The organism is Trichodesmium erythraeum IMS101, assembly GCF_000014265.1.
Lineage (GTDB): Bacteria > Cyanobacteriota > Cyanobacteriia > Cyanobacteriales > Microcoleaceae > Trichodesmium > Trichodesmium erythraeum.
Window position 1 is genome coordinate 4,210,019 of sequence record NC_008312.1, and the last position, 230,686, is coordinate 4,440,704.

The following is a 230,686-nucleotide window of genomic DNA, read 5'->3' on the forward strand; positions in this document are numbered from 1 at the left end:
CTAGTTTGAGAAATATGTTCTGCTATGACTTCTCGTAACTTTAATAAACCTGCTGCTGGAGTATAAGTTGTATAGCCATCATTCATAGCTTGGAAAGCAGCTTCGCGAATATTTTTAGGAGTCTTAAAATCAGGTTGACCTATTTCTAAATGAATAATATTTCGACCTTGAGATTCTAATTGTTTTGCTTTAGTAAAAACTTCAATTGCAGCATCTCCGCCTAAGCTATTCATTCTTGTTGCAAAATTCATCTTAAATAATTGCTGGAGATTCCCACTTTAATTTTTGATGATCGTGGTGAAAGGAAAGCAACCAGCATATAAATTACTTTCCTCTAAAGTATTCGAGTAAACTTAATTACTCAAAATGTAAACTATCAATTTTTTTTACGTTTAGTGCTTTTAGATAATTGTTTAAATTCCGTAAATATTTCAGAAATATCAAATAAGTTTAATTGAACTAGAGTATCTAAAACTTGGGCTAGTTGAGATTGAAAAATTTTGATATTTTTTTGCTTAACTAACTCACGAAAACTATAGGTATAACCCTCAATTTTATGTGTATCTTTGCCAGACTTGTGACTGATACTTTGATTTGCTCTGGTTTTAGATATTTTACAAGAGAAATTTAGCGGAACTGTACCTCATAAACTACTGAATGGGCTGTATTTTTTCTACTTCTATTCATTTACTAATCTTCTCGGGTAATTCCTAGGATAGATTCATCCCAATAATCTTTAAATTTAGAACCAGACATCTTTTTTATATATAAGTCATTGAAATGCTGATTTTGTTCCTCTGTAAAATAATTACGCCAGTCTCCTACTATTCCTTTTCTTAAATGTGGAGCTTCATTTTGATTAATTCTCATCCAATTACAATCAGCTTTATCATTTTTTTTCATTTCTTCTAATTTACTATCAATTGCTACTTTGTCTATAACTTCTGCAGACACTTTGATTTCTAAAAAAGCTGCTAATTGGCTCAGACAAGTTTTGATATTTTTTTTCAATTCTTCGTATGTAAGATATAAGACTTGTTGACGAGATGGTAAAAATTTTTCCCAATGCAAGTGAAAATCAAACCAACTTCCATAATGTACCTGACCTGATAAATATAATTCAAAAAAGTCATTCCAATTGTCTTGATAAGATATACTCTTTTTTCTTCTCAAATGATGGTACATAGAAACAGCAACATCTTTAGGGTTTCTGAGTAGAAATATGTATTTTGTATTCGGTAGTCCTTCGGGTGTTAAATGAGGCCGGCCATAAAAAGTTAAGATTCGAGGAGATGGGAGAGATTAAATATACTCGTAAGAACGTTTTTGAGCAGGCTCTAGACATGGAGACAAACAAAACTCTAGCCTGGAAAAAGCTTCCATCATATTTAAATTAGGTTGATTGCCTTGATGATTTAAAAGTAAAAGGATCTGCTTTAGCCAAGTAGATCCAGATTTTATATAACAAACAAAAAAAATATCCTCATTTCTGGTTTTGAAGCGAGTCAGTATGGTATTTACTTTTTCTTCGGTAACAAATTGAGGATATACTATGCCATCTACTATGGAATACCAAGAAGAATTTTGAGTTTTCATCTGAACAATCTCTATAAACTTTTCAATAGTTTAAAAATAGGATGAATTTTAATTATTGCAATTGGTCTGTTAATTTTTCAAAGGCTGTTTGAGAAGTACTGCGTGGGATTGTTCATTCCTAAAAACCTAGCTCTTTCCACAACTATTCCATATAAGAGAATTGGGGTTAATAAGCCTATGTCCTGGTAGGAGATAGGAGATAGGTTTGACGAAATATTTTTGAGAGGTTGAGAAATAATTTCTCAGCAATACTGGACACAAAAATTATAGTTTCTGCTATTCTATGGCGACTTCTATAAATGTTTAGAATTAAAACATTAATGTAGGGATATTTATAATAGTTGACATATACTTTATATCTTAATACTCTATTTTTTTTGTTTTAACTTTTAACTTAAATAGGAAAATATAAATAGTTGATTTAACGCATTGTTAGGGATTTCGCCAGGGTTTTATATGTCGCAGGATGACCAGCAAAATATCCAGAAAAATAATACCTTGGAGGTTGATAATGATTTTCAGCAGTAAAAGGAGCTAAAAATTTATCAGATACAAGGTCTTTTCTGACAAAAAATGCGTTGACTCCAGATAAATTACAGCCTACAAGACAATAACCTTTTTTCTCTAAATTTATCTCTAGAAACTTCAATGAAACTCCAAAGCAATCATCTTTTTCCCAAGTATGTGTTTCATCATAGTCCATACAAAATAAAATTGGCGGTCTAAACTTAGCGTTATATTCAATTATGATTACTCTTGGCTTAATACAGGTTATTGCGCTGAGAACATGATAGTCATTTCCATCAATATCAACTGACAATAAATCAATTTCATTGGATTTTATCTGGGAGTAAATCAATTCATTTATATTATCTTTTGTAATAAATGATTGAATAAGTTTTAATTGTCCTTTAGTGATTATTTTAGTAAAATGCTTTCTGATTTTCTTGATATAATTTAAAGAAGTATCAATCCATAAACCTTCTCAATCATCAAAAAGCAGAGAAAGAGTATTATTTTCTAAACCATTACCTATGCCAAATTCTACAAATATTTTATTTGTTACACCAATCCTTCTAAATATTTCTCTGATAATTCCATCTTCATCAGTTTGTGAGTATATCTTACACCCAAAAGGAATTAAATTTTTTGGTTCTTGATATCGAGAACTTTCCCTAACACGATCCATTTCCTGAATTATAGGAATTTGTTTAATACGCTCTCTGATTATCAAACTGTATTTTCTTTCTTGAATTATAGAATTGACAAATTTCTTTAGTTTAGCTATTTTCATAAATGAGTTACTATCGCCAATAATTAATAAAGTTGTTACTAAATAGATGAAATAAATCGCTCAAACTTAGACATAAAAATAATGCTAAATATTTTTGATTTTAATAGTTACAATTCCTAAATAACAAAGATTCTGAGAATTGTTTCAGCTATAAAGTGACAAGTCCATTCTACTATTCTAGATTTTGTACTTATTGTCAAGAGTTAAGACCATGCAGTCTACAATGATAGTAAAACTTAAATTTGAACTCTATTTTTGTTTGTACATAGTTATACTTCAGATTGGCGAGGATTCCAACGAGAACAAATTTCTTCAATATGCATATTCTTTCGATCCTTTTTAAGATGTCGTGGGTTACTTTCAAAAGATAAAGAGGATGGAAGAGAATCTGATTCATATTTCTCTTTAATAAATAATTCTATTTCTTTGTAAGAAACAGAAAAGGGAGCTCCATCAGATATCTTCGACTGATAATTTCTCAATGCAGCAGAAAATAGGCCAGTACCATCATCAAAAAATCGCTCAGTTGTAGCTCCGTAATTTTCGTATGGATAAAAAGCTAGGTCAGCAGGAGCTTTTGCTGCTACCCATGAAATGTAAGACCAGTATTCACTAAAGGTTTCAAATTGATTAGCAGAGCGCATCATGAGTAATAACCAGTTTTCCTGTGATTGAAAATAGCTTTTTACTTGGTTTTTAAATGATTCTAAATGTTCTTTTTTAAACCACATATGATGTGGAACAAAAGTACCTTCCTGGTCTGTAAGTGGTTCAACCCCAAGTACGGAAGTAATCCATTCAGCCCATTTGGATACAATATGAGGATTACCATATTGATTGTGTTGCAGAAGGGCAAATTTGTGTTGTGTAGTTTCTTGATGATTACTGATGAGTGGCCAAGTATTAACAGGAAGTAGGTCGCTATCCCAAACAACAAACCATTCACTTAGGTTATCAATACCTTCGTAAGCACCAAGTTTTAATAACTGCTGATAAAACCAACCAGGATTATAAAGTGATTTACCTAAATCAAGTTCTGAACAAATTGCTTCTTTTGTTAGACCATGATTTTGAAAAAAGTATTCTTCTTTGTGAGCAGAAACTGGAGCAACTTGCCATTCTTTAACTTTCTGTTCTAATAATTGAACTTCGGTTTTTGGGGCTATTATGTGGATAGTCTGAGGTTTGTAGTGATGACTAATTCCTTCTAGGACAGCTTGGGTATTCCAACGCACTTTGTAGAGGGGGATAACAAAGTCGAATGTTTCTTTTGTCATAATTTTTGGCAGTTTTCTCTATATAGTACAGACAAGTTAACTTTTTGAGTTTTTCCACTCAGAATACTTTTGATTTTTAGCTAATAAGCTAATATTGGTGCTTTGACTTTTTTCAAGGATAAAAATACCTATCATTGCTCTTTTGGGGTAAGGAAAATACACAGCTATTGTTGAAAATGGCTCAAAACTAGATATGCTAGGAAACAAGTTGATTAGATGTTAAATGATTACTATATAAGTGTTTAATACTATTTCTAACATATTTTTGAGAAGGGTACTAATATTCAACAAGGAAGGAAAGTGTTTGATTTGAAAATGTTCTGTTTTGTCAAATGTTAATCGTTTTTTATTTTGTATTTTATGGCTGCTTCAAAGAATATAGTTACAGTAAACAGGAAGGGAAAAGGGAGCAGGGAATAATAAAAATTATTCTCATATTTTCCCAATTTTTCAAGCTCACAGTTTATGACTTTATTGCGGAAAGCCAAGTTTCTATATTTCAAGTCTATGGTAAATAAAATAAATGAAAATCTTCTTTATTCCACGAATAATATTTTTTTTTATTTTAATGATATTCGTGCTAATTGTTATTACTTTTTCTTCGATGGCGACTTTTACAGGAATAGATATTCAACCGAAACGCCTGGAGTTGATGTTAGCTAATATATTAGAATCTGAACGTAGTGAAAGTACATTAAGTCTGCCTGTAAAAATTCCTTTGGCTAATGTTGAGAAAGCATTAAATCTGAATATTCCCCAGACATTTATGGGTACAGAAGCTGATCCTATAGATTTACTTTCTAATGATAAGCTTACCTATAAAATTAATCGCCAAGATTTGATTATTGGTACTCGAAATAATCTGATAACTTTTTCAGTACCAGTATCAGGTACTGCAAGAATAAAGGGTAAAGTTGATTTAGGTTTTACTAGTATTCCAGTTAGTACGCGTACAGATATTGTGGGTACAATTTTTGGTGATCTTGCTTTAGGAATTGATAATGAATGGAATATTCAACCTAATCTAAATGTACGGACTAATTTAACTAAAGCAGATGTACCAATAAAAAATATTGGTACTATTAGTATTCGTAGTATCTTGCAAAAACAGGTAGATAAAGCTATTAATAAAGAGAAGCCTAAATTAATTGCAAAACTTGTTGAAAAGTTAAACTTAAAAGCAGAAGTAACAAAACAATGGAATAATTTGCATTTGTCGGAAAAGGTCAATCAAGATCCTTCAATTTGGATTAAAACTGAGCCACAAAGTGTTAGCTTTAAGGAGTTTGATTTGACTGATGGTAAAAATGTTCAGTCTGGAATTGGGATTAGGATGCTTGTGGATACTTGTATATGCAAAGAAGCTCTTGCTATTAATTTTAAACCATTACCTAATCTGACTATTCAAGAGCAGATAATAAATAAATTTTTAATCAATTTACCTGTGCAAGTTTCTCTTGATGAATTGAATAATACTCTTCGCTCTAAAGTTAGGGGTAACTCTTTGTCTATTGATGAAAATCTGAAACTCATTGTTAAGGAAATTAATTTGTCTGCATTGGGTGAAAAAATTCTTGTTAAAGTTGATTTTAAGGCTGATAAAAATAGTTTTCTTCAGGAGGCAGAAGGAGTATTGTATCTTTGGGGTAATATTTTCTATGATCAAGCTTCTAATTATCTTAAAGTGGTTGAACTTGATTATGATGTTGATACGAAAAATGCTTTAATATTGACTGCGGATTTGCTTTTGAAACCTATTTTACTTCGGAAAATTGAAGAGCGTCTTTCTTTTCCTTTAGACCAACAATTAAGTCGAGCAAAAGATGAGGCTAATGAATATATTCGGAAGATAAAATTACCTCCTGAGATTGATGCAAATATTGTAGTTAAAACAATTAAAGTTCAAAAGGTTGTTGTGACAAATAATGATATTTACCTTGTTTTATTAGCAGATGGAAATATGTCGGCTATTTTGAACATTGGAGAGTATTGATTTCATCCTAAAATAACGATTTAATAGCTTAAAAAGCATACTATTATATTGCTAATACTGATAAATAAAATCTGTCATAACTAAGCTTAAACTAAATAATAAGCAGAAAAGCTTGATGCTCAAAACACAGGTTATAGCAGATGGTGTTATAACTGGGATTAAGTTTGACTGAATGCAGTACATAAAGATGGTGCGCGAATCAATGTCGGTCAACTCAGAGAGGTTTTTATTAATCACAAAAAACCACTAATACCTTGGATGAAAAAGTTTTATTCTAAAGTGTATCAATACGCTTTTGTCTACTTAGCTGAAGCATTTAAGAGCTTCTTTTAGTTCGGAATTCTTCGCAAATAATGGTTGGGTAAGTATTCAAGATTTAATAAAAAATGTAAGTCTGATTCTTTTACTGTTGATAGTTGCAGAAAACTAATATAATTAAACGGATGGAGTTACAAATTATCTTTTATTTGTATTTTTAAAACTTATGAACCCCGGCAGAGGTAACTACAAAATAAATTACCATTAGTAGATAAGTAGGTGATTGGTATCTTAGCTTTAGCTATTAATTTGATGCACAACTACACTAAAAAAACTGATGTAGTTAGTGTATATTTAGGATTGAAAAATTTGGCTAAATTAAGTGTTGCTAAAGTATGTGAAAGTGTGAATTATTTAATAAGATTTGAAGCTAAAGTATCTAGAATACAATACCTAAGTTGTAATAAACAGATAGGTTCTGCTAACAGTTGAAAAGCACAACTTAAGATAGCCGAACTACATAGAAAGGTAGCTTTTTATGTCGTGCAGGGAAATCAATAGATGACCAAGGATTTTATGAATTTCGCAGATAGCTAGGATATAAATGTCAATGGTACGGTTCTACACTGGTAATGTTCTATATTATGTTTCTGTCATCAAAGACTTGCTCCAACTGTGGTTATGTTTAGGATATGCTCTTAAGTTTAAGGAAAATTCATTTGTCCTAACTTTTGTTTGTCAATTTTATTGATACTTAAACCCTAGTATAAATTTAAGAAATTCGGTGGGCTCGCCTGTGAATGCTTATGGATGAGTAACGCTGACGACCTCAGTTGAGGTAGGAAGTAAACATCAATTTGTTAGGTTATGTGAAGCTTTGTATCAGTTTTATAGAGCAGTAATCAGTCATATAAGTAAATAGAGCAACAGTAAATTCATTTTTTTAAGCACTCTAATTTTGCGGTTGGTGGGAAAATTCCTAACTATTGCGGATAGAGCAACAGTAAATTCATTTTTTTAAGCACTCTAATTTTGCGGTTGGTGGGAAAATTCCTAACTATTGCGGATAGAGCAACAGTAAATTCATTTTTTTAAGCACTCTAATTTTGCGGTTGGTGGGAAAATTCCTAACTATTGCGGATAGAGCAACAGTAAATTCATTTTTTTAAGCACTCTAATTTTGCGGTTGGTGGGAAAATTCCTAACTATTGCGGATAGAGCAACAGTAAATTCATTTTTTTAAGCGCTCTAATTGGGCGGTTGGTGGGAAAATTCCTAACTATTGCGGATAGAGCAATAGTAAATTCATTTTTTTAAGCACTCTAATTTTGCGGTTGGTGGGAAATTCCTAACTATTGCGGATAGAGCAACAGTAAATTCATTTTTTTAAGCACTCTAATTTTGCGGTTGGTGGGAAATTCCTAACTATTGCGGATAGAGCAACAGTAAATTCATTTTTTTAAGCACTCTAATTTTGCGGTTGGTGGGAAATTCCTAACTATTGCGGATAGAGCAACAGTAAATTCATTTTTTTAAGCACTCTAATTTTGCGGTTGGTGGAAAATTCCTAACTATTGCGGATAGAGCAACAGTAAATTCATTTTTTTAAGCACTCTAATTTTGCGGTTGGTGGAAAATTCCTAACTATTGCGGATAGAGCAACAGTAAATTCATTTTTTTAAGCACTCTAATTTTGCGGTTGGTGGAAAATTCCTAACTATTGCGGATAGAGCAACAGTAAATTCATTTTTTTAAGCACTCTAATTTTGCGGTTGGTGGAAAATTCCTAACTATTGCGGATAGAGCAACAGTAAATTCATTTTTTTAAGCACTCTAATTTTGCGGTTGGTGGAAAATTCCTAACTATTGCGGATAGAGCAACAGTAAATTCATTTTTTTAAGCACTCTAATTTTGCGGTTGGTGGAAAATTCCTAACTATTGCGGATAGAGCAACAGTAAATTCATTTTTTTAAGCACTCTAATTTTGCGGTTGGTGGAAAATTCCTAACTATTGCGGATAGAGCAATAGTAAATTCATTTTTTTAAGCGCTCTAATTTTGGGGTTGGTGGAAAATTCCTAACTATTGCGGATAGAGCAACAGTAAATTCATTTTTTTAAGCACTCTAATTTTGGGGTTGGTGGAAAATTCCTAACTATTGCGGATAGAGCAACAGTAAATTCATTTTTTTAAGCACTCTAATTTTGGGGTTGGTTCGGAAATTTCTGACTATTGCGGATGGAACGTAACCTTAAACTAAAGGGGATGTCAAATTCTCAATTTTTGTCTAATTCGACTAATAAAAATATCAACCTCTGGCAAATTCATTTTCATTACTATCAAACCAAAGATACCTAACGCCGAAAAACTTGCTAAACCAAGTTCTAATAACTGCACAAAAAATCCCTCACTTCCCAACACTAACTGACACCCATAAAGCACACTCCAACAAACAAAACTTGCCGCCAAAGTTCCAAGAATTAAACCAGCAAAAGGTATCAACCATTCTCCCCAAGGTAAACCCCCTAATTTTTGATCTAATAACCAGAGAAAAATTACCATTGAAATTAAATTTACCCCCACCGTTGCTAATACTAAACCAGGAGCACCAAAAGTATTGATCAACAAATAATCTAAGAGGGCATTCAGAAAAATATTAAATACACTAACTTTAAAAGGAGTTTCTCCATCTCCCAAAGCATAAAAAACTCTGACTAAAACATCCCTTCCTAAATAAACAAACATTCCTACTGCATAAGCTATTAATACAGAAGCGACAAATTTTGAAGCGGATAAATCAAAAGCATAACGTTCATAAACTACCCTGACAATAGGCAAAGCTAAGGTCACCATAATTGCACTTAAAGGCAACATTGTAATTCCTGTTAATACTAAAGCTTGCCGAATTCGATATTTTAAATCTTGCCAATTTTCTGGTGCAGCTAATCGAGAAAATATTGGTAAAAATGGAACTAAAATTACATTAGAAATAATTCCCAAAGGTGTCTGTACTAATAAACCAGAATAACCTAAGGAAGCGGCAGCTTGGGGAATATAAGAAGCAAAAAATAAGTCTGTATAAACATTAATATGTAACATTCCAGAAGACAAAGTTGCAGGTATCATTACTTTGGTAATTTCTTGTACTCCTGGGTTGCGAAAATTAAATCTGAAACGTAATTTTCCTAAACCTGCTCGCCACAATGAGGGAACTTGAATTAACCATTGTAATATTGCTCCGATGAGGGTACTCCAAGCTAAAATTATGCCTCCTATCATGGCATGTTCTGGTTGAGTAATGTTTTCTCCTAGCTGGAAGACTAGTATAAAAATTCCTCCAATGAGAGCTATGCTAGAAAACAATGGGCTAATAGAAGGTAGCCAATATATATCTGCAGCATTAAGGGCGCCAAAACCAATGCCTATTAGTCCTGCTAGTAAAGCCATTGGGGCCATAATTTGGAATTGTTGGATGGCGATCGCTCGAATTTTTAGACCTGTTGTTGTTTGGCTTAAACCTGGTGCTACTAGGTCAATTAAAGGATCGGCAAAAAAAATCAGACTAACTGTGACTAACAATAAGACTCCACTGACTAAGGTTGTGATGGTTTCTATTAGTGGTGCTGCTTCTGACTTATCGCGCTTTGCTAAGACACTTACTATGGCACTATGAAAGGGTCCGTTAATTCCTCCTAGTAAGACCAATAAAAAGCCGGGGATGACGTAAGCGTAATTATAGGCGTCTACTGCTGCACCGACTCCGAAGGCTGCGGCGATGGCCTGTTGACGTATGAGGCCAAATATTTTACTGATTAATGTGGCTACTGCTACAATGCCAGCTATTTTTGTTAGGGAACGAGAGTTTTTTTGTGATTTTGATTCAGACACAATTATGATTCCAGATATAGCTAAAAATAGTGATGTATTTTCAAGTAAGTTTAGTTAAGATTTCAGTATTAAGTCATAGGAAACTGTAGATAAGTTTTTTTCTATTTTTTAGGATTTAACTAAAATTTTAAGTCATATAGTCTTCTAAGAGTTATGATTTGTCAAGAACTTGTGGAGTAATTAAATCTTGAAGCTGGAACAAGTCTAGAAAGCTAAATCAATCTATGGGTGCGGGGGTATGTTTATTTAGACTCCTAAATTTAGGGTGAAAAATAATTATGTCTTCCCCTATTCTCTATTTATGATCTTATTTTTTATATTTTTTGATACATTCAATCTCTGATTCATATTATTAATTCAATTGATAAAATTATTTAAGTATATATGTATATGTCAAATAAAAATAGCTTAAAATGTAGTATTTCTGGTGTGTTCATTATTGCTTATAAAGAAGATACAACAATTCTAGAAAAAACTTTACAGGAACAAGGTTTTAATTATGAACTTCTTAGGCAAAAATATGAGCCAGAATATAAAAGTTATTCTCCCAGTTATCTGACTCTTCTTAACCATAAAAATGCTTGGATAAAAGCAAGTGAAGAAGAGAAATCAAGTTTAATTATTGAGGCTGACTTTGTTCCTGTCATAAACTTTGGTTTATTACCTTTACCTTTCAATTTAGAAAATTATAATGTTGGTATAGCTTGGCTTTACACTTGTGCTCCTCAAATCTATAGTGTTTCTGATGAAAATTATGCTCAAGGTTTTTCAACTTCTGCAGTGGCTTATATTGTTACACCACGATCAGCTCTCGAATTAATTGAACTAGAAAATGAAGTTCGTCTGAATTCTGGAACTAATAATTATTCAACATGGGATTCTACTATTGATGAATTTTTAAGAGGTAGAGGTTTCCAAAATTTTGTTCCTTTTCGGAATTATGGGGAACATGGAGGATTACCTAATTTAGAACATTATCGTTATGGTTTAAGTAGAGTTCATAGAGCTGACATTCTTTATGATCGACTAGCTTTTATGCCAATATATGCTGGTAGGGATAAGTTTAAAATATGGAGATTATTTAGGGAAAGATTTCAGGGGAGATTGAAAGGTATATTGCGTTTACTTTTTGGTAAATATTTACGATTAAAAATAATCAGGAATTCTAGTTTTCCTCTCAGGCTAATTCGCTTTGCAGTTTGGCGTCAATTATTTTTGAGAATTTAGGGAATAGGTAATTTTAATAGGGAGAAGGAGGAGATGGTAAGGTTTGAACTTTAGAACATTTTTTTGTGTTTTATATTAGTATTTAAATTTTTGTTCGGATGATTTTTTGTATTATCTGAACTTTATGGAATTAAGATAAATATGATTTGTTATCCAATAATTATGAATAATCAACTACAATTCTCTTACAAATAAAAGTAATCAGGAATTCTAGTTTTCCTCTCAGGCTAATTCGCTTTGCAGTTTGGCGTCAATTATTTTTGAGAATTTAGGGAATAGGTAATTTTAATAGGGAGAAGGAGGAGATGGTAAGGTTTTAACTTTAGAACATTTTTTTGTATTTTATATTAGTATTTAAATTTTTGTTCGGATGATTTTTTGTATTATCTGAACTTTATGGAATTAAGATAAATATGATTTGTTATCCAATAATTATGAATAATCAACTAAAATTCTCTTACAAATAAAAATAATCAGGAATTCTAGTTTTCCTCTCAGGCTAATTCGCTTTGCAGTTTGGCGTCAATTATTTTTGAGAATTTAGGGAATAGGGAATTTTAATAGGGAGAAGGAAGAGATGGTAAGGTTTGAACTTTAGAACATTTTTTTGTGTTTTATATTAGTATTTAAATTTTTGTTCGGATGATTTTTTGTATTATCTGAACTTTATAGACTTAAGATAAATATGATTTGTTATCCAATAATTATGAATAATCAACTAAAATTCTCTTACAAATAAAAATAATCAGGAATTCTAGTTTTCCTCTCAGGCTAATTCGCTTTGCAGTTTGGCGTCAATTATTTTTGAGAATTTAGGGAATAGGGAATTTTAATAGGGAGAAGGAAGAGATGGTAAGGTTTGAACTTTAGAACATTTTTTTGTGTTTTATATTAGTATTTAAATTTTTGTTCGGATGATTTTTTGTATTATCTGAACTTTATAGACTTAAGATAAATATGATTTGTTATCCAATAATTATGAATAATCAACTAAAATTCTCTTACAAATATCCTTCTCTTGAACCAGGTATTTTAATTAAACGTTATAAAAGGTTTCTGGCAGATATAGAGTTAAAGTCTGGAGGAATTATTACTGCTCACTGCCCAAATACGGGTCCAATGACTGGAGTTTCTACTCCGGGAAGTAATGTTATGGTTTCTTATAGTAATAATCCAAAACGAAAATTAGCTTACACTTGGGAATTAATTGAAGTAACTGATAATGAACCGACTTGGGTGGGAATTAATACGGCTTTACCAAATCGAGTTATTAAGTTGGCGTTGGCCGAAAATTTATTTCCTGAATTGGGAGATTATTATGAAGTTAAAACGGAAGTTGTTTATGGAAAAGATAGGAAAAGTAGGGTTGATTTTAAGTTAATTAGTGAGACTAAAAATATTTATCTTGAGGTTAAGAATACTACTTGGGCAGATGGAAGAGTTGCTTTATTTCCAGATACGGTTACAAAAAGAGGGCAAAAACATTTACGTGAATTAATAGGGGTAGTTGAACAAGGGGAAAGAGCTGTATGTTTGTTTTTGATAAATCGTGGTGATTGTTATCAGTTTGCTCCTGGAGATGTTGCTGATCATGATTATGGTAAACTTTTGAGAGAAGCTATGATTAAAGGGGTGGAAATTTTGCCTTGTAGATTTATAGTTACTCCTCAAGAAATTAATTATTTGGGGATAGCAGAATTTATCAATTAGGATATTGATTTTTGGATAAAAAAACTTAATAAAATATTCAATCGTTTTAAGTATGAGAAGTTGTTTGAGAAGTACTTTTAGAATTTTATTAATGTTTTTAAAATGTACTTTTTTTCAACTATTTTAAAGAATATATTGGGGGTTTTAAAGTTTATATTATGTTGAAAATAGGTTACGAGATATTTTTTTATAGGTTGATAAGCTGCTTCTGAACTTATGTGATTTTTTTTATCTATAGTAGGTGATTATAAATTTAGTTTTTACAATAGTTAGATACTTTCTATGACACATACTATAATAGTGGTAAATAAATTTTATTTTTGGAATTGATAATTATGGTTTACTGATTAACTATCAAATGATTAACTAATATTGATAAGTGCTCTTTTTTTGTTGAAAAAAATGGCGACTTTTCAGTCTATAAAGCTAGCTTATATTATTTTTTTTAGCTAACCATGGCAGATGGCAGCAAGGAACAAATATATGTGGATACTTTTTAATTATTTTCTATTTATTCTGGCTCCTAACTCTTGGCTTTTACTGTAACTAACACATACTTTTTCAGTAAGCTATAATTAATTTTTTTGGTCGATAGAGATTAATTTATTATAATAGTTTAATCGATGGTAATTAAAGCAAATAAGAGTTTTAAAACTTTCCATTTTTTTGTCTGCTAATATTTGGATATGCTAAGTATCATCTTCACGAAGATAGAAAATAAATGTATAGTAAAAAATATTTTTTATGCTTTATTTTCAATTTTGTTAATTTATGAAAAAAATATTTTAATGCTTATAAAAACCTGTACTTCTCTAGGCTATAAGTATAAAACTTAATTCTTCTAATATATTAATATATAAATTTAGTAGTTGCTATAAATCAAGAATAATCTTATATATTTTTTAATTTTGCTGCACCACTAAATTAATCATTATTGACTTATTTTGCTGTGCCAAGAATACTTCAATCAATATTTTTTCTCTATCAATATGCAAAAAAAAAGGGTTGCCTAAATTATAATTGTAAGTGGATAAAAATACTTTAATCAATATTTTTTCTCTATCAATATGCAAAAAAAGGGTGACTTAAATTATAATTGTAATCAGTTATCTTTTAGTCGTTTCAAGTCTTCAGACATAGAATAAATAGCAAATTATATTGAGAAAAGTTTTGACTATTATGTTGAATATTTATTTGATAAATATCTTCTATATAGATACTTCAATACGTTAGTAAGACTAACATTATAAAAGAGAGAAAATGCTAATATTACCCCGAAAAATTAATCTAGGAATCATAATAATTTTACTCACATTCAGCAGTGGATGTTCTCTATTCCTAAAACCATCTCCCAAAGTTCATATCACTTTAGGAAACCCAAGTAATGCCACAACTAATATGGAGAATTCAGATAATTATTTAATAGAAAAATCCCAATATGTATTGTCATATAACCGAAATAAAGGAATAGCAAACTGGGTGAGTTGGCAACTGAATAAATCTTGGTTAGGATATGTAGAAAGACAGGATGATTTTCGCCCAGATGAGAGTTTGCCTGAAGACTGGTATCATGTTAAAACTAATAATTATATAAATAGTGGTTATGACCGAGGACATTTAATTCCTTCAGCAGACCGAACTGCTAATGAGAATGATAATTCAGCTACGTTTTTAATGACTAATATAATTCCCCAAAGTCCAAATAATAATCGGGAAACTTGGCGGGAGCTGGAAGAATATTCTCGGGAACTTGTAAAGGCAGGAAATGAGCTTTATATTATTGCTGGAGGGTATAGAAAAAAAGGAAATATTGCTGGTGGTAAGGTGACTATTCCTAGTCGGTTATGGAAAGTTATAGTAGTTTTAAAATCTGGTGTTGGTGTGAGAGGAGTTGATAAAAATACTAGGGTTATTGCAGTGGATATGCCTAATTCTAATCGAATTAGAAGTGACTGGAAAGCTTACCGAGTTTCTGTAGATAAAATTGAATCTTCTACTGGTTATGATTTTCTTTCAAAAGTTCCAAAAGAAATTCAAGATGTGATCGAAAGTCGAGTTGATAATAGGTAAATAATAGGTAAATTATATCTCAATTTGAAAGGTAAAGAAGTCATAAGTTAGATTTATTTGATTACGTTTAATATAGATGTTTTGATTAGGGCGATCGCTAATTATAATTAAAGAGGAAGATATGTAAGTATTCAGCTATCAGCTATAAGGAAAAATTAGCTCCCAAGAATAATTAAAAGTTCTACACTGAAAAGATGACAAGCTTTATTTAGTAATTTTGAATTTCATGTATTTTTTTGTGCAGTATGACCAGGGAAAAGCGCTCAAGCTGAATACTAATAGCTGAATTTTTCCTTTAGTACGGGTAATAATAACTAATATTTAAGTCTCAATATAAACTGTAGCTAAACCAGCATAATTTCCAGTATTAGTCCTACCAATTATATCAATATAAATTTCAATTCTACCAACTTTATATACTTTTAAATCACTTAAATATTGCTGCATTTTCTTAACATTTTTTTGATATCTTTTAACCCTCTCATACTCTTTAGAATTATACCTAAAAGTTAGTATAATTTATAATTGAAAAAGCCATCAAATTCTATGACTTTAATTGAAGTATCCAAATAATATCTAGTAATTTTCAAAACAACTTCATTATCCAGTAAAACTTTTTCAGCCAATTCCCAGTTCAAAACTTCAAAAGGATAATCAAATTCACTCATCCATAGTAAACCCTTGAACGCTTCATCTAGGAGCTCAAAAACTTCTAAATTAGTCATAAAGATTTTCCAACTTTCTTCTTACTTCTTCTCTTATCAATAGTTTATTGAGGTAGAATATCTAACCTACATTTACTAACCCAACATTCAACAATTTTATCATTTCTCCAATAATACCTATTTATAATCATAATCCTAATGTTGCTTAGGGATAATCATATTAACTCTCAATAGCTACCCGTTAATATTTTTTTGTGAATAAGCGATCGCTATTTTAATTATCAGTTATCCCTTGTAAAATCTAGATTTCAAAACTGCGAACATCAAGTAATATTAATACTTAAGCTTTTTCCTTATTTTTTTGATTATAAGTTGTCTAAAATACAATCATAAACTGTAAAGTGGAGCGATCGCTTATGACAATGACCATGGTAGAAAAAATCCTGGCCAAAGCATCAGGAAAATCTACTGTTAACCCTGGAGAAAATATTTGGGTGAATGTTGATGTATTAATGACCCATGATGTTTGTGGTCCTGGTACCATTGGCATTTTCAAACGAGAATTTGGTGAAAATGCCAAAGTTTGGGACAAAGAAAAAATTGTCCTGATACCAGACCACTATATTTTTACTGCCGACGAACGGGCAAACCGCAACGTAGATATTTTGCGAGACTTTGCCCAAGAACAAAACATCAAATATTTCTACGACATTATTGAACGGTCAAACTTCAAAGCCAACCCAGACTACAAAGGAGTTTGCCATGTAGCCCTGGCCCAAGAAGGTCATACTCGTCCGGGAGAAGTCCTATTTGGTACTGACTCCCACACTTGTAACGCAGGAGCTTTTGGAGAATTTGCTACAGGTATCGGTAATACAGATGCTGCCTTTATTGCAGGTACAGGCAAACTATTGGTCAAAGTGCCAGCAACTATGCGCTTTATCTTGAATGGGGAAATGCCCAATTATTTATTAGCAAAAGATTTGATACTTCAAATTATTGGAGATATTTCTGTATCAGGTGCTACTTATAGAACAATGGAATTTGCTGGGGAAACTGTTGGACAAATGACCATGGAAGAACGGATGACCCTATGCAATATGGTTATTGAAGCGGGGGGTAAAAATGGAGTTATTGCTCCCGATGAGATGACCTTTGAATATTTGCGGGGTAGAACCGATAAACCATTTGAGTCATTTTATTCTGATAAAAATGCCGAATTTTATAGCGATCGCTCCTATGATGTCACAAAATTAGAACCTGTAGTAGCTAAACCCCATTCTCCAGATAATAAGGAACTTGCCCGTAACTGTCAGGATGTTAAAATTGACCGAGTTTATATTGGTTCCTGTACTGGAGGAAAAACTTCTGACTTTCTTCATGCAGCGAAACTTATTAAAGATCATCAAGTGAAAGTTCCGACTTATTTAGTACCAGCAACTCAGAAAGTTTATGAGGATTTATTTATTATTAAACATGATGGAAAAACTCTCTCAGAAATATTTTTAGATGCTGGTTGTATTGAACCTGCAGCTCCATCTTGTGCCGCTTGTTTAGGAGGACCAAAAGATACATTTGGGCGATTAAATGAACCGGAAATTTGTGTGTCTACAACTAATCGTAATTTTCCTGGTCGAATGGGAAATAAACAGGCACAAGTCTATTTAGCTTCTCCCTATACAGCAGCAGCTTCAGCTTTAACTGGATATGTTACTGACCCAAGAGAATTTATGTAAATTTCCTGTTTATGGGAGATGAACTTTTATGTTGTATCTTTGTAAATTAAGAATTTGTTAGTTATTTAGGAGTTAAAAGGTAGGGATAAATAATTTAGGAAGAAGCTTAAAAAATCCTTCAATATTCCCTATCTATCCTATTTATTAAAATATATCTTTTCTGGAATTAGCTCCAATTGATGAGACTTGATGTTGTATATTTGTGAATTGAGAATCTATTAGTTATTTAGGAGTTAAAAGGTAGGAATAAATAATTTAGGAAAAAGCTTGAAAATTTCTTCAATATTCCCTATCTATTCTATTTATTAAAATATATCTGTTCTGGAATTAGCTCCAATTATTGATATGCTTTTACATCCTCCTTAAGTTCAAATTTAAGTGAGTTATCTATGGGTCATGCCTGGGAAATATTTAGCTAAACTTGTTACATATATGATCAATATTAATATGATCAAAAAGTCGAATTATTAAAGGGGGATAAAAAGCGATGTCTATGTTCTTAGATTAAATAAACAAGTAGACAAAATTAATTACGTATTTTGTCAACCTAAATTTATTATACTGTACATCTCCCATAAAATTAGGCGAGGGTTACAATTAAGTTTTTAGTGGTTATGACGATCTGCAATTTATCAGAATTTATCTAATGACTAATTTTTTTTAATTGATTGATATAAACTATGTGAGTAATCTTGAATTTAAAAATAAATCAACATTAATATCAGGGTGTCGGTTAGCAATGCTCAAGCGACACCCTTACTAATATAATAATTATTATCATTTTTATTATTTATCATCATTTTTAATGGTTGCTTATATTCTTTAAATCCTTAGAATACAATTTTTTGAGGCATTGTTACTATGACATGTAGCATCCTAGGAAAGGTCAAAGTTCTTTTAGGCTTAGACTTGGCAGGAAAGCATATCTAATATCTGGGGAAGATATCAATAGAATTTTTATCAAGTGAATTAGAGTTAGTACTAAAAAAAAAGGAACAGAAATGAAAATTTCAGATTTTAGATTTATTTTACAGATATTTTATATCTATATCTAAATATCTATATTTAATCTTTAAGGAATATTTCCTTATTAACCAATACAGTTTGAATAATACCAAAATTCAGGTATATATAGAGCCATTATATGAGCTTTTCAGATGACATAATTACCAAAAAAAAATCCTTAACTAAACCCCATTATTTTATTCCCCATCTTTCAATTCTTCTATCAACTTAGATTCATCAAAACGCCGAATATAAAATTGTGCAACTTTGTCTTCTGGGTTGATTTGTAAAATTTCAATCATTATTTGTTTAGCTGTAGCAAACTTTTGTTGAAAATAAAGAAAAACTGCTTGTTCAAATTTAGTTTTAGTTTGTTTTTTTAATTCTTTTTGTTCTTCAGGATCTCCATCAAAAATTTCAAAAAGTCCAACGGCTTGTTTTTTTCCCTTCACTTTTACTTTATCAAGGAAACGATAATTATATTTATATGCTTCTTCCAGATTCAATAAAGTATTTTCACTAATTAAAATATTCACTCCATATAACTTAGTTAAACTTTCTAAGCGAGAGCCTAAATTAACAGCATCACTAATCACTGTACCATCAATTCTTCTCTCTCCTCCCACAATTCCCAACATCAAATCTCCTGTATTAATACCAATACCAATTTTAATCATTTCCTGTGATAATTTTTGACGTTCCTGATTAAAATCAGCCAAGTTTTTCAACATATTAATTGCTGCCTGAACTGCATCATCTGCCTTTCTGATAAAAATAGCCATAATGGCATCACCAATATATTTATCGATAAACCCTTCATTATCTAAAATGGCAGGTTCCATTCGGGATAAATAAGCATTAATAAACTTAAAGTTTTCTTCTGGAGTCATACTTTCACTTAAAGTTGTAAAAGAACGAATATCAGAGAACAAAATAGACATTTTTTGCTTAATACTATCTCCCAACTTTACATCTACAATACTCTCAGAATTCAATAATTGCACAAAATTATGGGGAACAAAACGATTATAAGCAGAACTTATTTTACTAAGACGAATATGAATTTTTATTCTGGCAAGTAATTCTTGTTTAGAAAAAGGTTTGATTAAGTAATCATTCGCTCCAGAAACAAAACCTTCCACCAAATCAGAAACTAATGGTTTTGCTGTTAACATAATAATGGGTAATTCAATATGTAAATATTTTTCCCGCAGTTTTTTTGCCACTTCATAACCAGTCATGTGAGGCATCATTACATCAAGTAAAATTAAATCTGGCATCAGGCCTTTTTCAATCATTTCTAATGCTTCAATTCCATTATTAGCTTCAGTAATAGCATAATTTTGTAAAGCCAAATTATTTCTAATAACTTGTAAATTAACTGGTTCATCATCTACAATTAAAACTGTAAAATCTCCCATTTCTGCTTCTAAATATTGTAGTTTAACGTCCTTACTTTTTGGTTCAAAATCTGTAACTAATGGTATTGATGGAGATAATGTAACTTGTGGAAAATTAACTACTTGAGTTTTAGAGATTGGAATAGTAAATTTAAACTGAGAACCCACACCTACTTCTGATAAAACGCAGAGAGAACCTTTGTGTAATTCTACTAACTTTTTAGTAATAGCTAAACCCAAACCAGTACCACCATATTCTCTAGAAGTAGAGCCATTTGCTTGTTCAAATGATTCAAAAATTTGATCTAATTTATCTGATGGAATGCCAATACCTGTATCACTAACAGTAATCTCTAATAAAGAAACGTTATTACTAGAGTTTTCTAGTTGATTTTCTAAGACTTTAGCCGAGACCTCTATTTTACCTGAGTCAGTAAACTTAACTGCATTACCAACTAAATTATAAAAGATTTGCTGAAGTCGATTTTCATCAGCATCAACAAAAGGTATATCATAACTAATAGAATTAATTATTTGTAAAGGCTTTGTACCAATCATGGAACTAGAAAGATTAATTACTATCTCTGCTACTTCTCTCACCCCTACTGGTTTTAATTTTAATTCGATATTGCGATGTTTAAGTTTATAAAAATCAAGAATATCGTTAATTAAATTTGATAATCTTTTGCCAGAAAAAATCACTAGATAAAGATTATTTTTAACCTCAGAAGATAATTCTCCTGCTACCCCATCTATTAATGATTCTGTAATCCCAATAATTCCATTCAAAGGAGTACGAAGTTCGTGAGATGTATTAGCTAAAAATTCGTCTTTTAATTTATCTAAATTTTCTAATTGTTTATTCTTAATTGTCAGTAAATTAAAGGAATTTTGTAATTGAAAAGCCATAGAATTAAAAGCTTTAGCAAGTTCCCCTACTTCATCATCACGATTAAGTTCAATTTTCTGATTAAATTCTCCTTCAGATAAGGCAGTAGCTACATCTTTTAGTTTTAAAATAGGTTGCACAACCCAACGAGATGTTAAGATACCAATTACTGTTGCTAAAACTAATGCCAATAGACAAAGTATAATCGTGATTTTAGTTTGTTTATAAATATTATCTAGAAAGTCTATTTCTGGAATTACTATTACTATTAACCAGTCTAAACCATACTGATCTTGGAAAGGTTTTATATTAAGAAATTGTCGTTGATTATTAATCTTAAATTGCAGATATTTTCCATCATTAATTAATTTATTTAAGTCAAATTCTGTGCTTAAATATTTGGCTGTAGCTTGAGTCAAATCATTATAACTTTCAATGGCTTGAACTCTCTCAGCTCCGTATGCTTTATTTATCGTACGAAAAGGCTTTTCTCCTGTAGAAGTTGCCACTAACATTCCCGAACGCTCAAGAATAAAAATTTGTCCAGTTTTACCAATTTCTAGACTCCCTAAAAAGTCACCAATTTGTGATAGATTAATATTTGTTAATAGTACACCCTGCAATTTTCCCTGGTCATTATAAAAAGCCTTAGATGCGCCAAGATAAGCAGTGAGACCAGCAGTATTAGGATAAATTTCACTCCAAGTAGGTTGACCACTAGCTACAGCAGCTTTGTACCAAGGTCGAGTGCGTGGGTCGAATTTAATACTATTTAATAGTTGGACTCGCTCACCAAATTGATTTGTGGAATAAGTTTCAAAAATATAATTGCTTTCTTGGGTTGAAATTCTCAGATGTAGAGTATCCTGAGTAAGTCTTTCGGCCCCCAAATTAACTTTATTTTCTAATCCTAATCCTGTAAAACCAAGAACATCAAATATTTGTAGTTGTTGCCAAAAGTAATTTTCTAATTGAGAAGTATTTTCTAAATCTAATTGACCATTACGAATAGTAGTAGCATTAATTTGATTAACCTGATGGGGAACACGAAGGTAAGCTTCTAAATTTTGTTCAACTCTAGCAACCTGTTCATTCAAAAGTTGATTAACTACATCATTAATAGCTCTTTGAGAATTTTCTATAGAAATATACCCTATTAAACCTACTACCCCAAATACTTGCACTATAAATGGTAGTATTAAAGTTGTACGGAGGGGAACTTTTCCAGAAATTTGAGCAAATAATCTACTCAGGTATTTTAAAGCCATAATGTTTATTTGAGAGTGGAATTACCTAGCAAACATATTTCCTCTAGCAAGGATATAATAGAGTTTGAGGATACTTCTTTGTGGGCAATATAACAACTCAGTCAAATATATTATAACTCTTCAGTATGATGTATAATATATAGTTGATTGGCATAAGACTTTTTTTACTTTTTACTGCAATGAATCAAAGGTTTCCGTACAATAATATCAATATCCAACTACCCAGTCTAAAATATCTTTTTTTTAGTTATGTACGGCTTTCCATATTCAAATATGACATTGGTGCATAGAAAGATGAAATTAACCTGTCAAAAGCTATGGATAGATTAAAGCATTCAAGTACCTAAGAGTAAAAGCTTCATTAGTCAACCTACCCTTTATTCCCAAGGCTATTTTATTTTAGGTTTTAGATACAGAAAAAATAGTTTAACTTTGTCTGAAAACCTTTAATCGTCAACTGTTTTTTTTATGAAATTATGTATATAAATATTTTAATTGAAAAAAACTTAAAAAAGTAAATTATCCACCAAAATATTAGTGTAAAATACATGGATAATGGTTAATATTAGTAATAACTATTTCTAGCCTTGTGTGAATAGATATCACATAAATATATTGGATATTTCACCTTAGCTAATCTATCAAGTATTATAGAAGCTTTTAATATTTATCCAAGATTACCATTATATTCAACAACCAGGGCAGAAAAAAAAGAGTGCTTTTTATTGACTTACTTCATCAATTCAATGAATAGTCAAGATAATTATCTAAGGATGATTCATTACAAAAGTGGGTGTATATTAATGGTAAAAATTTACGGAATATTGTTACTAAATTGAACGATAATCAGCAAAATTTTGTTAAAATAATTTCATCGTTTAATCGCAATAGTGGAATAATTTTAAATTTAAAATTATTGGGATCATAATTGTTAATAAATTAACCAAGCTCAATAATTTATAAGATCTTCCTCACTAAAGAATACTATTTTTACCATAAGTAATTTACATTGCTATCAAAAAAACTACTGAATTAATTACAATTACAAATAAAAATAATGATTATTTAATTGCTTTAAAAAGAATAAACCTACTTTATCTCGACAGATAGAACAGATCAGTAATAATCGCAATAAATTAATTTTTTCATGAAAAAGATCATAGTCATGATTGAAATACAGAAAGAATAATTTCAGTTTTTTAACCTGCATTAAGCATGGCTAATTTTTGGAAAAATGTTCAAAATTTTATTAAAGTATAAAGACTTTAATTTAGAGGTAAAATATTATAGCAATCCTAAGTAGGTTGCGGCAAAATTTCATACTGAAAAAGTTTTGGGAAATTGAATATTTGACCATCCGCAAAAAACTTAAATAGCCACTTAACTACTTTAAAAGAACTGCAAAGATGATAAAAAGTAATACTGAAATTTTTGGTTTGTAACCAAATATCTTCAACAGGATTTTGCTCCGGAGCATTGGGAGCAAATCTTGTACAATTTATCAACAATTCTTCTTCTGATAAGTATTGATTAATTGTCATTAAATATTCTCGAAATTCTTGAGAGTTATGGTAAGTTGCCCCATCCCAAAATATTGCCAATTTGTTGCCCGGTCTTTGCTTCTGCAAATATTTAATAAATTCAATAGTATTTTTAGTATTTCCACTCTCATATTCTTGCACAAGAAATTCCTTGGTTTTATAGTCTAAAGCTCCATAATAAGTCTGTCTTTCTTTTTCATTTTTAATTGCAATTTCTATTCTTTCATCTGTTTTTCCCCAAGCATAACCTAATATGTCTCCCCATAGAAGATGACATTCATCAATCATAAACACTGTAAGCTTTCCAGTTTCTATTTCTGGTTGCCATTTAGCTAAAAATTCCTCTATTTCTTTTCTTTTAACTTCTACTAATTCATCATTTTTAGCAGGATTCTTTTTTTGAGTTTTTTTCCAACTTATGCCCGCTTCTTTAAACAAGTTATAGTAACTTTGATTAGACTCAAAAACCACATCATATTGCTCCTGTAAGTAGTTTTTTAAATCTGATAACCTAAGATAATCTTGTGCTCTCAACCACTCAATTGTTTTCTCTTTTTCGACCGTTTTTAAGTAACCTTGTCTCCCTTGATACTGAAGCCTTAAACTTTCTACACCATGAAATAATGCTTGGTTTTTCCATTCACTAATAAAACTGTGAGAAACATTTAATAATTCTTTGACTTCATGGTAGGATTTTCCTGACAAGGTCATTTTTACGGCCAAGGCCCTTTTAATTTCTTTAGACTCTTTTGTTTGATTAATAAAATCATTTAGTTTATCTATAATATTCATTTTTTGTCTTTTTCTTAGATCTGTTATTCTTACTATTATATCTGTTGCGACCAATATGGGATTGCTATATAAATAAACTGTTTTTTTATATAAGTATTATAATAGAAATATCAAGTATTTTTTCTTCTAAAATTCGAGAAAATTGGAAGATATCAAATCAATTGCATTAGGTAAAATATTTCATTTTTCAGGAAAATATATCTCTAATTTATGAACATCAACTAGCAATAAACATATCTATTAAAAAAACTATCGCCATTCATTTAATAAGATTAATTTTTTTTCAGTAACTGAAGCTCGAAGATAGCTTAATAAAAAAAATCAAGGTTTTGGTTTTATTTAAATTAAATAATTCTACTGCCCCAAGAATTAAAATTATAGTGTTTAATAAGATTCAACGATTCAGTAAGTATTTATCCTTAATATTTCATTGAAATTTTTACCCCTGATCAAGGTAAATGAAGATAATTTTTATAGTATAAATATTTAAGCAAGCTACGGATTTTATACTATTTCTTATATCACTATTTTAATTACAGAATGTGGGCTATAAGTTCTTTTAGCTATAATTTGTCAATACTTAAATGTGTAGCAATATAGCTCTTGTTTAACAACTTATCCACTTTTTGACCCAATTCATAAAAGTACTGTGGTGAATTTTCTGACTCGAGGATTAAGATTAGTGAAGGGTATCTTGAGCCTGATGGCCTAGAATTATCTCATTGACACATTTCGGTTAAAGATTCATTTTTTAATCATTTTTATGACTTCATCATAGTAGCTCTGATGAAATTGATAACAGTCAATAAATTGACGAAAAAAGTTGAGGCAAAATTTTGTTGTGTTACCTATTGATTTCTGCTATTTTTAGGGATATGATAAAAAATATATTCTGAATACTTACCCATCTAACATCTCAAAAAAAATATTCTTATATTATTCTAAATTCATAGTTCAATTTACCAAAACTATAAATCCTAAGATCAATTTTTCCAGGGATTTTTCGATAAATTAGGATTAGAATATATGACAAAAAATATATTCTAAATACTTACCCATCTAACATCTCAAAAAAAATATTCTTATATTATTCTAAATTCATAGTTCAATTTACCAAAACTATAAATCCTAAGACCAATTTTTCCAGGGATTTTTCGATAAATTAGAATTAGAATATCTGTAATCCTGAGAAACTTCTTCTCCTATCCATTCAGGCAATTCAACTTTTTGGTTTTCATCATCAAGTTCAACTTCAGCGACAATTAAGCCTTCATTGTCTTGGACAAACTCATCAACCTCCCAGACTAGCTCACCATGATGAACCTTATATCTAATCTTTTCAATTAAACCGGAACTACACAAACTATTCAACATCTCTTCAGCATCTTCCAGAGGAATTTCATACTCATATTCCGCTCTAGAATTACCAAATGATGGTCCTTTAATAGTTAAATAACCTTGATCCCCTACCACTCTTGCCCTTAATGTTATACCATCTTCTGTAGACATATAACCTTGACGATAGACTTGTCCAACAGCTTGATTTTTCCATCCATTGCCTCTAACTAAAAACTTGCGTTCTATCTCAATTGCCATTTAAACACTTCAGAAATCTTGAGAATTAACATTTAATATTGTATAATGATTATAATCATAATGGGAGTTTCTGGTGCTGGAAAATCTACCATAGGAAAATTACTAGCCAAATCTCTAGATTGGCATTTTTTTGATGCAGACCTTTTTCATCCCAAAGCTAATATAGAAAAAATGAGCAATGGAATTCCTTTAAGTGATGCTGACCGAACTCCTTGGCTAAAAAGGATAAGAAATGCAATTAATGAATGGTTAGGAGAGCATAAAAATGTTGTCTTCGCCTGTTCTGCTCTTAAAAAGACTTATCGTAATTACCTTGTAACAAACACAAAAAATGTCAAAATAGTTTATTTACAAGGGTCTTTTGATTTGTTTTCCCAAAGACTAACAGCTAGAAAAAATCACTTTATGAAAGTTGAGATGCTAAGAAGTCAATTTGATATTCTTGAGGAACCAAGAGAAGCAATAATAGTAGATGCTGCAAAATCTCCAAAAGAAATTATCAAATACATTAGGAAAAAATTATATGATCTAAAATTTCTTACTTTTAGTAAGTCCTAGGTAGTAGGTGAAAAAGTTAATTTTATTAACATATAATCTAACACCTACAACCTAAGAACTAAAACCTTTCTTTTACTTCAAGAAACCTCTAGCTATTCCCATCAAATTATTTATATCAACATCTCCACCAGCATCTAAAAAACTACTTAAAAAATTATTAGATGCTTGTTCAGGATCTTGAGTATCGTTATTAGTTTTGAATAAATTTAGAATTACCGGAACTATAGTAGGCAGTAAATTCTGAATTTTTGAGTAATCAAAATCTTTTGTTTCAGATATCTTGCCAAGAATATCAGTAACTTTATCACTGGAAAATAGAGAGTCAACTGCTTCGGGGTTGGGAGTTGTGCCTGCAAATTTATTGATAATTTCTTGAACTCCTTCATTACCTAACTCTTCTCGTTTTTCCTGCAAAGCTGAACTTACATAATGCATAACAATTTGAATTTGGCTAGCACCTACTCCTTGAGTTCCGCTAAGTTGATTCACTATATCAAGAATATTGAACTTTTCACCAGTACCCTCTTGATTAAGATTATTGACAGCACCGACAATTTCATCGAAAATTCCCATATTTTTTTCACCCTAATTTAAATTGACAAAAAGTTAAGATAGTTTTGTAGTCTCACTGAACTATTAATATATTTTCCATGTTAGCTATTTGAGATATTCTCCGGCCTTTAGTTAGAGAGATTCTCCTGAAATGAGGATTCTTGGTTCATTGATTCTACTTAAATTAAACATCCTGAAATACTTAATTCATAGATAATCATTTTACCAAGCATTTTATCTGTTTCAAAAGCCTATAGATTTATGTTCTACGGTAAAGTTTAAAACTAAAAGAAACTTGGTTTTTTGGTACTTATTGTTTAAAGTTTTTGTATACAGAAACTAACAAAAATACAAAACCCCATAACTTTAGTTTTTAAGGTGAAGTGCCCTATTAATTAGATAACTACAGGCTCTTAGAGTAGTTGGGTATTTAATACCTTCCTGCTCTACCTACTCATAACACAAATGATAATAACACAAAATGGCCTAGCTTACTTAATGGCGAAACTTTAAAACTAATTTTTTGGTAAATAGCTACCTAAAAAGGCTTCTACTTCAGATTCAGTAGGTTGAGCTGTAACTGCTCCTAATTTAGTAGTAGTTATTGCCCCCACAGCACTAGCATAAGTAACAATTTGTTTTGCTACTCCTGGTTGCTGTAAACGGCGAATACCATATTGGCGCAATTGATGTATAAAACCTGCTACAAAGCCATCTCCTGCACCGGTAGTATCTACAGCATCTACTGAAAAAGCAGGTACTTTTCCTTCATTTTCTGATAAGTAATAAGCGCAGCCTTGATTACCGGCAGTTAATAGTAAACCTTCTACTGAATCTAATCTATAAGTAATTGCAGCAGGGTCGGTACAGTCAAATAGCCACTCAGCTTCTTCTAGAGAAAGCTTGACAAAATCGGATCTTTTTAAGATCGACTGTATCAGTGGTTTAGCATCATCAGGATTAGGCCAAAATGAAGGACGCCAATTGACATCTACCATAATCTTAAGATGATACCGATCAGCCAAATCAAGGGCCTGATAAATAGCTTGTCTAGTTTGAGGATAAGCTAGTCCTAGAGTTCCTAAGATTAAAAATTCACCATTCAAAAACAAAGATTCTGGCAGAAGTTCAGCTTTGAGGTAGGTATCGGCAAACTCTGTTGTTGTCTGTTTTCCAAAACCAGCAAATTCACGCTCCCCAGTTTTAGAACGTAAAACATATACTTTTCGTGTTTGTGCATAAGGATGTCCCTGAATACCTGAAGTATCTACCCCTATTTCCTGTAAAATTTGTACTAGTTTTTTACCTTCTGTATCCTCACCCACAGAACTAATGAGGGCAGCAGTTGTACCCAAATTGACTAAACCACAGGCAACGTTAGCAGGTGCGCCACCAGGGTAGGTTGTCCAAGACTCTACTTTATTAAAAGTTTTCTCAGCTTGGTCCGCTAGACAATCAAATAAAATTTCACCAAGGCAAATAGCATAAGGATGGGTCATATTGATTTGAGTCTTGTAAAAATATAAATCGGTAATAAAAAATTTAAAATCACTAATGATCTTGATGGTGATCAAAATCAAAAATTTATTGATATGTAAATGACAAAAAGAAATTTATTCCATTCTCTGGAGACTTTCCTGTCGTTTTAGCACTTAAATAGATTTCATTAACGTGATTTTTGTCAAGATATCCCTAAAATTATAATTAAGCAAATATACTTTCTGTATATAGGAAAAATTTATGACTCGTTGCAAGTCTAAAACCCATACGTCTCTTTCTGAGAGGGAGCTACAAGTTATAGAACTAGTAGCAGATGGGTTGACCAATGAAAAAATAGCCTCTCGGCTAGAAATTAGCAAGCGAACAGTAGACAACCATATCAGTAATATTCTCAGTAAGACTTCAACTCATAATCGAGTAGAACTTGTACGCTGGGCTTTACAGTGGGGTAAAGTATGCTTCAATAATATTAATTGTTGTAATGTCAAACAGCTAACTGAATAGTTGGTATATCTTAATAGTTAAGAGAATAAAGAATAGTATTACAATCTACCTCACTATCATCAAAAGTTATTTAAATAGCTATTATTAGGTCATTTTACCATACTAATAATACTAATTCTGGTAAGATATTTAGGGATTAGACCTAATATAGTTCTTCAATGGGAAATACTATAATGGAGACTGGGAAACACAAACAACAACGTTATCAAATTAGCTGTAAGGGACTTTCACTAGCAGTCTATAAAGAACTAGAGGCTCATTTACGCCAAGTAGGCAAAGTACAAGTGGGTTTATTTTCTCCTCCTTCCTCAGAGCTGTTTGACTACAACAAAAGCCAAGTAGGAGGATTATGGTTAGAGTATGCTGAAGATGCTGAGGATGCTATTCGTGAAAAAGTTAACCAAATATTATCTTATTATGAGGAAATCTTTGGTTATTGGGAAGAAAATTAGATGATAGTTAGTCAAATACCAGGGACTTTCATTAGTCCCACTGTAACCCTGATTTTTTAGTCATTTTGTTTTCATCTCTGGTTTCAATACCCCTTTAGATATTAAATAAAATTCTTAATTAGGGAATAGGGAACTAAGATTTAATGATCAATTAATCATGCTTTAATCCCACGCCAAAAGCAATAGCTGATCATATCTGCCGAATGCTTACCATAAAAAATTCTACTATGCCACTAATACCATCTTATTTAATACCTCTAATAATTATTTTAGTAATCATACCATCTTTTGTAGCTATCTTACTCAGGATGGTACTTTATTTTGACTTAGCAAATCAGGAAGATAAAGTTAAGAGACTTATTAGTCAGCAGTTAGTAAATAATAAGCCTAAATTTATCAAGTATTTAGAGGAGAGATTTGCTGATGCTAGTAGTAAACTAGAGCAAGTTAATACAGGAGCATTAATAGACCAAGTTTATAGTAGACAGCGATTATTAGGATTAGTTTCTTTAAGGCAAGTTGAATATTTTTGTAGAATTTTACCGAATCTACTTGTATCTTTTGGATTATTAGGTACTTTTGCTGGTATTACCATTAATTTAACATCTCTGAGCCAAACAATTAGTGATACTAATGCTACGGATGTTAGTAGTTTACTGAAGGAATTAGAAGTACCTTTAAAAGGTATGGGAATTGCTTTCGTTACGAGTTTAGTAGCAATATTATTTAGTGCTCTAGTTACATTAATTAATTTAATTTTTAATGCTAGTTTGGCAAAAACTAGACTAATCAGTTTACTAGAAGATTATTTAGATAATATTTACTTACAAACTATCCAAGGTCAAACTCAGCTTGACAAAGTAGTAAAAACTATTGCCTATTCTTTTGAAGAATTTTTAACAACATTTGGTCAAACAGTTAGAGTAGGAGTAGAGTCAGCTCTACAAGATAAAATTCAAGAAATTTATAATGCTAATGCTACTGCAAATAAATTAGCAGAACAGACTTTTGTAAGATTAGGAGAAGCTGCTGCTACTATTGCTAACAGTTCTCAGGATTTTCAGATAGCTTCCGATAAATTTCTAGAGGTCGCACAAATATTTGAACATAGTCAGTTTCCCCAAAGTTTAGCTAATTCTACAACGGAATTAGCTAATATTCAAAGTAATTTTTCTCAGTCAACTTCAACTCTAGCTGCTGCTGTTCAAGCAATTGAAATAGTAGTAATTGAACTACAAGGATATAGTAAAAGACTAGCTAGGTTTGGAGAACAAATTAGTAATAATAATCAAACTTCATTAAGAATATTAGAATCTCATCAAAGTAATCAAAAATCTTTTTCTGAGGTGATTAGGCAACTACAGGAAGCATCACAAAGTTTCCATTTAGCTGTCGGTACTTTGGATACTTTACAAAGAAGAGTAGTATCTAAAGCGGATAATCTAGAGGAAGTACAAATTCAAATCAAAATGTTAGTAGATACCTTCAATAATTCTACAGATGGTATTGGTGAGGGGATTAAATATTTAGGAGATCAAATAAATCAAAGTATAAGCACCCAAGCTAATCTTAATAATTCTCATTTAAGTGTTATTGCTACAAATTTACAGAAATATATTAATGAAATGAATGCAACTAAAAATAAAATTGATAGTTTGACACAAATTATTGATGGCTTAGCTAATCAATAGCTAAGTCAGTTATCAGTTATTATTAGTAATCAAAATCTTATAAAAAACTAGCTATATTTTAATTCAAAACAACAATATTCTGTGATTTGTGAGATAGTTTCAAGTTTTAGGAAAGAGGTAAAAAAAAGTTCAATTATCACACTTAATTTCTGATAGTTATATTTCCTGACAACTTTATCCTGAATAATAGTTTTTTTTAGTGTCTATACTATACTTCTTATTCCCTATTCTTTCTTTGTTATATTTTAATTTCTAATTTAATTATGCGTCATCGTTCACGAATTATTGAGGATAACCGGGAGCTAGAAATTTGGCCAGCTTTTACAGATTTAATGTCTAATTCTTTTATGATATTAAGTTTGTTATTACTCTTAGCTATTATTAAATCTCTGTTCATAGAATCAATTTCTGATGCCAACCAAAATCGCGCTATGAAACTTCAACAAAAGGTTAATAATTTACAAAGTCAACTGCAACAAAAGAGAAATGAAGTGATAGGTTTACAAGGAACAGTTGGAAATTTACAAAACCAAGTTACACAACTTCAAGGTAAATTAACTACTTCTAAAAAAGAGTTAGAGCAAAAATCAAATAGGGTGACAGAGTTAGTAATAGAAATCGACAAGTTAAATTCTCCACCTGTGATAGTAATTAGAGATTTAAAATCTCGGAGATTTGAGTCAGGAAGTGCCAAAATATCAGGAAAATTAAAAGGTTTTATAGAGTCAGATTTAGTTAAGCAAATTGAGAATTTTGCTAAAGAATACCAGGGTTATATTGTTGAAGTAATTGGTCATACTGATGGTCAAATAAATCAAGGAAGTGTTAGTAATTTAGATACCCAGTTAGAACAGGTTACTAAGGGTAATGGATCTGTTAGTATTTTGGCAGCAGGATCGAATGCAGATTTAGGTTTAATGCGAGCTTTAGCAGTAGTACAAAAACTCCAAAACAATTCTCGCCTGCAAGAGTTGGGTTTACAATTTAGAGCTTATTCTGCTGCACAATTATATAATTCTACTGGAGATTATGCTGAGGTAAATAGAAATCCTGATCAGAGTCGGCGAAGGATAGAAGTTCGTTTTACTCCTAGTGCAGTGGAGAGATAGTATAATACCATTGATCAAAAACTTTTCAACTTGACTACTGAGTGGGAGAGTAGGGGTAGACACCTTGTATACATCTGACTTATAACTAAAAATTTTATTCTATTTGTATTAATTATTTAATAACTGAAGTTTGAGAAAAAGTTAGCATTAATGCATCGTAACTTATCTAAGTAAATTTAGAAACAGCGAACTTAAAAACCAAAAGTAATATCTGAGAAAAAAATTAGTTATCCTACCTCTTTTAACTAACCTCTTTGCACGTACTTATTAATATCCAAATTGCTAAAGGAGATAACTTATGCGTTTAGAAATTAATCAAAATTTCGGAATAGTAAATGTATTTAAAAATTAATTAAAATAAGTTTTTTTAGATTCCCTATCTTTATTGCTTTTCTTGCTCTCTATTCCTATATATCCCCACCTTCGTGCTCAAAAAAAGGGTTTAAGAAGTTCCCTATAATGGGTAGGAATAAAACCAGAAGTACTATAATAGTGATAACTGAAATGACTATGGCAAAACACAAACGAGTGTTAATTCTAGGTGGTATTGGGGATAGCTTGAAGCTAACATCTTTAGCCTCTACTATACCAGGGTTAGAGGTAATAAGCTCTCTTGCGGGTCGTACTAGTAAATCAGTTATGCTCTTCAAATGTACACGAATTGGCGGTTTTGGTGGTGTGTCTGGTTTGAAAGACTATTTAAGAGAACAAAAAATAGATTTGTTAATTGACGCAACCCACCCTTTTGCATCCAAAATTTCCTGGAATGCAGCGATCGCCACTTCACAACTAAATATTCCTCATTTAATGTTAGTCCGTCCTGCTTGGAAAAAAATTGAAGGCGATCGCTGGCTAGAGGTGAAAAGTAATAAATTTGCTGCCAAAGTTTTACCAGAATTAGGATCACGAATATTTCTAAGTATTGGTAGACAAGAACTAGCAAGTTATGCTCACCTTAAAGACCTCTGGTTTCTGATGCGGATAATTGAACCACTCCAACCACATACCTCAGTACCCCCTGGAAAAATATTGACTGAGCGGGGACCTTTTTCTCTGGAAGAGGAGCGATCGCTGTTGCAAAAGTATAAAATTGGAACACTAGTCAGTAAAAATAGTGGTGGTGATGCTACTTACCCGAAGGTTATTGCTGCAAGAGAACTAAGTATTCCAGTAGTAATGATACAGCGTCCGCCTCTTCCTGAAGGAGAGCAGGTCAGTGATGTAGAAAGTGCAGTTTCTTGGCTCAGAAATTATAATAATTAGTTAGGGTTTGCTGAAAAAGTTAAAGAAAGAAGGCACCTTTGTGGGAAATAGTTGGAAATAGTTGTACCCTACATTCTTTATCAAGGCATTAGTGAATTAGGGTATAATTTGAGTTCATAGCGATCGCCGTAAATATCTATAAGGAACTGAAAAATCCAAAAATTTTAGATAATGAATAATTAAGGGAATTAAATGCTTTAACATCTCTAGAGATTTTGAGTAGCAAATAGTCCTTCGATGATGTAATCTTGATAGAGTTGTCACTAAATAGATGGAAAAAATTTTCAACTTTAGATACAGCAGTAGTTAGAGAAATTATGATTAATAAAAAGCTAAAATTCTTACATAATTTTGGTTTGCCCAAAAGTTTTTTTGAGTTATAAAGATACAAAATTAATATTAAGCTATTAACAATTTTAGTAAAACAATAAATTTTTTTTTCCTTTCCAAAAACCAACTAATTAGAATAAAATTTAGTAAAACTGCTGGTGTCCTTAAAATACAAGTTTTGAAGTACTTAATTCCTGATACTTCATGCTTTGCTAAGGCTACCTAAAATTGCTAATCCAAGTTTTTAGATGAGATATTGCAAAAGTACAATTACTAATCTAATGGGTAAAGCGATCGCTCCACTGTACAAATTTACAAGCATTATATATTTATTATTCTTTTGCCCCAAAGCTTCCTAAGTGGTATAATTTGTAATTATCAGCAAAAATTTTAAAATTCCATACAGATAGTGAAATAAAATAATCACTCAAACTACTGCTGCTAAATATCGAAGGTTGCTTAAATCACATAGAAAGGCACTATACACAATACATAAACCCACCAAGAGAAGCATCATATTCGGAAAAACACTTTACTAAAAAGTTTGTAAAAGGGAGGGTTTAACACTTTGATACTGAGATAGTAAGTCAAGTTTATAGATTCTTGTAGATTAGTTAAGTTTAGCTGTAGAAACTATTTGGTGTCTTTGTATGCAACGTAGCTTTTTGGCGAAGAAGTCAGGATATCCAGAAATAGAATAGGTAAAAAGAAAAGACTAGAAACATCTCCCTATCCTTTTGGGAATAAAAAAAGAGCAAGATTTTGAGTTGCTAAAGCTCATATATATTATTGTTTTGAGCAGAACCCAACCTCCCCACCTTCTGTTTTTTTTGAGAACCCTACTTATTATTTATTTTGTGATCTGCGTTCATCCAACTTCCGATATACATCCCGTAACTCAACATTATGGTAAGCTAGAGTAACTAAAGTATGGTAAAACAAATCCGCCACTTCTGCAGCGATCGACTCTTTATGATCATCCTTGCAAGCCATTACCACTTCTGCGGACTCTTCCCCTATTTTTTTGAGAATTTTATTATCTCCTCCAGCAAACAATTGGCAAGTATAAGAACCTTCTTGTGGATGGTCTCGGCGATCCCTAATCACATCAAAAAGCTGAGACAAGATATCCGCCGGTGGTGGAACAACCTTCCCATCCACAAGATGAAAACAACTCCTTTCCCCCATATGACAAGCAATATTTCCCACCTGTTCCACTCCCACTAATAAAGTATCACTATCACAGTCATAGCGCAGCCACCTAATATTTTGAAAATGACCAGAAGTTTTACCCTTATGCCAAAACTCTTGCCGAGAACGACTCCAAAAGCAAGTTTGCCCAGTTTCTAGAGTTTTTTGTAATGATTCTTGGTTCATCCAGGCCATCATTAACACCGTACCATCTAAATAATCCTGAATAATAGCGGGTACAAGTCCTTGTTCATTGTAACGAACCTGCTTCACTGGAATTGATTCACTTAAAACTACTGCTTGGGAGTTAGACATTATGTGTCCTCAAAAATTAGTTTACACAAATTTTAGTATATTTTTCAGGTATTTTTTTAATGTTTAATCTTCAATTTTAATTTACTTTTACTTTTTTTTTCATATATATCATAGAATAGATAAATTATCAAAAATTAACTTCATAATTCTCCATAATTTACTGTAAACATACATCCACTGCAATGCTAAAATTAGCCAGATTTCATAGATATAACTTTATATTAATTTGGTGATCATGCAAAAATCCCCCTATTGGGATTGAAATAAACACAAGGAGACTAAAATTGGTAGTTACTACACTCAATACCACTAAATCCGAAGAAATTTTTGCAGCAGCCCAAAAACTCATGCCAGGCGGAGTTAGTTCTCCAGTCAGAGCATTCAAGTCTGTTGGTGGTCAACCTATAGTATTTGATAGAGTTCAGGGAGCTTACATTTGGGACGTTGATGGCAACCAATATATTGACTATGTTGGTACTTGGGGACCTGCTATTTGTGGTCATGCTCATCCAGAAGTATTAAATGGTCTGAAAGAAGTTTTGGAAAAAGGTACAAGTTTCGGTGCCCCCTGTGCTTTAGAAAATACTCTCGCTAAAATGGTTATTGATGCTGTACCTAGCATTGAGATGATCCGCTTTGTCAATTCTGGAACAGAAGCTTGTATGGCAGTACTCCGTTTAATGCGAGCCTTTACAGGTAGAGATAAAGTAATTAAATTTGAAGGTTGTTATCATGGCCACGCCGATATGTTTCTTGTCAAAGCTGGCTCTGGTGTAGCAACCCTGGGTCTACCAGATTCTCCCGGAGTGCCTAAGCATGTAACTAAGAATACTTTAACTGCTCCTTACAACGATTTGGAGACAGTTAAAAAATTGTTTGAGGAAAACCCTGACCAAATTTCTGGTGTTATCCTGGAACCCGTGGTTGGGAACTCTGGATTTATTGTCCCAGATGCAGGATTTTTGGAAGGGCTACGGATGATTACAAAGGAAAACGGTGCATTACTTGTGTTTGATGAAGTAATGACTGGTTTTCGTATTGCTTATGGTGGTGCTCAGGAAAAATTTAACGTTACTCCAGACTTAACAACTTTAGGCAAAATTATTGGTGGTGGTCTACCTGTAGGAGCTTATGGCGGTCGTCAGGATATTATGTCGATGGTTGCTCCAGCAGGTCCGATGTATCAGGCTGGTACTCTTTCTGGTAATCCCTTAGCTATGACTGCTGGTATTAAGACTCTGGAACTCCTAAAGAAACCAGGTACTTATGATCAGCTGAATAAGATTACTAAAAGACTTGCTGATGGGTTATTGAATATTGCTAAAGAAACTAATAATGATATTTGGGGTGGGCATATTAGTGCAATGTTTGGTATCTTTTTCAATAAAGGACCTGTTCACAATTATGATGATGCGAAAAAGTCTGATTTGACCAAATTTAGCAAGTTCCACCGAGGAATGTTGGAGCATGGAATTTATTTAGCTCCTTCTCAGTTTGAAGCAGGGTTTACTTCTTTAGCCCATACAGAGGAGGATATTGATCGGACTTTGGCTACGGCAAAAAAAGTTATGTCTAGTCTTTGAAATACTTTAGACCTTGCGCTTACAAAGGCAAAGCAAAATCCTTCAGTATACGAAACCCTGCCGGCAATTTTGAAGTTAAGCAATTTTCTCCCTCTCTCTTGTGTATTGGTAGTAAATTCTACTCACCCTTTTGGTCTTCTCCCACCGAGAGGATGGGGGTACTTAGGACTGGGTAAGTTATATCCCCTGTCTAGTTCCTGTCCAAAATTACTATACTACAGGAATGCCAGGGTTCATATCAGCTTTTAGAGACTTTACTCAAATATTTCCAACAATATTGAGATGTACCTTTTGGTTTAAATTTGATAACTTGCTTACTTAATTTACTCCCCACATACTCTAAAAACTTAATTAGTATAAAGATAGTCATTTCAAATAAGAATAAAACACTTTTTTATCTGAAACACTTTCACAGTAACAAAGCCTTGTCTGAATCTTAACTGAAATGACTATAATTGCTGCATCTTTTGACATTCTCCTAGGCTGTTAGGCAGTTGGGGAGTTCTGCCGATCCTAAGCTTTTGATGGGATAGCTAAAAGAATTATCGTTAATTATAGTTATTAAAGTTCTCTTATGTCCTAATTAGGCTATTGTAGCGTCAGTAAAAGTGCATAGAAAATCTCAGATAGCTTCTCACAGATAATATATAAGACAAGGCTTTCCCTAATAAAGCTCTTCTAAAAGGGGAGCACCGAACTTCCCAGGAGAGTTAAAAACTATTTGCTACACTTCAATTGGAGTTCTTTTAGCTTATATTTTACTTTATATACTAACCAAAAAAATGTTTCGCAGAATTTGGCAATGGCTGAAAAGTTTATGGGGAAACTTTTTGGGGTTATTCTCCCGACCTCAAATAAAACCAACAGACCCTAAACCACTCTCTGAGTCTCTCCCACCTTTAACAGATACAGATTATGATTTTCTCTTTGGTCAACTATTAGAAGGTATTGCCCAAGGTTGGTACCCTGAAAGAGTAAAGAATTTTTTCGATGACTTGGGGGAGCGAGGCAAAGCTGAATCTTGGCTTGAATGGCTACAACGTTTTGGAAAAAGATTATTAGCATCCCCCAAACCTAATGATGAGTTAGCTCAGAGAATGGTTAGGTTTGCTCACTTGACTCAAACGCTTCCTTCTCTGCATACTCTGGGAGATCTGGCTAATAATATTGGAACTGAACTTTTAAGTCGGGATAATAGTGGAGCAATTTGGGAGTATGATGGGCCTGATTCTAATTTCTCCCCTCCTCCCCAAGCATCTTTAGGAGAAAATCAAGAAAATGAAGATTTGGAAAATTTAGTAGTTAAGCTTCAGGAAAATCCTAATTTATTAGCTACTGTTGCTCAACAATTGGGGATACAGACAAGTGACCCAAGAGTAGTTATTCAGGCAATGGTTAGTGAGCTTGGTGTGGGAGTGGAAATTCAGCAGTCTGCCGAGCAAAATTCGGAAATATGGGCTAAGTTGGGTTTAGAGCAAGCAAAAGCTGGTGATTTTGCGGGAGCAGTTGATAGCTGGGAAAGTGCTTTGGTTTTGAAGCCTGATTATCATCAAGTTTGGTACAATCGAGGTAAGGCATTAGTACAGTTAGGAAGATATGAGTCGGCGATAACCAGCCATGACAAGGCTTTAGAAATTAAGTCTGATGACTATTTGGCTTGGAATAACCGTGGGGAAGCTTTGGGAAAATTGGAGAGATGGGAAGAGGCGATCACTAGTTGTGACAAAGCTTTAGAAATTAATTCTGATTATTATTTGGCTTGGTACAATAAGGCTAATTTTTTGGTTAGTTTAGGAAATTTGACACAGGCAGTTAATTGTTATGACAAAGCTTTAGAAATTAAGCCTAATTTTTATGACGGTTGGTATGAGCGAGGGAATGTTTTCAAAGATTTGGGTTTAATGGCAGAGGCTTATGAAAGTTGGGAAAAGGCAGGGGAAATTCAACCAGAGTAAGTTATCGTGATATTTTTTACCTTTTGTTCCAATTTAATTTATAACTTAAAAAGGTCACCAAACTTTTACCTATTGCTTTTTCCATATAAGTCATCAGCATAGTCACTAACCCTTATTAAAGATTTTCATTATAATTAAATATTAACTTTCCCCCTCTCAAAATATTTGCAGTTCTCCGAAAGTTTATCGTAGTGCTACATAGTTATAGTAATTGTAGATGTGGATGATAAAAACATAGTAAGGGAGCAATATACTCCCATTTCATCCCTTAACCACAATAATTACAATAGACCACCAAGTTGACTCTGGTTAGATATTTCAAATAATAAAAAATAAAACAAATTATCGCTCATAAATCATCAAATTTTTTCCGTTACCCTGTAGGGACATTCCATAAAACGTCCCTACCTGCAACCTACTCCTTCTTTTCTACTCAACGATAGTTAGTAAATTGCAATGGCATGGGAAAATCTTCTGCTTTTAATCTTTGCATTACTGCTTGTAATTCATCTTTAGACTTAGCAGAAACTCTAACGGCATCACCTTGAATAGATGATTGAACTTTTTTAAATTCATCCTTAATCAACTTAGTAATTTTTTTAGCATTTTCTTGGCTAATGCCTTTTTGTAATTTAACTTCTTGCCTAACTCTATTGCCACTAGCAGATTCGACTTTACCAAAATCAAATATTTTTAAAGATAAATTCCGTTTAGCTGCTTTAGTTTGTAACACAGTATGAACCGCATCTAAACTAAATTGACTACTAGTATTAATCGTAATTGTATCTTCGCCTAATTCTAATGATGTATTAGAATCTTTCAAGTCGTAGCGAGCTTTAATTTCTCGCTCTGCTTGGTCTATAGCATTAACTAATTCTTGCCTATCAAAATCGCTGACTATATCAAATGATGATGTAGATGCCATAATTTTTTCATCTATTATTTTGATTTTACCTAATAAAACAAGGTTTACTAAAAATTATTGGCACTAATTAAACTGAGAATAAACAAAATAGCTGTACCAGAAGAACTAATAGCAAACATGAGCGATCGCCCGATAGGTATATCCAAAATATAGAATATCGAATAAAAAAATCGCCCAATTACAAAAGCAACTGATGCTCCTATGGCTAAAGCAGAATCAAGTTCAGTTAAATAAGCCATAAAAGAAGCTGCTGCAAATAAAATAAAAGTTTCAAAAGAATTTTGATGTGCCCAAGTTGCCCTTTTAGCATAACCAGGCAATTTTTCAAACATAGCACGAGGCGCACCCATATCATAGCCTACTGTAACACGACCGTAGGCTACTACCAAAAAAGGTGCATAGACCAGGATTGAACCTAAAACTATACAATCTAAAAAGATTGATGATGGTGGTAATTCCAGGAGACTCATTTTTATAGTAGAATTAACTAATCAAGATAGAACAGAGTTACTACTTTACGTTGTTCCTCAGCATCTTGACAAGTTTTCAATAAAGTATGGCTATCATGAAAAGCAAAACAGATTAACTGTTGACATCTAGATACAATTTCTTGGTTACAAATAGAACTCGCTTCAGCTAAAGATAATTGATTGTTTTTTGGATTTTCCACCACATGAATTACTTTTTCTAATTCTTTACGAGATTCTCTTGGTTGTCGTTCTAGACTTTGAGGTAGAATTACAGTAACTAAATTAGGGTCAGCTCTCATTGCCCCCCGAACCACTGCTAAATTAGTACCCGTTGCACCTGAGGTAATAATATGATTTGAACCTAATACCAAAGCATAACTTAACAACTCAATTAATTGTTGATGAGTAATAGGAACATGACGAGAACCCAACATAGCAATTCTTTTAGAACCTGTTTGTTGGATTGCTAAAAGTTCCTCTAAAAAATCATCTACTTTAGGTATATCAATTGATTGACTCAAAGATTTTATCTATTGTAATAAAACTGTCAAAGGGATTATAACAAGTAAATATGTTTTTGTACAATAAAAACACATCTGAAAAATTAATCAATAGAAAGATGAGGATGGGCTCAAGCTTTGGCCCAACTATCTAGAGAATTTCTTCTTACTCCCCTTTCCATTATTTTCGGTGCAGTAACCCCTGGATAAAAAGGGTCTTTATATAGAAATAGGCCTGCAAGATGATCACGCTATGGACAACAATTAGGACATTGGTTTGATGAAGATGGTGCTATCCTAGTAGTACATTTTAATTTATCTGTTTTGGGAGCTCAAGAACTAAAAGCCATTTACCGCTATATGTAAACATTAGAATATCAAGAAGAAACAGAAAAAGGAATATCTATTTTTGGTGTTCATAGAATGAACCCTTTAGGAAAATTTTAGGATTAATTAACTAAATTTGTCAAAAATGCTGCTAATACTTTGGTTTTGGTTTTGCCAGATAGACTTTTAACTTTATGGGAAGGTGGGCATCCTTATTGTATTAACTGAAAGACTTTAGAAACTTTGGGTATGAAAAATTTAGGGAATTTAGAAAACCACCAAAGCTATTCAGCACATCCTAAAAGAGATAATATTACAGGAAATATCTATAATTTAGGAGTTACTCCTCAATATTTGTAGTTCATTAAATCTATACTGTAGTAATAGTAGGGAAAAAATTCCGCAAAAATTTGTAATACCTATGTCAGGAGTTCCTCTAATTAACAATTTTGTTTTAGCAAGTCTATATCTGATATTTTTGGTTTCACCTGTAAGTTTACAATTATTGTCAGCTTTGACACAAGTAAAGACCCTTAGTGATGCTTGAAGTTGGCAAACAGATAGTAGTTACAAATTTTTATTTGTGAGTGTTAATACCTATAGGTAATTAGTAAGAAACTGAACTTTAGTTTCAGCAGTATTTTGGTAATGGTTATCTAGATCATAGGGCACGGTAGTAATTACTTTAGTCCGCTATGCAGATTTTGAGCAAACAAATAACTACCTTCAAGAAGTAGCTAGTGGTCAAAATCATACTGTTGCTCAAGGCATTTTTTGTCATTGGGTCTTCTAGTTCAAGAGGGTCGTATTATTGATAATTATAAATTGCTAGATATCCCCTGTAAATTTCCCACAGTTGCTCAGAAGTGAAGTAGGAAAATATCCTGCTTTACTTATCTGTGAGTTCATCAACCATCAAGTAGATATTAGTAAAGAAATGTTTGGGGCGATCGCTCGTTTCGACCATCAAACCAATGCTCTCACTAGACTAAACTTACCATCTAACTGTTAGCCAATGGAACCTATCTATGATCCTAATACTGAATAAACCCAGACAGGATGGATCTTAACAGTTGTCTTTGATAGTCAGTATAATCGTAGTGAGGTTTGGATATTTGATGCTTCACACTTAGATGATGAACCTGTTTGTCATTTAGTGTTGCTAGGAATCATACCAATTAGTTTTCATAGTATTTGGAATCTATGCCTATACCTTCTATGTATCTAATTGAATAAGTGAATATACTTATTGAGCCAATAAACAAGATTTTAGAGCCCTTAATTACACTCCCAAAATATAAGATTACTAGTTTTTGCAAATAAACACTAGCTATACTCCCAACTGAAAATGACTGAGCAAGCGTTCAAAATCAAAGTGTTGTGCGATTAGTTTTTTGACGAATTCTACTTTAACAGGTTCGTGTAAACGAACACTTCCGAAAGCTCTATTAATTATTTCTACTGTAGAAAGGGTTTCATACTCTACTGATAATACAGGGACTTCGGCATCATCAGCACGACTTAATACTAACTCATCTGGTGAAAGTTGTCCAGTTAAAATTAGACAATGGGTCGAAGTTTCTAAAGCTGCTAACTGAATGTCTGTGCGATCGCCTCCTGTAACTACAGCCATATTTGTAGCCTTACGAAAATATTTGATAGCTGAACTAACATTCATTGCACCAATTGTCAAGCTCTCTACCATTAAATCTAGGCGGTCAGAACGACAAAGCACATGAGCTTTTAACTGCTTCACTAATTCTTCAACTGTAACACTGCGTAATAGATTACTTCTGGGCAATATTCCTAATACAGGTATATTTCTAGCTTCCAGAAAAGGTTTTACTAAAGTCGTCACTGTTTCTTGCGCTGGGAGTGGCACATCATTAATAATTACACCTATAAGGGAATTACCTAAACGTTGTTTGGCGGAAAGTAAAGAGTCTATATAAGAATGTGAGTTTGGACGAGTTACCAGAATTACAGCAGAATTAAGAATTTCAGAAACTTGTGGCAGTGATAATTCAAACAAACTACCCTCATCTAGGTTGCTAGGTCCTTCTAATATTACCAAATTTTCTCCCTTTACCTGTAGATATTGTGTTAGAGATTTTTGATAATCAGTTTTTTCTTCTGCCAGCAACCGCTTATTTATAATACTTTCATTCAGCATCAACAAAGTTGGTTGAATACTATTGTCTGAAAGTTTGAGAGTGTCAGTTACAAACTGAACATCAGCATCTGTAGAAATGGATCTTGTGGCTAAACAGTTTCCCAAGAGTTTTCCATAACCAATGGCTATACCTTGTTCTTGTAACTTATGAGCTAATCCTATAGCAATTGTAGACTTGCCACTGTAGGCTTCAGTCGATCCAATTAGCAAATAATTTGCAGATTTTGGCACATCCTCACTCCTGCCATAAATATACTTTTAATAATTATTGCATTTTTAGGGCAAGGATGACTGTTTGATATTCTGCTTTATAAAACTTATATAAAACGTCACTAGTCATGATATTTTAATGTTTACTTCCTGGTCAATAAAATTTGTTAATGGAATTTGTACAGGAATTCATAGGTATTGCCTAATCACATTTATCAAGTTTATTTATATTTGCATCTTATCTCTATAGTTTTGTATCTTTTTGCAGCTAAATACCCTTACTTAGGGTTTGCTGAATAAATCTAAAAAAATTACACGATAATGATTTTAGGTATTTTTCATCAGAAATAGTACCCAATTTTTAGCTACAATATACCAAAAACCAAGTATTTATACATAATACATATAACATGTGCAGAAAAGTAGGCTAACGTGAAACGCCACCAGAAAATTTTAAGCTGCCGTTCAATGGCCAATTATCCCCAGAAAATCCTTGGGTAGTGATGGCTAGTTTAATTCCTTCTGAGAAATATGAAGATGTATATGCAATCTTTTTCTGTACCATGCATAGGAGCACCTGGATTAAATTTGAGAATAGAATTAGGGGTGTTAATTATTAAAGAAAAATTAGGTATAAGGGATAGGGAAACAGTAGAAAAAATTAAGGAAAACCCCTATTTACAATAGTTTATTGGTCTGGAATCCTATAAAGACCAGGATACCTTTGATGCTTCAATATTGGTTCATTTTAGAGAAATAATAGGTGCAGATTTAATCAATGAAATTAATTCAGATATGGTGAAAAATTAGAGTAAAAATCAGGAATATGAAGCAAAAAAAAGAACCTTATTAGAAGAAATCAAGGAGTATAAAAATCAAGGTAAATTAATTTAATATGCTACCTGCGCTCCCAGCTATCTGACGGACTTAAATCTATTAAATTGTGGCAGAATTAAAACCAAAATCATCTAAGATATTCTCTTAAAAGGCTGTTAAAAGTCAGTTTCGCTCAAAACCCATTATTCACCGTAAAACAGCAAAAAAAGAATATTTAAAGGTAGGCAAAAAAAAGACGACCAATTCCTAAGGCTATCAGGAAAGCTATCAAAAAATAACTGAAATATGTAAGTAAAAACTTAAGCACTCAAAAGGCTGTTAATCAAGAATGGTGCCCGTCATGAAAGTTTGAGTACTAGACAATATAAAAGATTTTGATATTTCCGTGAAATTTAGCGTCAACAACAATTGATGTGGGATAACAAAGAACAACGAATAGATGACACAATAGTAAGTTTAAATCAACCTCACATGCGTCCAATAGTAAGAGAAAAAAGGGGAAAAAATAGAGAATTTGGAGCTAAAATATCTGTAAGTTGTATAGATAGATATATATTTTTACATAGAATAAGTTGGGATAAGTATAAGGAATCTTGAGATTTAAAGGCTCAGGTTGAAGAGTGTAAAAACTGTATGGTTTATTACCTAGAGTCAGTTCATACAGACCAAATTTAGCTGACATGAGAAAACCGAAAATTCTGTAAAGACAAAGGTATTATAATCAGTGGTTTATTAGGAAGAAATACTCAACAATTTTGATAAAGAACAGAAAAATAAGCTCAGGAGTAATGAAAGATTAGGTCACTATATTGAAGGTAAATTTGGCAGGCAGCAAAAGAGGATTTAGTCATAAAAAAGTAATGGCTAAACTTTCTAAAACTTCTACAACTGCAATCGCAATTACTTTTTTTGCTTTCTTAGTAATCAACCTTTCTACTCTCTTAAAAGAGGTTTTTTCTCTTTTTTTATATTTTTTGTATGGGTGTTTTTAATAATTTTAACTTCTAGTTGAATAAATGATGATAATTTTTGATAAGCATCAATTTTTTATTCAAAAAAAAATCAACTATTTTCCTACTTTTTGCACATAACCTACTTAACTCTGTTGTGTCATGAGCAATTTCTGGGAAAAGTAAATTATAGATAACTAAACTATTTATGCCTATGATAATTCAACTAAGAAACAGGGTCAGATCGTCTGAACAATTATTGACAAATAGTATCTTTTCTGATGTTGGTTATCTTATTTTTTTTGAGATTAATGTAGTGACGAAAATACATTCCAATTGTTAAGCCACAAAAACCGATAATATGAAAATTATGTGATATTTGTAATTCTTTGAAAAGATTACATGGCAAGCAGATCATAAAAATATTTATTTGTCAATAAAATTTTAGATTATCTTGGTCTGAACCAAGGAACTGTAAGTTATTATTAAGCAAGGAAATATAAAATGCTTTACAAGAAACCACGATTGTATTTGAGCAATCAAGGATAAATTGACTTAGTATTATATTCAAAGTTTAACTAAATGCACCCTAACAAAGTTAATGACTCACAAATTGCAAGTTGTTTCTTCCTAACAGACACAAAATAGTTAAGTTTTTATTGATTTAGGTATAGATTGTATGAATATAAAGATTGAGTCTAATTAAATCATAATGTATTTTTTTTAAAAAAACCGTTATTCTTGGGTAATTCAAAATCCTCTTTAAAAGGTAATAGTTTAAATGCACTCTTTTCACTATTCTTTGCTGAAAATGATCATTAAACCTAAATTACTCATAGCGGAGTAGCTTGCCGTAGAAACTCTGAGAAAAATCTATTGTACGAGTACGATTGTAATTCAGTAAAACATCTATTAAAAAATCAATAAATTCGTAATTGGCCATTGTTAATTCATAACTGAGTTCTTGATTACCATTAAACTGCATTCGAAAACGAGTTATATCTGCAGGTAATATAGAAACATTCCAGGTAATAATAAAAGGAATATTTTCGTTCCCTTCAATACTTCTTGCTCCTTCTAAACTTTTTTGTTTATACAAGCTAATAGCATGACCTAAATATTTACGTCTTTTTTCTGGGTAATATGGACTATAAACGGCTATTTCCCCTTTGTCTGCTGGCTTTAATTGATTAATTGACATCTAAATATACTCTATATAATTAATACTATAATTAAACTTTAGTTATTTTTTTATTGATCAACTACACGACTTAGCAAGTATATTTACAATATACTTACACATATAGCAATTTGAGCAAATGGTTGTCAACATTCAAACACTAGCTGGGAAGCTCCGAAACCTTTTCCTGTTGCCCCAATTCCTTCAAACTCCTATCCCAAAAAGCTGTGCGCCTTAGTATGAAGCTCGCCAAAGCTGAATATCAGTTAGTTGAATGCTTGCTATAAATTAGATTATTCCAACAAATTTATGAGTGGCCGAAAACACTAAATAGATATCTCCGAAAAATAATTGTATGACCGTTTAAAACTAAAAGAGACTTAATTCCTGAAACCGTTAAAAACTAAAAGCCTCAACTCTAGAGGTATATCTATAGTTTTTAAGGCGGAATATAGGTTAGTCTTTTAAACATAAGAAAATTATTAGTAGTTGGATATTTTAAGATTAGTTGAATTATGCCGGACAGTTATTTACCCAAAGACAGTTACTATCAGGAAACCAAAATTTATCAAAACGATACCTCAGATAATGAACAGGAAAATTATCAGGTATCAGAAAGGCAGAAAACTTTAGATGTTAACCAGATAGAGCAAAAAATAGAAGTGGTGGAGAAAAAAAAGTTTCAGGATATTTATGATGGTCGTAGATGTAAAGCAGCACTTATGCTATGGCTTATCTGGACTACTACTATTATCCTACATTTGCTTTCGTGGGGATATTGGATAATTCTGGGTTTGACAGGTTTACTGTCAGTTCAATTTTTGAGAATACTATTTGCTAAACCAAAATTAGCTCCAAAAACTCTGTCAGAAGAAAATTTTACTGAATGGCCTTATATATCTCTGTTAGTAGCCGCTAAAAACGAAGAAGCTGTAATCAGAAAGTTGGTAAAAAATATGCTGGCTTTAGATTATCCTACTAATAGTTATGAACTTTGGGTGATAGATGACAATAGTACGGATAAAACCCCTTTATTATTAGAACAATTGGCCCGGGAATATGAACAGCTAAAAGTGATTAGAAGAAGTCCAGATGCTGGGGGTGGTAAGTCAGGGGCTCTAAATGCTGCTATACCTTTTGTGAAGGGAAAAATTTTAGGAGTATTTGATGCAGATGCACAAGTAACACCAGATCTACTCCAAAAGGTAGTACCACTTTTTGCTAGGGAAGAAGTAGGAGCAGTACAAATCAGAAAGGCGATCGCTAATGCAGGTATAAACTTTTGGACGAAGGGACAATCAGCAGAAATGGTTGTGGATGGTTTTTTTCAGGAACAGCGAATTGCCATTGGCGGGATTGGAGAGCTCAGAGGAAATGGCCAGTTTGTACGAATGAATGCTCTGGAAGAATGTGGAGGGTGGAATGAACAGACTATTACTGATGATTTAGATTTAACTATTCGCCTACACTTAAACCAATGGGATATAGATTATCTGGCTTTTCCGGCAGTAACGGAGGAGGGAGTAACTAGCCCTATAGCTTTGTGGCATCAACGCTCGCGATGGGCAGAAGGAGGATATCAACGGTATTTAGACTACTGGAAATTGATTTTGCGTAACCGGATGAGATTTAGTAAAACTTGGGATTTATGGCAATTTTTGGTAACACAATATCTATTATCAGTTGCTGCTGTGCCTGATTTTTTAATGTCAATAATCTTACGTCGTTTACCAATAACAAGTCCTTTAACTGTGTTTACTGTTATGGTCTCTTTGCTAGGTATGTTTATAGGTTTACGCCGAACTCGGAAACAACAGATGAACTTAGCAAAGGAGGAAAAGGTGATGGAGTTTAATTCGAGTAAAGATAATCCATTGTCTTTATTTCTAACTTTACTAGAAAGTGTGCGGGGAACTTTTTATATGTTGCATTGGTTTGTAGTTATGGGTGTTACTATTGCTCGAATGTCTATATTACCCAAGAGACTAAAATGGGTAAAAACAGTTCATAGAGGTGATGAATAAAGTTAAAAATTGAGGTTACTATTATCCTCAGCATTCCGATTTGATATTTATTATAAAAGTTACTGTAACTGTTGACAATTGAATATCAGAGATCAAATATATAGTGTTTCTATTTCTATGTTGTGAAATCTAAATTTTTAGTAACATTAATTAGCTGAAATAATGCTGATAAATTGTAACTGTTAGAAACAGCTTCATAAGGTAAATATTATACTAAATTACTATTTGTTTGTTAATAAAAAAAATGTGATTGTCAAAGTTATTGTAGTCACAATAATGAAGATTGATAATTTCTATAGTTGAATAATGTTTATATTTTTATACTCATAACAAAAAATGAGTTATAAAAATAAAATTGCTATAACAGATAAAAAATCGGCAAAACTAGATAATAGATAGAACCATTTATTGGTAAAAGAAATTCCTAATTTATACTAAGCACAATAATTTTAATAAACTTAGCATTATTAAGACTATTTTATTGATAATTATTTTGCAAAATGTAGTTTTCAAGTTAATTTGCTAAAATAAAATATCTTAACTCTTATTAACTAGAGAAAATTAAAGGTTAAGTTGATATGGATTTATTAGAATATCAGGCAAAAGCATTGTTTAGTGAGATGGGAATACCTGTTTTGCCATCTCAAAGAATAGATTATCCTAAAGATTTAAAAAAATTAAAAATCCCTTACCCAGTTGTACTAAAGTCTCAAGTTCATACTGGGGAAAGAAGTAGCTTAGGGGGTATTAAATTTGTCGAAAATACAATTGATGCTGTAGCAGCAGCTCAGACAATTTTTAATTTGCCAATTAAAGATGAGTATCCAGCAGTTTTGTTGGCAGAGGCAAAGTACAATGCTGACCAGGAATTATATTTGGCAGTTGTTTTAGACCCAATAGTACGTCGCCCTGTACTTCTTGGTTCAAAACAAGGGGGTATTGATACAGAAACAGCGATTAAAAGTATGCAAAAGGTGGTTGTTAATCAAGAATTTTCTCCTTTTTATGCACGTCGTTTAATGGTGAAAATTGGACTGGAAGGAAAACTAATAGAATTAGTCAGTCATATAGTGGAAAAAATGTATCAATTATTTGTTGAAAAGGATTTAGATATGATAGAAATTAATCCGCTGGGTATTAGCCCAAAAGGAGAAGTAATGGCTTTAGATGGTAAGGTTAGTGTTAATGATTACGCTCTAGGTCGTCATCCAGAATTATTAAGTATAGTAGGGCAAAATATTAGTGATAATTATGAAATTAAACAGAAAGAAGTTAAGGAAATAGAGGATAGTTCTTTATTAGTGTTCAACAATATTAATGCTGTCAGTAATAGAAAAATAATTCCAGACTATCGACTGAAATTTAAAGAATTACAGGGAAATATTGGAATTTTATGCAATGGTAAGGGTTTAACAATGGCTACTGTAGATATGGTTATACAAGCTCAGGGAAAACCAGCTAATTTTCTAAATATTAAGCTAGGTGATTATTTGGAAGTTAAGAATAGTTTACGATCGCAAATGTTTACAGCTTTGGATTTAGTTAGTCAAAGAGACAATATTAAGGTGGTTTTAATAAACGTTATAGGTATAGTTGAAACAAGTGATGAGTTAATTACTATAGTATATGAATATTTGAATAAATTAACAAGTATAGACCAGAAAAAAATTCGGTTTGTGCTGCGTTTATTAGGAGGTAGAATTAGCAAAGCTAGGGAACGTTTATCAGATCTACCTGTAGAGGTTATAGAAAACTTAGAGGATGCAGTGAGCCAGGCTGTTTATTTGTCTAAATAGTGATAAGCACCTACACAAAATACTTGATAGAGTTTAATGTTTGCACAAGGATTGGATGTAGACTTCAATCAATATATAATTTATCTTATGTACTTGTTTAAAAAGAGAATAAATTACATGTAAATAATTTGAACTCAAATATAATTGATAGGTTATATAATTGCTGTTGCGTTATTATTTTCTTGTTCTAATTAGGACTTGCTGAATATATTTATGGGTGAGGGTAAGAGGTATAGACCTACGAAATATTAAGGATCACCAGGCACGAACAATGGGAATGACGAACAATTTTTATGCCTTTAATAGCTCAAAATTAATTATTTTGAGACTTGTTTGTCCTAAAGACTGAACATTACATTTTTTCGACAAAAAAAAGCTCAAGTAATATTTGAGTAAGTGTTTTCCAGTTTTTTTGAGCTCATTCTCATTATTTGAGCTCATAAGAAGGCCAAGAATGTAGCTTGTATAGATGTGTAACTGACTATTTAGTAATTTCCATATTGGTAATGTACACCTATTTGTTTTTTGCGTAGTAGTAGGTAGGGAAGTTGCTGCAACTTCCCTACGGTGATAATAGAAAAGAAAAAATAACTTTACCTCAGTAGCTTGAGAAATGCTATAAATAAAAACCTTTGATATGATAAATGATTGTTTGTGTAATAAATGCCTATATAAATAATGGCTAAAGTATGATGAATTTAACTAAATATAGCAAAGTTATAGTTCAGGGTGTTACAGAAAAAATATCTACCCAGATAGCTTTAACAATGAGGTCTTGTGGGACAAATGTGGTGGCAGGTATTAGTCCAGGAGAAGGGGGAGAAGAATGGCTAGGTATTCCTGTCTTTAGTTTGGTAGAGCAGGCAGTGGCAAAGATGGGTGTAATTGATACTAGCGTAATAGTTATGCCTGCTTATCAGGTATTAGATGCTGCTTTAGAGGCGATCACTTCGGGTCTCAAACAAATTGTGATTATTACAGAAGGTGTGCCTCCCCTGGATATGGTTAAGCTATTAAGAAAAGCTGAGACTACGGAAACTTTGATTGTTGGGCCAAACTGTGCAGGTATTATTATACCAGAGAAGCTGTTACTGGGTACTCATCCAACTCAGTTTTATACTCCAGGTCCAATAGGCATCATTAGTCGTAGCAATACTCTGACTTATGAGGTTGCCTGGGAACTAACAAGGTCAAGGTTGGGACAGTCTATTTGTGTGAGTCTTGGTTGCGATCCAATTGTAGGTTCTTCTTTCTTGCAGTGGTTGCAAATATTAGATGAGGATGACCAGACAGAGTTAATTGTGTTAGTGGGAGAAGTTGGTGGTGTAGCTGAAGAACTAGCAGCTTCTTATATTTCAGAGACAATTGATAAACCTGTAATTGCTTATATTGCTGGTACTTGCGCTCCGATAAATCAAAATTATAGTCCTGTTAATTGTTTAATTAGTAATAAAGTTGTTCGTGAAATTGAAAGTGAAAGAACTGGAGCTTTTGAAGGAGCTAATATACCAGTTGCAAAGCGACCCTCTGATATTCCAAGTTTAGTTAGAAATTTACTGTAAAAGAATTACATTTAATACTATTGAATATGGTGTTTAGTTGAGTGGTTATTATTCATAACGATAGAAGATTAACACTAGAATATGTTCATGAATTTTAAGGGGACAAGGTTTATGAGTATATTTAGGATCATTCTCATAATTTTTGTTATTAAGTTTAGTTCAACTTGCACACTTATTTATCTAAAAAATTCACCACAATTTTACTGTCAATAATTCCCTAATGTATTGCAAAATTTAATTTGTTTTTATATCTCATTAGTCCTCACACATTAATTATTTTACAGGGATAAAAAATCATGTTATGAATAATAAGGGCGTATCAATTGACTTTACAGGATATGTCTCTTTGAGTAATAGGATAAATTATAATCTAAAAAATTAGATCGAAGCTATTCCCTTATGACTCTTGAATCCTAACTTATCAAGGATTACCTAACTATTTGTAGTAAATATTTATCACTTTTTGGATTATAGAAACCGGGTTTATGGAAGATAGATTTAAGTGTGTTAGGACATCTAATAAAAAACTGTTTTGTTTTATTGATCTATCTTTCAGGTAGACTATACTTGTAATGATTTTGGGTTAATTTACAATGAGTCAATTTGAGCATTAAACTATATATAGATCCTGATTTAAATTGACTGAATGTTTAACTTTAGCATTATCTTGCTTTAGATTGATCATAATGTCAATCAAAATTCCTGTAGAAATTGTTGATTTAATCGTCAAACTTTTAGTTGAAATTTTCGTCAAAGTAGTCTAAAATACAGACCAGGAGGTAGAAAGTCGTGGGAAAGAGTTTTGGAAAGCTAATTAGAAAAGTCCGGAAGGACAAAGGATATTCCCAAAGGGAGTTGGCCAAGCACTTAGGAGTGGACTTCACCTATTTGTCCAAGCTAGAAAACGATCGCGCTGACTATGCGCCAAAAGAAGAAGTGATTCGCGGATTAGCGAAGAATCTCAATTTGAATCCAGAGGAATTGATTTTCCTGGCTGGTAGAATTCCTCAACAGTATGAGGAGGTTCTCAAACAAAACCCAAGAGAGATGCAAGTATTATTTCAACGAATGAAAGAAAATCCTGAGTTTGCTTATGAAATATCTCAAACGGCAAGGGAGAATAAGCGATGAGTATCCTCAAACCCTATAGCTTTTATGTCAAAGAGTTGATTTAGTATCAGGTAAATTATTTTCTGACGGGAATGCACAAAAGCACAAATTTTTCTCCCAAATGGCCTTTTCATGCTTCTTTAGTGGCTGATTTTTGGGATTTGGGAGTAGTTTAGAATTATATTCCCCCTGATGAAGGGGCAGCGATCGCTGCTTGAATATTAAGAACTAAACAAGTTATTGAAATCAATGAGGAAATTTTAGAAAAGTATCAATGGTTTCAAGAATCAACTTTTGCTTATAAAATTAGTAATTGGGTGCTACATCTGAATCTAGACAAAGGATAGGTGCTTGTAGAACACTTAAAACTCGATTTCAATGATTATGGAAAAGCAAAAGAGTCAGAACAAGCTCGCGGTGTAGAAGGCAATAAAATAGACTCTGTTGAATGGCAAGCACAATATTTTGTAAGTTGTTTATTAATGCCAAAATCAATTCTGAAAGAGAAAAGAGAAAGCAGGAACTTAAGTAAGTGGTCAAAGCTTGATGAAATCAAAGATGAGATAGGTGTAAGTACTTCTAAAATTTAATACTCTCAATAATACTTTTTGTTTTTCACAAAAGTTACTGTTACCTTTTTTGTCTAGATTGGCAAGGTAAATTGGTATAATGTGATAGTGATTAACTAGGCAGACAACTAATAAATTTACGACACTAAATTTAGTCTAATCTAATCATTAGATACAACTCTTCATTTTTTTTAAAGGTCTGATTAACCTAATCTTTGAAAGTAGGAAACTATAAGTTTTAAAACTTGATTTGCTGATCTGATAAAAATCTTTGTAAATTCTAGAGACTCGTCTCAAATTGAATATATTTTTGTATTTTATTAGCCCAAGTTTCCCAGAGTATTCACCTATAGTTTTGGAGTAGAACAATTAAATTTTTTAAATTATCTAGATATTACTGGTTAATTGATTTTAATTATGTTTATGGTATTATGAAAATAATTTATTTATTATTATTAAATAATTATTGTTGACAAAAACTAGGCTTATGTTTTGGTTAATCCTGAATATTGAGTACTTTTGAACTCTTTTGTTATCTATCTAATTGTGGGAGCAATTCCTGTTAAACTACTGCCTTCAATGTGAGCCTGTAGAACTGTATACATTTGTTAAGGTTGAATTTTTCTGCTATGGTATTAAACTGTCGAAAGCGTTACTGAAATTGGTTGACATTTAAGATAATAATATATTTGACTTTCTTGACTCCATGTATCAGAGATTTGTGATGGCCACGTGTAGAACATTTCATGATGATTGAAAGTATTTGTTGACAATGATTATATGATCATTCCCAAACTTTCTTAATGCACTATCCTAGTTTCTAAGTTGCTTGAAAACAATATATAGGAGTATTTTTTTGGTGATGACATAATTGATTTACTTATAGAATATGAAAAGTTATTAATGGTTAACTCAAAGATAGAGGTAAATCTTCAGAAACAATATTTTTTAAGTCTAACATTAGGTTTTCATTACTTCTGTGAGCTTCCCAAATTCCAGAATTAAATCTATTTATTAGCCATTGCCCCTGGATAAAATTTTCATCTTCAGAAATAGTCCCAACATAATTAATAATGTATTGTGAACCTATGAGATATTGCTTTGCAAAATTAATCTTATGTCCAATAACTTTACCGCTTAATGTAGCTTCTCCTAGATAATTACCGTCTAGAATATTGCCACTTAAGGTATTACCACCTTGAATAAAGGTAGCTTCAAATCTTGTAGGATTTGTTTGTTGCCAATAAGTACCTAGCCAAGTTCCACTTAAATTTGCCATGATAACTGAATTTGTATTTAATACAAAATTGGAAATTCGAAAAATAAGCTTACAGCAGTTTTTGTGATATTGGTACAACCAAAAAAGGACTACTATAAGTATCTATATAGAACTATAGGGCAATTCATTTAACTAGTCTTAAGAGTAAGGAAGCAAAATATAATTATATACTTAAGCAGGAGATATAAAAATAATTTGATTTAGTTATAGTAATTTGCCCATTGGTGGTGATAATTTTTATAATGGTTAATTTGAACTAAAAACCTTTAAAATTAAGACGATAACTTCTAATTTTGTACATGATATCTTAATAAATATATTAATGGAAATAGATTATAGTAGAAAGACTATTTGCTGTTCCTAGGAAATTTTTGATAATTATCCTCAGTCAATCAAGTATTTTCTCTTATTTAATTTAATATATGTATAAAGTTTTGAATTTGATGGCAGATTTTAATCCGCCAGAGATGTTGAACAAAATATAAAATTTCAATCTTTCCCTTTTCAGGGGATGAAAAAATCTAACTCTAATTTTTCTTGGTTTCAGTTTTAGAGGTCGGTACTGATAATTAAAATGACGCCTAGAAAAAATTTTACTACTACAGCTAAGTTGATAAATAGGGCATTTTGGCCAAAAAACTCAATATAGATTCGGGTAGAGAAGTACTTATACTATAATCTAGTAGCCATAATTAATTAAAACCTTAATCAATTTTTATATTTTATTCTCAAGTCGGATATTATAAAATATAGGGTGCAAACTCCTGTCGTATAATTTATTCCTAGTGAAAACCAAAGTATAAAAATCAGGTACAGTTAATCTTAAATATAAAAATCAAGAAAGTTTAAATTATCTTTAAAAATAAATTATTGAGAGAAAAATGAGCAGAAATAAACAATTATTAAATCAACATAAACAATTATCTGAACCTCAAGAAAGTGATTTTTTGAAAGCATTTAGTCAGGCTCCAATAGGTGCATCAACTTGGAATTGGATTTTAAGTCATCCTCGTACTGAAAAAAATCAAATGTTCCTACCTATGTCGACAATATCTGACTTGACGACAGATTATGAACCATTATTTTTATTGAAACTTTCTTCAGGGAAAAGTTGGGATTTAGAAAGTCCTTTGAAAGTGACTGCTAAAGCTGGAGTTTTTTTCACAAAAGTAGGCTCTATTTCTGTTGCACCACTACATGTTCTATTCCAGTTATCGGGAAATGATTATATTTATCAAGTTTGGATTAATCATTATGGAGGAAATATTTTACCAACTCCATTGGATAAGTTGGAAAAAATGCCATATTTAACTTTATTGTTAATAGAAGATAAGTCTAAGCCAGAAAGGTTGATTAAAATTGAGAATCAAATAAATTGGTCATATTTGAAAGCTCAAATAGAATCAGTTGCATCTTGGAATTTGGAAGCTTTTAATGCAGTAAAATCTCTAGGATATTCTGCTCAAAAATTATGGGACAGAATAACAGAGAAAGAAGTTAGGCAAAGAACAATAACTAAGTTAAATGATCGCTTTAGGAATGGAGATAAAAGTCTGGGAGAATATAAAATGAGTCGGCAAGTATTAGCATTGTCGAGAAAAAAACAAAAAGAACTATTTAAAGAAATTCAAGATTTTTGTGATTTTACACCTGAAAATGACCCTGAGGGTCAACATGAAATGGGTAAAGTGATGATGGATGGTGTGGAATATGTTTGGAAAATTGACTATCTAGATACAAGTATGATTATGTTATCAGATGTACCAGAAGATATAAATAGAACTACTAGGGTATTGTTAGTAATACGAGAGGATGAATGTTGATATCACGCACTTATGGCTGAGGTCAGAAGTCATAGCTCAGAAGTTAAATTGGCAGTATTGACTATGTTTGGAGAAGATTGAGAATGTTCTAAAGGTTATGGCAACTGCTATATTTGACGGCTTGAAATTAATGGTTAGTATTCGGTGGAAAAGGAAAAAAAAGAAGTATCTTATTGCTTAGAAAATTTATGTTTTAGTACAAATAAATTTTTTGATAACGTTGTCGTTGTTCTCCAAATCATTTCTGATTTTTCTATATATTTTCTACCTGATCTAAAAAGAATTAATTATCTTGATGTATAAACATTCAGTTTTGAGTCCTTAGCTATTGATACTTAAACATTTTCTGGTTGAAAAAATGAGCAAAGTTTAGTCTAATTACTTCAATGGTAAAAAAATTGTTATAACCTTTGCTCTCTTTGGGTTTATATCTTTTTTAGTTCAAAGGTTTTGTCTGTTTATATTTGAGCCTATTTTCTGACTCCATGGCGGTTTTTGTCCGAGTATTAGTTTCATCGCCATATTCATATGTATATATAATTAATGAGGGTTGAAAAAAAGTGATTTTAGGAAAAGCTACAGCAATAAAAACTAAGCATTATTCTGAACTTCATCAAATAGAATGTCTGCCAGAACACTTCCGAGAATTTAATAATTTTACTGCTAGTTCAATAGGTATCGGTACATATCTAGGTTCTTCGGATACAGCTACAGATAATTTAGTGACAGAAGCTATTCTTAAATCAGTAAAAGGTGGAATAAATTTAATAGATACTGCTATAAATTATCGGTCTCAGCACGGGGAAATAAGTCTAAAAAAAGCTCTACTTAAATTAATAGAATCAAAAACTGTATCACGAGAAGAATTAGTTATTTGTTCTAAAGGTGGTTTTATTCCTAACCGAGCAAGAGAAGAGTGGTTTAAAGGAGAATATATAAATAACTCTAAGTTTAATATTCAAGAAACAGATCTGGTGGCGGGAATTCACTGTATGCACCCAGAATATATTCAAGACCAGCTAGAACGCAGCTTAATTAATTTGGGTATAGAAACTATTGATGTTTATTACTTGCATAACCCAGAAACTCAGTTAGGAATTATTTCTACGGATGAATTTTATCGTCGTCTGAAAGCAGTTTTTTCAGTGCTAGAAAAGGCTGCTCATGCTGGTAAAATAACTTCTTATGGCATAGCTACTTGGCAAGGTTTTCGGGTGCAGCCAACTGATCCAAAACATATTGACTTAAGTAAAACTAAGTCTATTGCTCAAGAAGTAGCAGGGGGAAAAGGCGATCACTTCCAATTCATTCAACTACCAGTTAATTTAGCAATGTTGGAAGCTGTTATTACTCCTACTCAATTTGTAGATGGCAAAATTTTACCGGCTATTACTGCAGCCAATAAACTTGGGATAAATGCGATCGCTAGTGCTTCTATTGCTCAAGCTAAAAACTTCGAGCAGTTGCCAAAAAAAATTATGACTGCCCTTAGTAAGAGCCTGAAAACAGATGCGCTATCTGCTCTCCAGTTTACCCGTAGTGTTCCTGGTTTATGTTCGGCTCTGGTGGGGATGAAGTCTCCTGAGCATGTGGCGGAAAATTTAACATTAACTAGTATTCCTCTATTAAATGCTGCTGACTTTGCTGAGTTGATAGGTGAATAGGTTAAGAACTAGGGAGTAGGGAGCAATTTGTGGTGTTGGATCTTACTGGGTATATTTGTATCTCACGGCTAGCGGTAAGTCCTTTATTATTATGGGAAATTAAAGAAGGTAGCGATCGCGCACCTCACTCTCACAGTAAGCATTCAATAGTAGGAATATTTGCATCCTTGCTGAATATGAAATATTTTTTTTACGAAATTAAGTAAATTTGATATCATATAAAAATATGAATTAACCAATTTGTTAATCTATAAATTATGTAGCTGAAGTCGACACTAAGATGTCTTATAGTCAATTTAATCTAGAAACAGTTGAACAAACTTTTGGGCTGAATATTCTTGAAAGTCTGGAACTTTTCGCTACAATTCCAGAGGTAAAAATTAGCGATTTCTTAAAACAATGTCTGCAATATAATACTCCTATTGCTTTAGAAATTGCTACGGAAAAAGCTAGATCAGAAATGATTATTACACCAATTTTGATTGAGTTAAAAAAACAATTTGAGTCAAATATTAGTCTGTTTTCTGGTAGAGAATTTAATGTGGATAGTCAATTAGGATTGATTGGTTATTGTGATTTTATTATCAGTAAATCTCCTTCTCAATTAATAATTAAATCTCCGGTTGCTATAATTTTGGAAGCCAAAAATGATAATATTCAATCAGGTTTAGGTCAGTGTATTGCTGAGATGGTAGCAGCACAAATATTTAATCGACGGCAAAACAAGAATTATACAATTTATGGCTGTGTTACTACTGGTACTAACTGGAAATTTATGAAGTTATTTGATCAAGTAGTAAGGGTTGATCCTAATGAGTATTTCTTGAATAATATTGGTAAGTTGATGGGAATTTTAAGAAGTTTTATTGAGTCAGAAGGTTAAGATTAGATAGGAATTATATTATTTATCAAAATCTTTTTTACATTTTATTGAGCAGAAAAGTATGGAAGTATTGAGGTAGAGGTAAAAGTAAATATAATAATAATTAATATTAACTTAGCTTAAATTATTAATAAGGTGATTTTGCTTGTATTAATTCTTGAATAAATTTGGTAATTGGTATTACCCATCTACTACGAAAGTATTGACTTGAGATTACTATTCTGATGGACTACGGCTGGAACTCTGTCCCTGGTAATGACAAAAATATATTTTAGGGTATAAGTTCTGATGATAATTAATTTCCTGGTATGTAGGAATGTATATTAGTTGATTTTGAATTAAGTTTAGTTGAAGTTTATGGTGGACAATAGGAGAAAATCTAGATTTGCAATTATTCTGCAGCGGGGAAAGTGATGGCTAATTAGGGTTTGTTGAAAAAGTCTTTTTAAGGAGCCGAAAACCCACTTTTAACTTTTCCTGGGAAGGCTAGTTGGATATATTTGTCTCTTGATTTTTCTGGCATTGTTAGCCCAAAATGCTATTTTTTTAACTTTGAAAAACCGAAAACCAGGGACTTTTTTTGACTAGGAAAAGGCTAGTACCTTTATGTGTTAATGCTTTGATGTTTAATCAGGAAGCCCTAATTACAGTATGGAATTTCAATATGTTTTTTGTTTTTGTATAAGAGGAGGTTATGGCTAAAGTCAGAAAGTAGGAATTTAGAATTTAGAAGTCAGGTTATTAAGTTGTTAAAGGACTTATAGCTGGTTTTGGGCAAATGATGTGGGGAGATCTTGCCCTGGTAGGCGTGTCCTATAAACCTGAAATATGCTGTCTGTAGGGAAACCCAGAAATCCAGTTTTTTTTGCTAAAGTATTCTGAAAAAACAATGATTTATCGTAAAAACTGGTTTTTTTTGGTTGGTCCTAGTTTTAATGATGATCGATAAAAAATTCAAAAATACAATAAATAAATATGAAAAAGTCATTAGAAATTTCATCAATAAAATCTCAAAGTTGGTCTATTGAAAAGTTGCCTGGTTTAAGTAAAAAGGATCAAATATTACTAACAAAAAATGGTATTAATACTACTAGAAAATTATTGGAAATAACTAAAACTTCTGAAGAAAAATTAATCCTAGCAAGTCAATTAAAAATTAATGTTCAATCTGTAAAAAAATGGGTTGCATTAGCAGATTTAGCTAGAGTTCCTACTGTTGGTTGTGAATATTGCGGACTACTACTTCATGGGGGTATTGTTTCAGTTTCTCAACTATCTCAAACTTCTGTCCATAAATTGCATCAACAAATACTTAAGCTACAAATATCAACTATGCAACGTCGTGACCTTTCTCCGGCGTTAGATTTAGTTAATAAATGGATTCAACAAGCTCAGTTTTTATCGCTCTATAGCAGGTTAAGGAAGAAAAAAGAGGTTTAAAAATCAGAAAAAGACTTCAATTTGCAGTGGATATTTTCCAGACACTTAAAATTTTTCATGAGCTTGTTTCGACGGGGGAAAAAAATTTGTAGTAATGCTGGATATCGCTTTTGCTATATTGCTAAGGTAAGCCTCTGCGATCGCTGCTTGTGCAATTTACCCAATAATAGGGCGGTTGTCATTAGAGTAGGGGCTTTCTGGCTATTCGCTTTTGTTTGGTTTTACTTATGACTATGTGGTTGATAAATCTGAAAAGTGCTGTAAAGTGTCTGATTTTCGGTTTTCAAGGTCACCTATTTTAATTATTGTGGGCTGATCATGGCATAAAAATTAAGGGGTAAATATATCCGACTTCCTCTTCTATAAATTGTCTGTTCCTTAGTAAAAACCTTGCATGCAACGTCCCTGCTTTTGTAATTAAAAAATGACAAAGTAAGATTTTTAGGACTTACACAAACTTGTAGATAATACACTATCTGTAGAGGGCAAATGCTATCTGAGGAGGGTAAATACTATTTGCCTCTACTGGAGGTTCTGCCTAAATTCCTGGCAGGGATGATTTTATCGCTCCCATAAGTACATTAATATTTGTTTTCTGTTTGTTAATGTTTAAACCTAAAACCTAAAACCTAAAACTTAAAACCTAAAATTAGCGATCGCTCCCATAAGTACATTGATATTTGTTTTCTGTTTGTTAATGTTTAAACCTAAAACCTAAAACCTAACACCTAAAACCTTAAATTAGCGATCGCTCCCATAAGTACATTGATATTTGTTTTCTGTTTGTTAATTTTTAAACCTAAAACCTAAAACCTAAAACTTCAAACCTAAAATTAGCGATCGCTCCCATAAGTACATTGATATTTGTTTTCTGTTTGTTAATGTTTAAACCTAAAACCTAAAACCTAAAACTTAAAACCTAAAATTAGCGATCGCTCCCATAAGTACATTGATATTTGTTTTCTGTTTGTTAATTTTTAAACCTAAAACCTAAAACCTAAAACCTAACTTGGCTTTGTTTCATTTGAGTCCGGGCAATTTCCACTCGCGGATAGTTTTGGTAACGGCATCGCGAGTAGCCTCAGCTCCAAAACCCCAAGCTAGCAGAGCAAAATAATCTGTCCAAAGATTTGCTCCAAAGGTGGGTTGAGTGACATAAAGTTGTCTAAAGCCTGCACCCGCCAGGAGGAAAATTGCAATTGTATAACTTAATAATTGAAACAAAAATAGATTGCGGGCAGACCCTACAGGATTAAGTTGTAGAGGTTGAACATCAGGAACTGGGTTAGGAAGGCGGGCAGGATAGGTGCTACTAACACCCCTGGAAGTTATGCTGAGGTTACTTTGAGCTTCATTGTTGGAAATTTGTTGTTGTTTAATGGCTTGGTCTAGTTGTTTGAGTTCATTATCAATCTCCTGCTCCCATCTTTGGAAAGCTTCTAGCTCAGTTGGAGAAAGATTATTTAATTCCTGCTGCAAGTATTGAGATATATCTCTAAGTGCTTGCTCTTGTTGTGCTGACCCAGTTAACTCATTTCTAAGATTATCGAATCTCTCTAGTTTAGCTTCACCTCCCAGGTAACGAACCAGTTGTTGCCGCAAATCATTTAACTCTTTCCTCAACTGTTCGGGATTTTCTTTATCAGCTGTTTGTCGCTTAATATTCTCTAAGTAGCTACCTACTGTTTGTACATAGGGAGCATCAGTGGTGAGATTATCTAGATCTAGAAAGGAAGACTCAAATTCGGATAAAGCTAACCAGTCTTCTCTACTTTTTCGCCATTTATCCCAAGTTGTTTGAGCTTTTGCTACAGCTTGCTTTGCCTCATCCCATCGCTTGTTTGTTAAATCGGTGTCTACATCAATTAGATATCCATTGATTTTTACCTGAAATGATTTTACTAGTTCTGGGTCAGCTTTCATCTGAGTGCGAATGCGGCTAACTAGCACCACAATTTCATCACGGTTTCTGCCATCAGTACGGTAGGCAGACATGCCAATACTTACCATAACGCCTAATAGCAAGAGGAATATTGGTCCCAGCCAATGATCTTTTACTCGTACAATTATAGGTATAACCAGTTGTCCATCAGAATGGATGGCTAGTAAAACACCACTAAATTCACCACTTTTGGCATCGTTTAAGTTGAATTCAACTGGGATAGTCAGTGGTTGATTTGGTTCCACTGAGGTTGTGGACAAAATTGGATTAATCGCGCTACCTTGTAAAACGGTGGTTCCATCGGTTCGATCCAAATCTAGGCTGAGTATTTGTAAGTTTGCGATGGCCTGATTAGTTTGTAAAACTAGACGGCGCTTCAGGACAGGACAGTAAAAAAAAACTGGACATTTAGTTCCTACTACGGTTAAATTGGATGGGGTTATGGTAACTTTTGGTTCAGCTTTCACAGGAGGTGCTACCAATACCAAGTTTAGAGCTAGACTCAATAGTACCATCATAGTTTTTTGACCGCGCATCATACTAGTTCTCCTGATTCTTTGATTACCTAACATTTTGTTAAAGTATAATTATTATCTGTTATGATACCCCAGTTTTCCTGCACGGTAAATCATGGTAGGGAGGTTGCATTTATGGAGGTTTCGCTATGGGATATGAAACGCATTTTTGTGATGCAAGGTCCGTACAAAGTTTTAGTTATGGCGATGTTGTTTATCAATTTGAAAAGGGCTGTAAGTTTAGTTTTTGATAATTATCTTTGTTTAATCATGGCTATAGCGATAATCTGCAACTATCATATCCCCTAGTCCTTCTGTCTTGGCAGTTGGTTCTTGAATTTCTTCATCATTCTCGATACTCCAACGACGAAGACTATGGAGCACATAAGTCTTAAGATCGTCTACAGTCACGAAACCCTTTTTCTCCCGGTCTGCATCACCGCTGAGTCCTTCTATTAGGTAGTGGGTGAAGACTCCAGAATTTTTCTCTGGTGACTCTAGGGCTTTTTGCTGTGCTGTACTCGCGGCAATTAAGGCAAAACCTTCAGCTAATTCATAAGCATTTTGAATGAATTGGGGCTCGTCAATTCCTCGTCCGGTTTCGACTCCCATATGACAAGCATCCAATGTCAGTACTAAACGTCTTGCTTTGCTAGAATGCATGGATTTTTTTATGTCGGCTAGAGACAAACCTGTTTTTTCGATGGTTGGTAAACGGGTATCCCTGACTATGAGCATAGGTTGTTCATCGCGCCCAAGTTTACCGTGACAAGCAAAATACACCAGCAATAGGTCATCTACATCGACCATATTGCATAGGTTAATTAATTCAGCTTCTATATTGTTGTGGATGGGGAAGCGGCGGCTATCAGATTCAAGATCATCATGTAAACACATGACTGTGTATCCAAGTTCTTTGAGTTTCTTTTCTAATTTTTGCACATCTTTTACACAGAATTTTAACTTGTGAACTCCTGGATCATTATAGCGGTTGACTCCTACCAAAAAAGCCCAACGATTTTTTATGGGTTGACGTTTTTCTTCTTCGAGCTTTCTTTTTTTTGTGCCTCGAATTGTAGTTTCTGTCTTGGTTTCTGGTTTAAGGTTATCCAGAGTTGAGTTATCTGCAAAAGCATTTTCCAGTTCTATAATTAGATTGACTAGTTGTTGGTGACGTTGATCTTCTTCTTCGATTAAATCTTTTAAGAGACGTAACAGTAAGACAAGAGCATTTTCTTTGGTGTCACTGTGATATTTGTTATGTAAATAGCTAATTACTAAGTTTACTCTACTGGCCATACTGTTGGCTTGGGGTAAAAAACGCCAAGGTCTTAGTGGTTGATAAGTGGAAACAATAGACTGAAGGGCGCGATCGCTCTCAAATTGTTCACAGTCTAACAGAAATTGACGCAATTTTTGATATAGTTCAGGGGGAATGCCAGCCATATTATAAGTCTATCAAGGAATTTTGCCTATAGGACTGCCGCTATTATCGGACAATTTAACGCTGAGATGAATTTCAACCAGCAAGTTAATTGAGCGATACGCGAAACATTTTTTTTTACGTTGTATATTTTATCAAATTCTGAGATAATTTAACACTAGTAGTGATTATTTTAACTGAGTATAAACTTATATGAATATTAAAAAAAATAAGGGTTTAGTCTTAATATCTTTAGAGGGACTAAAGTCGAACTACAAGCCGAATTAATCTATGTTGGGTTTTGTGGCTTCAACCCAACCTACAACTACTATGAGTTGCTGACGGCCTATTTGCTATATTATTTTGTTGAAAAAAAACTACCAATAATATCAATGCCTCTACTGATCAGGGTTTTCCCTTTTTTTGATAGTTCTGATTCTTTTGACTCGCTGCTCTCAATAACCAAGTTTTCGATTATCTCCTTGGTTTCCTTTCCTGTGAGAGGAGTAGCACGACCATTTGCAGCTCGAGGATCTGGAATGCTATTAATGCGGATATTAAGAAAAGCATCTCGAATTTGCGGATGTTCATTACACCAGAGGGCTATGGCATCAGAGATTTTTTCAACATTATCTGGAAGCTTTTGAAGCAACTGCCGCAAATTAGTGCGTTCTTTTTCTTTGAATAAATTAGGTTGTTTTTTTATTAGGTCGACAAACTTTATTATATTTTCTTCGTATTTAGATAATGACATTTTTCCTCCTATTGACTAATAGTACAAAATACAACTCAGTAAAAGGGCGATTCAAAGGGCCGAGCGTTCTCTGACATTTTACAGCATATTTCAGATTTATCAGGTACCCCCAAACCGTCAATATACTGGTAATATATGATTTTTAGCATTTACCCTGTACATCATTCGCCCGAAATCTGCTGTGTCTATATTTTTTTATAAACAATACTTAAGCTTTTCTGCTAATTCAGATAAAGTTTGATTCCGAGTATCTGCTGGATCAATTGTACTACTAAGGGAGTTTACCAAAATAACCAGTACATTCTCATTGGTATCGCTACGATACTTATTTACTAAAAAGCCAATCACTAGTCTGACTCGTTGGGCCGTATTTTTACCTTCTGGTAAGCTATTGGCCCAAGGAGAGAGCCGAGCCTGACCTTTGAAAAAACTTTGTAGTTCTTGATTAGTTTCAAATTGGTCACACTCTAACAGAGCTTTATACAGTTGATGACGAAGTTCGTCAGTAATTCCTCGGGTCTTGTTGCCAGAAGGTGTCTGAGTAAGGTTTTCCTTTATTGCGGCTTTTAGATTTTGCAGGTGAGTACGCTTAGGACTCAGGAATTCCAGATCTGCTTGAATTTGACTTTGCAATTTTTTGCGGATGTAATTTAAAAAATCTTCCCACAAACTTAAGTCAGTATCGGGTAGCTCCCCTAGCTTTTCTAGTTTCATCCTATAATTTTTTTCATTAGTAGCAATGGTATTTTTGTGGGCTTCCAATTCCTCTAAGTAGTCAGCATACTTAATATCTATATCCTGTAATTCTACAAGTAATGGTCTAAGTTGTTCTTGCCTATTTGGTGATCGGGAAATTTGACGGAAGCTTTTCTTGTGCTGTTCTATTTTGCTATACAGTTGTTTGAGCTGACCCTCGCACCCGCGAGATTGATGATAGATATACTGTATCTTATGACGACACCACAAAAGAAGAAGTATTAACTCGGATGCCTTATCCATTTTCTTTTCCTCTGGATCCAGATTTTGGCATTTCAACCAAACTAGAATATGAAGTCGCTGACTAGGGTCTTTATGTCGGCTTTCATATTCAAAAATCGGGTTTCCCAGTAAATGACCTGTATTTATTAGCTCAGTTCTATTTGTTGTTGGCAGTAATTTAGCAACACAAGCATCTGCAAAATCTTGATGGTTTTCCTGTAATTCACTTGGTTGTCCAAAAAGTAATAGGGTTTGCCCTAGAGAAGCTTGAATTTGTGAGGGGAGTAGTAGGTATTGGGGATTAAGTTGAGCTAGTTGAGATAGGAAAAAAGTGCTTTGAGAATGTAGGGTGAAATCTATTGCATAAGTATCGTGTACTCGGTATGGACAGAGTAATCCTTGAAGTTGCCTATCACCAGACTTGGAGGTTATTTCAAAGTCTAATTTGGTTTGTTGATTAGGTAATAAAATTTCATATTCACTTTCTAGGTTATCTTCTGCTGCGGGAAAATACTGGTTATTTTGATAACTAATTAGTTGTTGTTGCAGATTTTGCAGTTCTGGAATATTCAGCTTATTTCCCAAATCTACTAACTGTTCCCACAACCGGGGTGCTTTTGAAGTAGGTTTTAATCCCTGGTTGATACTGTTGCGCAGATGGAAAGCATAGAGTACAAGACTGGGACTATGCAGTCCTATGGTCTGGGGTATTTCTTTCATTATTTGGGCAGTTTGGACTGGTAATCTTAAGTATTTATTGTATTATAATTTTCCAGAAAAGAGGAGGTAGGTAGGAAGTTTACATCTAACCTCCCTAGGGAGTAGGGAAGTAATTGATGATTTCTGTGGTATAATTGACTAGATTTTTTCTTATTGGAGATGTGTGATTGAAGTTTTTTCATTATTAGCCGATCGCGCAAAACCCTGCCCAGTAGAATGGTGATTCAAAGGGCTGATACTTATCTGACATTTGATGCAAACGACAGGCTAGATTCATTTCCAGGGTTGGACTCAGGGGGATTTTATTTTCTAAAATCCATTTTTCCAACTCTTTTTTGGTTAGGTCTCGCAGCCAAAGTTGAGCTTGGTTAAGAGCGATCGCTACATTAGTCTGCTCCTGGGAATTTAGCAAATTTTTATACAACTGAATCATCAAAAGGGCTGTGGAGAGGTCATTAACAGTCCAGAGACTACTAACCACACTTGGACTCCCTGCATAGAGAAAACCGCTGGGCAGACCAATATATTCATCCCCAAGGGATTTAAAATCGCTCAGGCCTGTTTCGCAGGCGGAGAGGCTGGTGAGGCGACATTGACGCAAGTCTAAGGCGAAAATATCCCCTAAAGTTAGGCATTTTTCCAAATTAATCCCATTTCCATCTGCAGTTTCCTGAGGAGTTGGAGTTGTACTCCCTGCCAACAGCAGAGCAGAATCAATAGGCGATTTAAAATTAAAATAACCGCGACAGGCAAAATGAGCCACGTTGGTTTCAGCCAGACGTTCCTGGGTGAGGGCAGTTTTGGTAGCTTGTTGTCGTTCTAAGACGTCATCGTTAGGATAAAAGTCAGCGCGAATAGTGGCAACTTCTGGCTCGGTAAAACTGAGGTCTTCTGTAGGGTTCGTGACACTGAAAAAATGTTTGAGTGAGGAACGGTTCCAGGTTTGACTCAGTTGCAGCAGTTGGAGGCTGGGAGCATAGCTGAGACTTCCAGGAAAGCGCTCCATGAGTAAATCTCCATTGGCTAAAGGCATGGCATGGAGGGGAAATAGGTGTAGGAACCGATGGGGAATGAGGATGAGGCGGTCGCATTTCTTTCCTTGCTGGTAAAAAATCTCGCCGACCTGGGTGAGGAGGCCATCGATATCAAGAATCTCGGCCAACCTTTTGAGGTTGGAGGCTAAATGGTCTTGCCACTGTTTTTTGTCTTCTTGCAAATATGCAGTCAAATAATCATCTCCCCAATTTACTAAGGCTTCAAGCGTTTTTTTGTCAGTTTGTTTGACTAGCAGACTGTTGGCGGTCAGAATAAAGGTGATAATTTTATCCTTCGTAATATACCACTCAATTATGGTAGTGCTTTCATCAATTCGACTTTGGGTATCACTCCAAGAAATCGGCTCTACCCTCTGAGTCAGGCTGAAGCTGGAGTCTATAGGCTTGATCCGTTCAAGTGTCTCCTCTAGCTGTTGCCTTGATAGCTGCAATTCTTGTTGTAGCTGTTGCTGTGATGCCATGAGCGATCGCCGCTGGGGTTCTTCTGGTGGGCTTGTATTTCCAGATAGTCGCTCTAGAACTCCTTGTAACCGCCTTTCTAGTGATGGAATGGTGCTTCGTAGTCGATCTAGCTCGGCGATGATCTCTTGGGGAACATCGCCTTTAGGATAGATGTCGCGCTTGGCTAGAAGTTCGACTAGGTTGCGAGTTTTGCTGCGTTCGGCTGTTTTGAAGGCTTGATCCCATTGCTCTAAATTGATGTATGTTTGCACCAGATTTTGATAAACTGATATTGCTTCTGCTATAATCTCTTGGCGGCGTTTGTCGGTAGTTGCCCAACTGCGGCTGAGTTCCACTGCAGCTATGGCTTTTTCATAGTTGTCGGCTGCGAGTTGCCAGTTTTGGTTGTCGAAATATAGGTAGCCTAAGTTGTTGGTGGTTTGTAGATGGTCGATGGGGTTTGCTTCCAGGGTACGCACCAGCAAAGCTTGTTGGAATGCAGCAATGGCGACTTCAATATTTTCGGCTTTTTCTCCCCTTATTCTGTAAATGTAGGCAGCGCCGAGATTATTTTGAGTCATTGCCCAGTCCATGGGGAAGTCAGTTTGGGTGAGTACCTGTAAAGCTTGTTGGTATTCAGCAATGGCAGCTTCAATATTTTCGGCTTTGTCTCCCCTTATTCTGTAAATGTAGGCAGCGCCGAGATTATTTTGAGTTGTTGCCCAGTCCATGGGGAAGTCTGTTTGGGTGCGCACCAGCAAAGCTTGTTGGTATGCAGCAATGGCGGCTTCAATATTTTCGGCTTTGTCTCCCCTTATTCTGTAAATGTAGGCATTGCCGAGATTATTTTGAGTTCTTGCCCAGTCCATGGGTAAGTCAGTTTGGGTGTACACCAGCAAAGCTTGTTGGTATGCAGCAATGGCAGATTCAATATTTTCGGTTTTGTCTCCCCTTATTCTGTCACTGTAGGCAGCGCCGAGATGATTTTGAGTCATTGCCCAGTCGATGGGTAAGTCAGTTTGGGTGCGCACCAGCAAAGCTTGTTGGCATGCAGCAATGGCAGCTTCAATATTTTCGGCTTTGTCTCCCCTTATTCTGTAAATGTAGGCAACGCCGAGATTATTTTGAGTCATTGCCCAGTCGATGGGTAAGTCAGTTTGGGTGCGCACCAGCAAAGCTTGTTGGCATGCAGCAATGGCAGCTTCAATATTTTCGGCTTTGTCTCCCCTTATTCTGTAAATGTAGGCAACGCCGAGATTATTTTGAGTCATTGCCCAGTCCATGGGTAAGTCAGTTTGGGTGAACACCAGCAAAGCTTGTTGGCATGCAGCAATAGCAGCTTCAATATTTTCGGCTTTGTCTCCCCTTATTCTTTCTCTGTAGGCATTGCCGAGATTGTTTTGAGTTCCTGCCCAGTTGATGGGGAAGTCAGTTTGGGTGTACACCAGCAAAGCTTGTTGGCATGCAGCAATGGCAGCTTCAATATTTTCGGCTTTGTCTCCCCTTATTCTGTAAATGTAGGCAACGCCGAGATGATTTTGAGTTCCTGCCCAGTCCACGGGGAAGTCAGTTTGGGTGCGCACCAGCAAAGCTTGTTGGCATGCAGCAATGGCAGCTTCAATATTTTCGGCTTTGTCTCCCCTTATTCTTTCACAGTAGGCAATGCCGAGATGATTTTGAGTCATTGCCCAGTCCATGGGGAAGTCAGTTTGGGTGCGCACCAGCAAAGCTTGTTGGAATGCAGCAATGGCGGCTTCAATATTTTCGGCTTTGTCTCCCCTTATTCTTTCTCTGTAGGCATTGCCGAGATTATTTTGAGTTCCTGCCCAGTCCATGGGGAAGTCTGTTTGGGTGCGTACCAGCAAAGCTTGTTGGAATGCAGCAATGGCGGCTTCAATATTTTCGGCTTTGTCTCCCCTTATTCTGTCACTGTAGGCAATGCCGAGATTATTTTGAGTTCCTGCCCAGTCCATGGGGAAGTCTGTTTGGGTGAACACCAGCAAAGCTTGTTGGCATGCAGCAATAGCAGCTTCAATATTTTCGGCTTTGTCTCCCCTTATTCTGTTACTGTAGGCAAGGCCGAGATTATTTTGAGTTTTTGCCCAGTCGATGGGGAAGTCAGTTTGGCTGTGCACCAGCAAAGCTTGTTCGTATGCAGCAATGGCAGTTTCAATATTTTCGGCTTTGTCTCCCCTTATTCTGTCACTGTAGGCATTGCCGAGATTATTTTGAGTCATTGCCCAGTCCATGGGGAAGTCAGTTTGGGTGCGCACCAGCAAAGCTTGTTGGTATGCAGCAATGGCGGCTTCAATATTTTCGGCTTTGTCTCCCCTTATTCTGTTACTGTAGGCAATGCCTAGATTATTTTGAGTTGCTGCCCAGTCGATGGGGAAGTCAGTTTGGGTGCGCACCAGCAAAGCTTGTTGGCATGCAGCAATGGCAGCTTCAATATTTTGGGCTTTGTCTCCCCTTATTCTGTCTCTGTAGGCAACGCCGAGATTATTTTGAGTCATTGCCCAAATTTCCCGGTGACTCTTAGAGGTAAAGACTTTTAGCACGACTTCATAACCTGCAATACTAATTTCCATGTTGTTTGCTTTGTTACCCAGAGGAAATTCCTGAATGAGGCCACTGAAATAACCAATAGACATAGCCATATCTTCTGCTACATCCGCCTCCACTTCAGAAAATATAGCAGTTGCCCGGTGTCGCAATATATCAGCACAGTTACCATCAAGCTTATCTAAGTTTTGTTCTAGGAGTGGGTAAACAACTTTCGAGTTACCTTTGCTTTGTCTGGTTGCCTGCAATACCTCTCCCAAAAACTTCAAATAATTTTGTTTGTCTATATCAGTTTTAATAGTACTTTTTAGTTCTTCAATGTCATTATTTGATTTTTGATTAGCTAATTTAACAGTCTCAAGCAACATCTCGTTTATCAGAGTGGGGACTTTAGAGAGATCTACTCCTAGATTTTCCAGAACCCTTACAGCTACTCCTTCTCCTTCTCGAATTAAACCCAAAAGTAAATGCTCTGTCCCAATATAATTATGTCCTAATTGCTGTGCTTCCTCCAAAGAGAATTCTAAAACTGTTTTAGCTCTAGGAGCAAATGGAATTTCTGCTTCTACATCTCCCGAACCACGGCCAATTATTTTTTCCACTTCAATCCGAGCATCCTTTAGGTTTACGCCCATATATTTTAGGACTTTGGCCGCTACCCCTGTTCCTTCTCCAATTAAACCCAGAAGGATTTGTTCTGTCTCTACAAAGTCATGTCCCAAGCGACGGGCCTCATCCTGGGCCAACATGATCGCTTTGATTGGTTTTTCGGTGAAGCGATCAAACATACTTTTAGACCTCTGACGAATATCCACCTCTACCTCATCAGTCTCAAGCAACATCTCGTTTATCAGAGTGGGGACTTTAGAGAGATCTACTCCTAGATTTTCCAGAACCCTTACAGCTACTCCTTCTCCTTCTCGAATTAAACCCAAAAGTAAATGCTCTGTCCCAATATAATTATGTCCTAATTGCTGTGCTTCCTCCGAAGAGAATTCTAAAACTGTTTTAGCTCTAGGAGCAAATGGAATTTCTGCTTCTACATCTCCTGAACCACGGCCAATTATTTTTTCCACTTCAATCCGAGCATCCTTTAGGCTTACGCCCATAGATTTTAGGACTTTGGCTGCTACCCCTGTTCCTTCTCCAATTAAACCCAGAAGGATTTGTTCTGTATCTACAAAGTTATGTCCCAAACGACCAGCCTCATGCTGGGCCAACATTATCGCTTTGATTGGTTTTTCGGTGAAGCGTTCAAACATATTTTCAGACTTTCGTTAGGGTTTCTAGCAAATATAACTACTATGATTTCGCTTAAAACGACATAATTCAGTTATCAATTAATTATCAATTATCAATTTATTATCCCATTTTGAGATGGCTTCGGGGTGTTGATGGCCTTCCCATTAGTGGCCCTCAATATATTCTCTCTCATAATAACAATATTTTACACAATTAAACAACAGAAATTTGCGATCGCTTCACGAACTACATTCATTATTTCCTTTAATTGTTAAATTAATAATTTCGGGCAATGTAAAATGATTAATTATTTATTCTAATTTATTTACAGGTTGAACCAGAGATAGTTTTGCAATATTGCCAAAAATTTTTTGTTGAGAATTATAGGTTTTGTTAGATTTTTGATGATGTTGGGGAACGGAAATATTTTTTATACACAAAAAGAAGTTTATAATTGAAACTTAGTCCTAATATCCTTAGAGGGAATAAAGTCGTACGAGCCGAATTAATCCATGTTGGGTTTCCTTACCTCAACCCTACCTAGGACTGACTAAAACCTATAAATTAGGGGATAGCCAGACAAGGACTATGGCATCCAGGGATGATTTTGGGGTCAGTTTAGAAAAGCAAATTGATACTTATTATCTGGTTGTTAATCTTTAAACCTAAAACCTAAAACCTAACACCTAAAACCTAAAACCTAACGCTTCATTGTTGGGTTTCCTTGCCTCAACCCAGCCTACAAATAAGAGATAGATTTATTTATAGAAATTGGTTAGCGATCGCCCCTCAATTCAGTAATAATTTTTGTTCTAATTAACTAACAAACTGATATAATATAAGTAAGAGTTAGCCATTAGGAAAGAGATTTGGAGGCTTGAGATTGCTATCATGACAGACTGCAACCGGAACCCTGTTCCTCCCAATGACAGAAATGCCTTGCCCGTAGGTAAGTCCTGATCAAGTTCAAAAATAATCAAAAAAATATTATGGTTAAAACAATACCAGCTAGTCAAATTGACCTATATTCTTTAGAAGAAAATTTTGGTTTAAAACGGGCATACGAACCCACTTTTTTCCCGGAATGGCAAGAAAATTTACCAGAATTGACGGAATTGGAAAAACAAGAATTAGTGCAGCTTAAAGCGGATTATTTGCGTCTTTCTAAACGTCCCATGTTAGAACCTCTGGTAAAAATGGTGGTATTATCACCTTTATTGAGGGCAGCAGGTTTTTATCGGGAACCCTTTTTTCTCTCCGCTGAAAAACAGATAAAAATTACTTCCGAAGATGGGGGAGCGATCGTTACAGGTAAAATTGATATATTGGTTTATACCCCTCAATTTTGGGTATTAGTAATTGAGGCGAAACGGGTTGAATATTCATTACAAGTAGGTATTCCTCAAATATTGGCTTATATGTTAGACTCTCCAGAAATCGAACAATCTGCTTTTGGATTTGTGACAAATGGTAGTGAGTTTAGATTTGTTAAACTACTTAAAAGAGATACTATCCAATATGGATTATCTCGTTTATTTTCCATAGATAGTGGGGAAGATTTATATACTGTTGTGAGTATTTTTAAGAGCCTCGCTCAATTCGTGATTCAGCAAAATTAATGGCGCTTATATTATGTTTTAAGAATCTAGAGTATTTATGAAAAAACTTAGAAAAAATTGGGGTAGTCCTGCATATATTAGTAGCTTTGTTGTCTGAAAGTAGCGATCGGCAATATCCTTAGAGGAACTAAAGTCCAACTACGAGCCGAATTAATCTATGTTGGGTTTCGTTGCCTCAACCTAGTCTACAATCTTGAACAAGAGTCAAATAAGATCTTCAAAATTACTATTTATTAAATTAAGTAGAGTGAGCAAAGATTGATCAACCCTACAAAACTATTATCTCAACAATTGATTCAAGGATTTAATACTTCTTTTACACCTTCAATAAGGAACTGAGCAACAGGATGATCAATCATTTTTTCTAAAGCTGCTAAACCTCCTGCTTTTAATCCTCGGATAATTCGATATTTTAACTGAGGATTTTTATCAACTTCATCCATAGCTTTAGCACTTAAAACTCTATAACTATCGTTAGGATAATCTTCTGAAAGTTGATTGAGTAGATTTTTAATATCTTTAGCTGCTTGTGCTAGGTCTTGATTAATTTTTCTGTAGGCATTGCCGAGATTATTTTGAATTGTTGCCCATTCCATGGGGAAGTCAGTTTGGGTGTACACCAGCAAAGCTTGTTCGTATGCAGCAATGGCGGCTTCAATATTTTCCGCTTTGTCTCCCCTTATTCTGTTTCTGTAGGCATTGCCGAGATTATTTTGAATTGTTGCCCATTCCATGGGGAAGTCAGTTTGGGTGTACACCAGCAAAGCTTGTTCGTATGCAGCAATGGCAGCTTCAATATTTTCGGCTTTGTCTCCCCTTATTCTGTAAATGTAGGCAGCGCCGAGATTATTTTGAGTTGTTGCCCAGTCCATGGGGAAGTCTGTTTGGGTGCGCACCAGCAAAGCTTGTTGGTATGCAGCAATGGCAGCTTCAATATTTTCGGCTTTGTCTCCCCTTATTCTGTTACTGTAGGCATTGCCGAGATTATTTTGAATTGTTGCCCATTCCATGGGGAAGTCAGTTTGGGTGTACACCAGCAAAGCTTGTTGGTATGCAGCAATGGCAGCTTCAATATTTTCGGCTTTGTCTCCCCTTATTCTGTCACTGTAGGCATTGCCGAGATTATTTTGAGTTGTTGCCCAGTCCATGGGGAAGTCTGTTTGGGTGCGCACCAGCAAAGCTTGTTGGTATGCAGCAATGGCAGCTTCAATATTTTCGGCTTTGTCTCCCCTTATTCTGTCACTGTAGGCAATGCCGAGATTATATTGAGTTCCTGCCCAGTCCATGGGGAAGTCTGTTTGGGTGCGCACCAGCAAAGCTTGTTGGTATGCAGCAATGGCAGCTTCAATATTTTCGGCTTTGTCTCCCCTTATTCTGTCACTGTAGGCATTGCCGAGATTATTTTGAGTTGTTGCCCAGTCCATGGGGAAGTCAGTTTGGGTGTACACCAGCAAAGCTTGTTGGAATGCAGCAATGGCAGCTTCAATATTTTCGGCTTTGTCTCCCCTTATTCTGTCACTATAGGCATTGCCGAGATTATTTTGAGTTCCGGCCCAGTCGATGGGGAAGTCAGTTTGGGTGCTTACCTGCAAAGCTCGTTTGTATGCAGCAATGGCGGCTTCAATATTTTCGGCTTTGTCTCCCCTTATTCTGTCTCTGTAGGCATTGCCGAGATTATTTTGAGTCATTGCCCAGTTGATGGGGAAGTCAGTTTGGGTGCGCACCAGCAAAGCTTGTTGGTATGCAGCAATGGCAGCTTCAATATTTTCGGCTTTGTCTCCCCTTATTCTGTTACTGTAGGCATTGCCGAGATTATTTTGAGTCATTGCCCAGTTGATGGGGAAGTCAGTTTGGGTGTACACCAGCAAAGCTTGTTGGTATGCAGCAATGGCGGCTTCAATATTTTCGGCTTTGTCTCCCCTTATTCTGTTTCTGTAGGCAATGCCGAGATTATTTTGAGTATTTGCCCAGTCCATGGGGAAGTCAGTTTGGGTGTACACCAGCAAAGCTTGTTGGTATGCAGCAATGGCAGCTTCAATATTTTCGGCTTTGTCTCCCCTTATTCTGTCACTGTAGGCAGCGCCGAGATTATTTTGAGTCATTGCCCAGTCCATGGGGAAGTCAGTTTGGGTGTACACCAGCAAAGCTTGTTGGTATGCAGCAATGGCAGCTTCAATATTTTGGGCTTTGTCTCCCCTTATTCTGTCTCTGTGGGCATTGCCGAGATTATTTTGAGTCATTGCCCAGTCCATGGGGAAGTCAGTTTGGGTGTACACCAGCAAAGCTTGTTCGTATGCAGCAATGGCAACTTCAATATTTTCGGCTTTGTCTCCCCTTATTCTCTCACTGTACCCATTGCCGAGGCTATTTTGAGTTGCTGCCCATTCAAAGGGGAAGTCAGTTTGGGTAAGCACCATCAAAGCTTGTTGGCATGCAGCAATAGCCGATTCAATATTCTGGGCTTTGTCTCCTCTTATTCTGTTACTGTAGGCAATGCCGAGATGATTTTGAATAATTCCCCACTCTTTAGGAAACTCTTCTCGTCGAAAAATTTGACAAGCAATCTGATATCCAGTAATAGCAATTTCTAAGTTTATCGCTATATTTCCCAATGTAAAATTGCCTAATAAATTGCTAAATCTAGTAAGAGATGAACCAATTCTATGTAATTCAACTGGTTCCGTATTTAACAGTATATTAGTTGACCATTCTTGTAATAACCCAATTAAATCTTCATTTAACCTCTCTAGATTTGCTTCCAAAAATGGATAAATTTTCCATTGAGGATTATCATCATTATCAGAAACAATATTTAGTAACTCTTCGAGGAAAGACAACTCAACAGAAATTAGAGGAATTTCATCAGGAATTGACAAACTAACTCCAGCAATTTTAACTTGACGTTCCCACCTAGAAAGCTGAGAGAATTGTTTTGTTGCACCCTCCAAATCTCCACTCGTAAAAGACACCATTCCACGGGCGTAGGTAATCAGTGGTGGTTCAAATTCCGCTAAAGCAGTTGGAAAACTTTCTATAAATAACCCAAATCTAAACAACTCCTTCCAGTTTTTCTGCTTCAATCTCTCTTCAATAGCCAGTGCCAGTTTATGATTAAGCTGATTAGGCTGACTACAAGCAAGGGACATCCAATACTCAGCCGTTCCTAAGTCTCTCCTCCTCAAATCATCACCATCAAGTTGCTGTTTCACATAGTTACTGTAGAAATCTGCTAGTTCTTTTAACCGAGGCTTATCAAAACGCTTATCTTCCTTCAACTCTTGCAACAACAAATTTCGGACATTTACATCCATTTCATAAAGCTCATAGCCTACCTCACGGCACAAGCGAGATAAAAGTATGCGAGCAACTGCCGTCCAAGGAGCTTGGGGGACAAAGCGAAGCCAAATTTGGTAGAGCAAATCAGGAGTAAGTGTCTGTGGAAACGCTGCATGACAAGCTAAATCAAGATGTGTACCGTCGAATTGTTGGGCAAATCCTACCACCCTCTCAACAGCTATTTCCGAATCTATTGCTTTAGTTGAATTCATAATGATTTTTGCCGGCTCAACTCATAAAAATCTTTCCCATACACATAGCGACCACGCAAAGCATTGATAGCAGCATTAAATCCTTGAGGACTCATCTCAAACATTGGCACAAACCGAGCAATTTCCCCAGCAGTCGTGCCTTGCCAACTATCATTAGGCATAGGATTTAGCCAAGCATAATAACGGACTGACTGCCGAAGTTGTTCAATAAACCTCTGGGTGCACTCAATTCGCTCTGGGTTATAATTACTCCTGGCAGCTCCAGCATCACTGACCATAAGTACTCCTGCTCTTTCATCGATAGCTCCTAAAATATCTGTAATTAGTTGAGCTTTGAGGCGAGTTGGGTCACTATAAAAATATATTTCAGGATAATTATAAAAATAATAAACACTCGCCTGCTCAATATTTCCACCCCGTCGAGCTTTATCTATTAATTGACGGGATAAATGATGAAAAGGAATCATTGAGCCACCTTGATCAACCAGTAACACAAGTTTAACTCGATTTACATAATTTGGCATCAGCACCGCTTCAATTAAGATGCATTGCTGACAAATCTTGGCTACCGTAGCTGGTACATTCAACTTGTCCGATATACCTTGGGGGACTGAACGACTTAAAAAACGCCAACTCTGCTTAATCTGCCGAGGGGTCACTGGCAGGTATTGAGCAGCTAGATCTTGGTATTCAGAAATCATTTCATTAGACCTATTATAATGTCGGATAGCTTGAATGACCAGTTCTGGTTCATCTATTTCTAGGGGAATATCAGTCAATGGACTCGGTTTTGACACAGGTATTTCTGGCTCTTTTAATGGAGCTTTTTCCTCAAGTTGCTCAGATATGTTGCGAACAGGCGTCGCTGTAGATGGTAAAGTCGAAGAGTCCATAACTTCCTCAGACTCCTTTGATACAGGTCTAGTTGAAGCGCTAGTTGGGGAGGGATTCGGTGTATCTTCGACAGGTTGTGGTAATTCAGCAGAAGAAGGAGCATTGGTTATTGCCCGACCTAGAAGTTGATGTAACAGGCGGGCCTCCTGTTCAGATTTTGTCCACAAAGTACAACATAGTCGTTCTAAAGAGTCGCGATCGCCTATACCAAACCCACCTTGCAATGCCCTCAGCACTAACATATAGTCTTCAACTCCCAAAGGCAAGCCATATTGGCGCAAACTGTAAAAAAGAGACAGTAAGACCTTCAACAAAGGTACTTCTTCAACGACATTCATTTTCTTTCCTCCTGGGAGGAGTATAAATATTCTCTATAATCATGCCAATACTTAAGTAGAACTTGAGCAAAAGGCAGTTCACCGTTTAGCTTCCCTAATACCTCCTCTTCAGGATATTGTCGTAGAATGGTAAACCAATCAATTAACTCACTGGTACTTACCTTTTTACCAGTTTTGCCACTATCTCTCTCCATCTGTTTTCTCAGTTCACCAAAGCGCCATACTGCTTTTCTCATAACCTCCGGTGCTGCCTCTGGAAAATGAGCCTTAACAATGTTAACCAATTCAGCTTCATTAGGAAATTCGATATAATAAAAAAGACAACGACGTAAGAAAGCATCTGGTAAATCTTTTTCTTCATTACTGGTAATAAATATAATTGGTGGTTCTTTAGCCTTAATTTCGTATTCTTTCTCTACTTCTTTTTCTTGACTTTTTATCTCTGGTATGGTAAAGCGCTTTTCATCTAGCACCTGAAGCAAATCATTAGGGAAGTCAATATCAGCCTTATCAATTTCATCAATTAGAATTACAGTACGCTGGGAATTTTCAAAAGCACGACCCAGTGGCCCTAGTTTAATATAATTCCAAAGATTATCAACCCTAGAGAGTTTCTGTCCATCAAGACGGGCTAGTTGGGCATCGTGGAGGCGAGCGATCGCATCGTAAGTGTAACAACCATCTTTAGCCTTGCTTGTAGACTGAATATACCAAGGTTCGTAGGGTAAACCTAGCTCATAAGCCACAGCCCTCGCCAAGCGAGTTTTACCACTACCAGGTTCCCCCTTCAACAATAAAGGACGTTTTTGTAAAAAAATAGTCAGATTAACTGCCTCAACCAACTCTGGTGAAGGTATATAAGGTTCAAGTCCATGCAGTTCGCACTCCTGTTCCGAAGGTTGTCTTTCCCCCGTATAGAGGCGAGGAATCACTGAATCAACCATTTGGCCAACCCTCCTTCCCAACTACGGCCACAGTAATCACAAATTTGTCTATAAACCAGCTCAGGAACACCTCCTTGAGATTTTTGGAGTAATTCATCAACAGATATACTCTCAGGTACCATATTTTTTCGTACAACACTATTTTTCCATGTTTCTAAATGATAGTATGAAAATTTACCAGTTTCAGGTAAGCATAAAGGGTCCTTAGGATATTTTGAATTTTCAAACTTCCAAGTTAGGGAAACTCCTGATTTACAAACTATTCCTTTATCATCAACCAAAAACATTAATAAATAAGTTTTTTGGTGAGTAGCTTTTTCGACTATTGGCCACCAAAATTTTTTAATTAAATCTGGTAAAAAACCTGTAAAAGTACGGTGGAGTCCTGAAAAAATAAAAATTAAATTTTGAGTTTCTAAACATTGTAAAATTGCATTAATAACCTGTTCGTCTGTAGTATTTGAACCAAAAAATTCAGAAGAAATTTTTCCCCATAATTCCCTAATATCGCTCATCCGAGTTAAATCCCTTTGGATTTTACGTCCATTACTTAATTCTGGCAATTTACGTAATAGCCTAGTAAGCAGAGCTTTCTGACCACAATTTTCATCATACCCATCAATCAGAAAAGCTCCCGTTCGTTTGTGTGATTTTTGGCATTTTATAGCTTTTCTAACAGTATCTTCTTGTTCTGAAAAATCAATATCAATTATTGATTGAAACAACTGGCTGTTATTATTATTGCCTAAAGATGTTGATGAATTTAAGGGTAAAGATGGATTTTCTAATTCTTTTTTAACCTTGTTCCATAAATTATTAATTCTATGCCACATCTCGTCTTCTTCATAGTATTCATCTCTCAAATTTTCCAAAAAAATTATAAATATACACCCATATTCTTGATGTCTTGTTTTTATTAAAATATCCAGATTTAACATCACTAATAACCCTGGTGTATTAGCTTCTTTCAGTTTATTTGATACCACATTTAATTCCTTAATTGCCCCGCAAAAACTACGCAAGTATTGAAAATTGGTAAAAATGTCGCATTCTAAAAGAACATCCCTGCATTCTTTATAAAGTTCTCCTGGTAGCCCACTCATACAATTTTTTATAAAGATTGTATTACACTATTAATATATAATAATAGAAATCTACACCTATAGCATTTTTTTGGCAAACCCAGTTAAAAACCATCTTGATAATTTTGTCCCAACCTTTGAATTTCTTGCCCAGTCACATACCAAAAACTTACAGCAGGTCTACCATGCAGGAAAACTGCTATATGATAATTTTCTGCAATCTTTTCTTAATATTCAACAGTTCTTGTCACAAGATATTATATTCATGACTTACCCAGAACTGCCATATCTAGCATTTACCCCCTATGGTATTTGCCACCTACAGATAGCGCATTATCTAAGAGTTTGTGTAGGTCCTGTATATTTTAGTCATTTTTTTTTGATAATGACACTACATTTACTGTCATAGCCTAAGTCTTGTTAGAAAATGTTCTTGAGTTGCACTACCGCTTAACCAAACCTGTGATACTATCACTTTTTTATTCAAAATATTTGAAATTACTTCAAGTTATCAACTACTCAGAATTCGAGCATTTCACCTTTGCTTCTTCAGGTGTTGAAAATTTGTCAGGAATAAACATGAAACCGGACGGCTGACTCGGACAACGATAAACCCGAATTGAGTTCAACGGTACTTTTTGACGATCGCCAGTCCCTGATTTAAATATAATTTCTCCTGTAGCCCCCTGAACGATGAAATTTTCATCTGCCAATGTCTTCTGAATTCCTTTGCTAGTAGGGCGAGTACCTTGTTCCTGAATACCTTTAAGAATTACCTGCATTGCGTCATAGCTAAAAGCTGTACGGGCGCTAACATAACCTTCCCAAAGTTTGACAGCGGTATCAAAAAAATCAGAATTGTTGAGAGGATGCCCAGGAACAATCAAAATCAGTTTTTCTAGGAGTTGATATCGTGTTTCTTGGGATTGATCTTGAGCAATTTTCAAGGTTCTCGGGCTATAAACTGACCAATTAGCTACTATCCAATTTTGACCACCATTTTCTTCAATAATTTTGAGACTATTATCGAAAGCATCACTTACTTGACCATCTGATATTAAAACAATTGCGAATTCCTGATCTCCTGCTTGTCTGCGGGCCTCATTGATGGCATCTTTAACCTTAAAATTATCCTCAGCAAAATAATCCATATTAAGTGATAAATTAATTATTTCTCCTTTTCCTTCAAATTTTTCTTCAAATTGTTTTTTTAAATCAGCGGAATAATAACTCTTAGGATTATAAAAAATTACAACTCTTGTTTGATTTTTATTCAGCAAAGAGTTAACCATGTTCTCTGCTTGCTCAATAGTCGTTGTGGTAGTCCGGAAAAAAACGTCTACCCTTTCTTCGGCGGTGAGTTTAGAAGTGGTTGTGCCTGGGGAAACCATTACTAGTTTTGCATCATCATATATATCTTTAGTCGCCATAGTCATCTCACTAGCCCAATGACCAACAACACCTAAAATTTCTGGGCGGCCGACTATTTTCTTCGCAACGTTCTCTGCGCCATCCTCTGAGTTAGCATCATTAGCAATAATAACTTTTAAGCCTTTATCATTATCATTATCATTAAACCTTTTGGCTTTTAGATCTACATTTGGAAAAGGCAAAAAAGAGAATTGCTTTTTCTTGAATAAACTTAAGTTAACTTCTGTTTGTGCTTGAGCTACTCCCCGCAAAATTTCTTCAGCAAGTTCTCCATTCACCTGCTCATTTTGATCTATAACTGGAACTACAACTGCAATAGTATAAGGATCAGCTTTTATATGTTCTAAAAAAGCATTATTGATATAAATTAAAGTTTCTGGGTCCCGCCTTTCATTCTTCCAGCTTTCCTTAAGAGTATTTGCCACTCCAGCAAAACAATTCTGTATTTTAGTATTATTTTTCCAAATAGCTTGAAAATGATTCCAGGATTTCTGGCAGTATTGAACTTCTTTTACACCATTTTCTTTTTCTAGAGGTCTAGATGATTCTACCAGAATTTCCTCACCTATACTAATGTTATCACCAAGAGGCTCATGTCTAGGAAGATAAATTAACCAGCGATAAATTGAAAAAATATCAATCAGAATCAACAAAAACGAAATTATCCAACCGGTAGGATTTTGGGACAAAAACAGAGTTATCCCCCTGGTAAGATTTTGGGTTAGCCCAGGTTCATCTCCAATCAGCTCTTCTTTTCCCACAGGGGGTCTGGATGGTATTGAATTAAGACGATCATTGAAAATAGGAATTTCCCATTCTTGGATTTTTCCCCCTTCTCGGGATGCTTCAAGAAACCAAGATTTCAACTGATCCTTGCCTTTAATGAGTTCAAGTTCAATTTTATTAACTGTATAGTAATGCCAAATTTGTTTAGCTTTAGTATCAGTATGGTCACGTAGATAAAGGACAAAGGGGTAACCGGCAGTAATTTTTGTATTCAAGTGCATTTGAGCATCGACAGGATGATCGGTCAGTAACAAACAGGCACGATGTTTTCTAGCCCAATTTTGGGTGTTATTGTCGTCACAAGCTTGGTGAAATTGGTGGGTATGAATAGCCAGTTTGCCCTCATTATTTTCACCAATAAGCTGAAGAAAGCTTGTATTCAAACCCAAAATTCCGAGTTTTGCACTATTCTTTTCGATAGTGGCTGAAAAATCTCCTGGTAGAATACCAGCTTTTAGGTGTTCTGGCTTCCAGGGTTGTCTTTTCCACCAAGCCATATAATTTGCAAAAGCTTCAGCCATGACTAGACGATAGTCTGATTTTGCATCCTCCCAAAATTCTTGTTGTACCTCTGGTTCCTCAGACCACCGTTTTAGAAGTCTTACCGCTGGTTCTTTTTGATTAGGTCTAACTAAATCGTGATTTCCAGGTATTGCTAGTAGCTTAGGAGACGAACCCCATTCTTGGAATTTTGCCCATAGTTGTTCCAAAAGCTGATCGAGCTTTTCAAATTCTTCAGCACTACCCTCCTGAGTCAAATCACCAGTAAATAGCACTAAGTCCCACGGCTCACTTTTCTCGTGGAGCCTGTTTAAATCTTCAAAAAATCTTTTTTTTACGCGAGATGATCCCCCATTCTGTTCTTTTATGACTTGATGAAAGTCGGTTAAGTGTAACCAATTAAAGCTAGTTTTGTTATCAACACTATTCAGCTGTTTATTAAGCTCTTTTTCTAATTTAGATAAAGTGCTATGCCGACTATCTTCTCGGTCAAACGTCTCACAAAGCAACCTTACCAAAATAACGAGTCCATTCTTATTGGTATGATATTTACCCACTAAAAAGCCAATCACGTGTGTTACTCGTTGGTCCGTATTGATACCTTGTGGTAAACTATTAGCCCAAAGGGAGAGCTGACGGTGACCGTTGAAAAAACTCTGTAGTTCTTCATTGCTGTTAAATTGCTCACACCTTGACAGAGATGCACTCAGTTTAGAATAGAGTTCAGGAGAAATTCCGCCCATATTTTTATCGACAAAAATTATTGTACTACACTATTAACATATACACCATTAACATATAATAATCAGGAGCTACAATTACAGCATTTTTTTTTGCAAGTTCAGTTAGAAACCATCTTGATAAATTAGTCCTAACCTTATTACCTGATGATATTTCGATGGAAGAGTTTGAATATTTGTTAGATTTGGCACCGGGAAAAGATGTCAAACTTTTCTCATAAAATGGTTTTGAAAACATTAAATTCCGATTCTTTTAATACCTCATAAACTCAGGACTACCAAAAATTAAAGCCGCCCTTAAATCACCAGGACTTTGATCAATTACCCCACGAGTCTGAGCAGAAAAATTATTACCCAAAGTCCCCATTAACTTTTCTGCACTAATAGGTTTACCCCGACCCAATAAACCACCAGATAAAGGCACAGCTAAACTACTCCGTCGAATCATGGTATCCGAATCTAACCAAGCATCTTTTGTATTTTTATAACCATCAGGAGTAATACAACCATAAATAGGCATTCCTAACTGGTCTAAAATCCCATTAATAGGTCGAAAATTATCAACCTCATTACCAATAGCTCTCATCGCAGAAACTACAAACCGATAAGGATTTTTAAACTTAGAATTATATACCTCTGGTTGCCAAAACTCTGAACTATTGAACAGAGTATTAAGTACCCGAGAAATATCCCCATCACTCTCCAAAAAACTCTGAGATAAAACTTTTACTAAAGACTCAGATGGTTGGTCTAAAACAAAAGTTTGAGCTAATTTATAACTAATATATCTAGCCGTTGAAGGATGACTAGCCAAAATATCTAAAGCTGTTTCACCTTCAGCTATCCCATTCTCTTTAATTGTTTGTCCGAGAAAAAATTTATCTCCTGGTTCGTGACGTTTTTGATCAAAATAAAATCCATCTTTATCTTCTGCTCTTTTGTTATTAGGAGGTAGACCCCAACCAGTCAAAATTTTTGCTAAAGCCATAACATCATCTTGACTATAGCCTCCATCCACACCTAAAGTATGTAATTCTAATAATTCTCTAGCATAATTTTCATTTATTCTACCTCTACGGCTTTGCCAATTATCTAAATAAATTAACATAGCTGGATGATGAGCAGTAGCGCCTAATAATAATCTAAACTTTCCCAAAGCATAGGGTCTAATTGCCTGCTGTTCATAACAGCTAAAATATAAACGATTTAGTCCTTGACGACCAAAAACATTAAAGTGATTATACCAAAAATCTACCATCACCTCCTCTAAATGACGCGGACTTTCTAGATTCCTTAAAAAACGTCCTTTACTCCCCTGTAAAAAAACCTTTTGCTCAAAACGTTGTTTGATTCTATTTAATGCTATTCTATCTAATTTTAATTCTTTTCCCTGTTGTTGAAGTTGTTGTAATTCTTTGATTATTTCACTAGGAGTTAGGGGTAATGTATCTAGATATTTTAGCTTTTGAATTAGTAGTTTTTGGTAGGGTATAGAATTAGGTTCTAGTTGAGATTGAATATAATTTTCTACACCAATATTTTTAATCTTTTCAAGTTGTCCAGGAGTCGGTCCTAAACTAAGACGATTAATTAAGTGTAAAATTTTAATATCAGCCATTTCAGTTATGAATTATGAGTTATAAATTATGAATTATGAATTATTATTTATTATATTATTTATAAACTGTTTTTCAAAAGAATCTTAAATCCAAACTGAGCTTATTAATATTGCTAAAAACCATTTTTCTTTCCCTTGGTCAAGAACGAATAAAAAATCATGATCTGCCAAACAATATTCTTGAAACCTAAGAGACAATGATAATTTCTCAAAAATATATCTTACAGGTTATAAAATATTTTCATAAGCTCTGGTATCCCGTAATTAAAATCAAACAATACCATTTCTCTAACCTTGATGCTACCTTTGGATGGTAGTAACAATAACTGGAAAAATCATAGACATTAGTTAACAATAAAATTGCGTCAATAAATAGTATTTAGAAATAAAAAAAACTAAATTAGCGCCAAGTTTTTGAGAATTGATATAACTTTAATATATTTGAACTTACGCCAAAAAACCTGGTTTCTAGGATAAACTATTGTTTGTAACAAACAATAGACATCCATAAAAAAACCAGGTTCCTAGGTACTTGTGAATAAGTCCTGTTAATAATTAAACTATATCTACTTTTCATTTAAATATTAAAGTAGTTTAGCCATGACCACGACCATTACCATTACCATTCTTGATCAAGACCTTTTCAGCTAACTTATTTGGCACTTCTTGTAAATGATCAAATTGCCAATTAAAAGAACCCACTCCCATTGTTTGCGATCGCAACTCCACAATTAAATCTTGCATTTCTGACAAAGCCAAATAAGCAGAAGTCTTATCCCACCTTTCCCAGTCAGTCATACTTTCATAACCCAATATCTGACCACGACGGATACTAATTAACTGCAAAACTTTTGAAGTAAACTCATTAGGTGCAAAAATATCCACCAAAGCAATAGGTTCCAACAATACTGGTTGGCAGTCACTCATTCCCTGCTGCATTGCCACTCGCGCTGCCTGCTTAAATGCTTGCTCCGAACTATCAACAGAATGATGCGACCCATTAGTCAACGTCACCGCCACATCAACCACGGGAAAACCGAGAGGACCCTGTTGAAGATATTCCCGCACCCCTGTTTCCACACCAGAAATATATTGCTTCGGCACCACTCCACCGACAACAGTTTCACTAAAATTAAAACCTGACCCCCGTGGCAACGGTTGAATATCTAAATACACATCCCCAAACTGCCCATGACCCCCACTTTGATGTTTATAACGACCATGAGAAGTAGTCTTTTTCCGAATAGTTTCTTTATAGGGAACTCGGGGTAAGTAAGTTTTCATCGAAACATTATACTTTCGGTGCAAACGCTCTAAACTTACCTGTAGATGAATTTCTCCTTGACCCCAAAAGATGACTTCGTGAGTATCCCCATGTTGTTCCCATATTAATGCCGGGTCTTCTTCTAGCAACTTTGTTAAAGCGCTGCTCATTTTTACTTCATCTTTACGGTTTTCCGGAGCGATCGCCATAGCAAAAACAGGAGGCAATAGTATTACTCTTGGCAACTTAGTTTTCCCATCTGCATCTATAGTTAAAGTATCACCTGTATGTATACCTTCCATCCGACTGAGGGCAACTATTTCTCCAGTTTTAGCTAACTCTAGACTTTCTGTTTGCTGACCCATCAACCGATATATTCCACCGATGCGCACTCCATTTAAAATCATGCCATCAATAATTTCCCCTTGCCATACCCGAACTAATGAGAGTTTACCACCTTGAGGAGTGTAGTAAGTTTTCAAAACTTGAGCAATAGGTGTTTCAGAATTTGATTTTAAACCTCGACGTTTTGCCGTTTCTTTTGGTACAGGAGTTTCTCGCACCAGAGCATCTAGGAGGGAACGCACACCAGAATCTTTTTCTGCCACCCCTACAAATACAGGTACAATTAAATCTGCACTTAACTCCATTTTGATGTCAGCAACTATTTCTTCAGTAGGTGGTTCGATATTTTCGACCAACTCTTCCAATAAATTATCATCAAAATTAGCTAACTCTTCCAGCATTTGTTCTCTAGCAGCTTGTTCTTCTACTTTCAAAGACTCAGGAATTGTTACAGGGTCTGATGGCGCCCCTGGATGATAATGATAAGCTTGTTCAGTTACTAGGTCAATAAATCCAATAAGTTGGTTATTTTTAGCAATGGGGTATTGATGGGGAACAATGGGGCGGTTGGATACAGTTTTGAGTGCTTCTAATACTTCACCAAAGTTAGATTTACAATGAGTTTCATCCCTACAGACCCGATCCATTTTGTTGATGAAGACTATATGAGGAATTTCCCAGTCATCAAGAAATTTTAATAGTGGAGCAAGGGTTAGAACACGAGCTGGGTCTGGTTCACACACGACTATTGCTGCCCCTGCTCCAATAAGAGCGTTATTGGTTTCTTGAGCAAATTCTATGGAACCAGGGCAGTCTAGAAAGGTAAAGTTAATGCCGTCGTACTTAGTACTAGCGGCATTTATTTCTACTGTCATGGAGCGATCGCGAGCTTCTGGACTACCATCTCCAATGGTGTTACCATCTTTAACACTGCCTTTACGGGATATTGCTTTTGTAATTGATAATAGGCTTTCTAGTAATGTTGTTTTTCCACTTAAATAAGGGCCTACTATGGCAATATTCCTGACATTTGAAGCGACTTTTTCTGACATAATTATCCTCCTGGCGAATGCTTAATGATTCAGCATTGATAATTGACAAAATAGCTTTTTTTGTTAGATTTTATATATTTTTTTTATACTCTACAAGCTATACTTTAAGAGGTTAACTTACTTTTAGCTACCATTAAAAAAATTTTCAATTATTTTAAATTTTAGTTTAAATTAAATAAAGTTTAATAAACTAAGATCAAATATATTTAATTTTTGTTACTAAGCTTTACCGACAGCTAAAATTTATATATAAAGATTAAACTCATTTATTCTCTAGGACTTACCCACCCATCTGAAATTATTAACCTTATGTAAGACCTCTTACTATATATAGTAGTTATGGTAAGTCCTGTTATAAAAGTTGAATTACCAATATTAAAAAAAAAGGAAAAGATACTATATTTATGCCTATCTTTGGTGAATTGCAGAGCTATTTCATTTAACAAAAAAGCACCTATAAATGAGCAAAAAATACTCTAATCTTTATCTTTTCCTGACTAAGCTTAGAGAATAAAACAGGTATGGGTAGATTGCAAAAAAAATCTATAATTATTAATTAATTCTTAACTATTACTATTGGAAGCTGAAATATTTCTAGACAGACTGCCCTTATTACCTGTACTTAATCTTAAAATTTCAAATATAATTGTTGTAGTTATTTTGTGTATCTAAACTCATATCTAGTGTCTAATTGCATAAATTAATATACTTATTGAGCCGATAAAAACCTTTGAACTAAAAGAAGGTAATAAAAAAATAATATTACTAAGTTTTGCAACTAAACACTAGCATTAAACTGAACTAAACTTATTTAACAACTTATTTAATATTAACCGTTTTGATTGCTGATATTATGTCAGAATTTTGTATGAATACAAGTAAGATTTGCATTCATACACTAGCTGAAAATATAAGTGACGGTTAAGATACCTATCCCACAAATCTATTAAAGCCATCCTATATTTATGTAATGCCATAAATTGTCTTTATAGCAGTCAAAATAATTCACTCATAGTGCTGAATAACTTTACTCTTATGGCTAAATTTAACCTGTTCCAAAACTTTTCTAATCCTAATTATTTTGGTGTAAAGCAAACTTCTATTTTATGAGCTGGACGAGCAACAGGAAATGTATTAATTGTCAAATCTTGATTCTCTTTAAATTTCCAACTACAATTATCTAGTAGGGCAGATATAAAGATTTTGATGACCAAATAAGCAAATTCTTTACCTATACACTCCCTGGCGCCACCTCCAAATGGGATATAACAAAGAGGTTTCTTTTTATCTTCAGCATTAGTAGGGTTAAACCTTTCTGGATTAAATATTTCTGGTTGCTTATATATTTCTGGATCTTTAAGAACTGAACTAATGTAATAATATGCATGCCACCCTTTAGGAATTCGGAATCCTTGAAAAGAACAATCTTCAATAATTTTTCTAAGTCCACCACTAACAGGAGGTACTAGCCGTAATACTTCTTTAATTACTTGTTCTAGATAAACCATTTTCTTGTATTTATCTAAAGATAATGGTTCTGAAACATCCATTTTTTCTTGTTCTATTTGAAGTAATTTTAAAACATCTAAATGTTCAGATGTTAAGATGAAAAAAGAACTTAATGCTGAACTTAATTCCTTTTTTCCTAATGATAAAAGATTAACCATTTGCCCTACTATTTCTCTTGGAGTTAGTTCATAATTCATTTGTTCTTGAACTGTCAGTAATATGCCTAATATATCTGAACCAAAATTATTTTCTTTCTTTCTTCTGACAATGATTTGTTCAAATTGATTAAATAACTTATTCTTGCTTTCTAAAGCACTACCGAATTTAGTCCAAGGAAATACTACAGGTATAGTATTTAATCCTGAACTCATATCTTTTAAATAATTACTAATCTCACTTTTTGAAGCATAATCTATACCTAGCAATAATTTCAAAATCATATCTAAAGTATAATTATTTATTTCAGAATATAAGTCTACATAATCAGATTTAATCCATTTTAAAAAATAGCTCTGACTCAAATCATGAATAATATCAATATAATTATTTAAGTTTTTACTTTTGATGGTTTTAGCTAATATTTTTTGTCTCTCTCTATGTTCTTTACCTGCTAAAACAGTAATGTCATTTTCACCGAATATTCTTTGATAATTTCTCAAAATTTGAGAGTATGTGAAGTATTTATTTTCATTAGTTAAAATAAATTTAATAGCTTCATATCCTTGAAAGTAAATAAAATTTTTACCGAGAAAGTTGGTTTTATAAACAGGACCATATTTTTGATAAACTTCTTCTATAAAATTTTGAGGGTTTTTGAAGATTTTTTTGTTTTGTCCAATAAAAGGTAATCCTAAATCCCCAGGGGGTAAAGCTAAAGAAGAAGCTGGATTGGATGATTTAAAATTCATATTCATAAATATTTTATTTGACTTATTTAAATAGATTTTTGATGCTTGAAAAAAACATTAATGTAATTCTATCACCATTAAGTATACAATCAAGTACAAACGAAATTTTTTCGACAATCTTTAGTTTTCAAAAGGTTACAGCTAGAAACATTTACTTATAGAACTCAGACCAACATCAATTTCCTAATACTCCAGAATATAATTAACTTTAGATAAATTGAATTGATTTGATTTAATTACTGATGTTTAGCTTTAAACTAGAAAAGTATACCCAAAACCAACAGAAAAAACCTAAGTAATAATTGGATATGTTGAAAAACTTATTATCTCAAGTTATATTATTTCCTTGCTGGTTTAAAAAATTAATCAGTTCTTTACTGGACAAGGCTAACTTTAATACCCCATTCCCAAATAGCTCGATTCGCAAATCATTAAAATTTGGCCTTTGCGTAACTGTTTTATGTCTCTTCTGTTTTGGCCTTGTACCAATGATGGCCATAGCTAGAGAATATCAATCTTCAGGAGAAATCTCAATCAAACCCTACTTAGACCGAGTAATTAAAAAAGTCACAGAATTTCGCCTCAATAATGGCATGAAATTCATCGTTCTGGAACGACATAGTGCTCCTGTTATTTCCTTTGTCATCTATGCGGATGTGGGTGGAGCCAACGAGCCAGACGGCAAAACAGGTGTAGCTCACTACCTCGAACATTTAGCTTTTAAAGGTACAAAAAAAATTGGCACAAAAGACTATGAAGCAGAAAAACCTATTTTAGATAATTTAGATAGGATATTTGCACAAATTCAGCAAAGTAAAATAGATGGCAAAACTGAAGAGGTTGCTAAACTAAAAGCAGACTTTGAGAAAGCTCAAAACTTGGCATCTGAATATGTTAATCAAAATGAATTCTCGAAAATTGTCCAACAAGCAGGAGGAGTAGGACTAAATGCTGCCACTTCCGCAGACTACACTCAATACTTTTATAGCTTACCTGCTAATAAACTAGAATTATGGATGTCTTTAGAGTCAGAAAGATTTCTAGAACCAGTATTTAGGGAATTTTATAAAGAAAAACAAGTAATTCTGGAAGAGAGGCGATCGCGCACCGAAAATTCACCCGTTGCCCAAATATTAGAAGAGTTCCTCCGTAAAGCTTTTCTGGTACATCCTTATGGTCGCCCGATCATTGGTTATTCAAAAGAAATACAAAATTTAACCAGAGAGAATGTTCGGAATTTTTTCGATCTTCACTATGTTCCTAGTAACTTAAATGTAGCAATAGTGGGAGATGTTAACCCTAAGGAAGTTAAAAAGTTAGCAAAAATATACTTCGGTCGCTACAAAGTCAAACAAAAACCCCCAAGACTTAATGTTGTTGAGCCTACTCAAGCTGAGACGCGGGAAGTAACGATGGAGTTGCCATCCCAACCTTGGTATATAGAGGGTTATCATCGACCAGCAATGAATCATCCTGATAGTGTAATTTATGATATGATTACTAGTATTTTGAGTGATGGTCGTACTTCTCGCCTCTATCAGTCATTAGTTGAGAAACAACAAGTTGCACTTGTAGCTAGAGGGTTTAGTGGTTATCCGGGAAGTAAATACCCACATTTGATACTATTCTATGCTATGACTGCTCCTAATAGTAATATAGATGAAGTAGGAGCAGCTTTGCAAGCAGAAATTGAAAGGTTGAAAACAGAGCTAGTTTCTGAACAAGAGTTACAGCGGGTAAAGACTCAAGCGCGGGCAGGTATGTTACGTTCTCTAGATTCTAACATGGGTATGGCTTCTGCTCTGTTGGACTACGAAGTTAAAACAGGTTCGTGGCAAAATTTATTTAAAGAGTTGGATATTATTAATGCTGTAACTAGGGAAGATATTCAACGTATAGCTCAAAAAACTTTTGTACCAGAAAACCGAACTATTGCTAGACTACTTTCTAAGCAAAATTAAGTTTGGTAGTATCGGTTAAATAAAGTAGATTTGATTCGGGGGAAAGTATTTACTGATATTTGTTATCCCACAAACTGGCTTTCTGATCACATTCTACTCCTAAGCAGAGTTGATCTAATGGTAGAACTCTAGTAGTGGACTGACACACCTAAAAAGGTATTTTTTGAACTAAGTAAAATCTAAGACGCCCCTTATTATGGTTTGCTTATTATGAGGGGAATTGCTACGTTCTATCCTACCAAATATAGGCTGATAGCACCATTTTAGCTTTTTCTGTCTAGCAAGGGTTTTTAGCTGCCTACCACAAACTACGGTTTAACAGTTAAAAATTATGTGGCGCCTTAACGCTCCGTCGATAAGTATACTGGATATAAAGTTTGGCGTGACAAAGATTTCCACTCATACCTGTTACACTGGATATAAAGTTTGGCGTGACAAAGGTTTCCACTCATACCTGTTACAGTTTAAATTTTAGCTGTAAATACGCAGCTGACAATAATGAACTTTTACGTCTAAATCTAACAAAAACAAATTATGCTCTCTCACCAAAAGAAAATTACTAGATCAAAGCTTTTCTTAATAGCATTTTTAGTAATAGTAATCCTATTATATATTTTAGGAAGGATGCCAGCTATAGCTATAACACCACCAAAACATTACACTGAACTAGAATTTCCACCATTACCAAAATTAGAGCTGCCTGAATACACTCGCTTTAAACTTGAAAATGGCATAGTTGTATATTTAATGGAGGACCATGAGCTTCCTCTAATTGGTGGACGTGCTTTATTTCGTACAGGTTCAAGATTTGAACCAGAAAATCAAGTAGGTTTAGCAAACTTAACTGGAACTGTTATGCGTACAGGAGGTACAACTCAACACTCTTCTGAATACATAAACCAACTACTTGAACAAAAAGCGGCAGCGGTAGAAACAGGTATCGGGGGTACTGCTGGTAGTGCTAGGTTTAGTTGTCTTACTGAAGACTTGGCAAAAGTTTTTGAATTATTTACTGAGGTAATTCGCGAACCTGTATTTACTGAGGAAAAACTAGACCTTGCCAAACAACAATGGCAAGGTAACATTGCTCGTCGCAATGATGATCCTGGATCTATTGCTAGTCGCGAGTTCCAAAAATTGATTTATGGAAGAGAAAGTCCTTATGCTAGAACTGTTGAATATGAAACTCTCAATAATATTTCCCAGGAAGATTTAATTGATTTCTATACCAAATATTTTCATCCTGAGAATATGATTTTGGGAATAGTGGGAGATTTTAATACTAAACAGATGCGATCGCTGGTCACAGAAAAACTAGGGGACTGGCAACCAAGTCGTCAAGCATTGAAGTTTCCTCTACCAAAAGTTACTCAGGCTGAAGTTGGTAATATATTTTTTGTAGAACAACCTCAGCTAAATCAAAGTTATATACAAATGGGTCATTTAGGCGGAAAATTAGATAATCCTGATTATACAGCTTTGAGTGTAATGAATAGCATCCTGAATGGTTTAGGGGGGCGCTTGCTCAATAATATTAGATCCCGCCAAGGTTTAGCTTATTCTGTTTCTGCTTATTGGAGTGCTAATTATGATTATCCAGGAGTATTCGTCGCTGGTGGTCAAACTCGTTCGGATGCAACTGTCGCATTTATCCAGTCTATTAATGAAGAAATTGAACTTATCCGCACTCAACCTATTACACAAGAGGAACTTAAGCGGGCTAAAGATTCGGCACTCAATTCATTTATTTTCAACTTTCAAGACCCAGCTCAAACTTTATCCCGTTTGATGCGATATGAATATTATGATTATCCTCAAGATTTTATTTTTCGTTATCGCCAGGAATTGGAAAAAATTACAGTTGCAGATGTGCAAAGAGTTGCTCAAAAATATTTGCAACCTGAGAAAATGGTAACTTTAGTTGTGGGTAATAAAGAAGCAATTCAACCGCCTCTGAGTACTTTGGGAGATGGGATTGAAATTACTTCTATAGATATTACAATTCCAGAACCAAGTTAGACGGCTTAGTAGGAGCGAATAACTCTGAATTCTTCCCAAGATGTTTAGGTAGCATTCTACAGGAAAACGCCCCTACAAAACCTAATTATACTAATGCTACCAGACTTAATATCACTACTGTCCGGTTGAATAGTTATTATAGTAGGACTTACGCCAGGAAACTATATATAGTGTTTAATATTTATTTTCGATCTATATTCTGTAAGTCCCACTAATAAACTAGAAAATTGTGTATAAAGGGTTGCCCGAAGTTAAAATAGTGAAGTTAATTTCGATTTGCAGATAACTCTTATGTCCTTATAGGTAAAATTCCTACTGCTTTTTTGTGTTGAAATGACAAATTTAAAAGAATTTCTTGATTTTTGTACCGTAGAGGAAAAACCAGTAATTTTTATATTCAGCTATGGGATACTGAAGAAATAAAGTTAGACTAAGTGCGGGAGTTGTTTTGGAATAAGCCATCGGTTGATTTGTTGGTATTGTCTGCTTGTCGCACTGCTGTAAGAACTGGAATTTAGACTAAATACTTGAAGGTGCTATTAAGAAAAGAATTAAAAAAAATTGAAACCATCAACAGATGTGAGAAACAAGATTTGACATTAGTTGACATGCATTGAGGGGCATAATAATTTTTTAACCCACTATCATACTCATCAGTGATACTGATACTCAGACTATTCAACTTCTTTGTCAACAATAATCAAAAGAGCTGTGGCTTTATAATTTAAAAATTCTTCAAAACCTCTGTCTCTTCAGGATGGTAGGTATTGTTTATTCAAAATGCTATAAATAATTGCTATGTCTGAGTTTGATGTCTTTTTACCATCTATTTAGGAACAACTCTAAAGATAAAATCAGGCATTAAATTAAAATTATTTTGCTCAAATGCTTGATTTCACGTTAAAATCATTTCGTAATCAAGTTGATCATTTATTGGAAAATGCCAAGGATGCTGTTTTTGAACTGACTGATGCAGTAATGTTAAGCCCTAGTCCCAACTGGAACTGCATAATTATCTTTGTCCCCAGCATATCCCAGACAATGGCACAGCTACCATCAAGGCTCTCGAAAATTGTCATCAATAACAATATAAATTGATTGCAGTTTATATCAACCAAATGCCATTGTTGGTAGGAGATCATAGTGCTTGGCTACGAACAGAAACGAGTGTTTGGTCCGTGAGTGATCAAGGTACATTGGGGTTAATGACAGAGTTTTATACTCATTTGAATAGTGTTAAGATTAAGTCAGAGGCGTTAATACAGGGACAGTTAGCAATGTTGCAAGGGAAGGTGGTTATTACATATCGGGAGTTGAGGGGAAGCAACACTCGTGGTGTGGTGAAATTACCCTCGGCGTTCGCAAATATTAAGAATCAAAATTTATCTCATCTTTATTATTGGGAAGGGTTTACTATTGTTGTTAGTTCTTGGTAATAAATACTACTGAGTAAGTATTTATATTTAATCATAACCTACGCACGAGCACTACATCCAGTCAAGGTAAATGCCATTCGCAACTACATATAGCGTTTTCAAGGTTAATTTGCTTAATTACTATTAATATCTCCCTAATAATTTGACTCCTGCTCAAGGTAAATGAAGATAATTTTTATAGTATAAATACTTAAGCAAATTACTGATTTTATACTAATTTTTATGCTAAAAATTGAAGTAGAGAATGTGGGCTATAATATTATCTCCAGTTAAATGCTTACACTTTGGAGGGTTTTCCTAGGAGGCTCTATGGCTCTCAGCAGAAGGATAGAATTGACAGTTACGGTCCTTAGTTTTTTGATCACTGATGTTCCGGACATAATATTACTTATTATCCGGACATCATATTAAAAACAGAACCGGACGTTTTATGAAACGTACCTACCTGAGTCTAGTGAGTTCAAAACCGTTGTTAAATATACTCCCTAATTTCTAATTTGGAAATTATCCTCAGTAATATTGGGAGCACCATCAAGGATAGCAAACTGAGTAGACTCACCATCTACATTGTAGAATAGACCTCCAGACTTTTCACTATAAACAATGAAAGCATCAGAGTCATCTACACTATTATCAGTGTTAACGGTTTCAAAATCATTATTAACACTAAAACCAATTCCAGCAGTACTATTAAGCTCAGTAAAGCTTGACTTATCAAGAAGAATTAAGTCGCCTTGGTTTCCATCTTCATTTGTCCTGAGGTCTAGTTGGAAATTATTGATAGTATCAATACCAAAATTATCAGACTCAAATTCTTCATTACTATTGAAGATAAAGCGGTCAATACTTGCACCACCAGTCAAAGTATCATCACCAGGACCGCCATTGATGCGATCACGCCCTTGACCACCATTTAACTGATCATCACCATCACCACCCAAGAGGTGATCGTTGCCTTGACGACCTTGAAGTTCATCATTACCATCCTGACCCAACAATAAGTCATTGCCACGACTACCAATTATTTGATCATTACCAATACGACCTGCTAAGGTATCCGCGCCATTCAAACCGATAATAGTATCGTCTCCAACACCACCAATGAGACGCTCTGTTTTAGGAGTACCTTTAATTAGCAAACCCTTATCAACAAGGAGAGGTTGTTCTAGCTCTATCTGAATTATTTCGGTATTATCAATATCATCTCCTCGGCTTTTGGAGAAAGGATAGTTGTTGTCGTTGGCAACCAGAATAGTGTTTTCATCAATAACTAACATATTCTCAATGCTGGAAAAAGGGAAGTTAAAGCTAGTATCTCCATCACCATTAAGGTCATTAGGATCCTCAATATCTAATAAGTCTACAATTTCCTCTTTTTCAACAAAACCCTGATCATCAACTTCATAAATGTCAATTTTAAATATTTTTTTGAACTCAGCTTCATTCCCTTGACGATCATCCAGTTCAATAACTAAAAATTCACTTTCATTAATAGGAGTAAAGTCACCGATAGTATGACCAGTAACATCAGTAGGATAGAAACCAACTAGCTCCTCCTCAAAAGAGCTAGAAACAGAGTCGAACTCGTAAATTCGTAAAGCATTATCTGGATCGCCTTCAACTGTACCCCCTAATAAAGGATAGAAAGTTTGGCGATCGCGACTGAATGCCATACCTTTATAACCGCTGGAAGTAGCCAAATTAGGGTCGTTTTGTTCTAGAACTTTACGACCTGTCCCAGGGAAGTCAGTAAAGAAACCATCTACACCTATATCTATTAGTTGTTGAAATTCCTCCTCCGCAGTTTGAGGTGTTCCTGTGCCAAAAGCTTCTAGATCAGACTTGAGGGTAAGGTAACGCTCTTCATCCCGTAAAGTGTAGGGATGAACCTGTAAACCTGCATCGTGAGCATCTTCGATAAAGGAAGTAATTTCTCCTGTTAACTGGGTACTTATTTCAGCTACACCATCTCCGTTACCATCGACTCGAGTATCAAGGGACTCACGCAACAGAATGTTATTCTTCCAAGTTCCAACACCTTCTGCATATATACCACTAATAACTTTCAGAAATTCTTCACTGTCAAGGTCTGCATAAACTGTATTTTCTGAGAGAGAAACTTCTACTGCATTTAGGAATGCTTGACCATAGATAGCTGCTAAGTCGTTATCTTGAGCAACATTAAACCTAATGTCGAAGGGGGAAGAAAAGGTACTGTTTGGATCTGCTCCTTCTGTAGTATTTCCATACAGTTGAACTAAAGGAATATCACCGAGACTTTGAGCATTCAACTGTTTTTGTAAGTCAATTAAGTTAGCAAACTCAAACGACTGGATGAAAATACGATCTGGGTCAGTGAAACTTGTATTTTGTAGGGTTTGAATTAGAGGTTCTTCTAAGGATAAACCTTGTTGGTCAAAGAACGTAGGATGTTTAGTTTCCGGATAGATACCGACCTCAAACCCAGATTCTTCCATTTTTTGTACCAACTCGATAACTTCTTGGAAGGTGGGAATTTCAAATTGACCGTTAAAAGATTGATCACGGAAATCTCGAGGTTGAACAGCGCGTAATTGTTTGATTTCTTCAAGGGTGAAATCTTCAGCAAAATAGCCAGTAGTTTCTACTCCATCAAGAAACTTAGTGCTTTGACGTTCTGAAGCGAATACTTCAGCAACATTTGTAGTATCGTCTAACAGTGGCTCGTGTCGGGCAATAAGCACACCATCGGCAGTAATTACCAGGTCTGGTTCAATAAAATCTGCACCTTTTTCGATCGCTAGTCTATAAGCTTCTAGAGTATGTTCGGGACGAGAACCACTTGCACCCCGGTGTCCAATGACTAAAGGCGCTTCCCCACTCAGAGAGTTAAAGGAAATTTCTGGGTTTTGGGGAGAGCGAACTTCATCATTAGAGTCGTTTTGTTCTAGAACTTTACGACCTGTCCCAGGGAAGTCAGTAAAGAAACCATCTACACCTATATCTATTAGTTGTTGAAATTCCTCCTCCGCAGTTTGAGGTGTTCCTGTGCCAAAAGCTTCTAGATCAGGCTTGAGGGTAAGGTAACGCTCTTCATCCCGTAAAGTGTAGGGATGAACCTGTAAACCTGCATCGTGAGCATCTTCGATAAAGGAAGTAATTTCTCCTGTTAACTGGGTACTTATTTCGGCTACACCATCTCCGTTACCATCGACTCGAGTATCAAGGGACTCACGCAACAGAATGTTATTCTTCCAAGTTCCAACACCTTCTGCATATAGACCACTAATAACTTCCAGAAATTCTTCACTGTCAAGGTCTGCATAAACTGTATTTTCTGAGAGAGAAACTTCTACTGCATTTAGGAATTCTTGACCATAGATAGCTGCTAAGTCATTATCTTGAGCAACATTAAACCTAATGTCGAAGGGGGAAGAAAAGGTACTGTTTGGATCTGCTCCTTCAGTAGTATTTCCATACAGTTGAACTAAAGGAATATCACCGAGACTTTGAGCATTCAACTGTTTTTGTAAGTCAATTAAGTTAGCAAACTCAAACGACTGGATGAAAATACGATCTGGGTCAGTGAAACTTGTATTTTGTAGGGTTTGAATTAGAGGTTCTTCTAAGGATAAACCTTGTTGGTCAAAGAACGTAGGATGTTTAGTTTCCGGATAGATACCGACCTCAAACCCAGATTCTTCCATTTTTTGTACCAACTCGATAACTTCTTGGAAGGTGGGAATTTCAAATTGACCGTTAAAAGATTGATCACGGAAATCTCGAGGTTGAACAGCGCGTAATTGTTTGATTTCTTCAAGGGTGAAATCTTCAGCAAAATAGCCAGTAGTTTCTACTCCATCAAGAAACTTAGTGCTTTGACGTTCTGGAGCGAATACTTCAGCAACATTTGTAGTATCGTCTAACAGTGGTTCGTGTCGGGCAATAAGCACACCATCGGCAGTAATTACCAGGTCTGGTTCAATAAAATCTGCACCTTTTTCGATCGCTAGTCTATAAGCTTCTAGAGTATGTTCGGGACGAGAACCACTTGCACCCCGGTGTCCAATGACTAAAGGCGCTTCCCCACTCAGAGAGTTAAAAGAAATTTCTATGTTGGGTGTGGCAATGGGAGCCTCAAGCAAAGTTCCCGTGCTATCGAAGTGTAAAATATAAGGTCCAAATTCGTCTCCGACCCAAATATCTCCATTATTATCTATAACAAAAGACTCTGTATCAAAGTCAGCTCCAGTTAAGAAGCGATCGCTTGTATCTTCATTGAAAATATCAAAGGGTATAAGATTATTAGGATCTGCTAGTTGAATAAAATCTTGAACCTCAACCTTAGTATCGCCATTTTCTGCTCCAGCAAAGTTCGGGTTAACTTTATATAGTCTGAGCAAATAATCAGCACTATTTCCTTGAGAGCCAAAACCATTATCAGATAGAAACCAATAAGTACTGCCATCTTCGCTACCGGGAGCAAACTCAACACCACTAAACCCTTGGACTGGTTGACTATCAAATGGTACATCTCGATTATTTGTTTCAATAAATTTTCCTGATGGGGGACCTTCTGCAAATGTATCCGCTGATAATACGGTAAAACTTTTTAATCGTGCCATTTGATTTTTTTTTACCTTGTAAATTGACAACTTGTTAAGAATTATTTTGTCTTACATTAGATCAGTTTTAAGTAAATGTCAATATTTAGTTTATGTGCAATAAATCCTCAAAATAGTTAATATTAAAGATTATGATTTTTGTTACATAATCTAGGAAAATTGCTTAGAAAATTTGTCGCTCCCAGGGAAGACAAAGGTTAGAGCTAGGAGGGTGATAAAAGGGTTAAAAAGCCTTCATTCTTAATGATTGACCAAAACATGGTAAAAAAAGATGAGCTTAGATATTGTTAACAAGGCTGATTTAATAAGAATGAATAAATGACCCTAATAGTACCGTAAACACATAGGAAATTAACTAACCAAAAATATCTCTGTCATGTTAAAATAATAATTTTTCTAATTCAATACCATAAGTGGGTAAGGTTAGAAACCTTAGCTAATCAAATACCAAAATATATTAAATTTCAGAGTTGTTGTCGGAGTTTGCAAAGGTTTTTATCGAATGTGAATATTAAATTTGAAACTTTGTGTTAACATTAGATTAAAGATTGAGTTAATCATAGTTTTCAAGAAAGATAAATTTTGTATTTAGTGATAGATAGGACGGGGTAGGATGTGGTAAATTTGTTAGTTTTTAGTCTAGTCTATCGGCGTCGCAGCATACCAATTTACATCACTAATTTAGAAAAAAAGGTAACAGTAACTTTTCCGAGCCAGAAAAGGTATTATCTATGGTATTAAATTTATTCTCAAATTCTCAAAAAGTAATGTTAGGAGAGAGATAATTTTGTAGAATGGAACTAGCTAAGTGATTAAAAGATCAAGAAAAGACGTATTTATATGTGAGATTGAAAAAAAGTCTGTAAATAGTAAAGAGAAAAAGAACTGTGGATAGCTCTGAAATAATTAGGAAGAAAACCAAGTATATCTATGTATTTACAAGGAGTCAAAGTAACTAAATCCATAAGTTTTGGGCTCGTAAATTTTGTGAGTGAATAGAAAAGAAAATATCGCGGTATAAAAGCAGAATAAGCGTAGTTTATTCTCACGAATTTTTCGGATTTATAAAGGACAATAAATGCTTAATAAAAAATGAATAGGCATTGAATAAATGTTCTGATATTTTAAAAGTTGGGGCTATAATCTCGAAGGAACTTAAGTCAAAGAAAAACGATTATTGAATATTATTGATAACTTTAGCTGACTCTCAATCCTTAATTGTAGGAAAAATAATTTGTGAAAAAGGAGTAGCAAACTATGTAAATTGTCCTACATAAAAAAGGAGAAAATATCAACGACATAGCCATTTTTAGACAGGAAATAGAGGTCAAACTTAGTTTAATTCTTTGGAAATTTTCCAGAAGAAGCTGATAAATTAATAGCTATTTTCCCTCACAAACGGCTTAATTATTAGAAATTTAGAAAACCTGCAAGCTTTGTTAGTTAAGCTTTTTATTCTTATCTGTCACCTCTCCAGAAGTTAGAGTAAATATTGATAAAAAGGGAAAATAATAAAAATAGCTCTCTAACATAAATGACAATAGCTATTTTTAAATATCTCGGCTTGAGATCTACTTCACGATAGTGTATTCTTTTTTTTAGAGGTAGTATACATCCTTATGAAATATAGAAAATTAGACGCTTCAATAATTAATAATTAATAATTTAGTTCTACTGAAAACAAGAGAATTGACTAAAAATTTTCTTTCTTTTTTTTATGATAATTTTTATTTATTAAAAAATGTAATTATAACATTAAATTATTAAACAAACAAGTCTTAAATATAACAATATTATTTCAAATATTTATTTTTTTTATTGAAACAAGTTATGGTATAGGCTAGATAAAAAAACTAAATAGGTTGCTATAAGTTCACTAATTGCTAAAATACAATTAAATCACCGTGAATAATGACAATATAGACTTGTACACAATCTATCTACTTTTTAGTGCTATTAGTGCTAGTAGTTAGTATTAGTTGATTAGTCAAGTAAAGTTACCAAAAAAAGCAATTGTATTTTGTTACAGCTATCCCTTTTAATAGTAGCCAACTTTGTTTGATCAATGTGAAAAAAACTATAAATCCTCAGATAAATTTACTAGGGATAGTTTGCCATATTTGAGGAATTTAAGAATTACTAATAAACTAGACAATGGTAAGTGCTGGGAATAACTATTGCGAGCTTTGGCTTACATCTATCTCAAGGTTAGAAATTTTCTCAAAAAAACTATAAATGCTGCCAGCCAATTCCTATAATAATTTCAGCCTTTAACGCCAATAGTTTTTTAGGATAACTTTTTACTCCCCAGTAATAAACTATCAAAAAATAAATGTAAATATGATCAGTTTATACAATATAAAAAAAATGATAAATATACGAAAAAAACTTCAATGCCAATCTTGGCAAGAAAACATTTACTATATTTTTGAATATTCCAATCCCAAAAACTTTTTAAGCTTACTAGATGATTTGATAATTACTATCTTAACAAGCATTAGTGTGATTGCATTTATTTTAGATACATCTCCCAAATTTTCACAGCATTATCCTGAACAGTTAAAATTAATCGAAATACTTGTAACTATATTTTTTACTATAGAATATTTGATCAGAATATGGATATGTACAGTTAATCCTAAATACAATCATCCAATTTATGGCAGATTAAGATATGTAATTACACCCTTGGCACTAATAGATATTGTAGCCATTTTACCATTTTATTTACAAGTATTATTTCCAAGTTTAGAGTTTATAAAATTTACTCTTCTACTACGTTTATTTCGTCTATTTAAAATTAGTAGATATTCAGAATCATTACGAACTATTTTTAAGGTTATAGCTGCCAAAAAAGAAGAACTAATAGCTACATTACTGGTAGTAATTTTTGTCTTAGTTTTTGTCTCAAGTCTCATGTTTTTAGTAGAAAGTGAAGTACAACCCAATAAATTTTCTAGTATTTTAGAGACTATGTGGTGGGGAGTAGTAACTTTAACAACTGTGGGTTATGGAGATGTTTATCCTGTAACTCATTTAGGTAAATTATTGAGTGCTACTGTAGCTTTTTTAGGTATTGGAATTTTTGCTTTACCAGCAGGTATAATTGCATCTGGTTTTGCCGAAGAAGTTCAAAAAAGACGAGTGAAAAAAATAGTTCATCCAGTCGGAAAAGATATTAAGGTTACTTCGGAAACTGTAGTGGGACCACACCCAGATTTGAGACATCATAATCATACAAAACAAGAAAAAGAAAAAGCGATCGCTCACTATATTGACGAATCATCAGAAATTATGAAACTTTGCATAGAAACAGCAAATAAAAAGTACGGAAATTATTTTAAAAACGAGGAAATTATTAAAGATTTAGCCATACTTCTTTATTACGAAACAACCCATAAATTTCACCATTAATTATCATAGTGCTGGGGGCTACTCTAAAATTAATCTCCCCTAGCCTCTAAGAGGGGAAATTAAAATTTCAAAAAATTTCCCTCGTAAATTTTCGGCACCAAAATACTATGCCAATAAGATTTACCAATGTCAAAAACCTAAATTTGTAGTGCCATAACTCATTTAATTCTCAAGCTAGATAAAATTAAATTATTAATCTTTTTTTCTTACTTCTTACTTTAATAATTAAAAGGTAAATCATAGGATTCAAGAATTGAAGTATCTCGGAGAATATTTTCCGTAGAAGTATCTACTTGAATTTGACCATACTGTAAAATTAAAGCACGTTCAGTTACCTTGCTAACCCAGTTTAAATCATGAGAAGCAATTAAAATAATTTGCATTGGTAATTGTAAAATAATTTCAGCTAAGTTGCGACGCCATAAAGGGTCAAGGCCATTAGTTGGTTCATCTAATATTAAAATTTCTGGCTTTAATGCTAAAACTGCTGCTAAAGCTGCCAATCTTTTTTGACCTCCTGAAAGTTCATAAACAGAACGATGTGCATATTTTTCTAAACCAAATTTTACTAACAAATTTTGAGCAACTTCTTTAGCAGTTTCTAGGGGTAAACCATAGTTAAGCGGACCAAAAGTTATATCCTCTAAAATAGTAGGCATAAATAATTGGTCATCAGGATTTTGGAAACAAAAACCTATTTGACTATGCACTTGAGATAAAGTTTTTTGTTCTAGGAGAATTCCTTGAATCCAAATTTCACCAGATAAAGCTTTTTTCAATCCTACTAAAGTTTCCATAAAAGTGCTTTTACCTGTACCCGTAGAACCTAATAAAGCAACTCTTTCCCCTGGTTTAATTGTCAATGAAAGATTGTGTAAAATAGGATCATTTTGAGAATATTGAAATAATAGGTTTTTAACATAGACTCCAGCTTGTGATTTATCCTCTTGCATTTGATAAATAACTAATTATTAACATAGGAATAAGAATTTTATTAACTACTGAGCAATATTAAGTAGTAAGTTGAGTAAATATTATAACTATTTTCACTTTAATCAGGTACAGTATTTCCATGTAGCACCTTATGTAAACAGCTTTTTTTTGAAGTTCTTAAACACATTTACTATGAGTAACTTAGGTAAAGTAGATTTTCAATCAGGATTGAATAATTTTCAAAGTCTAGCCCAAAAACATTTCTATAACGATCAAACTAACAGCAACTATCAGAGATATAAATAAATATATTACATCAGAGCCAAATTGAAAACCATTTTTGGAAGTAGAGTATTGGGGATGACTTTTATTATTGGATAGATTGCCATAACCACGTAATAACATTGCTTTATAAACTCGCTCTGCTTGTTGATAGCTTCTTACTATAATACTACTCGTAAGAGCAGCATAAACTGATAAATTTCTCCAACTAATTTTGCTCTTTTTAAAACCCCGTAATTTAGTGGCATTCAGCATCATTTTTAGTTGATTGGATAGTTCAAAAAGATAACGATAAGATAACATCAACATATCCGTAATAATGGGAGAAATTCCTAAGTTGCTCATCCCTTTTAAAGTTGTTAAAAATGAACTTGTACCGAATAAAACTAAACAAGTGGTCATAATAGCAAAAAAACGACTAACAATTAATATAACTGCCAGACATCCTTCTTGGCGAATTGTCAGAAATCCCAATTGCCAAACAATAGTTTGACCAGATAGAAAAGGTAATAAAAAGATTACTCCTAACAAAAAAAATCCTGGATAACGTAACCGATTAGCTAAAAATGATAGAGGTAGTTTTGAGATTCCATAAAGAATAATGCTTAGGAACAACATTAATGGAATTAGATACCAACTATTAACTGTAGCGAATGCAAACATTAATGAGATTAAACCAATAAGTTTATATCTTACGTCCCATCTATGTATTGGGGAGTTTAAATTAGCGTATTCATCTAGGGCAAATTTCATTACTGTATCAGTCCTCATTACCTAATCTAGCTTTAAGTATTTCTATTCCGAAATACTCCACAAACAGGTATTAGCTATTAGCTCAAGTCATAACTATTAGTTGTCAAGGATTTCATTTTTTAATTTCCTAACACTTTTTTTGTATTACTATATATAGCCTTACTAAGAATGAAAAAGATAAAAAAAAGGAAGGAATAAACTCCCTAAATTCTGGCTTTTCACTTATTTAAGAAGGTAAAAGTTCTGGCATGACTCGATGCATAAAACTGACTATCATAGCAGTTAAAATTCCTTCTATTCCCATCAAAGGAATATGAGAAATCATTAATCCATAAATTGCTTTCTCCTCTAATGAAGTATTAAATCCAGACGGAATATTTGTAATAATTAAACTAAAAAATATTAAACTAGAAACTCCAATAGCAGTTGCTCCAGCAATAAACCCTAAAATTTTTATTGATAAATTTTCATTTATTTTATTCCCTAAAATGTGACGTAATTGAAATATTTGATAAGCCAAAATTGCTGGTATACCCATAATTATAGCGTTAATTCCTAAAGTAGTTAAACCACCATGCCCAAACACTATTACTTGCAAAAATAAGCCAATTAATATGGCTGGAAAAGCATAATAACCTAACAAAGTTCCTAATAATCCATTTAACACTAAATGAACGCTACCTATTGGCATAGGAATATGAATACTAGAAGCTACAAAAAATGCTGCTGTTAATAAAGAAGCTTTGGGAATACTAGCTTGAGGATTTGCTAGACGATTAATTTTGCGTAGAGAATACCAGGTAATTAGAGAAGTAAATCCATAACCACTAATACAAAGTTGAGCTGGCAGAATACCTTCTGAAATATGCATTGTGACAATTTAAAATTAAAAAACGCGAAAGTCAAATACTTGAGAAAAAATTATAACTGTAATAGACTATTTGGAAAAGTCAGGAACAAAAGTCTAACGATTTTCTTGTGGTTGCTCTTGAGTTGGAAATCGCCAGAAAAATAAAGAAGTTCCTACAAATCCCCATATAACACAACCTATCATTAGTCCTCTTTGTATGGGATTATAATCCCTAGTTGTACTTGCTAAATAATAACTACTTTTACTGATATTTTTCCTAGGAGAATTCTCCAGTTTATCTACTTGAAAAGGAACACTAACTAAATTACCATGACCAGCTTGACGCACCTTGATTTCCCAATATCCAGGTTGATAATGATCAGGAGCAAAAATAAAATTTCCCTCCTCATCAGTCATACCTTGTAACCAAGGTTTATTAGGAAAATTAGGAGCATAAACTGTAACTGAAGCATTACTTAAAGGATTTCCAGAATCATAAATAGCATTAATCTTAATTGCTTTAGTAATTTGATGTTGAATTTTCACTCCATGAGGGCTCGCTTTTCCCTCTAAACTCAGTAAAGATAAAAATATTAAAGGAATAACTAATTGCCATTTCATGTTTTACCTCTATTAATAGTCGCTTCATAAATTTTTCCATTCTTTATTCTTAAATGATTTTTTGTGTAATAGGATTTATTTTATAGAAAATCCTGAATTGCTCAAGTTAATTTTTATTATAAATTTTCTATTTTTGATTTTTAGATAATCAGACTTTATATAATAGAAGTTATACCAAATCTAGCTTAGTGATAGTGCATTTTTCAACTTACAACTGTTGCTCAATAAGGAATTTGGCTATGGGACAAGCCTGCTTTGATACTTTCAAGGCCAATTTCTTGGCACTAGAAAAAAATTGTGTCCTTTGAAATCTCATATATCTTTAAGTACTATAGCAATCCCATATTGGTCGCAACAGATATAATAGTAAGAATAACAGATCTAAGAAAAAGACAAAAAATGAATATTATAGATAAACTAAATGATTTTATTAATCAAACAAAAGAGTCTAAAGAAATTAAAAGGGCCTTGGCCGTAAAAATGACCTTGTCAGGAAAATCCTACCATGAAGTCAAAGAATTATTAAATGTTTCTCACAGTTTTATTAGTGAATGGAAAAACCAAGCATTATTTCATGGTGTAGAAAGTTTAAGGCTTCAGTATCAAGGGAGACAAGGTTACTTAAAAACGGTCGAAAAAGAGAAAACAATTGAGTGGTTGAGAGCACAAGATTATCTTAGGTTATCAGATTTAAAAAACTACTTACAGGAGCAATATGATGTGGTTTTTGAGTCTAATCAAAGTTACTATAACTTGTTTAAAGAAGCGGGCATAAGTTGGAAAAAAACTCAAAAAAAGAATCCTGCTAAAAATGATGAATTAGTAGAAGTTAAAAGAAAAGAAATAGAGGAATTTTTAGCTAAATGGCAACCAGAAATAGAAACTGGAAAGCTTACAGTGTTTATGATTGATGAATGTCATCTTCTATGGGGAGACATATTAGGTTATGCTTGGGGAAAAACAGATGAAAGAATAGAAATTGCAATTAAAAATGAAAAAGAAAGACAGACTTATTATGGAGCTTTAGACTATAAAACCAAGGAATTTCTTGTGCAAGAATATGAGAGTGGAAATACTAAAAATACTATTGAATTTATTAAATATTTGCAGAAGCAAAGACCGGGCAACAAATTGGCAATATTTTGGGATGGGGCAACTTACCATAACTCTCAAGAATTTCGAGAATATTTAATGACAATTAATCAATACTTATCAGAAGAAGAATTGTTGATAAATTGTACAAGATTTGCTCCCAATGCTCCGGAGCAAAATCCTGTTGAAGATATTTGGTTACAAACCAAAAATTTCAGTATTACTTTTTATCATCTTTGCAGTTCTTTTAAAGTAGTTAAGTGGCTATTTAAGTTTTTTGCGGATGGTCAAATATTCAATTTCCCAAAACTTTTTCAGTATAAAATTTTGCCGCAACCTACTTAGGATTGCTATATTTGTAGGTAGGCATGAAAAAACTTAGCTATATTAAGATTTGTATACTGACTTTAAGCTCCTTTACACAGTTGATTTGAGGTTCATTTACATTTTGTAATATTACGACACATTTTAACACCGGCCTATTTACACAAAATTATTTGCAAAGGGCGATGTTTAGACAAGGATTAGATTTCAGCTTTTAAAGTGTGTAATTCCTAATTGTTTACCTGCTTACTAGAATTAGCTAACTAAAAATATAGGGTTGTAAATATTTTCTGATGACAAAAAATTAGCTCTGGCTTTGATACCTGGTGTATTTGGCATCATAACTCAGAGCTCAGAAGTTAAATTAGTAGCATTTATTATATTTGAGAGGCACGAGAATTTTCTAACTGCTGGGGACGACTTTTATCCAGTTTTTTCTTAATTTTATATTTCCTTTTCTTCCTATTCCCTACTATCTATTCCCTCTTCAAAATTTGACCATCGCAATGACCTTCCCCCACATGACCCAAACTAGGTAAAATTGCCATAAATTTTTCATAATTAGTAGGGGAAAGTTTCTTTTTGAATGTTTCCATATCTACCTCAACTTTTCCGGCTGTAGCGATCGCTGCCAGAGGAGCAAAACCTAATGCTTCTGTATTAATTTCTTCATCTGGGTTAGCATTACTATCACCAAAAAGATGGTCAAAGTGAAAAGTAGTTTCCAACTCTGCAGTCTCTCCAGCTTTAAGAATACCTTTACGTTGATCCCCGACAAAATCTCCACAGGTAAATTCTAGTTCGTGGTCAATTTTGACAATAAAAGATATAGTCTTACTATCTTTAGTAGCTGTGCCACTCATTAATAAAGAATAACCTTGAACAGGGCTTTTAGTTGCTTTAAGCATTTTCCAAGAGATAGCATTGTAGTGACCTGGAGGAGCAGATATTTCACTGACTAAAATAGTTTCTGCTGTTTCATTTCCTTCTGCCAAGTTTACCACTTTGCTTTTAGTAAGAATGACTTTTTCTTTTGCCTCTAGTTTTGCCCCTGTTTCAGCTTTGTAGGGTGGGTCTGTTTGATAGGCAGTAACTTCAACTAGATTAATGTAGAGTTTATCAAATGTTATTTTCCACCCATCTTTAGTAATAAAGCCTTTCCTAACAAAATCTTCTCCATTGGCACGGAGCTTAAGATTACCTTTAGTTTTGTCAATTATTTGAGTTGAATTGGTATTATCTTGATCTATTTGGTTTCGACAACTACTTAATAGAGAAGTAGGAGTTACAAAAGTTAGAGTCAATAGCATTAAAAGTAGTTTTCTAATCCTCATTTTCATGGCTTTGATAATGGCAAAGGTTAAGATGTTCAGAGTAAGTGATTATACAACCATTAACTATCTTTTTAAAGTAATTATCTAAATAGTGTAGATATATTTTTGTTGGCCTTTTTGACTGATGTATTTATTTTTCTATGAAACTGCTTAAGAGTAAAATTAGTAATCTTGAGGAGGCATTATATATAATTTTGGTCATTAAGTATCCCATGATAAAGAAAGTTATGTATTCATGTATTCAGAAAAAAAAAGGAATAATTGAAGCTGTGGAAATTGCTTAAGAGTATACCTAGTCATATCTGTCTTGGACTAAGGAAGAAAACCTAACTAAAAATTGTCAATATTTTCCATACCCATTAATATAGATTTGTCTTAGTATTAACAAAAAAATTCTCTCAACTAACTAATATGATAAATTATTTTCATTTTCTATCCTTGTCTGGAATCGTTGCTAGCTTAATTGCCATCAGTTCTTGTGCAAGTACAATTACTCCTAACACCACTCCTAATACTAGTCCAGGTACTTCAAATTCAAATGTATCTATTCCTCCTGGTGCTACAATCAAAATAGATATAAATGATGCTTCAGACTCAGATTTAAAAAAATTAGCAATCAAGTTAAATGTACCTAATTTACCAGAAAAAATAAAAGAAAGCCGTCCTTACAAAGATATTAATGAATTGGCCATCAAAAAAGTTATGAGCCCTAAACAATTAGACTTTGTTAAGAATGATATAACTGTGGTAACACCTCAACAATAATCAAACAATAATTAACTTCAAAAATTTACTTTTTTAAATAAGTACTCAGCCATTAAAAGAATTGTTATTTTTAGGTTTATAAGATAATTTAAACTCCTTCTAAATTAAGTGGAGCTTTGAATTTTCTGGATTTTTTTATGAGGCTGATAGTTTTTAAATTGTATATTTTTCCCCTGCTAATATTACTAGTATTTAGTAGGGGTTGATAAAAATAATTTTTACTTTGATAATCTAGAATTTCAAAAAAAATCAAGTCAAATAGGTCGAGGTTATTTATATATTTTGGTTGAGGTTAAAAATGCTAGCCCATGAAAGAAATAACCTTGTTTACCTTGCCTCTATCCATTGAAAAAGAGTGTTAAAATTTTGATGATTTATAAAAAACTAAATGTCAAAAAAATGGTTGACTATTTATCCTGATTATTAGGAGAAAGTAAACATAAAAATATTGCTCAAATCACTGACAACATTATTGGATATTCATATAATAATATACATTTTTTTATTATCTATGCTCAATGGAAAAATAATTAGACTTATGAATTAAATTTTCAATATTATATCTATTTGCTCTCATTGTTGATTATTTTAGTCCTATAAAAAGTGGTAATTTTACTAATAGAGTAGGTAGACAATATCTCGAAAAAAAAAGAAAACACATTGAAAATTTTGCCGGGAATACTTCATGATATTTTGGTTTAAAATAGTCTTAAGTAAGAAGTAAAACCAGTATCATATGTCACTTGATTTTACTATTTACAGCTTATAAATGATTTGTCAACTTAGCCGATAGTTTTCTATTACCTAGTTTTTATGAATTTGTGGTTTACTGGACAAAACTTGCAAAGCCTAAGCATAGCAATAAATTTAGGTTTTGAATATTTACTTTATAAATTAGCTCTTATACTTTTATAGCGATAGGGAATTCGGTGGTTTATGATATACAGTAGTACTAGCTCTTTAGATAGTTTTTGAAATATGGAATTAAGTTGTTATTCTTGTTGATCATATTTAGGAAAATAAACATATCACAGTTTATTAGGAATAAACTGTATAAATTATCAACAATTAATGAGATGGAACAAGAAAACCCTATGCTAATAAATCTTTGACAAATTTTGCTGAAACATAGTTAAGCATTTTTTATAGGAATTTCTTAAATCTTTTTTTTGTTGACTGCAAGAATATCAAGACGTTTTTGCTAAATATAAAGCGAATCTGGGATTTGTTTGGGAATAGAGTCAGATATTAACCTACTTTTAACCCAAGATTGAGGTGATTTGATTTCCCTTTTTCTTAAAGTTGAATTATCTATATAAATAGTTAATATTTAATATCCTTAAATAAAAGTTAAATCCAGAAAAGCTTAAATTAATCTTGAATAAATATTGGTCTCTAAATAAGTAGTTACTATTAATTGAGAGACATCTAAACTTAAAATGCCTAAAATGAGAGAACTTGACAATACAAAATCTGTAGAGTTATTAAACTCTATTATGGAATTTGAACTCGCAGGCGTAGTACGCTATACTCATTATTCCTTAATGGTGACAGGACCTAATCGCATACCAATTGTACAATTTTTTCAAGCTCAAGCTAATGAATCTTTACTTCATGCTCAACAAGCAGGAGAAATATTAACAGGTTTAGAAGGTCATCCGACATTAAAAGTGGCTTCGATTGAAGAAACAAATAAACATTCAGTAGCAGATCTTTTAAAGGAAAGTCTGAACCATGAAGCTAAAGCTTTAGAACTGTATAAAAAATTCTTAGAAACTGTAGAAAATGCAAGTATATATCTAGAAGAATATGCTCGTACAATGATTGGTCAAGAAGAGTTACATAACATGGAAATAAAAAAAATGTTGCGTGATTTCACTAGCAATGAAGTTAAATCTGATTTAGGGAAAAAAGAGTAATTGGATTGCTTAGGTATTGATTTTTATATCTAGCAATAATAGCTAGGATTAATAATTGAAAAAATATTAAGTATACACCAGTTTTGGAGTTAATGAAGTACAAAGTTTGACGAGTTTAGGATTTGAGATAATTAAGTAATGAAAAGAAAATAAAGCCGGAAAAAATTAATTATATTCAAAAGGTTTCCCAAGGAAAAACCACAAATTTCCGGCCTTATTTAATTTACTTTCCTAAGTAAACTTTGCCAATTCTCATAGGTATCAAATTCAATCCATTCATATTTAATTAATTTCCAGAGAATGTCAATTAAGTTTTGCTTAGGTGAGTAAGTAGGTAACCAAAAAATTTTACGGGGTGAAAAGCTAGTTGAAAGAGATATATAGCAAAGGATTTGTGTGGTAGGATTGAATAACACTTCAATTAAAGAAAACCCTTATTGATAATGAATGGGGTGCAGTACATTAAACCTCCTAGTTGTAGTTGATTATTTATTTACTTAAAGGCTTTTAAAACTGCTAAAAATATGATGTGAGAGGGTTGATAATTACAGGTAAAAATGAAAAAGCTCGAACAAGACTAAAGCTTTTTGAATGGATAGTTAGCGATCGCGAAGTAGAACAGAGTTTGATCCCAACACAATTACAGTTAAAGATCGCTCTGACCTTTTGGGGGAATAATATAAATTCGGTAGCATTGGTGTAACTTAGATAGTTAATTAGGAGTCAGTACTGAGAACTAAGAAGTTAGGAGGAAAGAGAACTTAGGAATATTTGCAGGTTAGGCTCAAGATAAAATATTTTTTTTAGACTGAATTAAGCAGGTTTCATATAAAGAAGGGGTTAACTTAACTAAAACGTTATTATTACACTCCAAAGCGAGCATATTTGTATGAAAGGCTTTTTCTTCCAGGCAATCGACTTTTTTTACCAATAATTAGGGAAACTACCCTAATAATCCAATACGGTTCAGTTAAGATTTTTTTTGCAGTTCTGTAATCTTAAAAACTCATAATTTTGGTTTAAGATCATAATAGTTTTGGTTTTATTTAAGCTATATTATATTATAATTAGTAACTTCAAAAAGACTCCAGCAAAGATTAGAAGTTTACCAACTAAGTCCAGTGGATAACTGTAGCTTTTGTACTGAGGAGATTATTTTGGGATTTGAAAATAAATTGTGTAAAATAAACCAAATTTATCTTTAACATTGTAAAATAAATGTGATTTGATAAAGTTCTTTTGACAAACCACTTTTTACTCCTTAACAAGACAAAAATTATAAAACATGATACTAATACCAATTTCATAAACTTAGGCTACATTACTTAAGATTAATAAGATTATATGATTTTATTCTTGAGTATAATGTGTAGCCATACTTAAGGAAATTGGTATAACTACCACCAAAATTAAAATTTGGTACTAAAATGCAGCAAAAGTTAATTTTTTTTGCTGCTAGGAGTTAATGTTATGAAAAAATCAGCACCTGTGCCAATAGGAATTGTAGGTGCTTCCGGCTATGGCGGGGTGCAACTTGTGAAGCTGCTTCAGAATCATCCCAAAGTAGAAGTTGTTTATTTGGGAGGGGATAGCAGTGCAGGAAAACCTTTTTCTTCAATCTACCCTCACTTAGAGCATTCTGTAGACTTAAAAATAGAATCAATAGAGTTGGACAAAATTGCCAATAAATCTCAGATAGTTTTCCTCTCCCTACCTAATGGTCTAGCTTGGAAGATGGCACCCAACCTATTAGAAAAAGGATGTAAAGTATTAGACCTCTCAGCTGACTATCGGTTTAGTAATCTTGAAACCTATCAATCTTGGTATGGCGGAGAACGTACAGATCAAAAAATAGCAGCTACTGCGGTTTATGGTTTACCAGAATTGTATCGCGATCGTATAGCCAATGCTCAACTTATTGGTTGTCCTGGTTGTTATGTTACTGCTAGTCTTTTAGCGCTTTCGCCACTGTTTAAACAGGGTTTGATAGTACCAGAAACTGCAATTATTGATGCTAAATCAGGTACATCGGGAGGTGGCCGAAAAGCAAATATTAATATGTTACTGGCTGAAGCAGATAACTCTGTTGGTCCTTACGGAGTAGCTAGTCATCGACATACTCCAGAAATTGAACAAATTTGTAGTAACCTGGCAGGTTATGATGTGAAAGTGCAATTCACTCCTCATCTAATGCCAATGGTACGGGGGATATTAGCTACAGTATATGGTACTCTCCGAGACCCTGGATTGGTGCGAGAAGACTTATTGACTATTTACAATGCTTTTTATCGTAATTGTCCTTGGGTAAAGGTATTGCCCAGTGGTACTTATCCTCAAACTAAGTGGGCAAGTGGTACTAATCTTTGTTATCTTGGTATTGAGGTGGATCATCGTACTGATAGAGTGATTATTATGTCAGCCATTGATAATCTAATCAAAGGTCAAGCTGGCCAGAGTATTCAGTGTATGAATTTGATGATGGGTTGGGAAGAGACTTTGGGTTTGCCTCAATTAAGTTTTTATCCCTAATAGGTGAGTGTTTTTGTTTTCTTTCTATATCTTCCCTAATATCTGTCTAGCAATTGGTTAGTTTTTTGGTGGTATTATGCCACCTACTAACCTTAATTAGCACTTTCAAAAAAGATATGATATTATGTTTAGATAATTAGTTATAATATAGTATTTATTTGTACTTTTGCTCTAGGTCCTAAAATATTTATCTATAGTATTAAAAGAATACCCACACTTCAAAATATTTTAGTGTGGGATTAATTTTAATCAATTAATTTATGCTCTGCAAAAAGAAATGATAGTTTAATCAAATTAATTATGAAATATAACTATAAATATCCTATCTATCCAAATCAAATCTATATTAATAAATTAAGTTAACTATGGAGATTAGTTCGGACATTGCGGTTGGTAGTACATAACTATTAGTAAATACCTGAAAACAAAATATCATATTTTATTGATTGTCATGTTTTAGGTATAAAATTCTTATATTACTCAATTATAAATCGAAGCTTTTTCTACGCCTTAAAGAGATAAAAAAGCTCTTTTATAGATCCTGAAAATATATTATATTCAGGAACGCCCTAATCTTGTATTAGCTATTCCTTAAACTTCTAAAAAATTGTACTTCCAAGACTATAAAAATACTGTTATTATACACAGTGGAAATTAAATAATTAGAATGTAAAACGAACAATAGTTATTAAAAGTTATTAAATTATTAGTCGATCTTCATAAAGTGTTTCATAGTAAGGCAAAAAAAAATTAATAAGCTTTCTTTAGATGTTCATTATCTTCAATTCTAATATAATCTTTTTTTCTCTTTCTTTAAATCCTTGACTAGATAATACACAATTATGCCATCCCCCTTCCCATTGATTAATGTCAGGTTGAGATTCAGCTTTCCATTCTAAAGCTTTTTCAATAAATGGTATACCTATAATATTACAATAAGTTTTTACAGTTGCTTTAGTTTTTTTACTAAATCATATGGATCAATTACTACTGTCAGTTTTCCACTAATTTCTTGAGCTATTTCAAACAGCTTATGATGATTCGTAAGTTTACGGACTTGCAAACATTCTTCATAAGTTTCACAAGGCTGTTCAAAATATAAAATAAAATCGGCTCTTTGACGGAGTTGATCACCCGTATTGCTTCATCCACTAGCCAAGCGCAACATCAAAGGTTGCCGTTTCATTCGGGGGCAAATATGTACCGATAGCCTTTAATCCTCTCAATATCTAACGCCACATCTGCACCAATTTTACAGGTATGAACCGCTTCCCCTTTGGCTTGACCCCGTTTAATTGATTCAATCATTTCTTCTGGAGTACCTGTGGGAACAGAATTTTGGATAGTTATAGCTTGGTAGATACGACCCTCAAACTTCACAAAGGGGCAGTTTCGTTGCTTTGCCCAGGATATCCCAACAAGCCATATCCAGAGCTGACTTAATATAGGGGTGACCGGGTAAGGCGATATCAATCATCCGATATATCAAACCGATACGTCGCGGGCACTTCCTCATGATTTAACACTTTGGCAAACGGTGGCTACTTATTTTGATCGTTGGCAACGTAATGGAGTATGGAAACAAATCAATGACACATTACGAAAAACAGTGAGAATTAAACAGGGTATAACTGAAGAAGCATCGGCGGCTATCATTGATTTACAGTCAGTAAAAACGATTGAAAAAGGGGGGTGCGTGGAAAAGAAGCCGGCAAAAATATCAAAGGCAGGAAACGACACAGAAGAGTGGAGACTCAAGGGTTATTGTTAACTGTAGTAGTACACTCAGCCCAGATACAGGATCGGGATGTAGCTAAGTCTGTATTTCTTCAAGCTAAACATGATGCTCCAAATCTCAAAATTGTTTGGGCAGAACAAGGCTATTGAGGAAAACTGGAGAAATCTGTGACAATGGTTTGTGGGTATAAATTAGATATTGTTAATAGAACTGAAAAAGGGTTTAAAGTTTTACCCAGACGTTGGGTAGTGGAAAGAACTTTTGCTTGCTTAGGAGGTTATTGTAGACTTTCTAAAGATTATGAAGAACATCCGGTAGTGCGTCAGTAAAGTGTGGGATAAGTAATTAAGTCGTTCCAACTCCAAGGGGCGATCGCGTTCCTCAGCTCTTTGCGCAGCAGTATTTTCTTTGTGACTATGAACCCAAATCCAATTAAAGTAAGCGATCGCTTACTTTACTTTTACCTCAGTTTGTGGCCAGAGCTTGCCAAATTTATTCTGTCGGCGATGCCATCGACCGATCTGCTGTCTGATAATTCCATTTGTGCATTCCAATTGCAGGGCAATGGTTTTTACTAATAATGTGTTCTATTACAGAGGAAGACTCGTTCATACCCTCCCCAATGATCAGTTAGCCATTTTTTACAGCTAGTTTTCCTTTTTGTGTTGACGATAAATTGCTCAATGAAATAGCGAAGCCTTCATTCATATTTCAATGATTCGTTTAATGCTCAAGCGGTTTTGGTTTTTTTTTGAGCCTAATTATGTCTGTAATTTTTCTAGCTCTCCTACTTGAAGAATTTCTTGAGGAGAGTAAGAAGGTGGTAATAGTTTTCCTACTTGTTTAATTGAGTTGATAATTGTAGTATGGTGACTTTTTTAACTCTTGATATTCCTCTTAAGCCCATACCATTAACATACACTTTTAAGCATTGATCTGTGAGTTAATCACTATAACCTGTATAAGTTTTATAGCAATCAATAAATTGACGACCAGATTCTACACAGATGTAGTTTTGCTTTTCTTTCTTTTGGCCATTTTTATTGATGTGAGTTGATTGAAATTCTGGACATTCTATAATTTTTCTGCCTAAGATCGCGATCGCTATGAACTCAAATCATACCTTAATTCACCAACGCCCAAAAGATTAATGACAGATTAGGGTCTTCAAGGGAATATATGGCTAATCAGTAGCCCAAAATGAAATTATTCGTAATTATTGTGCCCAATAGTATCTCATTCTTATTTAAAAGAACTATACTACTTGATTTATCATCTTTTTTTCTCAACTACTGTTTTTGTATTTTTTGTTGCCATAACTTTCTGCTAGCCTGTGTTTTTGAAAAGAACTAATAGCATAATTCAGGCTTGGTTAAATATTCAAATATTTGCTACCCTTAGCACATAAGTAGCTTGGATATCACTGAGCAACTTATTGTATTTCTTCTAATAAATGAAAATTGAATTTTATCTATAGTTATTATGAATAAGAATAGTACAATATAGGGGGTAAAATCAACTAGAATAAACTATTTAAAGAATATCTTACAGTCTAGATTTACAAACAAGAGTCATTGATTATATTGAAAATGGAGGAAGTATTTTATCCGCCGCCAGAATCTATAAAGTGGGACGTTCTACAATATATCGGTAGCTAGCAAGAGTATAATTAAAACTGACAAAAGTCACAAGACGCCAGCGAAAACTAGATGGGCAGGCATTAGAACAAGATGTGAAAGAAAATCCAGATTTAAGATTGTCCCCTCAAGCTGTTAAGTTTGGAGTTAATATTAGTTCAATTGGTTATGGGCTGCATCAAATGAGAATTACACAAAAAAAAAGAATTAAGGAATCGAGAAAGAAATAGGCAGCGAAAGAATAAAATACTATAAATTACTCAGAGAATTGAGCAAAAAATATGGGATATAAAGCCTTGTATATATTGATGAGAGAGGATTTGAGTCATTCCAAGAATGTCTATATGCCTGGTCAAAGAGAGGGAAAAAAGTCAGAGGGTAGAAACAAGGCAAAAGGAAAAAAAGAGAAAACTTGGTAGTAGGAAGAAGAAAAAGAAAGAAAGATTAAATTACCCCAATGATTTTTGAAAGAAGCTTAAAGGCTGTTGGATTTGAGGGATGGCTAGAATAATATTTATTACCATCAGTTGAGGGAAAATTAGTCCTAATAATGGACAATGCACCAATTCATAGAAAAACCCTGATTAAAGAATTAGTCAATGAGCAAGGACATGAGGTTATATTTCTCCCTAAATACTCTCCAGATTTAAATTATTAAGAACAGGACTTTGGCACATTAAAGAAGAAAAGAATGTAGGAAAGAAAAGATAAATCCATTGATGATATCATTCGAGATTATTGTGCCTCTTAATGTCCTAGTATTATTCAGAATGACTATATCATCAATAACTTTCCTTAATAAGGATACAAATAGTTATGCTTTTTTAAAGGCACCTGAAAAGAAGATAATAGTCAACAATTAACTTTTGGTTGAATTCCTCAGAAATAGGAAGAAACTCTAGGATGACGCCAATTGAGTTTTTCTCCCTATAATTTTTGGTATTATACGTCAGTTCTTACTAGGTTTATGCTAACTTCTACTTTTTGGGCCTAAACCTATTACACCTGCATAGACAGCGCGATCGCCCAATTCATCTTCAATTCTCAACAGTCGGTTATATTTAGCCACTCGTTCACTACGACACAGAGAACCAGTTTTAATCTGACCTGCGCGAGTTCCTACAGCTAAATCAGCAATAGTTGTATCTTCTGTTTCTCCCGAACGATGACTAATAACTGAGCGATAACTATTACGAGTAGCCAAGTCAATAGTTTCTAGAGTTTCGCTCAAAGAACCTATTTGGTTGAGTTTAATCAAAATTGAGTTACCAGCAGCCATATCAATACCTTTTTGCAGACGAGAACCATTAGTAACAAATAGATCATCTCCTACTAATTGAACTTTGCTACCTAGCTTTTGAGTTAACTGCACCCAACTTTCCCAATCTTCTTCATGTAAACCATCTTCTATGGACACAATAGGATATTGATCGACCAAACTAGCTAAATAATCAATTAATTCACTAGGAGAATGAGTTGCCCCATCATAGATATAGTTACCATCTTTGTAAAATTCGCTAGCTGCTACATCCAATGCTAAGGCAACCTGTTCTCCTGGTTTGTAACCAGCTTTTTCTATAGCTGCAATTAATATATCTAATGCTTCTTGGTTTGACCCTAAGTTGGGAGCATAACCACCTTCGTCTCCCACTCCACCCAGTAAACCTTTGTCTTTTAAAACTCCACTGAGGGTAGCAAATACTTCTGCTCCCCAACGCAATGCCTCTTTAAATGAGGTAGCACCCACAGGTACAATCATAAATTCTTGAATATCTACGTTATTAGCAGCGTGAGCACCACCGTTAATAACATTCATTAGAGGTACTGGCAGGAGACTAGCTTGTGGTCCACCTAAATAGCGATATAATGGCATACCGACAGAATTAGCTGCTGCTTTGGCTGTTGCTAGGGAGACGGCTAGAATTGCATTAGCTCCTAAATTGCTTTTGTTGGGGGAACCGTCTATTTCGATCATTTTGCTATCAACTAAGTTTTGGTTGAGAGCATTGATTTTAACTAGGTTGGGAGTAATTTGTTCTTCTACGTTTTTAACTGCTGTGAGTACCCCTTTGCCACTATAGCGTCCTTTGTCTCCATCCCGAAGTTCATGAGCTTCAAAGCTACCTGTTGATGCACCACTGGGCACTTGGGCCAATCCCATGCTCCCATTAACTAGGTGGACTTCTGCTTCCACGGTTGGACGACCACGAGAATCAAGAATTTCTCTAGCCTGAATTGATTCAATAGCTGTCTCCATACTTTTTATTCCTTATTTTGTCAAGTTTAATGGCATTGGCTAAATACTAAATCTAGGGTTATGGAAAGTTGGTCTTTAGGCCATAACTAGCAATCTTTAGCTATTCCACTGAACAGAATAAGGGTTAATTCTGTTTTTTAGCTAGATATCAAAAATGTTTAATAATTTTATTCGTTATTTTTCGAGGATATTAACACTACTGATATCAAGCAAATATTAAAAATTTTATATTTTTTTTTATACATAAATAATTCATACATAACATTATAGCAGGGAAGGGAAGAGCCTTAATATCTACAAATAGTAAGTATATAATCTTAGACATGTCCGTAAGCCCTTTAGTTATAACAGGGATTACGCAAGCATATATATATAGGGTAAAGTTCTATTAAATTGTTAATACTATAATTTAATTAGTTGTTTTTTGGATATATGACTTTGAAGAAAAGTCATATATATATTATTTAGTAACAGTAAAATCACAAAATCTCTCAAAATAAACTACCACTTTTTAAATTAATTTGAGAAAAATATTTAATGATTAGACAATAATGACAGGATTATATTATACAAATTACCATAAACTCTGCTATATCTAAATTTGTATTTAAAAATATTATTAGTCCGATAAAATGCTTAATACTTGGTGGCTAATATTATAACGATTTACAGTTTTCCCTAATTACAAGTAGGGCAAAAATTTTGAAAAATAGTATTACTTGTAAAAATATGGATTTTAATTATGTTCTAACTCGTCAATATTTACTTAAACTTCACACAAATTATACAATCACGCTCCTTAGCACTCCCCAGATCGAAAATATTAGCCATGATACAATAAACCATCATTTAAAATATTAGTCTTTAAATTCACAAGAATTAGGTCGAAATATCAAATAAGAAATCGCCCCAGATAAAAATGAATAATATAGCTTACCTATCAATTATTAATACTTTAGTTGGTTGTTTCTTTGGATTGTTTTACCTTAATATTAGGATTGAAATTGGTGATTTTGGCGCGTGATTGTACTTCCATGGTAATCATCTAACTATTAACTGAAAATCATTTTATATAGAGTCTCTTAACAATCCCAGAAATATACAACTAATTTTACTTAATTACTTATAACCATTATTGTGATATAATTAGACTCCACTAAATACTACTAGTCAATGAAATCTTAAAAAGAGTACTACAACAAAAACAAAAGTCAGTAATAAAATTTTTATTAAATTTTATTCCTCCCCATCCAATTCCTGAAGCAGGTATTAAGCAAGTCATAAAATTAATTCAAAAAGGAAGACTTTATCGTTACAATTTCTCCAATAATTTTAGCAATTGTAGTGATTCTTATGATCTAAATAATGAAGATGAAGAATTGGCGACTGAGGTAGCCAAGCTAGAATATGAGTTTAGTGTAAAGACTAAACATCAGTATGTTATTACTGTTAACTTATATGGAAGTGCTATCTTCTTAGTACTAAAAGCAAGTGGAGTCAATTTTCGCAACAAAATATTAACTAATGCTTTTACCTTCACAGCAGTTCCTAGTAGTATTATTCATGCTGGTGGTATCCCTATCTATGTGGAGTGTAACTAGAAATATATTATTTAGCTTGGAGATTTAAAACACAAAATAGAAGTTCATCAAGATGCTAAGTTTTTTGTTTTGTCCCAGATGAGAGAACATATATCTAATTTAGATGCTATTAAGAATATTTGCACTCAAGCTAGAATTTATTTTATAGAAGATTGCGCTCATAGTCTAGGAGCAAAATGGAACGGAAACTTAGTTGGACATCATGGAGAAATTGCTTGCTTTAGTACCCAAAGTTATAAGGCACTCAACTCTGGTGAAGGGGGGTTAATTGACACCAATAATGTACAATTTGCTGTCTATTATATTCTAGCAGCTAGTTATTACGAGAGGCTTTACAAGAAACATTTTGTTGTCTTGATAATGATAATTTATTTGAAAAATTTAAAGCATCATATTCCTAATTTTAGTTTGAGAATAAGTAATTTAACGGCTGCTGTTTTAAGACCTCAGATAGAATTTTTAGAAAACAAGATATCCTAAACAGGCAGGCAAAGGTACGACAAATTAGTCAAAATTATTAGCTCTGTTAAGAATATTTATATTCCCTCTCCTCTGGAAACAGTAGAAACAGCCCCTGACAGTTTATCATTTAATCTTTTGGGATTAACTTCACAACAATTAGGTAATATTCGTACAACAAACTAGACAGAGGGGTGTAACTATCTAAATATTTGGCAAAGGTGATAATTATCGTTATTACAAAAACTGGCAATATTCATTTACAGAAACACCTAGTTTAAAAAAACTGAATCAATTATTTTTTCTGCTTGTGATCTGAGATTACCATCATCTTTTAATGTAGATGACCTTAATTTAATAGGCCACATTATCAAAGATACTCTTTATAAAATATTGAGAGAAGATGATCTTCAAGATTATCTCAATGGTTTAACACAATACTTTGAAAATATAGAAGAAGTCAAAAGCAAATACGACAACTAGGTATCATTTTATGACCAAGAACATTACGATAATGGCTGGACAGTTTTACTCAACCATTTTGCTTATACCTTAATATCATATTTAAAGAAAAATGCTTTGATTTTAAATATTGGGTGTGGGAAGGGAATTAGGTCGAAAACTCAATTCTTATGACTTCAAAAACCTCCAAAGTCTAGACATTAGCCAAAAATATTTGGAGATATTAAAAGACCAAGATATATATAAAGCTTTGCATCTAGAAAAATTAGGTGAAACTCTTCCTTTTGCAGATAATCAGTTTGATGTTTTAGTATCAACTGGTGTTTTTACTCGTAATCAAGTTCCTTTAGAAAGCTTTGAAGAACTAATTCAGATTCTCAAGCCGGGTGTTATTTTTGCTGTGGTTCTCAGAGTCGAAAATGATGACTTGTATTACAAACAAATCAAAAGCTATTCTACTATAAATATCTGGGAAGAAGTTTTAAATACAAAAATTAGTATCTTAAAAATTTACAACTACGAGCTATTAATTTTACAAAAGTAGGCTGAAAAATAGATGAAGATACTGTTAGCAAAAGTAATCATTATTGTAACTTCTACCAATTGCCATGGATTAATGCTATACTTAAGTAATACTTCAAAATTTTAAGTCATTAACATACTAAGTAAATAACTTCAAACTATGTTAATTCTTATTATTTTATACAGACATTCCACGCAACGTTTCTACCACGACTCCTCTGCCCAACTCCATCTCCTTGGTAGGAGGGGAGCAAGATAGGTCCCCTGCTATTGGAAAATGTGGAAAAGTTTTTCAAGAATGGCATCATACCCTTTATTAAAAGTAATGCTATGTTTGGGAAGTGGTAAAAATGACTAGAAAAATCACAGAGGTTATTAAAAAAAAGAACTATGTCAATACATAGTATTGATAAATATAAAATTCAACTATAGCAAATTGTTTTGAGAATTTGTACTATGGGAGAGCAAAATGGCATTATACTCTGCACTTTAGTCTACCGAAATGAACACAGGTATCAGTAAAGGTATAAATCTTTACTTGGACTTCTATCTTTAACTGACCAAAGAAATATTCTTTGAGAACAAGTCAAATATTCCTAAGTTTTAAATATGGTCGCTTACTTTGAAGCATTTTTTTCTGTAAAATTTAGGTTTAATTACTCTCTCCCCGCTAGAAAATTACCAAGCAAAATCTGGCTATAAGCTATATGATGCAAAAAATTACTGATTATAATCTTGCACAGGGAAAAAGGTACCTTTTTTTTGCTGCTTCTGCTTTTTTTTAGTATATAAATTTAGTTTTCTAGCTGAGGAAGTGGAAGATTAACAATGATGTATAATAGTTGGATTTTAATTTTAAATTTTCTAAGAAATTGAAAACTATTATACCATGATAATAGTTAGAGACGTTCCACAGGAACGCCTCTAAAAAGTTTGGATTAGTATTAACTAACCAACTGTGTAAGCAGTATTAAGTCCCCAGAAAAGGAGAAAGACTATACTACCTAAGATAAGAATCGCAGAAATAGCGATCGCCCTGGGAGTATCTGCTCCCTTAAATTTCATTATGCCACGGTCAAGGTCAGACATAGTATTGATCTCCTAAATTATGCTTTTTATTTTAACTGATAATTTCTATAAATACCTCTATTTTGATCACTATGGTAGGAGTAACGGAGGGAAAAATCATTTTGTTAGTAGAAGATAATGCCGGATGGCATCGCACTCAAAAAGTTAAGATATAGCAGTCGAAGCATAGGTTAAGACATCAATATTCGGTTATATGAGCAAATCCGGAATAGAGAGAGCGTCCTAAGTTTTTGTATTTATTGCTATAAACACAAAAATTAGTGTCTTAAAAAGTTGGAGCTACCGGCTAGTAATTTTACAAAAGTAGGCTGAAAAATAGATGAAAATACTGTTGACAAAAGTAATTATTATGGTAACTAATAGCAATTTCCATAGATTAATGCTATACTTAGGTAACATTTCAGAAATTTAAGTTATTAATATATATAAGTAAATAACTTCTTTGAGTAATTTAATGTCGCGAATTTTGTGAATCATGTGATACCAATTTTCTTAAGCATGGCTACACATCATACTCAAGAATGAAATCATATAATCTTATTAATATTAAGTAATGTAGTCTAAGTTTATGAAATTGATATTAATTTGTCTGATTTCGTAAGGACATTCATGCAACATCTCTACTCCTACTCCCTTAGTCACCCCCATCCCTTCGGTGGGAAGCGGGCAATATCTGTCCCCTACTATTGGAAAAGATAGAAAAGTGTTTGAGAAATAGTATTATGGAGTATCAATGTAGCCTTATGTTCTGCACTTTGGTCTACCCTATAGGAAAACTGCTGTAAGTAAAAGTATAAATCTTTACTAGGACTTCTATCTTTGAAGTGACCAAAAAAATATTATTTGAGGACAAGTAAAATATTCTTAAGCTTTAAATACGATCGCCGGATCGATGCGAGTTACTTTTTGAATTGCAAAGAAAGCTGATCCTACACACATTACAACAGTTACACCTAATACCCCTAGTGCAGACAAAGGTGTAATTAAAATAATAATTCCTTTACTTGCCACCCAACTACTCAATCCTAAACAAACCAATATCCCAGGAATATAACCCAAAACTGCCATCCAGATTGCCTGTTCCACAATTATTGTGTATAACTCTTGATCAGATGCACCCATTGCCTTGAGAGTGCCAAACTCCTTAATATGGTCAGATACAGAAGAATATAAAATCTGAGCCACCACAACTATCCCTACAATTACACCTACTACTGCCCCCATTCCCAACACTAAACCAATATTTGTTCGTGCCAACCAAAAAAATCTAGTTTTTTCAGATAATTCCTTTCTAGTGTAAGCAGCAGTACCCGTCATTACCTCTTCTATTTTTTGTTTTAAAACTTGTAGATCTTCTCCTGGTTTAGCTTTAACTAATATATAAGCGATTGGATCTGCTATTTCTAATGTTTTGGGTGCTGGTATTTCTTTTAACTTTTGAGTGGGGTCTTTTTTCTCCATTACCCTTGTACATTGAAAATTTCCTGCTCCTACCATTTTGCAGTTAACTTCAGCATTAATACCGGCACTAATGTAGGTATTTGCATTTTCCAGAGATGTAAATAATAAGGTACTTGATACAATTGATTGAGTACCTTTTGTTACTGCAACTAATTTTGCTGGTAAAGAACCAGCGATCGCTGTTGTTCCTATTCCTTTTGAGAGCATACTAGATAATCTGCTCTGGTCGGCCATCACTGCAAAAGGTTGTTTTAAGTCCCTGAGATTACCTTCAACAACATTTCCTGGATTAAAGAGTTGTCCATCTGGGTTAAATCCAATTACCATTAATGGACTCATGTCTCCATTTTGAGGTCGCCATCTAACAGAGCCTAAAATTAAAGCTTCTACTTGCTGGACACCATCTATAGTTTTTGCCTGGTTTGATTGGCCATAAAGTAGGGGGTCTGTCAGCTCAAAATTGACCATTTCATCAGAAGTGATCCAAATATCTGCATTGGATTGATCTATTAATAAGGTTGTGGAACGAGCAAAACCATTTAATATACCTGTTTGGATTGTTACTAAGCTAACTGCAAATAATATTCCTGCTTGGGCTACTATAAACCGAGGAATATCTTCTAATAAATTTTTGCGAGCTATAGAAGCCATATTGTTTCAGTCAAACTATAGAAAGGTGCATCAACAATATAGCAATAGTGATGCTTCCTACACTAAATCAAAATTTAACAGTACTCAAGAGCCAGAAGCTTTTGTTTTCAAAGGGATGGGAGAGTAACCCTACAAAAACATTTCCTTTAAAAGGTCTGGTTGTTTCACCCAATTATTTTAACAAAAAATCTTGTAGTAATTTTTGAGTCTTAGAATTTCAATCGTAATGGTTTATAGCAAACTAAAGAGTTATTATTGTAGAGGGTAAAAATTTTGATTTATTATAATATTGGTATATTCCCCGACTGTTAGGCTAGATGCAGGGTTAGTTCTACCTAATAGAAGTTCTTCAATTGATTGAGGTTTCGCAGTCTAGTGCAATGTTTTGTCGCCAGCGCGAAACTTGACTTTAGTTTTGCCCTTACTCGGTGCGTTTGTTTTTTGTCTGGGGCTATCCGCCTCGCGACTAATACATAAGTAATATATAATACAGCATATTTTGGAAAAATGATGTATGGAGTAAATAGTAAAAATCATGTATTCCTGGTATCTTACTCGCGTAGCTCTACTTTATAACAATGCAAATAACTGTAATATATTTATTACTGCACTTTTATCACGGTCATGTTTAGTACCACAGTTAAGATAAAAGCATCTGCGCGCGAGGGAATTAATACATCTGATTTTCCACTTTTAAATCTACAACTAGAGCAAATTTGAGATATTAATTCCCAACGACTAATTACTCTAAAATTACGACCCATAAGACCTATTTTTCAGCTTTCAGACATTAGCTCTACATCTGACACCCACTCCTCTTAACTATCGGGATAGGTTATAGTTTTTTATCATACCAGAAATATATTATCGTTTTTAAACATAGTTAAGTAGGTATTCACAGGTATTCACAGAAATTACTTAACTATATTAAATTTTCTAAAGTTACTTCAATGGACTCTAGATAGTTGATTGGAATTAATTTGAGAAGAATTTACATTTTGTTAGGCAGCAACAAATTTTAACATATACCTAATTATAGCAGAAACTTCTGACCACCATTATCTATATTCAGTCTTTTCAGCTTAAGTAATAAACAGTTTGTAGCAAGGGAGTTAACAGGTTTTTTCTCCGTTAGAGCATACCTTTCACAGGAAAAAAAATAGACTATCATTAATTGCTTGGGGTTGGTTTAAATTACCATGCTCTTAAACCTAAAACCTATCAACTTCTTTAATTGTTATTGGTTTTGATTTTGTTGTTTTGCTAACTCTTGCTTATTTAATTCTCTATCTTTAATTGTGAGAAGTTCTGGTATTGTTACAAACTCATAACCTTGTTTTTTCAAACCAGAGATGATCTTGGGTAAAGCTTCTACAACATGCTTTCTTGGGCCTCCACCATCATGTAGTAATACAATACCACCGTTGCTAGCTTTATTCAAAACCCTTTTGGTAATTTCTGGAGCTGACCTGTAATACCAGTCTACAGAATCAGCAGACCATAAGACTACAGTATGTTTCCGTTCTTTTACATAGTCAGCTAAACCATTCTCAAGAACACCACCAGGAGGGCGAAATAGTTTAGTCTTCTTACCTGTGACTTGATATATAAGCTTTGCTGTACTTTCAATTTCACTTTCAATACGCTTTTGATTAATTTTACTTTTTTGATCGGGGTGGTTCCATGTATGATTCGCAATAACATGACCTGCTTCTACAATTTTTTTCCCTATTTCTTGATGTTCGTTTAAATATTGGCCGACTACGAAAAAAGTTGCTTTAATGTTATGTGTTTTCAGAATATCTAATATTTGTTCTGTAGTTTTCTTCCATGGACCGTCATCAAAAGTTAAGGCAATAACTTTTTGTTTGTTTTTAAGAGTAATATTTTGAACAGTTTTTCCTTGAAACCTTTTAGGTACACTAAATTGAAAAATTTTTAATTCTAATTCCCTAAGTTTCTGTCGAGTTGTATCAATGTTTTTAGCCAGGATAGGACTGATTTTAGTTATTTCTAATTTGTTTTCTTTACTATTTGCTTGTTGATTAATTGCACTGCTAGTTACTGGTGGGATTTCTCTTGTGTTTAAGTGTAGTTTCGCAGATATATCTGGTATTAGTATCCCAATTAAAAAACTGCCTCCTGCTGCTATAATTGTTGTTAAAGGTTTTCCCGGCTTAGATAATCTATCTAAATTTGTCATCTTTTTCTTTCTTACTATTTTGTAATTTTTGAGCAGAAATTTTGAAAATAGAAATTTTGACCTATTTTTTAGATGATTTTACTTTCATAATTACTGTTTAGTAATGAAGTAATAATAAATTTAATGACTTGATAATTTTTGAGCAATGTATACAATATTTTGACTTATTTTTAATTTTTTTAATTAATTTTCCTCATAAAATTAGACGTTAATTTAAATTATGTTATTTACTGAGGATTTTCCATAGCAAGTTGTCTTAAAAATATCTACAATTTTTTGAGTGACCTCACCTATGCTTAAACCATCTGTACTAATTTCAACAGCATCTGAAGATTTTCGCAAGGGAGAAATTTTTCGGTTAGTATCTTTTTGGTCACGACAAATAATCTCTTTTTCTACTTCTTCTAAGCTGATGTTCGTTTGACCTTTCTGTTTTAATTCAACTAGTCGCCGTCGCGATCGCTCTTTTAGCGAAGCGGTTAAAAAAATCTTTAGTTCAGCATTTGGAAAAACATGAGAGCCAATATCTCGTCCTTCTGCTACTATTCCTCCTTTAGCGCCAAATTGTTGTTGTTGTTTGACCATAAAATACCTCACTGTAGGCTGGGCTGCAACAATTGAAACATTATTTGTTACTTCCCTACTCCGAATTGCTACTGTGACATCTTGGCCATTGATTACGACATGGTTATTTTCAGGACTATTAAAGCTGATTTGGCATTGACTTACTAATTCTGCTACCTGAGCTTGGTCGGTAACTGGCACACCAGATTGTAATACCATCCATGTTACTGCCCGGTACATTGCTCCTGTGTCCAAGTACAAAAGTCCTAGGCTTTGTCCCACTAATTTGGTAACTGTAGATTTCCCCGCACCAGCAGGCCCATCAATTGCAATGATAGGTTTACGGTTTCTCAAAAGTATATTATCTATTAAACGGCAAGAGCCAATATAAGCAGCGATCGCTAATAAACCTATATTTTGAATATTTTCTAAAGGTTTTAAAGTCTCAGGGTCAACTATTTCCAAATACTCTAGTTTTAATACTGGTTGAGATGCTAACTTTTCCTTAACAGCATTTTCAACTGTTTCTAAAATATTTGGGGTATCTTGATTCTCTAAAAATATTTTTCTACCATAACAAAGAGAAGCATAAAGCATAGAAGCTTGCTCCTTTTGTTCAGGAGTTAAATATTGATTCCGAGAACTAATAGCTAATCCTGAAGCTTCTCGAATTATTGGGCAATAAACAATATTAACTGGCAAACTCAGGTCTTTAACCAATTGCTTAATAATTGCCAACTGTTGAGCATCTTTTTGCCCAAAATAAGCATTATTTGGTTTAACTATATTCAATAACTTAGTTACAATTGTTGCCACTCCCTGAAAAAAATTCGGTCGAGAAACTCCACACATAATTGATGTCATATGAGATGGAGAAACAACTGTAGTTGTAGAGTCTTGAGCATCAGTAGATAAAGCATTTTTCATACCCATTGTTTCAGGAGTGGGAGCAAAAATTACGTCTACTCCTTCCTTTTCACAAAATTCTTTATCTATTTCTAACTGTCGAGGATATTCTTTAAAATCTTCCCTAGGAGCAAACTGTAAAGGATTAATAAAAATGCTGACAACCGTAATCGTATTTTCTTCTCTTGCACGTTTAATTAAACTTAAATGTCCTTTGTGCAAAGCTCCCATTGTCGGAACTAAACCAATAGTATCTGGAGATTTTTTTTGTTCATTTCGCAGTAAATTTAAGTAGCAGTTTAACCCTGCAATAGTTGTAAATAAACGCATTTTTCTTGACCAATATAAGCAATTTTGAATTTATTATAGCAATGTTTATTCTACTCTAAAAAATTAGAAATCAATTAACCATTGACATCCCTTTCTAAATGAATGTGCAAGGGATAATTATTGCGGACCTTAACTTCAATGGGGGGGGGTAATATCTGGGTAATGTTAAAAATTTTAATTGCTCTATTTTAAAACTATAGGTGCGATGGATAAAATGAAAAGCTTTGACTCATCAAACACCAAAATATATTAAATTTAAAAGTCGTACTTAGGGTAAAAATTGGTTTTTATTTGCTGATCTTTTACCAACTCAAGCCTTATTTATGATTCACGAGCCATAACCTCTACTTTGACAGGAGCAACTCCAATTTGAATCATATCTAAAACATCTGCTGCAGCAGAGGATAAATCAATAACTCTACCTGGAATAAATGGACCACGGTCATTAATTCGCACAATAACTGAACTACCATTATGTAAATTAGTCACTCGTACTTTTGTTCCAAAAGGTAGGGTTTTATGAGCAGCAGTCATTGCGTATTGATTAAAACGCTCGCCATTAGCGCTTAAGCGACCATGAAATCCAGGGCCATACCAAGATGCCCAACCTTGAAATTGGAACTGAATTGGTTTAGGAGCAACTTTTTTTGCTTTCGGTTGTGGCAATAGTTGTGGTTTACCTCCTATTTCTTTTAAAGGAGGAGCATTATTAACTTGTCGTCGTAGGCGGTTCGTTGCTTGTAAAGTATCTATTGCTAAGTCGTTGGTAGTATCTGGTAGGATAGTCTGCTCATTTATTTCTACTAATTTTTGGTCATTGGCCAGAATTATGTAGCCTTTGGTATCTGCATCCCACTTTGCTGTAATCTTTAAATTGGGACTTTCCTGAATAAATTGGTCTAGTCGGGACGCAACTACTAATGCTTCCGACAGGGGATCTTTTTGTTTGTTTGAATTGCAACATTGAATAGTAGCTGCTTTGGCCGCAGAGTTTGAACCTTGATGATCAGCCTTCTTATTAGTTTTATCAGAGTCAAGAAAAGTCAGAACTGGAATATTGCGAACATAGAGAGTTGCCGCTTGGCGATCAAGCAGTTCATGAGCTTTAATTTTAGTAATGCTATTGGGCTCTTTTTTTGTGTTAAACCTAAGTTTTCTAACTTTTAGTATATCTGTTTGGCTGTTAGCAAAGGTTTTTGGTAAATTATCATGTGTTTCTAAATTTCTATCTATTGGTTCGTTCGGCTGATCAGTTTTGCCTTCCCGGAGAACATAGGTATAACAGTAAGTTGCACCTACATGAGAAAACATTAGGAAAGTCATAAGACCAGTCCAAATTTTGTGCTTCATAAATTTATTTTTTTATTAGCACATCTAGAGTTGTATTTACCTTGGTATAGTCCAGGAATGACTTTTCCGGATAATTCAAACTCTTTGATGTTTAATTATGATTAAGGATCTGAAACACAATATCACAAACTTTTAAGATTGGGAAGCAAATATTAAAAATATTTTGGTTTATTTTCTAGAAACAAGGCTGATGGTAAACTTATAGAAGCTAGATGTAGTTTAAATTTAAATTATTATGTACATCAAGCTGTAGTATCAAAGTTAGTAACTTAGTAGGTATTTATAACATAAAATATTTATGGCTAGATATTTGAGAAATAATTACTGTTTTTACTCTCAGACTTCACTACAGTAAAAGCCATAAAAATAGAAAAATAGTTAAAGAGTTAAGAAATCCAGCTAGAAATATTTAATATTTGATAATTTAATTAGTAGAATCTCGAAAGCATCAAAATGTTAAAGATATCAAACGAGAAAAACTACAGATATGATTAGATCTAAGATTACAACAATAGTTAATAATTTACAGAATCAACGTAATTCCTAAGTTTTCAATAGAGATAAACTAGATTTTAACCTACTTTAAAAACATCAAATATAGTAGAGAAAAACATAAAAATTAATCGTAAGTGAATCATAAATATACTTTTGTCGAGTCATTATCAATTTGCACAATATTTAATTAAAGCATTTATTCACATATCAGGTGATTCTGGTTCGTTATAATAAATCTACTAACTTGAAAAACTTGTAGTAATTGTGGTCATATTCATCATAAACTTGGAACATCAAAAACAATTAATTCCCTTGAATTAATAATAATAATTTCTAGAGATATAAAAGGGTTAGGAAACATTATGGTTCGTGCTTTGCAGGCAACTACCCTTACTGTCGCAAGTAATGTTATACTATCCTCTGATTAGTTTATTTGACTGATTTGAGTAGCTTAAATATTGCAAATGATGGATTATAAACAAGCTGGTGTTGATGTTGAAGCGGGTCATGAATTTGTTAATAATATTCGCAATTTGGTTATTAGTACCCACCGACCGGAAGTTTTAGGAGGTTTAGGTGGGTTTAGTGGATTATTTGCTTTACCAAGTGGTTATAAAGAACCTGTTTTGGTTTCTGGTACTGATGGTGTAGGTACAAAATTAAAACTAGCAAATACTTTGAATTGTCATGATACTGTTGGTATTGATCTTGTTGCTATGTGTGTTAATGATGTGTTAACATCTGGGGCGGAACCTCTATTTTTTTTGGATTATTTGGCAACAGGAAAATTAAATCAACAACAATTAACTGAAGTGGTTGCTGGTATAGCGGAAGGATGTCGTTTGGCAGGGTGTGCTTTAATAGGGGGTGAAACTGCAGAAATGCCTGGTTTTTATCTCCCTGGTGAGTACGATCTAGCCGGTTTTTGTGTGGGAATTGTGGAAAAAAGTTTGATTTTGGATGGGTCTCAGGTAAAAGTAGGTGATGTGGCAATTGGATTAGAAAGTAGTGGAATTCATAGTAATGGTTTTAGTTTGGTGAGAAAGATTATTGATGAATATAATATTTTTCTACAAGATAACCTAGATTTTTTGGAGCAAAAAAGTTTGGGAGAGATGTTGTTGACTCCAACAAAAATTTATGTTAAACCAATTTTAGCAGCGCAAAAGTCTGGTTTAGAAATTCATGGTATGGCTAATATTACTGGGGGTGGTTTACCAGAAAATTTACCTCGTTGTTTGCCAGAAAAAATGTCTATTGATATTGATAAGAGTAGTTGGGAAATTCCTCCTATTTTTAAGTGGATTTCTGAAGTTGGTAATGTAGATAAAGAAGTAATGTTTAATACTTTTAATATGGGGATTGGTTTTGTAGTTTTAGTGTCACCAACTCAGGTAGAAATGGCGATAGATTTCTTTTTTTCTCAGGGAATAAAAGCTTATTGTTTGGGTGAAGTAAGTTAGTTTTTAATTAGACTTTGAGAAAATTATTGTGGGGATTTATTGATCTGGATGTTACGAGATTGTGCTACAGTTTAGTCTTGAAAAATAGTTGAAGCAAACTTTTAAATAATATTATTATTATTAAAAAAAATCACTTTTATTATTTGATTCTCAATCATAAATGATACTCTGATTAAGTAATGTATTTGTCGCTTTAATTCCTTTTGATTAATTTGATTCAACTAGATTTGATGCTCTGCTCGTGCTGACTGTATTATTGCTTTACTTAGCAATCTTACTTTCATCCTGGGAGAAAATTGAAGAAGGGATTTATAAGGATTAAGTCTCTAAAAATTTTCTACCAATTTTTTAACAAAATCATCATTTACTGCTCTTGAAATGACAAGATAAGCAGAGCTAAAAACTGGTGTTTATTTTTTTTACCTGCTATTTAACACAAAAATTATGGAGTAGGGAGTAATGATAATTAACAGGAATTAGAATAAATAGTGAAAGGGGGTAAATCTTTATAATTTATATCTAGGTTATACAAAACCCTTATTTTTTTTTTCACTCCTATTGCGCAACAATTCTCCAACAATTCCTATTCCTCCTGAACCTATAATTAAAATTACACTCAGAGCATTAATATCAGGTTTTACTCCTGTACGAATGCGACTAAAAATTTCCATTGGCAATGTTGTAACTCCACTCCCAGAAGTAAAACTAGCAATTAAAAAATCATCCATACTTAGTACAAAAGCTAGCAAACATCCAGACACAATTCCTGGTAATAATTGGGGTAATAATACTTTTATAAAAGCTTCTACTGGTGTTGCCCCTAAATCAAGGGCAGCTTCCTCTAAATTAGGGTCTAAATCTGCTAATCTTGTGGAGACAACTAAACCTATATAAGCTAAACAAAAAACAATATGAGCTGCAATAATTGTCCCTAAACTTAATCTAATTGCCAGTGCAGCTAAAAATACTAAAGTAGCTACAGCGATCGCTATATCAGGAATAATTAATGGCAAATAAGAAATACCTAAATATAAGGACTTACCACGAAACTTATATTTAGCTAAACCTACCGCCATTAAAGTACCAAGAACTGCTGCAATAGCCACAGCAAAAAAAGCTACAGTTAAACTATTTTGGAGAGCAACTAAAATCCTAATATCCTGAAAAAGTTTGACATACCATTGTAGAGTAAAACCCTCCCATCCTGAACTATACTTAGATTTGTTGAAGCTATAAAAAGTCAGGACAAAAATTGGCAAGTACATAAACAAAAACATGGAAACTGTAAATATTATCTGCCAAGAAATCTGAAGTTTAGGTTGAGATTTAGACATATCTATTGGGAGATCATCTTCTGGATTAATAATAGTATTTGTCATCTTTAACTCTTTAGTTATCTTTATTCTTTGTTGATAGGGAAAAGAGAATGTTAGGGTATTTGAGAGATAGTAATGGTCTAGTAAGAAGGAGAATAAAAAGCTTTTATCTAATCTACATTCCCTAGGAAAAAATATATTTTAAAATCATGATTCAGAAGTTATAGGGGTCTGTGACAGAAATTAGGATAAAATCATAGTTATTAATATAAGTAAAAAATTGATTCATTATTTATGCTTAATATTTTATATTTCTGCGATGATTTTAACTTTAAACAAGGTAATTTTTGGAAAATTTTATAATATAAATAGTTGCTAAAATACTTATTTTTATAGGCTTTTAAGTTCATAAATTAACTAGTAGAATTTAGGATGTAAGCATTCAGCTATGAGCAGTCAGCTGTCAGCTTTTTAATGAATAAATTAAGCATTCGTTTAATTTATATTAGATTTTCATGTTAATAATAACTGATAACTAATAACTGATAACTGAAATGACTTTATTTAGAGGGTTTACCATCACCAAATTTTAGTAAAAGAGCAATGGCTATACTCACTCCTAAGATCAAAACCATACTTAAAGCCGAACCAAAACCCCAATTTTGAGTAGCTCCTAAAAACTGGTTATAAATTAATCTAGCGGCAGTCATACTGGAAGCGCCACCCAATAATTCTGGGTCAACAAAATCTCCCAAAGAACTAATAAAAACCAATAAAGAACCAGCAGCAATACCAGGTAAACTTTGGGGAACTGTCACTTTCCAAAAAGTTTGTGTAGGAGTAGCACCTAAATCATATGATGCCTCTAATAGTCTCCGGTCTAATTTTTCCAAAGAAGCATAAAGAACCGTCACAATATAAGGTAAATAACTATAACTCATGCCAATCAAAACTGCCGGAGTTCGATTCAATAATTCCAAAGGTGGTAATCCAATAATTCCAATAAATGAATTTAATACACCAGTGGGGCGTAAAATTGTAATCCAGGCATAAGAACGTAATAAAGATGAGGTCCAAAGTGGCAAAATAAAACCCAATAAAAGTAGATTTCGCCAATGTTTTGGCGACATTATAGCAATCCAATAAGCCACAGGAAATCCTAACAATAAACATAAAATTGTTGTGCCCGTAGCCAAATATATTGAACGCCAAATTACCTTTAAATTCAAGGCTTCAAAAACTCGTAAATAGTTACCGATACCGTCAGGAATTACTAAATCTCCTGGTCGAATATTTTCTACTAAACTCAGCTCAAAAATTACTAAGGTTGGCAATAATAATAAAAACAATAACCATAAACCTGCCGGACCTAATAAAATTAAAGGGCCTAATATTTTAATAAATATTTGACTTATACTATTGTTTGACTGAGAATTAAGCACCGGAAAATATGGTTTAGTAGGTGTAGTCATATCAGTTATCAATTATCGTTTATCAGTAATTAGCTCAAGTCAAAATTATTGACTGTATAAATATTTTAATTTTATCAATGTCCTAAAAATTTTTTTGGTGTTAGATGAGTTATAAAATTTATCAAGGATTTGGTTATATAGTGCTATACATAAGTTTAAATTGAAAAGTTAAAAGTAATGTATGATTTAGTTTGAGATGCCTAAGCCTGTAATGCTACAGATGTTCAAAGACAAGAAAATTTATTAATCTTTACCTATACCTTAATAAGTCAAAAAAGTTCGTAGAATAATCCTATAAATAAATTCAGTAATTTATCTTCTTTATTCTTTGAGTTATTCACTTCTTAATTGAGTCCAATATCTTTCATAAACTTCTTCATATTTACCCAGTGGAGCTAAACTTTCGCACTTTTCAAGAACTGACTCCGGAGGAAATAAAGTAGAGTCTTCCTTTAGTTCTTCTGGTAATATTTGATAAGCTTTACGAGAAGCTGTAGTAAAACTTAGTCTTTCCACAATTTGAGCTGCTACATCTGGCTGTAACATAAAGTTAATCCATTGATAAGCACCCTCTGGGTTAGGAGCATTTTTGGGAATTACTAATGTATCTGTCCATAGGGAAGAACCACTGCGTGGGGTAATATATTCTAGATCTTCATTTTCTGGTTTAATTTCTGCTGCATCAGAAGAATAACACATAGCAATTAACAAATCTTCTACCAAAATTTGAGACCGCCAACCATCTGTAGTAAAAGAAGCGATCGCTGGTTTGAGCGTGAGTAACTCTTGATAAGCTTCCTTAATGTTATCTACATTGGTAGAGTTGTAAGAATATCCTAATTTTCTTAAAGCACAACCGATCACCTCCCGTACATCATTCACTAAAGTCATCCGCTTCAATACTAAATCTTGATTTTCCCAGAGATATTTCCAGTCATTAGGTGGAGTAGATAACAATTTGCTATTGTAAATTAAACCAGTAGTACCCCAACTTATGGGTACGCTATGGGTATTACCAGGATCATATATCGGGTCTTGAAATTGGGGAAATAAGTCGTCTAAACCAACAATTAGAGATTGGTCTAACTGCGTCAGCAAATTTAGATTAGTCATTTTTTGTACCATATAATCAGATGGATAGATGACACTATAAGCTCCACCCCCCCCTGCTTGGACCCTAGCTAACATTGACTCATTGGAGTCAAAAACATCTGCAACTACTTTAATTCCAGTTTCGTTGTAGAAGCGATCAAGCAAATCTTGATCTGTATATCCTGCCCAAGTATATATATAGAGTAAATCTGAACGACCCCGCATTTTGGGGTTAGATTTCACTTCAGCTAATCTCCAACCACAACCAGAGAGGGTTGAAACTGTGATAGTAGCTGCTGACATTTTCAGAAATTTACGTCTAGAAGTGGTAGTATTTTGCTGATAAATTGATTTAGCTATATCATTGCCTTGGTATTTCTGTAAATTAGTTGGAGGCACAGTAGTTACAAAAAGTTCAAAGTCAAAATTAAGTTTACGTTTTTTTTGATTGTGTTTAACTATTGTTATGATTTTGATTCACTTAAAGCTAAACAATTTTGTTTTGACCAGTAGACATACATAGGAGTATCTAAGTTAGGCAAAGTTCGTTCTGTATTTGGTTGCCTTACCATCATCTGATCACCGGACAACAGATTTACTTGATAATGTACATGAGTTCCCATATACATTACATTCCTCAACCTACCTTCAAAACAATTTTCTGATACATCTGGAGGATATAGACTGAGATTAACTTTTTCTGGTCGCACACTTAGTACTACTGAAGTACCTCCATAGATTTCTCCGTTTTTTCCATTTACTTTTTTGTATTCTGCAGAAATATTCAGACCACTATCTGTCTTAACAACTAGACTGGAATTATTATTATATTCGACACAACCTTGAAATAAATTTGTATCTCCAATAAAATCTGCGACAAATGGACTTTCAGGACACTCATAAATTTCTTGAGGAGAGCCTATTTGTTCTATTCTACCCTCGTGCATCACAGCAATGCGGTCAGACATACTCATAGCCTCTTGTTGGTCGTGAGTTACCATTACAAATGTGACCCCCAAATCTTTATGTATATTGGACAATTCCATTTGCATTTGTTTGCGTAGCTTTAAGTCTAAAGCCCCCAGGGGTTCATCTAATAATAATACTGCTGGACGATTTACTAAAGCCCTTGCTAAAGCCACCCGTTGTTGTTGTCCACCAGATATTTGATTAGGGTAGCGATCAGCAAATTTCTCCATTTTGACCAACTGCAAAGCTTGTGCTACTTTTTCCTCAGTTTCAGTTTTTCCTAAACGTTTTATTCGTAGTCCAAAAGCGATATTATCTTTAACGCTCAAATGATTAAATAAAGCGTAGCTTTGAAAAACAGTATTTACTGGACGACGGTAAGCAGGAGTTTGACTCATAGATTGGCCTCGAATAATTATTTCACCTGCCGATGGGGTTTCAAATCCAGCTATTAAACGTAATGTGGTAGTTTTACCACACCCAGAAGGTCCTAGAATACTAAAAAATTCTCCTTGACGAATATTGAAGTCCACGCCCTTTACTGCTGTATGGCCTTCAAATACTTTGAATACTTTACGCAGTTCAACGTCATTTTTGGTTTTATTTAGGGTCGTCCCAATATTCAGTGCAGTTTGAGTCATAATTGTTATGCCTTGGGAAATTGGGTTTTCAACTAATTTAAATATTAGGTTTTGTAGTATTTTAACAGTTTGCGCTATTAGACTTCATCAAGAGTGAGTCAAGCTAGTCATGAAATATTTCCAGAAAAGGTTCTCAAACCCTTATAGCACTAATGTTTAAAATCTCTATTTTCCCAGAGGTCTGTTGAAGTAGAACTTAGCTATTAGCAATCAGCTTCTCAAGGTATATGTATAGTATAAATTTTAGTCCTATTTCTTACATATCCCTAATTTTTCCTCAATGGGTAAAAAACACTAGGGGGCTATTGCTCTTGAATTATTAACTTATAACTAAATGCTGTTTGGGGAGAATTCTATCAGGAAAAGCTAATAGTTAGTTAACTGTAGAATTCAGCTATTAAGAATTAGCTTCTTAAGGTGACTGTCAACTCTTAGGGATAAAAACCCCCGTTAGATATCAGATTTATTCTGGCTTAATTAATAAAACTTTTAGGGAAAAATTAGTTTTAATGCCTCCCACCCTGATTAGGGGGAATTTTGAGTTGTTTTTTTTTGATACATATGTTAAAATATTATTAATTTATTAGTGGTAGGCGCAGGTTGATAGTTTGAGACAAAAAATGGACACACACTTTAGCTCTCTTCCTGGAGGGGGAACGGTGAAGTTGGGGTGTTTGTAGTAGGTTGTCAAGCCTAGACTGGTCTTTGAACTTCGCCTGGTTATGGTTCTATGTCCTTAACAGTTAGTGAGGATGTCAAAAGGTAATAAAAGTAATAAATTATAACATAATATAATTTTTCTAGCTGCAAATCTATAAATCTATTTATGGGTTAGAACTATTCTTTGAATAAATATTAATATTAATTGGTGGGTGAGGGAGAAACTTCTGAGTTACTAGATGATTTTTCCGATGGTTCTTTGCTTGTTTCTGGTTGCTCTTTTTTTTCGGTAGATTTTTCTTCTTCTTCTGTTTTCTCCTCATCGGAGATTTCAAGTTTTTCCCATTCGGAAACTGGTTTAGTTAATACATTTTTGAAGTTGACAGATAATAACAAAACAGATACCTCTTCTGGTGGTTCTCCCTCCGGTTCTAATTGAGAATATATAAAATTACCATTAAAGTCTGGTTGACCTAAAAATAGACGCATGTTTTTACCGTCTTTAAGTTGAACTTCTAAAGTGATTTCTGGTTTTTCTAAACCATATTCTGATAACCGAGAAATTGAAGTTGATATAGAGCGATCGCTTTTTAAGTTTGTTAGTTCATATAATAAAAATTCTACTGTTTGTAAATCAGCTTTTTTTTCGACAGGTGCAGTTATATTCCAGGCTTTTTCTTCTGCTTCTTTATTGATTTTTAAGGTTAATGTTTCTGACTCTTGTTTGATGGTAATAGTCTGAATTTGTTCTGAATCAAAATTAAACACTTGTTTTTGTTTTTCTTGAGTTTCCGTTTGTTGTTGTTTACCTCGAATTTCGTATAAGTAAACAAATCCTCCTAAAACAAGTGCTGTTAACATTAATATTAAAGTTGTTCTTTTGATTTTCATATTATTTATGCTTTTAGGGAGTATGTAGGGACATAACACGCAACGTCCCTACCCCTAATCAATACTCAAGTAGAAAAGTTTTTGATAATGATAAATGGTATTAGGGGGGAGCTAAATTTTGACTTTTTATCGTCGCTGCCACCAAATTATTCCACCAATTGTCAAGGCTAAAATTGGCAAGATTACAATTGCCATCCAGCTTAAAAATCTGGCTTTTACTAAACTCATTGCAATACGACGATTTGTAGTTTTTTTCGGACTAATAGAAAGTGTTTCTTGTTCTGGTTTACTTAACCAAGAAATTGAATTAAGAAATACGTCTCCATTTAGTTGTTGTTGAAACCAACCATTGGTAGCAAATTGAGAATTTCCTAATACTATTAAACGTGCTTCTTCTAATTTATTTTCTAATTTTACCTCTATTTTACTAGAATCTAATTCATCTGGTGGTTGACCAGGAAGTGGGGAAATAACCTCTGCTGAAGTTGTCTTTTTTTCTGCTTCTAATTCTGAAGTATAAGTTGTAGTAGGTTCATTAGGTGGTTGACCAGGAAGTGAAGGAATAGGAGTCAATTCTAATTCTGTTTCCTGATTTTTTTCCCCAGTAGAAGAACGAGTCAAAGCTACACCTAAAGATAATGGTCCAATACGATCGCGACCTTCATTAAATCTTAACTCACCCCTTAAATCTGTTTCTGCCCAACTTTGGTTACCAGTCCAAATTATAGGACTTTCCTTTATCCCATCTATGGCCTCAGTTTCTATGGGTCGGGCAAAGGGATATAATGAAATGCCATTACCAAAATCTTGGGTAATAGGATGTTCTCCATACATTGTAACTAATACCACCCAGGGGTCAAGACCGACTAATCTACCAATTTTGGGGTCATCTATTGCTAGGCGATCGTCAACTAATACACCCCACTCTTCAAATAAATTATTTAATCCTGGATCGGTGCTTGGGTCTAACATTATCAAAACACCGCCACCTTTTTCTAAATACTCTTGTAAAGCAATAACTTCTGCTTCTAAAAATTTTCTTTGAGCACCAGCAATAATTACAACATCTGCATCTTCTGGTACTTGAGAAATGCTTGCCAAATTGATAGATTCTACTATGTAATTCTTACTTTCAAGAGCATTAACAGCTTCAGAAAAACCTTTTTGGCCTTCTTTTAATTCTCGTTCCCCATGACCTTGAATAAAGTAGATTTTTAAAATTCGGCTACCAAGTATTTTTTCGATACTATTTGTGAGTTTAGATTCTGTTAGAAGCTCTAGTTGTTTACTAATAATAACTTCTTTTTTCTCCCCCACTTCTAGATGAATTTCTCCTAACTGTTTTACTCCAAATTGATTGGCTTTTCCTGGTTGTGTTTGAGGGTCTACTAACTCAAATATAAATTTACCATTTCCTTGTCTTTGATAATTTTCTATTAACTGAGTATATTGGGGATTTTCTCCTCGGTCAAATATCCAAAGTTTGACTGGCTTTTGGAGATTTTCTAGTATTTCTATAGTTTGTGGTGATAATGTAAATTTTTGGTTTTCAGTCAGGTCTATTCTTGTTTGATAACGAACTGCTAGAAAGTTAATTATCCCCAAAATTATCAGGACTGAAATAGTTGCAAAAATTGCATTTGTACCTGCTTCAGTTGCCCGACCACTCCACCAAGTTATGTTTGGGTTTTGTTCTCTAGAATAAGCTTGATAAAAAATCCATAAGCCAGTTATTATTATGGAAATACCTATCAATATTAATGGTATAGGTTCCCAATTTCCTGACACAAATCCTGCTGATACACCGATAATAGCTGAAATTGGTCCAAGCCAAAATAAATAACTCCAAGTACTTTTGATAATTTTCATATTATCTTTTTTTCAATGTCTAAATTCTCTTGAATAGTAAATTAGGAATAACATCGAAACAATATTATAAATAGATTGAGAGATTTCTGCAATAAATGATTGATATCAAATCTGGTTGATAAAAGCTCAGAGAAAATTTTGATGATTAACTTTCTTAATTATCTAATGTCTCATTTAATCCAGATAAAAGATATTCACCTGATAATATAATATCCATAGTTAAAATTTCTAGATATTGATTGTAACATTATTTTGACAATAAGTTTAGACTTGTTTTTTTTGAGAATTAATTAAGTTAATAATAAACCTGATGCTCAATATTATCTAATTTTTAGCTATCAAGGTGTGAATTTATCAGATTGAGGCCGTAATTTAATCATAAAATATCAAGAAATAGCAGGAAAAATCTTTCTTTTCTGTTGAGTAATAGTTTCCCATTTTTCTAAAGAGACTCAAGAAAAATTAAGGGAGCGATCGCTTCCTCCTGGTCAACTAAATATTAAAACTACTCCTAAGTAAGCTTGATAATTCCAGAGACTAATATCAATAATTAAATTAACTTCTTTTTGACCACTTTGCACCACAAGCTGGGAAAATAATAATTAATTCTCTTTGATAATTTATTTTTAATTGTAATTCAAGATAGCTTGACACAGTCAAAAAAATTGTTTTCTATTTAGCTTCGTAATTGGATTAAGATTTAATACTATAGTTATAAGTTAAAATCTTTTTTCGGTGGAGTCCCCAGGGTAGTTGTCTGGAAAGAGAGAAGAGGTATATTGAGATTTGATAGGCGATCGCTTAGGGCATGCTAAAGGTTGAGAAGTACTTTTTTGACATTTTTATCAAGAGCTTCACTATAAAAAAAATTGCCCAACGGCAAGGAATATCCTAGATATATTATTTTAGGGGGATATATTTGGCCAATAACACAGATAAAAGATAAGTTGAGTCACTATTATCTAGGGACGGAGAAGAAAGTAAGTCTGAGGCCAATGGCCCGTAGAAAGTTGTCTATCCTCAGGAAAAATCAGGAAAAGCAGGAGAGAACTGAGTCGAAAGAAAAGAAAAAGTTGGAGACAGGAGGGAAGCAATTTCAATGAGATAAAACTATATTTGATGGCCATTCTATCTCTTCATTACCCCATTACCAGAAGAGGTGGCAGAGCTAGAAAAATTTGATTCTGGGGATAGTTGAGTAGAGTTAGGGGTGAGATAATGTAGGTGAGATTAGATATTCAGGAAATGACAACAGTATCCGTAGAGGTCAAACTATATCTGGTAGTTAAGGCAGAAGAACAAGGGCGCTGTGAAGTCAAAAGGACAAATTAACTAGAAGATGTAGGAAATTGTTAATAATTAACAGAATTATAGTGTGTTGAGGTAGTTGAGGTAGAAAAAGATGGGTGTGTTGAAGGTTCCTTAGAGTGAAAGGATAATAGACATATCCAGAAAATCAGTAATTTTATGAAAGCGTTCTATGGAACAGGAAGTAAAAGTAAACAAAAAAAAATTATTAATTATACAATTCTTAATTATCTGTCTAGTGGCTAAACTAGTTTTTTCCCAATTTCAACTGTCTAGCTCTGGCTAAATTTAAGGTCATCAGAAGCGATCGCTCCCCCCCCATCTTTAGCAATAATATTTATGGTATCAATTATTTTTTTAATATTTCTCTAATATTTTTCTTTTAACTAAAATAGCAGCATCTCTAGTAACTTTTGCCAGGGTTGACTAACTGATAAGATATTAGAAGTAGTAAAAAGGAGCGATCGCCACAATAATTTAAATCTTCATTATCTCCTTAGTAGCTGTTCTAGTCAAAATTGACAGGGCTTTTCAAAGTGATGAACTATATTACCATCACTAAAACCTTCTAAGGAGGTTGCATGAAAACTCCCTACTATGGTCTGCCGTGCCGGAAAACTTCTGTATTGTCATTGATATGCGATCGCTCTCCCTATCTTTAGGAATAACATTCATCACATCAGTTATTTCTCCCACATTTTTCGGTTTAACTAAAATATCAGTATCTCCAGCAACTTCTGACAGGGATGAAATATAACAAGTACTAATACGAATTCGCTCCCATGCATTCTCAGAAAATGTAGATAGATATTCCTGTAGGTTCTGGGGTTAATACTGATGAGTTATAAAGAAGTTTCTTAGACATTAATAGTTAAAGGCAACAATTTTAAAGACTGTAGGTTAGCTCAGAATGTAGCAAGAACTCTTAGAGTCACCCAATATTTTCACTTAACTAGGTTCAGATCAGATAAAAAATTCTCACCCTTCCAAATGATGGAAAGAGGAAATCATGTATTTATGCATTAAAATTTAATAAGCTCAAAACTTTGATGCCCTCTGTAATTTTAGGAAATTATTTCAAATTTTAGCTATATTTAATTAGTTTAAATTAGTTTAGCCTAAGTTTATCAAATTAGTATAACCTTAAGTTAGGTTAAAATTGAGTCGGCAAATTTCTATATAAATAGTTAAGGGACTTGAACTGATGAATGAAAGGAAAAAAAGCAGACGAGGTCGTATTCTGACAGATGAAGGGTTTGAGAAACTAAAAAATGCTGTAAATAAAAAGTTTCTCCTTGATAATATCGAATCCACAGCTATTGAGCTTACAGAAATGTTAAGTCTAGTTATCCAGAATAAAGGAGAATTTAGTCTAAATACTTTAAAAAAAATCTGGAAGCGTGAAGAAAATACTGACATAAAATTTATTAAAGTAATAGCTGAAACTTTTGGTTTAAAATTTGAGGATGGTATTGACTATACCTATAAAGATGATACTGATAATACTACAGAACAAAAAACTTCTTCTTCTCCTGCTACTGCTAAAATTGATACAGATATAGAAGATTATAATTTGCAGTGGGTAGGTCGCTGTGACCTAATTTCTGAGTTGAGGCAAAACCTGTTAGGTGAGTTGCGCATAATATCTATTGTTGGCATAACTGGTATTGGTAAAACTTCTCTGGCAATGCAACTTTCTGTTGACGAGCATATCTCAAATTACCTGACTTCCTCTTGGGTGAATTTTTATGATGCTCCAACTAAAACTTTTGATGTAGTAGCGCGACAGGTATTGGGGGAAAAGTTGGCTGCACAACCTCAGTTAAAACAGGATCGAGAAGTTCTACTGTTAACAATGATAAATGAGTTACAAGTTCGCCCGACTCTATTAATTATGGATATGTTGGAAGGGGTCTTAATGCCTGAGGAGAAAGGTGGTTATCGGTGGAAGGAGGAAGAGTCTATTTTTGCAGATTTTCTAGGAAGAATAATACTAGCTGAAAATATGCCCTCTCGGATAATACTAACTTCTCAATATAGTTTACCTGTGTTAATACAAAGTAGGTATGATGATGTCCGACTCCTACAAGTCACTCTTAAGGGTTTAACTCAGGAGGAGTCTTTGGGACTATTTGAGAGCTGGAAAGTTAACATTGAGAATAATCAAATCAAAAATTTTTTAATCAGAATAATTAATATTTATGATGGTCATCCTCTAGCTTTAAGGTTGATTGCTGGGGATATTATTAATGAACCTTATGATGGAGATTTTGAAGCTTTTTGGGAAGATAATAAACTATATTTTGAAGCGATAGAGTCTCAGAATATAAATGGAGAAAATTTTGAGGGAAAAGATATTATTGATAGGGTTGGCAGTAGAGTGGAGGAAACTTTAAAACGTTTATCTGTTTCTCACATTTTTGCTTATTTAATGTTATGTATGGGAGGAGAATTAGAATGTTTTGTAGAGAAAAATGCCTGGCTTCTGCTTTTGTGTAATCTACCAAAAGAAGAACAGAATTTAGCTTTTGAAACTTTAAATAAAAGGTTTTTATTGGATCGAAAAAATTTTCAAAATAAAGCTTTTTATCGTCTTCATAGTTTAATTAAAAATGTGGCAAATGAATATGATTTGGATAATTTTGAAAAAGATTGATTAACTCGGCTTTAAAAAAAATAAACCTGAAGAAAAATACTTTTATCAAAATATAGATAATTAATTAAATTTAACCATGGATAAAAAATATCAAATACTTGAAAAAATACAGGGATTATCTATTTATCAATTAAGTAATACTTACTATGAAAAATCTGGTAAATTAATCACTGTTAAACCTCAAGAAAAGAAAAATATTTTTCTGAAAAATAGTATAGAAATCATCAAAAAAATTACTAGGTTGATGAAAATTAACTCTCCCCAAAATAAACTAAATTTATTAGAAAATAACTACTCGCCTCAACCAGAAAAAAAATTAACGGTGAGAGAAAAAGCTAACCTCCGCCTCGCCTATTATTGGTTAAAAATATATCAACCAGAACCAGGTGCATCTAACTTGGAAAAAGTCAAAGGATATCTGCAAGCCTTCCGTCATTTTGCCAAAATGGGAGAGTGGGAAAAAGCTAGTCAAATTCTTTCTCTTAAATTACCGCTAGTTGATGAAAATTTAGACACTCAACTAAATAGATGGGGTTACTATGAGGAATGTATGGAACTCTACAATAAATTATTAGGTAAATTAGACCAAAGCTGGGATGGTATTTGTTTAAATGGTTTGGGAAATGCTTACTTATCTCTCGGAAAATATCACAAAGCTATTGAGCATTATCAGCAGCACTTACAAATAGCTAAGGAAATAGGTGATCTTGGGGGACAGGGTATTGCTTTAGGGAATTTGGGAGATGCTTACCATTCTCTAGAAGAATATAACAAAGCTATTGAGTATCATCAGCAGCATTTACAAATAGCGAAGGAAACAGGGGAACTCGGGGGAGAAGGTATTGCTTTAGGGAATTTGGGAAGTGCTTACTATTCCCTGGGAAAATATCACAAAGCTATTGAGTGTCATCAGCAGCATTTACAAATAACAAAGGAAATAGGGAATATGAAACAGCAGGGCATTGCTTTAGGCAATTTAGGGAATGCTTACCATTCCCTAGGAGCATATCACAAAGCTATGGAATATCATCAACAGGACTTAGAAATAGTTAGGAAAATAGGCGATCTTGGGGGTGAGGGCATTGCTTTAGGGAATTTGGGAAGTGCTTACTATTCCTTGGGAGAATATCACAAAGCTATTGAGTCTCATCAGCAGCATTTACAAATAGCTAGAAAAATAGGCAATGTTAAACAGGAGGGTATTGCTTTGGGGAATTTGGGTAATGCTTACCATTCCCTAGGAGCATATCACAAAGCCATGGAATATCATCAACAGGACTTAGAAATAGTTAGGAAAATAGGGGATCCTGGGGGTGAGGGTAATGCTTTGGGAAATTTGGGTAATGCTTACTATTTTTTGGGGGAATATCACAAAGCTATTGAACATCATCAGCAGCATTTACAGATAGCCAGAGAAATAGGTAGCCAGAAAGGAGAGGGTAATGCTTTGGGAAATTTGGGTAATGCTTACTATTCTTTGGGGGAATATCACAAAGCTATTGAGCATCATCAGCAGCATTTACAAATAGCCAGAGAAATAGGCAACCAGAATAGAGAGGGTAATGCTTTGGGGAATTTGGGTAATGCTTACTATTCTTTGGGAGAATATCACAAAGCTATTGAGCATCATCAGCAGCATTTACAAATAGCCAAAGAAATAGGCGATCGCTCTGGAGAAGGAAATGCTTTGGAGAATTTGGGTAATGCTTACTATTCCAGCAGAAAATACGACAAAGCTATTGAACATCATCAGCAGTATTTACAAATAATTAGAGAAATAGGCGATCGCTCTGGAGAAGGAAATGCTTTGAGGAATTTGGGTAATGCTTACTATTCTAGCAGAAAATACGACAAAGCTATTGAAGATCATCAGCAATATTTACAAATAGCCCAAGAAATTGGCGATCGCTCTGGAGAAGGAAATGCTTTGGAGAATTTGGGAAATGCTTACTATTCCAGCAGAAAATACGACAAAGCTATTGAACATCATCAGCAGTATTTACAAATAGCCCAAGAAATTGGCGATCGCTCTGGAGAAGGAAATGCTTTGGGGAATTTGGGTAATGCTTACTGTTCCCTAGGAGAATATTACAAGGCTATTGAACATCATCAGCAGCATTTACAAATAGCCCAAGAAGTTGGCGATCGCTCTGGAGAAGGAAATGCTTTGGGGAATTTGGGTAATGTTTACTATTCTCTAGGAGAATATCACAAAGCTATTGAACATCATCAGCAGCATTTACAAATAGCCCAAGAAATTGGCGATCGCTCTGGAGAAGGAAATGCTTTGGGAAATTTGGGAAATGCTTACTGTTCCCTAGGAGAATATCACAAAGCTATTGAGCATCATCAGCAGCATTTACAAATAGCCCAAGAAATAGGCGATCGCTATGAGGAGGGTAGTGCTTTGGGGAATTTGGGTAATACTTATGATTTTTTGGGAGAATACGACAAAGCTATGGAGTATCATCAGCAGCATTTACAAATAGCTAGGGAAATTGGCGATCGCTCTGGAGAGGGTAATGCTTTGGGGAATTTGGGAAATGCTTACTATTCCCTGGAAGCATATCACGAAGCTATTGACCATCATCAGCGGCATTTACAAATAGCAAAGGAAACAGGCAACTTTAGAGGGGAGGGTGTTGCTTTGGGGAATTTAGGAAATGTTTACTTATCCCTAGGAGAATATTACAAGGCGATCGAGTCTTATCAGCAGAGCTTAGAAATAGCTAGAGAAATAGGTAACCGTTCTGGGGAAGGTGGTGCTTTGGGAAACTGGGGAAAAACTCTCCTCAAATTAGAAAAGTATGCCGACTCTTTGGAATATTCACAAGCAGCATTAGAGATATTTGAGCAGATAGGAAACCCTCATCACCAAGCAATAGTTCTGAAGAATATAGCAGAAACCTATCAAAATTTGGGGTTTTGGGATATGGCACGGCGGCATTGCGAGGAGGCGTTGGCTATTTTCACAGAATTAGGAGTGCCAGAGTTGAGAGAATGTCAGGAGTTGTTTGAGGTTCTTGAAAAATAACTTCCCCTTAACCTCTCCTATATTGTAGGGGTTTTCTGGTATTTTTCTATAGCTATTCCATAATGCTCGACGGAATTATATTGCTCCCAAGCCAGGGGATGTGGTCAGAGTGATAATTCTCATTTTTTCATTTTTGATTTCCATTGGTTGGCTTGGAGCAATTTTCCGGCAGGGTATACCCCAGTAGGGAACCTATTCTGCAACGTCCTACTGGGTTTCACTAATGACGATGATGCCATTTGCTGAGATATAGCGCTTTTGCATAAATTCTGATTATTTATGCTTTCGTTTTTGTATCATGACTGGACGTAACACCCACAGTAAAAAGGCAACTGCTAAAATAATGCCGGTGGGACTGTTTCCATTTTTTAATAATGGAGTTGGATCTATGGGTAAAATGTTTGTGTTAGGTTGACTGCTACAAAGTATATTTTGTTTAGAAAACATCTTTTTTTTCCTTAAAGTATATTGGGTTTTTTTCAGGACTGACGCCAACTCACATAAAGACGCCATATTTAAGGGCGAATAGCATTTCCCCTCAGGGTCAGGGCCTAGCCGTGGGTAAGTCCTGTTCATATTTCTATCTTATTATGAGGTTTGGCAAGTCAAGGTGCAGTAATAGCTCAGTGTTTCTCATTGGAAAAAAAGTGAGCTATAATTGATCCGAAAAAAGGTTATTTTGGAGGTATGATATGGCGGTTAGTCTCAGAGCTTCTAGAGAGGGGCTGCAAAAGGTTGATGCAGCTAGAAAAAAGAAAGGTTGGACAAAAGCAGAGGATGCTTGGTGGGGACTAGCCCCAACTTCAAAAGCAACTTTAAAACGTTTTTGGCGCAGCATTCCCATTGAACGAGAAGCTTTTATTGCTATTTGTGAGAATGTTGGGGTTAACTGGGAAGAAATAGTGGACGAGACTCCTCCCTCACCTGACAGTTCTACTGTTAAATTTTTTTCTTATGATAATATTTGGGTGGGTAGAGAGGACCTGATAGCTGAACTTTCTACAAAAGTTAAAGAGTCTTGCCGCTTACTTATTCTTGTTGGTCTTAGTGGTATTGGTAAAACTGCTTTGGCTGAAAAATTAGCAGTGGAGCTACAGAAAGAATTTTTGCAGGGAGACTGGAGCAAGTTTCACCAGGAAAATTTGGAAAATACTGAAGCTAGAGATTTTCGTAGTGTTGCTTTTCGGTGGTTGAAAAAATGGGGTGAGTCTCTGACTCCTGATGATTTTAAGGATGTGAATAGGTTACTCTATAGACTGGTTTATCGTTTGCGAGAACATCGGTATTTGATAATTATTGACTCTCTGGAAAATATTTTGGTGGGAAATGAGGATCAGGGATGGAATAATTTTGAGGATAAGTTGTGGGTGAAATTTTGGGAGTTGTTTTTGGCATCTCCAGAATGTCAAAGTCGGATCATTTTGACTTCCCAAGACTTGCCTGAGGAAATTCCTGGACGTTATCAGAATTTCTGGGAGCATAAAGTTTTGACTGGTTTGAGTAAGTCGGAGCAGTTGCAGTTATTTGGGAAAACTGGGTTGGAGGTTGAGGAAAATTCTGTGAATTTACCTTATCTACAAAGTATTGGTAATGCTTATGAGGGTCATCCTTTGGCGTTGCGGGTCATTGCGGGGGAAATTTGTGGCAAACCTTTTAATGGTAATGTGGTGGCTTATTGGAAAAAGTATGGTAAAGAAATTGAAGAGGTGGAAAAGGCTATTGAGGAAGGGAGGACTCAGGGGGTAACTGTTGGTGCTGATGATAAGTTTCAGCTAGACAGATATACCCGTATGTTGCGGAAAAATGTCAGTCAACGACTAGATAAAACTTTTCTCCGGTTGCAGAAAGATGCTGTTAATGCTTATCGGTTAATTTGTGTTGGTGCAATATATAGGTGTGAGGTGCCAGAGAGTTTTTGGTTGAAACTTTTGAAAACTTGGCAGTGCGATGAAGAAAAGCAAGAGGCGGCATTGCAGACTTTGCGCGATCGCTTTTTGGTTGAGGATGTGGGAGTTGATGAAAGTGGTGAGTTTCTATTTAGGCAACATAATTTAATTCGTAGTGTGTCACTAGAACATTTAAAAAAATTGGATAAAGCAAGAGGTGGCATTGCAGAATTTATGCGATCGCTTTTTGGTTGAGGATGTGGGAGTTGATGAAAGTGGTGAGATTCTACTTAGGCAACATAATTTAATTCGTAGTATGTCACTGGAACATTTAAAAAAATTGGATGAGGAAGATGGTTGATACTGAAAATAATACCCAAGGTGGAGTTATTCTACCTTCTGCTGAGTCTGTTTTGAAATTGTTGAACCTGGACCCTGATGGCCTTATGTCCATTAAGCCACTTTCCAAACGTCTTCAATATCAGGCTGTTATTATCTGGTTGAGTGACTACAAATGTCCGCAAAGAGTAAATGATAATTTAGAGGTGGTAAAAGGCTATCTGGAAGCATTTTATCATCTTTGTGAAGTGGGAGACTGGGAACGAGCAAAGCAAATTTATTTTATTAAAGTACCGCCAGTTAATGAAGAGTTACGTACTCAACTAATGAGGTGGGGTTGTTATAAGGAATGTATTCAACTCTACAGTAGACTATTAGGTAAATTAGACCAATATTGGGATGGTATTTGTTTAACTGATTTAGGTAATGTTTACTATTCCCAAGGAGAATATGACAAAGCTATGGAGTATTATCAGCAGCGTTTACAAATAGCTAGGGAAATTGGCGATCGTTCTGGGGAGGGTGGTGCTTTGGGGAATTTGAGTAATGTTTACTATTCCCAAGGAGAATATGACAAAGCTATGGAGTATTATCAGCAGTCTTTACAAATAGCTAGGAAAATTGGCAACCGTTCTTGGGAGGTTGCTGCTTTGATAGGTTTGGGTGATTTTTACGATTCCCAAGGAGAATATGACAAAGCTATGGAGTATTATCAGCAGTCTTTACAAATAGCTAGGGAAATAGGCAACCGCTCTGGGGAGGGTATTGCTTTGGGAAATTTGGGTAATGTTTACTATTCCCAAGGAGAATATGACAAAGCTATGGAGTATCATCAGCAGGATTTACAAATAGCTAGGGAAATTGGCAACCGTTCTGGGGAGGGTATTGCTTTGGTGAATTTGGGTGTAGTTTACAATTCCCAAGGAGAATATGACAAAGCTATGGAGTATTATCAGCAGTCTTTACAAATAGCTAGGGAAATTGGCGATCGCTCTGGGGAGGGTGGTGCTTTGGGAAATTTGGGTAATGTTTACAATTCCCAAGGAGAATATGACAAAGCTATGGAGTATTATCAGCAGTCTTTACAAATAGCTAGGGAAATTGGCGATCGCTCTGGGGATGGTAATGCTTTGATGGGTTTGGGTAATGTTTACTATTCCCAAGGAGAATATGACAAAGCTATGGAGTATTATCAGCAGCATTTACAAATAGCTAGGGAAATAGGCGATCGCTCTGGGGAGGGTCGTACTTTGGGGAATTTGGGTCTTGTTTACTATTCCCAAGGAGAATATGACAAAGCTATGGAGTCTTATCAGCAGGATTTACAAATAGCTAGGGAAATAGGCGATCGCTCTGGGGAGGGTATTTCTTTGGGGAATTTGGGTGATGTTTACTATTCCCAAGGAGAATATGACAAAGCTATGGAGTATTATCAGCAGCATTTACAAATAGCTAGGGAAATTGGCGATCGCTCTGGGGAGGGTAATGCTTTGATGGGTTTGGGTAATGTTTACCATTCCCAAGGAGAATATGACAAAGCTATGGAGTATTATCAGCAGTCTTTACAAATAGCTAGGGAAATTGGCAACCGTTCTGGGGAGGGTAATGCTTTGGGGAATTTGGGTAATGTTTACAATTCCCAAGGAAAATATGACAAAGCTATGGAGTATTATCAGCAGCATTTACAAATAGCAAGGGGAATTGGCGATCGTTCTGGGGAGGGTCGTGCTTTGGGAAATTTGGGTGTAGTTTACAATTCCCAAGGAGAATATGACAAAGCTATGGAGTATTATCAGCAGTCTTTACAAATAGCTAGGCAAATAGGCAACCGTTATGGGGAGAGTAATACTTTGGGGAATTTGGGTAATGTTTACAATTCCCAAGGAGAATATGACAAAGCTATGGAGTATCATCAGCAGTCTTTACAAATAGCTAGGCAAATAGGCAACCGTTCTGAGGAGGGTATTGTTTTAGGGAATTTGGGTAAAGTTTACAATTCCCAAGGAGAATATGACAAAGCTATGGAGTATCATCAGCAGTCTTTACAAATAGCTAGGGAAATAGGCAACCGTTATTGGGAGGGTATTGCTCTAGGAAATTGGGGAGAAACTCTGCTCAAGTTAGAAAAATATGCCGCATCTCTGGAATATTCACAAGCTGCATTAGAGATATTTAAGCAGATAGGAAACCCTCATCACCAAGGAATAGCTCTTAAGAATATAGCAGAAACTCATCAACATTTAGGAAATTTAGATGCAGCACGACAGTATTGCGATGAGGCATTAGCTATTTTCACAGAATTAGGAGCGCCAGAATTGAAAGAATGTCAAGAATTCCGCGATAAATTGGGGTAGGACTAGGACACAGACTTGACCACAGATGCACAAATAGTTAATAGCCAGCTTATCTATTAGTATCGCTACAACCCTTGCATCTGATGTCACCCCTAAAAACTTCCAGCCTTTGCCCATACTGATAGTAAAATCTTCCGAAATTACCCACGCAGCCTCAAAATATACACCATCCCTAGGAGTTAACAGCCCTTAAATTATACTAGATATAGTAGTTTAGCGTCAGTAATGCTACAACCATCAAATTATTTGCTAAAATTAAACAAAATGTCACAGTCAAAATATTATGGTAAACTACAACAAATTACTTAATCTACCATCAAGTGACGAATTACCAGATTCAGATAACAAACCCGTGGATCATGAAATACAAGTTATTATTCCTAACCTGCTCAAACAGATTTTAAATCTATTGTGGGGCGATCGCCAAGATTGGTTTTTTGGGGTCAACATGGGAATTTACCACACCACAGGGTCAAACCCTAGAATTGCCATAGTTCCTGATGGTTTCCTCAGTTTAGGAGTGACACGACTCAAAAATGATAACTTGCGACCCTCCTATATTCTTTGGGAGGAAAATTATATTGTTCCCATACTGGTATTAGAAATTGTTTCTAAAACCTATGGGGATGAATACGAGCAAAAAATGATTGATTATGCTCGTATGGGAGTATTATATTATGTCATCTATAACCCAGATTATTCCAAGCGGGACAAACACAAACAATTTGAAGTATATCATTTACGAAATGGAGTATACGAACCTCAGCTCGGAAATCCCGTGTGGATGCCAGAAATTGGTCTAGGGATAGGGTCTGAAGTTGGTAATCATGAACGTTGCCAAAGAGAGTGGTTGTATTGGTATGACTCTCAAGGGAACAGGCTCATGACCCCAGAAGAGAAAACACTTCAGCAACAACAACGAGCTGAACAAGAACGGCAACGAGCTGAACAAGAACGGCAACGAGCTGAACAAGAACGGCAACGAGCTGAAAAACTTGAACAAATGTTACGTTCTCTTGGCATTGATCCAGAACAGTTATAGTTATAGGTCAAGTTCAAAGTCAAACCAATAAAAACTTATAATTTATGGAAATGAGTTGCGATCGCGATTCATTTCCCTTTCAGAAAAAAATGCTACAACCATCAAATTATTTGCTAAAATTAAACAAAATGTCACAGTCAAAATATTATGGTAAACTACAACAAATTACTTAATCTACCATCAAGTGACGAATTACCAGACTCCGACGACAAACCTGTAGATCATGAAATACAAAACCTAATTCCTCACCTGCTCAGACAGACTTGAAATCAATTAAATTATGGAGCGATCGCTCAGATTATTTTTTGGGGTCAACATGGGAACTTACCACACCACAGAGTCAAACCCTAGAATTGCCATAGTTCCTGATGTTTTCCTCAGTGTAGGAGTGACACGACTTGACCTTGAACTATATAGCTAACAGTTTTGGTGTGGCTGAAATTACAGTATAAGATAAATCCAAGGTTTCACCGTAAGTGATATCTTTACTCTCAATGTGGATCCAGTGGACAGTAGGCTATAAGTGGCGAATGCGATAGCTAACTGTTCTAGGGAGAGTAGTGCTGTGGGGAATTTGGGTATTACTGACTATTCCCTAGGAGAATATGACAAATATAAGGAGTATTATCAGTAGTATTGACAAATAGTAGGTAAAAATTGTCTTTTTTATTCTCCTACTTGAAATAGTTTTCTTATGGCTATCTTTAGCTTTTTTTTTGACAAATAGTCTTTGATTAAGTTAAAATGAAATTAAAATTTTTTGAGAAATTTGATCTTGTTGTGTATGATCAAATTATAAAAAGTTAAAATAAATTAATACACTTAAGTAAAATCACTGTATTAGTTAGTAAGCTTTCAGGGATTTGGTATCTACAGGAAAATTACTCATGAAACCTTAAGTATCACCCGGAGTTCAGCATATTAATATTTACATTAATAAATTGGTTTTTAGGGCTTAAGGCCTAGGTAATAGAAAAATTTGCTCAAATGTTTTAAATTATTTGTGTAGTCATATAGATTATATATTTGTTATAAATTACCCTATCATTAGGAGGAAATGATAAAGATGTTCGAAACAGGTGACATAAATGTCAACAAAATCGATGACCCCCTCGTTCCCTTAGAGGGGCAGTCTGATGTTGAACAGATAATCACAAGCAGTAGTACAAGCAATATAGAACATAATTTCCTTGGTTTATCTTCTGAGTCAGAGTTGCTTGATACAGCTGAAAGTCTCTCTAAAAGTACAGAAACAACCGTAGAAAAGACAGAGATTATAACCCCAGGAGACGTCAAAGGGACAGAGAAAGAGGATATTGATACTATTACTGGTGAAGCACTAAAAAACCTCAATGTTACTCCTCTAGAAGAAGACCTACTAACTAAAACTAGGATTACAAACCGGAAAAGGAGCAAAAAGATAGACCCCGGGAGTGATGCCGAAAATGCTCATGACTTGGACAAAATCGGAAAATCTCCGACTACATATAATGAAAAGATTGGGTATAGATCTGGTGGTTCGAGGGACAAAAGTGACTACTACAAATTCACCCTCCAAGGCCAGAAAAAGCAAAAATTCAACGACTTAAATATTGTCCTTGATGGTCTAAATGCTAATGCTAATATTCAACTTTTTGATGAGGATGGCAAAACTATTATCGACCAGTCGCGAAAAAAGGGCAAGAGGGAGGAGGAAATTAACCAAATACTCAATAATGGGACTTATTACTTGAACGTTCAAGCCCAAGGTAAGGCTAAAACTCAATATAGTTTGAGTTTGAGTTCGGATCAGGTCAAAGACGAAGATGGTAAAAGGAAAGATGCACAAGATTTGGGCTCACTCAAAAAGAAGCCTCAACGCATTAAGGATGACATTGGTTTCCAACTGGGGAGCGTTCGCGACCAAAAAGACTTTTTTGAGTTTTCTGTGAATAGAGACAGTGAAGTTACTATTACCCTTGATGCTTTAAAGGAAGATGCTAATCTGAAGCTCTTGAATAAACAGGGTAGTTTGCTGTTTAGTTCTAGCAATGAAAATCGCGAAAAAGAAAAGATTAATACTATTCTGGAGAAAGGTAAATATTTTGTAGAAGTCGCTCCAGAATCAGGCGATCGTACCAATTATATGTTGAGTCTAAGTGCCGATGATGAAATTGAAGACCCGGACGGTCAAATACCAGGGAAAAACCTGGGAAAACTTACATCTAAAACCATCAGCAAAACGGACAGGATAGGTTCTCAAAGGGGTTTTATAGACAGTGACGACTTCTGGGAATTTCAACTAACCAAAGAGACAGATTTAACTATAAATCTTGACAGCTTGAAGGCAAATGCTGACTTGGAACTGTACGATAGTGATGGAACTACTTTGATTTTTAGTTCCAAGAACGAAGGCAGAGAAGAGGAAGAAATAGAGGCTATTTTAGAAAAAGGTATTTATTATGTTCGAGTGAAATCTGTCGGTGGTAGCAGTACCAAGTACAGACTGAGTTTATCTGGGGATACCGATATAACTGAGGAAGATGACAAACTGCCAGGAACGTCATTGGGAGAATTGGGTGCTGAAGAAGTAACGCAACGGGATAGAATAGGCTTCGGAAGAGGTAGCCTTCGCGACTTTCAAGACTATTATAGCTTTAGCTTAGGAGAAAAAAGTGATGTTAATATTAGCCTTGATAACTTGAGAGCTAATGCTGAGTTAGAGTTATTAGGAATTGATGGTCGAACTATTGAAAAATCGAACAAAAAAGGGCGAGCTAGTGAAACAATTGACAGCATACTCGCTCCTGGAGATTACTATGTTAAAGTGTCTCCCGTAGGGAAAGCGAAAACTAAATACGATTTGGGGTTAACTGCAAATCCGGCCATTGATGATTATTCAAATCCTAAACAGGCTAAAGAAATTGGAATTCTTTATGAAGAAAATACCTATGAAGAAACTAATGAAATTGGTTTTAAACGAGGTAGTGTTCGTGACTTTGCTGACTACTTTCATTTTGAGTTAGCTCAGTCCCAGCAAGTTAATATTTCTCTTGATAACTTGAGGAAAAATGCCGGTTTGCAGTTACTTGGTGGTGAAAACGGTAAGAAACAGATAGAGATATCTAATGAAAAAGGCCGCCAACCGGAGGAAATTAATAAAGATTTGGAACCGGGCAATTATTATGTCAAGGTCTTTTCGGTTGGCAAGTTAAAAACTGGATATGAGTTGAGTTTTGAGGCTTTATCGCCAGATGAAGCGCCTTATGTAGTTGCTCCAGGTATTGAGGATGTCAAGGTAAAAGAAGACAGAAATATTCGTCCTTTTAATGTCTCCAAGTTCTTCAAAGATCCAGATAGCAGAATTGAAACAATAGAGGTGACAGACAATACCAACCCGGGACTAGTAATTCCTTCAGAGAAAAACAAAAATCTCAAAGGTAAGAAATTAGAGTTAGAGTTGGTCAAAAATCAGAATGGTTATGGGGAGATTACCATTACCGCAACTTCCAAAGGTAAGACGGTCTCCGATACTTTCGCTGTCGACGTAACTCCAGTAGACGATCCACCAAAACTTAAGTTGCCGATCGACAATGTTAATGTTGATGAAGATGCTCCTAAAAAGGAAATCACTTTATCTAATCATTTTGAGGACATCGACAGCGATCTTACATATAAGGTCATCAATAACAATAACGGTAGTTTGCTTTCTCCTTCTATTAACGGCAACACCCTCACCTTAGAATTTTCAAAGGACCAGAATGGTGAAGCCAAAATTAAGGTTCAGGCAACTGGTGATGGTAAATCTGTTACTGATACTTTTACTGTGAATGTTGATCCAGTGGACGATCCACTGTTTGTTGACAAACCCAGAGAAAATTTATCTGTTGAGGAAGATAATCCTAACGAGGTCATCGATCTGTCAAAAGTTTTTAAGGACATAGATAGCCAGATAACTTTAGCTTTTAGCGACGATAACAACACCAACCAAAACTTAGTCAAGGCAACTTTAGACTCTGAGAGTCAAACCCTAAGCCTCAATTTTGAGGCAGATCAACACGGCGAAGCTGATGTCACAGTTACTGCAAATTCTGATGGCAAACCTGTGGAGGATAGCTTTACGGTCACTGTCGCTCCGGTAGATGATCCTCCCCGCCTGATTAAGGAAATAAATGATCTCAATGTCCTAGAGGATGCTGATAATACTAACATCAACCTAAGTGAACATTTTGAAGATGTAGATAGTGTTATCAACTACAGCGTTGTTGCTAATAATAATACTGGCATGGTCAAAGATAGTGCTAACGGTAATATCCTGAACTTAGATTATGTGCAGGACAAGTACGGCAGCGGAGATATTACTGTTCGGGCAGAATCTAACGGTTTATCCGTAGAGGATACCTTTACTGTGAACGTGGCTCCAGTGGACGATCCCCCAAAAGTGGTGAATCCGATAGCTGATGTATCAGTAAATGAGGATGCACCAGCCACCTCTATAGACTTATCTAACGTATTTAGCGATATTGATAACGAGGATGCAGCCATCACAAAAGCAGTAATTACTAATAGTAACTCAGGCTTAGTGACTCCAGTAATTGATGGCAACAACCTGAGCTTGAATTATATACCTAATGCTAGTGGTATAGCTGAGATTACAGTAGAAGGAACATCCAATGGTCTCACAGTCAGTGATACCTTTACTGTAAACGTGGCTCCAGTGGACGATCCGATAGTAGTGGTGAATCAGATAGCTGATGTATCAGTAAATGAGGATGCACCAGCCACCTCTATAGACTTATCTAACGTATTTAGCGATTCTGATAACGAGGATGCAGCCATCACAAAAGCAGTAATTACTAATAGTAACTCAGGCTTAGTGAATCCGGTAATTGAGGGTAACAACCTGAGCTTGAATTATATACCTAATGCCAGTGGTATGGCTGAGATTACAGTAGAAGGAACATCCAATGGTCTCACAGTCAGTGATACCTTTACTGTAAACGTGGCTCCAGTGGACGATCCGATAGTAGTGGTGAATCAGATAGCTGATGTATCAGTAAATGAGGATGCACCAGCCACCTCTATAGACTTATCTAACGTATTTAGCGATTCTGATAACGAGGATGCAGCCATCACAAAAGCAGTAATTACTAATAGTAACTCAGGCTTAGTGAATCCAGTAATTGATGGCAACAACCTGACTTTGAATTATATGCCTAATGCTAGTGGTGTGGCTGAGATTACAGTAGAAGGAACATCCAATGGTCTCACAGTCAGTGATACCTTTACTGTGAACGTGGCTCCAGTGGACGATCCGATAGTAGTGGTGAATCAGATAGCTGATGTATCAGTAAATGAGGATGCACCAGCCACGTCTATAGACTTATCTAACGTATTTAGCGATTCTGATAACGAGGATGCAGCCATCACAAAAGCAGTAATTACTAATAGTAACTCAGGCTTAGTGAATCCAGTAATTGATGGCAACAACCTGACTTTGAATTATATGCCTAATGCTAGTGGTGTGGCTGAGATTACAGTAGAAGGAACATCCAATGGTCTCACAGTCAGTGATACCTTTACTGTGAACGTGGCTCCAGTGGACGATCCGATAGTAGTGGTGAATCAGATAGCTGATGTATCAGTAAATGAGGATGCACCAGCCACCTCTATAGACTTATCTAACGTATTTAGCGATATTGATAACGAGGATGCAGCCATCACAAAAGCAGTAATTACTAATAGTAACTCAGGCTTAGTGAATCCGGAAATTGAGGGTAACAACCTGACTTTGAATTATATACCTAATGCTAGTGGTGTAGCTGAGATTACAGTAGAAGGAACATCCAATGGTCTCACAGTCAGTAATACCTTTACTGTGAACGTGGCTCCAGTAGACGATCCGCCAGTAGTGGTGAATCCGATCGCTGATGTATCAGTAAATGAGGATGCACCAGCCACCTCTATAGACTTATCTAACGTATTTAGCGATATTGATAATGATGATGCAGCCATCACAAAAGCAGTAATTACTAATAGTAACTCAGGCTTAGTGAATCCAGTAATTGATGGCAACAACCTGACTTTGAATTATATACCTAATGCTAGTGGTGTGGCTGAGATTACAGTAGAAGGAACATCCAATGGTCTCACAGTCAGTGATACCTTTACTGTGAACGTGGCTCCAGTGTACGATCCCCCAGACTATCCGCCAGTAGTGGCCAATCCGATCGCTGATGTTGTTGTTAATGAGGATGCACCAGCCACGTATATAGACTTATCTAACGTATTTACCGATATTGATAACGACGATGCAGACATCACAAAAGCAGTAATTACTAATAGTAACTCAGGCTTAGTGACTCCAGTAATTGATGGCAACAACCTGAGCTTGAATTATATACCTAATGCCAGTGGTATGGCTGAGATTACAGTAGAAGGAACATCCAATGGTCTCACAGTCAGTGATACCTTTACTGTGAACGTGGCAGTAACTACAGGCAGGTCTAGCTGGGAGGGTACTCTAGGCAGCGATGATGATGATAATCCTACTCGTAATGGCAAGTATTATGATGATTACCTTCTGAATGGAGTCTCTCCAGGGGAGCAGGTCACAGTCGACATGACTGCCTCTTTTGATACTTACTTGCAACTGGTAAACGCTGCAACAGGAGAAGTAATTGCCTACAATGATGATGGTGGTTCTGGTGCTAACTCTAGCTTGACCTTTACAGTAGAATCAAATATTAATTATCTGATTCGGTCTACTAGCTATTCTTCAGGAGCGACTGGTGTTTACACTGTGGAAACATCACGGGGCCTCATGATTCTGAGGGACGATGTTCCGCCAGTAGTGGCCAATCCGATCGCTGATGTTGTTGTTGATGAGGATGCACCAGCCACCTCTATAGACTTATCTAACGTATTTAGCGATATTGATAACGAGGATGCAGCCATCACAAAAGCAGTAATTACTAATAGTAACTCAGGCTTAGTGACTCCAGTAATTGATGGCAACAACCTGACTTTGAATTATATACCTAATGCCAGTGGTATAGCTGAGATTACAGTAGAAGGAACATCCAATGGTCTCACAGTCAGTGATACCTTTACTGTGAACGTGGCTCCAGTAGACGATCCGCCAGTAGTGGTGAATCCGATCGCTGATGTATCAGTAAATGAGGATGCACCAGCCACCCCTATAGACTTATCTAACGTATTTACCGATATTGATAACGATGATGCAGCCATCACAAAAGCAGTAATTACTAATAGTAACTCAGGCTTAGTGACTCCAGTAATTGATGGCAACAACCTGAGCTTGAATTATATACCTAATGCCAGTGGTATGGCTGAGATTACAGTAGAAGGAACATCCAATGGTCTCACAGTCAGTGATACCTTTACTGTGAACGTGGCAGTAACTACAGGCAGGTCTAGCTGGGAGGGTACTCTAGGCAGCGATGATGATGATAATCCTACTCGTAATGGCAAGTATTATGATGATTACCTTCTGAATGGAGTCTCTCCAGGGGAGCAGGTCACAGTCGACATGACTGCCTCTTTTGATACTTACTTGCAACTGGTAAACGCTGCAACAGGAGAAGTAATTGCCTACAATGATGATGGTGGTTCTGGTGCTAACTCTAGCTTGACCTTTACAGTAGAATCAAATATTAATTATCTGATTCGGTCTACTAGCTATTCTTCAGGAGCGACTGGTGTTTACACTGTGGAGACATCACAGGGTCTCATGATTCCTAGTATCGCTCCCAGTCAAAGCTTGAATGGTTACTTAGGCAGCAGCACGCAGGATAACCCCACCCGCAATGGCAAATATTATAATGATTATCTGCTAACTGGTGTATCCCCTGGGGAGCAAATAACCTTGAATCTCAGTGCTGATTTTGATACTTACTTGCAACTAGTTAACGCTCAAACAGGAGAACTAATTACTTACAATGATGATGGTGGTTCTGGTACTAACTCTAGTTTGACCTTTACAGTGGAATCAAATATCAATTATCTAATTCGGGCTACTAGTTATGCACCCGCTCAAACAGGAGTTCACACTCTGAGTGTTCTTCGTTAGCTGACATGACTAAAAATGCCCTGAGTCTGTAATTTCAGAACTAGTTAATTTAGCGATCGCTCTTTCTTAACCATCCCGAGAGCGATCGCTTTTTTCCTAGTATTTTTAGATACCCAGTTTTTCCAAAAAACTGATAGGTGTTTGCATAAATTACAGGCTCGGCCATCAAAACTTTTTTGATCAGCAATTATATTATGTCCGGAACATCAGTCTTCAATATAAATGCCTTGTGTTTTAGCTATGGGATAAATTTAGCGATCGCTTCCTTGACAAAAATGTGATTTGGTTAGCCATAGATTTTTATCGGGGAATATCAAATTCTGAAATATAGTAGTTGATTTAATTAACAACCACTATTTTAATTTTTCCTGATTAGATTTTTCTTAGTCGTATTTAGAAATATAAGTACATTTCTTTTCTCAATCAATACCTCGTCTTTAAAGGCGGGGTTTTATGTCTGGATACTAACATTAAGACTCTATACTATGAAGCAGGAAAATTATATTATTCCCATATTAGTATTAGAGATTATATCTAAAACCTATAGGGAGTAAATACGAACAAAAAATAATTGATTATCCTCAATTAGGAGTATTATATAGCAATTTAACTCCCAAACTGCTGTAATAACAAACAGCCATAATATTTGCCTTATCTACTACTAATTTGGCAAAACTATATCTAACTGCTAAACTTTCCCAAATTCAACCTCTCTTTTTCTGACAAACTTTCTGGCAAGATACTAATATTTTCCACAGGAATATGAACTTTAACCTTCTCACCAACAGAATATTGATTAAGATAAAAAAGATTAATATTTTGTCGGCGAATAACTATCTTAATTTTGTCATTTAAACCCACAACATAACGAGTATCCGTACCAAGATAAACCAAATTTTCTATCCTCCCAGAAAAATTATATTTTGCCGTAAAATTTGGTGGAAAAATTTCGATTTTTTCCGGTCTCACAACCAAAGTAATAACTGTACCTATTGGTAGATGATTAACAGAAGGTATTAACAAACGCAAATCTTCATCTATTAACACCATACTCTTATCCTCTTGATGTGCAATTATTCCCCCAGTTAAAAAATTACTTTCCCCAATAAATTCAGCCACAAAACGACTTTTTGGTTGTTCATAAATCTCCACCGGAGTTCCCACCTGTAAAACTTCACCATGGTGCATAACAGCTATCCGGTCAGACATAGTCAAAGCTTCTTCTTGGTCGTGAGTAACATATATAAAAGTCATACCCAACCTTTGCTGCATTAGCTTTAATTCTAACTGCATTTCTTGGCGTAATTTTAAATCTAAAGCACCCAAAGGTTCATCAAATAATAATACTGCTGGTTGTTTAATCAATGCCCTTGCCAAAGCTACCCTTTGTTGTTGTCCACCAGATAATTTTCGGGGATAAAACTTCTGCATATCTATTAACTTTACTTGAGCCAAACTATCAGCTACCCGACGATTTATTTCTGGGCGTGGGAGATTTTCCATTTCTAATCCAAAAGCAATATTTTCTGCTACTGTGAGATGGGGAAATAAAGCATAATTCTGAAAAACTGTATTAACTGGTCGATGAAATGGCGGACTATTTCCCATTAGTTTATCTTGAATATAAATCTCTCCAGATGTGGGAATTTCAAAGCCAGCTATCATTCTTAATGTCGTAGTTTTACCGCATCCAGACGGACCAAGTATAGAAAAGAATTCAGATTTTTTTATCTGGAGATTGATATTATTTACAGCGATAAATTGTTTTTTATTTTGACTAGAGAATATCTTGCCAATATTGATGAGATTGACTGCTATATTTTCCATTTATGAGTAAATTGTACTTTCTGATGATTTAATTATCAGCGATAAATTTAGCGATCGCTTCCTAGCAAAAAATATGATTTGATTGGTCATCTATTTCTGGATAATTAACTTAACCATAATTGAAGAAATACCCTGCAGCTTATTCCAGCAGCAGAATATTTTCTAGTCTAATATCATCAAAAGACTTAATAATTTTATTAAATTTAAACCGCAAACCTAGATAAATACTAGCATCGTCAAATCCTAATATTTATTCAGATAATAAGTTGCCATTTATCCCTTGAATATTCAATAGACCTTTTAATTATCCTGGGAAACTAATTCCTCTTAGAAGTGTAATAATAAGCTAATAATTAATAACTATCAACTAAGTTTTTTTAGAGTCAGTTTATTAATAGTTGAATGTTAAAAAAAACTATTTACTAACTTCTAACTTAACTTCTGTCCAAGCTTTATCATACAAAACTGTAGCTTCACCAACATCTTGAAGATAATTAAGTTTAGCAAATAATTCTGCTGGTGGATAAATAGCAGAATTATTCAGGTCATTAGCTTCAATTAAACCTTGGTCTTTTGCTGCTTGGTTTGGAGTAGCATACTTAATAAAATTAGATATTTTTGCCCCTATTTCTGGTTCAAGAATAAAGTTAATAAATTTTTCTGCCAGCTCTTTATTTCTACTTCCTTTAAGAATAACCATATTATCAGTTAAAATAATACTTCCCTCTTTGGGAATAGTGTAACGAAGGTCAGCATTTTCTTTCATAACTTGGAAAATATCTCCACTCCATTCACAAGTTAAATCTACCTCACCTTGGTCTAATAAGTTTTGACCAGTATCTGGGGCAAAAACAGCGATCGCCTGTTTATTTTTAATCAGAAAATCTTTCCCTTGAGCAATTTCCTTAGGGTTAGTTGTATTCGGGTTATAACCAAGAGAAATTAAAGCAATAGCAAAGCTACTACGCATATCATCTAATAATGCTATTCTCCCCTTAAATTTCTCATCAAACATAGTTGACCAACTATTAATTTCACCTCCGGTTGCTTTAATATTATAACCTATTCCCATTGTACCCAATTGGTAAGGAATACTATATTTATTTCCCGGATCATATGGAAGATTAGTAAACTTATTATTGAGATTTTTTATATTAGGAATATTCTCTTTATTAAGTTCCTCTAACAGTCCTTCAGATGCCATAGTTTTCACCATGTAATCACCGGGAAAAGCCACATCATAACCAGGATTTCCAGGTTTAATTTTTGCATATAAGTCTTCATTACTTTCATAAGTATCGTACTGAATTTTGACATTAAATTTCTTCTCAAACTCAGTCATTACTCCAGGAGCAATATATGTAGACCAATTGTATATACTCAGAACATTATTTTCTGAAGTATTGGGATTATTACTACAAGCAATAGGTAAAGTTAATGCGATTGTAAATATCAATAAGAAAAGAATAATTTTTTTCATAGACTAAGCGTGATAAATATTTGTGAAAAAAGGCACAAGTAAGAAAGATAAAATTCTCAACAAAGGGGAAAAATGATAGAGATAGACTTCTCAAATTCAACAGTTCAGATAAGACCAAAACAATTATGGTATTCAACCATTAAGTAATTGTACAAAATTAATTACATACTTGCTTCTGCTGAAAAGCCTGCAGTAGTAAAAATTATAGGAATTAAATCATAGTAATTAATTTCGTCTAGCCACTTAGATTAGCTTTTGAGATTACATAAATGCAAAAAAATCTTAACTAAACTGTATTGGTCTATAGACTTATCTACTTTCCTTTTTCCTGCCTCCATCTTCCCTTTTTATTCTTTCTTTTTTTTCGGTAATTTTAGGCATTTTTTTTATTGCCCAATTTATCAATAAAAAGAGAAGATGCCACCAAAATTAAAGAAGCTACTAACATCAAAGTTGATATAGCATTAATGGCTGGAGTTACCGAAAATTTAATCATACCATAAACAAATAATGGTAATGTTGTTGAGCCGACTCCAGCAGTGAAAAAAGTAATCACAAAATCATCTAATGACAAGGTAAAAGCTAACAAAGCAGCACTAAAAATTGCCGGCCAAATTAAAGGTAAAGTAATCTGAAAAAAAGTTTTCCATTCATTAGCACCCAGGTCTAAAGCAGCTTCTTCTAAAGCCGGGTCAAGTTGAGCTACTCGCGCTCTGACAGTTACAACAACAAAAGAGATACTAAACACTATATGACCAATAATTACTGTCGGCAAACCTAAAACTAAACGAATACCTAAAATATTTTCGATTAGCTGAAACCCCAAGGAAAAGAAAACTAATAAAGAAATACCAATAGTAATTTCGGGTATAATTATCGGCAAAAAAAGTATGGCCTCTAAAACATTACGTCCGGGAAAACGAAAACGTTCTAATGCTAAAGCAATCATAGTACCAAAAATTGTTGCTAGCAATGTTGAAATTGTTGCTACAAAAAGACTATTTGTTAGGGCTTCCCAAATCATCACATTGCTAATAGCATTAGCCGAAAATTCTTGTAATAAATTGTCATACCATTTTAAAGTAAAACCTCGCCATACAGCATTAAAACGGGAATTATTAAAGGAGTAAATTACTAATATCAAAATAGGTAGATAAAGAAAGGCGAAACTAAAAGTCGCATTTAGCCATAAACCGAATTTGCCAACAGAACGAATAAATAAATCAATTTGTTTCATTCTCGCTTTTATCTTGAGTGTGATAAATGGTAATAACCTTACAGAAAACTTACCTTAAGGTTAATTAATGAAGCATAAATAAAGTATGAAAGCTACTCTTTTAAAATCATAAAAAAAATCTAAAGTTTTCTTGATTCATAATTCAGTAGGATGTAGTGATAACTAATAGATGATAAATGTTTATCCAAAATAAATTACAGATAATTGCTTTTCCTGAACAACCTTTGTCAAAAATTACAGGTAATAAACAATTGTAATTAATTTTTCCGAGGTACTTAACTGAAATCATCTTTTTCTTTACTGGGTAATAGTGGGCAGATATAAATTTTAATTTTTTTTGGAGACTAATTCCTCTTTCCAATATAATGAGTTAATAATATCAAATACTCTTTCCAATTAAGTGTTTAATAAATCAGCTTTATGGGAGGTAGATATTATTAGTATTGTAGAACATTTAAGAGCTGATTTATAAATTTAGCTGAGAGTCTTATATTACCTAGCTTTTAGTGATTTTGGTTTTACTGGCAAATAAATGGCAAAGCCTCAGCATAGTAATAAACTCAATATCTTAATATTTACTTGATAAATAAACTCTCATATAAACCCAGTTCCTATCCTTTTTTTTATAGATATATTTCATCTGATTGAGGTATAAATATCACAGGCAATATACCTGTGCTATAAATATTTTATTATTAATATTTTTCAATCATATACTTGTAATTATCTGTTACTTATTCCTAATAGCTGAATACTTAATTATTTTCCTCTTCCGATACTGCAAAATAGATGATAACTGGAATTAATACAATTATCATCAAGGCAATTGATAGTGCCGAACCAAACGGCCAATTTCTAGCTTTAATAAATTGATTTTGAATCAAGTTTCCTACCATCATAGTTTTTGCACCACCTAAAATATCAGGAGTAATAAAAGCACCAAATGCCGGAATAAAAACTAGTAAACAACCTGCAACTATACCTCGAATTGTTAATGGTAAAAATATACGAAAAAAGGTGCGTAAATCATTAGCTCCCAAATCTTGAGCAGCTTCTAATAAATAAAAATTAAAGCGTTCAATTGTGGCATATAAAGGTAAAATCATAAACGGCAAGTAGCCATAAACTAAACCAATAGTCACAGCAAAGGGTGTAAATAAAATAGTTAAAGGTTTGTCTGTTAGCTGTAAACTTTGTAAGGCAATATTAAATATTCCTTCAGTCCGAAGCAGGACTATCCAAGCATAAGTACGTACTAAAAAATTAGTCCAAAAAGGAATAATAACTAACATCAATAAAACATTACGCCAAGGTGGTCTAATAGTAGCAATAAAATATGCTAAAGGGTAGCCAATTAATAAACACATTATAGTTGTAGTTAAACTAAAGAATAAAGACCGCCAAAATATTCCCCAGTATATTCCTTGACCTAGTCGTTGATAGTTATCTAGAGTAAATTTCCAAACGACACCGCCATAAGTACCTCGTTCTAGGAAGCTGTAAATTAAAACAATTACTAACGGGATGATGAAAAAAATTAATAGCCAGATAGTTGCAGGGAATAGAAGAATTAGTAATTTTTTTAGTTGAGATTTTTCAATGTTTGAGGTTGACTGTTTTTTCTGAGGTTGCCACATTTTAATTAGCCAAGAAGTCAGAAATTATGACCATCATATTTATGTTTATTTGTCAATAATTTTTGGTAGTATTTTTTGAAGCCAGTATAATAATTTTTGATTAGTCTTAATGACACTTTAGGATTTTTTACCCCGAAAATGGTCTCAAAGCCAGTATAAGCGGAAATACTACCAAATATCTAAAAATAGCTGAAGCCTAGATATACTTAAAAAATGGTTTATTTAAGGTTAAAATGTTATTGTATAAGACTTTGACCTGATTTTTAGTATCTTTTTTTCCTAAAACCCTGTGAATAGGACTCATACCATTTTTCAAAAGCTTTTCTAGATTTTTTTTAGCTGAAAAGTACAAGAGTAGGAGATCAGGGGAATAGTAAACATTTATAAAATTAATATTAACTTAGCTAAAGAGAGAAATCAAATGATTATATTTATGTTAATTATTTAATAACTGAAGTGCTACCTAAGTATAGCATTAGTGCATGTAAATTGGTATTCAACAGAATAGAAACACAAAACAGGTTAAAATAAGTATTATAGAGATTAGTCAAATTTTAAATTTTTTATCCTGAAAATTAATTTGTGTGATGGTATAAGGAAAATGTGAAAAGTGTAGGACTTAAAAATAATTCAGCTTTAGTAAAAAATTATGAAAAAAACTGATATAAATAACCAGGAATTTCTTGAGGGAAAAAATATCGTTAAAACTAAAAGAAAAGGATATTTTAGAAACATAGAAGAGGTAAAAGTTGTGACAACAATAGCAAATATTCCTGAAAACACATCTGATTCAAAATCTTTGAAACCAAAGGTTTGGGTTGCTCATACTTTTAGATAAAAACAATATCAGGTTAAGCAAGATGGGTAAAAACCTATCAATATGATAAAAATTAATTACTCAGGACTTATGCAATAAAAATAATTGTAGTGGTTATATCTGGAATAATGACTAAATTATCCACTACACATAGCAATATTATGTAAGCCCTAGTACTATCAAAGTTTCCAAATTTTGGGAACCTTTTTTTTATTGAATCTCATTTCCAATTTTTCGGTAATATATTTATTAGCAAAGTATTTAGGTAAGAAACATTCTACGTTGTATCTGCGGTCATTGAGTGGATTCGCGTTTTGCAAAAGTCACCAATGCTCCCTCGACTCAGTTATCGTATCACGACAGATGAGAAGTTATTTATTGAAGATATTCGCTGGGTTACGTCTAAGGTTTTCACGTTTAATACCCTAGAAGCAAATGTCTACCAGATAATTGATAGTCCCACTTCCTTGAAACAGGTTCTCAGAAAATTACGAGGAACTCCTGGTGAAGAACTGACAACTATAGAGGTTCAAGGAATTTTAGAGCGGTTTATCGAAGCAGAGTTAGTTCTCTACGATCGTACCTTTTATCTCAGCATTGCTATTCTCGATAGTGCAGTGGATCTCCCTACCAATTACACCGTCATCAGTTTGCGAGGGAACCTGCTAATTAACTCTCCCAAAAAGCTCAAAAGGCTAAAGTTCCCTTAAAAATTTAAGTCAGACTGGAGTAATATTATGAAAGGACTGGCTTTAGGATGAACGATCGCGGCTGTGGTTATTGTGGTTGTCGGGGTAAGTATGGCTATTTTCTTCTCCGTCTTCTGGAATCAAATGCAGATTAGTGGTATTGAACGTATCCAAGAGCTTTTCCCTAGGGAGGCAATTGTTCTTTCGGAAACAAGTGCCAATTTCTTGGGTTTGGAATCTCGCGGTTCCTTTCAAATTTGAGGAAATGGGGCATTGGTACTCACACCAAATGAATTGTGGTTTAGTCCCTTTATCAAACGTGATGATATTACTATCCCCACCCAAAGCATACAAGACGTTCATTTGGTTAATTCTCACTTAGGTAAACGAATTTTGGGACATCAATTAATTTATGTTCAATTTCAAATATCTGAGAGGAAAGATTCTGCGACTTGGTTAGTGGCTGATCCTGAGCAATGGAAAATGACAATTTTATCCCAGAATTGATATTTGAAGTACAGAATGTGGGAGCTTTCCAATGTTGATGGATACCTATTTAAACTTACTTACAGCGGTTTTCATTTTAGTAGAAAACAGTAGAGATGTTCCATGGAAAGTCCCTACAAGGTTTTGGTTGTGACAATGTAATTTATCCTGAAAAGCGCTGTATAATAGATAGGACTGACCCATAACCGCCGTCTCTAGTAGGGTTTAATTGCTATTTGCCCTCTAGAGATAGGTTATTATACTATTTCTCAAAAATAATACTATGCTTGATATTGCTATCATATATGTGTAAAAGAATATGTGTAAAAAAACTTTATATATGCGATCGCAAAAACTATGGCAAACATTATTGCTAATTTGCTTAGGAATGAGAATTTATTAACTTCGGTGATTTTCTCCACAGGAGCATTTCAGTGCCATACTCAAACGCCAATATTTGTGGATCATATTTTATCCCCATTCCTTAAACAGTCGGAGCAGGTCAATGAAAATTTCCCGGTATACTTGCTTTTTCTAATGCTTCAATGATGAACTGTTATCCTGTTAATGAAACTATAACATTATGGTTAATATTTAGTAGGATGAAACAAATTCTCAAAAGGTCTGGTAAATCTCTAAATACTATTGATTCAAGAATATCTAGTTTAACAATACACACCATGCTATTTACTGTTTTTCTATCTATTGAAGTAAAGCATTTTTTTTTGAGAAATAGTATAAGTGACTTTTTACTGAAAGGAGGCTGATCAGGTATCATCAAGGATATTAATTTTCAAAAAACTCCCATTACCAGTTTAATATATGATTATGATTTCATCTTGACAGAAATTTAATTTTAATGGCTACAATATCAAAAATTTATATAAATATGGGAAATATTGACATTTGCTGTCTTAAAAACAGTCATATCACATATAGTCAAGCGATCGCTCCACTAGAGTTGAAATAGAGTTTGGAGACCAAACCCCTATAGTTTTTTTCGCTAATTTTGTGAGGGGGGTTTGGAGACCAAAACTCTACAGTTGAAACATACTCTACTAATGCTTATCTCGTTCTTTCTTATTTAATGAATCAAACTAGGAGAAGTTAACACAAAGACATCCCGATATCCCATCTCTTCTATCACAGGTTTAATGGGAGTGGTAAAGTGGAAAAATTCATGGTCATTTGCCAGTAATAAATCTCCAGGATTGAGAATTTTACTAAATACTGGCTTTTCTTTTTTAGCAGTATAAAGATGAGTTGCACCCCCTTGAATATTATGTCTATTCACTACAAATATACCAATAAAATCTGTGCCATCTTGATGAATACCTTCTGGTGCTGGATTACCTAAACTATTAGGGTAGCAAATAGTTCTAATTTGATGTATTCCAATTTCTGCTTCTGGATGTATTTTGCAGGAATCACAGAAGGCTAAAATCATTTTTTTGAAGTTGTCTAAGGCAACAAGTTTATCATCTATTTCAGCATATTCTCTTTTAACATCCCCATAATTTGGAAGAGGATTATAATTTTTGCCTTGAAAAATATAACCATGAGGCTGCTTTATTACTTTTTCCCCTGAGAGAATAAAACGAGAAAGTCTTCTATAACGATACTTAGCTTTCATGTAGGGATCAACAGGAAGGTCGGCAAAAAACGGATCAAAACCTTCCATGCTAATTGAGTTTACTTTTTTATGAGTAAACATAAAAGCATAATCTAAATTAATTGATTCTAAAATTTTTTGCATATATATTTACCCCCCATTTTATTGAGTAAAAGTTGAGTTTTATATTGTTTATATTTTTATTATAGCTCGGCTTTATAAAAAGTACTGCTAAACAGTATACAAACTGTTAACTTTTATGAAAAAATGTATCCTATTACTCAAATAATCATTGATTTATCTTAGCTTGAATATTTATAAAAAAAAGAATTAGATTTTTATTTAAAAGATGTTTTCAAAGTTCCTGATGATGTATAAATAACTTTTTTATCCTCCACTATCTCCGTTAAAAGCTATTCCTGATCAAGAACTTATGAAAACTTTGTGGCTAGAAAGAGAGCATAGAGTAGGGGAGAAAGGAAAAAGGCATAGTAGCTATGCAAAACTACTTAAGTAATCAAAAAAAAGTATTCTTTATGCTAATAAATATATTTATCAAATATAGCTTAAAAATGAGAAATTTTAGGAGTTTACTTTTTTCAGAGTGGTTAGCAAGACTTGTCTTGATTTGTAACAGGTGTAACAGGACTTACGCAGTACTAATATATATAGTTTATTAGTGTATTGGGTAATTTATTCAGAGATTTACACTACAATTATATTCTGAGCGTAAGTCCTGTATAATTAATTAATTATCCGTAATATTAAAGTAACTTGATTTATGAATAGGCAGAAAAAAATGACTCCTTATTATGAATACTGAATGAATGTAAGAGAAAATAATTTATCCTGAAATATTACATCTAATAGCTAAAATATAGCATCTAAAATATAACACCTTATTTACCTCTTACCCCTTTAACTAAAGCTTGACAACCTTGGAGAAAAATACTCACATCTATACCTAATCCAATATACTGCACTCCACAGTCAATCCATTTTTTTGCTGCCTCAGAATTATTAGTAAAAGTACCGACAACTTTACCAGAACTCCGAATAATTTCTACCGCTTTTTGCATTAACTCAACTACTCGAATATCATTAACTTGACCAGGAATACCTAAAGACTGGGATAAGTCATAAGGACCGAGAAAAATCACATCAATCTCAGGAACTTTAACAATTTCTTCCATATTTTCGATGCCTTTTGTACCTTCTACATGAACTACAACTAAAGATTCTGCATTTAATTTATTAGTAATATTGCTACCTGCTGAAGTGTAAAGTCCTGCACGAGTTCCAAATGATAAACCACGGCAACCAATAGGATTATATTTAGCACTTTGTACTACTATTTCTGCATCACTTATTGTTTCTATTTGTGGAACTTGTACTCCCGTACTACCAATATCAAGAGCCCGTTGAATTTGTGCAGGATCGTTTTTGCTGACTCTGACAACAGGAGCAATACCTACACAGTCAGCAGCACGACAAAGGTCTTCTGCAACTAGAATATTTAAAGGTCCGTGTTCTAGGTCAATAACTACAAAATCAAATCCTGCTAGACCACAAATTTCTACGAATGCAGGGTAAGCACAATTCATAAAAGGTCCGAGTACAACTTCACCATTTTTTAGCTTTTGTTTGAGTTGATTTTTAGGCATGGTTAATTGAATATAAGCGAAAAACAATATTAGTAGAGTCTAGAATTTTGGTCTCCCAACTCTTATTTCAAAACCCTACCAGGAATTTTCAATTTTTGGAATATATATTACTAGTTATCAGTTATTAATTATCAATTATTAGTTGTTAGTTATTATAGCAATATATTAATCCTAAATGATTTTGAATATAAATGAGATGTCATGGAAAAGTACACTATGATTATAACTATTTAGCTAGAGATGATATTACAACCTTTGCTTTGCAAAATCAGAAATTGGACTATGGACTAAGCGAGTTTTTATATCATGTCCGGATCATCAGTAATCAATAAAGTATATAGTTTGTAGTAAGGCTTTTTGGGTAGATACAGTTATGTTTCTTGTTTTACGATGAACTTTAATTATAACTATTTAACTGTACATTATATTATACCCTGATTTAGTAAAACTCTTTATTGATTATTTGGAGCGATCGCTTTGGTTCACCCTTTAATTTTTTACCTTTTGACTTACCAAGCTTAGACTTAAATATTAACTACAGCTCATGACTGATCAACCAAATTTATGGAAAAAACCATTCAGATAAAGATTACGAAGAATTAACTCAGCATGCTTGCCTTGGTGATATAAATTAAAAGAGTTAACTAAACATACTCATCTGATATAACTCTGCTCATATCATGTTCAGGGCAAGCTGATATCATATGATTCATCAATACATACTAATTTGAAATACCCCCGATATTGGGCTTACACGACAATGCAAGATTTTTGAGCCTGGGAAAGCCCTAACCGCTGTTTTGAAAGAGGTTAAAGCCTTCCCCCTGTGTTGATAACAATCCAATTTTCTACATTAGAAGTGCCGAGTTATAGTTTCTGTCTAGTTATTGTCAACATTTAGGGCATGAATGCCACAGTTCGGACAAACTTTTAGAGACTTTATTCAGACATTCCCAACAATGTTGAAATGTACCTTTATTGCACCGTTACCACTTCTTCTAAACTTTCATTTGCCAACCTATCAACTGCCCGCAAAGCATAAGTTCCTGGGTTAACTCTCACCGCATTAGTAGCAGAATTTAATACTTGCAACAGCTCCCATTGATTACCATTTTGCTGATATAAAGCCCAAGAACGAACATCTTCAATATTATCAACATTCCAACTAATAACATCAGAATTAACCTGTACTCCCATAGGTGGTGCCGGAGGTTGGTTATCTAACCATGGCATCGCTGGAGGTAATGCTGGAGTTGGGTAAACATAATTTTTGAACACATTATTGACACCCGCCACATTATCTCGAAACATCTTCATACTATAAAAAATATTTCCCAAAGAAAGTTGACTCGCTCTCTGACGAGAAATTGCAACTTGTCTCTCAAACTCAGACACAGGCCAACCAGAAACTTGTAATTGACTTAAAAAGTTTCCCGCATAAATATGACGACGTTGGGGGTTTTGTTGCAACCACCAGTTTAACAACACTGGATAACTCTGTTTAGGCGGGTCGATGCGCCAATAAAGTTGAGGTGCCAAATAATCTACCCAACCTTTTGCTAACCATAACTTCACGTCAGCATATAAACTTTCATATTGATCTAAACCTACAATACCAGGAGGGTTACCAGGGCGATAAATTCCAAACGGACTGATGCCAAATTTGACATAAGGTTTCTCGGCATGAATACCTTGGTAGAGACGTTCCACCATATTATTCACATTCTGTCGTCGCCAGTTAGATAGAGAAAGAGTGCCACCAGATGCTTTATAACTATTGTAGGTTTGATAGTCAGGAAACTCTTGCCCACCTTGAGGATAGGGATAGAAATAGTCATCAAAGTGAACAGCATCAATATCATAACGGCGTACCACATCGATGATGGTGTTAAAAGTTTGGTCTTGAACTACTTTCGCTCCCGGGTCTAACCAAACATATTTGCCATATCTATAGGCATATTGGGGATATTTTACTGCTGCATGGTTAGAGGCAAAGGAACCATCATTAGGACTGAGTTGAGCACGATAGGGGTTAAACCAAGCATGGAGCTCAATGTTACGTTTATGACTTTCAGCGATCGCGAATTCTAGAGGGTCATAATAGGGTTGAGGAGGAGTTCCCTGTTTTCCAGTCAACCAACCACTCCAGGGTTCAATGGTGGAGTTATAGAAAGCGTCTCCATTGGGACGAACTTGTAATACTAAAGCATTAAGGTTTAGTTCCTGCATCCGGTTGAGGATGTTAAGTAATTCTGTTTTTTGTTGGGTAACGGGTAGGCCTGGTTGAGAAGGCCAGTCAATGTTAGCAACGGATGCTACCCAGACCCCACGAAATTCTCTAGGGGAAAAGGAGGAAGGTTGTTGAGCCCTGCTGGTGGGTAAATAGCTAGACATTTGAGTCAGAGTTAGTCCTAATATTAGGAAGCAACTCCAGAGGAGATTTTTGCGTCGAAAGTGAATGTTTTTGGGAATTTTAGCTAATAGTTTGCTGATTAAGTTCATTATTAAATAGTTTAAATAGTTTTGGTAATTTAACCTCATTTTACTGGATAGTCAACTTAATATTTAGGACTGATCCACGCAGATAAAATCATACACGAACTTTAGGATAGATACCTACTAATAAGTATAGTTATATTCATATTCATAATTATAAGAATCTTCAAAATTAGTACTGACTCCAACCCCATTATTATCAACAGTACATACAAACTTATTTCGTTCTCCATACAAATCTACCCATCCTTGCCACTCCCAACCTTTTCTAGTTTTTCTCACATCTTTTTGAGAAGACCAGTTCCCATGTTTCGGAAACCCCATTTCATATGCCATAAATTCTTGACAAGAAGTCACAACACTACTGGCATTCAAATTTTTAGATTCAGATAAATTATCAGGAAAACTATCAGGATATATTTCTTTTTTGTAGGGGTATGCTACGACTTCATTGTTGTCAACATTGCAGAGAAAATTATTTCTTTCCCCATCAAATTCTACCCAACCTTGCCATTGCCAACCGGATTGAGTTTTAGTTATATCTTCCACGGATGACCACTGACCATTTTTAGGAAATCCCATTTCATCTTCCATCAATTCTTGACAAGAACTTACCACATAATTGGCATCAATATTTGTTTGATAATAATTTTTTAATCTCATTTTTCTCTGATTCATTCTATTTGGATAACCATAGTTTCTCAGGTTAATATGACTATTATTACCAACATCACAGGCTGCTAGAAAAACAACTGTAGCTAATGTTATTACTAGTTTTGTTTTCTTCATATTTCCTCTGCCAAGAAATAAATCTTTTAATTATAATACCACTAAAAGAGGACTTACGCAACCAAACAAGAAACTGGGTTTATTGTCCTGATTATTGTTTTTTGCCCCTCACAAAACTTAGTCTCATAACCAGGTTTATGGGTAAGTCCTATAAAAGCTATTTTTGAAGAATATGGTTGGAAAAATAGGGAATATAGGGATAGGGAATAGGGATTAGAGAAAGTTTTATTAATTATCAAATTAAATCGGGAATGAGGAATTAGTGAAAACTAATAGTTGATAGCTAAATTCTTAACTTATTTATCCTTAATTTTCAATTCATAAATGTTCCAAAAAGCACCACTAAGAGCAGAAATTTTTAAATTATCAATATGATTACGAACTGCTTGGAGTGTTAGAGAATTGACTAAAAAAAATACAGGCAATTGTTCGGAAACAATTTGTTGAAACTCACCGTAAATTTCCCGACGTTTATCTTCATCTACAGTCTGATAAGCAGCAATAAACAAACGGTCTATTTTTTTTCCCAATCAGAAACTTGCCAATTTTTCATTCTTGATTCACCAGGTTTAGAACCTAGGTTAAACTGATGAAATGAACCATTACTTAACCAAAATAAGGATAGTAAATTAGGTTCAAAGTCAGCACCACGAACACCAAAAGCTCCGACATAACATTCCCAATCTCGACTATAGAATAGCTTTTGTGAAACAGTATTAAAGTTGAGTACTTGTAAATTAGCTTTAATCCCGATACGACTTAAGTCTTCTTTAATTTTAACTGCTGTATCTATACGTAGTTTGTCTTCAGATTTTACTAAAATTGTAAATTCTACTCGGTTACTATTCTCATCTAATAATTCATTGGCATTATTATATTGAAAACCAGAATTTAACAATAATTGTTTTGCCTTTTCAGGGTTATATTTATAGACCTTTAATCCTGCTTCTGGAGATAAGTAATAGGGGCTTTGTACTCCAAGAGGAGAATGTTGTATTTTCCCCAAACCTCGATAAATAGTATTATTAATTTGTTGGCGATTAATAGCATAAGCAACTGCTTGCCGAAAGGCTAAATTATTAAACCAACGAGACTTAATAGGGTCTAAAAGAGGTTTTCCTTCTGAATTTTTACCTTGATTAAGATTAAAACCAACAAATCTATAGCCTAGAGCACTGCTATTATAAATCTTATATTTACCTCGTTTTTCTTCTCGCTTAAGTAATTGAAATGCTTCGGGATCTACTCCAATACTATCTAATTCTCCTGAACGAAATCTGATTAATTGATTATCAGTTGATGGAATAATTTCAATGATAAGTTGATCAATATAGGGAAGAGAATTACCGGCTGAGTCTTTACGCCAATAGAAAGGATTTTTTTCTAAAATTATTCTTTGGGAAGGAATATAATTTGCTAGTTTAAATGCACCGTTACTAATAATTTTTTGTGGCTGTGTATTTGTATTCCAGGTTGATAAAAATAGAGGTTTACCATCAGCATCAGTTGAGAAAATAGTATCCCGCAAAGCATGAGCTGGTAAAATTTTTAATTTTTCTACATATCTGATAAATGGGGCAAAAGGTTCGGGCAAAATAAATTCTACTCGGCGCCGATCTATTTTTTTAACTGAGGGAAAAGCACCACTACTGCCAATTCTTAAAAAGTCTCTGTAGATAGTGGGAATTTTGGGGTTGAGATAAATATCTTGATAGGTAAAGATAACATCATCAGCAGTAAGAGGTTTTCCATCAGACCATTTTAATTTTGACCGCAAAGTAAAGATAATCCGCTTTTTATCTTCAGACAAAACCCAAGATTCTGCTAAGGCAGGTTCTAATTCTCCAGTTAAGCCATTTTCTGATATTAATCCTTCGTAAATAAATCTAAAAATTTCGTATGGAGAACGAGATATGGCATAGTTAAAAGTGTTAGGTGGACTAGGGTTAACTAAAACTAATCTTGAGTTATTATTCTCATAGTTTAACAATTTTGGCTGACAACCACTGGTCAGAATTAATAAACAACATAATATAACTCCTACTAAAAAACGTACTACCCTAGAAATAGTAAACCGATGAATGTCTTGATTTTTGTTTGGAATTTCTAGCATTTGTTGAAGTTACTAAATAAAAGTTTTCTGGTTGAGATTATTTGAAATTTATTAAGGACTTGTGTAAAAATCAACCAAGTCAATAAAAGCCGAATTTTTGGGTCTAAAGAAAGCGATCGCCAAATAACAAACTCAAACTTATCCTTGATTTTTTCAGTAAGTTTAACAGAAAGAAAATTCTTGCCGATACCTTTTAAACCAAAAATAGTTACTAAACGAAACTTATCTTCAAGGATCCATCTTGTTAGTATTTCTAATTCTTCTTCTATCATAACAAAAGAACTTATATTGGATCTACCACTCCAAACAACTTCATTTTCTGTTTTCATTTTATTAGGTCTATTTTTTTCTTTTTCTATGTCATAGTTACCTCCCTTTTTTTTTGCCTGATAATTAATTTTTTTTGACCTGATATTGAGTTAAAAATTGTTGTTGTAACCACTGCAGTTTAATTGCTCTTTTTTTCTCTCGGTGCGACTTTAAGCTTCTCATAAACAAAATTCATGTGCTTGCTTACCCTCCCAATATCCTAACCTTTTTCATCAACTATTTCCTGGTAAGACTTACTTAACAAAAGAGCCGACATAATGGCTATATCATCTTTTTTAACACCATATTCAAAGGCATATTGCTCAATAAATTTCTCGGGAAAATACTGAAAATAGTCACCCGTACTTTCCTTCACAATATTTATTCACTTTAATTCTCTTCTACTTCTTTTAAAATCATAACTGACTAACTGCAAAACAAAAGCTGTCAACAGTTTCAGGAAGATAGTTTAAAAATGTCCTCAAGACTTGTATAGCCCTATACACTCTCTCTGCTTATTGTTTGTGTTGTGGAAAATTTAGATGCAGTTGCCCAAAATGAAAAATAAATGGTAAAGTTTTGTAAATAACATTAAGAAATATTATTGCTGAAAAATGAAACAAAAACTAACAGAAGGTAAAATAAGCACACTCTTACTAAAGCTAACACTGCCGACAGTTTGGGGAATTTTGGCGCTGCTAGGTTTCAGTATTATTGATACCTACTTTGTCGCTCAACTGGGAACAAAAGAGCTAGCAGCAATAAGCTTCACATTCCCAGTAATAACATTCTTAAATAGTGTATCAATAGGTCTGGGAATAGGTGTTAGTTCTTGTATTTCAAGGGCTATTGGAAAGCGCGTTCAAACTCCTGTCCTCGATCGCGATGACTATAAAGTTAAGCGACTTACTACAGATAGTTTAATTTTATCTTTACTAGTAGGGGCAATTTTAGTCATTCTAGGTTTAGCAACTATTGAGCCGCTATTTACTGCTCTAGGGGCAAAAGCAGAAACTTTGCCTCTAATTCGACAATATATGAAAACTTCGTATTTAGGAGGAATTTTTGCAGTAGTGCCAATAGTTGGTAATAGTATTATTCGCGCTACTGGTAATACATTCGTTCCCAGTGTGGTGATGACTGTAGCAGGTATTGTTAACCTTGTGCTAGACCCAATACTAATTTTTGGAGTCGGTCCAATTTCAGGGATGGGGTTACAAGGAGCGGCGTTGGCAACGGTTATTAGTATGGTAGCTACCTTAGCAGCTTCTTTGTTTTTTCTGCACTATCACCAACAAATGATCTGTTGGAAGCTGCCTAGCTTTAAGCTTCTTCTCCGAAATTGGCAAAATATCCTTTCTATAGCTATACCTAATATAGGTCAAAATATAATCATACCAATTTCTGTCAGCTTTATTACTAGTTTGATAGCAACTTATGGCACTGCAGCAGTGGCAGCTTTTGGCATTGCTTCTAAGATAGAGGTATTTTGTTTTATAGTATTTTTGGCATTATCCAGTAGCTTTATTCCTTTTGTGGGGCAAAACTGGGGAGCAAAACAGTATAACCGTGTGTATTTAGGTGGGAACTTAGGGTTTAAGTTTAGTCTTTTTTGGGGAGCTATAATAGCGATCGCTTTAGCTATAGGCGGGAGTTGGTTAGTTTCAATATTTGATTCAGATCCCGAAGTTATCGAGGTCGCTACTAAATATCTACTGATAATGCCTATTAGTTATGGTACCCTTGGGATCACGTTAATTTCTAGTGCAACTTTCAATGCTCTGGGAAAACCTTTACCTTCTGTAATGATGAGTCTCATAAGAGTGTTATTTTTGTATGTACCTTTAACATATTTGGGAAGTTGGTTATTGGGTATCAATGGTATTTTTTATGGGACTTGTTTTGCGAATTTAGTAGTTGGTATTGGAGCTTATTTTTACTTTAATAAAACTTTTAAATTCAACAATTAAAAATAGGCCAAAAAAATGTTTTTTAACAGTAATTTTAGCTCACATTTAAAAGTGAAAATCAGCATTAACTAATGAATATATAACCTTTTCAAAGGTACTTTTTACTCAAAAATAGATACAGCAATTTTTTTTATTTTTTTTATTGATAATCTATAATTATGAGCAGCAAAATCTAATTAGAAAAAGTTTTAGTCAACAATACTTATCCCTGATAAATTCCTTTAAGCATTATATTTTTAGATGACTCATAGTCAGGTTTTAGCCCCAACATAAATATGGGAAATACTAAAACCTAACTACAAAAAAAATAAACAGCTAATAGACTAAACTTTATTCTGAGTCTTTCAATAAAATTTTAGAAAAAAATTATTAACAAAATTAAAAAACTCAAGCTATACTATAAACTGTAAAACACCCTTAGAAAACTTACCCAAACCCCATGCGGTTGCAACGTCAGTTCAGTGAACAAATTATAACCTTGGATACCCAAAACCCCATTGGTGGGGGTGGTGAAGGTCGTATCTATCCTGTGCTCAAAAACCCCTCCTTAGTGGCCAAAATTTACCATAAACCGACAGACGAGGACGCCGATAAACTGACCGTAATGTTCTCTCATCCACCAGATGTACCCATAGGAAGCGGACATGCAGCGATCGCATGGCCTATAGATCTATTGCGCACTACTAATAACAAACATCAAATAGTTGGTTTTTTAATGCCTCGGGTTTCCAGAGCACAACCCCTACATATATTCTATAACCCTCGCAACCGTCGAGAACAAAAACCTCTTTTCAACTATCGTTACCTCCATCGCACAGCTCGTAACTTCGTCGCAGCCGTGAACGCTTTACATAACAGTGGATATACTATTGGTGACATCAATGAATCAAATATTCTCGTCACCGATACTGCTCTTGTTACCCTAGTTGACACAGACTCCTTTCAAGTGCGCGACCCCTACACCAAAGAAATTTACCGTTGCCCCGTCGGCAAACTAGAATTTACTCCCCCAGAACTACAAGGTCAGAGTTTCCGGAAAATTGACCGCAAACCTGAACATGACCTATTTGGCATGGCAGTATTAATATTTCAACTTTTGATGGAGGGAACTCACCCTTTTGCAGGAATTTACAAAGGTAGAGGAGAACCCCCCAACCTTGAAGCTCGGATCCAGGCTGGTCATTTTCCCTATAGTCAAAAGCGAGTTCCCTATCGCACGACTCCAACGGCACTACATTGGGAAATTTTACACCCCACTATACAAGAGCTATTCATTAACTGTTTTGAGTTAGGGCATGAACGCCCAGAGTTGCGCCCAGATGCTAAGGCTTGGTTACAGGGGTTGCGAGAGTCAGAAGATAGTCTAGTGCACTGTCAAAAAAATCATCAGCATTGGTATGGAAACTACCTAAAGTCTTGTCCTTGGTGCGCGCGGACTAAACTTTTAAAAGGACGAGACCCTTTTCCATCAAGGGAAGCAGTTAGAAATAAGCAACATTTGGAACCTGCTCTCAAAAAAGGGAAACTTTTACCTTTAAAGTCACCAAAAGCTACTCCTTCTCAAAAACCAGCTCCACCAAAACCAATTGTGATCACTCGACCCATGGGGCAATATCAACCTTTACTGACTCCTGTTGTTACTAAATTTAAGCCCCCCTCTTTACCAATAATTCCTTTGCCAGGGGGTGGTAAAGGTCTTCTTGGTATTGCTCAAGATGCTATTTTTGGTGGTTTTTGGGGAGTTTTGCTGGCGGCGGCAGTAGCAGGTCTGGTCTTAGGCATAGTTAACAGTAGCATTGCTATTTTAGGTGGTGTTGTTATGGGAATATTTTGGGGTGCTTTTTTCGCGATCGCTTGCCAATATGTTATCCCTATGAACTCATCTAGTGCTAGTTTAGGTTTAACAGGGGGGCTCTGGGGAGGGTTTCTGGCTGCTGCTATTACTGGTGCTGTTTATGGAATAGGTAACCGTCTTGGTGCATTTGGCCAAGCAGTCGTATTAGGAGGATTTTTAGGTACTATTTGGGGTAGTGTTTGGAGTTATTTTAAACCACCTTTAGCGTTTCCTGTTCCTGGGCGAGTTTTGGGTAGACGAGGTTTATTTTTAGGTGTAATTTGGGGTGCTTTTTTAGGTACAGTTATTGGAGCTATTTTAGCTGGAATTTTTGTCTTTCAGGAAGCTATGAATGATAATAGTAATTCTTGGGATGAATTGGTATCTATATTAATAAGTAGTATGATTTCGGCAATGGGTGTCGGTGCTATGGGTGGAGTTATAGGGGGTGTAATTTTAGGACCAATTTTAGGTGCTCCTACTTTGCCTTTGTCTAATAATTTATCCGGGGCTAGAGGTGCTTTATTAGGTGGAATTTGGGGGTGTTTTTTAGGTACAATTATTGGCATAATTTGCGGTGGTTTTTTACCACAAATAGTGTCAATAGACTTAGTAGAAATTATGCGAGTTAATGGAGACTGGACTTCAATTTTTTCAACAATTTTTGGAGCTGGTTTAGGTGCTCTTTGTGGCTGTTTTTCTGGGGCAACTTGGGGTTCTATGGGGAAATGGTAATTAATAGTAAGTCTGGTTTACAAAAGTTTATTAAAAAGGTAAGCCAGAAGCCAGGAGCCTGGAGTCAGGAGCTAAGACTCAGGAACTAGGAGCGGGAAAGCTGTCTATTTGTGTCACAAATTTGCTGTATAAAATTAATAATCTAAAATATTACTTACTTTTGCCTGAGCATTTAAGTGTTTATAATTAATAACAAATAATTGATAATTCAAAAAATTATGCAGTCTGAACAAATTCTGAGAAACCGTTATAAAGTCATTAAATCTCTAGGAACTGGAGGGTTTGGCTATACCTACTTAGCTGAAGATCTAGACTTACCCGGATATCCCAAATGCGTGGTCAAACATCTGAAGCCAAAAAGCCCGGACTCTACAGTTCTAAATATTGCTAGAAAGTTATTTCTAAGAGAAGCAGATATCTTATACAAATTAGGTAATGACTCAGACCAAATACCAAGATTATTTGCCTATTTCCAAGAACAAAGAGAATTTTATTTAGTACAAGAATATATAGAAGGGCAAGATATAAGTCGGGAGCTGACTCCGGGAAAAAAATTAAGTGAGTCTGACACTATTGCTTTACTCAAAGGAATATTAGAAGCATTAACAGTTGCTCATCAAAATAATGTAATTCACCGAGATATTAAACCCCAAAATTTGATGCGCCGTAGGTCAGACAATAAAATAGTATTAATAGACTTTGGGGCGGTAAAAGAAATAGATGTATTGACTATAAACCAACAAGGTGCAACAACTTTAACTGTTGCAGTGGGAACTCCTGGCTATATGCCCAGCGAACAAAGCAATGGTAAACCGAAGCTCAGTAGCGACATATATGCAGTAGGAATGGTAGGGATAAGAGCATTGACAGGTAAGGAACCCCAGAGTTTACTCACAGACCCCAAAACAGGAAATGTGATCTGGCGAAATGAAGCTCAAGTAAGCAACCGTCTGGCAGATATACTAGATAAGATGGTGCATGAATATTTTCCCCAGCGTTATGAAAATGCCATGGAAGTCTTAGATGTTTTACAAGAAGCGAGGAAAAAACCTAACCCACCTAAGCCAACACAGAGACCAGCGGCAGAAAGCACACTCAACGTCAACCCATCCCAACCCCGGGGTCAAGGAGGAAGTTGGTTTGCGGGGAGATTTTTCAATCAAAAACCAGCAAAAATTTCTATTCAGACATTTACTACTGTCACAGTTAACCGAAGAGGAGAAATAATAAGTCGCGCTCAAGGTCAAGCAGAAGTAATAACAGAAAATATTGGTAATGGAGTTTCTCTAGAAATGGTAAAAATTCCCGGAGGTAGGTTTTTGATGGGGTCTCCAAAGAAAGAAGCAGAAAGACTTGACAAGGAAGGTCCGCAACATTATGTAGATGTGCCAGAATTTTTGATGGGAAAATATGCAGTTACTCAAGCACAGTGGGAAGCAGTTATGGGAAATAACCCTGCTAGGTTTAAAGGTGCAAACCGTCCTGTGGAAAAAGTAAGTTGGAATGATGCGACAGAATTTTGTCGGAAACTCTCACGAATAACAGGAAAACAATATAGTCTACCCAGTGAGAGCCAATGGGAATATGCTTGTCGAGCCCGAACAACAACACCATTTTATTTTGGAGAAACTATAACGCCTGAGTTAGTTAACTACGATGGCAACTATACTTATGCTGATGCTCCGAAAGGAAAATATCGAAAAGAAACAACAGATGTGGGAATTTTTCCACCGAATGCATTTGGTTTGTACGATATGCATGGGAATGTGTACGAGTTTTGTCAGGATGTTTGGCATGAAAACTATAATGGAGCACCTACTGATGGCAGTGCCTGGGAAACTGGAGGTGATAGTAGTAGAAGAGTCTGTCGTGGCGGCTCCTGGGTCAACTATCCTGGGAGGTGTCGCTCTGCGGACCGCATCAACTATGACTCGGTCGGGGCGGACTACATCGGTATTGGTTTTCGTCTTGTGAGTTTCCCCCCCAGGACTTTTGAATAGCCCTTTGCCCTTTTGCCCTCTTGCCCTTTGTGGTTCATTCCCGCTCTGCGGGAAAAATTTTTTTAGACTCAGAGACAACGTAACAAATTATAAAAAACAAATATAAGCAAACACTGTTAACCCCCTATAATATTAGGCTGATGAAACATGTAGTGTGTAGTAGAACTTTGGCCCTACCCATAGAACCACATCTTGTAGTCAAGAGAACTTATTAGGTTAAATAAAACATGACAGCATCAGTGTTATTTAGCATTATTGTAGGGGGTTTCTGGCATTTGCCCATAGCCATTGCATAATGAACCACAGAATAAGACCCTTCAGAACCCAGGGCATTTGATATGAGATAAAAATTCCCCAGTAGCGATCGCCGCTCAAAAAAACAGTCAAACAATACATCCAACTTTTGCCCATCCAGGAACTTCAAAAGACAACTGATAAGATAAAAATTCCCCAGTAGCGATCGCCGCTCAAAAACCAATCAAATAATACATCCAACCTTTACCCTACTAGGAACCTCAACAGATAACTCATTAATTTTTGGGAGCTAGCAACAGTGCTATTGGTAACTATTTATCCCAGGTAAGTTGGGGAGCTATGGGGAAAAAGTGATAAACACTACATCTAGTTAACATCAGAAAATTTATTAAAAAGGCAAAAAAAACCGCCAAAAGACAAAAATTAGCAGCCAGAAGACAAAAAAATCTCAACACCACCCATCCGTCTCACAAATATGCTGTATAAAATTAATAATCTGAAACATTATCTACTGCTAGCCGATCATCAAAACCTTTATAATTAAAAATAAACAATTGATCACTCAAAAAACTATGCAGTCTGGAAAAGTCCTGAGAAACCATTATAAAATCATTAAATCTATTAACAATGGAGGGTTTGGGGATACCTACTTAGCTCAAGATATAGACTTACCAGGATATCCAAAATGTGTCGTCAAACACCTTAAACCAAAAAACTTAGATCCTAGAGTTCTAAATGTTGCTAGAAAACTATTTGAAAGAGAAGCAGACACCTTATACAAACTAGGCAACGACTCAGACCAAATACCAAAATTACTTGCCCATTTCCAAGAACAAAGAGAATTTTACCTAGTACAAGAACATATAGAAGGGCAAGATATAAGTCGGGAGATGACTCCCGGAAAAAAATTAAGTGAGTCTGACACTATTGCTTTACTCAAAGGAATATTAGAAGCATTAACAGTTGCTCATCAAAATAATGTAATTCACCGAGACATTAAACCCCAAAATTTGATGCGCCGTAGGTCAGACAATAAAATAGTATTAATAGACTTTGGAGCAGTCAAAGAAATAGACGTATTGAGTACAGACCAAAACGGTCAAACAATTTTAACCGTTGCAGTGGGAACCCCTGGTTATATGCCCAGCGAACAAAGCAATGGTAAACCGAAGCTCAGTAGTGACATATATGCAGTAGGAATGGTAGGGATAAGAGCATTGACAGGTAAAAAGCCCCAGAGTTTACTCACAGACCCCAAAACAGGAAACGTGATCTGGCGAAATGAAGCTCAAGTAAGCAACCATCTGGCAAATATACTAGATAAGATGGTGCATGAATATTTTCCCCAGCGTTATGAAAATGCCATGGAAGTCTTAGATGTTTTATTAGGAGCAAAAGGAAAAATAAACCCACCTAAACCAAAACAGAGACCAACAGCAAAAACGACAGTAAACGTCAACCCATCCCAACCCCTCCCTAATAACACCATAACACAACTAAGAGATCCAGCAGAAAGTAAGTTGATGGGGAGATTTTGCAATCAAAAACCACCAAAAACCCTCACTCAGAAATTTACTACCGTCACAGTTAACCGTCAAAAACCACCAAAAAATTCTATTCAGACATTTACTACTGTCACAGTTAACCGAAGAGGGGAAATAATAAGTCGTACTCAAGGTCAAGCAGAAGTAATAACAGAAAACCTAGGTAATGGAGTTTCTCTAGAAATGGTAAAAATTCCCGGAGGTAGTTTTCTGATGGGTTCTCCAAAAACAGAAGCAGGAAGATATGACGATGAAGGTCCGCAACACTATGTAAATGTGCCAGAATTTTTCATGGGAAAGTATGTAGTTACTCAAATACAATGGCGAGCAGTTATGGGAAATAACCCTTCTTGTTTTCAAGGTGCAAGTCTTCCTGTGGAAAGAGTAAGTTGGGATGAAGCGAAAAAATTTTGTCAGAAACTCTCACAAATAACAGGAAAAAAATATAGTTTACCCAGTGAGAGTCAATGGGAATATGCTTGTAAAGCCGAAACAACAACACCATTTTATTTTGGAGAGACTATAACCTCTGAGTTAGTTAACTATTATGGCAACTTTACTTATGCTGATGCTCCCAAAGGAACATATCGAAAAAAAACAACAAACGTAGGAATTTTTCCACCCAATGCATTTGGTTTATATGATATGCATGGTAATGTCTGGGAGTGGTGTGCCGATGAATGGCATAACAACTATTATGGTGCTCCTACAGATGGTAGTGTTTGGCTAAATGGAAATGAAAACCTCTCACCGCAGCGGGGTGGTTCCTTAGTCAACTATCCTGATCTTTGCCGTTCTTCGTTTCGCCTCTACTTCAATAGTCGTGGCGAACGCAGCAGCACTACAGGTTTTCGCGTTATCTGCGATATCGGGAGAACTCTTTGACCCTTTTCTCTTTTTCCCTTTTGCTCTTTATCCTCTCTTTTTCTTTTTCCTTCCCTGGTGCTCTGGAAAAAAAAATTTTTTTTGAGATATTGAAACTAAGTAACAAATTATCAAAAAAAATTAGAGGCAAAAGCTGTTAAACCCCTATAATACCGACTCATCAATATAGTGTGTAGTAAAACTTTTGCTCTACCTATAGCACTACCTCTTGTGGTCAGTAAAGTTATTGGGTTAGATAAAACATGGTAGCATCCGTATTATTTAGCATTATTGTAGGAGGTTATGGCATTTGCCCATAGCCATTACATAATGAAGCAAGGAATAATATAGCTTTGAACCTAGGGGACTTGATATTAAATAAATTTTCCCCAGTAGCGATCGCCATCAAAAATTAATCAAATATAACTTCAGGCTAAAGCTCTACTACGAACTTCAACTTACAACTCATCAGATAAATTTTAGATAAATTTTAGATAAATTTTCCCCAGTAGCGATCGCCACTCAAAAATTAATCACACATCACTTCAGGCTAAAGCTCTACTACAAACAAAAAACTTTTTTATTAATAAAAAAACCTTTGACTAAGAATTAGAACTTATAGTTTTTGGGAAACAGTAACAAAATAATTGAACTCAGAAATAGTCACAAAACCCCAACTAGAAAACACCATTGATCTTTCTAATATCATTTATGTAATTATTTAGCAGTTTTCCAGAGTCATCACAGTTATTCCCCTCCTATTATACCATTAGAACATCAATTATTTAGCCGAAAGCATCTAGAGTATTTTTCAGTATAGTTCTGTACTTTAGGTACTTTAGATAGTTAAAAATCTTAACTACTCCGGCTAATAATATATGATAAAATAGGAAAGCCATCAACTCCCCTTATGTTCCAGTGTGATCAGAAACAAAACTAATCAAAAATTAGCCTTATGATCATAAACATTTCACATAAACCAAATTTCTCCGCTATATTTACACCAATGCTACCAGACTAGACATCAATAGTGTTACTAGTCCCCTAGCTTGCCATTTAGCCTACCTTTTCAACAAACCTCCTTTATCAACCCAACATAAGCATAATATTTTTGTCTAGTGTATCAAACTCATGTTAAAAAGATAAAGTACAGCTAAAAAACTTATAAGTAGGAAACTAAAAATGCCCGAAAAAAATCAATTGATACAAAATTTATTAGAAAACTTACAACTATTACCCCATCCAGGAGGTGGGTTTTATAAAGAAGTATATCGTAGTCAAGGGATCATTCCTAAAACAGCATTAAGCCAAAAATTTTCAGGCGATCGCTCATATTGTACCAGTATTTATTCTTTATTAACCTCAGAAGACTTTTTTGGCTTTCATAAAGTCAAGCAAGATGAGATATACCATTTTTATGGAGGAAGTTCACTTACCGTTCATACTATCAGCCAAGAAGGAAACTATCTTAAGCGTAAACTTGGTATGGATCTAGAGAATGGAGAACAACCCCAATTAGTTATTCCTGCCGAATGTTGGTTTGCTTCTAACGTAGAAGCAGAATATTCCTACGCTTTGATAGGTTGTACAGTAGCTCCAGGATTTCATTTTGATGATTTTGAGTCAGCACAAAGAAAAACACTATCAGAGAAATATCCTCAACTGAAAGATATTATCCATAAATTTACTAAAGAATAAAAAAATATCCCACCGTTTCATCATACAATTATCCCTATTAGGGATAATACTAGAAAATTAAACCCTCACCCCTTTAGAAAAAAGTACTCAGAGATTTTTTAGTGAGCCAAGCAATAGTAGATGTATACCACAGTTAGAACATAGTTTGATAATTAAAATACTATTCGTCTCAAACTTTCAGGACTCACACAAAAACACTAACTGTCTCCCGTAAGAGCCTCCCATCAGTACCTTTTTTTTTACTATGCCTCCTGCCTCCTGCCTCCTGCCTTGATCCATATATCCATCCTCAATTTAAGAACCATTCACCCCAGTCTGTAACTTATCCCTCCACAGCCTGAAAACCCCTTGAAACAGCAAGTTACTAGTGCACATAGTTTTCCTGGCTTCATCGTAACATTAAAATCTCTATCTACATGAAACCCACAAGCAGCAAACAATTAATCAGGAAAGATACCCCTCATGCTCCTGCCAATATTCTTTCTTACTAGTCGTTAGCATTTCACTTATCTTTATTTATTTCATTAAAAGCGATCGCTTGTCTCCCCTCATAAATTAGAAATAAACCCACAATATCACCACGAATATTTAATTATTTAAACTATATTAAATTTTTTAGTTAGCACCTTACGCTAAACTGTAATTAAGAATAAGTGAAAACCTTTAGTTGTATAGCTTAATACTATAATGATTAATTCGCAGTACATCTCAACACCTTTCAAAAAAAATAGTATATATTGAAAATGTAACCAGATTTAAAATAACTTTGACAATTTAAAAAAGTTGTATTAATCTGACGAAACTCTGACCAAGAGGATAAAAATCAATGGAATTAGATGTAATTTATAACCAACAAGAATCAGGCTTTCTACAGTTAACAATTACTGAATATTTTCAACGGTCTACTAAAGGTCAATGGAATTCCCTAGGACGTCATAGCGTTTTGCGGATATTAAAATCTAACTCTCCCTCTACTTCTACCCCCCTCAATAGGGGAAAGAAAAAACGAGATTATCAGTTTAAAACTTTTACCCTTTAGCAATATGTTTTAGTAACGTGAAGAACTATCTCATATTATCAGTATAATAATATTCCTTACAAGTCATTCTATGCTGGGAAGGTAATCAAAAAAATAACTAGACAAATCACGAAAACTAGTTAACAATCAAATTATTCTAATAAATTACCTCTCTCAGCATAGCAAAACTTGAGATAATTTCTATAGGAATTATCAGCAAAGATTTAGATAATTTCTATAGAAACTGTAATATAACCTAAATTAATGAAAGAAGTATTACTCTGCTTTACCTGAAGAGGATACCCGAGAAACAATTAATCATTTAACAATCAAACTTTCCCACACAGGAAACCCATAACTTATAGAATTAATTCAGCTCCATAAGTTAAACAATTCTAAAATAGTAATAATTTATAGTTCTCATGTAAGTTGGGTTATTCACTCAAGAACCCATATTTATTAAGAAAAAACAGTCTTAAAGTCCAACAGTATTATTCAAATAGAGAAGATTCATGTTAGTATATTTAGGACTATTTGGCCATATTTTTTTTCTATTATATTCAGAAAATAATCTATTCTAAACTTAACACATTAAATCTAAAAATCAAGTACAATAGACCCAGATTTGAAAAATAAATTCAAAAAAATCAAGCATAAATACTAGACAGAACAAACTTTTGTTTCCCGTACTAGCAAAAAAAGATCCCTCAAGATCTAGAAAAACGTATTTTAAATAATCAAAAAACGTGAAGCGACGGAATTTTTTAATTGGGGCAACGGCAATAACTTTAGCTGAATTTTTAGCAGGATGTGAAACACAAGCAGACTTAAAAGTTAAACTGTTAAAAAATAGTATTCCGGCTCAAATGGCATCAAAATTTCTAGGGGAATTACAATCTCCTATTAAATCAAGTTTTCAACCAATAGAAAGCTTAAATGAATTATTTTATTTACTGCAAAATTGGCAAAAAAAACTTTTATTAGAAAAACAGCAATCATCTATAAACAAAACAGAAAATATAAATATAGCTAATCTGGTTACCTTAGGAGATTATTGGTTAGCAAATGCAATTAAACAAGAATTAATTCAACCTTTTAATTCTCAATCTTTAGCAAATTGGAATAAATTACCAGAAAAATGGCTCGAACTAGTCAAACGTAATAATCAAGGTTATGTAGATCCCCAAGGAAAAATTTGGGCAGCACCTTATCAGTGGGGCACAACTTTAATTGCTTATCGAGTTGATAAATTTAAAGCTTTGGGATGGGAACCTAAAGACTGGAGCGACCTATGGCGACCTGAATTGAAAGGTAATATTTCTTTGCTAAATCAAGCCAGAGAAGTTATTGGTTTAACCCTAAAAAAACTAGGTAAATCCTACAATACTAAAAACATTGATCAAGTAGAAAAATTAAAAGCAGAACTAGTTAAACTCAATCAACAAGTTAAATTCTATAGTTCCAATAATTATTTACAACCATTAATTATTGGAGATACTTGGTTAGCAGTTGGTTGGTCCAATGATATATTACCATTACTCAAAAAACGTAAAAAAATTGCCGCTGTTGTTCCTCAGTCAGGAACAGCTTTATGGGCTAATTTATGGGTTAAACCTGCTGCCAGTCCAGAGAATTCCTTAACAGAAAAATGGATTAATTTTTGTTGGCAACCCCAGGTAGCACAACAAATGTCAATAATAACCCAAACTAGTTCACCAATTATGCCAAAAATTAATCCCAATGAATTAATTTCAGACATCAAAAATAATCCCTTATTATTACTCCCACAAGAAATTATTGAAAAAAGTGAATTTCTGGCTCCATTAGCAAATAGTACAATTGAACAGTACCAAAAATTATGGCAAGAAATTCGTCAACCCGTCCATATTCAATAAACAATTATTGATCCTTTCATGACCGATTTTTAATCCAATTTAACTACTCCTTACTCCCTAAAATGAAATAATATTTTATCCAAATTTTGCAAAGTATCCTCTATACTATCATTCACCAATTGGATATCAAACTCTGTAGCAGCCTCAAGCTCTTCAGTCGCCCGTTGTAGACGTTTAGTGATCGCCTCCTCCGAATCTTGTCCCCTACCCCATAATCGTTCTTCCAATTCAGCCATCGAAGGTGGTAAAATAAATATGCGTAAGGCATCAGGAAAAGTCCTTTGAATTTGTCGTGCACCCTGTAGCTCAATTTCTAAGATCATTGATCTACCTTGTTCAATATTTTCAATCACAGGAACACGTGGTGTACCATAAAAATTACCTGCATATTCTGCCCACTCCAATAATTCTTCACTTTCAATCATTTCTCGAAATTGATCATGGTCTACAAAAAAATAGCTCTTTCCCTCCACCTCCCCTGGTCGAGGAGAACGAGTCGTAACAGATACAGAAAAAGCCAATCCGGGATGGCGATGTAACAAACAGCTTAACAAAGTTCCCTTACCTACACCACTCGGTCCAGTTAAAACAATTAATTTACCAGTTTGCATAATTTTGCTTATAGTAAAGTAGTCGCCAAAACATTTTAAGATATCCTCAAGTTCTCAAATTTCTTATCTCTTGTGAATTTCACTTCTGAGTTCTGGGTAGTACTGAAGCCTTATGCCTTTCAAAATTAGCCATCAGTCATCTTTATTAAATAAAAATCTATTTGCCACTGTCTCAGGTTGAATAGAAGAAAGAATAACATGATTAGAATCTGTAATAATTACAGCTCTAGTGCGTCGACCATAAGTAGCATCAATTAATTGGCCTCTTTCTCGTCCATCATTAATTATCCGCTTAATAGGAGCTGATTCTGGACTAACAATTGTCACAACTCGATTAGCAGAAACAATATTACCAAAACCAATGTTAATGAACTGGGTATCCATAAGAGATTATAATGACATAGATTGAAATGAAATCTTCCTGAAAATAAATGGGCAATTGCGACATGGGGACATTCCCCAACTTCACAAAGCTCAAGAGCTTTCTTAACAGGAGGCTTCAGGTTTTTGTTTCATAGTATCAGCAAAACCAAGATTTACTTTAACTAAGATTTTTTGATTGTTACCTAACTGTGCAACCTGTTGATTATACCACTCTTATAGCTTCTTGTTCTCAACTCCGGTCTCAATGGTTACCGGCCAGGTTAGAACATGTTATACAGCGCGATCGCTTTACCATTTCTCTTGCCCTGCGAACTCTCAAAAAAAGAGGTTGGTTAGATATTTCCTGGCATCCTCAAGCAGCTCGCATCTGTATCGGCGATCCTCCTCCTCGCATCCCTGATACATTTACCTTTAGCCAACAACTAAAACATCAGTTAAATGGTTTAGCTTTAATAGCCATTGCTGAAGTTTCACCATGGGAGAGGGTGTTGGATTTTCAATTTGCGAAACGCCCTGGAGAAAAACCTCTTTGGCATCTTTATGTAGAAGTTATGACTAAATATAGTAATGTTATTCTAACTACTGTAGATAATTTAGTTATTACCTGTGCTCGTCAAATTAATATTCAACAGTCTAGCGTCCGTCAAATTCAAACTGGTCAACCTTATGAACTGCCACCATCTTTGACTAACTCTATTCCTAGAGTGTCAGAAACTCAACAGCACTGGCAAGAACGAATTAGCTTAGTTCCTGGCTCATTATCCCGAAATGTCATTAAAAATTATCGTGGTTTGAGTAAGGCATTGGTAGAACCAATGATTAAAACTGCCGGTCTAGACCCACAACAACTGACAAATAGTCTTAATAACTCAGACTGGGAGAAATTATTTCAACTTTGGCAAAAATGGTTACAAGCTCTTGATAAGTTAATCTTTAATCCTGGTTGGACATCTACAGGTTACACAGTAACGGGCTGGAAAGCTATTGAATGTGTTGATAGTGTTGGTGAATTATTGAATCACTATTATACTCAACAGCTTAACCAGCAAGAGTTTACTCAACTACATCATCAAATTAGTCAAAAAGTTAATAGTATTACAGCTAAGTTACAGCTAAAGGCCCAGACTTTCACTCAACGTTTAGAGCAGTCCGATGGGGCAGAGTTGTTGCGATCGCAAGCTGATTTACTTATGGCCAATCTTCAGGAATGGCAGCCAGGGATGAAAAATATTTCCCTTCCAGACTTTGAAACAGGAGAAATTATATTTATCAAGTTAGACCCAGAAAAAAATGCAGTGCAGAACGCTCAAAGCATTTATAAGAAGTACCAAAAATTGAAAAGGGCACATACCATAGTTAAGCCACTTTTAGCAGAAGTTCAAAATGAAATTCACTATTTGGAACAAGTAGAAGCTTTTTTATCTCAGTTAAATAATTATCGCAGTCCAGAAGATTTACAGACTTTGGAGGAAATTCGGGAAGAGTTGATCCAACAAGGGATACTTAATGCCCCAGAACATCATCAGCAAAATAATAGAAAAGATACAGAATTTTATCGTTACCAAACTCCTAGTGGACTAGAATTATTAGTAGGTCGTAATAACCGTCAAAATGATCTCTTGACTTTTCGGGTAGCAGGAGATTATGATCTATGGTTCCATACTCAGGAGATACCAGGGAGTCACCTCCTGTTGCGACTGGATGCAGGTACTATACCAGACGAAGTTGACCTCCAGTTTGTTGCAGATATGAGTGCCTTCTATAGTCGTGGGCGTCAAAGTGAAGTAGTTCCAGTTATTTACACCAAACCTAAGTTTGTATATAAACCAAAGGGAGCAAAACCTGGTATGGTCATTTATAATCAAGAGCAGGTTTTGTGGGGTAAACCACAAAGTGCAGCAGTCCACATCAATCAAAAGTCAACTACACCCTTTAATTAAATTTTTTTTTATAAAAAATTGATCAATAGTTTGTTAATATGATGTAAGTGAGATAATTAAAACCCCTAAAGTAAAAGCTGCAGACTTGGGAATGCGTAGCTATAGCTATAGGTTAATCTCACAGAAACAACAACGGAAGATATAATAAAATTTAAGCCAGTTTTCTCAAGCTGGTTTTTTTATTATATCGATAATATCACAAAAAAGCTTTCTTTACCTATTTCATACCAAAGAAGAGAGGCCCGAACTAGCCCCCTATCCCGACGTATTATGACCAAAATAACGTTTATTTCCAAAACAGTGGGCTAAACTCAGAACTTAAACACAAAGTATGGGTTTTAATTAGATTTGTGCTTAGTCTTTGTCAGACAAGGTAATCCATAGATAAAAAACGGTATAAATAGTCTCTTATTGAAGGGTATTAATAAAATAGGATCAATGATAATCCTTTTAACCCAATATACCCAGTTTTTTTATTGGTAATAACTATGCTACAACAGAGTTTAATCAGACTCAATAAAAATGGACAATACAATTATCAAGATTACAGGTATTTACCAGAACTAGATCTTGGGGTTGTTAATCAGGAACTTAGTCAAGCAGATCCTCACACTTTAGTACAGTGGGGGTTAAAAATTTTTAAGGAAGGTCTGGTTATGAGTACCAGTTTTGGTATTCAGGCTGCTGTTATGTTACACCTAGTTACAAGTGTTATACCTAATATTCCTGTTATCTGGATTGATACAGGATATTTACCAGCCGAAACCTATAAATTTGCTGAAGAGTTGATAGAACGACTGAAACTTAATGTGAAAGTTTATCAGTCACATATTAGTCCAGGTCGGATGGAAGCTTTATATGGCAGACTTTGGGCAGAAAAAGATCTTGAGGCTCTTAACCGCTATGACCAAATTCGCAAAGTAGAACCCATGCAACGAGCATTGAGAGAGCTGAAGGCCACTGCTTGGTTAGCTGGGTTAAGGGGAGAACAAACCAAGCACCGCCAAAGTTTAGATCGCATTAGTAAACAGTCGAATATATATAAAATTTTACCAATACTCAATTGGAATGCACGGGATATTTATCAATATTTAACTGCTCATAATTTACCATATCATCCATTTTTTGATTTGGGATACACTACTGTAGGAGATTGGCATTCTAGTCGGCCTCTTACTACTGATGATCAAGATGAACGGGATACTCGCTTTTATGGTCTTAAGCAGGAGTGTGGGCTACATTTGCCTCAAACACAAGAAGAGGCTCAAAGTCTTGATTCTAGTTTATTGTAATTACAGTCAACTCTCAGCAGATTAATTATCAGGGTTTTTATTAAAAATCTTTGTTTATTTGGTTTCTAACCGCCTACAGGTGTACCTCACTGAATCGAAAATATACTGTAATTTGAGCAGGATGAGATGATTATTGCCATACCCTAAAGGCCTTAGGTTTGATATTATTCCTGACTGTTAGGTACAGAGAAACAACCCAGGCGTCCCTCTGATGCGGGTTAAAGTCTCAAAACCCTGCACTCACCCCTATTGCTGGGGATGTATTAAGCGGGTCTCTGCCTTCATTTAGAGCCTCGGAATTCCCGAGGGCGACTTACCAAAAATTCTTGTGGGTCTTTAATTTGCCTTTAGGGCACAAACTGCTCTAAAACCTGAAAGCTTCCCAAGTTAGACTTAAGGGCCCACGGATATTTTCAAGGAACCTCTTTTTCTACAGTATTTATCAGAGAAGGCTGGTTGCGAAACCAAATTTTATTTAAACATGGATTTTCCCTGGATTATTGGCCAGGCTTGAAACTCAATTTTTCCTATTTAAGTTGAGTAGGGTAAGTTAGAAGGTTAAAATTATTTGCTGGGAGTTAGTCTCAAACAATGTGTAAAACATTAATAAACCATTGAGTATAAGTGAAATCTACTATTTGATTTGACAGTGGTTCACAGTAGGGGTTTCCTACAAAGTTTTATTGATACAACGTAGTTCATCAATCTCAAAAGTGCTACATATATTGAGGAGTTACCCATAAACCAAGTTTATCGACTAAATTTCCTGATTTGACAAACAATAAATAATAAGGGTAATAAACTGATTTTCTTGTAACGGTGGGTAGTCATACTGGAATATCATCATCTTAAAAAAAAAGTCTGTTTTTTTTACTTTTGCTATTAAGCAGGTGGATAAAATTAACTACACATTTTTCCAAGCCGAATTACTTATACTATATCTCTCACATCAAATTAGCCGAGGCCTGCAATGAGTGTTTAAGTGCTTATAGTTTTGATTCAGTTTAAAAATTCAGAATGATAACGAATATGATCTTCAATAAAAGATGTAATGAAATAATAGCTATGATCATAATTTTTTAGCATTCTTAAAGTTAGTGGTAAACCAACTTTTTGACAAGCACTTTCAAACACTTCTGGGAGTAATTGCTTTTGAGCTAAAAAAGGATCTACAGTTCCTACATCAATTAAAATTGGACGATTATACTTATAAGTTAAAACTAATTCACTAGCATCATAATCACGCCAATTTTTTGTGTTTGTACCTAAATAATTCCTAAAAGCTTTCTTTCCCCAATAACAACGCATAGGTGCTGCAATTGGAGCAAAGGCGGAAACAGATTGATATTTTTCAGGATTTTTCAAAGCACAAATTAGTGCTCCATGACCTCCCATAGAGTGACCGAAAATACTTTGCTTATCTGGTTGTACAGGAAAATTTTTGGCAATAATTTCTGGTAGTTCTTCGACGACATAACTATACATTTGATAGTGCTTTTTCCAAGGTTCTACAGTAGCGTTAATATAGAATCCTGCACCTGTACCTAAATCCCAATCATCATCCTCTCCAAAAGTACCAGTATTTCGTGGGCTTGTATCTGGTACAACTAAAATTAACCCATATTTATTAGCAAATTGTTGCGCTCCTGCTTTAGCCATAAAGTTCTCTTCAGTACAGGTTAAACCTGAGAGAAAATACAGAATAGGAAGAGGTTGTGATTTTGCTAGCGATGGTTGGTAAATTGAGAAACGCATTTCAGTATTACAGGTGGAAGATGAGTGGAAATAATAGCTTACTGTACCACCAAAGCATTGATGTTTTTTAACCAATTTAATTTTTGTAGACATAAGTCATTTCAGTTTTCTATTATTAATGCTGACTTCTGAAGCCGGAGGTTTGAAACATGATTTTTTTTATTTCCTTGAATAAGAGAAAGCGCATAAGGGAAATACAGGTAAAAATAGGCTTGTATGATAGCACGAAGCTTTATTTACCAAAGGCTGTAACTTTAAAAAATATCCTCTTACTAAGGCTGATTTTTATGAAAGCTCTCTTTCTTGGTGACAATTTATTCAATAATCAAAAACAGTAGAATTACTGAGAAATGCATAGCTTTTTTCATGAAGACTCTCTTTCTTGGTGACAATTTATTTAATAATCAAAAACAGTAGAATTGCTGATAAGTATATAGCTTTTTTTATGAGGGCTCTCTTTCTTGGTGACAATTTATTTAATAATCAAAAACAGTAGAATTACTGAGAAATACATAGCTTGAAGTTAATAGATTGTTTATCAACTATATATTAAAGTTTGAATTTGTCAGAGATGTCAAACCAACTGTATATCAAAAAAGTAGGAGTTTGGTTATGTAAATTACTATTTTTTTGAGATAAATCTTATTAAGTTATTAGCTATTCCGTAATTATTTGGTAGACAATTGTAGTAAAAATCAATTAAATTAGAATTTATATGGAGAATTGGATAATATTATGGGCTTAAATGTTGAAGCTTTCAAAAAATCGAGCATCCCGATATCCAAATTTAAACATCCTGAACTATTGGAGATTGCTCTAACTCATCCAAATCACATCTATGATAGGACTAATATTATCAGGCCACAACAAAAACAACAGGTTCTGGAACATCAAGGTTTGGCCAACCTCGGCTATGTAGTTTTTAGTCGAGTGATTAGTAAGTATTTATCAAAAAATTTTTCTAGTTTAGGCAAGGCAACCCTGATTATTATAGAAAGCGATCTTGTTAGTATAAAGATGCTTTCTGAATTTGCTAAAGATTTAAAATTGAGGCAATTTTCTCAATTAGGAAAAAGTTATAAATGGAAACATAAAAGTGAGAAAAATAAAATGTTAGCTCAAATGTTTGAAGCTCTAATAGGTGTAATTTATTTGGAGTTTGACAAGGATTTAGAACGGACTTCTCATTGGTTAGTTGAACATTTTATTGCTGAGGCAGTGAATCAACTCTTAACTCTTGCATTTAAAGATGATTCAGATTTAGAAACAGATTTTCAACTGATAGATTGGATTGAGGTTTTACAATCACCCTTATTAAATCCAAATAGTTCATATAGAAAAAATAATTCCTTTCTTGAATGTTAATCAAATTATTGTTAATTATTGACTTAACTGTATAAACTTTTGTAACCTGGGCACTTTGTCTACCTCTCTCATCTGAAATCTGCTGTAGCATTTCTCAAATTACTCAGTTACAGTTGTTTTTCTTCTTTTCTATTCTGACTATGACCTAGGGATATTGCATATAATGTCCCTAACTACTTCCTCCCAACGAACCAATGCAATTAACTCACTGCGGATAAAAACTGCTATAATCTTAAGCTAATAAGCAAATTGTAAAATTTATAAAACTCTATTAGTTTCATAGACTCTATCTTTTAAGATTTAACTTTTAATTTTAAGTTGATAATTTTGGTTTTTTTTACCTCAACCAAATCTACAAAAATAATCTTTCTTGCTTTGCTTATCTAGAAAGTTACAACACTACGAATAGACTTACCTTCGTGCATTAAATCAAAAGCTTCATTAATTTTTTCCAATGGCATAACATTAGTAATTAAATCGTCAATATTAATCTTTCCTTCCATATACCAATCAACAATTTTTGGTACATCTGTACGACCTTTTGCTCCTCCAAAAGCTGAACCTTTCCACACTCTTCCTGTTACTAACTGAAACGGACGAGTACTAATTTCTTCTCCTGCACCTGCTACACCAATAATTACACTCATACCCCAACCTTTATGACAACATTCCAAAGCTTGACGCATAACATTAATATTACCAATACATTCAAAAGTATAGTCCGCACCTCCCTTTGTTAAATCTACTAAATAAGGAACTAAATCTCCTTCTACTTCCTTGGGATTAACAAAATGTGTCATCCCAAATTTTTTTGCTAGTTCTTGTTTTGCCGGATTAATATCAACCCCAACAATCATATCAGCACCTACCATTTTGGCACCTTGAATTACATTTAAACCAATTCCTCCTAAACCAAATACAATGACTTTTGCTCCTACTTCTACTTTTGCAGTATTAATAACAGCTCCAATGCCAGTTGTAACTCCACAACCTATATAACAAACCTTGTCAAAAGGAGCATCTTTGCGAATTTTTGCTAAAGAAATTTCAGGTAAGACTGTATAGTTGGCAAAAGTTGAAGTTCCCATATAATGATGTATTATCTCCCCATTTAATGAGAATCTACTTGTACCATTTGGCATAACGCCACGACCTTGAGTAGTTCTAATTGCTTGACATAAATTAGTTTTCATGCTGAGACAATATTCACACTGACGACATTCTGGGACATATAGAGGGATAACATGGTCTCCTGGTTTAAGATGAGTAACACCATGCCCAACTTCTACAACAACTCCTGCCCCTTCATGGCCTAAAATGCTGGGAAATAAACCTTCGGGGTCAGCACCGGAAAGAGTATAAGCATCAGTATGGCAAACTCCAGTTGCTTTAATTTCTACCATTACTTCTCCAGCTTTGGGGCCTTCTAAATTAATGGTTTCTATGGTTAATGGTTTTCCTGCTTCAAAAGCTACTGCTGCTTTGATTTCCATTTTGCGGTTTTCCTAAAATTGACATTATGAAAATAATGGGTGATAATAGTTTATGTAAAGTCAAAAAAATAAGCAAGAAAAAAATATAATAATATTTTGTAATTTAATGACCTCAAGAAGTAATAAGCAATAGAATAAAAATTGACTTCTGCAGATTTCAGAGCATCTTAAAAAAATAGAGTAAACATTTAGGTATTAGCATTTAACTTTTTCTTTCTAAAATTTACTAATAGCTTTTTAATCAGATGTGAATATTAGCTTTTAGTCTTGTATTTTCTTTTCTAAGCTTTTGATAGGAGGGATTTATCAGTTATTAGGTTTAGAATTTCAAGGTATCTCTAAACTCAATAAAATTTAGCTGATTTTTAGAGCAGGACGAAGATAAAAAAGATCAGTTATTCATCCTTAAACTTCTCAATTAAATTTTGATTCTCTATATCAAATTTATTTGCGAGAAATATTTTTCCATATTCCGTTTTAGTCCCTAATCTTCTACTCTTTGAAGAAGCCAGGAAATGGTATGACTACCTCTTCATAATCTCAGTAGGTAGGCACAAAAAAACTTAACTATATTAAGTTTTGTAAATTAACTCCTAGCTCTGACCTATAGTTGATATAAGAAAAACTTACATTTTCTTATATAGTGAACATAGTGATAAATTGTAACGGCAACCTACTTAAGCACTCAAGCTGATCATAATAATTCAGAACTTAAGTAACCTTGAGATCGCTTTTGGCAAGATATGCGACTCCGAGAAAATAGTATCTAGAAACTTGATCAGCTTTTGAGGGATGAGCAAGCGATCGCCACTTATAATAATAAGTCTTTCTATCCCTATGCTAGTGTCCAACTGCGATTTGGTGTTTCTGAGTGAGTGATCATCATGAAATTATTGACAACATTTTGGAGTGGGGAGACCAATTTACAATCTCAGTGTAGAGGTTGTGTTTAGACAACTTGCCTGATTTCAACTTCCCATAGACTCCTATCAACTAGTTGGTACTTTTGCAGCAGGAGGAACTTCTGCAACTGTCTAATGCCAATGAATTTTTACACTTCCCCACGATCGCTTTCATTACACAGTGGAGAAAGCCATAAATTATGATCTCCACTATTATCTGGGTTCATCAATGTTTAAGTGTGTTGGAGAAGAAAAATACTGAATAACTATCATTACTCAGAAGTACCCACGAGCAAGTTATCTTGGAACTAATTACAAACAATATGGAAAAGAAAAGCAAATTAAAGAGGCAAAGGAAACCTTAAATTCCCTCACCAAAAGTCTAACATTAGTATAACATAGCAGATGGGCAACAGATATGAAATTCACTTCATATGACTGACTTTTCCATTAACTAAACATTAGCAGAAGTTAATTGAAACTGTCGATATTGCACCTCTAAATAAACTAATAAAGCATTAATATCCGCCGGATTTACTCCACCAATTCGAGATGCTTGACCAATAGTTAAAGGCTGAACTTTCGATAATTTTTCCCGTGCCTCTAGGGATAAAGTAGAAATAGATAAATAATCTAAATTAGTAGGTAACCTACGATTTTTTTGACGACTAATTTGATCAATTTGATTCTGTTGTCTTTGCAAATAACCGGAATATTTAATATCAATTTCTGCGCCCTCTTTTTCAACTAATTTTAAATCTAAATTCCCCAGATTATACTTTTCCAAATCTACATAATGGAAACCAGGTCTACGCAACAGATCTGCTAAAGTAATCGAACCCTTAATTTTTGTATGAGTATCAGCGACTATATTAATAGCAACCTCATCTAGTTCTTTAATTCGAGTTGAATTTAACCTAGATTTTTCAGAATTAATATTAGCTTGTTTACTCTCAAATAACTCCCACCGACGGTCATCAATTAAACCAATTTCTCTACCCAAAGGAGTTAATCTTTGGTCAGCATTATCCGACCGTAAAATCAAACGATATTCCGAACGACTAGTTAACATTCGATAGGGTTCTCGCAAATCTTTTGTACATAGATCGTCAATTAAAGTACCAATATAACTTTGTTCCCGTGGGAAAATAATCATCTCTTCATTCTTAACAAATTTAACTGCATTTATTCCCGCCACAAGACCTTGAGCTGCTGCTTCTTCATATCCAGTCGTACCATTAATTTGACCAGCACAAAATAACCCTTCAATTTTCTTAGTCATCAACGTCGGATAACATTGGGTAGCAGGTAAATAATCATATTCTACCGCATAAGCAGGTCGTAACATCAAACAATTTTCTAAACCAGGTAAACTCTGCAACATTTGCAGTTGTAATTTCTCTGGCAAACCAGTAGAAAACCCCTGAATATAAAGTTCAGGAATATCACGACCTTCGGGCTCAATAAATATTTGATGACTATGTTTATCCGCAAACCGGACAATTTTATCTTCAATACTCGGACAATAGCGCGGACCTTTCGCATCCACCCACCCACCATAAACAGGAGACAAATGCAAATTATCGCGAATTAACTTGTGAGTTTCTGGAGTAGTGCGTGTCAGGTAGCAACACATCTGTTCTCTTTCCACCCAGACTTCTGGGTCGAAGGTAAACCAACGTACTTTTTCATCTCCTGGTTGAGCTTCCAGGTCGGTGTAGTCAACAGAACGTTTGTCAACTCTGGCAGGAGTACCTGTTTTTAGTCGTCCGGTTTCAAAACCAAGTTTATTTAGGGTTTCACTCAGACCAATAGCAGAAAATTCTCCGGCGCGGCCCGCAGGCATTGACTTATTGCCTACCCAGATAACTCCACCAAGGAAAGTTCCTGTGGTCAGGATGACAGCTTTACATTTAAAGGCGACGCCGAAGTAGGTTTCAACTCCAATAATTTCCTCGTTATCTCCCAAAACTAAGTCTGTTACCATACTTTCGCGAACTCTGAGGTTTTCTTGGTTTTCGACAATGTTACGCATAATGGTAGCGTATTCTCGTTTGTCGGTTTGAGCTCGTAACGCCCAAACGGCAGGTCCGCGAGAAGAATTGAGAATACGTTTTTGCAGGTAGGTGCGGTCTGCCATTTTACCTATTTCTCCACCCAAGGCATCCACTTCATGGGTAAGTTGAGATTTTGCAGGTCCCCCAACAGCCGGGTTACATGGTTGCCAAGCAATTTTGTCAAGGTTTAGAGTTAGTAGTAGGGTGTGGCAACCGAGGCGTGCAGTAGCGAGAGCAGCTTCACACCCAGAGTGGCCTGCGCCTACTACGATGATGTCGTATTCATCTTGGAAGTCAAAAGTTTGGTTCATTTCAGTTATCAGTTATTAGTTATCGGTGCCGACCGCTGAAGCCGGAAGCTTGAAAACCTGAATTTTCTTTTTCATCCCCTTGAAAGGGGAAGCTTGAGATATGATTTTATGGTTATGGTAAATGTTTTATGGCAATATATCTTAATTTAAGTGTTTGAATATTGGACAAAGTTACTTTAGTTATACTAAATGCAAAAAAGGTTGTTACAGTATTAATTTCTAAATTACCATTAGCATATCAAACTACTGTAGCAATATTTTATGAAATTATTATTATTATTATTTAAGCTTATATTATAACATTTATGGTTATATTATTAGTAGTATATAATTTACGAAAATATTTTTTTATATTGATGAAGGAGGTAGAGGATGAAAAGACAAATAGACATATTTTTTTAAGAAACACCTATATTATTTCTAGATTCTCGTTCAACTCAGCATGCATATGTTCAATATGGGTGACTACTAAGAAAATTTAAATATTTGCTAGAAGAGTAAGGATATTCTTCAAATGTTACAGAATCACCTTTCTTTTAAATTAAATAGAATAAAATTTTATCAAATTTTTAAGATGGTAAATAAACTTTTTGACGGTGATTAATTAGAGGTTTTATGCAGATATATTAAAGACGAATCTGTGGATTTATGTTTATAGTTCTTCCCTTTAATTATAAGGGTAACTATAATCAAATTTATAATAATTTTGTTCATAATAATAGAGCACAAACACAACCATTGATACTTTGATTTGGGATGATTTAGCTAATCAAGGTTGAGCAGGAATTATGGAAATTTACAAATGTAAGTTTAAATGTACATTGACTTTTAAAAGTCTTGATTTAATCCCAGGTTTAATAAAAGTTTTAGACAAAGATATTTTACTTGCTTATTTGATTAGTATGACTCTACTAGCGGCATAAATTTATTTAGCTTTAAAACGAATGGTTAGTTTTTATCTCCATTGCAACCCCACAGCGAGTCACTATTTAAGATTAGTATTAGATGTAGTTTTTTGTCCTCAAGGTGGAAATTTTCAAAATTAAATTATTTGGTGTTAGAAATTAGGAGGTAGACTGCGACATGGTTTTCTTAAAAAACATGAGATAATTTTTTTATATACTAAAAGCAAAGATTTTAAATTTAGTAAATATATGAGTAAAATTGTGGGTAAAATTTAAATAGTAACTATTCAAGAAATTTTATAATACACAAAACGCCTAGATATTAAGCTGAATTATGATTTTTTAAAACCTGCGGAAAAACAAAAATAAACTCAAGGTAATCAGTTAAATTTTAACTGAGATATTGAAGGTTTTAATAAGTCATAAAAAAAGTATTATTTAATAATATTCAATATTATCTAAATTTTCTTCAGTTAACATATCAATAATTACATCACAATTTTGTGTTTTTACATCAATAAAGTTTTGAATATTTGTTTCAAAAACCTGATAATTTTTACTACTTCCACCTTGTATTGATTACTGATTATTAGATGTTTGGATAAGTAACATTAATAACATCACAAAAGTTGGGGATTTATCATGAATTATTTAGTAAATTTAGCACCAATATTTGACCAAATATCTAGTCTCAGTAGACAATTACTAGATTCCAAAAAAGAGAATAAAATAAATAATAAAATTGTCAAAAATTATGTAGCTAAATTAAGATTAGTAATTTATGATAAAAGATGAAATAGAAAAGCTATGTTGACACTAGATGTGTTTGAAAAATCAGCTTACCTCCACCTACCAACAGTACCATTACAAATTAGATTGCTTTGTGATTGAATGGTGAAACATGATAATTTTTAACCTTTTTCTAGTGAAATATATAAATCTTTAGCTGTACCAATTTTTAGTTAAGTTTAATCATACTTATAGTAATTATCAAAAGTATTGCCATTTTTGAAAAATTGGAAAAATAACTTTTTTTTCATCCAACTAATAATATGTTCAAAACAGAAAAATTAAGTATAGCAAAGTTTATCGTAATTAGTATTAAAAAGAAACCGTTTTATGAGAATAAATTCCCAATTTTTGTTAGCTTGAATCTGTAATACTCGGTTTGGAATGAATTATTGTATAACCTTGGCAGTCGCTGAAATTTTCAAGGTTATAAATTTTTAGATAGTCTCAATAGATATTTTTTTTAATGTTATTGCTCAAAGAAAAAGTAGGCTTTACAAATTATTTTATAGGAAAAAAGTGTTAGGTTTTAGGTCTCAAAAAAATTATCTTAGAACTTACGAAGAAACAGGCTTATGAGACGAAATTTCTCATGAGCGCTGTATAGAATAATTAGAGCAATAAATCTGTTTCCTTGTTTAAGAGCCTAAGTCCTGAATTTTTCATGAGTGTCTTACTGATAACAGGTGACTAACTACCTATTACCTAACACATAAGACAAAATCTGTCTCTAGGACTAAATTGCGTCTGTATTATCTTCCCCAGTCCGAATTCGGACAATTTTATCTACTGGAGAAACGAAAATCTTACCATCACCGATCTCACCTGTACGGGAAGCATTAATAATCTTATCAATAACCGTTTGTACCTGATCATCCTCAACTACAACTTCAAGTTTAAGCTTTTGCAAAAACTCAACTGTATACTCAGAACCCCGATATCTTTCAGTTTGACCCTTCTGACGCCCGAACCCTCTGACTTCAGAAACAGTCATACCTACGATACCAGCATTAACGAGAGCAATTTTCACCTGGTCTAATTTAAAAGGCCGAATAATAGCTTCTACTTTTTTCAAGTTATTCACTCCTCATACTATAAATTTTAAGTTTACTCGTTTATCAGGATGCCATCCTTTAATATCACCACCAACTGGGCCTTGTTTATCAATAAATATAGATTTATCAAACAGGCTTTTCAACAGGGTGTCAAAATTTTAAAAATACCAAAAACATTAGATACAAAATCTTAAAGTTTTCTAGAATTTATCTCAAAAAGACCTCATATACATGAAAATTTTCGATTAAAATTATAATAAGGTCATACATGAAATTATAAAAGTATCTTGAGAGGAACTACCCGTGCAGTTACAAACTAAAGTAAGCATCAAGCAAGCTACTGGTGCCTTTGCACTAATAGATAGTCTTAAGCGCCATGGAGTTAAACACATATTTGGCTACCCAGGTGGTGCTATTTTGCCCATCTATGATGAACTTTACCGCGCAGAAGCAGCAGGAGACTTACAACATATCTTAGTCCGACACGAACAAGGAGCTTCCCATGCCGCTGATGGATATGCCCGTGCTACTGGTGAAGTAGGTGTATGTTTTGCTACATCCGGTCCTGGAGCAACAAACCTAGTAACAGGTATTGCTACTGCTCATATGGACTCAATTCCCATGGTTATAATTACAGGGCAAGTAGGCCGACCAATGATTGGTACTGATGCCTTCCAAGAAACAGACATTTATGGTATTACCTTACCCATAGTCAAACATTCTTATGTCGTCCGAGACCCCAGGGATATGGCCAGAATTGTGGCTGAAGCATTCCATATTGCTAGTACAGGTCGTCCAGGTCCAGTTTTGATTGACATACCTAAAGATGTGGGATTAGAAGAATTTGAGTATGAACCAGTAGAACCTGATTCTATCACACTACCTGGATATCGTCCCACTATAAAAGGGAACCCTCGCCAGATTAATCAAGCAATTAATTTAATCCAAGAAGCACGTCGTCCTTTATTATATATAGGTGGTGGTGCAATTTCTGCTAGTGCTCATGGAGAAATTCAAGAATTAGCAGAACGTTTTAATATTCCTGTGACTACTACATTGATGGGTAAAGGTGCTTTTAATGAACATCATCCCCTATCAGTGGGAATGTTAGGAATGCACGGCACTGCTTATGCCAACTATGCTGTGAGTGAGTGTGACTTGTTAATTGCTGTTGGTGCTCGTTTTGATGACCGAGTCACAGGAAAGTTGGACCAATTTGCTTCTTACGCGAAAGTAATTCATATTGATATTGACCCCGCAGAAGTGGGTAAAAACCGGAGCCCTGAGGTTCCTATAGTCGGAGATGTGCGCCAAGTTTTGATCGATATGCTAGAGCGTTGTCAGAAGATTGATACTAATGTTAGTTCTAATCAAACCCAAACTTGGTTAGAACGTATTAAACGTTGGAAACAAGATTATCCATTAGTTGTTCCCCACTACTCAGATAGTATGTCGCCCCAAGAGGTGATTGATCAAATAGGTAAAATGGCTCCAGATGCTTACTATACTACTGATATTGGTCAGCACCAAATGTGGGCAGCTCAATTTCTCAAAAATGGTCCTCGGCAATGGGTTTCTAGTGGAGGTTTGGGCACGATGGGTTATGGGATGCCTGCTGCTATAGGTGTGAAAGTAGCACTGCCAAACCGAGAGGTGATTTGTATTAGTGGTGATTCTAGTATTCAGATGAATATTCAGGAGTTGGGTACTCTGGCCCATTATGGTATTAATGTTAAAACAGTGATTATTAATAATGGTTGGCAGGGTATGGTGCGCCAGTGGCAACAGGCATTTTTTGGCGAGCGTTATTCTTCGTCTAATATGGAAGTAGGAATGCCTGATTTTGTTAAGTTGGCTGAAGCTTATGGGGTGAAAGGGATGATGATTTCTCATCGTGATCAGCTCAAGGAGGCGATAGAGGAAATGTTAGCATACGATCAACCTGTTTTGATGGATGCTCATGTGACCAGGGATGAAAATTGTTATCCAATGGTTGCTCCTGGTAAGAGTAATGCTCAAATGATTGGTTTACCTATTCGCAAACAGCTTGAGCAAGCGGTGGAATAATTACTTGCAATAATTGTAACTCTGAAAATGTTGCTACTAATAATTTTTGTCCTAAATGTGGCAATAAATTTTAATTAGACATCTCCAAAAAAGAATGTAGGGATGTTTCATCGAAGACCCCTAAAAGGGTTTTAGAAAAGAATATTTAATTTCTGGAGATGAAAGAGTACATTTTTTTGATATCAGAGAAAATTTCTGTGGGAGTGAAGTGTTACCAGAAACCTGGTTTATAGACCACCTAAAAGTATCTCAAGAAATTTAGGCGATACTACTAACACAATGCTTGAGATTTCATGCCGCTCAGGGAAACGTTTATTTCTTAAGTATGAGACGGACAAAACAAAAATTGACCAAGACTATAGTATTTTCTAGAGTCCCCATTAATTTTTTTGGTCAAGCTCAAACATATTTCCATTCAAGAGTTGGTTATGTACCATAGATAATCTAGATCGCTTTGACTCGAACAAATCCTGTTTTTCTGTTTTTCCATCTGTTTTCTTTTTCTGCTTTTGATGGTTTCGGCGAGGTTGACGAGGAAATCTTGGTAATAATTGACGGATAAATTTTCTTGAACTTGAGAACTCTTTTTTTCAGGGTGCTATCTATAGTCAACTTGCGATAGTTATTTTAGGAATTTTGATGTGGTAATTATTTAAAGTAGTTGATATTGTCTGATAATATTTTAATTAATCGGAGATATCAGATACTGATGCTTTAGTACAATGGTTAAAAGTTGCTAATCCCTAATTATAAACATGGCGCGCAATTTTTGTGTGTTTAGCAAGTATTGTTTGATGCTGATTATTAACTTTTAACCTGGTTTTGATTGACTTAATATTTATTGTTTATCTACCTCTAATAAATCTCTAAAATTGATTAAATTAGATGAAAAAAATGTACAATTTATGTACAATATTGAATTATTATATAATTATTTAGACTTAGTAATTAGCATTATCTTATCATACATCTTTTCTCTCTATTTCCTACTTCTTAAAACTCTAAATATAACCACTATAAAAATTTAGAAATTACTGTATTAAATTCAAATGTAAAAACTTTTTATACTTCCCCTGTCAAAGCATCAGTAAATGGGTCTGGCAAAGCCTGTTGTATTTCCATTTCTTCATTATCTTTATCATAATTTTTAACAGATAAATTATCACTATTTATATTTTTTTTTAAAATATGTCTACTATTTTTCCGCCGACTATAATCCTGTAATCTCAGCAATTCATCTTGATAAACAGAGATAATTCTGGTTAGAGACTCAGCTACTTCATCCCAATTTTCATCATCTACAATTTTTTCCGCAATACCTTGGAATAAATCCCCTGTTTGGTTTTTTTGAACATACTCTTTTAATAACTTCCCAGATTTTTGTAAAGCTGCCTGATATGCCTCTCCATCAGACCACCAAAGTCCAGGCTGGTTTAATAACCAAGTTAAAATATATTCTTGAGCGTGTTGTTCTTTTACCCAATTAGCAAGATACTTTAATTCATCCATATATTCCCTCTTTAATTTTATCAATTAAAAACTACTTTAGTTCAGTTTATATAGTTTTTTTTCAGGTGCCAAAACAATCTTCTAAACATAAAGGCCACAGTATGAGACTGAACTAAGTTTGTAAACTTCTGACCTTGAGTGGGGTCTTTATGTTATCGTAATGTTTTTTCGGTTCTCAATTCAACAAATTGATAAATATTCAGTACTTACCACTGCCCGTTAGGTAAATAATTAACAGACAAGTAGCTGCAAGATAAGAGTTTTATTATTAACCCCTTATAGATATTATGGCGGAATTAGATGCTTTATAAGCATTTATAAGGATGTTTTACTTTAGCTTTTGCTCTTTCGCCTATTAGATTTGAGACTTTTCTAATTATAGGTTTTCAACCTACTTGATACTGATCAAAAAAGGGGGTTATAGGGAGTATTTTCAACCTTTTTTTCTTATTGCTTCTTCCCACTATAAATGAGAATACTCAAGAATTAAGAGTTGCTCAAGAGTGGGTATGATGATGGAAAATAGCGATCGCTTTTCAAATCAACTTATTAAAATTAAAAATGATGCAATGTCCTAAATGTCAATCAGATCAATAAAGATGGTCATAAAAAAGGAAAACAAAACTATATTTATGTCCATTGTGGCCGAAAATTTATATGGCCTACATTCCTCAGGACGAAATGCAATATCAAAATATAAGTCCAAAGTCAACCCCCCTTTATTCCGCCAAGGGGGGGGGGAAGTGACCACAATTTAAAGAAAATTATAGTAGTCAATAAGAGTTAACAATTTAGTAAGTATTTATACTTAAAATTTTTCTGAGAATTTGACTCCTAATCAAGATAAATGAAGATAATTTTTCTAGTATAAATACTTAAGCAAGCTACAGCTTTTATACTAATTTTTATGTTAGAAATTGAAGTACGGAATGTGGGATAGAATTTTAGGAGCCTGGTAAAGGTTACTCTCAAGATTCAAAAAAAAGACTGTCTAAAAATGTATGAAAATGGGATGGGATGAGAAATTGATTGACAAATCAAAGAAAGTATGATAATAAAAACACATTAATTTTGTGTGGCCAAGTATGGAAACTCTCACCTGATCTTTATGACCCAGAGGAAGCTCCAGAGGTGGGAGAACTAGATGAGTTGGAAACATTTATAGGATCAATTTCAGCAAAATTTGGCTATAGATAACATGGACGACTTTAAATGGGGTATTTTAGGATAGGTTTTAGGAGACTAATGTGCCTAAACTTTGACTCCATGATGGGAAGTTATTAATAAATTGAAGTCCTATTTTTATGTGACAGATGGATGGAAAGTTTACCCAAACTTTATTCAGAGCTTGAGATCACATTATTAGTAAAACATATATGGTTTAAGTTTGTTGGTGAAAATACTAGATTAATAATATATCTCAAGCCAAAGTGATATCGTCAAACTCTGTGTTATTTTATCCTCAGCATAAATGCTCAGATATTCTATTCAATTATTAATTCACTATCTCAAATTTAGAGATGTGCTAACTCCTTATTCAAATAATACAAATTATCTGATAGTGAGAGCGATCGCAACTTTTATAATATCATACTTTAATTGAGCAAATTATATTTCCTAAAACCCGAATTACTATTAATAACGGCGTTAGATGTCAGGTCTCTACTTCCTCAAAAAAACGACAATAATTAAACTACAAATTAACACTATCGGCACTACTGGCAGAAATCCTAAAGCCCAACTTTTAGGAATAATATTTACCTGAAAACCAATAACTGCTATTTCTCCAAAAATAATGGAAATTATACAACTCAAAGGTGAAATATTTTTCCCATATAAAGCGGCAATAACTGTGGGAAATAATACTGCTAAACCTGTAAAAGCTTGAGTAGCGATCGCTGCAATTGTTGCCGGAGGATTTGCTGCTAAAATCAAACCAATTATTGCTAAAATAACAATTAAAATTTTGCCCACAAAAGTTTGTTCTGTCAGGGTTGCTTGGGGGCGAATATAAACAATATAAATATCCCTAGTAATCATAGAACTTAATGCTAAAAGTTGAGAATCAAGGGTTGACATAAACGCTGCTAAAGCTCCTACCATTACTAATGAAGCCATGGTAGTTGAGGTATATTCAGCTAACATCATGGGAAAAATTTTATCTGCTTCTTTTCCAACTAAATCAGGAAAATTAATATGACCCCACATTCCAATTAAAACAGGGCAAATAAACATTATGCAAGTAATTAATGGATATAAACTAGCAGAAAGTTTGAGGGAATTAGGATTTTTAGGAGTATAAAAGCGCATAAACATTTGGGGGAACATCGGTACACTTAAACCCCAAAGCAACATATAACTAAACCATTTGTGGGGAGTGAAAAAATCATTGGTACCAGAACGAGAAAAAAGCTCTGGTTTGAGTTTATGAACAGTTTGATTAGCTTCAGTCAAGCCACCGAGACTTTGGGAAATAGTCACTACTGCAACTATCATTAAAATCAACATTAATACTCCTTGTAAAACATCGGTTAAAGCTACACTTTTCATTCCCCCGATAAACACATATAAAACAATGATGAAAGTTAAAAAAGCTGCTCCCCAAAAATAGGGAATTTGCCCATTAGTTAAATTTTCAATCATATAACCCCCACCAATTGGTTGTAGGGTTAAATAAGGTATGGTAAAAATTACCATCACGGCTAAAAATATTAGTTTTAGTGGTTGACTTGGGAGGCAATTTGCGATTAATTCTGAGGGAGTAATTAAACCTTTTTCTTTACCTAAAAGCCAAACTTTATAACCGATAAAATAAAATGTAATTCCGACAAGGGCCGTACCAAATCCTATCATCGGATAATAACTTATACCAATACGATAACCAGCACCAGAAAGTCCGAGAAAAGCAAAGGCACTAAAGTTGGTAGCAATGAGGGTAAAAAATAGAACTATGGAACCGATTTTTCGCTCTGCTAGAAAGTAATCTTCTGGTGTATTTTTTTGGCTACGATAACCAATAATTCCGATGACTAAAGTCAGGAGTAAATATGCACTAATAAATAAGTAGGGAATTAGGTTTTTGATCATGATTAATTTTCCTCTTCAGTTTCAGATTTCCAGAAAGTTTGAGAGAAGATAAAAAGAGCACAGGCGAGGATAATTTGCAAAGTAATAAAGTAGAAAACCCAGGGTGGGAGATGGAGAAATGAAAAGGAAATTGTTTGTTTCCATGACCAGAAGTCTAGGGAAAGTAGGAAAATTATGGTGAAGCAAAAACACCAGAAATAGGGAGATTTGAAAATCTTGAAGTTGTTCATATCTGAAAAATTGTGATAAATTATTTGTTGGATATAGCCTAACTTTGAATGATTGAACCTCGATTAATTTTACTTCCTATAATTATGATATAGTATAAAGAGAAATGCCTAAACCGACAGACATATTAAGGAGTTAATCAAATGAATGAATGCTTACAAAAAATATGTAATAATTGATAATCCTCAGCAGTTAGTTTTATCAGATTTGCCATTTTCAGCAGGTCAAAAAGTGGAAATCATTATTTTAGCTGAAGAACAGAACGAAGTTGATAGTCAATTAGAGGAATTACGCCAAAAAATTGATGGCGCAACTGAGCAAATTTTAGCAGGGAATGTAACAGATGGCGAATTAGTTTTTGAGCAGTTACAAGCTAGATTAAAAAATGAATATGGATTAGAATAATGGTAAAGTACAAATTTTCTGAGGATGCAATATTTTTTCCTTCTATTATTTTCTGGCTTGGTCTGGATTAATTATTATCTATTAGTTAGTTAAGTAAGTGCTAAAATTATTCCTCAAAACCTGCTTTAGCAAGACATTGGATATAAATTTTTGTGGCAATGTCTACTGCCAATAAATAAATTTCTTGGCTCGCAACAGAAGTCATGTTTAGATGACTAATTACCATTATTTGCTATAATACTCAATAAAAAATAATTGACAAAGCTCAATTTTATCTAGTTAAAAAAAAAGCTCAATGCTTGCCAAACAACTTTATCATAATACTGTAAAAAAAGCAGGAAAATTTTTATAGCTGAAGCTGGTTTTCCCCTGTTTAGTTTTGATGTTTTGATGGAAAAAATTATTCAATGGAAACCACAGTTCGACTCTTAGATGTAGAGGGGTGGCGCGACACTCTCTCAAAAATTTTGCCATACTATGCTGATATTTATTACTGCTATGGTGATGTGAAAACTTTTGTAATTATTAGTCAAGAACACAACCATTTTATGTTACTTCATTAAGGATGGGAAAATCGTCGTCATGTTTATGGTACTATTATTTATGCAGATGCTGAATTTAACTGTAGTTTGATTTTTTGTCAACTCAGGGAATATTTATTGAATGATACTAGATTTTAATTGGTGAGGCGATCGCTTTCACCTGAGTCCTTACGAATTTATGGAAATTTCTTCACCTTATTTCTTTCTCTTTTAGAATGTTGTATAAAATGTCTCTACCTATTACCTAATATTTGCTAGAATAAATTTTTAGATAGGGTTTTTATAACTTCTTTATTTCTTCTTTCATAATATGTCTTACAGTGAATTTACTCTCTCACAATTAGAATCTGAATTTAATCTTATACTTCAGCAAAGAGTAGAATTATTCAAGTCAATAGAATCTGTAAATCCTAGTGCTTTACTGAAAGAAATTTTAGCTGAAAATATTCCTTTAGCATTAGAAATTGATACAGAAAAAGCACGTTCTGAATTGATTATTTCTCCAATTATAGTCGAACTTAGAAAATATTTTAATCGCCAAATTAGTTTATTTTCTGGAACAGAATTTAATGTAGATAAATCTAAAGGATTAACAGGAAGATGTGACTTTTTAATTAGTTATTCTCCCAAACAATTAGAAATAACTGCCCCTGTGGTGACAATTGTTGAGGCAAAAAACGATAATATTAAATCTGGAATAGCCCAATGTATAGCAGAAATGCTCGCTGCTCAGTTATTTAACCAACAAAAAAACAATCAAATTTCTTGTATTTATGGAATTATTACAACTGGCAGTAATTGGAAGTTTTTAAGGCTGAGAAAAAACCAAGTTGATATTGAAGCATGGGAGCATTTTATTGGTAATTTAGAGGATTTATTGGGGATTTTAATTTACATAATTAAAGAGGCAGTAGGGTTCAAAAATTAACAATTACCTATTCTGTTAATATAGCCAACTTTTTTTCAGGATAAACAGTAATTTTTTCAAGGAAAGTCAATATATTTATAGCTGAAATTATGAGGAGTATGAATATATTTGTTATAGAAATATAAGCTACTAATTTTCTATAAAAATAGGGTATTTAGTTGATTACTTTAGAGGGATTTTGAGAGTAGTATCCTGATAGTTATGGTCGATTTTAATTAAGTAACGGAGAGATTTTTCAACTGCAAACTACTGGAACCCATGAAAAAGTAGCTGGTTTTCTGGCTTTGGAACTAGGTGTGGAAATTAAACGCTTAAACTTGCCTTTTTTTACCCTATACAGGAATTAATTAAAGCTATATATTCCGATAAATATGCTTATATTTCTGAGGTGATGGTTTTGGATAAAAATGCTATGGCTCAGGAGTCAATGTGGAACAAGCGATCTACTATTACTAAAGGTATGAGTATTAAATTAGCGGAAGAAGTAGTAAGTACTAATTGGCAAAATAGTTATTTAATTAAGCTGACAGAATATGAAAAGTTAGGTATAAACGAATATTGGATAGTTGATTATTTAGGGTGGGGAGGTAGGCGCTATATTGGAGACTTGAAACAAGCAACTATTTCGGTTTATAATTTAGTTGAAGCTGAATATGTGCTGAATTTATTTAGATATCAAAATGTGGTGGCTTCACCTACTTTTCCAGAACTTAATTTGATTGCTGAACAAATTTTTTAAGTTGGACAGTAGGAGTGTTATAAAAATAACGGGGAATAAGAAGTTAGCTAGTCTATGAAAACGGATTTAGTATTATCATTTAGCTAAAGCAGAATATATGCTAAATTTATTTAGAGGTGAAGATCATGTTTTTTTACTAATAAGTTCCCTAAAGATTAGTATATTGAAAATGATTTACTAAAAGCTATCTATATTGAATTTTCTAAAGATTTTAAGATCGACTTTAAAGTTTCTGAAAAAAATTCAGGAGAACATTCAGTTTGAACTCGCTTTATGGCATTTTTTCTCAGTTTATTCCATAAGCTTGAATCTTGATAAAGCTTGACACATTGTTGAGTAAAATTTATTGGATCATCGCTAACTAATAATTCTGTTTCATGTTTCCATCCTAATTGTTGAGCAATTAAGGATGTGGTAACAATAGGTAAACCGTAAGCTGCTGCTTCATGTACTTTATGAGGAATTCCTGCTGCATATCGAGTGGGAGCTAGAAATAATCTCGCCTGATTATAAAATGGTCTGATATCATCTACTTTTCCTAAAATTTTGATTGATGTATTGTTTAAACTATTTACTTTTTGTTGAATTTCTTCTACAGTATTATTCCCAATAATTATTAATTCAACATCTTGAGTTAGTTGTTTCTGAATTAGAGGAAATATTTCAGAAGTTAGCCATAAAATAGAATCAGCATTGGGAGATTCTTTTTCATAAACTGAACCCACAAATAAGAAATTTTGTCTTGACAAAAAAGATTGAGGTGTGGGATAAACAGACAGAGAATGACCTAACAAGCTGACATTGGCATAGTTTTGCTCAATAAATTGTTGTTTTTCTGGGGAGGAAACGGTGATAATATGATGGCTATTTTTTGCCAGTTTAATTTCTTCTTTAATGGCTGTTTGACGTTCTATTTCAGTAAAATAAGTTTGATTTAAACGTTTATATTCATAGTCTCGAATGCTAAAAATTGCTTCAGCATCATAAATAATTTTTGCTGATTTGAGTAAATTTTCTTTAACTAAAATAGAGTTTAAATGTTTGATATTGTGAGGGCGACTAATAAAAACTAAATCATAGTATCCTTTGCGTTCTCTTAAAAAATCTTCTAACATAATTAACCCATATCCTCGCATAACTTCAACAGTTTGGGGAATATCGGCATAAACAGTTGACCAATCTTCGAGATGACGCAGATCCCCTGGGTAAAGGGTAACAAAATAGCCTAATTTAACAAGATTACAGAGAATAGAATGACTGCGAGTATAACCTGGACCTAACCAAGGATGAGGAATTCTATCATCAATAAATAATATGGGTTTTGGTCTTTCTCTAGCTTGAGTTCGAGCAAATATTAAATTCTTGAGTTCGGTAAGATATTGAGATGAAAACCAGTCTTTGTGTTTTTGTTGAAATATCTTTTGATTTTTTTCCATCAGAGCGCTCGCCTGCTCGCTTGAACCTGTATGACTGGAACTAGCAAACTCATAATGGAGAATATTTACATTGGGGTCGTAAATAATTTTTTTTCCTAATTTTTGCAGTCGCACACAATAGTCGGTTTCCTCAAAATAAGCTGGTTGATAATCTTTATCAAACCCTTCTAATTGTAAAAACAAATCTCGTCGAGTTAAGAGAAAAGCTCCCGAACAATAATCAACAGCACGTTGAAATTGATATTCTGGTGCAGTGGGTAAGTTTCCACGTCCATATCCTAAGCAAGTTCCATCTTGCCAAATAATACTTCCTGCTTCTTGGAGAGTGCCATTGGGAAGGATTAGTTTTCCACCCACTGCACCAATATCATCTGAAGATTTAATAGTTTCGAGAGCGGAGGGGATACTATTACCTAAAACTTGAGCATCATTATTTAAAAATAGGAGATAGTCTCCTTGGGCAATTTTGCTACCTTGGTTACATCCCAGAAGATAATGAAGATTTTGATGATTCAGGGTAATTTTGGCCCCGTTTATCTGTTGTAACAGTTGACGGGTGGTATCAGTGGAGTTGTTATCGACTAATATCAGTTCAAAAGATTGAAAGGGGTTTCTCAAAAGGGAATATAAGCAGCTTAAAGTTATTTCTGCTCGGTTATAGAGAATAATAATGATGCTAATTTCTGGATTTTCAACCAGGGGAAAGTTTAGTTGAGAGTTGGTATTGAGGAAGCTATCAAGAGTGATTTGGTTAAGAGTATCAAGAGTTTGTTTTGCTTGGTCTAGTTGGGGGGTTTGGGGGAGAGAAGGGTCTGGGGATCTAATGGTGGAATTTGGAGCACATTGAAAACTCTCTGCTAAGGGATGGTGGGGTTGCAGTTGGAGAACTTTTTGATAGGCGAGTTGAGCTTTGTCGAAGAATCCTTTTTTGGTCAACGCTTTTCCTAAGCCCAGGTAAACCTCGGCGTCATTGGGAGAAATTTCTAATGTTTGATAGTAGGTTTGTAGATCGTCTGGGTTTTGTTGAATTTTCTGTTTGTAATAGTTCAGCAGATTGGTTTTTTCTGCTTTTGCTTGTTGTTGTAGAGCATCCCCGATTTTTTTGTGTATTCCTGGGAGGTTGGGGTTGAGTTCGAGGGCGCGTTGGTAGGCAGCGATCGCTTCTGACCAGCTCTGATTCTTGTAGAAATCTTTGGCTTCTTCTAGGTAATTTTCACAAGTTTTCATATTCTTAAATTTTAGTCAAAAAGTTCCACATCCCTTTTATTACAAGGAGGAAATATAAGTGCGAATAAAAAAATAAAACTACTTCATAAACTAGGTTGATAGCTGTAAAAAAAAAGATAATGCTTTCAAAACTTATTTTGTATCAAATATTAAGTGAATATCATCCCTATTAGACAACCTCTTTCAAGACTTCTTGCCACTGTGCAATAAATTTATCAATATGAAAAACATTTTTTGCCATATTACGAGAATTATGACCAATTCTTCTAGCTTCCTTTGGATTATAATAGAGAAACTTTAAATATTCATAAAGCTCAGACATATTATTAGAAGCATAACCATTTTCACCATTAACAATGTACTCACTTTCACCATGAAAATTAGTCGTCACTAGAGCCATACCACATAACATTGCTTCAGTCCTAGCTCTTGGATTTGGTGATGCGTATGAGGGGCTAAATAGGATTGAGGAGGTAGAGAGAAAAGTCCTATATTTACTAAATGAGCTAAATTTGTAATCTCTTCCAATCCAGTCAACTTTTATGCCCGTTTTTTCTTCAAATTTAATCACTGCATTGTTGTTACGATATTCATTATGTATTTTCCCTGGAGGTTGATTAACAACTATATTTCCACGACCATAATTACTTTGAGGCCATTCTTCAGGACTCATCCCATGACGAATAAATCGGGAATTTTCTATACCCCAAAGGTGATGAGCCGTGCTGCTATTACACACCATAAAATTATCGCCTATTAACTCTTTAATTTCTTCAGAAGTACAACCATCAACCATGTTACAGCCATGATTAATGATTATTTTTTTGCCTTTGTACATATTACGATAACGCAAAAATAGTAACCGTTTATCTAATTCATGCCAAGTCCACTGATCTACATGCAAAATCATTAAATCTGTTTCTACTGATTCTATATTATTGGCAAATTTTACATATGGTGGAATAGGTCTGTAATTTACATTCCAGCGACGATGAGTGTTCGTTAAAAATATCATATTGTGAGGTAATTTACACAACTCATAATCATGGGCAACATGCCAGGGATATTTAATAATATTCAACCTTGCTTTAAGCGATATTTGCATCTTGTTATGATATATTATTTGTTTTTTATTATTTGTCTAAAAATCACTCTAAAAACTAAATTTTTCTAGCCAATATTCTAATAGCAGAGGCAACACGATTTTGATTCATTGCCTCATCTATTGTGTCAAATATATTTCTATATTTAACTTCGTACTTTGATAGTATGTTTTGTAATAAATAGCTAATAAATATAGCCAAAAGTGGTTCTGCCTTAACTTTAGCATATATACCCGAACTTCTAATTATTTTTAATAATTCTGTATCACCTTCATGGTATGAATAATACCCGCTATCTATGATTTCAAATCCAAGATTGCCTAATCTATCAATCATTCTTTTTCGAGAAAAACCTAAATGGTAGTGCTTATGTTTATCCCACTGCCTTTTTCTTTCGTTTACTAAATAATCCGAAGATTCTTGTTCATCCTTTTCTGAATAATGTGGAGTATCTACATAAATATATCCTCCAGGCATAACACAAGAACTTAAGTTGACAAGCGCACTTTGATAATCTTCTATGTGTTCCAAAGTTTGTATTGAAAAAGTATAATCAAACTTTGATTGCAAATTGCTCCACTCATAATGATCTAAATCTACGTCTACAAACTCAATATTGTTATTCTCAAGTATATAATTCCAATTATATTTAGGTATATATTTTGAAGATTTATCGAAACAAAACATCTGCATATTAGGAAATGCTTGACTAAGAAATACTTCATGTGAGCAACTTCCAGAGCCAAAACTTCCAGCTTTTCTTGGTTGGATATTATATTTAGTTATATAATCAAGCATTGGCACATAAGATAATAGTAACCTGACCAAAGTTTCAGTAAAGAAACAAGACATATGGTTTGATGATTGTTCTATACATTTTTTGAATACTTCTATATTATTTCTCTTAATTTTTTGCATAATTTGATATTTTTTTTATTTAATAAATTATTAAAAACTCTTACAAGGTAATGTTTAAATCTTCTTCACCACCATACCAAACAATTTGAAATATAACTGGTAGGTAGAATTGCGAGCTAAATCACTAATTTTCCAAGGCCAAGCACGGTAAACATTAATATACCAAGTGTCTAAAGGAAAAACCTGAGACAGCAGATTAAACATCTTTTCTGGAGTCATTGCTGTTTTATGATGATGTGGATTAGTAGATTTTGGTTTGTAGTAAGGAAAATGATCTGGAATATACCTACATTCTTTAACTTCTGGCAAGGGTTTTAGGGTTTCATCCCAATGCTCAAAATTGGGAGTTGTGCAAGCAAACATTACATTGGTAGCTGCTTTAATTTTTTCCAGAAAGATTAATAAATCATTTTCTGGTATATGCTCCAAAACTTCCAATGCCAAAGTTAGATCGGCTATCTTCAGAGGTGATTGTATAATATCTGAGTATGTATTAATATTCCTTGCAAGTAACTTACTTGATATATTATTGTCAAGTTCTATGCAAATATAATCTTTAGCATTTTTCGCCTTATTGTATTTTTTAAACCAATCATGTAACGGGTTATTGCCAGGTCCAAACTCAATACAAGAAGAAAAGGATAAATTTTTCTCTTTAGCAGTTTGGTCGATTATTTTAATCAGGTTATATTCTGATGTTTGCATAATATATTGTTTCATTTGTCTCTCTTATTCTTTTTATTTTTTTTTGTTGTAGATAACCCTGTGATTCCACTATAAAATCTCTAATTTTCCACACCGTTAGCAGGATTAGACAAAATTTTCATCTTGATTTCTTTTTGAGTCTGTTAAGTTCATCATTTAATATATCTATTTTTTCTAGTGCAGATGTGAAAGATATGGGTAAAACATCAGGAAAATTGGTAACTATATCCTGAATAATATCATGCTTGATTCGCCTCCACTGATTTGTGATATCAGGCATCTGTGGCGGAATTTTAGGAGGAAATATTTCCAACCATTTTACATATTGCCTAGATAAATTACTATCTATATCACTGTTTCCTCTCAATACTACAGGAATATTTACATAACAACAGTTATTTTTCTGTTGATTATTTAATGCCAAAAGTGTAATGTTCCAACCCCAATAGTTAAGTTGTGTTTGAATTAGAGGAATATAAGGTTTTACCCAACTACGCTTAATTAGCATAACATCAGGTGTATTCGGATTGATCATGAATTTAATCCCATCAAATATTGAATTTGATTGAATATCTGGCAAGCACCCATAAGATTGAACCTTTAGTAGTAAAACGGGTTCTGCATCTGATTTACTTAAATGTCGATCTAACTCTTCATAGATACCTTGAGTTAAAATACAATTTCCAGAAACTAATAAAATCCAATCTTGGTTTGCTTCTATTATAATTTGTTGAAAATATTTGAAAATTTCTAAGTAATCATTTTCAGGGAATAAATACTGAAATCCGTGCTTTTCTATTTTTAGTTCTTGCTCATAAGGAGTAGTAGCTACAATATATTGACTACCAAAATCTGACCAGTTGACCTCTGACTCCTCTATGCAAGTAGTAAAAGTTTTTGTCACAGAGTAGTCATAAATCAAAACTGCAACTTGGGATAAAAAGTTTTTTTGATAAGTTTTAGTAAAATTTCTTTTTACTTGAGTTGGTATCCAGCGTTTTCGACTACCAAGCACATTATTAAACCAGTTTTTTGTAATCTTTTGAGTTGAATATATCTCTAATGCACGTTGACGTGCAACCAATATTTCTTCTTGTACCTGGGCAAAATTTGTTTTCAGATAAGTCAGCTTTTCATTCCAATTACCATCGTAGTTCACTAAAAAATGGTTACCCAAATTAAATTCTCTAGCTACTCTCCTATGTTCTGGTGTTGCAGTTGCTAATACTGGTACACCTAAAGCAATAGCTTTAATCATGCGATTGGCATTTTTAGCTAGGTTCCATTCTGTAGGTTCAAGAGGAAATATCAGAAGATCGAACTCCGTCAAAGTCTGATCGACAGTATTGATCTCAAATTCAATATCCCCCCCTTTAGTAATGGTTGTAATTTTTTCCTCAATGTTTACATTTTTAATCTGTAAAATCCCCTCAGGAGCGCCAAACCAGGCAATATTTTTCAGCTCAGGAGTTGGTTCTCTAACTATATCATCTGTGTTGATATCGACTGGGTTCTCTAAAACAAATACATTAGGATGATATTTATTGGCAAAATCAGCTAATAATTGACTACCAACTGTAACTACATCAACTGAATTCATAAATGCTACTAACTCTTCTTGTGTTCCTTGATTAGGTAAAACATAATTATCATCAAAATCGTAAACAACCACTTTGTTTTCATGTTTGAGTTCTCTAAGTTGCATTTTTGATCGATCATTAAGTTGATCGAAAAGCCGAAGTTTCTGAAATACATAAACATCACTCTTGTCACTATAACCAATAGTGACTAGATGACCTGCTTTGCGAAGGCAATCTACTAGTTTCCAAGTCCTAAGTCTAGCGCTAGCTTTAGAGTAATTACCAAAAGGAAAAAAGGAAAAATTAATTGGTTTAAAGCCACTACTTGCATCTATAACTATTAATTCAGAAAATGCTAACCACAAATTTCCAGCACTGGTTGTCGGTAGGTTAATATAAAACCCTATATGTACTTCTTCAGGTAAATTCTTGACTACTTTGTTGAGGTTAATTGATATATTTGTGGTTGACCAGCCGAAATTACTATGGACTTTAGTAGAGAGTTGATAAATTTTATTAGTCAATTTATCGTCAGCAAAAATAGCTATGACTATTTCCGATCTATTAGTATTTTGCAAACAAAGTTGTACAGAGCTTGTAATAATGGTATCTTCAAATATTTTAATACCTCTAACAATTTGACGTAAATAAGATCTGGGATTAGTTTGTTTAACATCTTGAGTTTTAATATAAAAAAAACTATCATTATCAACCAGTTCTTTGTTTATTTCAGGTATCTCTTTATTACGAACAAATTGAGTTGCAACTTTCCACTCAGGTCTTATTACTAATTCCCAGTCTCTAGGAGCAATATTACCCTCACAAATGTTAAGTTCTTCTAAATTAAGGAATTGTGGATTAGATAAAAGATTTTTTTTTGTTGTAGAAAAAACCGTTTTTGTTTGGGTGTTGTTTTGAGTATCAAACTGTAGTGAATCTTGTTTGTTTTTTTCTACTTCCTGAGTTTGAAATTGAGAGTTTAATTTAGCTGCCTGACGAAATGCATGGAACGCTTGTTCCAATCCTCCTACCTGCATCGTTTTTTTTAAGTTGTGGCGAGACCAGACGAAAATATCGGGATTTTTATCTATAGCTTTTTGATATGCTAAGATTGCCTTTTCTGATTGACCTTTTGCAATCCAAGCATGACCTAATCCCAAATATAATTCAGCATCATCTGGCTTAATTTCTAAAGCCTTTTCATAACTTTTCACATCTGTCGGATCGTTCCTGATCCCTTGCCGATAATAACTTAATGCTTGCTCTAATTTCCCTTGAACCTGCTGATGCAATGCTTGATTTAATTTTTCCTCTACTTCAGGAGAAAAATCAGGCTGAATCTCCATGAATCGACGATAAGCATTCACTGCTTCATCCCATTTTTCTAAAAGGAAACAAAGCTCTGCTAAGTTATAATAAGACCAAGCAAAATTTGGTTCTAGATAGATGGCTTTTTGATAATATTTTATTGCTTCATTCAACTTCCCTAACCTGACTAAAACATCCCCTAAATTATTATAAGACCAAGAAAGATCGGGCTTTAATTCTATCGATTCATTATAAGCAGCAATTGCGTCTTCTAACTTTCCTATTTCTTGCAATAAATTACCTAATTTATGATGTACTTCCCATGATTCCGGTTCCATTTCAACGGCTTTTCTATAAACCTTTATTGCCTTTTCTTTCTCTCCTTTTTCTACCAAAGTATCACCTTGTAAATGGTAATATTCTGCAAAATTTGCATCTACTTTAATTGTGTTATTAACAGCAATTTTTTCTAAATCTGACTTACTTTGTGTAGCTAATATTTTCCCAAACTGCCCCGCCTTTGTTAACTTCTTATTAGCTTCTTGCTGCTGTTTAGCATTAGCTATTTTTTCCTGAAGCTGATTTTCCGCATCTGCTAAATACTGTTTTATATCTTTCCTGTCAGGATCTAATTTAATTGCTTTTTGGTAAGCAGCGATCGCCCCTTCCCAATCTTCCAACTTCACCAACACATCTGCCAACTTATAATAATTCCAAGGAAAATCAGGATTCAACTCAATAGCCTGATGATAAACACTCTTGGCTTCTGGCCACTTCTCTAACTTAACTAAAACATCCCCCAAATTATTATAAGACCAACAAAAATCAGGATTTAACTCAATAGCCCGACTATAAACACCAGTCGCCTCCGACCACTTCTCTAACCTAACTAAAACATCCCCCAAATTATTATAAGACCAACAAAAATCAGGATTCAATTCAATAGATTTCCTATAAGCATTAGCAGCCGTTTCTAACTCCTCTGTTTCCTGGAACAAACTACCTAATTTATGATGCACTTCCCATAATTGAGGCCGAATTTCAATGGCCTTTCTGTAAACCTTTATAGCCTCTTCTTTCTCCCCCTTGTTTCTTAAAGCATCACCCAAATACTGATAAGCATCAACAAAATCTGGGTCTATTGCAATTGCTTTGTAGTAAGCATTTATTGCTTGGGAAAGTTCCCCTACCTTGGCCAAGATGTCAGCCAATTTAACATAAGACACAGAAGAGTTGGGATTTAATTTTATGGCATGACCATAAGCCGAAATGGCCTCGGAAAATTTTTCTTGTTTAATTAAAATATCCCCTAAGTTATGATGAGGTTCCCAGAGATTTGGTTGAATTTCAATTAATTTTTCATAGAGAATTACTACTTTTTCTAATTGGTTTTGGTTGACTAAAATATTAGCTAAAGAGTAGTAAGCCTCTGTCAAGTATGGCTCAATTTCAATAGCTTTACGGTAATAAGAAATAGCCTCTTCTAATTTTCCTGGTAAAAGAGCTAATATATTTCCCATCTCATAATTAGCACCTGAGTCGTTAGGATTTAGTTTCAGTGCTTGAGCATAACAATTAATAGCATTATCTAATTGATTTTTCTGTTGAAAAGCTTTCCCCATTATCTGATAAGCTTCTGAGTTTTTTTCAACTTTAATTACTGAATAGCAGATAGCGATCGCCTCAGAAAACAATCCTTCTAAATAATAAGTCTTAGCTTGTTTTAATAGTTCTTTAACTTCTGCTTTTTGAGAATAATTAATCTGATTTGTCACTATCTGATTCAACTGCAGTAATTCACCACTTTTCCGTTCAATTTCTGCTGCACTTAGTTGATGACCATTCTGATATTTATCTTCTAATTTTGCTGAGATATTAAAATTCACATCACCCTTTAAACTCTTCTGATTTTGATTTTTATTTTCCCAAACTTTATCTTTAATTTCTGCTGAATTTAGTTGCTCACCATTCTCGTATTCAGCTTCTAACTTAGCTGAGATATCAGAATTCATATCAACCTTTAAACTCTTCTGATTTTGATTTTTATTTTCCCCAACTTTATCTTTAATTTTTGCTGAATTTAGTTGATAACCATTCTCGTATTCAGCTTCTAACTTGGCTGAGATATCAGAATTCATATCAACCTTTAAAGTATTCTGATTTTGATTTTTATCTGCCCAAATTTCCTTAGCTTTATGGTAATAAATAACTGCTTCATCCCATCTTCCGAGACATTTTAATCCCAAACTAAGATTATAGTAAACTGTACCCAAATTAGGATTTAACTCTATAGAATTTTGATAACAAGATA

The 230,686-nt window shown here is 34.1% G+C and carries 149 protein-coding genes and 8 pseudogenes (2 of these 157 cut by a window edge); 73 read left to right on the plus strand and 84 right to left on the minus strand.

From position 1 onward, the window contains the following. The 6 genes and pseudogenes from TERY_RS13015 to TERY_RS13035 form a co-directional block, all read right to left on the minus strand. A protein-coding gene (locus TERY_RS13015; RefSeq protein ID WP_011612267.1) for an aminotransferase class I/II-fold pyridoxal phosphate-dependent enzyme crosses the window boundary here: on the minus strand, positions 1-251 show its beginning. It extends 913 nt beyond the left edge of the window; 251 of the gene's 1,164 nt are visible here — the first part of the coding sequence; its start codon is at positions 249-251; its stop codon lies off the left edge, out of view. Positions 252-690: 439 nt separating this feature from the next. Then, positions 691-1,287 (minus strand): annotated as a pseudogene (locus TERY_RS13020) (sulfotransferase domain-containing protein); the annotation flags it as partial. A 15-nt stretch (positions 1,288-1,302) separates the two neighbouring features. Then, positions 1,303-1,596: a hypothetical protein gene (locus TERY_RS13025; RefSeq protein ID WP_044136792.1), complete on the minus strand. Its 294-nt coding sequence runs from the start codon at positions 1,594-1,596 to the stop codon at positions 1,303-1,305. Positions 1,597-2,017: 421 nt separating this feature from the next. Further along, positions 2,018-2,455, minus strand: a complete 438-nt coding sequence (locus TERY_RS35090) for an FkbM family methyltransferase (RefSeq protein WP_196797024.1) — start codon at positions 2,453-2,455, stop codon at positions 2,018-2,020. A 126-nt stretch (positions 2,456-2,581) separates the two neighbouring features. Beyond that, on the minus strand, positions 2,582-2,890 hold the full coding sequence (locus TERY_RS35095) for a hypothetical protein (protein WP_196797026.1): 309 nt from the start codon (positions 2,888-2,890) through the stop codon (positions 2,582-2,584). 269 nt (positions 2,891-3,159) lie between these two features. After that, on the minus strand, positions 3,160-4,167 hold the full coding sequence (locus TERY_RS13035) for a DUF6492 family protein (protein ID WP_011612268.1): 1,008 nt from the start codon (positions 4,165-4,167) through the stop codon (positions 3,160-3,162). A gap of 577 nt (positions 4,168-4,744) precedes the next feature. On the opposite strand from TERY_RS13035, the gene TERY_RS13040 reads away from it, so the two are divergent. Both TERY_RS13040 and TERY_RS36935 read left to right on the plus strand, forming a co-directional pair. Further along, positions 4,745-6,160: a DUF4403 family protein gene (locus TERY_RS13040; protein WP_196797028.1), complete on the plus strand. Its 1,416-nt coding sequence runs from the start codon at positions 4,745-4,747 to the stop codon at positions 6,158-6,160. Between the two features lie 863 nt (positions 6,161-7,023). Next, positions 7,024-7,107 (plus strand): annotated as a pseudogene (locus TERY_RS36935) (hypothetical protein); the annotation flags it as partial. 1,579 nt (positions 7,108-8,686) lie between these two features. Here TERY_RS36935 and murJ read toward each other — a convergent pair. Continuing rightward, entirely contained in the window at positions 8,687-10,306 is a 1,620-nt protein-coding gene (gene murJ / locus TERY_RS13050) for a murein biosynthesis integral membrane protein MurJ (protein ID WP_011612270.1), read from the minus strand. 390 nt (positions 10,307-10,696) lie between these two features. On the opposite strand from murJ, the gene TERY_RS13055 reads away from it, so the two are divergent. The 3 genes from TERY_RS13055 to TERY_RS13065 all read left to right on the plus strand — a co-directional run bounded on the left by TERY_RS13055 (position 10,697) and on the right by TERY_RS13065 (position 15,313). Beyond that, positions 10,697-11,533: an LPS biosynthesis glycosyltransferase gene (locus TERY_RS13055; RefSeq protein WP_155994417.1), complete on the plus strand. Its 837-nt coding sequence runs from the start codon at positions 10,697-10,699 to the stop codon at positions 11,531-11,533. Between the two features lie 957 nt (positions 11,534-12,490). Beyond that, positions 12,491-13,243 carry a DNA/RNA nuclease SfsA gene (gene sfsA / locus TERY_RS13060; protein WP_011612272.1) on the plus strand — a complete coding sequence of 251 codons (753 nt, stop codon included), beginning with the start codon at positions 12,491-12,493 and terminating at the stop codon, positions 13,241-13,243. A 1,260-nt stretch (positions 13,244-14,503) separates the two neighbouring features. Next, on the plus strand, positions 14,504-15,313 hold the full coding sequence (locus tag TERY_RS13065; protein ID WP_011612273.1) for a DNA/RNA non-specific endonuclease: 810 nt from the start codon (positions 14,504-14,506) through the stop codon (positions 15,311-15,313). A 321-nt stretch (positions 15,314-15,634) separates the two neighbouring features. Here the strand turns inward: TERY_RS13065 and TERY_RS27990 are convergent, their stop codons facing one another. Next, positions 15,635-15,832: a nuclease A inhibitor family protein gene (locus TERY_RS27990; protein WP_081432451.1), complete on the minus strand. Its 198-nt coding sequence runs from the start codon at positions 15,830-15,832 to the stop codon at positions 15,635-15,637. After that, the gene (locus tag TERY_RS13070; protein WP_044136798.1) at positions 15,823-16,038 is read right to left on the minus strand and encodes a nuclease A inhibitor family protein; all 216 of its coding nucleotides are present in this window, start codon (positions 16,036-16,038) and stop codon (positions 15,823-15,825) included. Before TERY_RS13070 ends, TERY_RS27990 begins: the two co-directional genes overlap by 10 nt. 356 nt (positions 16,039-16,394) lie before the next feature. On the opposite strand from TERY_RS13070, the gene TERY_RS13075 reads away from it, so the two are divergent. Beyond that, a complete protein-coding gene (locus TERY_RS13075) occupies positions 16,395-17,714 on the plus strand; it encodes a 3-isopropylmalate dehydratase large subunit (RefSeq protein WP_011612274.1) in 1,320 nt (439 codons plus the stop codon). A 1,202-nt stretch (positions 17,715-18,916) separates the two neighbouring features. Here the strand turns inward: TERY_RS13075 and TERY_RS13080 are convergent. The 3 genes from TERY_RS13080 to TERY_RS13090 all read right to left on the minus strand — a co-directional run bounded on the left by TERY_RS13080 (position 18,917) and on the right by TERY_RS13090 (position 26,205). Then, positions 18,917-22,276: an ATP-binding protein gene (locus TERY_RS13080; RefSeq protein ID WP_011612275.1), complete on the minus strand. Its 3,360-nt coding sequence runs from the start codon at positions 22,274-22,276 to the stop codon at positions 18,917-18,919. Positions 22,277-23,571: 1,295 nt separating this feature from the next. After that, positions 23,572-24,609 (minus strand): IS630 family transposase, encoded by a 1,038-nt coding sequence (locus TERY_RS13085; protein WP_011610086.1) that lies wholly within the window; start codon positions 24,607-24,609, stop codon positions 23,572-23,574. A gap of 1,128 nt (positions 24,610-25,737) precedes the next feature. After that, positions 25,738-26,205, minus strand: a complete 468-nt coding sequence (locus tag TERY_RS13090; RefSeq protein WP_011612276.1) for a CYTH domain-containing protein — start codon at positions 26,203-26,205, stop codon at positions 25,738-25,740. A 45-nt stretch (positions 26,206-26,250) separates the two neighbouring features. Here TERY_RS13090 and TERY_RS13095 point away from each other — a divergent pair, with 45 nt between their 5' ends. Beyond that, positions 26,251-26,763 carry a gluconokinase, GntK/IdnK-type gene (locus tag TERY_RS13095; RefSeq protein ID WP_011612277.1) on the plus strand — a complete coding sequence of 171 codons (513 nt, stop codon included), beginning with the start codon at positions 26,251-26,253 and terminating at the stop codon, positions 26,761-26,763. Between the two features lie 72 nt (positions 26,764-26,835). Here TERY_RS13095 and TERY_RS13100 read toward each other — a convergent pair whose 3' ends face one another. Both TERY_RS13100 and TERY_RS13105 read right to left on the minus strand, forming a co-directional pair. Continuing rightward, positions 26,836-27,336 carry a hypothetical protein gene (locus TERY_RS13100; protein WP_011612278.1) on the minus strand — a complete coding sequence of 167 codons (501 nt, stop codon included), beginning with the start codon at positions 27,334-27,336 and terminating at the stop codon, positions 26,836-26,838. A gap of 494 nt (positions 27,337-27,830) precedes the next feature. Then, a complete protein-coding gene (locus TERY_RS13105) occupies positions 27,831-28,814 on the minus strand; it encodes a PfkB family carbohydrate kinase (protein ID WP_011612279.1) in 984 nt (327 codons plus the stop codon). 241 nt (positions 28,815-29,055) lie between these two features. Between TERY_RS13105 and TERY_RS13110 the strand changes: the two genes are divergently transcribed. From TERY_RS13110 to TERY_RS13130, 5 genes are all read left to right on the plus strand, one after another. After that, the gene (locus tag TERY_RS13110) at positions 29,056-29,319 is read left to right on the plus strand and encodes a LuxR C-terminal-related transcriptional regulator (protein ID WP_011612280.1); all 264 of its coding nucleotides are present in this window, start codon (positions 29,056-29,058) and stop codon (positions 29,317-29,319) included. 173 nt (positions 29,320-29,492) lie between these two features. Then, positions 29,493-29,771: a hypothetical protein gene (locus TERY_RS13115; protein ID WP_011612281.1), complete on the plus strand. Its 279-nt coding sequence runs from the start codon at positions 29,493-29,495 to the stop codon at positions 29,769-29,771. Positions 29,772-29,998: 227 nt separating this feature from the next. Beyond that, positions 29,999-31,462, plus strand: a complete 1,464-nt coding sequence (locus TERY_RS13120; protein WP_044136800.1) for a hypothetical protein — start codon at positions 29,999-30,001, stop codon at positions 31,460-31,462. Between the two features lie 263 nt (positions 31,463-31,725). Beyond that, positions 31,726-32,571: an OmpA family protein gene (locus TERY_RS13125; protein WP_011612283.1), complete on the plus strand. Its 846-nt coding sequence runs from the start codon at positions 31,726-31,728 to the stop codon at positions 32,569-32,571. Between the two features lie 504 nt (positions 32,572-33,075). Further along, positions 33,076-33,834, plus strand: coding sequence for a cobalt-precorrin-6A reductase (locus tag TERY_RS13130; protein ID WP_011612284.1), 759 nt, complete (start codon positions 33,076-33,078; stop codon positions 33,832-33,834). 1,176 nt (positions 33,835-35,010) lie between these two features. On the opposite strand, the gene hisIE is transcribed toward TERY_RS13130, so the two are convergent. Continuing rightward, positions 35,011-35,670 carry a bifunctional phosphoribosyl-AMP cyclohydrolase/phosphoribosyl-ATP diphosphatase HisIE gene (hisIE, locus tag TERY_RS13135; RefSeq protein WP_011612285.1) on the minus strand — a complete coding sequence of 220 codons (660 nt, stop codon included), beginning with the start codon at positions 35,668-35,670 and terminating at the stop codon, positions 35,011-35,013. A gap of 284 nt (positions 35,671-35,954) precedes the next feature. Between hisIE and hemL the strand changes: the two genes are divergently transcribed. Both hemL and TERY_RS13145 read left to right on the plus strand, forming a co-directional pair. Next, positions 35,955-37,253: a glutamate-1-semialdehyde 2,1-aminomutase gene (hemL, locus tag TERY_RS13140; RefSeq protein WP_011612286.1), complete on the plus strand. Its 1,299-nt coding sequence runs from the start codon at positions 35,955-35,957 to the stop codon at positions 37,251-37,253. A 782-nt stretch (positions 37,254-38,035) separates the two neighbouring features. Further along, entirely contained in the window at positions 38,036-39,208 is a 1,173-nt protein-coding gene (locus TERY_RS13145) for a tetratricopeptide repeat protein (RefSeq protein ID WP_011612287.1), read from the plus strand. A gap of 433 nt (positions 39,209-39,641) precedes the next feature. Here the strand turns inward: TERY_RS13145 and TERY_RS13150 are convergent, their stop codons facing one another. The 3 genes from TERY_RS13150 to TERY_RS13160 are packed head-to-tail and all read right to left on the minus strand — an operon-like array spanning position 39,642 to position 41,124. Continuing rightward, entirely contained in the window at positions 39,642-40,133 is a 492-nt protein-coding gene (locus TERY_RS13150; protein ID WP_011612288.1) for a YajQ family cyclic di-GMP-binding protein, read from the minus strand. A gap of 47 nt (positions 40,134-40,180) precedes the next feature. Then, positions 40,181-40,603: an MAPEG family protein gene (locus tag TERY_RS13155; protein ID WP_011612289.1), complete on the minus strand. Its 423-nt coding sequence runs from the start codon at positions 40,601-40,603 to the stop codon at positions 40,181-40,183. Between the two features lie 17 nt (positions 40,604-40,620). After that, the gene (locus tag TERY_RS13160; RefSeq protein ID WP_011612290.1) at positions 40,621-41,124 is read right to left on the minus strand and encodes a hypothetical protein; all 504 of its coding nucleotides are present in this window, start codon (positions 41,122-41,124) and stop codon (positions 40,621-40,623) included. Between the two features lie 546 nt (positions 41,125-41,670). On the opposite strand from TERY_RS13160, the pseudogene TERY_RS33070 reads away from it, so the two are divergent. From TERY_RS33070 to TERY_RS33080, 3 genes and pseudogenes are all read left to right on the plus strand, one after another. Further along, positions 41,671-41,790, plus strand: a pseudogene (locus TERY_RS33070) (hypothetical protein); the annotation flags it as partial. 496 nt (positions 41,791-42,286) lie between these two features. Further along, positions 42,287-42,442, plus strand: a complete 156-nt coding sequence (locus TERY_RS33075; RefSeq protein WP_155994419.1) for a hypothetical protein — start codon at positions 42,287-42,289, stop codon at positions 42,440-42,442. Between the two features lie 51 nt (positions 42,443-42,493). Next, entirely contained in the window at positions 42,494-42,658 is a 165-nt protein-coding gene (locus TERY_RS33080; RefSeq protein WP_155994696.1) for a carotenoid oxygenase family protein, read from the plus strand. A 102-nt stretch (positions 42,659-42,760) separates the two neighbouring features. Here TERY_RS33080 and TERY_RS13165 read toward each other — a convergent pair whose 3' ends face one another. Next, positions 42,761-43,834, minus strand: a complete 1,074-nt coding sequence (locus TERY_RS13165) for a DRTGG domain-containing protein (protein WP_011612291.1) — start codon at positions 43,832-43,834, stop codon at positions 42,761-42,763. 437 nt (positions 43,835-44,271) lie between these two features. On the opposite strand from TERY_RS13165, the pseudogene TERY_RS30685 reads away from it, so the two are divergent. Next, positions 44,272-45,642 (plus strand): annotated as a pseudogene (locus TERY_RS30685) (IS5 family transposase). Between the two features lie 787 nt (positions 45,643-46,429). Here the strand turns inward: TERY_RS30685 and ebsA are convergent. After that, positions 46,430-46,801, minus strand: a complete 372-nt coding sequence (gene ebsA, locus TERY_RS13175; protein WP_011612292.1) for a type IV pilus biogenesis protein EbsA — start codon at positions 46,799-46,801, stop codon at positions 46,430-46,432. A gap of 494 nt (positions 46,802-47,295) precedes the next feature. Between ebsA and TERY_RS13180 the strand changes: the two genes are divergently transcribed. From TERY_RS13180 to TERY_RS25325, 5 genes are all read left to right on the plus strand, one after another. Further along, positions 47,296-48,804 (plus strand): glycosyltransferase, encoded by a 1,509-nt coding sequence (locus TERY_RS13180; protein ID WP_011612293.1) that lies wholly within the window; start codon positions 47,296-47,298, stop codon positions 48,802-48,804. A gap of 578 nt (positions 48,805-49,382) precedes the next feature. Beyond that, positions 49,383-50,600: an ATP-grasp domain-containing protein gene (locus tag TERY_RS13185; protein ID WP_011612294.1), complete on the plus strand. Its 1,218-nt coding sequence runs from the start codon at positions 49,383-49,385 to the stop codon at positions 50,598-50,600. Positions 50,601-51,292: 692 nt separating this feature from the next. Next, the gene (locus TERY_RS13190) at positions 51,293-52,162 is read left to right on the plus strand and encodes a succinate--CoA ligase subunit alpha (protein ID WP_044136804.1); all 870 of its coding nucleotides are present in this window, start codon (positions 51,293-51,295) and stop codon (positions 52,160-52,162) included. A gap of 789 nt (positions 52,163-52,951) precedes the next feature. Further along, positions 52,952-53,293, plus strand: coding sequence for a helix-turn-helix domain-containing protein (locus TERY_RS13195; protein WP_011612296.1), 342 nt, complete (start codon positions 52,952-52,954; stop codon positions 53,291-53,293). A 326-nt stretch (positions 53,294-53,619) separates the two neighbouring features. Beyond that, entirely contained in the window at positions 53,620-53,862 is a 243-nt protein-coding gene (locus tag TERY_RS25325) for a hypothetical protein (RefSeq protein WP_011612297.1), read from the plus strand. Positions 53,863-54,748: 886 nt separating this feature from the next. Here the strand turns inward: TERY_RS25325 and TERY_RS13205 are convergent. Further along, positions 54,749-55,120, minus strand: a complete 372-nt coding sequence (locus TERY_RS13205) for a hypothetical protein (RefSeq protein ID WP_011612298.1) — start codon at positions 55,118-55,120, stop codon at positions 54,749-54,751. Between the two features lie 881 nt (positions 55,121-56,001). Here TERY_RS13205 and TERY_RS30690 point away from each other — a divergent pair. The 5 genes from TERY_RS30690 (at position 56,002) to TERY_RS13225 (ending at position 60,930) form a co-directional block, all read left to right on the plus strand. After that, positions 56,002-56,943: a DUF3768 domain-containing protein gene (locus tag TERY_RS30690; RefSeq protein ID WP_011612299.1), complete on the plus strand. Its 942-nt coding sequence runs from the start codon at positions 56,002-56,004 to the stop codon at positions 56,941-56,943. A 560-nt stretch (positions 56,944-57,503) separates the two neighbouring features. Next, positions 57,504-58,607, plus strand: coding sequence for an aldo/keto reductase (locus TERY_RS13215; protein ID WP_011612300.1), 1,104 nt, complete (start codon positions 57,504-57,506; stop codon positions 58,605-58,607). A 29-nt stretch (positions 58,608-58,636) separates the two neighbouring features. Beyond that, entirely contained in the window at positions 58,637-58,813 is a 177-nt protein-coding gene (locus tag TERY_RS33085) for a hypothetical protein (protein WP_155994420.1), read from the plus strand. Between the two features lie 74 nt (positions 58,814-58,887). After that, on the plus strand, positions 58,888-59,490 hold the full coding sequence (locus TERY_RS13220) for a hypothetical protein (protein ID WP_011612301.1): 603 nt from the start codon (positions 58,888-58,890) through the stop codon (positions 59,488-59,490). Between the two features lie 975 nt (positions 59,491-60,465). Further along, complete coding sequence (locus TERY_RS13225; protein ID WP_011612302.1) at positions 60,466-60,930, plus strand: DUF4332 domain-containing protein; 465 nt, start codon at positions 60,466-60,468, stop codon at positions 60,928-60,930. A gap of 1,020 nt (positions 60,931-61,950) precedes the next feature. On the opposite strand, the gene TERY_RS13230 is transcribed toward TERY_RS13225, so the two are convergent. From TERY_RS13230 to TERY_RS25340, 5 genes are all read right to left on the minus strand, one after another. Continuing rightward, positions 61,951-63,411, minus strand: a complete 1,461-nt coding sequence (locus TERY_RS13230; RefSeq protein ID WP_011612303.1) for a hypothetical protein — start codon at positions 63,409-63,411, stop codon at positions 61,951-61,953. Positions 63,412-63,651: 240 nt separating this feature from the next. Then, entirely contained in the window at positions 63,652-64,833 is a 1,182-nt protein-coding gene (locus tag TERY_RS13235; protein WP_011612304.1) for a caspase family protein, read from the minus strand. A gap of 335 nt (positions 64,834-65,168) precedes the next feature. Then, positions 65,169-65,564, minus strand: a complete 396-nt coding sequence (locus tag TERY_RS25335) for a hypothetical protein (RefSeq protein ID WP_011612305.1) — start codon at positions 65,562-65,564, stop codon at positions 65,169-65,171. Positions 65,565-65,759: 195 nt separating this feature from the next. Beyond that, positions 65,760-67,262, minus strand: coding sequence for a hypothetical protein (locus TERY_RS13245; RefSeq protein ID WP_011612306.1), 1,503 nt, complete (start codon positions 67,260-67,262; stop codon positions 65,760-65,762). Positions 67,263-67,446: 184 nt separating this feature from the next. Next, positions 67,447-72,582 carry a Clp protease N-terminal domain-containing protein gene (locus TERY_RS25340; protein ID WP_011612307.1) on the minus strand — a complete coding sequence of 1,712 codons (5,136 nt, stop codon included), beginning with the start codon at positions 72,580-72,582 and terminating at the stop codon, positions 67,447-67,449. A gap of 969 nt (positions 72,583-73,551) precedes the next feature. On the opposite strand from TERY_RS25340, the gene TERY_RS13255 reads away from it, so the two are divergent. Continuing rightward, entirely contained in the window at positions 73,552-74,181 is a 630-nt protein-coding gene (locus tag TERY_RS13255; RefSeq protein WP_011612308.1) for a type I restriction endonuclease, read from the plus strand. Positions 74,182-74,477: 296 nt separating this feature from the next. On the opposite strand, the gene TERY_RS25345 is transcribed toward TERY_RS13255, so the two are convergent. The 8 genes from TERY_RS25345 to TERY_RS13300 form a co-directional block, all read right to left on the minus strand. After that, a complete protein-coding gene (locus tag TERY_RS25345) occupies positions 74,478-77,729 on the minus strand; it encodes a tetratricopeptide repeat protein (RefSeq protein ID WP_011612309.1) in 3,252 nt (1,083 codons plus the stop codon). Next, positions 77,726-78,961 (minus strand): hypothetical protein, encoded by a 1,236-nt coding sequence (locus TERY_RS13265; RefSeq protein ID WP_011612310.1) that lies wholly within the window; start codon positions 78,959-78,961, stop codon positions 77,726-77,728. Before TERY_RS13265 ends, TERY_RS25345 begins: the two co-directional genes overlap by 4 nt. After that, on the minus strand, positions 78,958-79,905 hold the full coding sequence (locus TERY_RS13270) for an AAA family ATPase (RefSeq protein WP_044136805.1): 948 nt from the start codon (positions 79,903-79,905) through the stop codon (positions 78,958-78,960). The genes TERY_RS13265 and TERY_RS13270 overlap by 4 nt, the downstream gene beginning before the upstream one ends. Continuing rightward, on the minus strand, positions 79,890-81,008 hold the full coding sequence (locus tag TERY_RS13275) for a hypothetical protein (protein WP_011612312.1): 1,119 nt from the start codon (positions 81,006-81,008) through the stop codon (positions 79,890-79,892). The genes TERY_RS13270 and TERY_RS13275 overlap by 16 nt, the downstream gene beginning before the upstream one ends. A gap of 494 nt (positions 81,009-81,502) precedes the next feature. Continuing rightward, positions 81,503-84,448, minus strand: a complete 2,946-nt coding sequence (locus TERY_RS25350) for an ABC transporter substrate-binding protein (protein ID WP_011612313.1) — start codon at positions 84,446-84,448, stop codon at positions 81,503-81,505. A gap of 250 nt (positions 84,449-84,698) precedes the next feature. Continuing rightward, entirely contained in the window at positions 84,699-86,063 is a 1,365-nt protein-coding gene (locus tag TERY_RS13290) for a DUF1800 family protein (RefSeq protein ID WP_011612314.1), read from the minus strand. A gap of 594 nt (positions 86,064-86,657) precedes the next feature. Next, on the minus strand, positions 86,658-88,724 hold the full coding sequence (locus TERY_RS13295; protein ID WP_011612315.1) for an elongation factor G: 2,067 nt from the start codon (positions 88,722-88,724) through the stop codon (positions 86,658-86,660). 1,076 nt (positions 88,725-89,800) lie between these two features. After that, positions 89,801-91,147 carry a cytochrome P450 gene (locus TERY_RS13300; RefSeq protein WP_011612316.1) on the minus strand — a complete coding sequence of 449 codons (1,347 nt, stop codon included), beginning with the start codon at positions 91,145-91,147 and terminating at the stop codon, positions 89,801-89,803. 482 nt (positions 91,148-91,629) lie between these two features. Here TERY_RS13300 and TERY_RS13305 point away from each other — a divergent pair, with 482 nt between their 5' ends. From TERY_RS13305 to TERY_RS13320, 3 genes are all read left to right on the plus strand, one after another. Next, positions 91,630-93,102 (plus strand): M16 family metallopeptidase, encoded by a 1,473-nt coding sequence (locus TERY_RS13305; protein WP_155994422.1) that lies wholly within the window; start codon positions 91,630-91,632, stop codon positions 93,100-93,102. A gap of 534 nt (positions 93,103-93,636) precedes the next feature. Continuing rightward, on the plus strand, positions 93,637-95,121 hold the full coding sequence (locus tag TERY_RS13310) for an insulinase family protein (RefSeq protein ID WP_011612318.1): 1,485 nt from the start codon (positions 93,637-93,639) through the stop codon (positions 95,119-95,121). A 1,094-nt stretch (positions 95,122-96,215) separates the two neighbouring features. Then, the gene (locus TERY_RS13320) at positions 96,216-96,557 is read left to right on the plus strand and encodes a CHAT domain-containing protein (RefSeq protein WP_044136808.1); all 342 of its coding nucleotides are present in this window, start codon (positions 96,216-96,218) and stop codon (positions 96,555-96,557) included. A gap of 485 nt (positions 96,558-97,042) precedes the next feature. On the opposite strand, the gene TERY_RS36940 is transcribed toward TERY_RS13320, so the two are convergent. After that, a complete protein-coding gene (locus tag TERY_RS36940) occupies positions 97,043-101,161 on the minus strand; it encodes a glycerophosphodiester phosphodiesterase family protein (RefSeq protein WP_011612320.1) in 4,119 nt (1,372 codons plus the stop codon). A gap of 2,367 nt (positions 101,162-103,528) precedes the next feature. On the opposite strand from TERY_RS36940, the gene TERY_RS13330 reads away from it, so the two are divergent. After that, positions 103,529-104,575 carry an ion transporter gene (locus tag TERY_RS13330; RefSeq protein WP_044137537.1) on the plus strand — a complete coding sequence of 349 codons (1,047 nt, stop codon included), beginning with the start codon at positions 103,529-103,531 and terminating at the stop codon, positions 104,573-104,575. Between the two features lie 218 nt (positions 104,576-104,793). Here the strand turns inward: TERY_RS13330 and TERY_RS13335 are convergent, their stop codons facing one another. The 4 genes from TERY_RS13335 to TERY_RS13350 all read right to left on the minus strand — a co-directional run bounded on the left by TERY_RS13335 (position 104,794) and on the right by TERY_RS13350 (position 108,014). After that, positions 104,794-105,528, minus strand: a complete 735-nt coding sequence (locus TERY_RS13335) for an ATP-binding cassette domain-containing protein (RefSeq protein WP_011612322.1) — start codon at positions 105,526-105,528, stop codon at positions 104,794-104,796. A 226-nt stretch (positions 105,529-105,754) separates the two neighbouring features. Beyond that, positions 105,755-106,561, minus strand: a complete 807-nt coding sequence (gene cbiQ / locus TERY_RS13340; RefSeq protein ID WP_370495438.1) for a cobalt ECF transporter T component CbiQ — start codon at positions 106,559-106,561, stop codon at positions 105,755-105,757. A 208-nt stretch (positions 106,562-106,769) separates the two neighbouring features. Then, the gene (gene cbiM, locus TERY_RS13345; protein ID WP_011612324.1) at positions 106,770-107,414 is read right to left on the minus strand and encodes a cobalt transporter CbiM; all 645 of its coding nucleotides are present in this window, start codon (positions 107,412-107,414) and stop codon (positions 106,770-106,772) included. A gap of 93 nt (positions 107,415-107,507) precedes the next feature. Further along, positions 107,508-108,014, minus strand: coding sequence for a carboxypeptidase-like regulatory domain-containing protein (locus TERY_RS13350; protein ID WP_011612325.1), 507 nt, complete (start codon positions 108,012-108,014; stop codon positions 107,508-107,510). A gap of 399 nt (positions 108,015-108,413) precedes the next feature. Between TERY_RS13350 and TERY_RS13355 the strand changes: the two genes are divergently transcribed. After that, the gene (locus TERY_RS13355; protein WP_011612326.1) at positions 108,414-109,451 is read left to right on the plus strand and encodes an IS630 family transposase; all 1,038 of its coding nucleotides are present in this window, start codon (positions 108,414-108,416) and stop codon (positions 109,449-109,451) included. Between the two features lie 455 nt (positions 109,452-109,906). Here the strand turns inward: TERY_RS13355 and TERY_RS13360 are convergent, their stop codons facing one another. Further along, positions 109,907-110,740 carry a DUF4382 domain-containing protein gene (locus TERY_RS13360; protein ID WP_213960256.1) on the minus strand — a complete coding sequence of 278 codons (834 nt, stop codon included), beginning with the start codon at positions 110,738-110,740 and terminating at the stop codon, positions 109,907-109,909. Between the two features lie 435 nt (positions 110,741-111,175). Between TERY_RS13360 and TERY_RS13365 the strand changes: the two genes are divergently transcribed. Next, complete coding sequence (locus tag TERY_RS13365; protein WP_011612328.1) at positions 111,176-111,529, plus strand: helix-hairpin-helix domain-containing protein; 354 nt, start codon at positions 111,176-111,178, stop codon at positions 111,527-111,529. Positions 111,530-112,977: 1,448 nt separating this feature from the next. Next, positions 112,978-113,448, plus strand: a complete 471-nt coding sequence (locus tag TERY_RS13370) for a ferritin-like domain-containing protein (RefSeq protein ID WP_044137539.1) — start codon at positions 112,978-112,980, stop codon at positions 113,446-113,448. A 218-nt stretch (positions 113,449-113,666) separates the two neighbouring features. Here the strand turns inward: TERY_RS13370 and TERY_RS33090 are convergent, their stop codons facing one another. After that, entirely contained in the window at positions 113,667-113,864 is a 198-nt protein-coding gene (locus tag TERY_RS33090) for a transposase (protein WP_071820687.1), read from the minus strand. 113 nt (positions 113,865-113,977) lie between these two features. Here TERY_RS33090 and TERY_RS33095 point away from each other — a divergent pair, with 113 nt between their 5' ends. Both TERY_RS33095 and argC read left to right on the plus strand, forming a co-directional pair. Continuing rightward, the gene (locus tag TERY_RS33095; RefSeq protein ID WP_155994424.1) at positions 113,978-114,151 is read left to right on the plus strand and encodes a hypothetical protein; all 174 of its coding nucleotides are present in this window, start codon (positions 113,978-113,980) and stop codon (positions 114,149-114,151) included. A gap of 767 nt (positions 114,152-114,918) precedes the next feature. Continuing rightward, positions 114,919-115,977, plus strand: coding sequence for an N-acetyl-gamma-glutamyl-phosphate reductase (argC, locus tag TERY_RS13375; protein WP_011612330.1), 1,059 nt, complete (start codon positions 114,919-114,921; stop codon positions 115,975-115,977). A 1,182-nt stretch (positions 115,978-117,159) separates the two neighbouring features. Here argC and TERY_RS25355 read toward each other — a convergent pair. Both TERY_RS25355 and TERY_RS33100 read right to left on the minus strand, forming a co-directional pair. Continuing rightward, the gene (locus tag TERY_RS25355) at positions 117,160-117,357 is read right to left on the minus strand and encodes a hypothetical protein (RefSeq protein WP_052845790.1); all 198 of its coding nucleotides are present in this window, start codon (positions 117,355-117,357) and stop codon (positions 117,160-117,162) included. Next, on the minus strand, positions 117,347-117,493 hold the full coding sequence (locus TERY_RS33100; protein ID WP_155994425.1) for a hypothetical protein: 147 nt from the start codon (positions 117,491-117,493) through the stop codon (positions 117,347-117,349). The genes TERY_RS25355 and TERY_RS33100 overlap by 11 nt, the downstream gene beginning before the upstream one ends. A gap of 176 nt (positions 117,494-117,669) precedes the next feature. On the opposite strand from TERY_RS33100, the gene TERY_RS33105 reads away from it, so the two are divergent. Together TERY_RS33105 and TERY_RS33110 are read left to right on the plus strand one after the other, a co-directional pair. After that, entirely contained in the window at positions 117,670-117,864 is a 195-nt protein-coding gene (locus tag TERY_RS33105; RefSeq protein WP_155994426.1) for a transposase, read from the plus strand. Between the two features lie 18 nt (positions 117,865-117,882). After that, the gene (locus TERY_RS33110; RefSeq protein ID WP_196797034.1) at positions 117,883-118,044 is read left to right on the plus strand and encodes a hypothetical protein; all 162 of its coding nucleotides are present in this window, start codon (positions 117,883-117,885) and stop codon (positions 118,042-118,044) included. Positions 118,045-118,479: 435 nt separating this feature from the next. Here the strand turns inward: TERY_RS33110 and TERY_RS36945 are convergent. Further along, a pseudogene (locus tag TERY_RS36945) lies at positions 118,480-118,793 on the minus strand (IS1 family transposase); the annotation flags it as partial. Between the two features lie 462 nt (positions 118,794-119,255). On the opposite strand from TERY_RS36945, the pseudogene TERY_RS30695 reads away from it, so the two are divergent. Next, positions 119,256-120,049: pseudogene (locus TERY_RS30695) on the plus strand (IS630 family transposase). 273 nt (positions 120,050-120,322) lie between these two features. On the opposite strand, the gene eno reads toward TERY_RS30695, so the two are convergent. Continuing rightward, a complete protein-coding gene (eno, locus tag TERY_RS13395; protein ID WP_011612331.1) occupies positions 120,323-121,609 on the minus strand; it encodes a phosphopyruvate hydratase in 1,287 nt (428 codons plus the stop codon). 1,379 nt (positions 121,610-122,988) lie between these two features. Here eno and TERY_RS36950 point away from each other — a divergent pair. Both TERY_RS36950 and TERY_RS25360 read left to right on the plus strand, forming a co-directional pair. Next, positions 122,989-123,690, plus strand: a pseudogene (locus tag TERY_RS36950) (DegT/DnrJ/EryC1/StrS family aminotransferase). A 577-nt stretch (positions 123,691-124,267) separates the two neighbouring features. Next, positions 124,268-124,675: a methyltransferase domain-containing protein gene (locus TERY_RS25360; protein ID WP_011612332.1), complete on the plus strand. Its 408-nt coding sequence runs from the start codon at positions 124,268-124,270 to the stop codon at positions 124,673-124,675. A 926-nt stretch (positions 124,676-125,601) separates the two neighbouring features. On the opposite strand, the gene TERY_RS35110 is transcribed toward TERY_RS25360, so the two are convergent. The 5 genes from TERY_RS35110 to TERY_RS13435 all read right to left on the minus strand — a co-directional run bounded on the left by TERY_RS35110 (position 125,602) and on the right by TERY_RS13435 (position 133,207). Then, the gene (locus TERY_RS35110; protein ID WP_011612333.1) at positions 125,602-125,742 is read right to left on the minus strand and encodes a hypothetical protein; all 141 of its coding nucleotides are present in this window, start codon (positions 125,740-125,742) and stop codon (positions 125,602-125,604) included. Between the two features lie 864 nt (positions 125,743-126,606). Further along, entirely contained in the window at positions 126,607-127,854 is a 1,248-nt protein-coding gene (locus TERY_RS13420) for an FtsX-like permease family protein (RefSeq protein ID WP_011612334.1), read from the minus strand. Positions 127,855-129,091: 1,237 nt separating this feature from the next. Next, on the minus strand, positions 129,092-130,057 hold the full coding sequence (locus TERY_RS13425; protein ID WP_011612335.1) for a polysaccharide deacetylase family protein: 966 nt from the start codon (positions 130,055-130,057) through the stop codon (positions 129,092-129,094). Positions 130,058-130,270: 213 nt separating this feature from the next. Continuing rightward, positions 130,271-131,857: a bifunctional pantoate--beta-alanine ligase/(d)CMP kinase gene (locus TERY_RS13430; RefSeq protein ID WP_011612336.1), complete on the minus strand. Its 1,587-nt coding sequence runs from the start codon at positions 131,855-131,857 to the stop codon at positions 130,271-130,273. Positions 131,858-132,178: 321 nt separating this feature from the next. Next, positions 132,179-133,207: a septal ring lytic transglycosylase RlpA family protein gene (locus TERY_RS13435; RefSeq protein WP_011612337.1), complete on the minus strand. Its 1,029-nt coding sequence runs from the start codon at positions 133,205-133,207 to the stop codon at positions 132,179-132,181. Positions 133,208-134,169: 962 nt separating this feature from the next. Here TERY_RS13435 and purM point away from each other — a divergent pair. Continuing rightward, positions 134,170-135,165 (plus strand): phosphoribosylformylglycinamidine cyclo-ligase, encoded by a 996-nt coding sequence (purM, locus tag TERY_RS13440; RefSeq protein WP_044136811.1) that lies wholly within the window; start codon positions 134,170-134,172, stop codon positions 135,163-135,165. 524 nt (positions 135,166-135,689) lie between these two features. On the opposite strand, the gene TERY_RS13445 is transcribed toward purM, so the two are convergent. From TERY_RS13445 to TERY_RS13470, 6 genes are all read right to left on the minus strand, one after another. Next, positions 135,690-136,544 carry an ABC transporter permease subunit gene (locus TERY_RS13445; RefSeq protein ID WP_011612339.1) on the minus strand — a complete coding sequence of 285 codons (855 nt, stop codon included), beginning with the start codon at positions 136,542-136,544 and terminating at the stop codon, positions 135,690-135,692. Between the two features lie 497 nt (positions 136,545-137,041). Then, the gene (locus tag TERY_RS13450) at positions 137,042-137,953 is read right to left on the minus strand and encodes an ABC transporter permease subunit (RefSeq protein WP_011612340.1); all 912 of its coding nucleotides are present in this window, start codon (positions 137,951-137,953) and stop codon (positions 137,042-137,044) included. A 333-nt stretch (positions 137,954-138,286) separates the two neighbouring features. After that, on the minus strand, positions 138,287-139,348 hold the full coding sequence (locus TERY_RS13455) for an extracellular solute-binding protein (RefSeq protein ID WP_011612341.1): 1,062 nt from the start codon (positions 139,346-139,348) through the stop codon (positions 138,287-138,289). 161 nt (positions 139,349-139,509) lie between these two features. After that, positions 139,510-140,655, minus strand: coding sequence for an ABC transporter ATP-binding protein (locus tag TERY_RS13460; RefSeq protein WP_011612342.1), 1,146 nt, complete (start codon positions 140,653-140,655; stop codon positions 139,510-139,512). 861 nt (positions 140,656-141,516) lie between these two features. Then, positions 141,517-142,206, minus strand: coding sequence for a DUF4340 domain-containing protein (locus TERY_RS13465; RefSeq protein ID WP_011612343.1), 690 nt, complete (start codon positions 142,204-142,206; stop codon positions 141,517-141,519). Positions 142,207-142,332: 126 nt separating this feature from the next. Next, positions 142,333-144,075 (minus strand): Gldg family protein, encoded by a 1,743-nt coding sequence (locus tag TERY_RS13470; RefSeq protein ID WP_011612344.1) that lies wholly within the window; start codon positions 144,073-144,075, stop codon positions 142,333-142,335. Between the two features lie 869 nt (positions 144,076-144,944). On the opposite strand from TERY_RS13470, the gene TERY_RS13475 reads away from it, so the two are divergent. The 10 genes from TERY_RS13475 (at position 144,945) to TERY_RS13505 (ending at position 164,765) form a co-directional block, all read left to right on the plus strand. Continuing rightward, positions 144,945-145,178 carry a hypothetical protein gene (locus TERY_RS13475; RefSeq protein ID WP_044136813.1) on the plus strand — a complete coding sequence of 78 codons (234 nt, stop codon included), beginning with the start codon at positions 144,945-144,947 and terminating at the stop codon, positions 145,176-145,178. Positions 145,179-145,990: 812 nt separating this feature from the next. Then, the gene (locus TERY_RS33115) at positions 145,991-146,140 is read left to right on the plus strand and encodes a hypothetical protein (RefSeq protein ID WP_155994428.1); all 150 of its coding nucleotides are present in this window, start codon (positions 145,991-145,993) and stop codon (positions 146,138-146,140) included. Between the two features lie 447 nt (positions 146,141-146,587). Then, positions 146,588-148,039, plus strand: coding sequence for an NB-ARC domain-containing protein (locus tag TERY_RS13480; protein WP_011612345.1), 1,452 nt, complete (start codon positions 146,588-146,590; stop codon positions 148,037-148,039). Between the two features lie 76 nt (positions 148,040-148,115). Next, positions 148,116-151,073, plus strand: coding sequence for a tetratricopeptide repeat protein (locus TERY_RS25365; protein ID WP_011612346.1), 2,958 nt, complete (start codon positions 148,116-148,118; stop codon positions 151,071-151,073). A gap of 692 nt (positions 151,074-151,765) precedes the next feature. Then, a complete protein-coding gene (locus TERY_RS13490) occupies positions 151,766-153,214 on the plus strand; it encodes an AAA family ATPase (protein ID WP_011612347.1) in 1,449 nt (482 codons plus the stop codon). Then, entirely contained in the window at positions 153,177-153,320 is a 144-nt protein-coding gene (locus TERY_RS33120) for a hypothetical protein (RefSeq protein ID WP_155994429.1), read from the plus strand. The genes TERY_RS13490 and TERY_RS33120 overlap by 38 nt, the downstream gene beginning before the upstream one ends. Beyond that, positions 153,313-155,652 (plus strand): tetratricopeptide repeat protein, encoded by a 2,340-nt coding sequence (locus TERY_RS13495; RefSeq protein ID WP_052845794.1) that lies wholly within the window; start codon positions 153,313-153,315, stop codon positions 155,650-155,652. Before TERY_RS33120 ends, TERY_RS13495 begins: the two co-directional genes overlap by 8 nt. 283 nt (positions 155,653-155,935) lie before the next feature. Beyond that, positions 155,936-156,694 carry a Uma2 family endonuclease gene (locus TERY_RS13500; protein WP_011612349.1) on the plus strand — a complete coding sequence of 253 codons (759 nt, stop codon included), beginning with the start codon at positions 155,936-155,938 and terminating at the stop codon, positions 156,692-156,694. Between the two features lie 280 nt (positions 156,695-156,974). Further along, positions 156,975-157,115 carry a hypothetical protein gene (locus TERY_RS36955; RefSeq protein ID WP_370495449.1) on the plus strand — a complete coding sequence of 47 codons (141 nt, stop codon included), beginning with the start codon at positions 156,975-156,977 and terminating at the stop codon, positions 157,113-157,115. Between the two features lie 645 nt (positions 157,116-157,760). Further along, positions 157,761-164,765: a pre-peptidase C-terminal domain-containing protein gene (locus TERY_RS13505; RefSeq protein WP_011612351.1), complete on the plus strand. Its 7,005-nt coding sequence runs from the start codon at positions 157,761-157,763 to the stop codon at positions 164,763-164,765. 49 nt (positions 164,766-164,814) lie between these two features. On the opposite strand, the gene TERY_RS35115 is transcribed toward TERY_RS13505, so the two are convergent. The 5 genes from TERY_RS35115 to TERY_RS13525 form a co-directional block, all read right to left on the minus strand. Then, a complete protein-coding gene (locus TERY_RS35115) occupies positions 164,815-164,952 on the minus strand; it encodes a hypothetical protein (RefSeq protein ID WP_196797037.1) in 138 nt (45 codons plus the stop codon). 494 nt (positions 164,953-165,446) lie between these two features. Further along, on the minus strand, positions 165,447-166,592 hold the full coding sequence (locus TERY_RS13510; protein ID WP_011612352.1) for a polyamine ABC transporter ATP-binding protein: 1,146 nt from the start codon (positions 166,590-166,592) through the stop codon (positions 165,447-165,449). Positions 166,593-167,007: 415 nt separating this feature from the next. Continuing rightward, positions 167,008-168,072, minus strand: coding sequence for an extracellular solute-binding protein (locus tag TERY_RS13515; protein WP_011612353.1), 1,065 nt, complete (start codon positions 168,070-168,072; stop codon positions 167,008-167,010). 373 nt (positions 168,073-168,445) lie between these two features. Beyond that, the gene (locus tag TERY_RS13520; protein WP_011612354.1) at positions 168,446-169,309 is read right to left on the minus strand and encodes an ABC transporter permease subunit; all 864 of its coding nucleotides are present in this window, start codon (positions 169,307-169,309) and stop codon (positions 168,446-168,448) included. A 755-nt stretch (positions 169,310-170,064) separates the two neighbouring features. Continuing rightward, positions 170,065-170,946 (minus strand): ABC transporter permease subunit, encoded by an 882-nt coding sequence (locus TERY_RS13525; RefSeq protein WP_011612355.1) that lies wholly within the window; start codon positions 170,944-170,946, stop codon positions 170,065-170,067. 649 nt (positions 170,947-171,595) lie between these two features. Here TERY_RS13525 and TERY_RS13530 point away from each other — a divergent pair. The 3 genes from TERY_RS13530 to TERY_RS13540 all read left to right on the plus strand — a co-directional run bounded on the left by TERY_RS13530 (position 171,596) and on the right by TERY_RS13540 (position 172,959). After that, on the plus strand, positions 171,596-171,784 hold the full coding sequence (locus TERY_RS13530; protein WP_044136814.1) for a hypothetical protein: 189 nt from the start codon (positions 171,596-171,598) through the stop codon (positions 171,782-171,784). Positions 171,785-172,077: 293 nt separating this feature from the next. Beyond that, a complete protein-coding gene (locus tag TERY_RS13535) occupies positions 172,078-172,473 on the plus strand; it encodes a hypothetical protein (protein ID WP_370495453.1) in 396 nt (131 codons plus the stop codon). Positions 172,474-172,725: 252 nt separating this feature from the next. After that, entirely contained in the window at positions 172,726-172,959 is a 234-nt protein-coding gene (locus tag TERY_RS13540) for a hypothetical protein (protein WP_044136815.1), read from the plus strand. A gap of 1,063 nt (positions 172,960-174,022) precedes the next feature. Here the strand turns inward: TERY_RS13540 and TERY_RS13545 are convergent. The 8 genes from TERY_RS13545 to TERY_RS33130 all read right to left on the minus strand — a co-directional run bounded on the left by TERY_RS13545 (position 174,023) and on the right by TERY_RS33130 (position 182,297). Continuing rightward, positions 174,023-174,694 carry a 2OG-Fe dioxygenase family protein gene (locus TERY_RS13545; RefSeq protein ID WP_011612357.1) on the minus strand — a complete coding sequence of 224 codons (672 nt, stop codon included), beginning with the start codon at positions 174,692-174,694 and terminating at the stop codon, positions 174,023-174,025. Between the two features lie 755 nt (positions 174,695-175,449). Continuing rightward, complete coding sequence (locus TERY_RS13550) at positions 175,450-176,214, minus strand: aldolase/citrate lyase family protein (protein WP_011612358.1); 765 nt, start codon at positions 176,212-176,214, stop codon at positions 175,450-175,452. A gap of 975 nt (positions 176,215-177,189) precedes the next feature. Further along, positions 177,190-178,716 carry a glycoside hydrolase family 10 protein gene (locus TERY_RS13555; RefSeq protein WP_044136816.1) on the minus strand — a complete coding sequence of 509 codons (1,527 nt, stop codon included), beginning with the start codon at positions 178,714-178,716 and terminating at the stop codon, positions 177,190-177,192. A gap of 117 nt (positions 178,717-178,833) precedes the next feature. Beyond that, positions 178,834-179,499: a hypothetical protein gene (locus TERY_RS13560; RefSeq protein WP_011612360.1), complete on the minus strand. Its 666-nt coding sequence runs from the start codon at positions 179,497-179,499 to the stop codon at positions 178,834-178,836. Positions 179,500-179,795: 296 nt separating this feature from the next. After that, a complete protein-coding gene (locus TERY_RS36960) occupies positions 179,796-180,029 on the minus strand; it encodes a hypothetical protein (protein WP_370495457.1) in 234 nt (77 codons plus the stop codon). Further along, positions 180,014-181,612 (minus strand): ABC transporter substrate-binding protein, encoded by a 1,599-nt coding sequence (locus TERY_RS13565; protein ID WP_370495459.1) that lies wholly within the window; start codon positions 181,610-181,612, stop codon positions 180,014-180,016. Before TERY_RS13565 ends, TERY_RS36960 begins: the two co-directional genes overlap by 16 nt. After that, positions 181,606-181,941: a hypothetical protein gene (locus TERY_RS13570; RefSeq protein ID WP_011612361.1), complete on the minus strand. Its 336-nt coding sequence runs from the start codon at positions 181,939-181,941 to the stop codon at positions 181,606-181,608. The genes TERY_RS13565 and TERY_RS13570 overlap by 7 nt, the downstream gene beginning before the upstream one ends. A 200-nt stretch (positions 181,942-182,141) precedes the next feature. Beyond that, positions 182,142-182,297, minus strand: a complete 156-nt coding sequence (locus TERY_RS33130; RefSeq protein WP_155994430.1) for a hypothetical protein — start codon at positions 182,295-182,297, stop codon at positions 182,142-182,144. A gap of 238 nt (positions 182,298-182,535) precedes the next feature. Between TERY_RS33130 and TERY_RS13575 the strand changes: the two genes are divergently transcribed. The 3 genes from TERY_RS13575 (at position 182,536) to TERY_RS13585 (ending at position 188,460) form a co-directional block, all read left to right on the plus strand. Beyond that, the gene (locus tag TERY_RS13575) at positions 182,536-183,891 is read left to right on the plus strand and encodes an MATE family efflux transporter (RefSeq protein WP_011612362.1); all 1,356 of its coding nucleotides are present in this window, start codon (positions 182,536-182,538) and stop codon (positions 183,889-183,891) included. Between the two features lie 439 nt (positions 183,892-184,330). After that, positions 184,331-186,460 carry a DNA-binding protein gene (locus TERY_RS13580; RefSeq protein ID WP_011612363.1) on the plus strand — a complete coding sequence of 710 codons (2,130 nt, stop codon included), beginning with the start codon at positions 184,331-184,333 and terminating at the stop codon, positions 186,458-186,460. Positions 186,461-186,678: 218 nt separating this feature from the next. Continuing rightward, positions 186,679-188,460, plus strand: coding sequence for an SUMF1/EgtB/PvdO family nonheme iron enzyme (locus TERY_RS13585; RefSeq protein ID WP_011612364.1), 1,782 nt, complete (start codon positions 186,679-186,681; stop codon positions 188,458-188,460). A 211-nt stretch (positions 188,461-188,671) separates the two neighbouring features. Here the strand turns inward: TERY_RS13585 and TERY_RS35120 are convergent, their stop codons facing one another. Beyond that, positions 188,672-188,938, minus strand: coding sequence for a hypothetical protein (locus TERY_RS35120; protein ID WP_011612365.1), 267 nt, complete (start codon positions 188,936-188,938; stop codon positions 188,672-188,674). A gap of 349 nt (positions 188,939-189,287) precedes the next feature. Here TERY_RS35120 and TERY_RS13590 point away from each other — a divergent pair, with 349 nt between their 5' ends. From TERY_RS13590 to TERY_RS13605, 4 genes are all read left to right on the plus strand, one after another. Further along, a complete protein-coding gene (locus TERY_RS13590; protein WP_011612366.1) occupies positions 189,288-191,144 on the plus strand; it encodes an SUMF1/EgtB/PvdO family nonheme iron enzyme in 1,857 nt (618 codons plus the stop codon). Positions 191,145-192,305: 1,161 nt separating this feature from the next. Then, complete coding sequence (locus TERY_RS13595) at positions 192,306-192,821, plus strand: cupin domain-containing protein (RefSeq protein WP_011612367.1); 516 nt, start codon at positions 192,306-192,308, stop codon at positions 192,819-192,821. An 826-nt stretch (positions 192,822-193,647) separates the two neighbouring features. Further along, positions 193,648-193,860, plus strand: coding sequence for a hypothetical protein (locus TERY_RS13600; RefSeq protein WP_044136817.1), 213 nt, complete (start codon positions 193,648-193,650; stop codon positions 193,858-193,860). A gap of 725 nt (positions 193,861-194,585) precedes the next feature. Continuing rightward, complete coding sequence (locus tag TERY_RS13605) at positions 194,586-195,734, plus strand: extracellular solute-binding protein (protein WP_011612368.1); 1,149 nt, start codon at positions 194,586-194,588, stop codon at positions 195,732-195,734. Positions 195,735-195,784: 50 nt separating this feature from the next. Here the strand turns inward: TERY_RS13605 and gmk are convergent, their stop codons facing one another. Both gmk and remA read right to left on the minus strand, forming a co-directional pair. Continuing rightward, positions 195,785-196,345: a guanylate kinase gene (gene gmk / locus TERY_RS13610; RefSeq protein WP_011612369.1), complete on the minus strand. Its 561-nt coding sequence runs from the start codon at positions 196,343-196,345 to the stop codon at positions 195,785-195,787. 132 nt (positions 196,346-196,477) lie between these two features. Next, positions 196,478-196,729, minus strand: coding sequence for an extracellular matrix/biofilm regulator RemA (gene remA, locus TERY_RS13615; RefSeq protein ID WP_011612370.1), 252 nt, complete (start codon positions 196,727-196,729; stop codon positions 196,478-196,480). A gap of 188 nt (positions 196,730-196,917) precedes the next feature. Here remA and TERY_RS13620 point away from each other — a divergent pair, with 188 nt between their 5' ends. Beyond that, positions 196,918-198,669 carry an NFACT RNA binding domain-containing protein gene (locus tag TERY_RS13620; protein WP_011612371.1) on the plus strand — a complete coding sequence of 584 codons (1,752 nt, stop codon included), beginning with the start codon at positions 196,918-196,920 and terminating at the stop codon, positions 198,667-198,669. A gap of 488 nt (positions 198,670-199,157) precedes the next feature. Further along, positions 199,158-199,961 carry a phosphoadenosine phosphosulfate reductase gene (gene cysH / locus TERY_RS13625; RefSeq protein WP_011612372.1) on the plus strand — a complete coding sequence of 268 codons (804 nt, stop codon included), beginning with the start codon at positions 199,158-199,160 and terminating at the stop codon, positions 199,959-199,961. Positions 199,962-200,960: 999 nt separating this feature from the next. On the opposite strand, the gene fghA is transcribed toward cysH, so the two are convergent. Then, on the minus strand, positions 200,961-201,809 hold the full coding sequence (fghA, locus tag TERY_RS13630; RefSeq protein ID WP_011612373.1) for an S-formylglutathione hydrolase: 849 nt from the start codon (positions 201,807-201,809) through the stop codon (positions 200,961-200,963). Between the two features lie 630 nt (positions 201,810-202,439). Here fghA and TERY_RS13640 point away from each other — a divergent pair. Further along, complete coding sequence (locus tag TERY_RS13640; RefSeq protein WP_213960249.1) at positions 202,440-203,081, plus strand: ribonuclease III domain-containing protein; 642 nt, start codon at positions 202,440-202,442, stop codon at positions 203,079-203,081. Positions 203,082-203,464: 383 nt separating this feature from the next. Here the strand turns inward: TERY_RS13640 and TERY_RS13645 are convergent, their stop codons facing one another. The 3 genes from TERY_RS13645 to TERY_RS13655 form a co-directional block, all read right to left on the minus strand. Then, on the minus strand, positions 203,465-204,574 hold the full coding sequence (locus TERY_RS13645; RefSeq protein ID WP_011612375.1) for an S-(hydroxymethyl)glutathione dehydrogenase/class III alcohol dehydrogenase: 1,110 nt from the start codon (positions 204,572-204,574) through the stop codon (positions 203,465-203,467). A 1,356-nt stretch (positions 204,575-205,930) separates the two neighbouring features. Continuing rightward, positions 205,931-207,844: a tRNA uridine-5-carboxymethylaminomethyl(34) synthesis enzyme MnmG gene (mnmG, locus tag TERY_RS13650; protein ID WP_011612376.1), complete on the minus strand. Its 1,914-nt coding sequence runs from the start codon at positions 207,842-207,844 to the stop codon at positions 205,931-205,933. A 2,430-nt stretch (positions 207,845-210,274) separates the two neighbouring features. Next, positions 210,275-210,613, minus strand: coding sequence for a P-II family nitrogen regulator (locus tag TERY_RS13655; protein ID WP_011612377.1), 339 nt, complete (start codon positions 210,611-210,613; stop codon positions 210,275-210,277). A 283-nt stretch (positions 210,614-210,896) separates the two neighbouring features. Between TERY_RS13655 and ilvB the strand changes: the two are divergent. After that, positions 210,897-212,734: pseudogene (ilvB, locus tag TERY_RS13660) on the plus strand (biosynthetic-type acetolactate synthase large subunit). A gap of 669 nt (positions 212,735-213,403) precedes the next feature. Here the strand turns inward: ilvB and TERY_RS28020 are convergent. Together TERY_RS28020 and TERY_RS13665 are read right to left on the minus strand one after the other, a co-directional pair. Further along, the gene (locus TERY_RS28020) at positions 213,404-213,502 is read right to left on the minus strand and encodes a helix-turn-helix domain-containing protein (RefSeq protein WP_071820759.1); all 99 of its coding nucleotides are present in this window, start codon (positions 213,500-213,502) and stop codon (positions 213,404-213,406) included. A gap of 220 nt (positions 213,503-213,722) precedes the next feature. Continuing rightward, on the minus strand, positions 213,723-214,169 hold the full coding sequence (locus TERY_RS13665; protein WP_011612379.1) for a hypothetical protein: 447 nt from the start codon (positions 214,167-214,169) through the stop codon (positions 213,723-213,725). Between the two features lie 1,029 nt (positions 214,170-215,198). On the opposite strand from TERY_RS13665, the gene TERY_RS33145 reads away from it, so the two are divergent. Continuing rightward, the gene (locus TERY_RS33145; protein ID WP_155994432.1) at positions 215,199-215,366 is read left to right on the plus strand and encodes a hypothetical protein; all 168 of its coding nucleotides are present in this window, start codon (positions 215,199-215,201) and stop codon (positions 215,364-215,366) included. A 465-nt stretch (positions 215,367-215,831) separates the two neighbouring features. Here the strand turns inward: TERY_RS33145 and TERY_RS13675 are convergent, their stop codons facing one another. After that, positions 215,832-217,256, minus strand: a complete 1,425-nt coding sequence (locus TERY_RS13675; RefSeq protein WP_011612380.1) for a sodium:solute symporter family transporter — start codon at positions 217,254-217,256, stop codon at positions 215,832-215,834. Between the two features lie 375 nt (positions 217,257-217,631). Here TERY_RS13675 and TERY_RS13680 point away from each other — a divergent pair, with 375 nt between their 5' ends. The 4 genes from TERY_RS13680 to TERY_RS13695 all read left to right on the plus strand — a co-directional run bounded on the left by TERY_RS13680 (position 217,632) and on the right by TERY_RS13695 (position 220,098). Continuing rightward, positions 217,632-217,889 carry a hypothetical protein gene (locus tag TERY_RS13680; protein ID WP_011612381.1) on the plus strand — a complete coding sequence of 86 codons (258 nt, stop codon included), beginning with the start codon at positions 217,632-217,634 and terminating at the stop codon, positions 217,887-217,889. 407 nt (positions 217,890-218,296) lie between these two features. After that, on the plus strand, positions 218,297-218,452 hold the full coding sequence (locus TERY_RS33150) for an FdxN element excision controlling factor protein (RefSeq protein WP_044137549.1): 156 nt from the start codon (positions 218,297-218,299) through the stop codon (positions 218,450-218,452). 289 nt (positions 218,453-218,741) lie between these two features. Further along, positions 218,742-219,359 carry a hypothetical protein gene (locus TERY_RS13690; protein WP_011612382.1) on the plus strand — a complete coding sequence of 206 codons (618 nt, stop codon included), beginning with the start codon at positions 218,742-218,744 and terminating at the stop codon, positions 219,357-219,359. Between the two features lie 391 nt (positions 219,360-219,750). After that, positions 219,751-220,098, plus strand: coding sequence for a Uma2 family endonuclease (locus tag TERY_RS13695; RefSeq protein ID WP_011612383.1), 348 nt, complete (start codon positions 219,751-219,753; stop codon positions 220,096-220,098). 188 nt (positions 220,099-220,286) lie between these two features. Here the strand turns inward: TERY_RS13695 and TERY_RS13700 are convergent, their stop codons facing one another. The 5 genes from TERY_RS13700 to TERY_RS13720 form a co-directional block, all read right to left on the minus strand. After that, the gene (locus TERY_RS13700) at positions 220,287-222,761 is read right to left on the minus strand and encodes a glycosyltransferase (RefSeq protein ID WP_011612384.1); all 2,475 of its coding nucleotides are present in this window, start codon (positions 222,759-222,761) and stop codon (positions 220,287-220,289) included. A gap of 169 nt (positions 222,762-222,930) precedes the next feature. Further along, positions 222,931-223,866 (minus strand): glycosyltransferase, encoded by a 936-nt coding sequence (locus TERY_RS13705; RefSeq protein WP_011612385.1) that lies wholly within the window; start codon positions 223,864-223,866, stop codon positions 222,931-222,933. Between the two features lie 55 nt (positions 223,867-223,921). Then, positions 223,922-224,782 carry a methyltransferase domain-containing protein gene (locus TERY_RS13710; protein ID WP_011612386.1) on the minus strand — a complete coding sequence of 287 codons (861 nt, stop codon included), beginning with the start codon at positions 224,780-224,782 and terminating at the stop codon, positions 223,922-223,924. 54 nt (positions 224,783-224,836) lie between these two features. Then, entirely contained in the window at positions 224,837-225,502 is a 666-nt protein-coding gene (locus TERY_RS13715) for a hypothetical protein (RefSeq protein ID WP_011612387.1), read from the minus strand. A 103-nt stretch (positions 225,503-225,605) separates the two neighbouring features. Continuing rightward, positions 225,606-230,686, minus strand: the 3' portion of a protein-coding gene (locus TERY_RS13720) for a tetratricopeptide repeat protein (protein ID WP_011612388.1). Its footprint extends 4,438 nt past the window's final position; 5,081 of the gene's 9,519 nt are visible here — the last part of the coding sequence; its start codon lies beyond the right edge, outside the window; the stop codon is at positions 225,606-225,608.

Bases quoted from the DNA above. Each gene is read 5' to 3' on its own strand.
- TERY_RS13025 (WP_044136792.1), bottom strand. From the start codon at position 1,596: ATGAAAACTCAAAATTCTTCTTGGTATTCCATAGTAGATGGCATAGTA.
- TERY_RS35095 (WP_196797026.1), bottom strand. From the start codon at position 2,890: ATGAAAATAGCTAAACTAAAGAAATTTGTCAATTCTATAATTCAAGAA.
- TERY_RS13035 (WP_011612268.1), bottom strand. From the start codon at position 4,167: ATGACAAAAGAAACATTCGACTTTGTTATCCCCCTCTACAAAGTGCGT.
- TERY_RS13055 (WP_155994417.1), top strand. From the start codon at position 10,697: ATGTCAAATAAAAATAGCTTAAAATGTAGTATTTCTGGTGTGTTCATT.
- sfsA (WP_011612272.1), top strand. From the start codon at position 12,491: ATGATTTGTTATCCAATAATTATGAATAATCAACTAAAATTCTCTTAC.
- TERY_RS13065 (WP_011612273.1), top strand. From the start codon at position 14,504: ATGCTAATATTACCCCGAAAAATTAATCTAGGAATCATAATAATTTTA.
- TERY_RS13070 (WP_044136798.1), bottom strand. From the start codon at position 16,038: ATGACTAATTTAGAAGTTTTTGAGCTCCTAGATGAAGCGTTCAAGGGT.
- TERY_RS13075 (WP_011612274.1), top strand. From the start codon at position 16,395: ATGACAATGACCATGGTAGAAAAAATCCTGGCCAAAGCATCAGGAAAA.
- TERY_RS13080 (WP_011612275.1), bottom strand. From the start codon at position 22,276: ATGGCTTTAAAATACCTGAGTAGATTATTTGCTCAAATTTCTGGAAAA.
- TERY_RS13085 (WP_011610086.1), bottom strand. From the start codon at position 24,609: ATGAATATTATAGATAAACTAAATGATTTTATTAATCAAACAAAAGAG.
- TERY_RS13090 (WP_011612276.1), bottom strand. From the start codon at position 26,205: ATGGCAATTGAGATAGAACGCAAGTTTTTAGTTAGAGGCAATGGATGG.
- TERY_RS13095 (WP_011612277.1), top strand. From the start codon at position 26,251: ATGATTATAATCATAATGGGAGTTTCTGGTGCTGGAAAATCTACCATA.
- TERY_RS13100 (WP_011612278.1), bottom strand. From the start codon at position 27,336: ATGGGAATTTTCGATGAAATTGTCGGTGCTGTCAATAATCTTAATCAA.
- TERY_RS13105 (WP_011612279.1), bottom strand. From the start codon at position 28,814: ATGACCCATCCTTATGCTATTTGCCTTGGTGAAATTTTATTTGATTGT.
- TERY_RS13110 (WP_011612280.1), top strand. From the start codon at position 29,056: ATGACTCGTTGCAAGTCTAAAACCCATACGTCTCTTTCTGAGAGGGAG.
- TERY_RS13115 (WP_011612281.1), top strand. From the start codon at position 29,493: ATGGAGACTGGGAAACACAAACAACAACGTTATCAAATTAGCTGTAAG.
- TERY_RS13120 (WP_044136800.1), top strand. From the start codon at position 29,999: ATGCCACTAATACCATCTTATTTAATACCTCTAATAATTATTTTAGTA.
- TERY_RS13125 (WP_011612283.1), top strand. From the start codon at position 31,726: ATGCGTCATCGTTCACGAATTATTGAGGATAACCGGGAGCTAGAAATT.
- TERY_RS13130 (WP_011612284.1), top strand. From the start codon at position 33,076: ATGACTATGGCAAAACACAAACGAGTGTTAATTCTAGGTGGTATTGGG.
- hisIE (WP_011612285.1), bottom strand. From the start codon at position 35,670: ATGTCTAACTCCCAAGCAGTAGTTTTAAGTGAATCAATTCCAGTGAAG.
- TERY_RS13145 (WP_011612287.1), top strand. From the start codon at position 38,036: ATGTTTCGCAGAATTTGGCAATGGCTGAAAAGTTTATGGGGAAACTTT.
- TERY_RS13150 (WP_011612288.1), bottom strand. From the start codon at position 40,133: ATGGCATCTACATCATCATTTGATATAGTCAGCGATTTTGATAGGCAA.
- TERY_RS13155 (WP_011612289.1), bottom strand. From the start codon at position 40,603: ATGAGTCTCCTGGAATTACCACCATCATCAATCTTTTTAGATTGTATA.
- ebsA (WP_011612292.1), bottom strand. From the start codon at position 46,801: ATGTCAATTAATCAATTAAAGCCAGCAGACAAAGGGGAAATAGCCGTT.
- TERY_RS13180 (WP_011612293.1), top strand. From the start codon at position 47,296: ATGCCGGACAGTTATTTACCCAAAGACAGTTACTATCAGGAAACCAAA.
- TERY_RS13185 (WP_011612294.1), top strand. From the start codon at position 49,383: ATGGATTTATTAGAATATCAGGCAAAAGCATTGTTTAGTGAGATGGGA.
- TERY_RS13190 (WP_044136804.1), top strand. From the start codon at position 51,293: ATGAATTTAACTAAATATAGCAAAGTTATAGTTCAGGGTGTTACAGAA.
- TERY_RS13205 (WP_011612298.1), bottom strand. From the start codon at position 55,120: ATGGCAAATTTAAGTGGAACTTGGCTAGGTACTTATTGGCAACAAACA.
- TERY_RS30690 (WP_011612299.1), top strand. From the start codon at position 56,002: ATGAGCAGAAATAAACAATTATTAAATCAACATAAACAATTATCTGAA.
- TERY_RS13220 (WP_011612301.1), top strand. From the start codon at position 58,888: ATGTCTTATAGTCAATTTAATCTAGAAACAGTTGAACAAACTTTTGGG.
- TERY_RS13225 (WP_011612302.1), top strand. From the start codon at position 60,466: ATGAAAAAGTCATTAGAAATTTCATCAATAAAATCTCAAAGTTGGTCT.
- TERY_RS13230 (WP_011612303.1), bottom strand. From the start codon at position 63,411: ATGATGCGCGGTCAAAAAACTATGATGGTACTATTGAGTCTAGCTCTA.
- TERY_RS13235 (WP_011612304.1), bottom strand. From the start codon at position 64,833: ATGGCTGGCATTCCCCCTGAACTATATCAAAAATTGCGTCAATTTCTG.
- TERY_RS25335 (WP_011612305.1), bottom strand. From the start codon at position 65,564: ATGTCATTATCTAAATACGAAGAAAATATAATAAAGTTTGTCGACCTA.
- TERY_RS13245 (WP_011612306.1), bottom strand. From the start codon at position 67,262: ATGAAAGAAATACCCCAGACCATAGGACTGCATAGTCCCAGTCTTGTA.
- TERY_RS25340 (WP_011612307.1), bottom strand. From the start codon at position 72,582: ATGTTTGAACGCTTCACCGAAAAACCAATCAAAGCGATAATGTTGGCC.
- TERY_RS13255 (WP_011612308.1), top strand. From the start codon at position 73,552: ATGGTTAAAACAATACCAGCTAGTCAAATTGACCTATATTCTTTAGAA.
- TERY_RS25345 (WP_011612309.1), bottom strand. From the start codon at position 77,729: ATGAATTCAACTAAAGCAATAGATTCGGAAATAGCTGTTGAGAGGGTG.
- TERY_RS13265 (WP_011612310.1), bottom strand. From the start codon at position 78,961: ATGAATGTCGTTGAAGAAGTACCTTTGTTGAAGGTCTTACTGTCTCTT.
- TERY_RS13270 (WP_044136805.1), bottom strand. From the start codon at position 79,905: ATGGTTGATTCAGTGATTCCTCGCCTCTATACGGGGGAAAGACAACCT.
- TERY_RS13275 (WP_011612312.1), bottom strand. From the start codon at position 81,008: ATGAGTGGGCTACCAGGAGAACTTTATAAAGAATGCAGGGATGTTCTT.
- TERY_RS25350 (WP_011612313.1), bottom strand. From the start codon at position 84,448: ATGGGCGGAATTTCTCCTGAACTCTATTCTAAACTGAGTGCATCTCTG.
- TERY_RS13290 (WP_011612314.1), bottom strand. From the start codon at position 86,063: ATGGCTGATATTAAAATTTTACACTTAATTAATCGTCTTAGTTTAGGA.
- TERY_RS13295 (WP_011612315.1), bottom strand. From the start codon at position 88,724: ATGTCAGAAAAAGTCGCTTCAAATGTCAGGAATATTGCCATAGTAGGC.
- TERY_RS13300 (WP_011612316.1), bottom strand. From the start codon at position 91,147: ATGAATATGAATTTTAAATCATCCAATCCAGCTTCTTCTTTAGCTTTA.
- TERY_RS13305 (WP_155994422.1), top strand. From the start codon at position 91,630: ATGATGGCCATAGCTAGAGAATATCAATCTTCAGGAGAAATCTCAATC.
- TERY_RS13310 (WP_011612318.1), top strand. From the start codon at position 93,637: ATGCTCTCTCACCAAAAGAAAATTACTAGATCAAAGCTTTTCTTAATA.
- TERY_RS36940 (WP_011612320.1), bottom strand. From the start codon at position 101,161: ATGGCACGATTAAAAAGTTTTACCGTATTATCAGCGGATACATTTGCA.
- TERY_RS13330 (WP_044137537.1), top strand. From the start codon at position 103,529: ATGATAAATATACGAAAAAAACTTCAATGCCAATCTTGGCAAGAAAAC.
- TERY_RS13335 (WP_011612322.1), bottom strand. From the start codon at position 105,528: ATGCAAGAGGATAAATCACAAGCTGGAGTCTATGTTAAAAACCTATTA.
- cbiQ (WP_370495438.1), bottom strand. From the start codon at position 106,561: ATGAGGACTGATACAGTAATGAAATTTGCCCTAGATGAATACGCTAAT.
- cbiM (WP_011612324.1), bottom strand. From the start codon at position 107,414: ATGCATATTTCAGAAGGTATTCTGCCAGCTCAACTTTGTATTAGTGGT.
- TERY_RS13350 (WP_011612325.1), bottom strand. From the start codon at position 108,014: ATGAAATGGCAATTAGTTATTCCTTTAATATTTTTATCTTTACTGAGT.
- TERY_RS13355 (WP_011612326.1), top strand. From the start codon at position 108,414: ATGAATATTATAGATAAACTAAATGATTTTATTAATCAAACAAAAGAG.
- TERY_RS13360 (WP_213960256.1), bottom strand. From the start codon at position 110,740: ATGCTATTGACTCTAACTTTTGTAACTCCTACTTCTCTATTAAGTAGT.
- TERY_RS13365 (WP_011612328.1), top strand. From the start codon at position 111,176: ATGATAAATTATTTTCATTTTCTATCCTTGTCTGGAATCGTTGCTAGC.
- TERY_RS13370 (WP_044137539.1), top strand. From the start codon at position 112,978: ATGAGAGAACTTGACAATACAAAATCTGTAGAGTTATTAAACTCTATT.
- argC (WP_011612330.1), top strand. From the start codon at position 114,919: ATGAAAAAATCAGCACCTGTGCCAATAGGAATTGTAGGTGCTTCCGGC.
- TERY_RS33100 (WP_155994425.1), bottom strand. From the start codon at position 117,493: ATGAGGAAGTGCCCGCGACGTATCGGTTTGATATATCGGATGATTGAT.
- eno (WP_011612331.1), bottom strand. From the start codon at position 121,609: ATGGAGACAGCTATTGAATCAATTCAGGCTAGAGAAATTCTTGATTCT.
- TERY_RS35110 (WP_011612333.1), bottom strand. From the start codon at position 125,742: ATGTCTGACCTTGACCGTGGCATAATGAAATTTAAGGGAGCAGATACT.
- TERY_RS13420 (WP_011612334.1), bottom strand. From the start codon at position 127,854: ATGGCTTCTATAGCTCGCAAAAATTTATTAGAAGATATTCCTCGGTTT.
- TERY_RS13425 (WP_011612335.1), bottom strand. From the start codon at position 130,057: ATGACAAATTTAGATAGATTATCTAAGCCGGGAAAACCTTTAACAACA.
- TERY_RS13430 (WP_011612336.1), bottom strand. From the start codon at position 131,857: ATGCGTTTATTTACAACTATTGCAGGGTTAAACTGCTACTTAAATTTA.
- TERY_RS13435 (WP_011612337.1), bottom strand. From the start codon at position 133,207: ATGAAGCACAAAATTTGGACTGGTCTTATGACTTTCCTAATGTTTTCT.
- purM (WP_044136811.1), top strand. From the start codon at position 134,170: ATGGATTATAAACAAGCTGGTGTTGATGTTGAAGCGGGTCATGAATTT.
- TERY_RS13445 (WP_011612339.1), bottom strand. From the start codon at position 136,544: ATGACAAATACTATTATTAATCCAGAAGATGATCTCCCAATAGATATG.
- TERY_RS13450 (WP_011612340.1), bottom strand. From the start codon at position 137,953: ATGACTACACCTACTAAACCATATTTTCCGGTGCTTAATTCTCAGTCA.
- TERY_RS13455 (WP_011612341.1), bottom strand. From the start codon at position 139,348: ATGTCAGCAGCTACTATCACAGTTTCAACCCTCTCTGGTTGTGGTTGG.
- TERY_RS13460 (WP_011612342.1), bottom strand. From the start codon at position 140,655: ATGACTCAAACTGCACTGAATATTGGGACGACCCTAAATAAAACCAAA.
- TERY_RS13465 (WP_011612343.1), bottom strand. From the start codon at position 142,206: ATGAAAATCAAAAGAACAACTTTAATATTAATGTTAACAGCACTTGTT.
- TERY_RS13470 (WP_011612344.1), bottom strand. From the start codon at position 144,075: ATGAAAATTATCAAAAGTACTTGGAGTTATTTATTTTGGCTTGGACCA.
- TERY_RS13480 (WP_011612345.1), top strand. From the start codon at position 146,588: ATGAATGAAAGGAAAAAAAGCAGACGAGGTCGTATTCTGACAGATGAA.
- TERY_RS25365 (WP_011612346.1), top strand. From the start codon at position 148,116: ATGGATAAAAAATATCAAATACTTGAAAAAATACAGGGATTATCTATT.
- TERY_RS13490 (WP_011612347.1), top strand. From the start codon at position 151,766: ATGGCGGTTAGTCTCAGAGCTTCTAGAGAGGGGCTGCAAAAGGTTGAT.
- TERY_RS13495 (WP_052845794.1), top strand. From the start codon at position 153,313: ATGGTTGATACTGAAAATAATACCCAAGGTGGAGTTATTCTACCTTCT.
- TERY_RS13500 (WP_011612349.1), top strand. From the start codon at position 155,936: ATGGTAAACTACAACAAATTACTTAATCTACCATCAAGTGACGAATTA.
- TERY_RS36955 (WP_370495449.1), top strand. From the start codon at position 156,975: ATGGAGCGATCGCTCAGATTATTTTTTGGGGTCAACATGGGAACTTAC.
- TERY_RS13505 (WP_011612351.1), top strand. From the start codon at position 157,761: ATGTTCGAAACAGGTGACATAAATGTCAACAAAATCGATGACCCCCTC.
- TERY_RS13510 (WP_011612352.1), bottom strand. From the start codon at position 166,592: ATGGAAAATATAGCAGTCAATCTCATCAATATTGGCAAGATATTCTCT.
- TERY_RS13515 (WP_011612353.1), bottom strand. From the start codon at position 168,072: ATGAAAAAAATTATTCTTTTCTTATTGATATTTACAATCGCATTAACT.
- TERY_RS13520 (WP_011612354.1), bottom strand. From the start codon at position 169,309: ATGAAACAAATTGATTTATTTATTCGTTCTGTTGGCAAATTCGGTTTA.
- TERY_RS13525 (WP_011612355.1), bottom strand. From the start codon at position 170,946: ATGTGGCAACCTCAGAAAAAACAGTCAACCTCAAACATTGAAAAATCT.
- TERY_RS13530 (WP_044136814.1), top strand. From the start codon at position 171,596: ATGAAAAAAACTGATATAAATAACCAGGAATTTCTTGAGGGAAAAAAT.
- TERY_RS13545 (WP_011612357.1), bottom strand. From the start codon at position 174,694: ATGCAAAAAATTTTAGAATCAATTAATTTAGATTATGCTTTTATGTTT.
- TERY_RS13550 (WP_011612358.1), bottom strand. From the start codon at position 176,214: ATGCCTAAAAATCAACTCAAACAAAAGCTAAAAAATGGTGAAGTTGTA.
- TERY_RS13555 (WP_044136816.1), bottom strand. From the start codon at position 178,716: ATGAACTTAATCAGCAAACTATTAGCTAAAATTCCCAAAAACATTCAC.
- TERY_RS13560 (WP_011612360.1), bottom strand. From the start codon at position 179,499: ATGAAGAAAACAAAACTAGTAATAACATTAGCTACAGTTGTTTTTCTA.
- TERY_RS13565 (WP_370495459.1), bottom strand. From the start codon at position 181,612: ATGCTAGAAATTCCAAACAAAAATCAAGACATTCATCGGTTTACTATT.
- TERY_RS13570 (WP_011612361.1), bottom strand. From the start codon at position 181,941: ATGAAAACAGAAAATGAAGTTGTTTGGAGTGGTAGATCCAATATAAGT.
- TERY_RS13575 (WP_011612362.1), top strand. From the start codon at position 182,536: ATGAAACAAAAACTAACAGAAGGTAAAATAAGCACACTCTTACTAAAG.
- TERY_RS13580 (WP_011612363.1), top strand. From the start codon at position 184,331: ATGCGGTTGCAACGTCAGTTCAGTGAACAAATTATAACCTTGGATACC.
- TERY_RS13585 (WP_011612364.1), top strand. From the start codon at position 186,679: ATGCAGTCTGAACAAATTCTGAGAAACCGTTATAAAGTCATTAAATCT.
- TERY_RS13590 (WP_011612366.1), top strand. From the start codon at position 189,288: ATGCAGTCTGGAAAAGTCCTGAGAAACCATTATAAAATCATTAAATCT.
- TERY_RS13595 (WP_011612367.1), top strand. From the start codon at position 192,306: ATGCCCGAAAAAAATCAATTGATACAAAATTTATTAGAAAACTTACAA.
- TERY_RS13600 (WP_044136817.1), top strand. From the start codon at position 193,648: ATGGAATTAGATGTAATTTATAACCAACAAGAATCAGGCTTTCTACAG.
- gmk (WP_011612369.1), bottom strand. From the start codon at position 196,345: ATGCAAACTGGTAAATTAATTGTTTTAACTGGACCGAGTGGTGTAGGT.
- remA (WP_011612370.1), bottom strand. From the start codon at position 196,729: ATGGATACCCAGTTCATTAACATTGGTTTTGGTAATATTGTTTCTGCT.
- cysH (WP_011612372.1), top strand. From the start codon at position 199,158: ATGCTACAACAGAGTTTAATCAGACTCAATAAAAATGGACAATACAAT.
- fghA (WP_011612373.1), bottom strand. From the start codon at position 201,809: ATGTCTACAAAAATTAAATTGGTTAAAAAACATCAATGCTTTGGTGGT.
- TERY_RS13645 (WP_011612375.1), bottom strand. From the start codon at position 204,574: ATGGAAATCAAAGCAGCAGTAGCTTTTGAAGCAGGAAAACCATTAACC.
- mnmG (WP_011612376.1), bottom strand. From the start codon at position 207,844: ATGAACCAAACTTTTGACTTCCAAGATGAATACGACATCATCGTAGTA.
- TERY_RS13665 (WP_011612379.1), bottom strand. From the start codon at position 214,169: ATGGATGAATTAAAGTATCTTGCTAATTGGGTAAAAGAACAACACGCT.
- TERY_RS13675 (WP_011612380.1), bottom strand. From the start codon at position 217,256: ATGATCAAAAACCTAATTCCCTACTTATTTATTAGTGCATATTTACTC.
- TERY_RS13680 (WP_011612381.1), top strand. From the start codon at position 217,632: ATGAATGCTTACAAAAAATATGTAATAATTGATAATCCTCAGCAGTTA.
- TERY_RS33150 (WP_044137549.1), top strand. From the start codon at position 218,297: ATGGAAACCACAGTTCGACTCTTAGATGTAGAGGGGTGGCGCGACACT.
- TERY_RS13690 (WP_011612382.1), top strand. From the start codon at position 218,742: ATGTCTTACAGTGAATTTACTCTCTCACAATTAGAATCTGAATTTAAT.
- TERY_RS13695 (WP_011612383.1), top strand. From the start codon at position 219,751: ATGGTTTTGGATAAAAATGCTATGGCTCAGGAGTCAATGTGGAACAAG.
- TERY_RS13700 (WP_011612384.1), bottom strand. From the start codon at position 222,761: ATGAAAACTTGTGAAAATTACCTAGAAGAAGCCAAAGATTTCTACAAG.
- TERY_RS13705 (WP_011612385.1), bottom strand. From the start codon at position 223,866: ATGCAAATATCGCTTAAAGCAAGGTTGAATATTATTAAATATCCCTGG.
- TERY_RS13710 (WP_011612386.1), bottom strand. From the start codon at position 224,782: ATGCAAAAAATTAAGAGAAATAATATAGAAGTATTCAAAAAATGTATA.
- TERY_RS13715 (WP_011612387.1), bottom strand. From the start codon at position 225,502: ATGAAACAATATATTATGCAAACATCAGAATATAACCTGATTAAAATA.